General features: G+C 37.5%; 213 protein-coding genes and 5 pseudogenes (2 of these 218 cut by a window edge). 136 read left to right on the forward strand and 82 right to left on the reverse strand.

Annotated elements, in window-relative coordinates; translation table 11 throughout:
* The 14 genes from putP to MSG66_RS02010 form a co-directional block, all read right to left on the reverse strand.
* On the reverse strand, positions 1-118 hold the 5' portion of the coding sequence (gene putP / locus MSG66_RS01945) for a sodium/proline symporter PutP (RefSeq protein WP_133973901.1). The gene continues 1,373 nt to the left of window position 1, outside the view; 118 of the gene's 1,491 nt are visible here — the first part of the coding sequence; its start codon is at positions 116-118; the stop codon falls past the left edge of the window.
* 410 nt (positions 119-528) lie between these two features.
* On the reverse strand, positions 529-1,236 hold the full coding sequence (locus MSG66_RS01950) for an SIR2 family NAD-dependent protein deacylase (protein WP_324651851.1): 708 nt from the start codon (positions 1,234-1,236) through the stop codon (positions 529-531).
* A 98-nt stretch (positions 1,237-1,334) separates the two neighbouring features.
* A complete protein-coding gene (gene gcvH, locus MSG66_RS01955; RefSeq protein WP_324651853.1) occupies positions 1,335-1,709 on the reverse strand; it encodes a glycine cleavage system protein GcvH in 375 nt (124 codons plus the stop codon).
* Positions 1,710-1,746: 37 nt separating this feature from the next.
* On the reverse strand, positions 1,747-2,772 hold the full coding sequence (locus MSG66_RS01960) for an AraC family transcriptional regulator (protein ID WP_324651855.1): 1,026 nt from the start codon (positions 2,770-2,772) through the stop codon (positions 1,747-1,749).
* A 107-nt stretch (positions 2,773-2,879) separates the two neighbouring features.
* Positions 2,880-3,320 (reverse strand): MaoC family dehydratase, encoded by a 441-nt coding sequence (locus MSG66_RS01965; protein WP_202742272.1) that lies wholly within the window; start codon positions 3,318-3,320, stop codon positions 2,880-2,882.
* A complete protein-coding gene (locus tag MSG66_RS01970) occupies positions 3,320-5,167 on the reverse strand; it encodes an ABC transporter ATP-binding protein (RefSeq protein ID WP_042896542.1) in 1,848 nt (615 codons plus the stop codon). Before MSG66_RS01970 ends, MSG66_RS01965 begins: the two co-directional genes overlap by 1 nt.
* 368 nt (positions 5,168-5,535) lie before the next feature.
* Positions 5,536-6,072: a DUF2058 domain-containing protein gene (locus tag MSG66_RS01975; protein WP_075431380.1), complete on the reverse strand. Its 537-nt coding sequence runs from the start codon at positions 6,070-6,072 to the stop codon at positions 5,536-5,538.
* 3 nt (positions 6,073-6,075) lie between these two features.
* Positions 6,076-6,756 carry a YoaK family protein gene (locus MSG66_RS01980; RefSeq protein ID WP_324651859.1) on the reverse strand — a complete coding sequence of 227 codons (681 nt, stop codon included), beginning with the start codon at positions 6,754-6,756 and terminating at the stop codon, positions 6,076-6,078.
* A gap of 5 nt (positions 6,757-6,761) precedes the next feature.
* Complete coding sequence (gene sstT / locus MSG66_RS01985) at positions 6,762-7,964, reverse strand: serine/threonine transporter SstT (RefSeq protein ID WP_324651861.1); 1,203 nt, start codon at positions 7,962-7,964, stop codon at positions 6,762-6,764.
* Between the two features lie 411 nt (positions 7,965-8,375).
* On the reverse strand, positions 8,376-8,687 hold the full coding sequence (locus tag MSG66_RS01990; protein WP_002121379.1) for an ArsR/SmtB family transcription factor: 312 nt from the start codon (positions 8,685-8,687) through the stop codon (positions 8,376-8,378).
* 467 nt (positions 8,688-9,154) lie between these two features.
* Positions 9,155-9,718 carry a TetR/AcrR family transcriptional regulator gene (locus tag MSG66_RS01995; protein WP_042896539.1) on the reverse strand — a complete coding sequence of 188 codons (564 nt, stop codon included), beginning with the start codon at positions 9,716-9,718 and terminating at the stop codon, positions 9,155-9,157.
* Positions 9,719-10,087: 369 nt separating this feature from the next.
* Positions 10,088-11,251 (reverse strand): cupin domain-containing protein, encoded by a 1,164-nt coding sequence (locus tag MSG66_RS02000; protein WP_324651864.1) that lies wholly within the window; start codon positions 11,249-11,251, stop codon positions 10,088-10,090.
* 31 nt (positions 11,252-11,282) lie between these two features.
* Entirely contained in the window at positions 11,283-11,876 is a 594-nt protein-coding gene (locus MSG66_RS02005) for a Maf family protein (protein WP_133973887.1), read from the reverse strand.
* Positions 11,876-12,259, reverse strand: coding sequence for a DUF2237 family protein (locus MSG66_RS02010; RefSeq protein ID WP_003651438.1), 384 nt, complete (start codon positions 12,257-12,259; stop codon positions 11,876-11,878). The genes MSG66_RS02005 and MSG66_RS02010 overlap by 1 nt, the downstream gene beginning before the upstream one ends.
* A 138-nt stretch (positions 12,260-12,397) precedes the next feature.
* On the opposite strand from MSG66_RS02010, the gene MSG66_RS02015 reads away from it, so the two are divergent.
* The 3 genes from MSG66_RS02015 (at position 12,398) to fba (ending at position 15,113) form a co-directional block, all read left to right on the forward strand.
* Positions 12,398-13,585 (forward strand): phosphoglycerate kinase, encoded by a 1,188-nt coding sequence (locus MSG66_RS02015; protein WP_324651867.1) that lies wholly within the window; start codon positions 12,398-12,400, stop codon positions 13,583-13,585.
* Positions 13,586-13,708: 123 nt separating this feature from the next.
* Entirely contained in the window at positions 13,709-13,954 is a 246-nt protein-coding gene (locus MSG66_RS02020) for a hypothetical protein (protein ID WP_005041128.1), read from the forward strand.
* A 121-nt stretch (positions 13,955-14,075) separates the two neighbouring features.
* Positions 14,076-15,113, forward strand: coding sequence for a class II fructose-bisphosphate aldolase (fba, locus tag MSG66_RS02025; protein ID WP_003651441.1), 1,038 nt, complete (start codon positions 14,076-14,078; stop codon positions 15,111-15,113).
* 118 nt (positions 15,114-15,231) lie between these two features.
* On the opposite strand, the gene MSG66_RS02030 is transcribed toward fba, so the two are convergent.
* Both MSG66_RS02030 and MSG66_RS02035 read right to left on the reverse strand, forming a co-directional pair.
* Positions 15,232-16,542, reverse strand: coding sequence for a peptidylprolyl isomerase (locus MSG66_RS02030; RefSeq protein ID WP_324651871.1), 1,311 nt, complete (start codon positions 16,540-16,542; stop codon positions 15,232-15,234).
* Positions 16,542-18,980, reverse strand: a complete 2,439-nt coding sequence (locus MSG66_RS02035; protein WP_324651872.1) for an LPS-assembly protein LptD — start codon at positions 18,978-18,980, stop codon at positions 16,542-16,544. Before MSG66_RS02035 ends, MSG66_RS02030 begins: the two co-directional genes overlap by 1 nt.
* Before the next feature lie 120 nt (positions 18,981-19,100).
* Between MSG66_RS02035 and MSG66_RS02040 the strand changes: the two genes are divergently transcribed.
* The 28 genes from MSG66_RS02040 to pyrF all read left to right on the forward strand — a co-directional run bounded on the left by MSG66_RS02040 (position 19,101) and on the right by pyrF (position 41,171).
* Positions 19,101-20,114 (forward strand): aminoglycoside phosphotransferase family protein, encoded by a 1,014-nt coding sequence (locus MSG66_RS02040; RefSeq protein ID WP_324651874.1) that lies wholly within the window; start codon positions 19,101-19,103, stop codon positions 20,112-20,114.
* Positions 20,114-20,803, forward strand: a complete 690-nt coding sequence (gene murU, locus MSG66_RS02045; RefSeq protein ID WP_133973877.1) for an N-acetylmuramate alpha-1-phosphate uridylyltransferase MurU — start codon at positions 20,114-20,116, stop codon at positions 20,801-20,803. Before MSG66_RS02040 ends, murU begins: the two co-directional genes overlap by 1 nt.
* Before the next feature lie 87 nt (positions 20,804-20,890).
* Entirely contained in the window at positions 20,891-21,523 is a 633-nt protein-coding gene (gene rsmG, locus MSG66_RS02050) for a 16S rRNA (guanine(527)-N(7))-methyltransferase RsmG (protein ID WP_133973875.1), read from the forward strand.
* Positions 21,524-21,544: 21 nt separating this feature from the next.
* A complete protein-coding gene (locus MSG66_RS02055; protein ID WP_003651453.1) occupies positions 21,545-22,327 on the forward strand; it encodes a ParA family protein in 783 nt (260 codons plus the stop codon).
* The gene (locus tag MSG66_RS02060; protein WP_324651877.1) at positions 22,324-23,211 is read left to right on the forward strand and encodes a ParB/RepB/Spo0J family partition protein; all 888 of its coding nucleotides are present in this window, start codon (positions 22,324-22,326) and stop codon (positions 23,209-23,211) included. The genes MSG66_RS02055 and MSG66_RS02060 overlap by 4 nt, the downstream gene beginning before the upstream one ends.
* A gap of 50 nt (positions 23,212-23,261) precedes the next feature.
* The gene (locus MSG66_RS02065) at positions 23,262-23,897 is read left to right on the forward strand and encodes a MotA/TolQ/ExbB proton channel family protein (protein WP_324651879.1); all 636 of its coding nucleotides are present in this window, start codon (positions 23,262-23,264) and stop codon (positions 23,895-23,897) included.
* 14 nt (positions 23,898-23,911) lie between these two features.
* On the forward strand, positions 23,912-24,340 hold the full coding sequence (locus tag MSG66_RS02070; protein ID WP_004642621.1) for an ExbD/TolR family protein: 429 nt from the start codon (positions 23,912-23,914) through the stop codon (positions 24,338-24,340).
* Positions 24,337-26,070, forward strand: coding sequence for a lipid A export permease/ATP-binding protein MsbA (gene msbA / locus MSG66_RS02075; RefSeq protein ID WP_133973871.1), 1,734 nt, complete (start codon positions 24,337-24,339; stop codon positions 26,068-26,070). Before MSG66_RS02070 ends, msbA begins: the two co-directional genes overlap by 4 nt.
* A gap of 2 nt (positions 26,071-26,072) precedes the next feature.
* Complete coding sequence (lpxK, locus tag MSG66_RS02080; RefSeq protein ID WP_324651882.1) at positions 26,073-27,083, forward strand: tetraacyldisaccharide 4'-kinase; 1,011 nt, start codon at positions 26,073-26,075, stop codon at positions 27,081-27,083.
* Positions 27,084-27,092: 9 nt separating this feature from the next.
* Positions 27,093-27,854, forward strand: coding sequence for a 3-deoxy-manno-octulosonate cytidylyltransferase (kdsB, locus tag MSG66_RS02085; RefSeq protein ID WP_262471739.1), 762 nt, complete (start codon positions 27,093-27,095; stop codon positions 27,852-27,854).
* Between the two features lie 13 nt (positions 27,855-27,867).
* Positions 27,868-28,848: a DNA polymerase III subunit delta' gene (locus tag MSG66_RS02090; RefSeq protein WP_324651885.1), complete on the forward strand. Its 981-nt coding sequence runs from the start codon at positions 27,868-27,870 to the stop codon at positions 28,846-28,848.
* A gap of 10 nt (positions 28,849-28,858) precedes the next feature.
* Positions 28,859-29,200, forward strand: a complete 342-nt coding sequence (locus MSG66_RS02095; protein ID WP_042896523.1) for a PilZ domain-containing protein — start codon at positions 28,859-28,861, stop codon at positions 29,198-29,200.
* A 17-nt stretch (positions 29,201-29,217) separates the two neighbouring features.
* Positions 29,218-29,991, forward strand: coding sequence for a TatD family hydrolase (locus MSG66_RS02100; protein WP_262471741.1), 774 nt, complete (start codon positions 29,218-29,220; stop codon positions 29,989-29,991).
* Positions 29,992-30,027: 36 nt separating this feature from the next.
* Entirely contained in the window at positions 30,028-30,636 is a 609-nt protein-coding gene (locus MSG66_RS02105; protein WP_042896519.1) for a TetR/AcrR family transcriptional regulator, read from the forward strand.
* Positions 30,637-30,645: 9 nt separating this feature from the next.
* A complete protein-coding gene (locus MSG66_RS02110; protein ID WP_262471742.1) occupies positions 30,646-31,200 on the forward strand; it encodes a type II secretion system protein in 555 nt (184 codons plus the stop codon).
* A complete protein-coding gene (gene gspI / locus MSG66_RS02115) occupies positions 31,190-31,570 on the forward strand; it encodes a type II secretion system minor pseudopilin GspI (RefSeq protein WP_324651890.1) in 381 nt (126 codons plus the stop codon). Before MSG66_RS02110 ends, gspI begins: the two co-directional genes overlap by 11 nt.
* On the forward strand, positions 31,570-32,271 hold the full coding sequence (gene gspJ / locus MSG66_RS02120) for a type II secretion system minor pseudopilin GspJ (RefSeq protein ID WP_324651892.1): 702 nt from the start codon (positions 31,570-31,572) through the stop codon (positions 32,269-32,271). Before gspI ends, gspJ begins: the two co-directional genes overlap by 1 nt.
* Complete coding sequence (gspK, locus tag MSG66_RS02125) at positions 32,271-33,230, forward strand: type II secretion system minor pseudopilin GspK (RefSeq protein ID WP_324651894.1); 960 nt, start codon at positions 32,271-32,273, stop codon at positions 33,228-33,230. The genes gspJ and gspK overlap by 1 nt, the downstream gene beginning before the upstream one ends.
* Before the next feature lie 228 nt (positions 33,231-33,458).
* Positions 33,459-34,055: a 6-pyruvoyl trahydropterin synthase family protein gene (locus MSG66_RS02130; RefSeq protein WP_262471746.1), complete on the forward strand. Its 597-nt coding sequence runs from the start codon at positions 33,459-33,461 to the stop codon at positions 34,053-34,055.
* Positions 34,056-34,105: 50 nt separating this feature from the next.
* Positions 34,106-34,819, forward strand: coding sequence for a uracil-DNA glycosylase (gene ung / locus MSG66_RS02135; RefSeq protein WP_005041081.1), 714 nt, complete (start codon positions 34,106-34,108; stop codon positions 34,817-34,819).
* Positions 34,816-35,940 (forward strand): enoyl-CoA hydratase/isomerase family protein, encoded by a 1,125-nt coding sequence (locus MSG66_RS02140; RefSeq protein ID WP_324651897.1) that lies wholly within the window; start codon positions 34,816-34,818, stop codon positions 35,938-35,940. Before ung ends, MSG66_RS02140 begins: the two co-directional genes overlap by 4 nt.
* 5 nt (positions 35,941-35,945) lie before the next feature.
* Complete coding sequence (gene tadA, locus MSG66_RS02145; RefSeq protein ID WP_075431386.1) at positions 35,946-36,449, forward strand: tRNA adenosine(34) deaminase TadA; 504 nt, start codon at positions 35,946-35,948, stop codon at positions 36,447-36,449.
* A gap of 70 nt (positions 36,450-36,519) precedes the next feature.
* Positions 36,520-36,960, forward strand: coding sequence for an SRPBCC family protein (locus tag MSG66_RS02150; protein ID WP_042896513.1), 441 nt, complete (start codon positions 36,520-36,522; stop codon positions 36,958-36,960).
* A 10-nt stretch (positions 36,961-36,970) separates the two neighbouring features.
* Positions 36,971-37,651 carry a (d)CMP kinase gene (gene cmk, locus MSG66_RS02155; RefSeq protein WP_262471750.1) on the forward strand — a complete coding sequence of 227 codons (681 nt, stop codon included), beginning with the start codon at positions 36,971-36,973 and terminating at the stop codon, positions 37,649-37,651.
* Between the two features lie 111 nt (positions 37,652-37,762).
* Entirely contained in the window at positions 37,763-39,436 is a 1,674-nt protein-coding gene (gene rpsA, locus MSG66_RS02160) for a 30S ribosomal protein S1 (RefSeq protein WP_042896511.1), read from the forward strand.
* A 156-nt stretch (positions 39,437-39,592) separates the two neighbouring features.
* Positions 39,593-39,895 (forward strand): integration host factor subunit beta, encoded by a 303-nt coding sequence (locus MSG66_RS02165; protein ID WP_003651488.1) that lies wholly within the window; start codon positions 39,593-39,595, stop codon positions 39,893-39,895.
* Between the two features lie 26 nt (positions 39,896-39,921).
* Positions 39,922-40,287, forward strand: a complete 366-nt coding sequence (locus MSG66_RS02170) for a lipopolysaccharide assembly protein LapA domain-containing protein (protein ID WP_324651902.1) — start codon at positions 39,922-39,924, stop codon at positions 40,285-40,287.
* 185 nt (positions 40,288-40,472) lie between these two features.
* On the forward strand, positions 40,473-41,171 hold the full coding sequence (gene pyrF, locus MSG66_RS02175) for an orotidine-5'-phosphate decarboxylase (RefSeq protein WP_042896509.1): 699 nt from the start codon (positions 40,473-40,475) through the stop codon (positions 41,169-41,171).
* Here pyrF and MSG66_RS02180 read toward each other — a convergent pair.
* Together MSG66_RS02180 and MSG66_RS02185 are read right to left on the reverse strand one after the other, a co-directional pair.
* Positions 41,168-42,079, reverse strand: a complete 912-nt coding sequence (locus tag MSG66_RS02180; RefSeq protein WP_324651904.1) for a lysine exporter LysO family protein — start codon at positions 42,077-42,079, stop codon at positions 41,168-41,170. The genes pyrF and MSG66_RS02180 overlap by 4 nt on opposite strands.
* A gap of 49 nt (positions 42,080-42,128) precedes the next feature.
* Positions 42,129-43,676, reverse strand: a complete 1,548-nt coding sequence (locus MSG66_RS02185; protein WP_324651906.1) for an NAD(P)/FAD-dependent oxidoreductase — start codon at positions 43,674-43,676, stop codon at positions 42,129-42,131.
* A 121-nt stretch (positions 43,677-43,797) separates the two neighbouring features.
* Between MSG66_RS02185 and MSG66_RS02190 the strand changes: the two genes are divergently transcribed.
* From MSG66_RS02190 to MSG66_RS02200, 3 genes are all read left to right on the forward strand, one after another.
* Positions 43,798-44,820 carry an AraC family transcriptional regulator ligand-binding domain-containing protein gene (locus MSG66_RS02190; RefSeq protein WP_324651908.1) on the forward strand — a complete coding sequence of 341 codons (1,023 nt, stop codon included), beginning with the start codon at positions 43,798-43,800 and terminating at the stop codon, positions 44,818-44,820.
* A gap of 77 nt (positions 44,821-44,897) precedes the next feature.
* Positions 44,898-46,040: a cell division protein ZapE gene (gene zapE, locus MSG66_RS02195; protein WP_133973845.1), complete on the forward strand. Its 1,143-nt coding sequence runs from the start codon at positions 44,898-44,900 to the stop codon at positions 46,038-46,040.
* A gap of 366 nt (positions 46,041-46,406) precedes the next feature.
* Positions 46,407-48,572 carry a malate synthase G gene (locus tag MSG66_RS02200; RefSeq protein ID WP_324651910.1) on the forward strand — a complete coding sequence of 722 codons (2,166 nt, stop codon included), beginning with the start codon at positions 46,407-46,409 and terminating at the stop codon, positions 48,570-48,572.
* A gap of 69 nt (positions 48,573-48,641) precedes the next feature.
* On the opposite strand, the gene MSG66_RS02205 is transcribed toward MSG66_RS02200, so the two are convergent.
* From MSG66_RS02205 to MSG66_RS02225, 5 genes are all read right to left on the reverse strand, one after another.
* Complete coding sequence (locus MSG66_RS02205) at positions 48,642-49,055, reverse strand: ExbD/TolR family protein (RefSeq protein WP_202742246.1); 414 nt, start codon at positions 49,053-49,055, stop codon at positions 48,642-48,644.
* Between the two features lie 19 nt (positions 49,056-49,074).
* Positions 49,075-49,497, reverse strand: a complete 423-nt coding sequence (locus tag MSG66_RS02210) for a biopolymer transporter ExbD (RefSeq protein ID WP_324651913.1) — start codon at positions 49,495-49,497, stop codon at positions 49,075-49,077.
* A 15-nt stretch (positions 49,498-49,512) separates the two neighbouring features.
* Positions 49,513-50,391 carry a MotA/TolQ/ExbB proton channel family protein gene (locus MSG66_RS02215; RefSeq protein WP_324651915.1) on the reverse strand — a complete coding sequence of 293 codons (879 nt, stop codon included), beginning with the start codon at positions 50,389-50,391 and terminating at the stop codon, positions 49,513-49,515.
* Positions 50,392-50,431: 40 nt separating this feature from the next.
* Complete coding sequence (locus tag MSG66_RS02220; RefSeq protein ID WP_324651917.1) at positions 50,432-51,145, reverse strand: TonB family protein; 714 nt, start codon at positions 51,143-51,145, stop codon at positions 50,432-50,434.
* A 109-nt stretch (positions 51,146-51,254) separates the two neighbouring features.
* Positions 51,255-53,924 (reverse strand): TonB-dependent receptor, encoded by a 2,670-nt coding sequence (locus MSG66_RS02225; protein ID WP_324651919.1) that lies wholly within the window; start codon positions 53,922-53,924, stop codon positions 51,255-51,257.
* Positions 53,925-54,705: 781 nt separating this feature from the next.
* Here MSG66_RS02225 and MSG66_RS02230 point away from each other — a divergent pair.
* From MSG66_RS02230 to MSG66_RS02260, 7 genes are all read left to right on the forward strand, one after another.
* Positions 54,706-56,484 carry an ABC transporter substrate-binding protein gene (locus MSG66_RS02230; protein WP_324651921.1) on the forward strand — a complete coding sequence of 593 codons (1,779 nt, stop codon included), beginning with the start codon at positions 54,706-54,708 and terminating at the stop codon, positions 56,482-56,484.
* An 18-nt stretch (positions 56,485-56,502) separates the two neighbouring features.
* A complete protein-coding gene (locus MSG66_RS02235; RefSeq protein WP_324651923.1) occupies positions 56,503-58,323 on the forward strand; it encodes an ABC transporter substrate-binding protein in 1,821 nt (606 codons plus the stop codon).
* Between the two features lie 20 nt (positions 58,324-58,343).
* A complete protein-coding gene (locus MSG66_RS02240; RefSeq protein WP_324651925.1) occupies positions 58,344-60,356 on the forward strand; it encodes a M3 family metallopeptidase in 2,013 nt (670 codons plus the stop codon).
* Positions 60,357-60,368: 12 nt separating this feature from the next.
* Positions 60,369-61,307 carry an ABC transporter permease gene (locus MSG66_RS02245; RefSeq protein ID WP_324651927.1) on the forward strand — a complete coding sequence of 313 codons (939 nt, stop codon included), beginning with the start codon at positions 60,369-60,371 and terminating at the stop codon, positions 61,305-61,307.
* 7 nt (positions 61,308-61,314) lie between these two features.
* Positions 61,315-62,457: an ABC transporter permease gene (locus MSG66_RS02250; RefSeq protein WP_133973825.1), complete on the forward strand. Its 1,143-nt coding sequence runs from the start codon at positions 61,315-61,317 to the stop codon at positions 62,455-62,457.
* 13 nt (positions 62,458-62,470) lie between these two features.
* Entirely contained in the window at positions 62,471-64,204 is a 1,734-nt protein-coding gene (locus tag MSG66_RS02255; RefSeq protein ID WP_324651930.1) for an ABC transporter ATP-binding protein, read from the forward strand.
* Between the two features lie 106 nt (positions 64,205-64,310).
* Entirely contained in the window at positions 64,311-64,970 is a 660-nt protein-coding gene (locus MSG66_RS02260; protein WP_151744045.1) for an SOS response-associated peptidase family protein, read from the forward strand.
* Positions 64,971-65,028: 58 nt separating this feature from the next.
* Here MSG66_RS02260 and MSG66_RS02265 read toward each other — a convergent pair whose 3' ends face one another.
* On the reverse strand, positions 65,029-65,397 hold the full coding sequence (locus tag MSG66_RS02265; RefSeq protein ID WP_003651529.1) for a hypothetical protein: 369 nt from the start codon (positions 65,395-65,397) through the stop codon (positions 65,029-65,031).
* A gap of 306 nt (positions 65,398-65,703) precedes the next feature.
* Here MSG66_RS02265 and MSG66_RS02270 point away from each other — a divergent pair, with 306 nt between their 5' ends.
* Together MSG66_RS02270 and MSG66_RS02275 are read left to right on the forward strand one after the other, a co-directional pair.
* A complete protein-coding gene (locus MSG66_RS02270; RefSeq protein ID WP_262471760.1) occupies positions 65,704-66,561 on the forward strand; it encodes a 3'(2'),5'-bisphosphate nucleotidase CysQ family protein in 858 nt (285 codons plus the stop codon).
* A 57-nt stretch (positions 66,562-66,618) separates the two neighbouring features.
* Positions 66,619-67,353 carry a histidine phosphatase family protein gene (locus MSG66_RS02275; RefSeq protein WP_004642661.1) on the forward strand — a complete coding sequence of 245 codons (735 nt, stop codon included), beginning with the start codon at positions 66,619-66,621 and terminating at the stop codon, positions 67,351-67,353.
* A 57-nt stretch (positions 67,354-67,410) separates the two neighbouring features.
* Here MSG66_RS02275 and rpsT read toward each other — a convergent pair whose 3' ends face one another.
* Positions 67,411-67,677 (reverse strand): 30S ribosomal protein S20, encoded by a 267-nt coding sequence (gene rpsT, locus MSG66_RS02280; RefSeq protein ID WP_003651535.1) that lies wholly within the window; start codon positions 67,675-67,677, stop codon positions 67,411-67,413.
* A 212-nt stretch (positions 67,678-67,889) separates the two neighbouring features.
* Here rpsT and MSG66_RS02285 point away from each other — a divergent pair, with 212 nt between their 5' ends.
* The 8 genes from MSG66_RS02285 to MSG66_RS02320 all read left to right on the forward strand — a co-directional run bounded on the left by MSG66_RS02285 (position 67,890) and on the right by MSG66_RS02320 (position 77,127).
* Entirely contained in the window at positions 67,890-68,555 is a 666-nt protein-coding gene (locus MSG66_RS02285) for a nucleoside-diphosphate sugar epimerase (protein WP_324651937.1), read from the forward strand.
* A gap of 12 nt (positions 68,556-68,567) precedes the next feature.
* Positions 68,568-69,074, forward strand: coding sequence for a ribonuclease E activity regulator RraA (rraA, locus tag MSG66_RS02290; RefSeq protein ID WP_324651939.1), 507 nt, complete (start codon positions 68,568-68,570; stop codon positions 69,072-69,074).
* Positions 69,075-69,095: 21 nt separating this feature from the next.
* Entirely contained in the window at positions 69,096-69,878 is a 783-nt protein-coding gene (locus MSG66_RS02295) for a glutathione S-transferase N-terminal domain-containing protein (protein WP_324651941.1), read from the forward strand.
* Between the two features lie 130 nt (positions 69,879-70,008).
* Entirely contained in the window at positions 70,009-70,941 is a 933-nt protein-coding gene (locus MSG66_RS02300) for a Dyp-type peroxidase (protein ID WP_133973810.1), read from the forward strand.
* A gap of 80 nt (positions 70,942-71,021) precedes the next feature.
* Positions 71,022-71,378 carry a hypothetical protein gene (locus tag MSG66_RS02305; RefSeq protein ID WP_042896486.1) on the forward strand — a complete coding sequence of 119 codons (357 nt, stop codon included), beginning with the start codon at positions 71,022-71,024 and terminating at the stop codon, positions 71,376-71,378.
* A gap of 134 nt (positions 71,379-71,512) precedes the next feature.
* Positions 71,513-74,974 (forward strand): transcription-repair coupling factor, encoded by a 3,462-nt coding sequence (mfd, locus tag MSG66_RS02310; protein WP_324651944.1) that lies wholly within the window; start codon positions 71,513-71,515, stop codon positions 74,972-74,974.
* A gap of 201 nt (positions 74,975-75,175) precedes the next feature.
* A complete protein-coding gene (locus MSG66_RS02315) occupies positions 75,176-75,610 on the forward strand; it encodes an HIT domain-containing protein (RefSeq protein ID WP_042896483.1) in 435 nt (144 codons plus the stop codon).
* A gap of 56 nt (positions 75,611-75,666) precedes the next feature.
* Positions 75,667-77,127: an adenylate/guanylate cyclase domain-containing protein gene (locus tag MSG66_RS02320; protein WP_324651946.1), complete on the forward strand. Its 1,461-nt coding sequence runs from the start codon at positions 75,667-75,669 to the stop codon at positions 77,125-77,127.
* A gap of 56 nt (positions 77,128-77,183) precedes the next feature.
* On the opposite strand, the gene fdx is transcribed toward MSG66_RS02320, so the two are convergent.
* The 8 genes from fdx to MSG66_RS02360 form a co-directional block, all read right to left on the reverse strand.
* Positions 77,184-77,522, reverse strand: a complete 339-nt coding sequence (gene fdx / locus MSG66_RS02325) for an ISC system 2Fe-2S type ferredoxin (protein ID WP_004792653.1) — start codon at positions 77,520-77,522, stop codon at positions 77,184-77,186.
* A gap of 17 nt (positions 77,523-77,539) precedes the next feature.
* The gene (gene hscA / locus MSG66_RS02330; protein ID WP_324651950.1) at positions 77,540-79,399 is read right to left on the reverse strand and encodes a Fe-S protein assembly chaperone HscA; all 1,860 of its coding nucleotides are present in this window, start codon (positions 79,397-79,399) and stop codon (positions 77,540-77,542) included.
* 38 nt (positions 79,400-79,437) lie between these two features.
* Positions 79,438-79,956: a Fe-S protein assembly co-chaperone HscB gene (gene hscB, locus MSG66_RS02335; RefSeq protein ID WP_042896480.1), complete on the reverse strand. Its 519-nt coding sequence runs from the start codon at positions 79,954-79,956 to the stop codon at positions 79,438-79,440.
* 84 nt (positions 79,957-80,040) lie between these two features.
* The gene (iscA, locus tag MSG66_RS02340; protein WP_003651558.1) at positions 80,041-80,361 is read right to left on the reverse strand and encodes an iron-sulfur cluster assembly protein IscA; all 321 of its coding nucleotides are present in this window, start codon (positions 80,359-80,361) and stop codon (positions 80,041-80,043) included.
* Positions 80,362-80,391: 30 nt separating this feature from the next.
* A complete protein-coding gene (gene iscU, locus MSG66_RS02345; RefSeq protein ID WP_003651560.1) occupies positions 80,392-80,778 on the reverse strand; it encodes a Fe-S cluster assembly scaffold IscU in 387 nt (128 codons plus the stop codon).
* 67 nt (positions 80,779-80,845) lie between these two features.
* Positions 80,846-82,063 carry an IscS subfamily cysteine desulfurase gene (locus tag MSG66_RS02350; protein ID WP_262471767.1) on the reverse strand — a complete coding sequence of 406 codons (1,218 nt, stop codon included), beginning with the start codon at positions 82,061-82,063 and terminating at the stop codon, positions 80,846-80,848.
* Position 82,064: 1 nt separating this feature from the next.
* Positions 82,065-82,538, reverse strand: a complete 474-nt coding sequence (locus tag MSG66_RS02355; RefSeq protein ID WP_003651563.1) for an Rrf2 family transcriptional regulator — start codon at positions 82,536-82,538, stop codon at positions 82,065-82,067.
* 109 nt (positions 82,539-82,647) lie between these two features.
* Positions 82,648-83,295: a hypothetical protein gene (locus MSG66_RS02360; RefSeq protein WP_042896476.1), complete on the reverse strand. Its 648-nt coding sequence runs from the start codon at positions 83,293-83,295 to the stop codon at positions 82,648-82,650.
* 208 nt (positions 83,296-83,503) lie between these two features.
* On the opposite strand from MSG66_RS02360, the gene MSG66_RS02365 reads away from it, so the two are divergent.
* The 3 genes from MSG66_RS02365 (at position 83,504) to MSG66_RS02375 (ending at position 86,398) form a co-directional block, all read left to right on the forward strand.
* Positions 83,504-83,959 carry a phasin family protein gene (locus MSG66_RS02365; protein WP_133973796.1) on the forward strand — a complete coding sequence of 152 codons (456 nt, stop codon included), beginning with the start codon at positions 83,504-83,506 and terminating at the stop codon, positions 83,957-83,959.
* Positions 83,960-84,128: 169 nt separating this feature from the next.
* On the forward strand, positions 84,129-84,401 hold the full coding sequence (locus MSG66_RS02370) for an HU family DNA-binding protein (protein ID WP_001043034.1): 273 nt from the start codon (positions 84,129-84,131) through the stop codon (positions 84,399-84,401).
* A 131-nt stretch (positions 84,402-84,532) separates the two neighbouring features.
* A complete protein-coding gene (locus tag MSG66_RS02375; protein ID WP_324651957.1) occupies positions 84,533-86,398 on the forward strand; it encodes a SurA N-terminal domain-containing protein in 1,866 nt (621 codons plus the stop codon).
* A gap of 48 nt (positions 86,399-86,446) precedes the next feature.
* Here MSG66_RS02375 and MSG66_RS02380 read toward each other — a convergent pair whose 3' ends face one another.
* Positions 86,447-87,391, reverse strand: a complete 945-nt coding sequence (locus tag MSG66_RS02380) for an AraC family transcriptional regulator (protein ID WP_420714242.1) — start codon at positions 87,389-87,391, stop codon at positions 86,447-86,449.
* A 189-nt stretch (positions 87,392-87,580) separates the two neighbouring features.
* Between MSG66_RS02380 and MSG66_RS02385 the strand changes: the two genes are divergently transcribed.
* Complete coding sequence (locus MSG66_RS02385) at positions 87,581-88,804, forward strand: alkane 1-monooxygenase (protein WP_324651961.1); 1,224 nt, start codon at positions 87,581-87,583, stop codon at positions 88,802-88,804.
* 108 nt (positions 88,805-88,912) lie between these two features.
* On the opposite strand, the gene MSG66_RS02390 is transcribed toward MSG66_RS02385, so the two are convergent.
* From MSG66_RS02390 to MSG66_RS02405, 4 genes are all read right to left on the reverse strand, one after another.
* Positions 88,913-90,118 (reverse strand): acyl-CoA dehydrogenase family protein, encoded by a 1,206-nt coding sequence (locus MSG66_RS02390; protein ID WP_324651963.1) that lies wholly within the window; start codon positions 90,116-90,118, stop codon positions 88,913-88,915.
* Between the two features lie 23 nt (positions 90,119-90,141).
* Positions 90,142-91,425: an acyl-CoA dehydrogenase family protein gene (locus MSG66_RS02395; protein WP_324652371.1), complete on the reverse strand. Its 1,284-nt coding sequence runs from the start codon at positions 91,423-91,425 to the stop codon at positions 90,142-90,144.
* A gap of 229 nt (positions 91,426-91,654) precedes the next feature.
* Complete coding sequence (locus MSG66_RS02400; protein ID WP_324651965.1) at positions 91,655-93,028, reverse strand: AarF/ABC1/UbiB kinase family protein; 1,374 nt, start codon at positions 93,026-93,028, stop codon at positions 91,655-91,657.
* Positions 93,029-93,260: 232 nt separating this feature from the next.
* On the reverse strand, positions 93,261-93,563 hold the full coding sequence (locus tag MSG66_RS02405; protein ID WP_324651967.1) for a hypothetical protein: 303 nt from the start codon (positions 93,561-93,563) through the stop codon (positions 93,261-93,263).
* A gap of 189 nt (positions 93,564-93,752) precedes the next feature.
* Here MSG66_RS02405 and ybaK point away from each other — a divergent pair, with 189 nt between their 5' ends.
* From ybaK to MSG66_RS02450, 9 genes are all read left to right on the forward strand, one after another.
* Entirely contained in the window at positions 93,753-94,217 is a 465-nt protein-coding gene (ybaK, locus tag MSG66_RS02410) for a Cys-tRNA(Pro) deacylase (RefSeq protein ID WP_324652373.1), read from the forward strand.
* Positions 94,218-94,381: 164 nt separating this feature from the next.
* A complete protein-coding gene (locus MSG66_RS02415; protein ID WP_324651969.1) occupies positions 94,382-96,616 on the forward strand; it encodes a TonB-dependent receptor in 2,235 nt (744 codons plus the stop codon).
* A 561-nt stretch (positions 96,617-97,177) separates the two neighbouring features.
* A complete protein-coding gene (gene mtlD, locus MSG66_RS02420; protein WP_324651971.1) occupies positions 97,178-99,325 on the forward strand; it encodes a bifunctional mannitol-1-phosphate dehydrogenase/phosphatase in 2,148 nt (715 codons plus the stop codon).
* Between the two features lie 110 nt (positions 99,326-99,435).
* A complete protein-coding gene (locus MSG66_RS02425; RefSeq protein ID WP_262471773.1) occupies positions 99,436-100,062 on the forward strand; it encodes a 2'-5' RNA ligase family protein in 627 nt (208 codons plus the stop codon).
* Entirely contained in the window at positions 100,050-100,568 is a 519-nt protein-coding gene (gene cobU / locus MSG66_RS02430; protein ID WP_262471774.1) for a bifunctional adenosylcobinamide kinase/adenosylcobinamide-phosphate guanylyltransferase, read from the forward strand. Before MSG66_RS02425 ends, cobU begins: the two co-directional genes overlap by 13 nt.
* Before the next feature lies 1 nt (position 100,569).
* Positions 100,570-101,625: a nicotinate-nucleotide--dimethylbenzimidazole phosphoribosyltransferase gene (gene cobT / locus MSG66_RS02435; protein ID WP_324651973.1), complete on the forward strand. Its 1,056-nt coding sequence runs from the start codon at positions 100,570-100,572 to the stop codon at positions 101,623-101,625.
* Complete coding sequence (locus MSG66_RS02440) at positions 101,618-102,217, forward strand: histidine phosphatase family protein (protein ID WP_202742215.1); 600 nt, start codon at positions 101,618-101,620, stop codon at positions 102,215-102,217. Before cobT ends, MSG66_RS02440 begins: the two co-directional genes overlap by 8 nt.
* A 124-nt stretch (positions 102,218-102,341) precedes the next feature.
* The gene (locus MSG66_RS02445; protein WP_324651974.1) at positions 102,342-103,913 is read left to right on the forward strand and encodes a histidine-type phosphatase; all 1,572 of its coding nucleotides are present in this window, start codon (positions 102,342-102,344) and stop codon (positions 103,911-103,913) included.
* Between the two features lie 108 nt (positions 103,914-104,021).
* Positions 104,022-104,762 carry an adenosylcobinamide-GDP ribazoletransferase gene (locus MSG66_RS02450; protein ID WP_324651976.1) on the forward strand — a complete coding sequence of 247 codons (741 nt, stop codon included), beginning with the start codon at positions 104,022-104,024 and terminating at the stop codon, positions 104,760-104,762.
* A 101-nt stretch (positions 104,763-104,863) separates the two neighbouring features.
* On the opposite strand, the gene MSG66_RS02455 is transcribed toward MSG66_RS02450, so the two are convergent.
* The 6 genes from MSG66_RS02455 to MSG66_RS02480 all read right to left on the reverse strand — a co-directional run bounded on the left by MSG66_RS02455 (position 104,864) and on the right by MSG66_RS02480 (position 111,439).
* A complete protein-coding gene (locus MSG66_RS02455; RefSeq protein ID WP_197730899.1) occupies positions 104,864-105,952 on the reverse strand; it encodes a 3-deoxy-7-phosphoheptulonate synthase in 1,089 nt (362 codons plus the stop codon).
* Positions 105,953-106,069: 117 nt separating this feature from the next.
* Positions 106,070-106,957, reverse strand: coding sequence for a sulfite exporter TauE/SafE family protein (locus tag MSG66_RS02460; RefSeq protein ID WP_133973766.1), 888 nt, complete (start codon positions 106,955-106,957; stop codon positions 106,070-106,072).
* 153 nt (positions 106,958-107,110) lie between these two features.
* On the reverse strand, positions 107,111-107,392 hold the full coding sequence (locus MSG66_RS02465) for a DUF1634 domain-containing protein (protein ID WP_324651980.1): 282 nt from the start codon (positions 107,390-107,392) through the stop codon (positions 107,111-107,113).
* Positions 107,389-108,945 carry a PepSY-associated TM helix domain-containing protein gene (locus MSG66_RS02470; protein WP_324651982.1) on the reverse strand — a complete coding sequence of 519 codons (1,557 nt, stop codon included), beginning with the start codon at positions 108,943-108,945 and terminating at the stop codon, positions 107,389-107,391. Before MSG66_RS02470 ends, MSG66_RS02465 begins: the two co-directional genes overlap by 4 nt.
* On the reverse strand, positions 108,938-109,237 hold the full coding sequence (locus tag MSG66_RS02475) for a hypothetical protein (protein WP_202742208.1): 300 nt from the start codon (positions 109,235-109,237) through the stop codon (positions 108,938-108,940). The genes MSG66_RS02470 and MSG66_RS02475 overlap by 8 nt, the downstream gene beginning before the upstream one ends.
* A gap of 66 nt (positions 109,238-109,303) precedes the next feature.
* Positions 109,304-111,439, reverse strand: coding sequence for a TonB-dependent siderophore receptor (locus tag MSG66_RS02480; protein ID WP_324651984.1), 2,136 nt, complete (start codon positions 111,437-111,439; stop codon positions 109,304-109,306).
* A gap of 220 nt (positions 111,440-111,659) precedes the next feature.
* Here MSG66_RS02480 and lpxB point away from each other — a divergent pair, with 220 nt between their 5' ends.
* Positions 111,660-112,835: a lipid-A-disaccharide synthase gene (gene lpxB, locus MSG66_RS02485; protein WP_324651986.1), complete on the forward strand. Its 1,176-nt coding sequence runs from the start codon at positions 111,660-111,662 to the stop codon at positions 112,833-112,835.
* Between the two features lie 43 nt (positions 112,836-112,878).
* Here lpxB and MSG66_RS02490 read toward each other — a convergent pair whose 3' ends face one another.
* Complete coding sequence (locus MSG66_RS02490; protein ID WP_202742205.1) at positions 112,879-113,748, reverse strand: DUF2797 domain-containing protein; 870 nt, start codon at positions 113,746-113,748, stop codon at positions 112,879-112,881.
* 39 nt (positions 113,749-113,787) lie between these two features.
* Between MSG66_RS02490 and MSG66_RS02495 the strand changes: the two genes are divergently transcribed.
* Together MSG66_RS02495 and MSG66_RS02500 are read left to right on the forward strand one after the other, a co-directional pair.
* Positions 113,788-114,249: a DUF6231 family protein gene (locus tag MSG66_RS02495; RefSeq protein WP_262471785.1), complete on the forward strand. Its 462-nt coding sequence runs from the start codon at positions 113,788-113,790 to the stop codon at positions 114,247-114,249.
* Between the two features lie 99 nt (positions 114,250-114,348).
* Positions 114,349-114,942, forward strand: coding sequence for a YidB family protein (locus tag MSG66_RS02500; RefSeq protein ID WP_202742203.1), 594 nt, complete (start codon positions 114,349-114,351; stop codon positions 114,940-114,942).
* A 109-nt stretch (positions 114,943-115,051) separates the two neighbouring features.
* On the opposite strand, the gene MSG66_RS02505 is transcribed toward MSG66_RS02500, so the two are convergent.
* From MSG66_RS02505 to MSG66_RS02520, 4 genes are all read right to left on the reverse strand, one after another.
* Positions 115,052-116,158, reverse strand: a complete 1,107-nt coding sequence (locus MSG66_RS02505; RefSeq protein ID WP_133973752.1) for a porin — start codon at positions 116,156-116,158, stop codon at positions 115,052-115,054.
* Positions 116,159-116,411: 253 nt separating this feature from the next.
* On the reverse strand, positions 116,412-116,825 hold the full coding sequence (locus tag MSG66_RS02510; RefSeq protein WP_324651992.1) for an HIT family protein: 414 nt from the start codon (positions 116,823-116,825) through the stop codon (positions 116,412-116,414).
* Positions 116,826-116,843: 18 nt separating this feature from the next.
* Positions 116,844-117,113 (reverse strand): YARHG domain-containing protein, encoded by a 270-nt coding sequence (locus MSG66_RS02515; RefSeq protein ID WP_003651599.1) that lies wholly within the window; start codon positions 117,111-117,113, stop codon positions 116,844-116,846.
* A 789-nt stretch (positions 117,114-117,902) separates the two neighbouring features.
* Complete coding sequence (locus MSG66_RS02520; protein ID WP_324651995.1) at positions 117,903-118,988, reverse strand: alpha/beta fold hydrolase; 1,086 nt, start codon at positions 118,986-118,988, stop codon at positions 117,903-117,905.
* A gap of 135 nt (positions 118,989-119,123) precedes the next feature.
* Here MSG66_RS02520 and MSG66_RS02525 point away from each other — a divergent pair, with 135 nt between their 5' ends.
* The 5 genes from MSG66_RS02525 (at position 119,124) to MSG66_RS02545 (ending at position 123,410) form a co-directional block, all read left to right on the forward strand.
* A complete protein-coding gene (locus MSG66_RS02525) occupies positions 119,124-120,311 on the forward strand; it encodes an O-succinylhomoserine sulfhydrylase (protein ID WP_324652375.1) in 1,188 nt (395 codons plus the stop codon).
* A gap of 195 nt (positions 120,312-120,506) precedes the next feature.
* Positions 120,507-120,740 (forward strand): hypothetical protein, encoded by a 234-nt coding sequence (locus tag MSG66_RS02530; protein WP_324651997.1) that lies wholly within the window; start codon positions 120,507-120,509, stop codon positions 120,738-120,740.
* Between the two features lie 281 nt (positions 120,741-121,021).
* Positions 121,022-121,351: a YbaB/EbfC family nucleoid-associated protein gene (locus MSG66_RS02535; protein ID WP_075431395.1), complete on the forward strand. Its 330-nt coding sequence runs from the start codon at positions 121,022-121,024 to the stop codon at positions 121,349-121,351.
* A gap of 9 nt (positions 121,352-121,360) precedes the next feature.
* On the forward strand, positions 121,361-121,957 hold the full coding sequence (gene recR, locus MSG66_RS02540; protein ID WP_005047371.1) for a recombination mediator RecR: 597 nt from the start codon (positions 121,361-121,363) through the stop codon (positions 121,955-121,957).
* A 328-nt stretch (positions 121,958-122,285) separates the two neighbouring features.
* Entirely contained in the window at positions 122,286-123,410 is a 1,125-nt protein-coding gene (locus MSG66_RS02545; RefSeq protein ID WP_324652000.1) for a ribonuclease D, read from the forward strand.
* Positions 123,411-123,874: 464 nt separating this feature from the next.
* Here the strand turns inward: MSG66_RS02545 and MSG66_RS02550 are convergent.
* Positions 123,875-124,559 (reverse strand): annotated as a pseudogene (locus MSG66_RS02550) (FMN-dependent NADH-azoreductase).
* A gap of 118 nt (positions 124,560-124,677) precedes the next feature.
* Between MSG66_RS02550 and MSG66_RS02555 the strand changes: the two are divergent.
* The 3 genes from MSG66_RS02555 (at position 124,678) to MSG66_RS02565 (ending at position 126,386) form a co-directional block, all read left to right on the forward strand.
* Positions 124,678-125,529: a LysR family transcriptional regulator gene (locus MSG66_RS02555; RefSeq protein ID WP_324652002.1), complete on the forward strand. Its 852-nt coding sequence runs from the start codon at positions 124,678-124,680 to the stop codon at positions 125,527-125,529.
* Between the two features lie 96 nt (positions 125,530-125,625).
* Positions 125,626-125,892 carry a hypothetical protein gene (locus MSG66_RS02560; RefSeq protein ID WP_042896441.1) on the forward strand — a complete coding sequence of 89 codons (267 nt, stop codon included), beginning with the start codon at positions 125,626-125,628 and terminating at the stop codon, positions 125,890-125,892.
* A 158-nt stretch (positions 125,893-126,050) separates the two neighbouring features.
* Positions 126,051-126,386, forward strand: coding sequence for a hypothetical protein (locus tag MSG66_RS02565; RefSeq protein WP_324652005.1), 336 nt, complete (start codon positions 126,051-126,053; stop codon positions 126,384-126,386).
* 68 nt (positions 126,387-126,454) lie between these two features.
* Here MSG66_RS02565 and MSG66_RS02570 read toward each other — a convergent pair whose 3' ends face one another.
* Positions 126,455-126,619 carry a hypothetical protein gene (locus tag MSG66_RS02570; RefSeq protein WP_042896440.1) on the reverse strand — a complete coding sequence of 55 codons (165 nt, stop codon included), beginning with the start codon at positions 126,617-126,619 and terminating at the stop codon, positions 126,455-126,457.
* A gap of 471 nt (positions 126,620-127,090) precedes the next feature.
* Between MSG66_RS02570 and MSG66_RS02575 the strand changes: the two genes are divergently transcribed.
* From MSG66_RS02575 to MSG66_RS02610, 8 genes are all read left to right on the forward strand, one after another.
* Positions 127,091-127,396 (forward strand): YcgL domain-containing protein, encoded by a 306-nt coding sequence (locus MSG66_RS02575; RefSeq protein ID WP_042896438.1) that lies wholly within the window; start codon positions 127,091-127,093, stop codon positions 127,394-127,396.
* Positions 127,389-127,775: a hypothetical protein gene (locus MSG66_RS02580; RefSeq protein WP_324652008.1), complete on the forward strand. Its 387-nt coding sequence runs from the start codon at positions 127,389-127,391 to the stop codon at positions 127,773-127,775. Before MSG66_RS02575 ends, MSG66_RS02580 begins: the two co-directional genes overlap by 8 nt.
* Positions 127,776-127,804: 29 nt before the next feature.
* On the forward strand, positions 127,805-128,656 hold the full coding sequence (locus tag MSG66_RS02585; protein ID WP_324652010.1) for a MoxR family ATPase: 852 nt from the start codon (positions 127,805-127,807) through the stop codon (positions 128,654-128,656).
* 15 nt (positions 128,657-128,671) lie between these two features.
* Positions 128,672-129,859 (forward strand): vWA domain-containing protein, encoded by a 1,188-nt coding sequence (locus tag MSG66_RS02590; protein ID WP_324652012.1) that lies wholly within the window; start codon positions 128,672-128,674, stop codon positions 129,857-129,859.
* A gap of 36 nt (positions 129,860-129,895) precedes the next feature.
* Positions 129,896-131,101 (forward strand): tryptophan synthase subunit beta, encoded by a 1,206-nt coding sequence (trpB, locus tag MSG66_RS02595; protein ID WP_324652014.1) that lies wholly within the window; start codon positions 129,896-129,898, stop codon positions 131,099-131,101.
* A 226-nt stretch (positions 131,102-131,327) separates the two neighbouring features.
* Positions 131,328-132,332 (forward strand): 50S ribosomal protein L3 N(5)-glutamine methyltransferase, encoded by a 1,005-nt coding sequence (gene prmB, locus MSG66_RS02600; RefSeq protein ID WP_324652016.1) that lies wholly within the window; start codon positions 131,328-131,330, stop codon positions 132,330-132,332.
* A 12-nt stretch (positions 132,333-132,344) separates the two neighbouring features.
* Positions 132,345-133,436, forward strand: a complete 1,092-nt coding sequence (aroC, locus tag MSG66_RS02605; RefSeq protein WP_009393354.1) for a chorismate synthase — start codon at positions 132,345-132,347, stop codon at positions 133,434-133,436.
* A 333-nt stretch (positions 133,437-133,769) separates the two neighbouring features.
* Positions 133,770-134,495 (forward strand): hypothetical protein, encoded by a 726-nt coding sequence (locus tag MSG66_RS02610; RefSeq protein WP_075431523.1) that lies wholly within the window; start codon positions 133,770-133,772, stop codon positions 134,493-134,495.
* A gap of 257 nt (positions 134,496-134,752) precedes the next feature.
* Here MSG66_RS02610 and MSG66_RS02615 read toward each other — a convergent pair whose 3' ends face one another.
* On the reverse strand, positions 134,753-135,982 hold the full coding sequence (locus MSG66_RS02615; protein WP_324652020.1) for a diguanylate cyclase: 1,230 nt from the start codon (positions 135,980-135,982) through the stop codon (positions 134,753-134,755).
* A 319-nt stretch (positions 135,983-136,301) separates the two neighbouring features.
* On the opposite strand from MSG66_RS02615, the gene MSG66_RS02620 reads away from it, so the two are divergent.
* Positions 136,302-137,054, forward strand: coding sequence for a TenA family transcriptional regulator (locus MSG66_RS02620; protein ID WP_042896429.1), 753 nt, complete (start codon positions 136,302-136,304; stop codon positions 137,052-137,054).
* Between the two features lie 55 nt (positions 137,055-137,109).
* Here MSG66_RS02620 and MSG66_RS02625 read toward each other — a convergent pair whose 3' ends face one another.
* Together MSG66_RS02625 and lipA are read right to left on the reverse strand one after the other, a co-directional pair.
* Positions 137,110-138,249, reverse strand: coding sequence for a transcriptional regulator (locus MSG66_RS02625; protein WP_324652023.1), 1,140 nt, complete (start codon positions 138,247-138,249; stop codon positions 137,110-137,112).
* 156 nt (positions 138,250-138,405) lie between these two features.
* Positions 138,406-139,392: a lipoyl synthase gene (gene lipA / locus MSG66_RS02630; RefSeq protein ID WP_324652025.1), complete on the reverse strand. Its 987-nt coding sequence runs from the start codon at positions 139,390-139,392 to the stop codon at positions 138,406-138,408.
* 360 nt (positions 139,393-139,752) lie between these two features.
* Between lipA and MSG66_RS02635 the strand changes: the two genes are divergently transcribed.
* The 6 genes from MSG66_RS02635 to MSG66_RS02660 are packed head-to-tail and all read left to right on the forward strand — an operon-like array spanning position 139,753 to position 146,602.
* Positions 139,753-140,715, forward strand: a complete 963-nt coding sequence (locus MSG66_RS02635) for a thiamine pyrophosphate-dependent dehydrogenase E1 component subunit alpha (RefSeq protein ID WP_262471799.1) — start codon at positions 139,753-139,755, stop codon at positions 140,713-140,715.
* A gap of 13 nt (positions 140,716-140,728) precedes the next feature.
* Positions 140,729-141,748 (forward strand): alpha-ketoacid dehydrogenase subunit beta, encoded by a 1,020-nt coding sequence (locus MSG66_RS02640; protein WP_262471800.1) that lies wholly within the window; start codon positions 140,729-140,731, stop codon positions 141,746-141,748.
* 1 nt (position 141,749) lies between these two features.
* On the forward strand, positions 141,750-143,288 hold the full coding sequence (locus MSG66_RS02645) for a 2-oxo acid dehydrogenase subunit E2 (RefSeq protein ID WP_324652028.1): 1,539 nt from the start codon (positions 141,750-141,752) through the stop codon (positions 143,286-143,288).
* 10 nt (positions 143,289-143,298) lie between these two features.
* The gene (gene lpdA, locus MSG66_RS02650) at positions 143,299-144,702 is read left to right on the forward strand and encodes a dihydrolipoyl dehydrogenase (RefSeq protein WP_324652030.1); all 1,404 of its coding nucleotides are present in this window, start codon (positions 143,299-143,301) and stop codon (positions 144,700-144,702) included.
* A 26-nt stretch (positions 144,703-144,728) separates the two neighbouring features.
* Complete coding sequence (locus MSG66_RS02655; protein WP_324652032.1) at positions 144,729-145,514, forward strand: acetoin reductase; 786 nt, start codon at positions 144,729-144,731, stop codon at positions 145,512-145,514.
* Between the two features lie 29 nt (positions 145,515-145,543).
* Positions 145,544-146,602, forward strand: coding sequence for a 2,3-butanediol dehydrogenase (locus tag MSG66_RS02660; protein ID WP_324652034.1), 1,059 nt, complete (start codon positions 145,544-145,546; stop codon positions 146,600-146,602).
* 47 nt (positions 146,603-146,649) lie between these two features.
* Here the strand turns inward: MSG66_RS02660 and MSG66_RS02665 are convergent, their stop codons facing one another.
* Positions 146,650-147,561: a bestrophin family protein gene (locus MSG66_RS02665; RefSeq protein ID WP_262471804.1), complete on the reverse strand. Its 912-nt coding sequence runs from the start codon at positions 147,559-147,561 to the stop codon at positions 146,650-146,652.
* A 69-nt stretch (positions 147,562-147,630) separates the two neighbouring features.
* The gene (locus tag MSG66_RS02670; protein ID WP_324652037.1) at positions 147,631-148,902 is read right to left on the reverse strand and encodes a sigma-54 dependent transcriptional regulator; all 1,272 of its coding nucleotides are present in this window, start codon (positions 148,900-148,902) and stop codon (positions 147,631-147,633) included.
* A gap of 192 nt (positions 148,903-149,094) precedes the next feature.
* Between MSG66_RS02670 and MSG66_RS02675 the strand changes: the two genes are divergently transcribed.
* The 3 genes from MSG66_RS02675 to MSG66_RS02690 all read left to right on the forward strand — a co-directional run bounded on the left by MSG66_RS02675 (position 149,095) and on the right by MSG66_RS02690 (position 152,612).
* Positions 149,095-149,790 carry an MBL fold metallo-hydrolase gene (locus MSG66_RS02675; RefSeq protein ID WP_324652039.1) on the forward strand — a complete coding sequence of 232 codons (696 nt, stop codon included), beginning with the start codon at positions 149,095-149,097 and terminating at the stop codon, positions 149,788-149,790.
* A gap of 9 nt (positions 149,791-149,799) precedes the next feature.
* Positions 149,800-151,455 carry a TIGR01244 family sulfur transferase gene (locus MSG66_RS02685; protein WP_420714243.1) on the forward strand — a complete coding sequence of 552 codons (1,656 nt, stop codon included), beginning with the start codon at positions 149,800-149,802 and terminating at the stop codon, positions 151,453-151,455.
* A gap of 365 nt (positions 151,456-151,820) precedes the next feature.
* Entirely contained in the window at positions 151,821-152,612 is a 792-nt protein-coding gene (locus MSG66_RS02690; protein ID WP_324652041.1) for a sulfite exporter TauE/SafE family protein, read from the forward strand.
* A gap of 12 nt (positions 152,613-152,624) precedes the next feature.
* On the opposite strand, the gene MSG66_RS02695 is transcribed toward MSG66_RS02690, so the two are convergent.
* The gene (locus MSG66_RS02695) at positions 152,625-153,542 is read right to left on the reverse strand and encodes a DMT family transporter (protein WP_324652043.1); all 918 of its coding nucleotides are present in this window, start codon (positions 153,540-153,542) and stop codon (positions 152,625-152,627) included.
* Between the two features lie 166 nt (positions 153,543-153,708).
* Here MSG66_RS02695 and MSG66_RS02700 point away from each other — a divergent pair, with 166 nt between their 5' ends.
* Positions 153,709-154,563, forward strand: coding sequence for a helix-turn-helix domain-containing protein (locus MSG66_RS02700; RefSeq protein ID WP_042896405.1), 855 nt, complete (start codon positions 153,709-153,711; stop codon positions 154,561-154,563).
* Positions 154,564-154,582: 19 nt separating this feature from the next.
* Here MSG66_RS02700 and chrA read toward each other — a convergent pair whose 3' ends face one another.
* Positions 154,583-155,932, reverse strand: coding sequence for a chromate efflux transporter (gene chrA, locus MSG66_RS02705; RefSeq protein WP_324652045.1), 1,350 nt, complete (start codon positions 155,930-155,932; stop codon positions 154,583-154,585).
* A gap of 250 nt (positions 155,933-156,182) precedes the next feature.
* Here chrA and MSG66_RS02710 point away from each other — a divergent pair, with 250 nt between their 5' ends.
* The 8 genes and pseudogenes from MSG66_RS02710 to MSG66_RS02745 all read left to right on the forward strand — a co-directional run bounded on the left by MSG66_RS02710 (position 156,183) and on the right by MSG66_RS02745 (position 163,394).
* Positions 156,183-156,926: a GntR family transcriptional regulator gene (locus tag MSG66_RS02710; protein ID WP_133973692.1), complete on the forward strand. Its 744-nt coding sequence runs from the start codon at positions 156,183-156,185 to the stop codon at positions 156,924-156,926.
* A 27-nt stretch (positions 156,927-156,953) separates the two neighbouring features.
* A pseudogene (locus MSG66_RS02715) lies at positions 156,954-158,690 on the forward strand (fumarate reductase/succinate dehydrogenase flavoprotein subunit); the annotation flags it as partial.
* Positions 158,691-158,710: 20 nt separating this feature from the next.
* Positions 158,711-158,956, forward strand: a complete 246-nt coding sequence (locus MSG66_RS02720) for a 4Fe-4S dicluster domain-containing protein (RefSeq protein WP_005040873.1) — start codon at positions 158,711-158,713, stop codon at positions 158,954-158,956.
* A 19-nt stretch (positions 158,957-158,975) separates the two neighbouring features.
* Positions 158,976-160,406, forward strand: coding sequence for an ABC transporter substrate-binding protein (locus MSG66_RS02725; protein WP_324652050.1), 1,431 nt, complete (start codon positions 158,976-158,978; stop codon positions 160,404-160,406).
* Positions 160,407-160,438: 32 nt separating this feature from the next.
* Positions 160,439-161,293 (forward strand): ABC transporter permease, encoded by an 855-nt coding sequence (locus MSG66_RS02730; RefSeq protein ID WP_324652052.1) that lies wholly within the window; start codon positions 160,439-160,441, stop codon positions 161,291-161,293.
* Between the two features lies 1 nt (position 161,294).
* Positions 161,295-162,134 carry an ABC transporter ATP-binding protein gene (locus MSG66_RS02735; protein WP_324652054.1) on the forward strand — a complete coding sequence of 280 codons (840 nt, stop codon included), beginning with the start codon at positions 161,295-161,297 and terminating at the stop codon, positions 162,132-162,134.
* The gene (locus MSG66_RS02740) at positions 162,131-163,129 is read left to right on the forward strand and encodes a HEAT repeat domain-containing protein (RefSeq protein ID WP_324652056.1); all 999 of its coding nucleotides are present in this window, start codon (positions 162,131-162,133) and stop codon (positions 163,127-163,129) included. The genes MSG66_RS02735 and MSG66_RS02740 overlap by 4 nt, the downstream gene beginning before the upstream one ends.
* Positions 163,113-163,394: a DUF971 domain-containing protein gene (locus MSG66_RS02745; RefSeq protein WP_324652058.1), complete on the forward strand. Its 282-nt coding sequence runs from the start codon at positions 163,113-163,115 to the stop codon at positions 163,392-163,394. Before MSG66_RS02740 ends, MSG66_RS02745 begins: the two co-directional genes overlap by 17 nt.
* 38 nt (positions 163,395-163,432) lie before the next feature.
* On the opposite strand, the gene MSG66_RS02750 is transcribed toward MSG66_RS02745, so the two are convergent.
* Positions 163,433-164,719 carry an MFS transporter gene (locus tag MSG66_RS02750; RefSeq protein WP_133973679.1) on the reverse strand — a complete coding sequence of 429 codons (1,287 nt, stop codon included), beginning with the start codon at positions 164,717-164,719 and terminating at the stop codon, positions 163,433-163,435.
* A gap of 528 nt (positions 164,720-165,247) precedes the next feature.
* Between MSG66_RS02750 and MSG66_RS02755 the strand changes: the two genes are divergently transcribed.
* On the forward strand, positions 165,248-167,449 hold the full coding sequence (locus MSG66_RS02755; protein WP_324652061.1) for a TonB-dependent siderophore receptor: 2,202 nt from the start codon (positions 165,248-165,250) through the stop codon (positions 167,447-167,449).
* 53 nt (positions 167,450-167,502) lie between these two features.
* Here the strand turns inward: MSG66_RS02755 and MSG66_RS02760 are convergent, their stop codons facing one another.
* On the reverse strand, positions 167,503-168,921 hold the full coding sequence (locus tag MSG66_RS02760; protein WP_324652063.1) for an aspartate ammonia-lyase: 1,419 nt from the start codon (positions 168,919-168,921) through the stop codon (positions 167,503-167,505).
* Positions 168,922-169,333: 412 nt separating this feature from the next.
* Here MSG66_RS02760 and MSG66_RS02765 point away from each other — a divergent pair, with 412 nt between their 5' ends.
* The 4 genes from MSG66_RS02765 (at position 169,334) to MSG66_RS02780 (ending at position 172,424) form a co-directional block, all read left to right on the forward strand.
* Positions 169,334-169,516 (forward strand): hypothetical protein, encoded by a 183-nt coding sequence (locus tag MSG66_RS02765; RefSeq protein ID WP_042896391.1) that lies wholly within the window; start codon positions 169,334-169,336, stop codon positions 169,514-169,516.
* 111 nt (positions 169,517-169,627) lie between these two features.
* Entirely contained in the window at positions 169,628-169,849 is a 222-nt protein-coding gene (locus tag MSG66_RS02770) for a hypothetical protein (RefSeq protein ID WP_080028261.1), read from the forward strand.
* Positions 169,850-170,395: 546 nt separating this feature from the next.
* Positions 170,396-171,289: a LysR substrate-binding domain-containing protein gene (locus MSG66_RS02775; protein WP_324652065.1), complete on the forward strand. Its 894-nt coding sequence runs from the start codon at positions 170,396-170,398 to the stop codon at positions 171,287-171,289.
* A 241-nt stretch (positions 171,290-171,530) separates the two neighbouring features.
* A complete protein-coding gene (locus MSG66_RS02780; RefSeq protein ID WP_042896782.1) occupies positions 171,531-172,424 on the forward strand; it encodes a LysR family transcriptional regulator in 894 nt (297 codons plus the stop codon).
* A gap of 47 nt (positions 172,425-172,471) precedes the next feature.
* Here the strand turns inward: MSG66_RS02780 and MSG66_RS02785 are convergent, their stop codons facing one another.
* The 5 genes from MSG66_RS02785 to MSG66_RS02805 all read right to left on the reverse strand — a co-directional run bounded on the left by MSG66_RS02785 (position 172,472) and on the right by MSG66_RS02805 (position 177,710).
* The gene (locus tag MSG66_RS02785; protein ID WP_324652068.1) at positions 172,472-173,644 is read right to left on the reverse strand and encodes a thiolase family protein; all 1,173 of its coding nucleotides are present in this window, start codon (positions 173,642-173,644) and stop codon (positions 172,472-172,474) included.
* 65 nt (positions 173,645-173,709) lie between these two features.
* Positions 173,710-175,119 carry a short-chain fatty acid transporter gene (locus tag MSG66_RS02790; RefSeq protein WP_324652070.1) on the reverse strand — a complete coding sequence of 470 codons (1,410 nt, stop codon included), beginning with the start codon at positions 175,117-175,119 and terminating at the stop codon, positions 173,710-173,712.
* Between the two features lie 116 nt (positions 175,120-175,235).
* Positions 175,236-175,877, reverse strand: coding sequence for a 3-oxoacid CoA-transferase subunit B (locus MSG66_RS02795; protein ID WP_042896384.1), 642 nt, complete (start codon positions 175,875-175,877; stop codon positions 175,236-175,238).
* A gap of 1 nt (position 175,878) precedes the next feature.
* A complete protein-coding gene (locus MSG66_RS02800; protein WP_324652073.1) occupies positions 175,879-176,583 on the reverse strand; it encodes a CoA transferase subunit A in 705 nt (234 codons plus the stop codon).
* A 245-nt stretch (positions 176,584-176,828) separates the two neighbouring features.
* Positions 176,829-177,710, reverse strand: coding sequence for a LysR family transcriptional regulator (locus tag MSG66_RS02805; RefSeq protein ID WP_042896382.1), 882 nt, complete (start codon positions 177,708-177,710; stop codon positions 176,829-176,831).
* A gap of 180 nt (positions 177,711-177,890) precedes the next feature.
* On the opposite strand from MSG66_RS02805, the gene MSG66_RS02810 reads away from it, so the two are divergent.
* From MSG66_RS02810 to MSG66_RS02830, 5 genes and pseudogenes are all read left to right on the forward strand, one after another.
* On the forward strand, positions 177,891-178,292 hold the full coding sequence (locus MSG66_RS02810; RefSeq protein WP_324652075.1) for a J517_1871 family lipoprotein: 402 nt from the start codon (positions 177,891-177,893) through the stop codon (positions 178,290-178,292).
* A 455-nt stretch (positions 178,293-178,747) separates the two neighbouring features.
* Positions 178,748-179,134: a hypothetical protein gene (locus MSG66_RS02815; protein ID WP_324652077.1), complete on the forward strand. Its 387-nt coding sequence runs from the start codon at positions 178,748-178,750 to the stop codon at positions 179,132-179,134.
* Positions 179,080-179,235, forward strand: a pseudogene (locus MSG66_RS02820) (GntP family permease); the annotation flags it as partial. The gene MSG66_RS02815 and the pseudogene MSG66_RS02820, both read left to right, overlap by 55 nt.
* Before the next feature lie 30 nt (positions 179,236-179,265).
* Positions 179,266-180,051 carry a 3-hydroxybutyrate dehydrogenase gene (locus tag MSG66_RS02825; protein ID WP_324652079.1) on the forward strand — a complete coding sequence of 262 codons (786 nt, stop codon included), beginning with the start codon at positions 179,266-179,268 and terminating at the stop codon, positions 180,049-180,051.
* A 326-nt stretch (positions 180,052-180,377) separates the two neighbouring features.
* On the forward strand, positions 180,378-181,364 hold the full coding sequence (locus tag MSG66_RS02830; RefSeq protein ID WP_262471875.1) for an AraC family transcriptional regulator: 987 nt from the start codon (positions 180,378-180,380) through the stop codon (positions 181,362-181,364).
* Between the two features lie 67 nt (positions 181,365-181,431).
* Here MSG66_RS02830 and MSG66_RS02835 read toward each other — a convergent pair whose 3' ends face one another.
* The 5 genes from MSG66_RS02835 to antA all read right to left on the reverse strand — a co-directional run bounded on the left by MSG66_RS02835 (position 181,432) and on the right by antA (position 187,276).
* On the reverse strand, positions 181,432-182,775 hold the full coding sequence (locus MSG66_RS02835) for an MFS transporter (protein WP_262471876.1): 1,344 nt from the start codon (positions 182,773-182,775) through the stop codon (positions 181,432-181,434).
* 17 nt (positions 182,776-182,792) lie between these two features.
* Positions 182,793-184,004 (reverse strand): OprD family outer membrane porin, encoded by a 1,212-nt coding sequence (locus MSG66_RS02840; RefSeq protein WP_420714246.1) that lies wholly within the window; start codon positions 184,002-184,004, stop codon positions 182,793-182,795.
* Positions 184,005-184,326: 322 nt separating this feature from the next.
* Positions 184,327-185,361: an anthranilate 1,2-dioxygenase electron transfer component AntC gene (gene antC, locus MSG66_RS02845; protein WP_324652086.1), complete on the reverse strand. Its 1,035-nt coding sequence runs from the start codon at positions 185,359-185,361 to the stop codon at positions 184,327-184,329.
* A 5-nt stretch (positions 185,362-185,366) separates the two neighbouring features.
* A complete protein-coding gene (antB, locus tag MSG66_RS02850; protein WP_262471885.1) occupies positions 185,367-185,858 on the reverse strand; it encodes an anthranilate 1,2-dioxygenase small subunit in 492 nt (163 codons plus the stop codon).
* A gap of 2 nt (positions 185,859-185,860) precedes the next feature.
* Positions 185,861-187,276, reverse strand: a complete 1,416-nt coding sequence (antA, locus tag MSG66_RS02855) for an anthranilate 1,2-dioxygenase large subunit (RefSeq protein WP_262471886.1) — start codon at positions 187,274-187,276, stop codon at positions 185,861-185,863.
* Between the two features lie 221 nt (positions 187,277-187,497).
* On the opposite strand from antA, the gene MSG66_RS02860 reads away from it, so the two are divergent.
* From MSG66_RS02860 to MSG66_RS02875, 4 genes are all read left to right on the forward strand, one after another.
* Positions 187,498-187,854, forward strand: coding sequence for a winged helix-turn-helix domain-containing protein (locus tag MSG66_RS02860; RefSeq protein ID WP_262471887.1), 357 nt, complete (start codon positions 187,498-187,500; stop codon positions 187,852-187,854).
* 470 nt (positions 187,855-188,324) lie between these two features.
* A complete protein-coding gene (gene modA / locus MSG66_RS02865; protein ID WP_262471888.1) occupies positions 188,325-189,110 on the forward strand; it encodes a molybdate ABC transporter substrate-binding protein in 786 nt (261 codons plus the stop codon).
* Entirely contained in the window at positions 189,107-189,799 is a 693-nt protein-coding gene (modB, locus tag MSG66_RS02870) for a molybdate ABC transporter permease subunit (RefSeq protein ID WP_324652091.1), read from the forward strand. Before modA ends, modB begins: the two co-directional genes overlap by 4 nt.
* Positions 189,800-189,803: 4 nt before the next feature.
* Positions 189,804-190,424 (forward strand): ATP-binding cassette domain-containing protein, encoded by a 621-nt coding sequence (locus MSG66_RS02875; protein WP_324652093.1) that lies wholly within the window; start codon positions 189,804-189,806, stop codon positions 190,422-190,424.
* 51 nt (positions 190,425-190,475) lie between these two features.
* Here the strand turns inward: MSG66_RS02875 and MSG66_RS02880 are convergent, their stop codons facing one another.
* On the reverse strand, positions 190,476-192,080 hold the full coding sequence (locus MSG66_RS02880) for a PepSY-associated TM helix domain-containing protein (RefSeq protein WP_324652095.1): 1,605 nt from the start codon (positions 192,078-192,080) through the stop codon (positions 190,476-190,478).
* Positions 192,081-192,083: 3 nt separating this feature from the next.
* Positions 192,084-192,374 (reverse strand): hypothetical protein, encoded by a 291-nt coding sequence (locus MSG66_RS02885; protein ID WP_133973639.1) that lies wholly within the window; start codon positions 192,372-192,374, stop codon positions 192,084-192,086.
* A 400-nt stretch (positions 192,375-192,774) separates the two neighbouring features.
* On the opposite strand from MSG66_RS02885, the gene MSG66_RS02890 reads away from it, so the two are divergent.
* Positions 192,775-193,518, forward strand: a complete 744-nt coding sequence (locus MSG66_RS02890; protein WP_324652098.1) for a 4'-phosphopantetheinyl transferase family protein — start codon at positions 192,775-192,777, stop codon at positions 193,516-193,518.
* A 42-nt stretch (positions 193,519-193,560) separates the two neighbouring features.
* Here the strand turns inward: MSG66_RS02890 and entS are convergent, their stop codons facing one another.
* From entS to fes, 4 genes are read right to left on the reverse strand one after another with little or no spacing between them, the layout of a single operon-like run.
* Complete coding sequence (gene entS / locus MSG66_RS02895; protein ID WP_324652100.1) at positions 193,561-194,811, reverse strand: enterobactin transporter EntS; 1,251 nt, start codon at positions 194,809-194,811, stop codon at positions 193,561-193,563.
* Positions 194,808-201,962, reverse strand: a complete 7,155-nt coding sequence (locus MSG66_RS02900) for a non-ribosomal peptide synthetase (RefSeq protein ID WP_324652102.1) — start codon at positions 201,960-201,962, stop codon at positions 194,808-194,810. The genes entS and MSG66_RS02900 overlap by 4 nt, the downstream gene beginning before the upstream one ends.
* A gap of 12 nt (positions 201,963-201,974) precedes the next feature.
* Positions 201,975-202,190 (reverse strand): MbtH family protein, encoded by a 216-nt coding sequence (locus tag MSG66_RS02905; RefSeq protein WP_005040783.1) that lies wholly within the window; start codon positions 202,188-202,190, stop codon positions 201,975-201,977.
* Between the two features lie 29 nt (positions 202,191-202,219).
* Positions 202,220-203,422 carry an enterochelin esterase gene (gene fes / locus MSG66_RS02910; RefSeq protein ID WP_324652104.1) on the reverse strand — a complete coding sequence of 401 codons (1,203 nt, stop codon included), beginning with the start codon at positions 203,420-203,422 and terminating at the stop codon, positions 202,220-202,222.
* A 267-nt stretch (positions 203,423-203,689) separates the two neighbouring features.
* On the opposite strand from fes, the gene MSG66_RS02915 reads away from it, so the two are divergent.
* The 5 genes and pseudogenes from MSG66_RS02915 to MSG66_RS02935 all read left to right on the forward strand — a co-directional run bounded on the left by MSG66_RS02915 (position 203,690) and on the right by MSG66_RS02935 (position 208,295).
* The gene (locus tag MSG66_RS02915; protein WP_324652106.1) at positions 203,690-204,460 is read left to right on the forward strand and encodes an SDR family oxidoreductase; all 771 of its coding nucleotides are present in this window, start codon (positions 203,690-203,692) and stop codon (positions 204,458-204,460) included.
* Positions 204,461-204,504: 44 nt separating this feature from the next.
* Positions 204,505-205,743: an isochorismate synthase gene (locus MSG66_RS02920; protein ID WP_324652108.1), complete on the forward strand. Its 1,239-nt coding sequence runs from the start codon at positions 204,505-204,507 to the stop codon at positions 205,741-205,743.
* Positions 205,740-207,404 (forward strand): (2,3-dihydroxybenzoyl)adenylate synthase, encoded by a 1,665-nt coding sequence (locus MSG66_RS02925; protein WP_324652110.1) that lies wholly within the window; start codon positions 205,740-205,742, stop codon positions 207,402-207,404. The genes MSG66_RS02920 and MSG66_RS02925 overlap by 4 nt, the downstream gene beginning before the upstream one ends.
* Positions 207,405-207,425: 21 nt before the next feature.
* Positions 207,426-208,076 (forward strand): annotated as a pseudogene (locus MSG66_RS02930) (isochorismatase family protein); the annotation flags it as partial.
* Between the two features lie 30 nt (positions 208,077-208,106).
* On the forward strand, positions 208,107-208,295 hold the full coding sequence (locus tag MSG66_RS02935) for a phosphopantetheine-binding protein (RefSeq protein ID WP_235823111.1): 189 nt from the start codon (positions 208,107-208,109) through the stop codon (positions 208,293-208,295).
* A 56-nt stretch (positions 208,296-208,351) separates the two neighbouring features.
* Here the strand turns inward: MSG66_RS02935 and MSG66_RS02940 are convergent, their stop codons facing one another.
* A complete protein-coding gene (locus MSG66_RS02940) occupies positions 208,352-211,513 on the reverse strand; it encodes a multidrug efflux RND transporter permease subunit (protein ID WP_324652112.1) in 3,162 nt (1,053 codons plus the stop codon).
* Between the two features lie 218 nt (positions 211,514-211,731).
* Here MSG66_RS02940 and MSG66_RS02945 point away from each other — a divergent pair, with 218 nt between their 5' ends.
* Both MSG66_RS02945 and MSG66_RS02950 read left to right on the forward strand, forming a co-directional pair.
* Positions 211,732-213,693 (forward strand): TonB-dependent receptor plug domain-containing protein, encoded by a 1,962-nt coding sequence (locus MSG66_RS02945; protein WP_324652114.1) that lies wholly within the window; start codon positions 211,732-211,734, stop codon positions 213,691-213,693.
* Positions 213,694-213,832: 139 nt separating this feature from the next.
* Entirely contained in the window at positions 213,833-214,234 is a 402-nt protein-coding gene (locus MSG66_RS02950; protein WP_324652116.1) for a transcriptional repressor, read from the forward strand.
* A 53-nt stretch (positions 214,235-214,287) separates the two neighbouring features.
* Here the strand turns inward: MSG66_RS02950 and MSG66_RS02955 are convergent, their stop codons facing one another.
* Complete coding sequence (locus MSG66_RS02955; protein ID WP_324652118.1) at positions 214,288-216,069, reverse strand: bifunctional metallophosphatase/5'-nucleotidase; 1,782 nt, start codon at positions 216,067-216,069, stop codon at positions 214,288-214,290.
* A 354-nt stretch (positions 216,070-216,423) separates the two neighbouring features.
* Here MSG66_RS02955 and pqqA point away from each other — a divergent pair, with 354 nt between their 5' ends.
* The 8 genes from pqqA (at position 216,424) to MSG66_RS02995 (ending at position 222,765) form a co-directional block, all read left to right on the forward strand.
* On the forward strand, positions 216,424-216,498 hold the full coding sequence (gene pqqA / locus MSG66_RS02960; RefSeq protein ID WP_001982218.1) for a pyrroloquinoline quinone precursor peptide PqqA: 75 nt from the start codon (positions 216,424-216,426) through the stop codon (positions 216,496-216,498).
* 74 nt (positions 216,499-216,572) lie between these two features.
* The gene (gene pqqB / locus MSG66_RS02965) at positions 216,573-217,484 is read left to right on the forward strand and encodes a pyrroloquinoline quinone biosynthesis protein PqqB (RefSeq protein WP_324652120.1); all 912 of its coding nucleotides are present in this window, start codon (positions 216,573-216,575) and stop codon (positions 217,482-217,484) included.
* Positions 217,485-217,492: 8 nt separating this feature from the next.
* Positions 217,493-218,251, forward strand: a complete 759-nt coding sequence (gene pqqC / locus MSG66_RS02970; RefSeq protein WP_324652122.1) for a pyrroloquinoline-quinone synthase PqqC — start codon at positions 217,493-217,495, stop codon at positions 218,249-218,251.
* Positions 218,248-218,532: a pyrroloquinoline quinone biosynthesis peptide chaperone PqqD gene (pqqD, locus tag MSG66_RS02975; RefSeq protein WP_049836639.1), complete on the forward strand. Its 285-nt coding sequence runs from the start codon at positions 218,248-218,250 to the stop codon at positions 218,530-218,532. The genes pqqC and pqqD overlap by 4 nt, the downstream gene beginning before the upstream one ends.
* A complete protein-coding gene (gene pqqE / locus MSG66_RS02980) occupies positions 218,529-219,683 on the forward strand; it encodes a pyrroloquinoline quinone biosynthesis protein PqqE (RefSeq protein ID WP_324652125.1) in 1,155 nt (384 codons plus the stop codon). Before pqqD ends, pqqE begins: the two co-directional genes overlap by 4 nt.
* Positions 219,684-219,701: 18 nt before the next feature.
* A complete protein-coding gene (locus tag MSG66_RS02985; protein ID WP_324652127.1) occupies positions 219,702-220,754 on the forward strand; it encodes a dipeptidase in 1,053 nt (350 codons plus the stop codon).
* 985 nt (positions 220,755-221,739) lie between these two features.
* The gene (locus MSG66_RS02990; RefSeq protein ID WP_133973607.1) at positions 221,740-221,976 is read left to right on the forward strand and encodes a hypothetical protein; all 237 of its coding nucleotides are present in this window, start codon (positions 221,740-221,742) and stop codon (positions 221,974-221,976) included.
* 201 nt (positions 221,977-222,177) lie between these two features.
* Positions 222,178-222,765 carry a uracil-DNA glycosylase family protein gene (locus tag MSG66_RS02995; protein ID WP_324652129.1) on the forward strand — a complete coding sequence of 196 codons (588 nt, stop codon included), beginning with the start codon at positions 222,178-222,180 and terminating at the stop codon, positions 222,763-222,765.
* A gap of 17 nt (positions 222,766-222,782) precedes the next feature.
* On the opposite strand, the gene MSG66_RS03000 is transcribed toward MSG66_RS02995, so the two are convergent.
* Both MSG66_RS03000 and MSG66_RS03005 read right to left on the reverse strand, forming a co-directional pair.
* Positions 222,783-224,354, reverse strand: coding sequence for a phospholipase D family protein (locus MSG66_RS03000; protein WP_324652131.1), 1,572 nt, complete (start codon positions 224,352-224,354; stop codon positions 222,783-222,785).
* 529 nt (positions 224,355-224,883) lie between these two features.
* Positions 224,884-225,765 carry an MBL fold metallo-hydrolase gene (locus MSG66_RS03005; RefSeq protein ID WP_324652133.1) on the reverse strand — a complete coding sequence of 294 codons (882 nt, stop codon included), beginning with the start codon at positions 225,763-225,765 and terminating at the stop codon, positions 224,884-224,886.
* Positions 225,766-225,900: 135 nt separating this feature from the next.
* On the opposite strand from MSG66_RS03005, the gene MSG66_RS03010 reads away from it, so the two are divergent.
* On the forward strand, positions 225,901-226,860 hold the full coding sequence (locus tag MSG66_RS03010) for a GlxA family transcriptional regulator (protein WP_133973599.1): 960 nt from the start codon (positions 225,901-225,903) through the stop codon (positions 226,858-226,860).
* Positions 226,861-226,963: 103 nt separating this feature from the next.
* Here MSG66_RS03010 and MSG66_RS03015 read toward each other — a convergent pair whose 3' ends face one another.
* On the reverse strand, positions 226,964-227,257 hold the full coding sequence (locus MSG66_RS03015; protein WP_324652136.1) for a hypothetical protein: 294 nt from the start codon (positions 227,255-227,257) through the stop codon (positions 226,964-226,966).
* Between the two features lie 87 nt (positions 227,258-227,344).
* Between MSG66_RS03015 and MSG66_RS03020 the strand changes: the two are divergent.
* The 3 genes and pseudogenes from MSG66_RS03020 to MSG66_RS03030 all read left to right on the forward strand — a co-directional run.
* Positions 227,345-227,707, forward strand: a pseudogene (locus MSG66_RS03020) (alpha/beta fold hydrolase); the annotation flags it as partial.
* Positions 227,708-227,918: 211 nt separating this feature from the next.
* Positions 227,919-228,371: a hypothetical protein gene (locus MSG66_RS03025; protein WP_324652138.1), complete on the forward strand. Its 453-nt coding sequence runs from the start codon at positions 227,919-227,921 to the stop codon at positions 228,369-228,371.
* An 827-nt stretch (positions 228,372-229,198) separates the two neighbouring features.
* The gene (locus MSG66_RS03030) at positions 229,199-229,507 is read left to right on the forward strand and encodes a hypothetical protein (protein ID WP_133973593.1); all 309 of its coding nucleotides are present in this window, start codon (positions 229,199-229,201) and stop codon (positions 229,505-229,507) included.
* A 28-nt stretch (positions 229,508-229,535) separates the two neighbouring features.
* On the opposite strand, the gene MSG66_RS03035 is transcribed toward MSG66_RS03030, so the two are convergent.
* On the reverse strand, positions 229,536-230,686 hold the 3' portion of the coding sequence (locus MSG66_RS03035; protein ID WP_324652141.1) for a catalase family protein. 7 nt of this gene lie beyond the right edge of the window; only the last 1,151 of its 1,158 coding nucleotides appear in the window; the start codon falls outside the window, past its right edge — the gene reads right to left on this strand; it ends in the stop codon at positions 229,536-229,538.

The following is a 230,686-nucleotide window of genomic DNA, read 5'->3' on the forward strand; positions in this document are numbered from 1 at the left end:
GACCACCAAGAATATAATCTGAGAAGTCGCTTGTAGCACGGTAGGCAAATAAGCCAATAAGTACCATTGCTAAAATGTACACCATAAACATGATGAGGGTGGGATCAAAATAACTCATGATGGATGTGTGTCCTTATATCCATAATCCGTGATTGTAACCTAATCCAGGTCGCTGTTTTCTTGTACGGCATTCAAGAGGTTGAGATTCAACCACAAAAGAATTTTTTTGCTCTGTTATCTTTACATTGTATTTTTGTATCTTTGTGTAAGTTTATGTAGTTTAGATTACAAACTTAAAAAATATATTATTTATCATTTGTTTATAAATTTTTTAATATTTTATTTTTTAAAATTATTCTAAGAAAAATAAGTTTTATAAAAAATAACTCTATATTTATTTGTAAAAAGGGTGGTGGGCAAAATTTTATTGCCGAAAATTAAAACAAAATTAGAGAATTCGACAAAATTTTATCCAAAAAATAATAATTTTTATTCAAATTAAATTTATTTTGTCCTTAAAAATTGCAGTCATTTGGTTAAATTTTCAAAAAGTTGATGCATTCCTTGAGTGGCTGACAACTTTAACAATTCGTATTGTTGAGGAACACGTACATAATCTGCTTTTGGATCTATATAATAAGCTTTACATTGAGCTGAAATTTCATGCACTAAACCAGCAACCGGATATACGCTTAATGTGGACCCGATTACAATAAAAATATCTGCACTTTGCACTAATTTAATTGCGTCTTCATAAACAGGTACAGCTTCTCCAAACCAAACAACATGTGGGCGAAGGGGGTAGCCATCTGGGCAAATGTCACGATCTAAATCTAATTCCCAACCATTAATGTCATAAAACCGAGTTGTGAATTGTGCATCTGGTCCTGAACTTTTTGATAAACGAATGTTTCCATGCAAATGTAAAACGTTGAGACTTCCCGCACGCTCATGCAAATCATCAATATTTTGGGTAATAACCTGTACGTCAAAATAATCTTGTAGTTTGGCAATATATTGATGAGCTGAATTAGGTTGAGATTCTAAAATATTTTTACGTCGTTCATTATAAAAACGTTGAACTAAAGCAGGGTTCTTCTCCCACGCCTCTGGTGTGGCAACTTGTTGAATATCATAATTTTCCCATAGACCATTACTGTCACGAAAAGTGCTAATTCCACTTTCGGCACTCATACCCGCGCCAGAGAACACAACAAGTTTTGTCATATACGTCACCGAATCAGATAGCTGACTTTAAATTAACTGCATAAACAAAGAAAAAACCAGCTTAAATCTAAACTGGTTTTTATTAAATCTTGAAAAAGATACCTATGTTATAGGCCAGCTTCATATTCTGCATTTGTTAAAAGTTTTTCAACATCTGCAATATTGTCTGGTTTGATTTTATAAATCCAGCCTTTACCATATGGATCGTCATTTACGAAATCAGGATCATCTTCAAGGTCGGTATTTACTTCTACTACAGTGCCTGAAACAGGAGCATGAATGTCCGAAGCAGTTTTCACTGATTCAACAACTCCAGCTTGTTCGCCAGCTGTAACTTGACGACCAACTTCAGGAGTTTCGACGTATACCAAATCGCCCAGTTCATCCTGTGCGTGGTCAGTAATCCCTGTAATAACAAGATCACCTTCAATTTTTATCCACTCATGTGTACGTGCATACTTCAGTTCCGAAGGATGATTCATAGTAACTCCTTAAGCTTGTGTCCAATAGTTTTAAACATTATAAGTATGGGTCTTTACGCCAGTTGCTCGGACTGCGGCCGCTCCAGCGTTTAAAAGCACGGCTAAAATTTGCAACGTCCGAATAGCCAAGTTCGTCTGCAATCTGTTCAAGACTATAATCTGTACGGGAAAGCAGAGATGTTGCGTGCCGATAGCGTACTTCATCAACTAATGTAGAAAATGAAGTTCCTTCTGCTGCCAATTGACGTTTGAGGGTGCGATCCGACATATGTAGGTATTCTGCTACATTTTCAATGCTTAAATAATGTTGTTCCGAGTTACTTAAAATATCGCGAACTCGCATTGCTAAACGACGGCGCTCACCCAAAGCAGAAAGTTCAGATTCACATTGATTAATGGCAACTTGACTGGCGATTGGATCTGAATTAATTAATTTAAGTCCTAAATATTTTTTATCAAAACTTGAAATTAAATGGGGTTGGTTAAAGCGAATCGTACTACTTAACTTACTTCTATATTTCTCGAAACCTTCTGGCTCTGCGAAATCTAAATCTACATCACCAGCTAAATCTTCAATACCAGTCATGGCTTTCGCCATGCTCATAATGCCAATAGTTAGACCTAAAACAATTTCTGTTCGCAAAGGTTCTAGTTCAATATCACATTGTAATTGTAAGGTCGCCTTGGGCCCAAAAGTTGAGAAATATAATTGTAAAAAGGGTAAGCGTAGTTGAATAAAGCGTGCTGCGAGAGCAATTGCTTCGGTAATATCTTTGGCTGTCATAATTGCATAGCCAATAAAACCATGAATTGAAATACGCATTTGAGTACCAAGATGGTAACCCAAAGTAGTTTCACCAGTTAGATTAAGCGCGTGTTTAACCAGTTCATTCGCTACTGGTGTAGAAATACGATAGTCAGGGTCAGCTAGTTGCTCGCTGGTAAGATGAAATGGAGCAAATAATGTTTCATCGTTGTATCCCCAACGTGAAACGACATCTAATAGCAATAGGCCATAGACACCCGGAATACCCTGATCTTGACGAGCTGAGGTAATTTTCATATGCGTTCCATTGCTCTCATCAATTTTTCACATGCATTTCTTACACATCTTGTCATGAAATATAATCTGAGTTTATAAAAACTGTTAGACAATCATATCAACCATTTTTAAACATTTTTTTTAAAGACAACAATTTTTGTTGTTGAAATAAGTAAGACATCCCCATGTTGATTTAAGGCTTGCGTAACGTAACTTACAATACCACGATCTAATTTTGTTTTGGATGGTGTGATTGCTGAAATTTCAGTTTCAACATGAATTCTATCACCCGGTCGGGTGGGGCGTGGCCACCGCAAACTCGATTCTGAACCGATCAAACCGCCATGAATAGGCATGCATTCTGTCCATAAACGCATAGTGATGGCAGAAGTGTGCCAACCACTGGCAGCAATCCCCTGAAAAATAGGATCATGCTTAGCCTGTTCTTCATCTGTGTGAAATGGTTGAGGATCATAAGAATTTGCAAATTTTTTGATTTCATCTAAGGTGATTTCATATTCACGGCTAATGAAACGATCACCAATTTTCAAATCTTCTAAATAAAGCATTAATCTTGACCCTGTAAAACTTTTTGTTCAAACAGGAAGCCGCCTGTTTGACGTTTCCATAATTGTGCATATATTCCATTTTGAGCAATTAACTCTTCATGTGTTCCTTGCTCAGCAATTTTTCCTTCATCAAGAACAATTAAACGGTCCATTTGTGCAATAGTAGATAATCGGTGTGCAATTGCAATAACAGTTTTATCAACCATAAGGTCATTTAAACTTGACTGGATAGCCGCTTCAACTTCCGAATCTAATGCACTAGTGGCTTCATCTAAAATCAGAATAGGGGCATCTTTTAAGAATACGCGTGCAATAGCAATACGCTGTCTTTGACCACCAGAAAGTTTTACACCACGTTCACCTACTTGGGCGTCATATCCATTACGACCTTTTAAATCAACCAACTGAGGTATAAATTCGGTGGCTTTTGCTTTGTTTACAGCATTTTCCATGTCGGCATCAGATGCATCTGGACGCCCATATTTAATATTTTCAGCCACTGAACGATGTAATAAAGAAGTGTCTTGTGTCACTAAGGCAATATTCGCTCTTAGACTATCTTGAGTTACATCTTCAATATTTTGCCCGTCAATTAAAATTGCACCTTGCTTAAGATGATAAAAATGTAAAAGCAACTGAATAAGCGTAGACTTTCCGGCTCCAGAGCGTCCAACAATTCCTATCTTTTCACCTGCTTTAATATGTAAATTGAAATGATCAATCACATTTTTATTGTTATAAGCAAAGCTTACATCTTTAAATACAATCTCGCCTTGGGTAACGTTAAGCGTTTTTGCATCTGGTTTGTCTTGAATATTGATTTTTTTACCTAATGTTTGCATACCATCTTGAATGGTTCCAACATTTTCAAATAACGCGGACATATGCCACATCATAAATTCAGCCATACTATTCAGCTTTAAAATCATGGCAGTAGTCGCTGCAATTACGCCTAATGCTGCTAGACCTTGAGTCCATAGCCAAACTGAAGTACCAATAACGCCAATAAATAAAACGGCGGATAGCATGTTGATACTTATTTCAAAAAGAGTGCCTAAACGCATCTGAGCATAGACTGTTGTCATAAACTCTTTCATTGATGCTTTTGCATATTGGCTCTCACGTCCCGCATGAGCAAACAATTTAACAGTTTGAATGTTGGTATAAGCATCGGTGATACGGCCGGTCATAACTGATCTAGCATCGGCTTGCTGTTGCGAAACTTTACTTAAACGGGGGATAAAGAACCATGCGCTTAATAAAAATAAAGTTAACCAAACCAAAAGTGGTATTAACAAAATTGGTGAAATTGCCCCAAGAACAATACTAATGGTAATAAAGTAAATAGCGACGTAAGCCAACATATCGCCCAAAATAATCCAGAATTCACGGATTGCCAGAGCCGTTTGCATCACTTTTGCAGAAAGTCTTCCAGCGAAGTCGTTATGGAAAAAATCTAAGCTTTGTTTCAATAAAAGATTATGGAAACGCCAACGCAAACGCATTGGAAAAGTACTATATAAAATCTGGTGTTTAACAATAGATTGAATATTTACAAAAAAGATGTTGGTAAATAAAACACCAATTAAAAGGAGTAAATCAGTCGTGTGCTGACTTAAAAAACTTTCAGGATGACTTTTACTTAACCAATCTACGAGTTGTCCAATCTTTGAAAAAAGTAAGGCTTCAAAGCTTGCCGCACCTGCTGTAAAAAGAATAAGTAAGAATAAGTAAGGGCGTAAGCCTTCCGTTGCTTGCCATACAAATGGAAAAAAACGAGTTGGTAAAGGTTCATCCAGACCTTTTGTTGGGTAGGGATCTACAAGTTTTTCAAACCACTTCAGCATGAATTACTACCTTTAAGACAAAAGCCACTTAATTAAGTCTTTGCAATTAAATTTACAAAAAAGTCAGTTAGATCAAGATCACTTAAGTTTTCGATCTTTTGAATATGTGCAAATACACATGAACTGATTATGTTGTACGTCATTCATGAGTACATGACGTAAAATTTGGATACCTGAAGAAATCTTCAAGAATGTCGCGAGGACTTAAAAAATTATGATTTATTATATCGGGATTAATAGATAAAGTGGTGAAGGAATTTATTCTTTAAGTATTTTTTCTTAATATTTTGAACATTTGTTAAATTAATACTTTTTAAACTAATTGGGAAAAGGCCTTTATATTTACATCATAAAGGCCATTGTATGTGTTACCACATTAAATCATCAGGAATAACATAGGCTGCATAAGGATCTTCTTCATCTGTGGTCTGTTCATTGGACTCAGCATTGTTCAATAAAATAAAACCTTTCATCTTCTGATCAATTTTTTCAGCTAATGCTTTAGGTAGGTAAGCATATTGATTTTGATCTTTAGCAATGAGCAAACTGCCTGAAACAAGGGCATTGTATACTTGCTGAGAAATATATACCTTCTTGATCTTACCTTCATCAATAAATTGATAAACACTATCACCATCAGTATTTGAAATTTTATGATGTTTAATCATTTGAATGATTGATGCTTTGAGGGCTTTCTCCTCAAGTTGTTGTTGTTTTTCTAAGTTTAAAGCCTGATCTTTAGCTAACTTTTCTTGTTGAGCTTTTTCAATATTCGCTTTGATTTCAGGCTCATCACTTTGACCGATGCGTTGTTCATGATGAGCTTGTTTTGTTAGTTTTTTTGCTTTTTTATTATCCACTAACCCAGCTTTTAATAACTGTGCTTGTAAGGCATTTTTAACCATGACTTAATCCTTATGTGAAGTTGAAGGGCTATAGAAGTAAACTACCCAGTAAGAAATACTTAAGACTAAGCTTAAAGTTGCTGGCAATAAAAATGCTTGTAACTTTAAATGCGGATGTACTAGCGCGGCGAGAATTCCACCCAGCAGAAAACCTGCAAAAATAAGTAAGTGTAAAACAATACGTCGGTTTTCTACCTGTAAGCCTCTAGCTTTATATCCAAGTGCTAAACCAATATCTGTTAAAACGCCAGATAGATGGGTAGTTCGAATAATGGTTCCTTTATAATGGCTCACCATTGCATTTTGTAGGCCCATTGCTGTACAAGCCCATAATAATCCATAGCGTGGAAAATAAGGAAGTAATAGCCAACAAAGAAAAATGAATAAAGCAACAAGACTCAAAGGTAGGCCATAGCGACGACCTAGTCGAAAATGGCTGCTGCCTAAAATAAAACCACTATAAAATGAACCGCAAACATAACAAATAATTACCAGAAGTAAGAAAATGAGATGTTCTGGTTGCCACTCTACCAAACTCATAGCTAGCATACTAACGTTGCCAGTCATATGTGAAATAGATTGATGCAAAAGGGTAATTAGCCCTAATACATTAATCATTCCGGCATTAAATGCCAGTAAAAAGGCCCCAAGTTGGAACCAGTTTGGTAGACGTTGAAATGGCATTTCGTTTAGGAAGTTTGTTTAGAACGAATATCTACAGCTGCGGTAAATAAAACATCCGTAGAAGAGTTAAGCGCTGTTTCTGTAGAGTCTTGCAATACACTGATAATCATACCAATAGCCACGACTTGCATAGCAATTTCAGTTGAAACACCAAATAAACTACAAGCTACTGGAATCAGAAGTAAAGAACCACCAGCTACACCAGAAGCACCGCATGCTGAAACTGTAGCAACAACTGATAAAATAACCATTGTTGCGAAATCAACATGAATTCCAAGTGTATGTACAGTGGCTAGCGTGAGTACAGTAATTGTCACTGCTGCGCCAGCCATATTTACTGTTGCACCTAATGGAATAGACACACTTGCCGTAGATGGATTAACACCTAAACGCTCTGCTAAATCTAAGTTAACTGGAATGTTGGCTGCTGAGCTTCGTGTGAAGAAAGCAGTAATACCGCTTTCTTTTAAGCATTTAAAAACTAAAGGATATGGATTACCACGGATAGTTAAGCCTACGAGAATAGGGTTGACTATGAGGGCAACAAATAGCATTGTCCCTAGTAATACGACTAATAAGTGTGCATAGCTCTCAAGTGTTGCAAGACCCGCATCAGCAAATGTTACAGCAACTAAACCGAAAATACCGACAGGCGCAAAAGCAATTACTTTATGAATAATAGCACTGACAGCATGTGCAACATCTTGCATCACTTGTTTTGTCGTATCTGAGCTATGGCGCATAGCTAAACCTAGACCAATTGCCCAAGCTAAAATACCGATAAAGTTAGCTTCACTAATGGCTTGAACAGGGTTTGCAATAAAGCTTAAAAGCAAATTTTTTAATATATCTGCGAGACTACCAGGCGCTTGTAAATCATTATGTGAAATCGTATTGAGGAATAAGGTGCTTGGAAAAGATAAACTTGCGATAACAGCACTAAAAGCGGCTAATAGCATTCCTATTACATATAGAAGTAGAACTGGGCGTAAATTTGCACTATGACCTACTTGAAAGTTGGCAATAGAGGAAAGCACCAATACAAAAACTAAAATAGGGGCAACCGATTTTAAGGCTTTAATGAAAAGCTCACCAAATAAACTTAAATAAGGCGTAACGTTCGGAAATAGTAATGCAACGCCTATTCCTAAAATAATGGCGATAATAATCTTAGTGACTAAGCTTAATCGAGAAAAGAATGCAAGCATATAAAGGCCTTATTAACCTAATCATGGCTAAAGGTTGAACAAGCGGAGTATTTTATACGTAAGTGATGTGAATCTTAAGCTTTTTTATACCAGCTAGGGCTTTTTATAAAGGTTGGTAATATTAAATCGTTGTTTTAATTTTATTTATTATTTAACTTTAATTTTTTCTATTGGAGGCTTTGCTTGTTAATTGTTCGTTAAGAAAACGAATTATATCAAAAAGCTGTGAAAGTACCGCGTGAACTACAGAGATATGAATTGATGGAATGGAAAACGGGGTAAATAAGGCTTTGGAAAAGCTACGCGAATTTTCAAAACTTTGTGCTTATCCTAAACTCTAAGCTTTCAAGCTGAAAAATCGCATATTTCAGGAAATTACTAATATTTTTATAAAATTATAATTTAAAGATATTATTTACTTGCACAGTACAGCTGGTGAAGCGTATTTAAAATTGAATGCATATTGTCATCCTTAATAGAATAAAAAATTTGCTTACCATCACGACGAGTTGATACAACATCACTTTTACGTAACATCATAAGCTGTTGTGAAAGAGTGGGCTGTGTAATTTGGGTCTTCTCTTCAATTTGTGAGACATTTAGCTCTTCATAAGCTAAGTGACATAAAATTAATAAACGATCTGTATTAGCCAGAGATTTGAGAATTCCAACGACTGAATCAGCCGCATTTTTCATTTCTTCAATTTGGAGTCCATCTTTCATACTTTATACCTATATCAATATAGCGGGCATAGTATAGATTGATCTTACTGAAATGAATGTAGCAAAACTAATCAATCCAATTGTTTTTGTTGAAAAGCAATATAAGTGGAATTGATAAATAAGTGGTATTTTTAATTAAAAACAGTTGTTTGTATTTCTTTTGTGTCTAAAGTGTTGCATTGTGTTATAAGTTTAATTGTTAAGTATAAGTGAATTGAAACCAACATGAAATAAGTGCTATTTCACTCCGATAAATAGTTAAATCCAATTTATCTTTGAATGAAACATAAAAAATGATTGAGTTTTTATTTTTTAAATATATAATCTGTTTTGTACAGACAGGTCTGTATATTTTGGTTTAGTAAGGTCGAAAAAAACGTCTAATTTTGAACCAAAATGACTTTCAGACGCAGCGTGATAGATAAGAAGAATATTAATATAAGAAGAAGAATGTCACGCTTTATTTTTTAAGCAGCTCTTTCAAAGTCGATTAACTTTTCAACTCGATTCCAATAATCATAAATTTTTATTGAACCATGCTCGACCTGAGCTTGAATGGTCATACCTTCTAATATATTAACGAGTAGTAAAGATAAAGGACCTGGTTCTTTTACATCATATTGGTTAAGAAGATTTTGCATGAGTTGAGTCAACCAAGCTTTATACAAAGTGGCAGGTTGATGTGTTGACGGATATTGTTTTAAAACTTCTTCCAAAGCTTTTTGAAACATACACCCATTAAAATCTTCACTATTAAACCAGTCGGAATACCATAAAAATACTGCTTTAATTCTCGCAAGAGGCTCTAACTCATCATGTTTTGATAAGGCAGAAGTAAGCGAGTTTTGTAAAAGCGTATTCCGTAGAAGTAGGCATTCTTCAATTAATTTTTCTTTCGATGGAAAATGCTTATAGAAAGTCATTTTTGCAACGCCAGATTCATTAATGATGCGATCTACACCTATAGAATTATAGCTATATGAGTTAAAAAGTCTTAATGCGGTGTTAATAATGTCATCTTTCTTCGACATATTTTTTAGCCTCTCACAAATGAATTGCTATTCGCTTGAACTGTGATCTGTATTAATGAGAATCTGGATCTTTAATTTTACAAGGTATTGTTTGTTATTGATAGAAAAAAGATATTATTTTTTTAAACGGTATCGTTTAAATTTTAAGGGAAAAGTACGTAAGAGGTAGCTCATTTTGTTAATAATAAGGCTTTCTATTTTTAATTCTCGTTTCAAAATTTCTAAGCTTAATAATCTTAATTGCGCGCTATTTAAGGATTTGTAGATAAATTTAACGCGTAATAATGGAATATATATTTGAGTTCAGATGCTAGTTTAAAAAGTAGATTTTTCCATTTTCATGAAAAAATCTACTTTTTATTAAGATGTTTACTCTGCAGGGGGTAAAAGCATCAGAATAGATTCATTTAATAAGTGTGCAACGTTTTCTAGTGTTTCATCATTATTAAATTGACTATCGAATGGCAGGTTTTCTCCATTGGCAATTGCTTTTAATTTTTGCCCAAAGGACTCAGCTACAAATAGGGCTTCACCATTTCCCCAAAAGTTTAGCGTCTCATTTTGCTCTGTATAAAGTAGTCGAGAGGCTGGCTCTAACAGAATCTCGTAACCTTCATGTAAAATTTCTTTTAAGTCAGCGGCTTCGATTTCATCCGCTTCTGGAATATTATCCGGATATTTAGGTTCACTCATATAAGACATGATAGCGGCATCAAGTGCTGCTGAATCTTGTAATTGAGCTAAAACTAAATCTTTTAAGTGATTCAGTTCAGTTTCATTAATTTCACCAATTTGACTCATCTGCTTACGTGTGATGTCTAAAACAGGATTTTGCAATAAAGTATTAGCTGAAAATTGATCACTAATACGTTCCATCATCCCAGCAACGTTTGGCATACGAAAGCCAAATGAGAACGTTAGGCAATCATCTTCGGCCACGCCATAATGTGCCATTCCAGGTGGAACATATAGCAAATCACCAGGCGCTAAGACCTCGTCAAATTGCACGTCTATTTCTGGTAAAAGTTTTAATGGTTGATTGGGTACAAATGCAGTGTTTGCATCACACATTTGTCCTAATTGCCAACGTCTGTGTCCATGACCCTGAACTAGAAACACATCATAAAAATCAAAATGTTTTCCAACTGAACCGCCTTTAGATGCATAAGACACCATAATATCATCGCGGCGCCATTGAGGAATAAAAGGAAATTTTTTCCAAAGTTCAGAAAGATCAAAAGAGTAGTGGTCTACAGCTTGTACTAAAAGCGTCCATAGTTTTGGTAGCTTTTGAAAGTCACCCTTGGTTAAAGGTGAAGACTTGACGTGCCATTCATTTGGATTTCTATCTTTTTGACGAATGAGTCGGGCACTTGCATGTTCTTCCAAAGCAAGTTCCTGCACATCTTGGGGTTCTAAAAGACCTACAATTTCGGAAAGCCCATTGCGCACAAGTAAAGGTTTTTTCTGCCAATACTCTGCTAAAAATTGTTCGGCAGTAATACCGCCTAAAACTGCTAAAGGTTCTGTCATGGAAATAACCTATTTGTAAAAATAACTAAAATTAAGGAATTTGGAGATCTAGCTGCCTTAAAATATGGCAAAGTTGAATCATGGGTAAACCCATAAGAGTCGTTTGGTCTTGGCCTGTCATTTTCTCGAACAAACTAATTCCTAAACTTTCACACTTAAAGCTACCAGCACAATGGAGTGGTTGATCTAATGCAATATATCGTTCAATTTCGGCCTGATTTAAGGTTCGGAATTTAACTTGATAGTGTTCAACAAGCGTTTGCTCAAAATTCTTTTCAAGCCATTGCACACTGAGTGCAGTACTAAAAAATACAGTTCGACCAGAATTCTCTGCTAACTGAGCTTGGGCATTTTCAATAGTCATTGGTTTACCAATAAAGTCACTTGGGGTGTGTTCTCGCCATGCGACTTGATCGGAACCAATAACAACTGCATGTGGATTTTGTGCAGCAATCACTTGGGCTTTTGTGAAAGCCAATCTTTTCGCAAGTTCATCTGCATGGGCCTCATCCCGTGGACTTTCATCAATATCTGGACTAACACAGATATAGTCAATCCCTAAGCGATCCATTAAGGCTTTGCGTGTTTGACTGCTTGATGCCAAAATAATTTGTGGCTGTACCATTACACTGCAAATTCCATTAAAACATCTAAAGGCACATAGCTTAATACAGCTTGATGACATGCATGTATTTTGATGGGAGGGGCTTGACCCGCTTGATAAGCTTCTACCCAACGAGTAACACAGATACACCAGAAATCACCAGGCTTTAGACCAGGGAAATCTACTTCTGGTAAAGGGGTAATAAGATCATTACCAATTTTTTGTGAGAAATTTAAGAAATCGGAGGTCATTTGCGCACATACGGTATGCTGACCAAGGTCTGTTACTGCTGTGTGGCAAAAGCCATTTCTAAAATAGCCAGTAATAGGGTCGAAACAACAGCTTGCTAAAGGTTCCCCTAAAACATTTAAACGATTGATTTGTGGATCTGGATGAATAGACATAATGGACGAAATATCAAATGACTATCTCTATCATAATCAAAACTGGGGCTTTCTACAGCTTTTATGCAAAAAAACTAACCTTTTTTGATGTAATCATTTAAAATTGGCGCGTTTTTAAAATCATAAAGAGAGCTTTACATGAATTTTCAGCGCATGACTGACCTTAACTTAACAGGTAAACGTGTTCTTATTCGTGAAGATTTAAACGTTCCTGTCAAAAATGGTGTGATTACTAGCGATGCTCGTTTGCGCGCGGCATTACCAACTATTAAAGCTGCTTTAGAAAAAGGTGCAGCTGTGATGGTGTTTTCGCATCTGGGTCGTCCTGTTGAAGGTGAACCAAAGCCAGAACAATCACTTGCACCAGTAGCTGCTTATTTAACAGAAGTATTGGGCCAAGAAGTTAAATTGTTAACAGACTACCTAGATGGCGTAGAAGTTGAAGCTGGTCAAGTTGTATTGCTTGAGAATGTGCGCTTTAACCATGGTGAAAAGAAAAATAATCCAGACCTTGCTCAAAAATATGCAGCACTATGTGATGTCTTCGTTATGGATGCATTTGGTACTGCTCACCGTGCAGAAGCATCTACTGAAGGTGTAGCTCGTTTTGCTCCTGTTGCAGCAGCTGGTCCTTTATTGGCTGCCGAATTAGATGCATTAGGCCGTGCAATGCAAACTCCTGAAAAGCCTATGGTTGCAATTGTTGCTGGTTCTAAAGTTTCAACTAAACTTGATGTTTTAAACTCACTTTCTACTATTTGTGATCAACTAATTGTTGGTGGCGGTATTGCAAATACATTCTTGGCAGCTGCTGGTTTCAATGTTGGTAAATCATTATACGAAGCTGACTTAGTTGAAACTGCAAAACAAATTGCTGCGAAAGTAAGTGTTCCACTTCCTACAGATGTAGTAGTTGCCGATGCATCACAAATTAATTTTGAAGATTTCTTGGGCTCTTCGGCAGCAGCTGAAGCAGTTGTGAAGAAAGTAGAAGATGTAACATCAAACGATATGATTTTAGATGTTGGTCCGGAAACAGCTAAAGCATTTGCAAATATTTTAACAACATCAAAAACGATTCTTTGGAATGGTCCTGTAGGCGTATTTGAAGTTGATCAATTTGGTGAAGGTACTAAAGCACTTTCTCTTGCAGTTGCACAATCTGCTGGTTTCTCGATCGCTGGTGGTGGAGATACTTTAGCTGCGATTGATAAATATAACGTTGCTGATCAAATTGGTTATATTTCTACAGGTGGTGGTGCTTTCCTTGAGTTTGTTGAAGGAAAAACTTTGCCAGCGGTGGCTGTTTTACTTGAGCGTGCTTAATACTGTTATCTAAAAATAAGAAGGGATTGGGTTACCAGTCCCTTTTTCATGGATAGGTCATAAAACTGTCATATATCTGCAATAAAATAGCGAGCATTAAATCACCAACTGTGGACAATAGTGATGAATTTAAAGCTTACATTTGCTGCTCTGTTAATTGTACCGATGATGTTGACTGCTTGTGCTAAGAAAGACGAAGCATCTCAGGCTGGACAGGAATCGGCAGCTTCTACTGCTGTTTCTGAAAAAGTAACACCTGAGCAACAAGCAGCAATTGATGCGATTGACAAGCCAGTTTTAGATGAAAAGAATACCGATGTGGTTGAAGGTAGTGCACCAAGTGAGGCTGCTGCTTCAGAAACACATTAATTTGTTGTTTTTTGTTAAAAAATCCCTGCATATGCGGGGATTTTTTTTGAAATACTGTGATTTGTTGCTGAATTGAAATAAATGAAAGGGTAGAATAACCCGCACTACCTGGGAGGATATTATGGCACTCATTTCAATGCGCCAGCTCTTGGATCACGCTGCTGAACATAACTACGGCGTACCAGCATTTAACGTAAATAACTTAGAACAAATGCGTGCAATCATGCTTGCCGCGGATGCAACCAATTCACCTGTAATTGTTCAAGCATCAGCTGGAGCTCGCAAATATGCAGGCGCTCCATTCTTACGCCATCTTATTTTGGCTGCAATTGAAGAATGGCCACATATTCCAGTGGTAATGCACCAAGACCATGGTACAAGCCCTGATATCTGTCAGCGTTCAATTCAGCTTGGCTTTAGCTCAGTGATGATGGACGGTTCATTAGGTGTAGATGGTAAAACTCCTACATCTTACGAATACAATGTTGATGTGACTCGTAACGTTGTTGCTTTAGCACATGCATGTGGTGTTTCTGTCGAAGGTGAAATTGGCTGTTTAGGTAGCCTTGAAACTGGGATGGCAGGTGAAGAAGATGGCGTAGGTGCTGAAGGTGTACTTGACCATTCTCAACTTCTAACTTCTGTTGAAGAAGCGACTCAGTTCGTTGCTGATACAAATGTTGATGCACTAGCAATTGCAGTAGGTACTTCACACGGTGCGTATAAGTTTACGCGTCCACCTACAGGCGATATTCTGGCAATTGACCGCATTAAAGAAATTCATGCGGCATTACCAAATACTCACCTTGTAATGCATGGTTCGAGTTCTGTTCCGCAAGAATGGTTAAAGGTAATCAATGAGTTCGGCGGTAATATCGGCGAAACTTATGGTGTACCTGTTGAGCAACTTGTAGAAGCAATCAAACACGGTGTACGTAAAATCAACATTGATACTGATTTACGCTTAGCTTCAACTGGTGCTATTCGTCAGTTTATGGCGGAGAATCCATCTGAGTTTGATCCACGCAAATACTTTGCTAAAACAGTTGATACAATGAAGCAAATTTGTATCGATCGTTATGAAGCATTTGGTACAGCTGGAAATGCTGACAAGATCCGTCCAATTTCTTTAGAGAAAATGGTTGATCGTTATAAATAATTCCCGTTAGGGTTTAATTTATATAAACCGGTTATTTATATAACCGGTTTTTTATTAAGTAAATTTTATTCATAAAAAAACCTGCGATAAACACAGGTTTTAATGAAGGGAAAAAGACTTATTTTTGTAAGTTCTTTTTGTCTAGACTAGGATCTTTGATTTCTACATATGCATTTGCACGCACTTCGCGTAACCAGCTATCGATTTCAGTGTTAAATTGGCGTTCACCTAAAATTTGACGTGCCATACGCTCTTGATATTCGTGAGTCATATCTTTTTCACGTTTTTCAGTTACTTGCAAGATATGCCAACCAAATTGAGTCTGGAATGGTTCGCTGATTTCACCTACAGGAATTTCCTGCATTTTTTTGTCAAATTCAGGCACCATCATGCCCGGAGTTACCCAGCCTAAGCTGCCGCCATCACGTGCCGAACCCGTATCATTTGAATAAGTAGCCGCAAGTGTTGCAAAATCATCACCAGCTTTTAAGCGTTTATAGATGTTATCGATAATTTGCTTGGCATTTTCAATGCTAACCACTTCTGAAGGTTGAATCAGAATGTGGCGAGTTTGAAATTGAGGTACTAATGCTTTTTGCTCATTTTGTTTACGTTCAATAAGCTTTAAAACATGTACACCATCACGTACTGAAATTAAGTCAGTTGTTTGGCCTTCTTGTAATGGAGTAATACGTGCTGCCAATTCGGTGGGAATGTCTGAAAGTGGGCGGAATCCCATGTCAGCACCATCAACTTTTGCATTTGCAGTTGAAAGTTTTTTCAATGCGTTTATATCATTACTTTGCGCAAGTTTTGAACGTACTTCTTGAGCTACAGATTGAACTTCCTGTGGATTATCACCAGTAATACGCATATGTATTACATGTGCTTGGTTTCCTAGAGCAGCCTGTCCCTGAGGTGATTTCAAGAAGTTTTCTACATCTTGATCACTAATTTTAATACGAGACATGACTTGTTGTTGGCGCAAACGGCTAATTGCTAAATCTTCAGCGATTCGACCACGTAAACTCTCGTAAGTCCCTGGTGCCATAGCATCTAACTTTTGCTGGAAGGCTTCTAAGCTTTTAGTTCCAGATTGACTTGCTACTTTTAATACGGCTTCATTTAAGCTTTTTTCATCAGGTTTAATGCCATATTTTTTAACTTGCTCAAGTTGTGCCTGACGCAAGATTAATTGATCTAACACTTGAAATTGTAAATATTGCTGAGGTGGAACTTCTTTTTTTTGTGCTTGTAGTTCGTGAGCGGCTTCAGTCATCCCTTGTTGAAGATCGCTTTTTAAAATTACGCTATTGTCCACAATTGCCACAACTTCATCAGCGGGTTGGGCAAAACTATGCATTGATGAAGAGATTAGGGCAGCAAGGGTAGTTGCTTTAAAAAACTGTTTAAGATGCTTTGTCTTCATTAACGTTGTGTCCAAGATTGATTAATTTTGTTAAAACCTAAAACGCGATTTTCAAGTAAAGACGCGAGTTTATTGTTTAAACCACCTAAACCTTTTAGTGTAATTTCGGCCATAATGGCGCGTTTTTCACTAACATCTGGAGATTTTGGATCATCTAGGTCGTTGTAGTATGAGCGGCCATAGACTGAAATACCCCAGCAACATGATTCATAGTTAACGCCTAATAAAAGTTCACGCGCAACATCGTTATCCATGTCGTATTGTACGTGGCCCATAATACGCCAATTGTCTTTAATTGGTTGTATAAACGATGCAACAACCTGATCGTAAGTATCTTGGCGTCCTGCAATATCTTTGCGATAGAAATAGCCTAAGTTATAAAGATTTCCTTTATCTCCAGTATAATAAACTTGGAAATCGCGCTGAGCGTTATCACCATTAGACATCCATGCTGAGTTGGCTGCGATAGTGAAGTTTTGGTTTAACTGGCTTGTTAAACTTACAACTGGTCCAGTATTACGTTCGGTATCAATCTCATCTTGTGGCTTTAATGTCACACGACGATCTTCAAAATAATAACTTTGACCTACACTTGCACGTAAACGTTCTAAGCCTACTGTGTCAAAGAGGCTATAACTTACGCCAAGTGATAGAAAGTTGTTGTCTTCAAGGCGGTCATGTCCGTAGAAGCGGTAAGGGTTAAATAATTGATCATAACTTACTGATGCTGAAGTTGAGTCAAAGTTTGGATAGCTGTCTTGGTTTTTGTATGGAGCATATGCATAAAATGCTCGAGGAGTAAGTGTTTGTAAATACTTGCCCTCACGTTCAAAATTCAGTCCAGTGTCCAATGTAAATTGAGGTACAACGACTGATTTATTTTCAGAACCGCCATCTAACCCTTGAGATGCGATACTGTCCTTATCATAGAATGTTTGAATAGAACGTACGGAAACTTCAGGTATTAAGAATGCTGCTGGTGTGCGGTAGTTGTAGCGCGTTGCAAACTGGTTGTAGATACGTGTACCACTACTTTCCTGAGCAGAATCATCAGTAATTGATTTCTTGAAGTATGCAGTATCGTTATTGAATTCGTATTGTAAGCCTAATGGATTACCAGTCACATAATTTAATAAGAATTGCGGTAAACGTGCATAAGGTTTATCTGCATCTGCAATTTCTGGATCAAGTGTCTGGAAATCTTCGACTTTAAGCTGAGCTTTTAAACCCGGAATGCCGTGTTGATAGTTGAGTTCCCATGCTCTACGTAAGTTTAGGTCTGTTTTAGAGTTGGGGCTGCTATCTAAATCTGAGAAATAGTCTTTATCTGAAGCATAGTTGTATTCTAGATTGGTTGACCATTGATCATTGATTTCCCAGTTATGTAAAAAATGGAAATCTTTACGATCTTTATCATTGTAGCCTTTGTCTGATGGTAAGAAACCACCCCACATTTCACCGGCACCAAAGCCATCAGTTAAATATCGAAAATCGCCCTTTAACATTGCACCACGGTCTGCTAGATAACGCGGAGTAAGGGTGAGATCATAGTTAGGCGCAAGGTTTAAATAAACTGGAACAGAAAGCTCAACACCACCATCGTTTGAGAAACCAAATTGTGGGTTGAGAATACCAGTGGTACGACGGTCATCAATCGGGAAGTTAAAATAGGGAACTGCTAGAACTGGAACATCTTTAACGTAGAGTTTTGTTCCACGAGTTACACCACGTCCAGTTTCCTGATTCAACTCAATTTTATTAGCCTGAATTTTCCAACCTGGTTTTTGGCCAGGTGGGCAGGTCGTGTACGTTGCATCATTAAGCACCATGACATTTGGAGAAGTTCTTTCGATTTTTCCTGCATGACCATGGGCATGTTGCTGTTCAGAAATATAAAAACTATTGTCTAAATCACCGGTTTGGGTTTTTAAGTTGTAATTAATTTCATCACTTTGTGAAAGTAATCCACCTTGAGCTAATTGTACTCGGCCCTGTGCATGTGCAATGGTTTGAGTTTTATCAATCGTAACTTTATCGGCACGAACTGTGCGCCCTTCCTGATCAATAACGACGTCGCCTTCTAAAACAGAGTCACCGGCAGGATTATAATGTCCATAATTAGCCGTAACGACCGAAGTCGTCTTATCTGCATCTAGGGCTTTGGTCTCTGGGTTAATCGGTGTAACCCATGTACCCTGGCAAAATGCCGAGCTTAAATATTTATTATCACGAAGCTGTGCTTCAGGTGCAGATTTATCAACATAATACTGTTGAAAGAACTCTTGACCCGGGTAGGCTTCTTTGATGTTCGCTTTAAGTTGATTATTGTCTATATTGGAGACAACATCAGCTGACTCAGCATAACTTGATTGTATGGAGCCACATAAGAGCGTAAAAATAGCTGTCGCTAAAGGATTAAATTTAAACTGATGCTTCATTGTCTCATTAACCAAGTATGCTAATTCACAATTAATTATTGTCGCATCATAGAGAAAAAGTTTATAAGTGGCTACACTTAACCCTTCAAAAATCTCAGCTTGTTTTAGATTTTATTGCAAATGAATACACAACGTGAACAATTGATATATACATGGCTTACATCTGTTCTTGAAAATGATCAATTTAAGATCGCTTTTTTAGCAGGTGATGCAAGCTTCCGCCGTTATGCGCGTATCCAGTTACAAAATAAAACGTATATGCTCATGGATGCCCCTCCAGAAAAAGAAGACTGTGTTCCGTTTGTGACCATTGACGAATTTTTTGCAGGCCATGGTGTACGCGTCCCTCAGATCGTCGCGAAAGATTTAGCTCAAGGTTTTCTGTTATTGGAAGATTTTGGTGATGTGCTGTTGTCGACATTATTAAATGAGGAAACAGTCGATAAATATTATGAGCAAAGCTTTAAACAGCTGATTCATTTGCAGTCTGTGAATGGTCAGGAGCAGTTTCCTGCATATTCCTATGAGAAATTGTTAAGTGAAATGAAGCTGTTGACTGACTGGATGCTGCCATCTTTGCAGATTACTCCGAGTGTGGAACAGCAACAGGTGATTGATGATGCTTTCGATCTATTGGCAAGAACTGCATTGGCTCAGCCGCAAGTGATTGTACATCGTGATTTTCACAGTCGTAATTTGATGAAAATTGCAGATGAACCAGAGCTTGGTGTGATTGATTTTCAGGATGCCGTGATTGGTGCTGATACTTATGACTTAATCTCGATTACTCGCGATGCATATGTTCAGTGGAATGCAGAGCGTGTTTACCAATGGTTTAGAGTCTTTTATGACTTATTACCTGAGTCTGCCAAACAGAACCGTAGTTTTGAACAGTTCAAACGTGATGCAGATTTAATGGCTATTCAGCGCCACATTAAAATTCTGGGCATTTTTGTGCGTCTGTTTGAACGCGATGGTAAATCAGGTTATTTAAAAGATTTACCACGTGTAATGTGGTATTTACTTGAAGAAAGCCGCGGTTATGCTGAACTTGATGAGTTTATGTTATTCATAAATAACATTGTTATGCCTAAATTCATCGAGAAATATGGTAACTACGAGGTGGCAGCATAATGAAGGCAATGATACTTGCTGCTGGCTTGGGTAATCGTATGCGCCCACTCACGCTATATACACCAAAGCCTCTGCTTGAGGTAGGCGGTAAGCCGCTTATTGTGTGGCATATTGAAAAACTTAAGAAAATTGGTGTGACCGAAATAGTCATCAATTCTGCATGGTTGGCTGATAAGCTCATCAGTAGCTTAGGGGATGGTTCTCAATTTGGCGTGGATATCCGTTGGACACGAGAGGATGAAGGTCTAGAAACAGCTGGTGGAATTATTAATGCTTTGCCACTGCTTGGAACAGATCCGTTTATTCTGGTGAATGGAGATGTATGGACCACGATGGATTTTGAAGCTCTATGTCAAATTAAGCTAAATGATGATTTAGCACATCTTGTGTTGGTTGATAATCCTAAACAGCATCCTGAAGGCGACTTTACATTGTTCGATGGACGCATTTTTACATTCGATCAAGATGTGATGGGTGAGAACCTCACTTTTAGTGGCGTGTCTGTTATTCATCCTAAGCTTTTTGATGGATTGGAATCTGGTAAGCGTCCTTTAGCCCCACTGTTGAAGCAAGCGATGCAGAACCAAAAAATATCTGGTGAAAAACTTAAAGGTGCATGGGTAGATGTGGGGACGCCTGAGCGTTTAATGGAGCTAGATTTGCAAATTCGTGAAGGCTTCTACGATTAAGTGCGTAATCCCTAATCGTTAACTAGTGTTCCACGATGCATAAATGGGTATACTTTGTTTTAAATTTCACTTAGATGTTATCTGTTTATGCATCCGTTTTTTCAAGAGTTACAACAGGGTAGTCAAAAATTAGGTTTATCGCTTAGCGATGAAGCTTTGGTATTATTGTTAAAGTATCAAGATGCTTTGGTACTTTGGAATAAAGCATATAATCTGACAGCAATTCGTGATCCGAAAGAAATGTTAGTGAAGCATTTGTTGGATAGTCTAAGTATTTTGAAAGATTTGCCTGAAGGTAGACTGCTTGATGTTGGTACAGGTGGTGGTATGCCTGGCATGATTATTGCGCTTTGTCAGCCTCAACGCCAATGTGTTCTTTTAGATTCTAATGGTAAAAAAATTCGTTTTTTGAAGCAATTTATTGCTGATCTTAAATTGAGCAACGTTGTGGCAGTACAAACACGCGTTGAGAATCAAGATACAATTGATGAGCTTGGCCAGTTTGATGTCATAACAAGTCGAGCTTTTGCTTCTTTAACGGACTTTGTGGATGCAGCTCAGCCATACCTTCATCAGAGCAGTATAATTGCAGCGATGAAAGGTGTAGTGCCAGTTGAGGAAATTGAGCAGCTCAAGCAGGACTTTTCATGTAAAGTAATTGAACTGCGCGTACCAAGACTTGATGAACAACGTCATTTACTTTTACTTCAACGTATCTAAATAAAAAGTATTAAGGTTACCATGGCTCAAATTATTGCGATTGCAAACCAAAAGGGTGGTGTTGGTAAAACAACGACTGCAGTAAATCTTGCAGCGTCTCTAGCTGTATTAAAGAAACGTGTATTACTTGTAGATATGGACTCACAAGGTAATGCTACGATGGGGTCTGGTATTCAAAAGAACGATCTTTTGTATTCAATTACAGATGTTCTTCTTGGCGAAGTTCCAATTGAAACAGCCATTCAAAAAGCAGAAGTTGGATATAAAGTTCTAGGCTCTAACCGTGAGCTTTCAGGTGTAGAGCTCGCTATCGCAGAGCAAGAAGGTCGTGAATTCATTCTAAAGAATGCTTTGAATGAAATCAGAAACTCATTTGACTATATCATTGTGGATTGTGCTCCAAGCTTGAGCTTGATTACCGTCAATGCTTTGGCAGCTGTAGATAGTGTAATTATTCCAATGCAATGTGAATATTATGCGCTAGAGGGTCTAGCTGATTTAACTCAGACCATTGATCGCATTCAAAAGGCACTCAATCCTGATTTAGAAATTATTGGTGTATTACGTACGATGTACGATGCACGTAATGCTTTAACACGTGATGTTTCTGCAGAGTTAGAGCAATATTTCGGCAAAAAACTTTATGATACTGTGGTTCCACGTAACGTGCGTTTAGCAGAAGCGCCAGCACATGGCTTACCTGTTATCTATTTTGAAAAAAGTTCTAAAGGTGCGGTTGCATACTTAAATCTTGCAGCTGAGATGTTAAAGAGAAGTAAAGTGAAGAAAGGAAGTAAAGTATGAGCATCAAAAAACGCGGATTGGCTAAAGGGCGTGGTTTAGATGCATTACTTGGTTCAATTCAAAAAGAAAAATTACAACTCGAAGCACAGGCGTTAGACCACGGACAATTAAAGCAAGTTGATGTGAATTTACTGAAACGTGGTGAATATCAACCACGTCGTTTTATTCATGAGCATGATTTACAAGAGTTGGCGTCTTCCATTGAAAAACATGGGGTGATGCAACCTATTGTCATCCGTCCAGTTGATGATGAAACTTATCCATATGAAATCATTGCGGGTGAACGTCGTTGGCGTGCAGCACAACTTGCGGGTTTAACTGAAATTCCTGCAATTATTCGTGATTTAAATGATCAGGTTGCAATTGCATTAGCGTTAATTGAAAACATTCAGCGTCAAGATTTAAATCCGATTGATCAGGCAATGGCTCTACAGCGCTTTCATGATGAATTTGGTTTAAGTCATCAGGAAATTGCTGACACAGTAGGCAAAGCGCGTACTACTGTCAGTAATTTATTGCGTTTATTGAGTTTAGCTGATGACATTAAAGATTTTATGCAGCAAGGCCAGCTTGATATGGGCCATGCTCGAGCAATTTTGACATTGAAAGGTAAAGATCAATTAGAAGTTGCTAAAATTGTAATTGAGAAAGGATTGTCAGTTCGTCAAACAGAGCAATTGGTGCGTGATAGAAGTGAGCCTAAGCAGGAGAAGGAAAAAGCGCCTGTAGCACCAGATATTGAGCAATTGACACAAAAACTATCAGAGCGTTTTGGCGCTAATGTAAAAATTGATCATAACCAAAAAGGTAAGGGTAAACTTGTTATTCATTATCACACCTTGGATGAGTTAGATGGCATTTTAAATATTTGTTTGCCAGAATAATTTGCAGTTGGGTCATGTATTTCTAATTTTATATTCTTGGGGAAGAACATATGTGGGAACTTGTGAAAGCGGGTGGCTGGTTGATGCTGCCTTTAATTCTATGCTCGATTTTAACTGTTGCGATCAGTATTGAACGTTTTGTTCGGTTAAGACGTTCACAAGTTCTACCCGAAGCATTAAGCGGTAAGGACTCTTTAAGAGCTGAAGATGTCGTAGAAAGTTTAGAACAAAATGTAGAAGCGCAAAGTAGCGCCTTGGGACATATTTTAAAAGCAGGTTTTGAGCATCGCGAGCATGGTGAGCAATTTGCTCGTGCGCAAATGGAAGTGGCAGCTTCTCAAGAAATTTCTTATTTGGAAAAAAATATTAATTTTTTGGGCACTCTAAGTGCTATAGCACCGCTGCTCGGGTTGCTTGGAACTGTAGTGGGAATTATTGAGTCATTTCTTGTTATTGATTTTGGATCGGCTGGTAGTCCAAGTTTAATGATCCCTGGTATCTCTAAAGCATTAATTACCACAGCTGTGGGAATGTTAATTGCAATTCCTGCTTTAATTGCTTATCGCTATTTTCAAAGAGTGGTGCAAAATTATATTGCCGAATTAGAACAGCAATCGACCTTATTTCATGCCTCATTGTTCTATAGGCGTTCTACGTCTGTAGCTGAACACCGCCGTGTTGGTTAGGAAGTGAAAGCCAGATGAAATTTAAACGTTCTCAGGTTGAAGACATTCATATCAATTTAACGCCTATGATTGATTGTTTGTTGTTCATTTTGGTTTTTTTATTGCTGTCGACCACATTTAATCAGCCAAGTCGCATCAATTTAACATTACCAGATGCACAAGGTGTTCCACCAAAACAGTACGATCATAAAATTGAAGTCGTGGTAGACTCTGCTGGTCATTATGCTGTGAATGGTCAAGCACTTTCGTCTAAAGAGGTTGCTGATCTGAGTACTGCAATTAAGCAAGTTGCTCAAGAGCACCGTGATTTTATGTTCATCATTGCTGCTGATGCAAAAGCGTCTCATCAGGATGTAATTCGCGTTATGGATGTGGCAGGACAACTCGGTTTTGTTAACATCAATATTAGTACCAAAGTTCCTTCTAGAGGTTTTTCTGAGTGAATCAAGATTTTAAGGTTTATACGCGTCTCATAGCCTATTTAAAACCTTATTGGGGCGTGGCCTTATTAGTACTTATCGGGTTCGGTATTAACTCAGCAACAGAAGTTTCCGTTGCTAAATTGATTAAATTTATTATTGATGCAATCCAAAACAACAGTAGAGCAGATTTGGATTGGTTCCCGTTATTAATTATTTTATTAGTATTTTTTCGCGGCTTAGGCCTATTTATGGGCGGCTACTATACTGCGGTGATTTCACGCAGTTTGGTTTTTAGTATTCGTCAGGAAGTTTATGCGAAACTTTTAAAACTCCCAGCACAATATTACTTAGATAATTCATCTGGTCATATTACTGCCAAAATTATGTATAACGTTGAACAGCTTACGGCTGCTTCTTCTGAGTCATTGAGAACCATCGTTAGGGATGGGATGATTACTCTCGGATTATTAGGCTATCTGTTTTATACCAATTGGCGTCTTACTTTATGTATTTTTGTATTTTTACCTGTAATTGGGGTCTTAGTACGTAAAGCTTCGAAACGAATGCGTAAACTTTCATTACAGGTACAAGATACTATGGGTGATGTGAACCACGTCGTCCAGGAAAGTATTAATGGTAATGCTGTAGTAAAAAGTTTTGCTGGTGAGGAATATGAACAAAAACGTTTCTATAAGTCATCAGAAGAGAACTTAAAACGCGGTTTAAAAATGGTAATTGTACAAAATCTGAATAGCCCGGTTGTTCAGGTGGTAATGGCTTGTGCTATGGCTCTTATTGTATGGTTAGCTTTACGACCTCAGATTTTAGGCACTACAAGTGCAGGTGAGTTTGTGGCTTACCTTACAGCAGCTGGTCTGTTAGCAAAACCAGTTAAAAGCTTGACTGATGTTAATGAAAAGTTACAACGTGGTTTGGCCGCAGCACATTCTGTTTTTGAACTGCTAGATTTACCTGAAGAGCAAAATAACGGTCAATTGAAACCTAAGTTAAATGGGGCAATCCGTTTTGATCATGTAACATTAAATTATGCTGATGGCGTAGCAGCTATTAAAGATTTTTCTTTAGATATTCGTCCAGGCCAAACTGTAGCATTGGTTGGCCGTTCAGGGGCGGGTAAAAGTTCATTAGTCAATATGTTGGTACGTTTTCAAGAAGTATCGAGTGGGCAAATTTATTTAGATGATTTACCAATTAATGATATTGAGCTTTCTAGTCTACGCACACAAATTGCAATGGTAAATCAACAAGTTATATTGTTTAACCGTACTGTTCGTGAAAACATCGCATATGGTCAGTTGGAAGGTGCATCAGATGAAAAAATCTATGCAGCGGCAAAAGCAGCATATGCACATGACTTCATTATGAATTTACCAAACGGTTATGACACTATTTTAGGGGCACAAGGTCTAAACCTATCAGGTGGTCAGCGTCAACGAATTGCAATTGCTCGAGCAATTTTAAAGAATGCTCCAATTCTAATTTTAGATGAAGCTACAAGTGCTCTCGATAATGAATCTGAGCATTTTATTCAGCAAGCATTTGATGAAGCGATGCAAGATCAAGATCGAACAACAATTGTTATTGCGCACCGTTTGTCAACAATTGAAAATGCTGATCGTATTGTAGTGATGGATCAAGGGGAAATTGTTGAGCAAGGTACTCATCAAGAACTTCTTGAAAAACATGGAGCTTATTATCAATTACATCAGCGTAATTTTGAGGATAACTAAGCATGTCATTGGCCCAGCTGATCCAGAATGCATGGAATAAGCAATCGAGTTGGTTGATTGCTTTACGTCCATTATCTTGTTTGTATCGTGCTGGGTTTCTATTAAATCGTAATTTTTATACTACTGGGTTGAAGACAGTCTATAAAGCACCTGTACCCGTCATGGTGATTGGCAATATTACGGTGGGTGGGAGTGGGAAAACTCCATTATTAATACAATTGGTGAATTACCTACAACAGCATAATGTCAAAGTTGGAGTAATTAGTCGGGGGTATGGTGGTACTGGTCCTTTTCCTATGTTGGTTACTTCTGGTGCTCAAGCGAATCAGGTTGGAGATGAACCTGCATTAATTGTTCAATCGACGAGCGTACCAATGGCGGTGGGACCTAATAGGCAGACTGCAATAGAGCTCTTGGTTGCATCAACACCACTAGATTTAATTATTAGTGATGATGGTTTACAGCATTGGGCATTGGGAAGACAAATTGAGTGGATTGTACTCGACCAAAATCGTGGCTTAGGAAATAAAAAACTATTACCTGAAGGATATCTCAGGGAGCCAGTTGAGCGTTTAAAAACAGGAACAGTAATTGAGCATGCTTATAAACCTGCTACAGAATTAAATATGCATCTCGAGGCAGCACAGCCATATTTACTTAATCCCTCTTCAATGGCCGACCATAATTTCAATTCTCAAAATAGTTATCATGCTGTAGTGGGTATTGGCTTTCCACAGCGTTTTTATCAAACACTTAAAGATTTAGGCTTGAAACAATTTCAAGAACATGCGTTTCGTGACCATCATAATTACTCAATTAATGATTTAAATTTTAATGATGAACTGCCACTTATTACAACTGAAAAAGATGCAGTTAAATTATTACCGTTGCTTGAAAAACATTCGGAATTTAAACAGCCTATTTGGGTTGTTCCTGTTAAAGCTATCCTGTCTATAGAGTGTTATCAGGTTTTAAAACAGCAACTGCAAAAACTTGATATCCAATTATCTTAGGAAGAAAAAATGAAACACATCGTCATTCCAGCACGCTTCTCAAGTTCGCGTTTGCCAGGTAAACCATTGTTGCTTATTCATGACCGTCCTATGATTTTACGTGTGGTGGATCAAGCAAAAAAAGTCGAAGGTTTTGATGATCTATGTGTGGCAACAGATGATGAGCGTATTGCTGAGATTTGCCGTGCAGATGGTGTGGACGTTGTGCTTACGAGTCCTAATCATCCGTCAGGAACAGACCGATTAAGCGAAGTTGCTCGTATTAAGGGGTGGGCAGCAGATGATATTATTGTAAATGTTCAGGGAGATGAACCTTTATTGCCAGCTCAACTTGTTCAACAAGTTGCAAAACTCTTGGTCGATAAACCAAATTGTTCAATGTCTACATTGTGCGAGTCTATTCATACCTTAGATGAATTTCAACGTGATAGCATTGTAAAAGTAGTTATGTCTAAGCAAAATGAAGCGTTATATTTTAGCAGGGCAACTATTCCGTACGACCGTGATGGGGCTGGGCAAGCTGAGCCAAGTTTACATAACCAAGCATTTCGCCATTTAGGTTTATATGCGTATCGAGTGAGCTTGTTGCAAGAATATGTGACCTGGGATATGGGTAAGCTTGAAAAGTTAGAAAGTCTTGAACAATTACGTGTTTTAGAAAATGGACATCGTATTGCGATTGCTGTCGCTCAAGCAAATTTACCTCCTGGTGTGGACACTCAAGCTGATCTTGATCGCTTAAATAAAATGCCTGTCGAATCTTTTGAATAAGCGTTAATTTTTAATGAATCCGAATGTAACTTCAAAGGTTTATCCTTGGCAAAAAACAACATGGGATACCTTAACAACAAGGTTCCCCAATATTGGACATGGCCTATTATTTTATGGCAAGCAAGGCTGTGGGAAACATGCTTTTGCTAAGCATTTTCTGGCGTGGGTACTTTGCCTCAATAAGCAGCCTCATGGCGCTTGTGGTGAGTGTAGTAGCTGCCAATGGTTAAAATCAGACACTCATCCGAATTATGTTCATATCACAACAGATGAAGAAAATAAAAAGCAGAATGCAAAAATAAAAATTGAAAAGATTCGAGATTTACTGCCTTTCGTGCAACAAACCGGCGAGGGCTGGCGCGTTATTCTTATTGAGCCTGCTGAAGCTCTTAACTTGGCATCCTCAAATGCGCTATTAAAAACTTTAGAAGAACCTGGTGAACGCGTTGTTTTAATTTTATTGGCTGATCACTACCTTAAATTACCCGCCACTATTCGTAGCCGATTGCAGCATTTTGCTTTAGATCGCGTTTCATATGAACAAGCTACTTCATATTTGAATGAGCATTTATCTGAACTTGCAGAAGTACAACCTGATTTATTACTTGGTCTATCTAATGATATGCCTTTACAAGCAATAGAAATTGCAAAAAGTGATTGGTTTACAAAGCGACAGATTTTCTTAAATGACTGGTTAAAAATTGTAGCTCAAAAAAATATGCCTTTATTTTTCTCAGGAAAATGGCAAAAAGAATTAAGTTTTAGCGATTTTATCGTACTTTTTGAGTACTTGTTGGGAGATTTAATTTGTGTCAAGCTAAATCAGCCACAGAAAAATACGGATTTAGATTTTGATCAATTAAGTCCATATTACGATTTAGAAAGCTTATTTAATATTTATAGTGAACTACAACAAGCAAAAAAACTTGTTGAGCAAAATGTACAAAGTCAACTTATTGTAGATCAATTGTTTATAACGTTAATGAATATTTGAGGGGAAAATTATGCAGCCGCAAATGGGGGGTATTATTCAGGTAAATGTTCCTGATAGAGCTACTTTGCAAGCAAGCTATATGGGATATGTGCAAGGTGGAGGCCTATTTGTACCATCAAAACAAAAAGTAAAAATGGGACAAGAAATTTTCATTTTAGCTACTTTGCCTGAGCAATCTCAAAAAATTCCTCTCACTGGTAAGGTGATTTGGATATCACATAAGCAAAGTGGATTTAAACCTCAGGGTTTCGCTATTCAATTAAGTGGAGATAAGGGAATTTACTATAAAGCTGAGGCAGAAAGAGTTTTGGCTGGTAGTATGTCTCTAGATCGTCCAAGTTATACCATGTAGTCAAATAGGATAGAAAAGTGTTTGTTGATACGCATTGCCATTTAACGATGTTAGATTTAACGCCTTATAACGGTGACCTGGACCTTGCGCTCGCTGCAGCGCGAGCAGAAGGAGTGTCTAAATTTATGGCAATTTCCGTTGATCTTGATGACCATATTGCACTAGCAGAAATTGCAAATAGACATGAAGACGTTGGTTATACGGTAGGTGTGCATCCTTGTGAGGATGTGGACACAATGGCACGTGCAACAACCGAGCACTTGATTGAATTAGCTCAATCAGAAAAAGTATGGGCTCTGGGTGAAACTGGACTGGACTATTATCACAGTACAGATTTTATTGAAGAGCAAAAGGCATGTTTTGCAAGACATATCCAAGCTTCGAAAGTTGTAAAAAAACCAGTCGTCGTTCATACGCGTTCAGCAAAGCATGACACGGTAGATATTATTCGTGCAGAAAACTCCACGCATGGAATTTTGCATTGTTTTACTGAAGATTGGGAAACTGCTAAGGCTGTGCTGGATTGTGGTTATTACATTTCTTTTTCAGGTATTGTGTCATTTAAAAATGCACAAGATTTGCGTGATGTAGCTAAACAAGTTCCGCTAGATCGACTTTTAATTGAAACAGATAGTCCTTATTTAGCACCTGTTCCATATCGCGGTAAAACAAATGAACCAAAATATGTGCCTTATGTAGCCAAAGCGCTCAGTGATGTATATGATAAATCGGTTGAGGAAATTGCAATGATCACCTCACAAAATTTTGAGAACTTGCTAAAAGCGATTTAAGTTATAGAAACTATATAAGAGAGTAATTGCGTGAAGATGGATCGTCAGGCTCAGTTCCGAGCAAGAGAAGTATTAATATTTCAGGTTGCGGAGCAATTATTGCTAGAAAATGGTGAAGCTGGGATGACACTTGATGTCTTGGCTGCTGAGCTTGATTTAGCAAAAGGAACTTTGTACAAACACTTTCAAAGTAAAGATGAATTGTACATGCTATTGATTATTCGTAATGAACGTATGTTACTCGAAATGATTCAAGATACTGAAAAGGCCTTTCCAGAACACTTGGCCTTTTTTATGTTGCATCATTTACATCATCCTGAGCGGACAGTTTTATTTCATCAAATTGAAGAAAAACTTTCGATTACGGCTCAGGGTGTACATCACCTTTTTAATGAACTCTATCAAGTGCGTAAACAGCGATTACGAATTATCATTCGCATGACAGATCACTATTTAGAATCGATTCAAAGCAATATGACAACCCGAGATTATCTTGCATCTATTTGGTCATTAACTCATGGTGCAGCAGCTATTCTTAACTCAAGTTTTTACCAACGGTATTTAGGTTCAAGGGACACGTTAAGAGTGGCTTATATTGATCAGGCATTAGCCTTACCTAAACAAGCTGTTGAACAATATGCTTAATAGGTCGATATGAAATCTCAATCACCACCTAAATCACAAAAAGGTTTTACCCTCATTGAAGTGATGGTGGTGATTGTTATTATGACAATTATGACCTCTCTCGTTGTACTCAATATAGGTGGGGTTGACCAAAAGAAAGCGATGCAAGCAAGAGAGTTATTTTTGCTTGATGCACATAAAATTGGTAAAGAGTCGCTTGATCAGTCTCGTGTTTTAGCTTTATCTACTATGAGTGAGACTGATGTTTCTACATTTTCCTATGAACTGTATGAATACCACGATCAGAGTAAATTACAGGTTCAAGAATTAAAAAACCGTTGGCAGAAATACCCAGAATTTACTACGCGCCAATTGCCTAAACATGTATATTTTACAGTGCAACCGCTAGATGGGCAGAACTATTCAAAAGCGACGAATACCGATTTAGTTGGCGGGCAGGCTCCTCAATTAATCTGGTTCGGCAATGGTGAAGCTAAAACAGTTAAAATACAGTTTTACTTTGAACAAAAACCAATTGGTTCAGAAATACAAATTGATCATTTGGGTAAAATAAATGAAATCTAAAGGCTTTACTCTATTAGAAGTAATGGTAGCTTTAGCAATTTTTGCAGTAGCTGCTGTCGCGTTAACTAAAGTGGCCATGCAATATACCCAATCTACCTCAAATGCAATTCTTAGAACAAAAGCACAGTTTGTAGCAATGAATGAAGTTGCTTTAATGGAGATTAATCAGGAATGGCTTCAAGGCACTCAAAGTAAGCAGGTAACTTCTCAAGGTGAAACTTGGCAAATTGATAAATCAGCAGAATCCACAATCAGCCCGAATGTTCAGAAAGTAGATTTGCAAGTTAGCTTATATGATTCTGATAAAGGGAAAGTTCAAAATGGTATTACCCATTTAGTATTTTTTAATTATCCAATGAAAGTAAAATAATGATAAAAAATAAATATTTTCGCTTTCAAAGCACAGGTTCACGTCTTGCGGCACGATCGAGCAGTGCTCGATTAACTCATGCCTCAGGATTTACTTTAGTTGAGCTTTTAGTCGCAATTGCAATTTTTGCTGTTTTATCTTTGTTGGGTTGGAAAATTTTTGATTATTTATTAAAAGTTCGTGACCGTAATGCTCAACATGAAGTGCAGCTATTTGAATTACAAGATGCGTATCAACAAGTTTTGAGAGATACATTACAAATTATACCTTTATCGGCAAATCAAGGCGGGAAGCTTCATCCAGCCTTAGAACTTGATAATCAAGTGCTCTATTTTAGTAAGGCTGGTGTTACTGATCCTTTAAAACAAGGTTTATCACCTTTTGAGCGTATTGAATATCGGTATGATCCTGATCAAAAAAAACTTTATCGTCTTAAATATAGCAATTTAAATACTTCGAACAGAGAGCAGCCCTTATCTAGCACTTTGTTGAATCAGGTCGAACAGTTTCAAATTATGGTGTTAACGCCGCAAGAAGTGACAAAGTGGCCAGAAATTAATCTTGATCCTACAAAGCCTGAAGAGTTTAGAAAACTGCCGAAAGGAATAAAAATACAACTTACGGTTGCTGGTGTAAGTTATGAGTGGATTTATAGCTTAAACCAAGGGAATTTATCGCTCTCCAAAGAAGGAGGGGTATAATGTTGCACAATAAAAAGAGCCAGCAAGGTGTAGCATTACTCACAATTTTGATTATGGTTGCATTGGCTACAATTTTAGCTGCCTCTATTGCAAAGCATCAAACCAATACAATGGAAAACACTGGTTATTTAATGCGTCAAAATCAGTCATTACTCTATGCAAAAAGTGCAGAAGCTTTTTTTTCTGAGTTATTAATTCAAGATGCAAACAATGCTGGTGGCATTGATCATTTAAAAGAAACATGGGCACAGCCAATGCCTCCTTTTCCAATAGAAGATGGATCTGTGTCAGGGCGTTTAATAGATGAGTCAGGGAAATTTAACCTAAACAATTTAACGACCAATGAAGGCAAGGTAAACGAAGCTGCTAAAAGCTGGTTTGAGCGGTTACTTGTACGTGTAGGCTTGCCAGCAGAGTTAAGTCAAGCAATTATTGATTGGCAAGATCCGGATGAAGAACCATTTGGACCTATGGGCGCAGAAAGTAGTTATTATGAAGGGCTTGATCCTAGCTACTTAGCTTCAAATGCTAAGTTTCATCGTATTGAAGAGTTGAAATTAGTAAGAGGTTTTGAAGGCAAGAAATATGATTTAATTGCCCCTTATATTTCTGCTTTACCCGAAAATACAAAAGTGAATATTAATACCGCCTCACCATTAGTGTTAGCGAGTATTGATCAAAAATTAGATTTAGGGGCGGTAGAAAAAGAGCTTCAAATGCGCCAACAAAATTTAAAATTCTTTCAAAATGTTGATGAATTATGGCAATTGAATGCTTTTTCAACAGTTGATACTCAAAACAGAACTGAGGTGAATAGCCTGTTAGATGTTAAGTCGAGTTTTTTTCAAGCACAAATTGAGGTTATGCTTAATAATCGGAAAAGACAATTTACAAGTGCACTCATGCGTAATGATAAGCAGGTTTATGTCTACTCTAGAAATATGTCGCCATTTAACTAGTTGAAAAATTATAATTTATTTTTTTGATCATGTTGTTGAAAAGTTGTTGTCAGGAATTTCTCTAGTGGACATAATAGAATAAATATAAATTTTCTATATGTTTATCTTCAATATTTCTTCACAAGTCTTATCATACTTTTCGCTAATTGTTTCTAATTGAAAAGTGGTGCGAAGTTTTTGTCTTTTGCTTTATAATAATATTCCTAGAAGGAATGATCGATTTGGCACATGTTAATTCGTAAGTTATTTAAGTTTGAAAATGCACATATTGTACGTAACTGTACATCGGATCGTTGTAAGCGATCAATTCATGGACATAGCTACAAAGTCGAATTATTGCTTAAAGCTTCGAAATTAGATCATGGACAAATGGTTTATGATTTTGGGCTTTTAAAAGGAGTAATAAAAGACCTGATTGATAGCTTTGATCATGCAATCTGTTTTTGGGAAAAAGATGATTCTCAATATATTGATGCTTGTCAGACTTTTAGTGCTCGTTGGATTTCTTTACCTGTTTCGCCATCCGCTGAACAGTTCTCTCGTATTTTCTTTTATCTAGCTCAGCAAGTTTTGCAATCAACAAACACTCAAAATGGGGAAGGTGATGTTGAGGTTTATTCAGTTATTGTTCATGAGACCGATACTGGATATGCTCAAAGCTTTATTGAAGATATTCAAAATGAACAAATGGGGATTTTAAGTCTTGATAGAATTGTTTTCTCAGAACAAATTCAGATAGAGTGGGCAAATCCGCAAATGTATGAAGACTTGAAAAAAGGGATGAAATTTAATAATCCTCAAGTTGATTTACAAGTCGAAGTGTAAATCGAATTACTCTTATTTGTAGAATTGAAAATTGATCTAGGATGACATTAATGCAATTAACTGAGCAACAGCAAGATAAACTCAGTAAAGTTCAATTAGAAGAAAGCTGGAAAATATCTTTAGCACCTTTTTTGTTAAGTCCTCAAATGGATAATTTGCGTGACTTCTTATTTCAAGAGAAACAAGCACAAAAAATAATATATCCACCGAGTAAACAAATCTTTAGTGCTCTAAATACGACACCATTGGCTGATGTGAAGGTCGTTATTTTGGGACAAGATCCATATCATGGACCGAACCAAGCGAATGGGTTAAGTTTCTCTGTTCAAAAAGGTATTGCATTACCACCATCTTTACGTAATATTTTTCATGAATTACATACAGATTTGGGTATTCCAGCTCCTCGTCATGGTGATTTAACGAAATGGGCTAAACAAGGGGTGCTTTTACTGAACAGCGTGCTTACTGTTGAGGCTGGACAGCCAACTTCACATCAAAAGCAAGGTTGGGAAGCATTTACTGATGAAGTCATTGATGTTTTGAATGAGCAAAGAGAACATGTGGTATTTATTTTGTGGGGTGCTTATGCACAGCGCAAAGGACAACGTATAAATAGAGATAGACACTTGGTTTTAACCGCCGCACATCCATCACCTCTTGCCGCAAACAGAGGAGGTTTTTTTGGATGTAAAGTGTTCTCAAAAACAAATCAATATTTGAAACAACATGGCATTGAGCCCATAGACTGGCAATTGGACGCATGATGAACTCTCCCAATGTAAATAACTATCACCCGGACTTGGTGGTTGAAGAAGCAAAAAACGGCTGGCGTATAGTACGATTGAATCGCCCTAAATCATTGCATGCTTTAGATGAGTCAATCGTAACGGCATTATTACGTGTATTTGAAGATTTTCGTGATGATGAGAGTGTTAAAGCAATTTGGTTAGATTCAACTACACCAAAAGCTTTTTGTGCAGGTGGCGACGTTAGAAAATTGCGTCAACTTGTTATAAATCAAGAAGTAGATACTGCGAATAAGTTTTTTCAGCAAGAATATGCTTTAGATTTACTTTTACATAATTATGCTAAACCTGTGGTTATTTGGGGCGAAGGCTATGTTATGGGTGGTGGTTTGGGCTTGTTTATGGCAGCACCGTTCCGTCTAGTAACCCCATATTCTCGTTTGGCAATGCCTGAGATTAATATTGGTTTATATCCAGATGTCGGGGCGAGCCGTTTCCTAGCAGATCGTGGTCCAATAGGTTTGTTTACTGGTTTAACTGGTTCAATCATGACAGCCGCTGGAGCATATAGCATCGGTTGGGCAACTCATATTTGTGAAGCACAGCGTGATAATGTTTTGCAAAAAGTTTTAAATATTAATTGGGCTCATTATCCTGCAGGGGATTTTCGTGCAATTGATGATACTTTAAATAGCTTGCATCGTCCTGTTGCGGCAGGTCCATTGCAAAACTCACTTGATGTGATTCATAGCGTTTGCCGTGGCTTTAATTTTGAACAAGATTATCAAGCTATTGTTAGTTTGCGTGATGCGAGCAGTGATTGGCTTCGCCAAGCGAGTGAGAACTTGCAAAAAGGATCTCCTAGTACTGCGGCAATTACTTGGTTGCTGTGGCAATGGGGTAAACAAATACATTCTTGGGATGAAGTCTTTGACTTAGAAGCTCAAATTTCTGAGTGGAAAATTCGTCATCCAGACTTTGTAGAAGGCGTTCGTGCACGCTTAGTTGATAAAGATTTATCACCAGAATGGAAACCATGTGAAGACCTAAGCCTAAGAGGTATATTAGCTGATTGTCCGCCAGTGACTTCAATAGATAGCTGGAATGCTTTGCTTAGACAACATGGTGTGATCATCTAAAATACATGACTGAATATAGTGATGAATATTGGATGCAGCTTGCATACGAGCAAGCTGAATTAGCCGCACAGCAGGGTGAAATTCCTGTTGGTGCGGTTGTGGTGAGCCAAAATCGAGTAATTGGATCTGGCTATAATGCTCCAATTAGTTTGTTAGATCCAACAGCACATGCAGAAATTCAAGCTATCCGCGCAGCATGCTTATCATTAGACAATTATCGATTGCCTGAAGATGCAACTTTATATGTCACTCTTGAGCCATGCACAATGTGTGTAGGCGCATTAGTACATGCAAGAATCAAACATGTGGTTTTTGGTACAACAGAACCTAAAGCAGGTTCATTAGTAAGTGCTCGTCAGTTACTACAACATGGTTATTACAATCACAGATTTACCTTTCAACAAGGTTGTTTACAAGAAAAATGTGCCCAACAACTCAGTCATTTTTTTAAACAAAGACGTGAGCAAAAGAAACAAGAAAAACAACAGAAAACGTCCTTAAATGATTAAAAAGTAACACGAGCTTATGGCAAACTAACGCGATTTTACTGCCATGATTCTATTTAATAGGAAATATTCAATGCGTAATGTAATTACTGTAAAAAAAGAATTTAATGCTCCTCTTAGTGATGTATTTAACTTGCTCTCTAAACATGCAACTTACAATACTGCTTTTGCACCTTTACAAGTTGTACGTGTGAAAGACTCGGCAGATTCTAAAAGACCTGATGGTTTAGGCTCTGTTCGTCGTATGGGATTTGGTCCAATCAAGCCACTTAAAGAAGAAATTACATTACTTGAAGAAAATAAAAGTATTGAATATAAATTAATAGACAATCCTTTGATTAAACATCATTTAGGTCGAATAGAGTTTTCTGAAATCACCCCATATATAACTTTAGTTACATACCGCATCGAGTTAACAGCAAAAGCTCCAGTGGTAAGTAAATTAATCCTTGCACAGCTAAAACTAGCCATTACACTAGGCTTTTCGAGATTAGCTAAAGCAATTGCTTCTTAGTGAGAGTTCAATGACAGTTCAAATTATTACTATTGATGGTCCGAGTGGTTCGGGTAAAGGAACATTGGCCGCAAAACTTGCAGCACATTATCAATATCATTTACTCGATTCGGGTGCCTTATATCGTTTATTAGGATTGTCATTACATAAACACGATTTATTAGAGAAATTAGACAGTCAGCTCGATGAATGCATTCAATATGCACGTCATCTAGATATTAAATTTGAAACATCCACAACAGGGATTTTAGTTTTTCTAGATGGTGAGGATGTATCCCAAACAATTCGTACAGAACGGATTGGTGAATATGCATCGAAAGTTGCAGCAATTCCAGAACTTAGACAGGCATTATTTGAGCGACAAAGAGCTTTTGCACAAAATCCTGGTTTGGTTGCAGATGGTCGTGACATGGCAACAGCTATTTTTCCAGAAGCAAATGCGAAAATTTATCTAACGGCTTCTGCTGAGTCGCGTGCCGAGCGAAGAGTAAAACAGTTGCAGGGCATGGGCCTAGATGCTAAAATAAACGACATTTTAGCTAATATACAGGCGCGTGACAAAAGAGATATGGAGCGAGAAGTTGCTCCACTCAAGCCAGCCAAAGACGCTTATATCATTGATAGTTCGGAATTAACGATCGATCAGGTATTTAAGTTGATGGTTGAGTATGTCGATAGCCGTACCATTTAGCAATTAGAATTATCAGTTGACGCATAGCTTGATCAGTCTATAAAGACTATGTCGATACTTAACTAAACCGGCCTTGTCTGATCCAAGACCGCGGAATTTATCAGGTATATCATGACCGAATCTTTTGCAGCCCTCTTTGAAGAAAGTGAATTAAACCTCAACGTTGAAAAGGGTGCAGTCATCCAAGGTGTTGTTGTAAACATCGATAGCGACTGGGTAACTGTTGACACTGGCCTAAAGTCTGAAGGCATTGTTGACCGTGCTGAATTTTTAAATGAACAACGTGAACTTGAAGTTCAGGTTGGTGATACTGTTGACGTAGTTGTTGAAGCTCTTGACAACGGTATGGGTCAAACAGTTTTATCACGTGAAAAAGCTAAGCGTGCTGAAACTTGGACTAAACTTGAAAAAATCTTTGAAGATGGCGAAATCGTTACTGGTGTTATCTCTGGTAAAGTTAAAGGCGGTTTCACTGTTGACATCGGTCCTGTTCGTGCATTCTTACCAGGTTCATTAGTGGACACTCGTCCTATCCGTGACACTACTCACCTTGAAGGTAAAGAGTTAGAGTTTAAAGTAATCAAACTTGATGCTAAACGTAATAACGTTGTTGTATCTCGTCGTGCTGTTATGGAAGCTGAATCTTCTGCTGACCGTGAAGCATTACTTGCTCAACTTGAAGAAGGTCAAACAGTTACAGGTACTATCAAGAACCTTACTGATTACGGCGCATTCGTTGATCTTGGCGGTATTGATGGTCTTCTCCATATCACAGATATGGCTTGGAAACGTATCAAGCATCCTTCAGAAGTTGTTGAAGTTGGTCAAGAAGTTACTGTTAAAGTACTTAAATTTGACCGTGAGCGTAACCGCGTATCTTTAGGCCTTAAACAATTAGGTGAAGATCCATGGTTAGCGATCATGAACCGTTACCCTAAAGGTTCTATCGTTAAAGCTCGTGTAACTAACTTAACTGACTACGGTTGTTTTGCTGAAATCGCTGAAGGCGTTGAAGGTTTAGTTCACGTTTCTGAAATGGACCACACTAACAAAAACATCCACCCATCTAAAGTTGTTCAGATTGGTGATGAAGTTGATGTTATGGTTCTTGAAGTTGACGAAGAACGTCGTCGTATCAGCCTTGGTATCAAACAAACTCGTGCTAACCCATGGGAAGAGTTTGCTAAAGCTCATGAGAAAGGCGAAAAAGTATCTGGTACTATCAAGTCTATCACTGACTTTGGTATCTTCATTGGCTTGAATGGCGGTATCGACGGTTTAGTACACTTGTCTGATATTTCTTGGAATGAGCAAGGCGAAGAAGCTATTCGTCGTTACAAGAAAGGTGACACTGTTGAAGCTGTTATCTTGTCTGTAGACGCTGAAGGTAACCGTATCAGCCTTGGTATCAAGCAATTGAACAGCGATCCGTTCAATGATTTCTTAGCTGCTAACGAACGTGGTACTTTAGTTAAAGGTACTGTAACTGCAGTTGATGCTCGTGGCGCAACTGTTAAGTTAGCTGACGAAGTAGAAGCTACTCTTAAAGCTTCTGAAATCAACCGTGACCGCGTTGAAGATGCAACTAAATTCTTAGAAGTTGGTCAAGAAGTTGAAGCGAAAATCATCAACGTTGATCGTAAATCTCGCTCTATCAACTTGTCTGTTAAAGCGAAAGACGAAGCTGAAGAGAAAGAAGCAGTTGCTACTTTACGTACAGTAACAACAAATCAAGAAAATGGTCCTAAGACTATTGGTGATTTGATCAAAGCACAAATGAAGTAATAAGTTAACAAAGTACAGTTTCATGTAACGGAATTGTACTTTTTATACAAATTACTGTAAACGGTAGCCTAGTATTCAACATACTGCGCTACCGTTTTGTATTTAAACAGGTTATTATCAGACGACATAGAGTAGCAATAAATAACGAGGTCGTAGATGACTACTGAAGCTCTTAATAAGTCTGATTTAATTGAACGCATTGCGCTAAAAAACCCCCACTTAGCTGAACCTTTAGTGGAAGAGGCGGTTAAAATTATGATTGATCAAATGATAGAAGCCCTATCAACTGATAATCGAATTGAAATCCGTGGTTTTGGTAGCTTTGCTTTACACCACCGTGACCCAAGAGTTGGTCGCAATCCTAAAACGGGAAGATCAGTGGAAGTGGCAGCTAAAGCTGTTCCACATTTCAAACCTGGGAAAGCACTGCGTGATGCAGTCAACGAATCCGGGAAATAAATAAAAATTTATAAGTGGGTGTGCCTATGCGTTATATTTTAATTGCATTGCTTATTGTTGTATTTGGTTATTCTTTAGCACTTGTATTGCAAAATCCAACAGAGCTTTCTGTTGATTTGTTATTTACCCAAGTTCCAGCTATGCGATTAGGCTTATTATTGCTACTCACATTAGTACTTGGAACGGTGGTTGGTCTTTTGCTAGGTGTACAGGTTTTCAGAGTGTTTCAACAAAGCTGGGAAATTAAACGTCTTCGTAAAGATATTGACCATTTGAGAAAAGAACAAATTCAAAGTGCTCAATTAGCAGCAGCAGAAGCCGCTGCAAATGTAAGACATGAAAAAACTGTTTTAGATGTTTATCCTGAAGATAAAAACTCTACTCCGTTATAATTCGAACACTACTCTTTATTTACGAGTAAAGAGTAGTATCTTCCTTAATTTATCAGTGTTTTCTTCTTTTTATTTTTCTAAAAATCAGTTCTCTTGGCATTATTGTTTCTAAATTTGAAAGCCTTCCTTATAGATTCCTTTATTACTTGATAACTTGTCTATTATAATGACGCTGATTTTATGTGATGGAAGAAAGTCTCTTGAGTATCATTGTTGCGTTAGATGCAAAAAGCCAATATGACGCTTTAAAAATTGTTGAACAACTTGATCCTACTTTATGCCGTGTAAAAGTGGGTAAAGAGCTTTTTACTCATGAAGGTCCATCTGTTGTAAAAAAACTTCAAGAACAAAATTTTGAGGTTTTTCTTGATCTTAAATTTCATGATATTCCAAATACTACCGCTCAGGCTGTTTGTGCAGCAGCTGACTTAGGAGTGTGGATGGTAAATGTCCATGCTTCAGGTGGTCGTAAAATGATGGAAACTTGTGTAGAGCGTTTAAAAGCAGGTAACTATCAAACTCAGTTAATTGCGGTCACAGTGTTGACCTCAATGGGGCGTGAAGATTTAAAAGATATTGGTTTGGATGTTGAACCGGTAGAGCACGTAAAGCGCTTAGCTAAACTCACTAAAGAAAGTGGCTTGGATGGTGTGGTTTGTTCTGCACAAGAAGCTAAAATTCTTCGCGAGTTGATTGGACAAGACTTCTCTTTGGTGACGCCAGGTATTCGTCCAGAAGGAACAAATGCGGACGACCAAAAACGTATTGTAACTCCGAAGCAAGCTATGCTTGATGGTTCTACACATTTGGTCATTGGTCGACCGATTACTAAAGCAGAAGATCCAACAGCAATGTTGAAGTCTATTCTTACTTCAATTGCTTAAAAATTTAGGAATAAGCTAATTAATAGCGGGGCGAGTAGGCTTAATAATAAGCCGCTCATCATGGCATGTGGTACATAATGTGTACCGCATGACTGTTTCACCATTGCTAATGTAACGTCCATTGAAGTTGCGCCAGCACTTGAGATAGCAGGGCGTGGGAAACGCCATCCCATTGTATACATTAAAAATATAGCAACAATTTCTCTAAATAAATCAGTTAATAACGCGATGCCACCCAGTTCTGCCGAGTGTAACTGCGTAAATAAAATGCCTGACATTGAATACCAGCCATAACCTTGCGCTAATGCTAATGTTTCGTTCAGTGCAAAATGCTTGTTAAGCAAAAAGTAGTTGAAGAAACCGGCGATACATGAACCTATAAAAGCAGCTAAGGGTACAATTAAAATTTTCCAGCTTAACCACGTACGATTAAAGTGAGTAAAGGCAAGCTCAATGCCAATTAAGAAAATAAACAGTAATAATAAATACCAACTATTAAATGCAATATGTGAGTTGAATTGAGTGACAATAGCTCCTAATAAAACCCCGATGCCTAAGGAAAGAAAGGCTTTTGCAATATTCTTTAAAGCATTTACAAAAAGTTGAAGTGAGATTTTTCCTTTTACACTTTGTTTATCAAAAATCGTATAAGCCAATAAACATGTAAAAAAAGAACCAAAAGATGTGGTAAGTGCAATGATTATAGCTGGTGGAAGTATCGCAGAAGGGTTCTCAATTTGGTCAAGTGCTAATGTTAACTCTAAAGCCACACTCGCTAAGAGAATATAAGAAAAATAGGGCAGTATTTTGAAAATAAACTGTCGGATATTTAGAGATAGTTTAGGTGCTAGAAAATAGCCGGAAGCAAGTGCTAAAAAAATTTGAATGATGAGATAAAAAGATTGCATATAATAATAGGTGGATTGTTTTTAACCCACCTATTATGTCTCGAACATTTTAAGCTGCATAGCTCTGTGAGCTTTTATTTAAGAGTAGGTAATCTTTAGGATTAACTTTACGTGTTTCTAACCAGTACTTCCATGTATAGGTTGGCCAGAGCGAAAAGTTTTTCCCATCGGCAGATTGATACCAACTACTACAACCTCCAGCTTGCCATACAGTCCCCTGAAGCTGAGTTTGAACCCGCTCGTTAAAAGCATCTTGAACTTCTGGTTTGATCTCAATTGCTTTTTGACCAGACTTTTCTACAAGTTGAATCAGTTGTAAAATGTAATTTACTTGAGATTCAATCATAAAAATAACCGAATTATGACCTAATACTGTATTAGGGCCGACTAATTGAAATAGGTTGGGAAAGTTCTTAGTCATAATGCCATAATAACTTTCTGCACCATCTTTCCATGCCTGTTTTAACTCGATTTGATTGCGTCCAATACAAGTGAAATGTTTTAAGTAAATACGTGGGTCAGTAATAAAACCTGTGCCGTAAATTAAACAGTCAATAGGCCGTTCTTTACCATCTTTAGTAATAATACTGTTTTCTTTAATTTCTTGAATGCTATGCGTTATTAGTTCGACATTTTTACGGTTAAATGTAGGGAAGTATTTATTTGAAATAAGAATACGTTTACATCCCATCACAAAGTCCGGGGTGAGTTTTTTGGCCACTTCTTTGTCTTTCACTTGGAAGCGGATGAAAGCTTCTGCCAACTTTTGGCCATATTTCATAATTTGAGGTTGAACAATCGGTACAACGCGTGACTCATTACTCCAATAAAGACGACTACGATGAATTTGGCGATAAATATTAGAAGATTTGAATAATGCTTTACTCAAACCTGAGTATTTGCGTTCATCTCGTGGTATTACCCACGCTGCCGTTCTTTGAAATACATAGAGCTGCTTAACATCTCCAGCTATTTCTGGAATATATTGGATTGCACTACCACCTGTACCAATCGATGCGACTGATTTACCATTTAAGTTATAGTCATGTTCCCATTGTGATGAATGGAAAACTTTACCTTTAAATTTTTCGATGCCTTGAATATGGGGAATTTGCGGAATATGCAACGGGCCTGATGCAAAAACTACAAATTGAGCTTCGATCGAAGGTTGATTTTTAAAATCTAGAGTCCACACGTGACGTGCTTCATCATATTGGACATGAGTTACATCATGGTTAAACTTACAGTAATCTTTAATCTTATATTTTTTTGTAATATCTTGAATATATTGGAAAATCTCTGGTGCTTCAGCGTAACGTTTTGACCAGTCAGTTTTGGGTGCAAAAGAGAGGGAGTACATATGAGATTGAACATCACATGCCGCACCGGGATAGCGATTTTCTCTCCAAGTTCCACCAACATCATTTGATTTTTCTAAAATAATAAAGTCTTGCTGTTGATTTTGCAGTAAACGGATTGCCATTGCTAGGCCACCAAATCCAGCACCAATAATAGCGATTTTAGTTTTTTGAATAGTATCTTGCTTTGCGTTTAGCATTGGAAACCCTGCATAAGCTGAAAAGAGGATTGCATGCAAGACTAACGTTTTTTGATCAGTTTAAACATGATTGTAACGACGTGAAAATTGATAGATTCGGCAATTAATTTTCTTTCGTCTTTATAGTAAAACATTTGAGTCTAGGGAAATTGATAGAAGAATGAAACGGTCGATACTTGGTTTAATGTATTTAATTCAAGGAATGCGCAATGCAGGCATTGATGTCGACTCACGTTTGGCTGGTATAGGAATTAAGGTTGATGCTTTAGATCCGAGTTCCACAATTCATGATCGCTTAGAATGGGATATTCAACAAATTATTAGTGAAAATGTAGAGCCTGAAAAGGGCCTATTTATTGGGCAGCACTATGCTTTAGCGGGTTACGGACCATTGCTTATGTTGCTTGTAACAAGTAATGATGTTCAAACTGCATTAAATAAAGGAATAAAATATCAAAGACTTACTCATTTATTTGGTGCTTTAGGTCTATATGAGACTGATGAGCGTACAATTTTAAGTTATTTGCCTGTTGATTTGAAAACGCAAGTCGGACAGTTACGGGCGCAATGTGAAGTTTCAGGAACTTATAAATTTATTCAAGATATTTATACGATGATGGGATTACAAATGCCCACTATGCGTATAGAACTTCCATTTGAAAAACCAACTGACTCAGATACTTTATCTCGCTATTTTGCATATTACGGCGATGATGTGCACTTTAATGGTAAATATGCAGCATTTAGCCTAAGCAAGGATGTGCTTGAAATCAAAATCCCTTCAGCGGATATCATTACACATCGTATTTATGAATCAAAATGTATTACAGAAATAACAAGATTAAATCAACAAGATCACCAAACTCCACATATCATACAATGTGTGCAAGATTATCTTGAATTGCAGCAAGGAATTATCCCGAGCATGGCGGAAACTGCTTTTGCATTGAAAATGCCTGAAAGGACATTAAGGCATCAATTGCAACAGTTAAATACGAGTTATAAGCAAATTCGTGAACAAATTATCAAGAATAAGGCATTAAAGCTTATGGAATATAGGGAATACTCAATAGAAGTTATTGCTGAATTGCTCGGTTATTCTGAACCAGCAGCATTTAATCATGCATTTAAACGATGGTTTGGACAAAGTCCTCGACAATATGGCAAAGAATCATCGTCGTAATTCTTGATGCTAAAAGCTAATGTGGTTGAACAAAATGTTCGCTATACTCCTATCAGTTAAAATTGAAATAAAACGATATGTTAAATTTAAAATCTTCTCATAGTACCGCATTCTCACCTTCTTCCCCAGCAGAACGCTATGCTGAGGCTTTAGCTTCAGGCCAGTTTATGGCAGATGATGCGCAAGCACAGGCAGTGCAAGAATTAGATCGCGTATGGAAAGAACTTTTAAACCGTTATAAAGCCTCTAAAAAAGCTTTCCGTCGTTTTCGCCGCCAAACTTCACCTAAAGGCGTTTATATGTGGGGTGGAGTAGGTCGTGGAAAAACTTGGCTGATGGATCAATTTTATGAGTCAGTGCCGTTTCGCCGTAAAACACGTATGCATTTTCATCATTTCATGCAACATGTTCATAAAGAGCTAAATAAGCTTTCAGGCCAACGTAATCCACTTGAAATCGTGGCTGACCAAATTTATAAAGATGCAGTCGTTATTTGTTTTGATGAGTTCTTTGTGTCAAATGTAACGGATGCAATGATTCTAAGTGATTTATTTCAAAAATTATTTGTTCGTGGCGTGACATTAATTGCAACATCAAATATTGCACCAGATGGTTTATATAAAAACGGTATTCATCGTGACCGCTTTTTACCAACAATTGAAATGGTTAAAAAGAATTGCGCTGTTTTAAATGTAGATGCAGGTGTGGATTATCGTTTACGTGTATTAAAGCAAGCTCAATTATTTAAATCGCCATTAAGTAATGAAGTTCAAAACTGGATGTCAGAACGATTTAGCGCTTTAACTCATACACAAGCTCATTCTCAAGAGCCTATTGTAATCAATAATCGTATTGTTGAGACGCTAGGACATACAGAAGATGTGTTGTGGTGTGAGTTTTCTGAACTTTGTTTTAAACCACGTAGCCCAGCAGATTTTATTGAAATTGCAAATATTTATAATACAGTTCTGGTGAGTAATGTTCCTCATTTAACAGATTTCTTGTCTGAAGGTACACGTCGTTTTATTTATCTAGTCGATGAGTTTTATGACCGTGGCGTAAAATTACTTTTAACTTCTCAAGATAGTATTATTGATATTTATCAAGGTGAAAAGTTGGCATTTGAAATTGAGCGTACTCGTTCGCGTTTATTAGAAATGCAATCTGATGAATATTTGCATTCTGAACATCGTCATATTGATGAAGCTAAAAACGCATAAAAAATAGATATGAAAAGCGCTCTATATAGGGCGCTTTTTTTACAACAAAAATAGATAAATTTCGTTAAATAGTGCTTTTTCACGCTGCAAAGTTTGATATAACTAAATACGCTTTAGAAAAATAAGATAGTGGAATTTTTTGTCTGTTAACAAAAAGTCTAGTTTCAGTATCTTTAAATATTGAATAAATTGTTGGGAATCCTAGTCAGAATTTTAATATTTCCTATATAGAAAAATTTATCTTTGTCAATAGTTTTACAAGGGAAAATGCTTACTATTTAGGAATGTGATATTAGTATTCAGCTTAATTTAAATCGGTATACTAGGATTCTCTTGGTATAAAAAGTAGCAACTTCAGGAAAGACAATGACTGCACGTATTCAAAAAGGCAAGTTAGCGATTGCTAAGGAACTTTACGATTTTATCGAAAATGAAGCTTTACCAGGTTCTGGTTTAGATAGTGAAACTTACTGGAAGAACTTTGAGCAAGTTGTTGTCGATCTTAGCCCAAAAAATAAAGCACTATTGGCTAAGCGTGATGAATTACAAGCAAAAATTGATGAATGGCACCGTAACAACAAATTTGAATTAGGTGCTTATAAAGCGTTCTTAACTGAAATTGGTTATTTATTGCCAGAAGTTGAAGACTTTCAAATTACAACTGAAAATGTTGATGAAGAAATTGCATTATTGGCAGGGCCGCAGTTAGTTGTGCCTGTGCGTAATGCACGTTATTGCTTAAATGCAGCAAATGCTCGTTGGGGCTCTTTATATGATGCACTTTACGGCTTCGATGTAATTTCTGAAGAAGGCGGAGCTGAAAAAGGTAAAGGATATAATCCTGTACGTGGTGCAAAAGTTATCGAGTTCGCTAAAAATTTCTTAAATGAAGTTTTTCCACTTGCGCAAGGTTCGCATGCAGATGCAACAAAATATGCGATTGAGCAAAATAAACTTGTTGTAACTTTGAAAGATGGTTCAAAAACATGTTTAGCTCATGAGGCTCAGTTTGTTGGTTTCAATGGTGAAGATGCGAATCCTACAGAAGTTGTACTTCTAAGTAATGGCCTTCATGTCATTATCGAAATTGATGCATCTAGCCCAATTGGTCAAACTGATTTAGCGGGTGTTAAAGACTTAACATTTGAAGCAGCTGTAACCACCATTCAGGATTTAGAAGATTCTGTTGCAGCAGTAGACGCTGAAGAAAAAGTTGAAGGTTACCGTAACTGGTTAGGTTTAATGAAGGGTACGCTTCAAGAATCTATCGAGAAAAATGGTAAAACGATTGTTCGTGATTTAAATAAAGACCGCGAAATTAAAAACTTAATTGGTGGCACAACAAAACTTCATGGTCGTTCACTTATGTTACTTCGTAACGTAGGTCATTTAATGACTAACCCAGCTATTTTGGTAGATGGTGAAGAAATTTTCGAAGGAATTATGGATGCATTGGTAACACCATTGTTGTCAGTTGCGGACATTCGTAGTGAAAACGAAAATAAGAACTCGCGTAAAGGTTCTATGTATATTGTTAAACCAAAAATGCATGGTCCAGAAGAAGTTGCGTTTGCTGTAGAGTTATTTGAACGTGCTGAGCAAGCGTTAGGATTACCAGCGAAGTCATTAAAAATCGGTATTATGGATGAAGAACGCCGTACATCTGTAAACTTGAAAAACTGTATTGCTGCTGCAAAAGACCGTACGATCTTCATTAATACTGGTTTCATGGACCGTACAGGCGATGAAATTCATACGTCAATGGAAGCTGCACCAGTTGTTCGTAAAGAAGCTGTAAAAACACAAAAATGGATTGCTGCTTACGAAAATCGTAACGTTGCAATTGGTTTGAAGTGTGGTTTACAAGGTAAAGCACAAATTGGTAAAGGCATGTGGCCAAAACCGGATAGCATGAAAGATATGTTGGCAACTAAGGCTGCACATCCAAATGCGGGTGCGTCATGTGCTTGGGTTCCATCTCCAGCTGGTGCAGTACTTCATGCAATGCATTACCATCAAGTGAATGTAAAAGCACGTCAAGATCATTTAAAAGCTGAAGAAATGTTGTCATTAGATGATTTGTTGACTCCACCGTTTGCACCTGAGACAAATTGGTCAGCAGAAGAGATTAATAACGAACTTGAAAATAACTGCCAAGGTATTTTAGGTTATGTTGTGCGTTGGGTTGATTTAGGCGTAGGCTGTTCAAAAGTTCCAGACATTAATAACGTCGGCCTAATGGAAGATCGTGCAACATTACGTATTTCTTCTCAACACGTTGCGAACTGGTTGCGTCACGGTATTGTGACTCGTGATCAAGTTGAAGAAGTGCTTAAACGCATGGCAAAAATTGTTGATGAGCAAAACGCAAATGATTCATTGTATACGCCAATGGCAGCTAACTTTGAAACCAATATTGCTTTCCAAGCAGCTTCTGACCTCATCTTCAAAGGTTGTGAACAGCCTTCTGGTTATACTGAGCCGTTACTACACGCTGCTCGTTTAAAGTTAAAAGGTTATACAGGTGACTAATCTTAACCTAGTATAAAAAAAGCCTCTTCGGAGGCTTTTTTATTTGGAAGAATAAATCAAATTTATGACTTAATTATTACTCACTATACCAATTTTAATGACACCTAAACGCTGTGCTGTAGCCATGACCATTGCTACGTTTTTATATTCAGCCATTTGGTCAGGTTTGAGTTTGATCTGGTCTTGATCTTTTTTGGCAACAACACCTTGAAATAAAGTCTCTAGTGCGGTGCGGTCAGAAACCTGTTGGTTATTCCAAAATACTTTGCCTGCAGCATCAATTCGCACATCAATCACTTCAGGTGGCTTTTCATTTGTTGGTGGCGGTGTGCCATTTGGCAAATTAATATTAATCGCGTTGTTTGGCGCAGGTATGGTAATAATAAACATAATAATGAGTACCAGCATGACATCAATAAGAGGTGTCATGTTGACTTCTAACATCACGTCATCATCATTATTTGAGCCGACATTCATACCCATGAAATTCTCCTTAAAGTAATCACTGGGAGGCTGGAGGGGCAGTAACAAAGGCAATTTTGCCAATACCAGCTTGTTTAGTGGTGCTAATGACCTGATCTATTGCCTCAAAATGAGTAAGTTGATCTCCACGAATATGAACTTCTGGCTGAGGCCTTTTTTGTGCAACTACTTGAAGCTTTGATAGCAATATTTCTTTATTAGGCACATAGCTTTCATTCCAAAAAATATCTCCTTGCTTGTTCACAGAAAGTTGAATATTTTCAGGCATAGTTGCGTACGGAGTATTTTTTTCTTCTGGCAGTTTCACTGGAACCGTATGTGTAACTACCGGTATCGTAATAAGAAAAATAATAAGTAAAACCAACATGACATCCACGAGAGGCGTCGTGTTAATTGTGCCAATCATTTCATCATCATCTTCAGAGCCAACACTCATACCCATAATGTTTGCTCCTGATTATTTAATGCTGCGGTTAACTGAATTATTGGTATTAATTTCTCCGCTTAATAAAACCGCGTGTAAATCTGAACCAAACGAACGAACATTTTCCATCACAGCTTTATTGCGGCGAGTCAGCCAGTTGTAACCAAGTACAGCAGGCACTGCAACTGCGAGGCCAATCGCTGTCATAATGAGAGCTTCACCGACTGGGCCAGCAACTTTATCAATAGATGCCTGACCTGAAATTCCGATGGCTGTTAATGCATGATAAATTCCCCAAACCGTACCAAAAAGACCAACAAATGGTGCGGTCGAACCCACAGTTGCTAAAAAGGCTAAGCCACCGCCTAAGTGATTTTGTATTTTTTCAATTGCACGTTGAATTGATATGCTCACCCATGTATTAAAGTCAATGCGCTCAAGTAAAGAGCCGCCGTGTGATTTGGTTGAGTTAATGCCTTTTTCTGCAATAAAGCGATATGCACTATTTTGTTCTAAATTATCAGCTGCATTATCTAGTGAAGTTGCTTCCCAAAAACTTTTCTCTGCTTCTTTACCTTGGCGCTTTACTTTAGCTTGCTGTAAAAATTTCGAGACAATGATGTACCAAGTACCAATCGACATCAGCACTAATATAAATAAAGTGGATTTAGCGACTAAATCTCCCTCACGCCAAAGCGCTTCTAGGCCATAAGGATTTTTAACAGTTTCGCTAGTTGCAGGCTTTGGTGGTGGAGTAGGAGTTGCAGCATTCGAAGTTGTCTCAGTGGTTGCTGTTGCAACGGGAGTATTAGTCTCTTCTGCAAAAACCGAGCTTAATGGAAGTAAAGAGCAAGCTGCGATTAGACTTGCAGAAGCGAAACGTACTAGCGGTTGAGTTGATTTTTTCATCATATTATCTCCAATATTTTTAATTTCTTGCTAATTCAATTATTTATTCAATTACAAATGGATATTCAAGTTCATACCAGTCTTGCTGAGGCACGCCATCTTTCATTGCTGGTTTGAACGTACATAAGCTGTAGGCTTTCGTTGCCGCCTTATCTAAAATTTTGCTGCCACTCGATTTTTTTACTTTCGCATCAATGACTTTTCCGGAAGTATCTACAAGTACCCGTATACGTACCGTACCTTGTTCTTCATTCATCAATGCTTCACGTGGATATTCCGGTTTTTCGCAGCCAGCAGAACCTTCCGAAACACCGCGAGTTACACCAGTTGGTTTTGGTGCAGGTGCAGCAGCAGCCACTGGAGCCGGTGCTGCAACTGGACTAGGTGATGGAGTGTTAGGTGCGGCAGGAGCTGGGGTAGCAACTTTTGTCGGTTGAGTTACCGGAGTAGTTTTTTGTACAGGCGTCACTTTTTCGACCTGTTTCACTGGCTCAGGAACCTTGGCAACCTTTTCTACCATTTTGGGTGACTCAGGCGGTTTTTCCTTAGGCTTGGGCTCCTCTGGTTTTGGAGGAGGCGGAGGCTTAATATCCTGAATAATTTGTAATTCCACAGGCTTTTCTGCTGGTTTTTGAATATTGTTTGCTAAACCTGACATCAGAATATAGGCAACAATAAGATGCAGAAAAAGTACTGCGGCAATACCAATAAGGCGCTTTGCAGATTTATTTTCTATGTCTGTAAAAGTCATGCCCATAGTTACTCCTGAAACTGTAGACAAACAATTTTTTAAATGACTGTTTGGCTAAGAGTGAGTATTTGTTCTGCAAACTAACTGTTGAGAGTTATATTTGCAGAACAACCATTTAGAACTTATAGGTACCTCGGACAAAGTACGTACGCCCTAAAGGATCTGCATAACGTGGGTCATATCCCATTTGGAAGTTATCAATTACATTAGAAGCAGGAGGGTCTTCATCAAACATATTTTTAATACCAGCGGTCACTTCTAGATTTTTAAAGCCTTTGTAAGTGCCTGAAATGTTGTATGTTGTATAGTCACTAACTCTATGGTTTTGATCATTAGAGTTTTGATCTTGATATCCGCGAGAGAAGTTTTGTTGTAGATTTAAAGCCCAGTTTTCATAATTCCAATTTAGGTTTGCAGTGTGTTTCCAGCGCAGAATAATAGATTGATAGTCTAAGCCGGTATATGACCCAGCAACGCCTTTCCATTCGCCATCTGGCTCGGCTTGATATTTGTAGTCCGTTATATATGTACCATCAATATTGAAACCAAAACGACCTGTCGCAGTCATTGGTGAAACCCAACTTAAGCCGACATCGAAACCTGAGGTTTTAATTCCACCTAAATTTTGTTGTGTTGTAATAATATAATCTAATGAACCATCCGGATTACGTACAAATTTGTCTGCATATTTCACTGGATCGTCAAAAATAGCAGTTTCTGAAAGAGTAGCAATTTGCTTATCAACTTCTATATTGAAGTAGTCGAGAGTAAAGGCTAAATTTTTAATTGGTTCAAACACTAAGCCAGCAGTAAAAGACTTTGATTCTTCCGGATCAAGACTTTTATTGCCCCCATTTTGTCTGTCGAATTGCATATTACAATCGCGTTCTTTTTTCCCTCCTGGTTGTACCTCGCCACCCGTGCAAAGTACTGGATCATCATATGACGCACCTGTATTGGTGACTGAATTTGGACCATTCACTTCCCAAAGTGTTGGGGCTCTGAAACCAGTACTATAAGTTGTACGGAACATTAACTGTTTAATAGGTTCCCAACGAAGGGCAAATTTTGGATTAAACGTATCGCCAAAATCGTTGTAGTCATCATAACGAGCAGCAATTTGAGCTTCTAAAGTTTTATGAAGGGGGATATGAAATTCGGTAAATACCGATTTAATATTACGATCACCATTATTTTCTGGCTCATCTGGATCGCTACCTGCACTTGGAGCTACACGGGCAATATCTGCCATAACTTTTGAAGTCCAATCCTCATAACGATAGCTTGCACCAATTGCAAAACCGACGTCTCCAGCTGGTAATTTAAATATAGGTCGACTTGCGGTGAAATCGACAGTAGTCGCATCTAGGTTGGCTTTTAAATATTTACCTTCTACCCCTAATTGATTCCACGCATTCGCATCTTCAGGGTTTTGAGGTCCGAACGGATTTAATGTGCCATTGGTTAAAGCTTCTTGAGTTTTGTCATAGTTTAAATAGCCACTTACGAGAGCATCCGAGGCACTACTATGTGCATAGGTAACTCCTGAGTTAATATCCCAACCATGAGTTTCACCTTCAATACCAGCAAACAATCTATGTGATTGATTAATACTATTACTAATACGGTTACCAGATTGTGAACGCAGATATAGAGGGATAGTTCCCTTAGCGCCTGCTAAAGCTGGAGTTATGCCATTTCCTGGATAATATTTACTACTAGAGTCAAGCGTCAGGTCAAAAAATACATCTGGCGCAACTGAAGTAGTGACTTCACTTCTTGCATATAAATATTCTGCAATCGCGTTAAAATTATCATTTAGTTTAAATGTAGCTCGGCCCATAGCTGAGATGTCTTCTGTTTTTGGAACAATTCCAATCACAGCTTGACTGTTATAGCGACAAGTTCCATCATCGTTACTATTAAGAGGGTTATTACCACAACCAGTGGATGCGTAAGGGTTACCTAGACCTGGGACATTGGCAGGGAATGAACCACTACTGGTTCTATTGACACCTAATTCGGGTAATATACCTCCACGCCGACTAACTTTACGGTCTTTGGCCATGACATCATCGCCTTTGCGATAGTCGACAACACCAAAAACGTTATAGCCATTTTCGTCTAAATCACCAAAGCCGCCAAAGATGCTATAGTCTTGCTGTTCACCACCTTTTTGTTCTGGTTTTTGATAGCCTGCGGTCAGATTAAGTCCTGTAAACTGCTTTTTGGTAATGAAGTTAATTACCCCGCCAATTGCATCTGTTCCATAAATGGAAGAGGCACCATCTCGTAAAACCTCAATACGGTCTAACATTGCGAGTGGGATAATATTTAAGTTTGTGACACCGCTATCATAGGCATTTGCAGCTAGTCGTCGACCGTTCAGTAAAACAAGTGTCTTATTGGCGCCTAAAGCCCTAAGGTTTGCCGCCGAACCGGCTGTTTTACTTGTACCAACGTTGCTGGCAGTCACAAAGTTCGATTGGTTTGCACTAATCTTTGCTAAAGCCTCTTCGGTTGTTGTTACCCCTTGTTTTAAAATTTCATCAACTTTTACGATAGTAATGGGTGAAGCACTTTGAGCTGCAACTCCTTTAATTGATGAGCCAGTTACAGCAACTTTTACAACTTTGACGGGTTTATCATCTGAGCTGGATTGTTCTGTTTCTGCTGCTTGTGCCAGGGTAAGACACATCATGCTTAAACTAAGGGTGCTTAATTTAAGAATTGTTTTGCCGATCTTGGGGGTTACCTGAGATCGAACATTGTATTTTTTTTTCATCGTGGATTTGATCCCTTTTTGTTGTAGTTAGCGATATTGCTGAAAAGTGTCTAAGCAAAGCAAGTGCCAACTATATATTTTTCTTTTTTTAGCTTATGCAAAATGTTGATAAATATTGATTTTATTATGGTTGTGATGAGGATTTAGAGTTTTATCTATGTCTAAAAAGTTTTCCATTTGGTAAGTTTTTCTATGTTGGCTAAAAGTTCCAAAATTATTTGTATAAAAAATAATCATTATTGGATTGTTCATGTATTTATTTTTTACTTTTGTATCTTTTTAGAACTTTTTAAAATGTAATTGTATAATGTAACATTTCTTTTGAGTTTTACTTTTTATAGATAAATCAGCTGTATATGTGGAGATTTTCTATTTAAACTATAAAAAAATTTTGAGCTAAAATGAAACAATTATGACTTTTAATTGTGCATTATAGGTTAATAATGGATAAGTTATATAAATATAATATTTGGCAAAAACTTACTTTTGTTTATATATTCCAATCAGCTTTAAGTGCCTAATAAAGATGTAAATTTTAAATATTTTTATATAGGTTATTCTTGATCATAAAATATGGCATGAAATTCGCTTTATATTAGATAGTTACAGCTTTCTAATTTTATTGTTAGATTTTTCCATTTGATCAAATAAAAGATTGAATAAAACATTTAATAATTTACAAAGAAGAAAGTAGTCCGTTGAGAAAGAACTTTTCTTATGCGGATTTAGATGTTACTCAAAAGGATAATATCTTTAAAATATTAATTAAGTAGGTAGGAACTTGAAATTAAAAATTTTTAAGCTCGCCATTTTAAGTCTGGCTATTACATCAGTTTCTTGTGCTTTCGCCCAAACGCCTGCACAACCAAACAAAATATTACATGTTGCATATGAAGCACCTGATGATGGTTTTGACATGGTTAAAACCACCAATTTTTATAGTGGCAGTATTGCAGAAGCCATTTTCGAGCCTTTACTTAAATATGATTATTTAGCTCGTCCTGTGCAGTTAGTTCCTTATACGGCTGAAAGTCTGCCTCAGGTTGAACAAGACGGTAAAGTTTATACATTTAAAATTAAGCCAGGTATTTATTTCACCAATGACCCTGCTTTTAAAGGTAAACGTCGCGAGCTTGTGGCAGAAGATTATGTTTATGCAATTAAACGCATTTTAGATCCTGAAAATAGGGCACCTTCTGTTTCATTCATTGATGGGAAATTGTTAGGTGCCGATGCGGTTGTAGCTAAGGCAAAGAAAACTGGAAAATTTGATTATGCTGTACCCATTGCAGGAGTGAAAGCGCTTGATCGATATACTCTACAACTTACTTTAACTCGGCAAGACTTTAATTTTCCTTATATTCTTGCCTATATTACATTTGGTGGTGTTGCTAAAGAGGTTGTCGATTATTATGGTGACCGTATCGGCATGCATCCAGTAGGTACTGGACCTTACATGTTAAGCAAATATGTACCAAGAAGTAAGGTCGAGCTGGTTGCCAATCCTGATTATCGGGGTTTCGTGTGGAATTTTAAGTCAACAGGAACGCCGTGGGATAATCAGCTTGTTAAAGAAATGAGCGGTAAGAAAATGCCGCAAATTGGTAAAGTTGTAGTCAGTATTATTGAAGAGCAACAGTCACGATGGTTAGCTTTTCAGTCTGGTCAATTGGATTTTGATAGACTTACTGCGAATGCAGTTCCTCAAGCTTTAGATAAGGGACAACTTAAAGCATCTTTTCAAAAAAAAGGAATTAAGCATTTCCCTAATAAAGAACCTGAAATTACCTATACGATGATGAACATGCGTGATCCGGTGATTGGTGGTTTTAGCCCAGACAAGATCGCTCTTCGTCGAGCAATTACTTTGGCATATGATCAAAAAGAAAGTATAAGACAGGCTTACAAAGGGCAAGCTGTTAGAGCAGAAATGTTTATACCTGAAGGTGTAAATGGATATAACCCGAAGTACAGAAGTAGCGTAGGATACAATCCGCTATTAGCCAATAAACTACTTGATCATTATGGTTATAAAAAAGGGGCTGATGGTTACCGAAACTTACCAAACGGGAAACCTTTGGTTTTAAAAATTAATAATGAAAATAGCTCAGCATCGGTTATTCATTCTGAACTCTGGAAAAAAAATCTGGATGCCATTGGCATTCGCGCTGACTTCAAGGTGAGTAACTTTGCAGATAACTTAAAAGCTGCAACTCAATGTAAATATATGATTTGGAGTGGAGCATGGATTGCTGACTATCCTGAAGGAGACAATTTTGCACAATTACTTTATGGTCCAAACGCGGGGCAAGGAAACCATGCTTGTTACCAGTCTAAAACTTATGACGCTCTTTATAAACAAGTCACTCATTTGCCACCCCAACAACGTCTACCATATTATGAAAAGCTTAACCGCCAGATTGAAGCTGACAATCCGTGGATTATTCATGTAACTCGACTTCGTAACTGGTTGGTACAGCCGCAAGTTCAGGGATTTAAACCTCATCCAATAATGAATACGAACTGGCAGTATCTTGATATTACCCCTGTTAAAAAATAATTTTAGATAAAGATAAATATGACTGAAAATTTAATAAAACAGCTCAAGCATTGTAGTGTCGGTTTGTTATTTGCCAGCATGGCATTAACTGGATCTATGACTATTTTTGCGAAAAGCCCAGCCGATCCAAATAAAGTTTTACGTTATGTATTCCCGACAGCTGAAACAGGTTTCGATCCAGCGTACTCACATGATTTATATTCGGCGCATGTAACCACTTCAATATTTGAAACTTTATATACCTATGATTATTTAGCAAGGCCAGCCAAACTCGTCCCACAAGTTGCAACCATGATGCCCGAAGTGAGTGCAGACGGCCTGACTTATACCATTCACATTAAAAAAGGCATTTATTTTACGCCAGACCCTGTTTTTAAAGGGAAGCCTAGAGAGTTAACGGCCAATGATTATGCGTACTCTTTTAAACGGTTGTTGGATCCGAATTTACGTTCTCCCAACAGCTGGTTGTTAGAGAGCAAAATTGAAGGTATGGATGCACTAATAAAAGCAGCCAATAAAACCGGAAAATTTAACTATGACCAAAAGGTAAGTGGTTTACAAACACCGAATAGATACACTTTAGTTATTCGTTTAGTTCAGCCTGACTATAACTTTCCTTTATTACTGGCACATGACCCAACAGGTGCTGTGGCGCGTGAAGTCATCGAAAAGTATAAAGACAAAGCTGGTTTTGTCATGGGACATCCTGTAGGTACAGGACCTTATGTACTCAGTAAATGGGTGCCTGCTTCGCGTATTGTTTTAAAATCTAATCCAAATTTTCGTGGTTTTACTTGGAACTTTGCAGCCAGTAGCCCTGAGGATGAGGCAATTGTGAAGCGCCTGAAAGGCAAACAAATGCCGCAAATAGGTACAATTGATATTCAAGTTATGGAAGAAAACCAATCACGATGGCTGGCATTTCAGCGTGGTGAGATTGATATATTTCAGCTTGAAGGGCAATTGGTCGCGAAGGCGATTAAAGACGGTAAATTAAGACCTGAGCTTGCTAAAGAAGGTGTGCATTTATCTCGTATTGTTGATCCTGAAATTAGCTATATTTATTGGAACCTTAAAAATCCGGTTGTTGGGGGAATGAGTAAAGAAAAAATTGCTTTACGCCGTGCAATTGCAATGTCTCGCTCACTAGATCAAGAAATTAAATTAGTAAGAAATGATGATGCCGAGCGCCTATATTTTCCAGTTCCACCCGGTGTAGTGGGATATGACCCTCGGTATAGAACCAGTACGCCATATTCGGTGAAAGCAGCAAATTTACTGTTAGATAGATATCACTATAAAAAAGATGCATCAGGTTGGCGCACTCAACCAAATGGGAAACCCCTTGTCATTGAATATATGGCTCGCAGTGACAGTATTGGTCAGCAAAGTGCTGAACTTTGGAAAAAAAACTTTGATAGTTTGAATATTCGAATGGTGTTTAAACCAATGCTTTTTGCAGATCTAATTCGAGCACAAAAACAATGTGAAGGTATGTTTGGTGCTTCTGCATGGATTGCTGATTATCCTGATGGCGATAATTTTATGCAGAATTTTTATGGTCCCAATACGCATATGACAAACTGGTCTTGTGGCTCAATTCCAGAGTTTGATCAGTTGTATCGTCAGACGCAACAAATGAAAGCTGGCTCTGAACGAGATGCACTTTATCGAAAAATGACGCGTTTGTTAGAAGTCTATATGCCTGTGCAGATGTCCTATGCCCGCTACCGAAATATGTTGGCCCAGCCGCGTGTCATTGGCTATAAAAAGCATCCAATTTTACATGCTGAGTGGATGTACTTTGATATTGATACAAATACTAAATCTAATCATTAAATGAAAAATCTGGAGATATGATGAAGAATAAAACACTAAAAATGACAACGTTATGTATGCTGACTATAGGTATAAACCAATATGCTTCAGCTGAAACAACTCGTAGTACATTGCCATTACTTAAAGCAAAACAGCTTCCAACATGGTGTGATGCCAATTTAAAAAAAATTCAGCAACAGATTACAGATTTTGAAAAAACACCTGTTAATGCTAACGCAACAGCGGCACCTATTTTGGCAAAATGGGATAAAATTTTTGCTCATTTTGAAGATTTTTCAGGTCCGATAAGCTTATATAGCAACGTAGACCCAGACGCAAAGTTGCGTAAAGCGGCGGAAGATTGCGAAATCAAAATTAATCAATTTCACACTGATATATTTCAAAATCCGAAACTATATAACTTAATTAAAAATACACAAGCAACGGACCCAGTTGATCGTAAGTATCGTCAAGATATTTTGAGCCAATTTGAAGATACAGGTGTTCAACTTGAACCTGCAAAACGCGTAAGAATGAAAGCTATTCTGGATGAATTGACTAAACTCGAACAAGAATATGCCCGTAACGTTCGTGATAACCCTGAAAAACTTGAGTTTACTCCTGAAGAGATGAAGGGTTTACCAGAAAGTTATATTTCAGGTTTGAAAAAGAATGCGAAAGGAAATTATTTGGTTGGTTTTGAATATCCAGAATATCGGCCATTTATGGAGTTGGCAGATAATGATGATGCCCGAAAAAGATATCAGATTGCTTTTACACGCCGTGGTACTGAGCAAAATTTAAAACTACTCAAGCAGGCAATAGATTTGCGTTATGAGTTGGCACAATTGTTTGGAAAAGCAAGTTATGCGGATTGGGTTTTAAAAGATCGTATGGCTAAAACCCCTGATGCTGTAAACCAGTTTTTGGCAGACGTACAAAAAAAAGTAGCACCCCTTGAACGTAAAGAAGTCGAAGAACTCCGAGCATTTAAAGCGCAAACTTTAAAAACGCCTTTAGATAAAACCGAGATAACACGTTGGAGTGAAGCTTACTGGAGTGAAAAACTTCGTAAGAGTAAATATCAGATTGATCAGGAAAAGCTTCGTGATTATTTTCCGACTTTAGCTGCACAAAAATGGTTGTTTGCTATTTCTTCTGAGCTTTACGGTATTGATTTTAAACCTGTCAAAGTTAAAGCATGGCAGAACGAAGTTGAATATTACGATGTAGTTGATAAAAAGACAGGAAAGCTTTTGGGTGGCTTATATATGGATAAATTCCCTCGTGAGGGGAAATATGGCCATGCCGCCGTTTGGGGTGTATACGGTGGTAGCACTTTAACCAATAGATTACCCGTTTCAGCATTGGTCACCAATTTTAACCGCAAAGGTTTAAATAGTGATGAGCTAGAAACTTTTGTTCATGAGTTTGGTCATGCCTTGCATGGCATCTTGTCAAATACACGTTATGCCAGTCAGTCAGGAACATCCGTAGAGCGTGATTTTGTAGAGGCACCGTCTCAAATGTATGAAGAGTGGGCACGCCGTAAAGAAACCTTATCTAAAGTGGCTGATTATTGTGATCCAGCATGTCCACGTGTTGATGACGAATTAATTGCCCGTTTAAAAGCAGTTCATAACTACGGACGCGGTTTACGTTATGCGCGTCAGACACTCTACGCACAGTACGATATGTCACTACATACTGCTGATGCCTTAAAAGTAAAACCTTTAGAAAATTGGCAAAAAATGGAAGCTGCTACAGCTTTAGGTTATGTACCAACAACAGAGTTTCCTGGGCAGTTTGGGCATTTGATGGGCGGGTATCAAGCTGGTTATTACGGCTATATGTGGTCTGAAGTTTTGGCTTTAGACATGCTTTCTGCTTATGGCGATAACCTCAATAATCCGCAAGTAGGGCAACATTACCGTCAAACGATTTTATCGCAAGGTAGCCAAAAACCAGCAGCTGAACTAGTGAAAGATTTTCTTGGTCGTGAGCCTGACAATAAAGCGTTCTTTAATGAAATTACCGGACAACGGGTTAAATAAGGAATTATCACTATGCTGGCATATGTTATTCGGCGTTTATGGCAGATGATTCCAACCATGTTGGGGGTAGTCTTACTTATTTTTATTCTTTTTAACTGGGTCGGTGGAGACCCTGCCTATATTTTAGCAGGCAAGATGTCCAATCCTGAGCAGATCGAAAATATTCGTAAACAGCTAGGTGTCGATCAGCCGTATTACATTCAGCTTTGGATTTTCATTAAGCAGATTCTGACTTTTGATTATGGCGCAAGTTGGAGTACTGGCGAACCTGTTTCCCAAATTATTTTAACCCGCTTAGGGCCGTCGCTCACGCTCTTAATTCCGCTCACTATTTTACAGACCGTTATTTCAATTATTTTGGCCTTAGCTGTTGCAGCGGTACGAGGTTCTCTAACAGACCGTATGGTAATGATGTTATGTACTATTGCTATGTCGATCAGCATTTTAGTTTACATTATTGTTTTTCAATATGTTCTGGCTTATCAGCTCAGTTGGTTCCCTGTACAAGGCTGGAGTGACACCTTTACTGAGAATTTATTTAAATTTGCCTTACTTCCAGTTTTAATCATGTTGGTTGTGAGTATTGCACCGACCTTACGTTTGTATCGTAGTTTTGTGCTTGATGAGATTAATCAAGATTACGTTAGAACGGCACGTGCTAAAGGTGTCGGTGAAAGCCGAATTTTGGGAGTTCATGTACTACGTAACGCTTCAATTCCGATTATTACCGATGTGATGTCTACTTTACCGGCGTTACTCATAGGCGCATTTTTAATTGAACGTTTTTTTGGTATTCCTGGTATTGGTCGAGAGGTCATTATTGCAGTTGAACGAAGTGATTTTCCTGTTATTAAGGCAATTACAGTATACATCGCAGCTGCAACCATGATTTTTAATCTGATTGCTGATTTGGTCTACAAAGTGGTTGATCCACGTGTACAGTTGAAGTAGGTGGGCTATGCTGAGCGTTTTATCAAAAAGAAAACAACAAACAAAAGCCGAAGCTCATTCATCTGGTCTGTGGAAACTTGCCATGCGACGTCTTCGGGCTGACAAGATCGCAATGTCATCGTTAGCGATCGTATTGCTTTATTTTATTATCTTGGTTCTATCAATGACGGGTGTGATTGCATCTGACTGGAATAAAGAGGTTGCAGTGAGCTACGCACCTCCCACATTTATAGGTGCAGATAAGACAACAGATGCTGAACAAAATGCTGCGGCGGTTGACGAGGAGTTACCAATAAATCCGGTAGATCCTTTAAAAGATGTTATCAAAGAACTGAATGCGCAGATTAAACAAAGCAAGAGTTCAGGGGACGCGATTGATTACTATGGCGTAGCTGACCCATTAGCTGATGATATGAAAGCCATTGATCAGCAACTTGGTGGACATCTTTTAGACCAGCAAACAGAACTGAAAAGTACACTTGTCTTTGGAGCTGATAAGTGGGGACAAGATGTTTTAAAGAAAACAATTAAAGGGGCTGAAACTTCAATTCTTGTTGGGGTTATATCTGCTTTACTTGCAGTAGGTATCGGTACGCTTTTAGGTGCAATTTCAGGATATTTTGGCGGTTGGGTCGATGATATTCTTAACTGGTTCTATAACATTTTTACCTCAATTCCATATTTATTATTAGTGCTTGCGATTGCTGCCGTACTTCAACAAAAAGGCATTTTATCTATTGTTCTGATTTTGGGTTTAACGGGTTGGACGGGTGTTTATCGGTTAATTCGTGCCGAATATATGAAACATACTGCACGTGAATACGTTCTTGCAGCTAAAGCAATTGGCGTTGGACATTTCCGTCGTATGTTCATTCATATTTTTCCAAACGTTAGCCATATCGCTTTAGTTCAAATGTCGATTTTGGTGGTTTCTTTTATTAAATCTGAAGTCATTTTGAGTTTCTTGGGTTTTGGTGTACCAGTCGGTGTGGTGTCTTGGGGCAGCATGTTAAATGAAGCACAAAGTGAACTTCTTTTAGGTAAATGGTGGCAGCTAGTCGCAGCCTCTGTCGCAATGGCTATTTTGGTGACCGCATTTTCAATGTTTACTGATGCACTTCGTGATGCGTTAGACCCAAAGCTAAAATAAGAGGAAGGTCCAAATGATAGAACAAGAATATAATAATGCGCCGTTACTTCATGTTAAAAATTTACGGGTAAGTTTTAAAGGTGAAGATAAGCAATATATTGAAACCGTAAAAGGAATTTCTTTTGATATTCCAGCAAATACTACAGTTGCTTTAGTCGGTGAATCGGGTAGTGGTAAATCGGTAACTTCTTTGGCAACTATGGGATTACTGCCTGTAGGGCAAAGCAAAATTGATGATCAAAGTAAAATTATATTTGAAGGCAAAGACTTACTCAGTTTGTCTCGTAAAGATATGCGGAAAATCTGTGGTAAAGATATTGCCATGATTTTTCAGGAACCGATGTCATCTTTAAATCCAGTTTTTACAGTTGGTAATCAAATTGCTGAAGTGTTGTGTTTGCATATGGGATTGAACCGTAAACAAGCACAACAACGAGTTTTAGAATTACTTAAAGAAGTAGGTATTCCTTCACCTGAAATTAAAATTGATGCCTATCCCAATCAACTTTCCGGTGGTCAACAGCAACGGGTCATGATTGCAATGGCGATTGCTTGTGAGCCTAAACTACTTATTGCTGATGAACCGACGACGGCACTTGATGTCACCATTCAAAAGCAGATTATTGATTTACTTGAATCGTTGCGTAAGCGCCGGCAAATGTCGATGCTTTTTATTACCCACGATTTGGCGTTGGTCGGTGAAATTGCAGATAAAGTCATTGTGATGCGTCAGGGGGAAATTAGAGAGCAAGGCGCTGCTGAACAGGTTCTTGAACAACCTCAAGATGTATATACCCGAGCATTACTTTACTGTCGTCCCCAAATATCACAGCGTCCTTATCGGTTGCCTGTGACTAGTGATTTTATGCGCCAAGAAGATAATGTCTTGGTTGAGCAAAGTTTTGATGCTTCCGAAATTCCACAGCGTAAACGTGGCTTAAATGGCGATGAGCAAATTATTTTAGAAGTAAAAGATTTGAAAAAAAGCTTTTATAGCCGTAAGGGATTATTTGGCAAAGAAGAGTTTCAGGCTGTAAAAGGCGTTTCTTTTAAACTTGCTAAAGGAAAAACTTTAGGTTTAGTCGGCGAATCAGGTTCAGGTAAAACGACGGTAGGTCTATTACTCATGCGCTTACATCAAGCATCTGGTGGGCAGGCTTTTATTGAAGGAAAAGATATTCTTTCATTAACTGAAAAAGAGTTTACTAAATATCAACGGAAAATTCAGATTATCTTTCAAAACCCATATGCCTCTCTTAATCCGCGCTTTACGGTTGGGCAGATTTTATTAGAACCTATGCAAATCCATGGCATTGGTAAAGATGATGCTGAGCGTAAACAAATTGCGCTTGAACTGCTTGAACGAGTGAATTTATCTGAGCAAGCTTATTATCGATATCCTCATGAATTTTCAGGAGGACAACGTCAGCGTATTGCGATTGCACGTTGTTTAACGCTTAAGCCTGAAATTTTGATTTGTGATGAATCTGTTTCGGCGTTAGATGTGTCTGTACAGGCACAGGTACTTAACTTACTACAAGATTTACAAGATGAGTTTGGACTCAGTTATATCTTTATTTCACATGATTTATCGGTCGTGAAATATATTTCTGATCAGGTGATGGTCATGAATCATGGTGAAGTTGTTGAAATTGCCAATTCGGATGAGCTCTATGCACATCCTCAACATGATTACACTAAACGACTATTACAGGCTATTCCTCAAGGAATTCAGCACATTTCGTGAGCGTAAAGTTATGTCGTTAAAGGCACGTTCGAGTGCCTTTTTATTTGGTTTATTGACTAAATACTTATAAAATAAGAGAGTAAAAATACAGTAGTTTATTCTTGCTATGTGCGCTAACTTTAAACCTTTAACTCTTGCCCAATTGCAGCAACTTCAGTTGCCTGTAGTCGGCTTTAGCTATGCCGATGAGGTTTACCCTGCTGGAACAATGCCGCTACTATTCAAATCTCCACAGGGTCTTGAGTGGCGTGAAGTGATGTTTGGGTTGGTTCCAAAATGGGCCGAAGATACAAATATAGCAAAACATACTTACAATGCCCGTCATGAAACGATTTTCCAAAAACCGAGTTTTCAAGAAGCTGCACTTAAATGTAAGTTCGGTGTGATTCCGGTGACTGAGTTTTATGAAAGTAAATATATAAATGATAAACCTGAGCGGTGGGGAGTACGCCGTAAAGATGGACAGGCTTTTTTTATTGCAGCAATCTATGAAATTTGCAAAATAAATGAAACGATTATTCGCTCTGCAAGCATGTTGACCATGGATGCCATAGACCACCCAATGATGAAAGATTTTCACGAGCCTGGCGATGTAAAAAGATCAGTGATTGTGATTCCACATGACCGATTAGAAGAGTGGTTGAGTTTGGAATCACCCGATATTTCAAGCTTTATCGAAGGTTTTCCAGTTGAAGAGTTTGAATGCTCACATGTACCAAAAGAAAAAATTATAAAACCTACACCACAGTTAAGCATGTTTGACTAATCTATCTAAAATAAGATGAGGTTATTGATATCAAATCTGAATCAATAACCTATATTGCTTATTCAATAGTTTTACTTAATGTTTGCACTTCTGAATCTTGAGCTAGATAGCTCAACTCAATTGGTGAAATCACAAAAGTGGTATTGTCTGATGTCTGTTTAAATACAAAGCCATACTCAAAAGACTGGCTATTTTTACTTGGTAACCAGAATAGATAAGGACATCCTGTGTAACTGCCATCCCAACCCATTTCTCTTGCTAAAGCTAAAGCTGTATCTGATTTTGCAATGATTTCTTTGAGAGACTCTTTATCTCTTGTTGAAACACCACCATCATCATCTGCAAATGTTTGTAGGAACTCATTTAAGGGAGTGAGTTCTTCCCAGTTATGTTCTATTGTCGAGAAATGATATCCATATAGCATCATGTACGCTTTCTTCCATCTTGTTATTGTGTGATTGAACATAACAAGAAATATATGAAAAGGAAATGGATAAATCTGATTTAAGTTGTTTATTTTTCATCACTTATAGATTGTTTTTTGTACGGACTGGAGGCTTTTTTATTTTTAAAAAACATCATCATTATTCATATTAACTACATAGTGTGTACTAAAAGCAGCGATTACCTAATGATTAAGATAAATGACTATTTTAGTAAATCAAACTGTTGGCGAATACTGAATCGTTCATAATTCACCTATAATAGAAATGAAACTATGTAGAGCATATTTATGTTTATAACAACTACACGCCCACAAGATACTTTGATTAATCAGCTTCTTCCAATTTTGGAGCAAGCGAGCCAAATTTTATTACAAGAATATCAAAATTATTCTGCGGGTTATGAGTTCACTATTCACGAAAAACAAGATGATTCACCTGTAACTCAAGCAGATTTAAAAGTGAACCTTTTCTTATTAAAGCACTTGGCAGAGATTACGCCAGACTTGCCGGTTTTGTCTGAAGAAAGTGATTATAGTGCTCGGCATGAGTGGCCTACATGCTGGATGTTAGATCCTCTTGATGGAACTAAAGAATTCATACATGAGCGTGATGAGTTTACAATCAACCTAAGTTTGATTAAGGGTAAAGAAACGATTTTTTCAGTTATTGCTGTGCCATGTGAACAAGTCGTGTACTTGGGATATCTGCAAGATTTACCTTTTAAATATAGTTTCACTCAAAAACAGTGGTATCAATATCAAATAACCTCGTTTTCGCCAGATGAGCCTATTCAAATAGGACTTAGTCATGGCAGTAAAAATCCGAAATATCAAAAATTTATTCAACCTATTGAAGAAAAACATAGCATTATTCGACGAGAAGCGGGCAGTGCCTATAAATTTTGTATGATGTTAGAAGGTGAAATAGATATTTACCCTCGATTCCATCCGACTTCTGAATGGGACACAAGTTCTGGTCAAGGTTTGTTAGAAAGTATAGGCGGTGGCTTACTTACTCTCGATGGAAAACCTTTTGAATATAACCAGAGACACACGGTTTTAAATAAGGGATTTATCGCATTTCGTGATGAGGAAAGCAAAAAAATAGCATTTGAAGCATTAGCCCAATCAGGTGTTATCGATTGAGAGTTATGCCAGACATGTTATAGTGGCAAGGTATTGAAAAAAGATGACAAGATAAAAATGGCACTCGATTTATTGCCTAAAAGTATGTTTGAAGCAATTGATTTATTGCCCGATGCTTCAACTCCTGTGACCTTATTTACGCGCCATTCTCTAAGAGAACTTGTGGATGGGCAAGGTTTAGCTGGATATGATCTGCAACTCACTCCTCAAGGGCGTGAGCTTGCGCAGGCATGGGGTAACTATTTAATCAAAAATACAGATCGTGTTATTCAGCATTGTATTTCAAGTCCCATACAGCGTTGTGTCGATACGGCTGCCCTCATGATTGAAGGGGCTGATGCCGTAAGTCCTGAATTTAATACACATACGATTGAAATTATTGAGCAAGGGCTACTGGTTGAACCTGGAAGCTTTGTACTAGACATACAACAAGCTGCCCCTTATTTTAAAAAGCAAGGTGCTTTAGGTTTTATTAATAGTTTTGTAAATAATGCATTACCTGGTATGAAACACCCAATTACTGGTGTTTTAGATGTACTAGAGCTTATTTATCATACGCATCCTAAAACTCAAGGCGGGCTTAGTTTAGCTGTCAGCCATGACACTATTATTGCTGCAATTGTTGCTGTAATTTCTGGTGAAAATGAAATTAAGAAAGAAGATTGGCCTGAAATGATGGAAGGTCTATTTGTATGGTTTGAAGGCGAAGAATTTCCAAATTGCAAATTAAAATGGATTTGGAGAGGTAAGGCCTATGAGCTAAATGTAGCCAAATTTGGAAAAACGCTATAAGCTCAAAAACGATAGATCATAAAAAAAGCCCTATTGGGCTTTTTTTACATGCTTTAATTAGTTAGCTAACGCTTTAACTTGAGCATTTAAACGGCTCTTATGACGAGCAGCTTTATTTTTGTGGATGATGCCTTTATCAGCCATACGGTCGATTACAGGAACAGCTTTTTGGTAAGCTTCTGTAGCAACAGCATGATCACCACCAGCAATTGCACTTAAAGTACGTTTGATGTATGTACGAACCATAGAACGCAAGCTTGCGTTGTGTTTACGTGCAGTAACGTTTTGACGCGCACGTTTTTTAGCTTGAGCAGAGTTTGCCACTCTTGCACTCCTTGAAAATAAGTTGGTCTGGGCGGGCTGTGGTCAATCCAGTAAACTGGTGTAACCATCACCAGCCCGTAAACAAGTGCCATATTGTGATGAATAGACACCGTGAAGTCAAGCCTTGAGAACGTTTTAAGCTGTTTTAGGGGCTGTTAAAACGGTAAGAAAAGGTTAAATTTAAAACAAAGTTAGATAGGGATGGATAAAAAATGACAGCAAGTAAGAAAAAAGCGATTGTGCTAGGCGCAACAGGGCTAGTCGGGTTAGCGCTTGTAGAAAAGCTCCAGCAGGCTCCAGAATTTGAAGCCATTACCGTAGTGGTTAGAAAAGAATCTCAAGTATTTAATACATATGACAAAGTTAATCAGCTCATCATAGAAGATCTCTTAATGTTGAATGATGAAGATGTGAATGGTCATACCCATGCATTTAGCTGTTTGGGCACAACATTAAAAAATGCGGGCTCAAAGCAAGGTTTCTACGCGGTAGATTATGAAATCAATGCTCATTTTGCAGATTTGGTACAAGATAAACATATTCATCTTTTGTTGGTAAGTGCGCTTGGTGCAAATTCGAATTCACCCATTTTCTATAATAAAGTGAAAGGGCAACTAGAAAATTATATTGAGAGTCTGGGAATTGAAAAATTATCTATTTTTAGACCCTCTTTACTTATTGGTAAGCGCAGTGATGTACGGCTTATAGAGGATTTAGGGCAAAGTCTATTTAAATTTATTGAGAATAAATTGCAGAAACCATTCAAATATAAGCCTGTGACGGCGGAGCAATTGGCTCATACCATGGTCGTAGCGGCGCTAACGCAAATTGAAGCATTCAAACGATATGATAATCTGAGCATACAGAAAACTCGATAAGGGAGAATAGAAGTGTCCACAGTACCGTTTGTAACATGTGATTTATTAGATGATAACCCTGAAAAAGACTTACAAGTTGTAATTCCCTCAATGGATGGAAAGTTCTTTCAAAGTTATGGAGCGCGTAAAACTTTTGGGGGACAGGTTGTAACAGTAAAGTGTTTTGAAGATAACTCGCGTGTAAAAGAGTTATTGGCAACAGATGGTACAGATAAAGTACTCGTTGTAGATGGTGGTGCATCTATGCGTTGTGCGCTTATGGGGGACCTGATTGCGGAATCGGCAGTTAAAAATAACTGGAATGGTGTCGTAATTTATGGTTGTGTACGAGATGTTGATGCTATTGCCACTCTTGATTTAGGAGTGCATGCATTGGCTGCAATTCCGCAAAAAAGTAATCGTAAAGGCATTGGCGAAGTAGATACCACTTTGTATTTTGGTGGTGTCACAATTCAATCAGGCGATTATATTTATGCTGATAATAATGGAATTGTGATTTCAAAAGAAAAATTAGTGTAATCACAGTCTATAAAGGATCGCATGATGGTGAATCATCAAATTAAAGTATTACAAGCAGTTGTATCGGCAATTGCTGAAGGTGGTCGGGGCGTAACAGGTACTGCATTTCCTCAGCAACCTGTAAAAGCTTTGAAGCTATATGAATTTGAAGGTTCGCCATTTTGCCGTCGTGTTCGTGAAGTCATTACACTCTTAAATCTGGATGTCGAAATTTATCCATGCCCTAAAGGTGGGTTGAAGTATCGTTCTATTGTTAAGGAGACTGGCGGTAAATTACAGTTTCCTTTTCTAATTGATGAAAATACTGACGATAAGCTATACGAGTCACAACAAATTATTCATCATTTATTTAAACACTACGGTAAGTCTGGAAAGACACCTCAGAAATTTTCGAGTTACCCTGATGTACCTTATGTTGCATTTGCTGGAACAATACTAAATGGCGCTCGGGGTGTTTGGATAAACAAAAAAATCATTAATAGAGCTGCACCTGAGCAAAAACTTGAGTTATGGAGTTTTGAGGCAAGTCCTTATTCCCGAGTTGTAAGAAGTCTACTCTGTGAGCTAGAGCTTCCTTATATTCTGCATAATGTTGCAAAGGAACGATGGCAAGATCAAGGCCCAGCTATTCTTCGCTTAAAACCGGGTAAATATGTACCTCTAAGAGGTGGAAAACGAGAAAAAATGTTGCCTATTATGCAAGGTAAAATGCAGGTACCTTATTTAGTAGATCCAAATACTGGAGTGAAGATGTTTGAATCTGCTCAAATCGTAAAATATTTAAAGAAGCAATATGGTCGCTGATTAATTAAGATAATTTCTCAGAGTTTAAGATAATTTATTTAAACTCTGAGAAAGATCAGATTTCATAAGAACATGAATATGCTAAATTAATAAGATTAAGTACCCAAATAAGGCATATTTTATGGAATGTATGAGAATTCAACCTGTAACAAGCAGTCCTGGTGAAAATGCACTATTTATCGTATTGGGGCTCACTCAAGGTGATTCTGTAATAGAAAAAGTAAAAGATTTTGCTAGTAATTTTTCAGCATTAACAAGAAGCCTGTCCAATCGTTATCCAGAAAGTAAATTTAATGCTACTTTGGGTTTTAGTTCCAATGCATGGGATATTTTATTTCCAGAGCAAGCGAAACCTCAAGAATTAGAAACATTTAAAGAAATTAAAGGGCCGAAATACACGGCTGTTTCAACACATGGTGATCTATTTTTTCATATCCGTGCTGATCGTCAGGCTCTATGTTATGAGCTGGGTAATATAATCAATCAACAACTGGGTAAAGTGACTTATTCAATTGATGAAGTTCATGGTTTTCGTTATTTTGATGGGCGAGCGATTATTGGCTTTGTAGATGGAACAGAAAATCCAGAACCAGTTATTGCAGCGCAGTGGGCATTAGTAGGCAATGAAGATCCTGATTTTATCGGGGGGAGTTATGCTTTTATCCAGAAATACACACACGACATGGAGAAATGGCGTGGGTTGAGCGATGAAGAGCAAGAAAAGGTAATTGGCCGTAAAAAGTTCAATGATATTGAGCTAGGTGATGATGAAAAGCCTGTAACAGCTCATAATGTCGTAAGTAAAGCACATGATGCAGACGGTAATGAGCTTAAAATTATGCGAGCTAATATGCCTTTTTCAAACCCGTCAAAAAATGAATATGGCACATTTTTTATTGGTTACTCACGTAAATTTAGTACAACCCGACAAATGCTAGAAAACATGTTCTTAGGAAATGAGCATGGTAATCTTGATCGGTTGCTTGACTTTAGTACCGCACAGACTGGTACTTTATTTTTTGTACCTACTGTCGATTTCCTTGATGATTTAGGCGATGAATAGCCGTTAAATTAGAAGGCTTAAATGATGGGAGTAACTAGAACTTCCATTGCTTGAATTGAAAATTAATATGATGTGATAAAATGTTTAAGAAGATAACGCAGCTTTTTCAAGGCTCAAAAGAAACACCAGAACAAACTTACTTGCAAGAGAATCAATTAAAATTTGATTCTGAACGCGGTCCTATCATTAAAGATGTAGTGATTAATGAAAAATGGTCAGAACATCTTGAGTATTTCTCAAACCGTAAATTGCAAAATTTTGATAATCTTCAAAAGTTATTTTTAATTACTCCACAAATTAATGAAAAGATTGATCTGGAAATCGCAACTCAACGTTATGTAGAAAGATTAGGAAATACACAAGAAAAACTGCTTCAGCTTAAAGCGATTATACAAATATTAAATCAATATTACGTTTTGTTTTTGCGTGATAAATAATCATAGTTGATTGATTAAAAAATATAAAAGGTAGAGCTAACTAGTAGTTTGATTTTCAAAAAAATAACTCAATTCACTAAAAACATCATGCTACTATTAGGCTCATATCTTCTTAGCTGATAAAAGCCACATACATGTTTCAACAAGAAATCTCTCAATTGAATTTACAACAGCTCAAAGCCGGTGAAAAGCGTTGGGTAGGGTCGTTATTAGGTTCATCTGCTGCATTATTATTCAAAGAAATTGCTGTTCAGCATTCATCTTTGCTCGTTGTAGTGGCTCGAAATAACCAACATGTTGCTCAATTAGAAAGTGAACTTGAGTTTTATGGCATAAAACCGACAATTTTTCCTGATTGGGAAATCTTGCCATATGATCGCTTGTCACCTCATCAAGATATTGTTTCAGAACGTCTCGCAATTTTATCTAATATGCCTCAGAAGGGTGTATTACTCCTTTCAGCAAGTACTTTAGCTCAAAGAGTTGCACCGTATTCATGGGTTTTGGGTGAACATTTTGATATTCATGTTGGACAAAAATTCGATTTAGAGCAACAGAAGTTACGATTGGTACAAGCTGGTTATCATTTGGTAGATACTGTTTATGATCACGGTGAGTTTGCTGTACGTGGCAGTATTATGGATATTTTTGCGTCAGGACAAGAAGCGCCTATTCGTATTGATCTGTTTGATGATGAAATTGATACATTAAAATTCTTTGATCCAGAAACGCAAAGAACCACAACAACTCTAAAAAGTTTTACAGTTTTACCTGCAAAAGAATTTCCATTAAAAGAAGCCCGTTCAATTTTTAGAGATCGGTATTCTGAACTTTTCCCTACAGCAAACCCCAAGAAAAATCCAATTTATCAAGATGTTTTGGAGGGAATTGCTTCACCGGGAATTGAATTTTATTTACCATTGTTTTTTGATAAATCACAAATGGAAGCACAAAGTACACTTGCAACGTACTTCCCAAAGAATTGCATTGTAATTACAACTAATGATGTAGACACTGATTTAACAAATTTTTGGAAAGAAGTTTTTCGTCGTTATGAAGACAGACGTCATAACGCAGATCAGCCAATTCTTCCTCCTGAAGAATTATTTATTGCTCCGAATCATTTACTCAATGCTTTAAATCAATTTCCGCGTATGCTCGTGAGTGCAGAAGCGGTTGAAGAAAAAGCTGGTGCATTAAACTTTAAGGTAGAGCCGCCACCCAAGTTAGCGGTCGATCCAAAAAAAGAAAAACCATTCGCGGTAGTCAAAAAATATATTGATGAAGCAAATCATCCGGTCTTGTTGGTTGCAGAAAGTGCAGGTCGACGTGAAAGCTTAAGAGATGGTTTACGTGCCAGTTTAGGAGATATTCCTGGCGTAGACAGTTTTGAGCAATTTCAGACCAGTCAATTTGCGATTGCTATTACAAATGCACCGCTAGACCGTGGGTTGCTTTTAACAGACCAATTGTCGGTTATTTCAGAAAATCAGTTATATGAACATCGGGTAGTTCAGCGTCGTCGTAAACGTCAGCAAGAAGTTTCAGAAGAGTTCTTAATTCGCAGTTTGACTGAATTAAGTATAGATGCTCCTGTTGTTCATATTGATCATGGTGTGGGGCGTTATGCAGGATTAGTTACTTTAGCAATTGAAGGGCAAGATTATGAATTCTTGCAACTAAATTATGCTGAAGGGGCAAAAGTTTATGTGCCTGTGACTAATTTACATCTTATTAGTCGTTATAGTGGTGGAGACCCAGATTTAGCTCCACTTCATAAAATTGGAAGTGATGCGTGGAGTAAAGCTAAACGCAAAGCTTTAGAACAAATTCATGATGTTGCAGCCGAATTATTACATATACAAGCACGTCGTCAGTCAAAACCTGGTTTTGGTTTTGAACTTGATCAATCACTTTATATGCAATTTGCCAGTGGATTTGCCTACGAAGAAACCCTTGATCAGGCGAATGCTATTGAAGCAACACTTCACGATATGCAACAAGCTAGACCTATGGATCGACTTGTTTGTGGTGATGTTGGTTTCGGTAAAACTGAAGTAGCAATGCGAGCCGCGTTTGTTGCTGTGCAAAACGGCAAGCAAGTTGCTGTTTTGGTACCTACAACTTTACTTGCACAACAACATTACGAGTCTTTTAAAGATCGTTTTGCTGATTGGCCGGTACGTATAGAAGTCTTGTCACGCTTTGGCTCAAATAAAACCCATACAAAAAATATTGAAGATTTAATTGCTGGTAAAGTCGATATTGTGGTGGGAACTCATAAGCTCTTGCAAGAAAATGTGCAATTTAAAGACTTGGGCCTAATGGTGGTCGACGAAGAACATCGATTTGGTGTGCGTGATAAAGAGCGCATTAAAGCTTTGCGTGCAGATGTAGATATGTTGACGCTTACTGCAACACCCATTCCACGAACTTTAAATATGGCTTTTTCGGGAATGCGTGATTTATCTATCATTGCTACACCGCCAGCTCGTCGTTTAGCGGTTAAAACCTTTGTACAAGAACATACGGAAGCCTCCATTAAAGAAGCCATCTTGCGTGAATTACTACGTGGTGGACAAGTATATTTTTTACACAATGAAGTCGATACGATTGAAAGGGCTGCCGAAAACCTCCGTGTTCTTGTGCCTGAAGCTCGTGTGGCAGTCGCTCATGGACAAATGAGAGAAAGAGAGCTCGAACAAGTCATGCAGCAGTTCTATCACAAAGAATTTAATGTATTGGTATGTTCAACCATTATTGAAACTGGAATCGATGTTCCAAATGCCAACACAATTTTGATTGAAAGGGCTGACAAACTTGGTTTAGCTCAATTACATCAATTACGTGGGCGGGTGGGGCGATCACATCATCAAGCCTATGCTTATTTATTAGTTCCTTCTCTAAAACATTTAAAAGGTGATGCAGAAAAGCGTTTAGATGCAATCCAGCGTGCTTCAACTCTGGGCGCTGGTTTTATGCTAGCTACAGAAGACTTAGAAATTCGAGGTGCTGGTGAGCTTTTAGGTGAGCAACAAAGCGGTTCAATGCAGGCAATTGGATATAGCTTGTATATGGAAATGCTGGAGAAAGCTACTAAGGCAATTCAGCAAGGTAAAACACCGAATTTTGATGCACCGTTATCGCTGACTGCGGAAATTAATTTACATATCCCTGCACTTATCCCTGATGAGTATTTAGGTGATGTGCATCAGCGTTTATTGTTCTATAAACGTATTAGTAATACAGATACGCAAGAAAAACTCGATAACATCCGTATGGAATTAATTGACCGTTTTGGTGTTCCACCACAATCGGTTAAACATCTGTTTAGTGTCCATCAGATTCGCTTGAAAGCTGAACACCTAGGTATCACCAAGATCGATATTAATACTCAAGGTGGCAATATTGAATTCTCACCAGATACTCCTGTTCAAGCGATTAGTATTATTCAACTCATGCAAAAGCATCCGACCTATTATCGTATGGAGGGCGGACAGCGTTTAAAAGTTATGGTTCAGCTAGAGGAACATGAAAAACGTATCCAGTTCATTAACGATTTGTTAGCGAAATTATTAACTGAAATACATGTATAAATGATGTTTTGACGCATTTTTTAATGCATGTAAATTTTATCTAAGTTGATCGCATGGTTTTATGCACGATTTCTCGGATCAGAATAGGAATAAGTGCATAAAATCATTGTTATTTGTAATCAAACCAGACACTAGCAATACTCACATCAAAACTGATGTGATAGTATTAGCCATTATTGTTTATTGTCATTTATAAAAGATATGTTTAGTTTGCATCCACAACTTGCTCAAGATACTTTTTTTGTAGGCGATTTTCCGCTTTCAACATGTCGTTTAATGAATGATATGCAATTCCCGTGGCTGATTTTAATCCCTCGTGTGCCGGGAATCACAGAATTATATGAATTGAGCCAAGCTGATCAAGAACAGTTTTTACGTGAATCTAGTTGGTTGTCTAGCCAGTTAGCTCGAGTATTCCGTGCTGATAAAATGAATGTTGCCGCATTAGGTAACATGGTGCCTCAGTTGCATTTTCATCATGTCGTGCGTTATCAAAATGATGTTGCATGGCCTAAGCCAGTTTGGGGTACACCTGCAGTGCCATACAACAATGATGTACTGGCTCATATGCGTCAAACTCTTATGCTTGCTTTACGTGGTCAGGGTGATATGCCTTTTGATTGGCGCATGGATTAAATCGATGTAATGCCACATTTATATGAATGTGGCTACATTGAGGTGTGGAGGATAGGGTGCAATTAGAGAGGTTTATCGATAGAGAGCCTAAGCAGTTTGCATATTTTCATCGCTTGATGGGATATTCAATTCTGTCCTTAATTTTAGTGATCTATGCTTTTACCTCATCTAATACAAATTATCAGATCTACGTTCCTCCCTTTTTTATATTTTTGCTTTTTATTAGTTCGAAGCTAGAACACTGGCTTCAATACCAATTTGATAAGAAAACTCAAAAAAGTGTCTTTTTTGCAATTGATGCAATTGTTGTAGCGGTTACCTTAGCAGGCCTGCATCTTAATTTGGTGCCTACATTTATTGCAGTATTTGCATTATTTTATTCTGCAATTAATAGCCGTATCTCTTTCGCAGTCATTTGTTTGACTAGCCTGTTAGGCGCGATTATTTTTTATTTAAGTACTTTCTTCCTATTTGGTTTTTATACATATTTTGAACCTACTAGCCAAGAGTTAACTGTAATTACACTCCTTGGTTTGGTTATGTTTATCACCATTGGAAATTACTACCAACATCGTTGGGTTAAAAAAATCAGTCAGCAGCGTCAACATTACTATGATCAAATGACGCGGTATATTGCTTTTGCTAATCAGTTAAGCCGTTATGCGCCACTCCAGTTGTGGCAATCTATTATGCGCGGTGAAGCGGAAGCAAAAATTGAATATAAACGAAAAAAAATGACTGTATTTTTTTCTGATATTCAAGGTTTTACAGAGTTATCAGAAACTTTAATTCCTGATGATTTGGCATTTTTGCTTAATGATTATTTAAGCCATATGACGGAAATTGCCAAGCAGTATGAAGCTACTGTCGATAAATTTATGGGAGATGCCATCCTCATATTTTTTGGTGATCCAAATTCTCAAGGTGTAGAGCAAGATGCCAAAGCTTGTGTAGAAATGGCAATCGCTATGCGTCAACAAATGAAGTTATTGCGCGAACGTTGGAAAAAAATGGGCTATTCAGCTCTACACATCCGTATGGGAATTAGTACCGGTTACTGCCACGTAGGAAATTATGGGGCAACACATCGTATGGCTTACACCATCGTAGGTCGTGATGTGAATTTAGCAGCTCGTTTACAATATGCTGCTGAAATAGATGAAATCTTAATTTCAGATGATACTTATCAATTAATCAAAAGTGATTTTCTTTGTGCTCCCAAAACGCCAATTTACTTAAAAGGTATTCAAGGTGCAGTAAAGACATGGCAGGTGATGGAGAAATACACAGGGAATAAGTCAGATCATCAGCAATGGTTTGACTATGAGTATAAAGGCTTCCATTTAGTACTTAATTTAGAAGAAGTACAAAACTATGAATATCCTGAATTAGTAGAAGTTCTTGAGAAAATGATTCAAAGGCTTAAAGTTCAACAAACTTTAATTAATACTCAAGGTATTGCACGTTTAAGACTTGAAGATGAAGTTAAACCTGTTGAAATTGATCAACAAGATTAGCTTTAAGGTTTAAAACTAAAGTAAAAAAAAGCTGCTTTTAAAGCAGCTTTTCTATTTTAATGACTTTCGGAAGCGTGATTGATTGTATATTTAGGAATCTCAATTTCTAAATCTTCATCAACAATTTTCACTTGGCAGGAAAGGCGTGAGTCAGGTTCAAGACCCCAAGCACGATCTAAAAGATCTGCTTCAACATCATCCATTTCTTCTAGACTATCAAAGCCTTTACGAACAACTACATGACAAGTTGTGCAAGCGCACGACATATCACATGCATGTTCAATTTTGATTCCTCGGTCAAGCAAACTTTGACAAAGATTTGCATTTTGTTCAACTTCAAATTCTGCGCCTTCAGGGCAGAATTGAGCATGAGGAAGTACTTTAATACGGGGCATATTGATCACCTATACCTTTAGTTTGAATTTGACCAATCTTCAAGTTTTGTACCTTTTAAGGCATGGTCAATATGTCGATTCATACGCAGTGCGGCAAAAGCATCACTATGTACTTTAAGTTGTTCTACAGCTTTTTCAATTGCTTGAATATCGTCGCCTTCAAGTTGTGCTTTTAGCAAGTTTTGAGTAGAAGTAAGTGCTTCAAGCTGCTTTTCATCAAGTAAATCGGCATCTACTTTAAGGGCTTGTTCTAAAGCTTCTAGTTCACGCTGAGCTTCAACTTTGGTTTCTTTTAAATGGCGCAGATTTTTATCTTCTTCTGCATGTTGGAAACCTTCAATTAATAAGCGCTCAGTATCAGATTCTGATAAACCGTAAGATGGCTTAATGTCAATTTGAGCCTGTACACCAGAAGTGGCTTCACGAGCAGAAACTGTAAGTAAACCATCGGCATCTACTTGAAAGGTAACTTCAATGCGTGCTTGACCTGCGGTCATTGGTGGAATGCCATGAAGAACAAATCTTCCTAATGAACGGCAATGTTCTACCAAATCTCGTTCACCTTGAACCACATGAATAAGCATGGCAGTTTGGCCATCTTGATAAGTTGTGAATTCTTGACGACGAGCAACTGGAATAGCGGTATTACGTGAAATAAGACGCTCTACTAATCCACCCATGGTTTCTAAGCCAAGTGAAAGAGGAGTGACATCTAAAAGTAATGAGCCGTCTTGACTGTTTCCAATTAATTGGTTAGCAGTAATAGAAGCACCAATTGCAACTACTTCATCAGGATTGATTGTGCAAAGTGGTTCTTGGTTAAATACATTGCGAACTGCTTGCTGAACAGCATACGAACGGGTAGAGCCACCCACTAATACAACATTCTGAATATCTGATAATTCAAGTTTTGCATCACGTAAAACACGTTGGCAAACACTAATTGTTTTATCTAAAGCAATTTGAATAATGCTTTCAAAAGTTGGTCGGTCAAGTGTTAGGGCATTTTCAAGCAGTTTTAACTGAACTGATTCTTGTGTAGATAGTTGTTCTTTTGCTTGACGAGCAGCAACAATGAATACTGCATATGCTTCATCGCTCAGAGTATCAATATTTAACTGCTTTTTAGCCCATTTAACAATGAGACGATCTAAGTCATCACCACCTAAAGCCGTGTGGCCACCTGTAGCTAGTACTTCAAAGACGCCTTGTGAGAAACGCAAGATTGATACGTCGAAAGTACCACCACCTAAATCATAAATTACATAGTTATGATCTGTAGCTAAATTAGTTTCTTGGTCTAAACCATAAGCCACAGCAGCAGCAGTTGGTTCGTTTAATAAACGTAATACATTTAAGCCCGCAAGCTGAGCAGCATCACGCGTTGCTTGTCGCTGAGCTTCATCAAAATAGGCAGGAACGGTAATCACTGCGCCATTTATTGGATTTTGTAAGCTAGCTTCAGCACGGTCTTTTAATTGCTTTAAAATTTCAGCAGAAATTTCAACAGGGGTTTTGCGACCAGCACGTGTTTCAAAAGCTGGCATCTCATTTTCAGAACCCATTAATTCATAGGGATGCTGAAATTTGATATCTGCTTTTGAGCGACCCATAAATCGTTTTACAGAAACAATTGTATTTTTAGGATCGGCAATAAGGAAAGGCTTTGCTTCTTCACCATAGTGAGTTACATCATTTCCATAGTGCACAATAGAAGGAAGGAGTCTTCTTTCTTTTTCGTCATTGAGTACTTTAGGTTTGCCTGATAACACTGTCGCAACTAAAGAATGTGTCGTTCCGAGGTCGATACCAATCGCAATGCGGTGTTGATGTGGGGCACTGGATTGACCTGGTTCAGCAATTTGCAAAAGTGCCATGAGTTAAATCCCTTGAATATAATTTGGAAAAAGCAAAATTAAAAATCGTCGTCTAAATCAAAGTTGTCTTCATCATCCAACATTTGATCTTCTGCTTTTTCAATATCGTTAAGAACGCGCTGAAAGAAACGTAATTTACGTACAGTATCTCGAGCTTCGCCCCAGTCCTCATCTGCATAATCAATTTTAAATTCGCGAACTAGGCTATCCATCCATTGAAACACTTCTTGTTTAAGTGTACTTAAATGCTCTTGTGAAGTTGCTTCATCAAGTTGTTCACGAATTTCTAATGCTGATTGTAAGAACTCAAAATCGCTAATAGATTGATCGAGGTGGTGATCTTGCTTTTTGAGTGACAATAGATAAGCAGCGCGGCTATCTACTTGCGACAAAGTTTTAAAAGCTTGATTGATTTCACTTGATTTGATCAACGCCTGATCTTTATCTTCAGCTTTATCTGGATGATACTGCTGCTGCAAACTCAAGAAACTAGATTTTAAGCTCGCCAAATCGATATCGAGTTCTACGGGTAAATTGAACAACTCAAAATGATTCATTGGAAATGAGGTCCACATTAATTAAATACATTAAAACAGTGCTATAGAAAGACACTGTTTTAATGAGAGATGAAAGGAGAATGCTTAGACAGTGAAAGATTCACCACAGCCACATTCACCTTTTTTGTTAGGATTGTTAAATTCGAACCCTTCATTAAGGCCATTTTTAACGTAGTCCATTTCTAAGCCTTCTAAATACACTGAGCTTTTTGGATCTACAAATACCTTAACGCCAAATTGTTCGAAAACTTGGTCATGTTCATCAATAGAGTCTACAAACTCAAGAACATAGGCCAATCCAGAACAACCAGAAGTTTTCACACCCACGCGAATGCCTTCACCCTTACCTCGATTTTTAAGGTAATTGCTAATATGAGTCGCAGCATTTTCAGTTAAATGAATCATGAAAACTCCAACGTTTACAATGGTAACAAATTACGCTTTAGATTTTTTAGTGCGATAATCTTCAATCGCAGCTTTAATCGCATCTTCAGCTAGTACAGAACAGTGAACTTTTACTGGTGGAAGTGCAAGCTCAGTCGCAATATCAATATTCTTGATGGTTTGAGCTTCATCAAGAGTCTTACCTTTTAACCATTCGGTTACAAGAGAACTTGATGCGATTGCAGAACCACAACCATAAGTTTTAAAACGTGCTTCTTCGATTACACCGTTATCGTTTACTTGGATTTGTAAACGCATCACGTCGCCACACGCAGGTGCACCGACCATACCTGTACCAACATTTTCAGAGTTTTTATCTAAAACACCAACATTACGTGGATTTTCGTAATGATCAATTACCTTTTCGCTATAAGCCATGTCGCTTCTCCAAACCTCGGGGTCAGCCTAATATTAATATGAGGGTAAAAACACTAATTTCAATGAATTAGTGTTCTGCCCATTCAACCGTAGAAAGATCGATACCTTCTTTATACATATCCCAAAGCGGAGAAAGTTCACGTAATTTCTCAACAGCGGCTTTGGTAATTGTAAGCACATGATCAATGTCTTCTTCAGTTGTGTATGTACCAAAACTAAAGCGGATCGAGCTGTGTGCTAGCTCATCAGATAAACCTAATGCGCGAAGAACATAAGAAGGCTCTAAAGTTGCAGAAGTACAAGCAGAACCACTTGATACAGCAGCATCTTTAAGTGCCATCATTAAAGATTCACCTTCAACAAAGTTAAAGCTGACATTTAAATAGTTAGCAACGTTTTGAGTTGGATGGCCGTTTAAGAAAACCTGTTCAAGGCCTTGTAAACCATTCCAAAGTTTGTCACGTAGTTTACGAATGCGTTCTTGCTCTGCGTGCATTCTTTTGCCAGCAATTTCAAAAGCTTCACCCATACCAACAATTTGGTGAGTTGCTAAAGTACCAGAACGCATACCACGTTCATGACCACCACCATGGATTTGTGCTTTTAAACGAACACGTGGGCTACGACGTACATATAATGCACCGATACCTTTTGGACCATAAATTTTATGAGCTGAGAAACTCATAAGATCAATTTTCATGGTAGATAAATCGATTTCAACTTTACCGGCAGCTTGAGCAGCATCTACATGAAAGAAGGTTTTATTGGCACGTGTTAATTCACCAATTGCTGCTACATCTGTAACTGAACCGATTTCGTTGTTTACCATCATAAGAGAAACAAGAACAGTATCAGGACGAAGGGCAGCTTTTACCATTTCAGGGGTAATTAAACCTGTTTGTGGTTCTGGTTCTAAATAAGTAATTTCAAAACCTTGTTCTTCTAATTCACGACAAGGATCTAGAACAGCTTTGTGTTCAATTTTACTTGTAATAATGTGTTTGCCTTTAGAAGCATAGAATTGAGCTACGCCTTTAAGTGCAAGGTTGTCTGATTCGGTAGCACCAGAAGTCCAAACGATTTCACGTGGATCAGCTTTAATTAAATTTGCCACTTGCTCACGTGCATATTCAACTTTTTCTTCTGCCTGCCAGCCATAAGCATGGGAACGAGATGCAGCATTACCAAAGGTACCGTCGAAAGTTAAACACTCCATCATACGTTCTGCAACTTGCGGATCTACTGGAGTGGTTGCTGCGTAATCAAGATAAATTGGACGTTTCATATCAAATACCTGTACCCGATAAAAGAGCTGAATCTGTGCCAGTCACATTTTGGCGCAATGCAACAGTTTGAACGTTGTCTCGGCTAATGAGGTCGGCAAGAGAGATTTTTGCTAAATAGTCGGCAATATGATGAGAGAGTTCTTGCCATAAATCGTGAGTAAGACACATTGCACCATTTTGGCAGTTAGCTTTGTGGTCGCAACGTGTTGCATCAACGGTTTCATTTACGGCTTCAATAATTTCTAACACAGTAATTTCATCAGCGTTTCGAGCCAAATGATAACCACCATTTGCACCACGGACACTAGAAACTAACCCATGACGCTTAAGTTTAGCGAATAACTGCTCTAAGTAAGCAACTGAAATAGATTGACGAGCGGCAATTTCGGCGAGCGTGATCGTTTGCTCAGTTGGCTGCAAAGCTAAATCAAGTAGAGCAGTCACTGCGTAGCGACCGCGAGTTGTAAGGCGCATGATTCGATACACATGTTAAGACTAGATAATAGGATTTTATGAATCCCGACTAAAATAGTCAAGTTTTTTTATTTTTAATTCAAGTGCAGGATCAGGATGGAAAAATAATTTAAGCTATCCACAAATTATATATGAAAAAAACAATAAATATCAGGGTAATTATACCAAAGCCTAAGTTAATGTTGCGTTGACGTTGTTGTAAGCGAGTAATTCGATTTTGATATTGTTTAATTTCCACTTGAAGTGAATTGATTTCTGAACGTTGTTGATCAATTTTTTCAAGCAAAGGGGCAATTCGTTTACGGGAAGCAAGAGTTTCAGCTTCATCATCAGGTGTATTAAACCATTGCTTCCAGTCAGCTAAAAGTTTAGGCAGAGTGAGATGAGAAATTAAGTCAAATAACTCTTTTTTCGTTTCTTCATCACCATCAATACGCATGTTCTTGAGACTACGCTGGTTGGCAAAAGCGAAAATTTTAATCAAATCGATCAGCGTACTATTAATTTCAAGATCAATATGCCGATCAAAAGAGTGGATATCGAATAACAAACCCTTTTCTGTAAATTGAACATAGAAATCAAAAAAAGGAAGGTAGCTATTGATACGAATAGTTGTTTTATTTGAAATAAACTTTTTCGCTTGCAAGCGAAGAACACCATCGTGGGTGAGTATAAATGAAAAGAAAGTTTCTAAAATAATTAGAACAATATTCAGCAACAGACGGGGATGTTTTTGTCTTTGTTGCGTTTCACTCATAAAAGTTTATCCTTACAAATAGTAGTTAACTGAAGAATGGGACATCCTATCCCAAACTTTAATAAATGTCCTGTTAAATATATTTACATGACTTAATTGCTTTGTAGAACAGTTTTGTAAATGGATCAAGTCTTTACTTTGATATTATAGAAATATTTTGTGGTCAAATCAGTCATCATTTCTCTCATCTGACTAGGAGCTTAGATCAATGGATAATGCAAATATAGATACCCCGACAGAAGAGTTAGAAGAAAAAAATAAATTAAAATCAAGAGCTTCAAGGAAATCGGCTTTGGATTTTAGGAAATATACCAAGCAAATTTGGTTAGCAGGACTAGGGGCTTTTTCACGTGCAGAAGAAGAAGGTAACAAGCTATTTGATTCTTTGGTTAAGGTAGGTGAAGAGCTAGAATCTAAAACTGGAGATTTAGCAGATAATACTGTTGGTAAGGTCACAGAAAAAGCAAAAGAATCTGTATCTGAAACGAAAGATAAAGTAGAAAAGATTCTTGATACAAGTGTTAATCATTCTTTAAACCGTATTGGATTGGTGACGCCGAAGGATTTACAACACATCGAACAGCTGCTTGTACAACTGCATATTAAGGTCGATGCTTTAATAGAAGAAAATCAACAGTTGAAAGCAAAATTGAATAAAAAGTAAAAAAATGTTGGGATTTAGCAAATATATAACAGTTTTTTAGCATTTATTTTTGCTAAAAGCCCTGCTCTAGTATTGCGTTTTCCCCTAAAGCATTGCTATAAAGGCGTCATGGCCTTTTAAACTATAGCCTTGGACCTTAAACAAACGATATTAAGAGGATGTTTTATTCATGAATAAATCAGAATTAATCGATGCAATTGCTGAAAAAGGGGGAGTATCTAAGACTGATGCAGGCAAGGCACTCGATGCGACAATTGCGTCAATTACTGAAGCACTTAAAAAAGGTGACACAGTAACTTTAGTTGGTTTTGGTACTTTCAGTGTTAAAGAACGTGCTGCACGCACTGGACGTAACCCTAAAACTGGTGAAGAGCTTCAAATTAAAGCAACAAAAGTACCTAGCTTCAAAGCTGGTAAAGGTCTTAAAGATTCAGTAGCTTAATCTTTTAAGATGATTAAACGCGCCAATATAGGCGCGTTTTTTATTAAATATCTGAATTGACCAATATTGCTCATTCATTGATTGTGGTTTTTCAGTTAAAATTCTCCTCGAAATAAAATATTGGAATACTTATGGAATCGTTTCGTACAGTCATTAAGGGTTGGCTCGGCAAAGTCCTTCTAATTTTGTTTTTGACCCCTTTAGCACTTGTAGGTATTGAAGGATATTTTAATAGGGGAAACAAGGCTGATGTTGCGAAAACAGTAAACGGCCAAGAAATATCTAAAAAAGACCTTGAAACTTTAACTCAGTCTTACAAAGAACAATATTTAGCTGCTGTTAAAGGTGATGAGAGTCTACTTAATTTGCCTGTGATTCAGGCTAAAGCACTCGATATTTTAGTGTCACGTAATTTATTAATTCAACAAGCTGAAAAATTAGGCATTTCATTGAGTGATACTCAAATTGAGCAAATGTTAGCTCAGCAGCCTAGTTTGCAAGAGAATGGACAATTCTCGCAAAAACTCTATGAAAATTATTTACGTTCTATTGGTATGACAAGTCAGGGCTTAATATCTAGCCTTCGTCAAGATCATGCTTTAAAAATGCTAACGTCAACTTTTTCTGATTACTCCTTAGTAAGTAAAGTTGATTTAATGCAAATTGCGAATTTGCAAACTGAGCAACGTACATTACATTTGTCTAGTATTAAATTGGATGGTTATAAAACAGGTTTAACTGCATCTAATCAAGAAGCTACGGATTATTACAACAAACATCAAAATGAGTTTAAACAACAGGTTTCTGTTGATGTGGATTATGTTGTTCTTTCTCCATCAATGATGGCTAAACCAGCTCCTGCAACTGAAGCTGAACTTCAGCAAGCGTATAGCAAGTTCGTTGAAAATCAGAAAAAAGATGCTAAACGAACTGTGAAGCATATTTTAATTACTACAGATGCTCGTGATGATGCAGCAGCTCAAAAACTTGCTAAAGAAGTATATGCGAAAATTCAAGGCGGTCTTACATTTGCACAAGCTGCATCTCAGTTCTCTGAAGATCCAAGTTCGAAAGCAAAAGGTGGTTTAGTTGAAGCATATGCACCAGGTGTTTTCTCTGATGCGTTTGATAAAACTGTAGTGAACTTGAAAAATGGACAAATTTCTCAACCTGTAAAAACCCAATATGGTTATCATATTATTGAGGCAGAAACTCAAGCCAATCAGATCCCTTCATTTGAAGCTGAAAAAGCTCGTTTAGTAGCAGAAGTTGAGAAGAACAAAGTTGCGAATGTTTATTCTGACTCGGTAAATAGCTTAAATGAAACCGTAGTGGGTAATGATTCTTTAGAAGGTATTGTACAAGAAGTTAAAGGTACAAAAGTTGAATCATTAAATGGCGTGACTTTAGCTACACAAAATCCATATTTAAGTGATCCAAACGTTAAAATTAAATTGTTTAATGATGACGTGAAAAATGGTGACCGTAACGCATCGTCTAATATTCAGTTAGCGAATGGTGATACGGTATGGGTTAAAGTACGTGATTATCATGCTGCTGGTGTAAAACCTTTAGCACAAGCGATGAATGAAGCGAAAGCAAAAGTTATCGATGAAAAAGCGCGTAAAGCTGTTCAAGCAAAAATTGCTACAATGTTGGCTGAATTTAAAACTCAACCAGCAGATCAAGTTGTTGCTAAAAATAAAGTGGCATTTGAATCGGCTGGCGTATTTAGTCGTTCGCAAGGTTTAAAGCGTGAAATTGAGCGCGCGGCATTTAGTGCAGCTACACCTAAGCCAGGTATGTGGTCTGTTTCAACAGCGAATTTACCAAATGAGCTGGTTGTTGTTGCAGTTTCAAATGTAAATTCATCTACTGCAAATGCTATTCCTGCTGATCAGTTACAGCAGTTAAAGCAACTTTATCGTCAATCGCGTGGTCAACAAATATTAGAAGATTACAGTCAATATTTAAAATCACATGCGAAAATTAAATAATAATTTGATTCAATAAAAAAAGCGCCTCGGCGCTTTTTTTATTGGTAGTTAATCTAAGTTATGTCCAATATATTGCTGTCTATATTGTTTAGGAGATAAATCAAAAATTCTTTTGAATGCCTGACTAAATGCTGTTTCAGATGAATAGCCGACCTTATTTGATATTTGCTGAATTGATAAATTACTTGTGCGTAAATATTGACTTGCCAAACGAAAACGATAATGCTGCAAATATGTGAGGGGTGGTTCACCAATAATACTATTAAATATGTTTGCAAATTTAGAACGTGACATACAGCATTGTTCAGCTAAAGACTCAACTGTCCATGTGACTTCAGGTTGGCTATGAATAGCAGATAGTGCATTGCTCAGTTCAGGATGTGTTAAGGCACTTAACCAGTTTTGTTGATCTGTCATCTGTTGAATATGATCACGAATGCATTCAATGAGCAGAATACTCACTAAATGATCAATAATTTTGTCATGACCTGGTCTGATTTTTTGAGTTTCGATTGCTAGAAAATAGAGTCCAATTTGTAGCCATTCAGGTGGATTAGTTTGATTTTCATGTTGAATATGCATGATGGACGGCAATGCATTAATGAGCGGCCCAGCCATATGAGTATCGATTTGGCAGCGTAAACATAGCAATAATGTATTATCTGGAGATGAAGTACCAAACTCGATTGCGTCTTGTCTGTGACCGTTAAAAAGCGAAGTGATATCCAGAGAGTCTACCAACTTACTTGCTGTTGATTTTGAGTCAGTCGCATTATGTGCTTTTCCCGAAGGAATTAAAATAATATCACCAGCAGTTGCAGTTATTTTTTCTAAAGCATTAAGTTGTATATATACTGAACCAGTTAAAACAATATACGCAAGTAGAGCAGATTGATCTTGTGTTTTAAAAGCCCATTCTCCTTGCGCTTTTAAATAGATGTATTCAGACTTATTCAGGTGAATATCATCAAAAAATTTACTTAGTGCATCCATATTTAAATGATCAATCATTATTTTAATAAAATTATAGTGAGCTATAAGAATAGATCAACATGTGTTTTTAGGACAAAAAAGTGGAAGAAAATGCCAAAGACTTTAACATAGGTTTTTTGGACGCTTACTACTGTTAACTAAACACTATTTCTTTAACTATATAGACATATAGAAAAAGGAAATATGGCTATGAATGCACCAGTAAATGTTCAGCAAGAACTTATGCCAGTGCGTGCGTCTATGCGTGAAATAGATCGCAAACGCTTTTTATGGATGATTAGTCCTGCTTTACCTGCTATCGGTTTAGGTATTTTAGCAGGTTATCAGTTTGGTCCACGCCCTTTAAAGAAAGTTTTCGCGTTAGGTGGTCCACTTTTATTACATGTTGTGATTCCTGTAATTGACACAATTGTTGGGAAGGATGCTCGAAATCCGACAGATGAAGAAATTAAGCTTTTAGAAAAAGATCCATATTACTCACGTCTTGTGAAGAGTTTTATTCCTCTACAGTATGCTGCAAATGTGTATGCATGTTATTTAACAAGTCGTAAAACGACATCTTTTATTGATAAGATTTTACTTGGTATTTCAATGGGAGCAATCAATGGTATTGCAATTAATACAGCCCATGAGTTAAGTCATAAGCATGATCGTATAGACCATATTTTGTCCCATCTTGCTCTAGTTCCTACAGGTTATAATCATTTCCGTATTGAGCATCCTTACGGTCATCATAAACGTGCAGCTACACCAGAAGATCCAGCTTCATCACGTATGGGTGAAACATTCTATGAATTCTGGCCACGTACAGTTATTGGTTCTTTTAAATCTGCAATAGAAATTGAAAAAAACCGTTTAAAACGTAAAGGTAAAGAATTCTGGTCTTCAGATAATGAATTATTACAAGGCTGGGGAATGACTGCTGCTTTTCATGGTTCTATGGTTGGAATCTTTGGTAAAGGTACAATTCCATATTTAGCGACTCAGGCTTTTTATGGTATTAGTCTTTTCGAAATTATTAACTATATTGAGCACTATGGTTTATTACGTCAGAAAAAAGCTGATGGTAATTATGAGCGCACAATGCCTGAGCATAGCTGGAATAATAATAACGTAGTAACAAACTTATTCCTGTACCAGTTGCAGCGCCATTCGGACCATCATGCTTATCCGACTCGTCCATTCCAAGCATTACGTCATTTTGATGAGGCACCAGAGTTACCAAGCGGTTACGCAAGTATGCTACTACCAGCCTTAATCCCTTCGTTATGGTTTAAAATCATGGATAAACGTGTTTTTGATCACTATAAAGGTGATTTAAACAAAGCGAATATTTCATCAAAGCGTCGTGCAAGAATCTTTAAGAAATTTGGGGTAATTGATAAAGCGCTAGAAAGTACAACTACTGAATAAATAAAAATATTAATTCCTGAAATACGAAGCCCTCTAGTTATTAGACTAGAGGGCTTTTAAGTTTTGATATAAAGAGCTAATAAATTAAGGGAAGAGTTCCCTTAATTATTATTTTAGTTCGCTAGAAGATTTACCCAGTTCTCGGCGAGCAATGATCAATTGCTGAATTTGTTGAGTACCTTCAAAGATATCGAGAATTTTCGAATCACGCGCCCATTTCTCAAGTAACTCGTCTTCGTTATAGCCAACGCTTGCAGCCAGTTCGACACATTTTAAAGTAATTTCGTTACCCACACGGCCAGCTTTGGCTTTAGCAATAGAAGCTTCTTTAGAGTTTGGCTTTTTATTATCTGCCATCCACGTTGCCTTTAACATAAGCAGGCGAGCAGCTTCCCACTCAGCTTCCATACGGTAGATTTGTGCTGCAAGATTAGAGGTGTGTAGATAAGGTGTAGAATAGCCAGGATCGAGTTGATCTTTAAAAATTTCTTTAATCCGTTCTAGAGAAGCTTTAGCACAACCGATTGCCATTGCAGCGACGAGAGGGCGAGTGTTGTCAAAAGTTTCCATCACTCCGGCAAAACCTTTTGCAACATCAACTTCAGCATTTCCTAAAAGGTTTTCAGCAGGTACACGACAATCAATAAAACTAATCACTGCTGTGTCTGAGGCTTTAATTCCTAATTTGTGTTCAAGACGTTCAACCTTCATTCCAGGTGTACCTTTGGGTACTACAAATGATTTAATGGCTGCTCGGCCAACTTTGCGATCCAGTGTTGCCCAGACTACGACAGAGTCTGCACGTTCGCCAGATGTCACAAAAATCTTTTCTCCATTTAAAATATAGTCATTACCATCTTTGGTTGCAGTTGTACGAATAGCAGCAGAATCAGAACCGCAACCTGGCTCGGTAATTGCCATTGCTGCCCATGTTCCTTTGAAACGTTCTAATTGCTCATCATTTGCAACAGCAGCAATGGCTGAGTTCCCAAGACCCTGACGTGGCATACTCAGCAATAAGCCTGTATCGCCATAACACATCTCAATAATCCCAAGAGCGGTAGACATATTGGTTCCGTTACGGATGCCTTCGTTATCTGTATCGCCACGGTTACCAGCGCCCGCAGCTCCAGCATTAATACCTTCGCCACCTTCGTTCATTCCATCGATGAGTGAGGCAAGCATATCGAGTTCTTTAGGATAAGCATGCTCAGCTTTATCATATTTACGAGAAATAGGGCGTAAAACATTGATCGCAACATCACGTGCTTGATCAATCATCATTTTGAATTTTCTAGGATTTTGCAAATTCATTATAGTATCCTCTGATTGATCATTTAAGCATGTAAGCCAGATTGTAAAATTGCAGTAGCTCGTAAATCACGGTACCAACGTTCAACTGGGTGTTCTTTTGTGAAACCATGTCCACCAAGAATTTGCACACCATCTGTACCAATTTTCATGGATTTCTCAGCACAAAGTAGTTGGGCCAGATAAGCTTCACGGTGGAACGGCTTGCCTGATTCTGCAAGGCTTGCCGCATTTAAAAGCAGCATACGCATTGCGTCAATTTCAATTGCCATATCTGCAATCATGAAAGCGACACTTTGCCGATGTGAAATTGGTTCACCGAAAGCAGTTCGTTCATTGGCATATTTAATACAATATGCTTTAACCGCCTCACAGGTACCCACCGCCATCGCACACCACATTAAATTACCTAAATCTAAAAAGGCGGTGTAATCAAAATCTGTTGCACTTAAGCGTAGAGCAGGTGTGTGATTAAAGCGTAAAGTTGCCGTTTCTGTCGCTTTAAGGCCCATTGCTGGAGTATTTTTAATTGAAATTGTTTCGTTGCATTGCACAACAAATACATCTGGCTTGCCGTTAAAGTCTGCACTTACGATAAATACATCGGCCAAATCACCTAAAATAACAAGTGTTTTTTCACCATCAATAAAAAATTGATCATTTTCAAGTGAGGCTTTGGTTTTTAATTCATAAGGATTAAAAGCCGGAGTGGCTTCTTGTACCGCAAAAGTTGCTGTAATGTCTGATTCTTCTGCAAAACAAGGTAAGTACATCGATTGGACTTCGGTTGAACCCCAACGCGTGATTGCATTAATGATGCTAAATGTGCTGAGTAATCCTGCTGTAAGGCTAAAATCACCTTGTGCTAGTTTCTCGGCAATCAGTAAATTACTAACAATATTTTGTTCAGCTGCTACACCACCGAGTGCTTCTGGAAGGGCATAGTAATTGAGTCCTAAATCTTCTAAATATTGCCAGAGACTTTCTGGAAACTGACCAGTCTGATCAGCTTCATGTGCTAAGCCTAGTAAAACTTCTTGAGCAAATTGAGACATTGCTTCAGAGGTCATTTGTTGTTCTTCAGTTAGGCTTAAATCAAACAGAGTTTTTTGTTGTTGAGGTAACCGCTGTTGGGAGATCTGTTTCGGTTTAAATGCTTTTTGAGTCTGGCTTAACGCTCTAAAACCAGCTTTCGAACCTTGATAAAGAGATTTTTCTATAAATTTACGCAACTTGAGTTGATCAAGTACATCGCTTCCAGCCAATTTAGTAATCAGCGATAAACCCAAACCCTGAGCTTTATTGATCATACTTGTCATGATTATGGTGTCCTAACACATTGTTATTGTTTTATGCTGACACGCCTGATAGTAAAAAACTATGTCGTTACTGACATTCCAAAAATGAGTAGATAAATGGTAGTTAAGAAGTGAAATTATTTTAAGTTTTTGATTTTATTTGTTTAAAATAATTTGGTTATTGGGTGAGTAGAGATGTATTGACTAGAATGACATAGAATCATTCTAGTCCTTTATTAAATTAAGCAAAGTTACGAATCATACGTCGCACATTTGTTATTGCATCAATAACCGTCATAAATGTATATGCCCCAATAAATTTACGGCTAATAAACATAAATTCTTTTGGAGGTACTGAGAAATAACGTGACGCCATAGATTTACTTGCTTGCTGCATAACACGACTATGTAATTGACTTTTCTTCCAATCATAACGTTCATGTTCATCCATTAGGCCAGTGGGCATTTCTGGATTATTTGCAGGGGTACTAAATGCTTCTGTCGCGATTAAAAAGACATCGGCCATGCCCGGTTTAATACTTTCAGGCATTGCCTCAAAAAACTCATATCCAGTCATTGCTTGTATCATCGCATGCTTATCATGCTGATAACCCGCCTGAATTAAATTACGTGCTACCGATAACAAATGTTCATCAAACTGACGGATAGCACCAAAGTCTAATAATACAATTTTATCCTGAACATCTTGGCCATTACCTAAACGGACAAGGTAGTTACCGAAGTTAGGGTCAGTTTGCATTTCACCCCATTCAAAAATTTCACGAACAGCAATTTCTAGTGAAGCTTCACCAAGCTGATTACGACGCTCTTGAGGCAAAGACAACATAACAGGGCTATTGATTGGGACACCGCGTTCGAAAGTCATGCAAAGTACTTGGTTCGTACAATATTCATCTACAATTGTCGGAACAATATAACGCTCGTCATCTTTTAAACGTTCACCGAAGCGACGAGTAGTGGCAGCTTCAACATCATAGTCAACTTCACGATGCATCATCTCACGCACTTCATCAAACCACTGATCAAATTCACGGGTTTGTGGCACCATACGTGTCAGTTTAAGCATGTTTTTAAACAAGCTCATATCTGAATCAATTGCGTTTGCAACACCTGGATATTGAATTTTTAGGACTAATTCCAAGCCATCTGATTTACGTGTTGCACGGTGTACTTGTGCGAGAGAGGCGGTACCAATTGGCTCATGATCAATTGTTAAATCATTTAATTTAGCGCCCAATTGTTCTTGTAGATGTGGCTTAATTGCAGGCCAATCTAAAGCAACGGTTTGGTTATTTAGGGTATTTAATGCTTGTGTAATCTCTTCTGGTAAAAAATGTTCACCATAAAGAGCCATCATTTGCCCAATTTTAACAATAGAACCCTTAAGTTTACCTATTTCAGAAACCAGATAATTAGCTTGTTCGCTCATCGCTTTTTTGCGTCTCTTTTCTTTTTCTTCATCATTAGAAAAAATAGAAGAAGCACTTGCAGTTGCCCAACGTGTTCCTGCAAGTAAAGAAGCTTTCGCGATTGATAAGCGTCGATCCATGGAAGAAGTTTTTAAACTCTTAAGCTTATCTTTCTGATTTGACATGAAAATAGAATCCTATGCGCATCATGCAGCCAAACGCTGTGATCTAAAATTGTAACGAATATTACATGTTTTGAGCGTATTAAAATAGTTCTCTCAGACTGAATGATAGGTCGAAATTACCATCTTTATTTCATTAGCTCTTAAATAGCCTAAGCAATATAGAAATTTAAGAAATTAATATCATTCAGATAAGTAAAACTAAAATAAAACAGATCTGTGATAACAAAACAGATTACATTTTAAATTGAATCTTTAATTCAGATTTCTGCATCAAATAAAGGCGATTAGTCTGAATATGTTGCAATAACATCTGTTTGACTGAAACATGCATAAAACCAAGTGCGTGCGCTTTTACAATAATGATGCTCGGCAGGGTATAAAAGAAATACTTAACATCATCAAGAGTTGCGTTATTAAAAATACCTTGTTCAATTAACGTCTGCTGCAAAAACTGTTTTTCATTTAATACAGAATCTGAAGATTCATCCCAAAAACGGTGACGCATTGCCATCAGATTGTTGTGTTTATAACTCATAAATTGTCAGCTCAGACTTCAAATCTAAATAAAATATATGGAGTCGAGCCGCGAATATCAAGGTGAGATTATTTTTTCTTCAGTTGCTGATTGAGTTTTTATGTAACTGTTGTAAATAGCCTAAGCAAATTTAAAAATTTTTCTAAAAAAACTATAATAGAAACAATTTCATCTATAAATCCATTTATCATGACTCCTGCATGCAGATTGTTAAAAAGTAATAAAATTGAATTTTCTATTCATGAATATGAACATGATTCAAATGCTAAAAGTTTTGGGTTAGAGGCGGCCGAAAAATTAGCTTTAGATGTAAAAGAAGTATTTAAAACTTTAATGGTAAGTGACGATAAGAATTTTTTTGTTGCTGTCTTACCGGTTAATCATCAACTAAATCTAAAAAAAGTTGCTACGGCGTTTGGATGTAAAAAATTACAGATGGCTAACCCTAAAGATGCTGAACGTTTAACTGGATATTTGGTAGGAGGGATTAGCCCTCTAGGTCAAAAGAAGCGTTTAAAAACTGTTATTGATGCATCTGCACAAAACTTTAGCAAAATTTATGTAAGTGGCGGAAAAAGAGGGCTTGATATTGGTTTAAATCCTAAAGATTTAGCACAGCTTTTAGATGCTCAATTTGTTGATGTGCTTGATTAGTAAAATAAATCTCTTTCTTATCTCATTAAATTAACTAATTTTAAGATAGGTAGTATTAAATTAAATTTTTTAATAAAAACAATTCTCATTATTACTTATATTTAGTATTATTCCGAGCCTTATAAAACTTAACTAATAACTTTTGGGCTTGGAGAAAGGAAAAAATGCATCAATATAAAAAGGTCGGGGCTAACTCAAATCATTTGACGTGTGCTAAACCACGATATTTTAAATTAAAACCTTGTTGTATTGCTGTAGCAGCAATATTTGCGCAGCAGGCTTATGCGAATACAAATATTGAAAAGGCAACCCTTAATAATCAAGCGATACAAAAGCCTGTAGCTCAATTGCAAAAAATTATAGTGACGGCGACAAGAACACCCAAAAATATTGCTGAAATTGCAGGTACAGTTCAAACGATTGAGAAGCAGCAAATTGAACAACAAGCAACAGCTGGACGAAAAATTGCCGATATTCTGGCTCAGTTAGTTCCATCACTTGGGGTGAGTAGTGGAACGAGTACCAACTATGGGCAAACAATGCGTGGTCGTGATGTCATGATCATGATTGACGGCGTATCTCAAAATGGATCACGCGATGTTGCTCGACAGTTAAATAGTATTAGCCCAGGCATGATTGAACGTATAGAAGTCCTTGCTGGAGCTACGAGTATTTATGGATCTGGTTCTACCGGTGGGATCATTAATATTATTACAAAACGTGCTGATTCGACTAAACCTGTGAGTTTTGAGACTAAACTTGGTATTACGTCTTCTGATACATTTCGGAGTGATAGTCTAGCTTATGAAGTTGGCCAATCTATTTCATTTAATAAAGATAATATAAATGGTTTCTTAGGGGCTAATTTCACTAGTCGCGGATCTCAGTTCGATAGCCATGGTGATCGTATTGCTATAGCACCTATGCAAGGTAGCCGTCCTGACACTGATACAATTGATATTAACAGTCGTATAAATATAGATTTAACTGATAACCAATCACTAAGTTTGGGTGCGCAATATTATAAAGATGAACAAGACACGAATTATGGTCCTGATTATGGGAAAAATTATATTTATGGAGGAGCGCCTAATTCATATATTGGGAAGAAGGGTTTAGAAATATCTAATCAGCCTTTTACAGAGCGCTACGCATTCAACACTCAATACCAAAATAAAGATATTTTAGGTCAGGTCTTAAATCTAGAAGGATATTACCGTAAAGAAGATGCTCGTTTCTTTCCAGTCTTTTTAGGAGGGGAAAGTACAGAAGCAAAACAATCTCAATCTGAAATCGAAGTTGCTGGTCTGCGGTCAACAGTACAAAGTGATTTAAATATTATAAATCGTGATCTTAATCTAACTTATGGTTTAGATTATGAACATGAAAAAGATCATCAACATTATGAGCACTTCACAGCATTTAATACAGGTTTGATATATAAACCCACAGGTAAAATCTCCGATGCTGGTCCAAATACAACAATTCAAAGCGCTGGCGTTTTTTTACAAGGTGATTACGCTTTAACGGACCGTATGAATGTCCAGGCTGGTACTCGTTATCAATATATTAAAGCTGAAACTGAACAGTACTCGACTAAAAATGGGATACAGCCAAACGGAGCTGTAAATGACGATGCGGTTTTATTCAATTTGGGAGCGATATATGAATTAACAGACGAGCAGCAAATATTTGCTAATTTCTCTCAAGGTTTTAGCTTTCCAGATGTACAACGAATGATGCGTGATGCATTTAATATCTCAACAGCGAATATCCAACCTATTAGTGTAAACAGCTATGAACTAGGCTGGCGTTTACAAGGGGAGCAAAGCCTAAATCTAGGTATAACAGGTTTCTATAATACTTCAGATAAAGTAGTTCAGTTTTACAAGAACAGTAATAAAGAAACTGTTGCTGAGGTTATGGACAAAGACCAGCGTGTATATGGTGCTGAACTAACGGCGACCTATCCATTTATGGAAGAGTTTAAAGTGGGGGGAACGCTTGGTTATACGCGAGGTCAATATAAAGATACGGATGGTAAATGGAAAGAGTTGAATGCTTTTCAGGTATCACCAATCAAAGGTACTGTTTTTGCCGAGTGGAACAATGATGAGGGATATGGCGCTCGTGTGCAAATGCTTGCTATAAAGGGTACAAATGAAGCCGTAAAAGATGACTCACTTTCAGCTGTAAAAATTAAAGGCTATAGCACGATGGATGTTTTGGCACATTTCCCAGCGTGGTGGAAAGGACGTATAGATTTTGGTGTATATAATGTTTGGAATAGAGACTATCGTACTGTCTATAGTCAACAAGCAGAAAAAGTATATGGGCTTGTAGAAAGTATCCCAGCTGAAGGACGTACTTATGGCCTCAGTTATACATTTAATTATTAATGTGAGTTGATATAGGGAATATCTATAAATCATAGATATTCCTTATTAAATATAAAAAATAGCAAAATAAACTTGCATCAACAAATGAAAATGATTATCATTATCTATATTAAAAGTTAAAGAATATTTTAATAATTAAATTTAACGCCTACTACTGTAATACTAAGTTTTTAGGCGATTTAAAGTTATACCAGAGACTCCAATAGCAATAATGTTGAAAAGATGAGTTGATTTTTGGTATGTGACACCTGCAAGACATTATAAAAATATGCGGGTTCAAGCAGCGGTAAATGGAACTAAGAAAAATAAATACGATCAGCGCAACAAAAAGAATAAACCAAGAGCAACAAGCAAGGATGGCTTGCTGCTCTTGTATATAAAGCCAGCTTCATAATTATTTATATTGTTCAACCTTTTTAGGCTTATAACTCTGCTCAGTAACAGTTTGCTTATATTTTTGACTAAAAAATAACCACTAATGTTTCATTTATTAACATCCTGCCTTTTTATCCAATTTTTTGTATACCCTGAATAAAACATGATCAAAAAAGAGGTAAAAACGTGCTTATTTTTCATGGAAAACCTGTTCATGGAGCAATTTTTGATATGGATGGGACAATGTTTGATACTGAGAGGTTGCGGTTTCAAACATTGCAACACGCATCTCAAGAACTCATTGGACAGGAATTTTCACACGAATATTTAATGCAATGTTTAGGTTTAAGTGCAACTACCGCTGAACAATTGGCTCAACGTTTATATGGTGTAAATGTTCCCTATAAAGAGATACGAAAAAGAGCCGATGAGATGGAGCTAGAACACATACGAAAACACGGCGTACCGATCAAAAAAGGTTTGGTTCAAGTTTTAGAACGTTTAAGAAAATCGGGTTTGAGAATGGCTGTGGCTACTTCAAGTCGTAGAGCAATAGCAGAAGAATATTTAATTAACGCAAATGTTTATAAGTTTTTTGATGTGATTACTTGTGGGGATGAAGTACAAAATGGAAAGCCTCATCCTGAAATATTTTTAAAAGCAGCAAGTCAACTTCATTTAGATGCTAACCAATGTTTAATGTTCGAAGATTCTGAAAATGGCTTAACGTCAGCGCACACATCAGAAGGTCAAACGATTTTATTAAAAGACATTAAAGAACCAAATGATGAAATGTTGGCAAAAGCCGATTTTTATTACGATCAGATGTATAACTTTTTAACAGATCTTGATCAATTTATTCCTGTTGTGGATATGCCAGAAGTACAAGAATCTTTTCCACAAAGCCTAAATCAACTTACCGTTGGAATACATGGTTTTGGCGCTATTGGTGGCGGCTATATAGCACAAATCTTGTCGCACTGGGATGGATACACCAAACCAAGACGTATTATTGCTTCTACCCGAAATAGTCTATTCCGCGAAGCGGTAAATGCGTTTGGAACTTATAGCATTCGTTATGGGCAGTTTTCTTATGATGAACGCATTGAAAATATGACAATTGTTGACTCAGACAATGAACAGCAAATGTTAGAGATGTATACCCATTCAAGTTTGATCGCACTGTGTTTGCCTGAACAAGCAATTGAAGCTGAATCAAAAATGATTGCAAAGGGTTTATACGCTCGTTTTAACTCGGCATTAGAAACTTGTATAGAGCCGTTAACTTTCTTAATTATTTTAAATAAAGTTGGCGCAAAATATTTGGTCATGAAGCATCTTAGAGAAGCACTTTTAGAACTAACTAATGATGAGGACGTGACAGAGCATATTTTAAAAGAACATTACTTTTGTGACACCGTTGTAAACCGCATGGTTTCAAAACTATCTAATCAAAATCTATATCGTCAGCTTCGCATTAAGCACCATTTTCTTGAACAGCACTTATCTGATGTAGAACAAGAGGAGCAGGTCGAAATTGAAGATTGCAATAAACTGACCCAAGATCAGCAAAATCAGGCGTCTTTATATGTAGATAATATGCGTCGTAATTTTCAGCCGGGACATATATTACAAAGCATGGACTTAATCTTGTTCCATAGCGAAACGGATATGCCAATTTATGTAGAAAAAGGTAGCCCTTTACTCGAAAAATTGCGCCAAGTTGTGTTGGTTGAGCAAATTACAGATATTCAATTAATCAAAAACCGACTGTGGAACGGCGTACACGCGATGCTTGCTTGGTATGCATCGTTACTGGGTTATGATTCTATTGGTGTTGCTATGGGCGATAGCTCTGTTAAAGCATTTGCAGAGAATTTAATTACAGAAGTAAAGCAAGGACTTTCAATAGTATTACCTAACTATGCAAAAGATCTAGATCGACTTGCACAGAGTTTTCTAGATTCATGTGAATATGCATTTAAAGATCCGTGTCAACGTGTGGCGCGAGATCCGCTACGTAAACTGGGTCATAATGAACGGGTAATAGCATCAATTGTGGTGAATATTAGTCATGATTTACCCTATAAGAACTTATTAAAGGGCGCTGCTTTGGGTTATGCCTATGTAATTCAATTTTTAAAAATTGATGAGGCTGATGCGATTAAACATTTACAGCAACAAATTCAGAATTTAGATTTGAGTACAGTTCAGAAACGGCAGTTGGAAGTTGAGTTGACGCAATTAATTCAATATTTATTTTCTGAACAAGGCAAGCAACCTTTGAACATGAATAGTACTAACTCCAACACTACGCGCACTCAATATGCTTAAATTCGTTCAATAAATTTGCACTCTACAATTGAATTGAAAGGTAAACATGCTTTAATACAAAAATTGAATCATTTTGAATTAAAGCTGTGCTGCTAAAACCCTCTACGCTCATGGTGCCAACATTTATCCGGGATTATCGGGAATGGCACTGTGGGCGTCAAAATTATGCTTTATGGTATCTGGAAATTAATGATCAAAACTTAGTTGATTATTTAGATACATTACGCGCGCATTTTTCAGATTTTTTATTAGAACCTCATAGCCGTCAATATCATGTCACGCTGTTTATATGCGGTTTTTTGACTCAAGAATCTAAAGTTTATAAAGATGATTTTAGTTTTAGTGAGTTTGAGCAACAGAGGGAATTTTTAAGAAAAGAGGATTTTGCTCCATTTCATTTAAAAATTGGAGCAGTTGATAGTTTTAGTAGTGCTTTATTTGTAGAAATTCAAGATGCCGATAATATCTTATCTCTAATACGACAGAAGTTAGGCACGGTTTCTCATGAAATTGCGGCTTTAGATTATTGTCCGCATATCACCTTGGGTTTGTATAAAAAAGCTTATAGTAGTGATTTGATTTTGCAAAAAATTTCTGAATTACCTGTACAATATAAATACGCTGAATTTGAACTTAAAATTGAGCATTTGACGTTTGGTTATTATCAGGCTCAAACTTTACAAGGTAAGTTATATCCCTCTCAGCATTTGTTTTTAGGTGATTCATGTTGCAACTAATTTTGGGTGGTGCTCGTTCTGGTAAAAGTCGACTGGCTGAACAAACGGCAATAGCTACGCAATTAGCTGTGACTTATGTCGCAACGGCGCAAGCACTTGATCCTGAAATGCAAAACCGAATTGCACACCATCAAAACCAGCGTCCTGCTCACTGGTCATTGGTTGAAGAGCCATTATTTTTAGCAAAAACTTTGCAGAAAATTGATCGACCTAATCAAATTATTTTGGTGGATTGTTTAACGCTCTGGCTAACGAATTTATTACTTTTAGATGATCAAAACGTTCAAGAGTTTGAATGTGAGCAACTAATAGACGTTTTACCTCAGCTCCAGTCAGAAATTATTTTAGTCAGTAATGAAACTGGTCTGGGTGTTGTGCCATTAGGTGAAATTAGTCGAAGGTTTGTAGATGAAGCAGGCAGACTGCATCAAGCTCTAGGACAAATTGCAGATAAGGTTATGTTTTGTGTAGCTGGTTTTCCAATGATTTTAAAAGGTGAGAAGTAAAATGAACTGGTGGTTAGAATCGGTAAAGCAACCTAATCTAGAAGCAAAAAAACAAGCTGAACAACATCAACTCCAACTCACTAAACCTACGGGTGCTTTAGGTGATTTGGAGCAGATTGCAATTACACTTGCCAGTTTACAGTCAAATGTTCATCCTCAAGTTAACCACCCATGGATCACAGTTTTTGCGGGTGATCATGGCGTAGTTGAAGAAAATATCTCTGCCTATCCTCAAGCTGTCACACGTCAAATGTTGCAAAACTTCACAACTGGTGGTGCAGCAATTAGTGTAATTGCTAAATATCATCAAGCTCATTTGCAAGTTATCGATTGTGGCACAGTAGGCGAAGCGTACGAATATGCTGGTGTTGAGCGTCATTGTATTCGGGCAGGCACAGCAAATTTTGCAAAACAAGTGGCAATGAATGCTGAAGAATGCCGTGCTGCTTTAGAATTAGGAAAAAAGACCGTAGATACAGCCAAAGCCGACGGTGCAGATATTTATATTGCGGGTGAAATGGGGATTGGAAATACCTGTTCTGCTTCTGCGTTAGCATGCCTTTTATTAAATGAGACGGCTGAACAATTAACTGGTGTAGGTACAGGAATTGGTGCCGATCAGTTAAGACATAAAATTGAAGTGATTGAGCAGGCAATAGAGCGTCACTATCAACATGTGATTGGTAATGCGTTTAAAATCCTAAGTGCTGTAGGTGGCTTAGAAATTGCTGCCATAACTGGTGCTTATATTCGATGTGCTCAAATTGGTTTACCCGTGATTGTGGATGGATTTATTAGTTCGGTAGCTGCTTTATGTGCGGTACGAATGAATCCTGATGTACGGGGCTGGATGCTATTTGGACATCAATCGGCAGAATATGGTCACTGCCGTATTTTACAAGAACTTAATGCTGAGCCAATTTTAAAGATGAATTTGCGTTTAGGTGAAGGTAGTGGAGCGGGTGCTGCTTTGGCATTGGTTAAAATGGCGTGCGTATTACATAATCAAATGGCAACGTTTGCTCAAGCGGCTGTAAGTGGGGACAAAATTGAGTAAATTGAAAATTGATTTACTCAGACATGGTGAAAGTCAGTTTAGCCATACATTACGTGGTCATTTAGATGATGAGTTAACAGCAAAAGGTTGGCAGCAAATGCAGTCAACCATTGAGCAAGTCGCAAATCAGCCATGGGATGTGATTGTAAGTTCCTCATTAAAACGTTGTGCTTGTTTTGCCGAGCAGCTAGCTGAACAAAAAGAATTACCGTTAGTTTTAAGTCCCGATTTAAAAGAAATGTATTTTGGTGATTGGGAAGGAGTTTCAACACAGCAGATTTATGAAACCTCACCCGAGTTGCTAGCAAATTTTTGGCAAAAGCCTAGTCAGTATTGTCCTCCTAATGCAGAAAGTTTAATTCTATTTCAAAATAGAGTTTTGATTGGGTTTAAGCAATTAATTGATCAAATGCAGAGCCAAAACTGGCAACATGCTTTAGTTGTTACCCATGGGGGCGTAATTAAATTATTGGCTTGTTTAGCTGGGCAACAGCCTTTAGATGATTTACTTAAAATGCCAGCAGAACTTGGGAAGTTATATCCTCTCGAATTTTCTAAAACAGATGGTCAATTAACTTTTATACTGAGATAGCAGCTTTATATTTTTATACACTTGTAAGTTATTATTTTTATAAAGATATTTGAAATATTGTAATCGTAGTGTCATTGCTAAAAATTAAGATATGAGCATTTCTTATTAATAGCTTATCTGACTTATGAATATTTTATTTAAAACAACGCTGCTTGCCGCGTCATTAGTGCTTGTGGCTTGTAATAATAATGACGATCAAGATGATCAGCCAACGACACCACCTACAACCCAATCAAAGTATTATCAAACAAAGACACCTTACCAACCTCAACAAGAATTAAAAAGCTATGAACAAGCACCAAGTGGATTCCAACCTGTTTTTACAGAGTTAGTGGCTCGCCATGGCTCAAGAGGTTTATCAAGTCTCAAATATGACTTAGCACTTTATAATTTGTGGAAACAGGCAAAAGCAGAAAATGCCTTAACGCCGTTAGGTGAGCAATTAGGTGCTGACCTAGAGGCCATGATGAAAGCCAATATTCTGTTAGGTTACGGCGTGGAAGGAATTCGTCAGTTTGGTTATGGTAATGAAACCATGACTGGTATTTTAGAACATCGCGGGATTGCTGATCGTTTATTACAACGATTACCGAATTTATTTAATCAACAAGCTTCGATATCGGTACAAAGTTCGGGTGTGGATCGTGCGGTAGATAGTGCTAAATTTTTCACGGCTGAACTCATTAAACAACAACCGCAGCTCAAAGATAAAATTGTTCCAGTCTCTTATACCAATTTATCGAGTGAAAGCGTGCCAAGTGTTGAAGATGGTGGGGTAGACCGTTTTAAACTTTATTTCCATAGCTTGAATGCAGATGAAGACTTAACTCAGCCGCTAAGTGCTAGTCAGCAGAAAATTTATGATGCAAGTCAGGCCTATCAAGATTTTGAAGAAAATAATAATGATTTAGCCCAAAAACTTGATGAGTTATCAAAGAATTCCCTGGCTGAAAAAACTGCTCAGACTGTACTCAACCCGATTTTTAAAGCAGACTTTATTAAAAAATTGGGTACAGCGGGTTATAACTTTAGTAATACAGGGTCTTTTACCGTAACTTCGCCTAAAGGTGAGCAAATTACGGAAAAAGGTAAGGGTAAAAACACTATCGCCAGTGCAGTTGATGCAGCAGCTTATGTGTATGAGCTCTATTCGATTTCTGGTGGTATGAAAGATGAGCTAAAAGATATCGATTTTGATAAATATATGCCTGTAGAAGCCGCAAAATTCTATGCTGAATTTAATGATGCCAATGATTTTTACGAAAAAGGCCCAAGTTTTACAGAGTCAAATCAAGTCACAAGTGCAATCGCCCAAGGGTTAAAGCAAGATTTATTTCAACAAGTTGATGCTGTAGTCAATAAAGCCCAACCTTACAAAGCAGTTTTACGCTTTGCTCATGCAGAAATTATTATTCCTTTGGCAACCAGCCTAGATTTACATAATATGATGCAGCCTTTACCACTTCGCCAGACGTATGATTACTCAACCAGCTCATGGCGTGGAGAAGTGGTTTCACCTATGGCTGCCAATGTACAGTGGGATATTTATCAAAATGGCCAAGGCAATACTTTGGTGAAAATGCTTTATAACGAAAAAGAGACTTTATTTAAGTCTGCATGTAACTACGCGCGTTATAGTCCAACCAGTTTCTACTACGACTACATAAAATTGAAACAGTGCTATCAAATACAATAGATTTTCAGTTTTCTGAAGTCTTTAATGGGAATAGGGATTGCTATTCCCATTTTTATTTCTTCATAATTCAAACTGTTTTTTAAATATAGTTCAGTTAGAGACTTGGATATGACACCCTTTTGGATCGCATTGCAATTTTTAACTGTTCTGCCGATCGAGTTAAAAACAATACCGACGGCGCAACAAAATGGTCGAGCTATTTTGTTTTATCCCTTGGTTGGGCTCATTATCGGTGGCATTCTTTTTCTTATTGCATGTCTGTTCGCAAAATTACCAGCTCTTCTGCTTGCCATAATGGTAGTTAGTTTATGGATTTGGCTGACAGGCGGATTACATTTAGATGGGCTGGCAGATACGGCAGATGCGTGGGTAGGTGGTTTTGGAGACAAGCTACGTACTTTACAAATTATGGAGGATCCAAGTTGTGGCCCAATTGGAGTACTGAGTTTAGTTCTTATATGTCTGCTCAAGTTCGCACTGGTCTATGTACTGATTGAACAACATCAAACGCTATTTTTAATATTGGTTCCTGCACTTGGGCGCCTTGTGCCATCAATTTTATTTTTAACTACGCCGTATGTTCGAGAAAAAGGTTTAGGCCGTTCTCTGACCGACCATTTACCTAAAACAGCTTCTTGGATAATAATTGGGTTAGTTTTGCTGTTACCTTTATATTGGGGATGGCAAGGTCTAATCGCCGTGATTGGGTTTTTAATGAGCGTTGTTTATTTAAGACATGTGTTTATAAAACGTATTGGTGGCATTACAGGGGATACTGTGGGAGCCACGATTGAGCTTAGCGAAACTGTGCTGCTATTTGCTTTTATCGTAAGTTATTTTTATTTATAAATAATAAAACTTTTAAACCCTATTACGGCTTATCTAGAAATTTCATTAAAATAAAAAGCCCTCAAAAAAGAGGGCTTAATCGATATTCTTAAAAAGATGGATTAACGATTTGGTAAAACGTCTTTTAAAGCTTCATGCATTTCAAGTAATGTTTTTTCGGTTGTTTCCCAGTCAATACAGCCATCAGTCACTGATTTACCATATTCTAGATCACAAAGATTTTCTGGAATATCTTGGCGGCCGCCTTTTAAGTGACTTTCAACCATAAGACCAACAATTGACTTATTTCCATCTAAAATTTGTTCAGTAATATTCTTAAGAACAAGTGGTTGTAAGTACGGGTCTTTGTTTGAATTTGCATGACTTGCATCAATCATGATTTTATTGCTTACTTTTGCTTTAGCCAAAGCATTTTCTGCTTCTTCAACAGAGCCAGCATCATAGTTTGGCTTACCATTACCACCACGTAAAACTACGTGTGCGTATGGGTTGCCTTTGGTGTTAATAATTGATACCTGACCATCATCATTAAGGCCTAAGAAACTATGACCATATTTAACAGACTGCATGGCATTGGTTGCAACAGTTAAGCCACCATCCGTACCATTTTTAAAACCAACTGGTGACGATAGACCAGAAGACATTTCACGGTGAGTTTGGCTTTCGGTTGTACGTGCGCCAATTGCAGACCATGAAATTAAGTCTTGGTAGTATTGTGGAGAATTCGGGTCAAGTGCTTCAGTTGCACATGGCAGACCTTTTTCATTTAATTCAAGTAAAAGCTTACGGCCAATGCGCAAACCTTTTTCAATATTAAATGAGTCATTCATATCTGGGTCATTGATTAGACCTTTCCAGCCAATTGTTGTACGTGGTTTTTCAAAATAAACACGCATAACCAAATATAAAGTGTCTTTAACTTTTTCATTTAATGCTTTTAAACGATCGGCATATTCGTGAGCAGCTTTAGGGTCATGAATTGAGCAAGGGCCAATAACGACAAATAAACGTTTATCTGAGCCATCTAAAATATTACGGATGGTTTCACGACCTTTTAGGACGGTTTGTGAAGCAACATCAGATAAAGGCAGCTCTGATTTAAGCTCGGCTGGAGTTACAAGAGTTTGAATGCTTTTAATATTAACGTCGTCGATATCTGGCTTGGAAACTGATTTTGAATGTGTATTCATTGCTGTCACTGGTTCGATCATACTAAAGGTTGTTTTGTGTACTGAATATACCATGAAATAATTATGAAAATCCTACATCTCATGGTATTTCGCTTTGGAAAAATCTTATTGATTTTGCTATTGTTCAGTTGAGTTGCTTGTTTTTTCAGCAATCACTACTTGTTGTTGTACCACAGGGGCTTTTGGTTTTGCTTTGACCGGGTTAACCATAAAATTAACACCGAGAGCAAATAGAGTAATCCCTAAAATTTTTCGGATTAAACGTTCTGGCATGCGGGAACTAATGAGCGTACCTACAATAATTGCTGGAATTGAACCTACTAATAACCACATAAGAAGCGTAAAGTCGACGTTTCCAGCGCTCATGTGCCCAAGGCCTGCCACTAAGGTAAGCAACACCGCATGTACCACATCTGAACCAATAATTCGTATCATTGGCAAGTTCGGGAACATGATCACGAGTGCCATAATGCCAAATGCACCAGCACCAACCGATGAAAGCGTTACAAATACGCCTAAAATAATACCCATAATAATGATGTAGAGGCGTTTATGGTGAATAGCCAATTGCTCATTTTCTGTTTGTACTGTTTCTTTGCTTCTAAAACGATTAAAGAATTTTTCAATTCGAGAACGAAAGATAATTGAAACACCAGTCAGTGTTAGCATAAAACCCAAAACCATGGTTAACACAGCTTTATAGTGGGTTGACTGGCTTAAAAAGTGTTCAAGTACCCAAGATGTAGCGAAAGATGCCGGAATACTACCCACTGCAAGCCATAAAACAATTGGCCAGACAATATTGAGTTTTCTAGCGTGGACCATGGAGCCACAGAACTTTGAAATTGCGGCATAAAGTAAATCGGTACCAATTGCGATATGCGGTTCAATTCTAAAAAGACTAATTAAAATTGGTGTCATTAATGATCCACCACCAACTCCTGTAATCCCTACACAGAAACCAACTAACATACCCGCTAAGATAAATTCAAAAGGACCAAACATCTTTATCGCCACTTATCACGAAACGTCCATATCTTATTCCTTTTAGAGATAAACAGTTGTCATGAATAATGATTTACTTATGCAAAAAAAAGCTAAGCAATCGAAATATTGCTTAGCTTGAGCCATTTTTCATCAAATTATTAGTATTTAAGATTATTTTGATGATTTTAATGGGTTAATTAAAAGGATGAGACCAAAAGTTAACGGCGTTGCAAATATCCACCAACTGACAAAACCAATTGAAAAGTTAAAATGTTGAATCAAAATGTATGCGCATAAAACAAACAATATGAATGCAGCTATTTTAAAGAGTTGGTAATATTTTTGAGCTAACGATTTGAAATGGCCTGTTGATTTTGGTGATCGATATTTTTCACTCGCCATAAATAACAAATACATTCCTAATAAAATTAAAATGAAAGCTATAAAGATCACGAGCTCACCTCAGTATTTAATTTATTCAGCTTCTTTTGGATTTTTTCTACAGCTTTATGCTGAATAGGTTGAATTTTGCAGAATATAAAAATCGCTAAGCCTGCAAATATCAACAAAAAGATATCTATACGTGCAAATACCCAATAACTGTTTAAGCTTTGAATATAGTTATGTTGAAGTAAATAGCTTAAATTTAAGATTGGAAGCACCATACAAAGCAGAATAAAAATACTAAGTTGAGTTCGCCATAAATATTGTTTTTTAGTGACTAAAGCGATAATTAAGCTGATGAGCCAGACTAAGAAAAAGCTATAAATTTCATAATTGATCGTGGTTGTAGTGACAGTAAATAATCGATTCGCGCTCAAATAGGCCACAGTTGCACACGGCAGTCCTACAAAAGTTGCGACATTTAAACGGTCAACTAAATAGTGTCCAAAGTGAAATTTACTGTTCTTATTCTGGATTTGGCGTTTAAGGCTCCAGAGTAATAAACCTGACGCAATCATGACGCAACCTAAAATGCCAGAGAAGAAGAAACCTAAGCGAAGTAAAGGCTGAGCAAATGTTGCCATGTGTAGACCGTAAACTCCCGCATTAAGCGTTGCAATAGCACTATTATTACGCGTGTCTGCCAAGACTTTGCCTGTTGAAGCATTAAATATAATTTGAGCTTGATTACGGGTAATTGAATGATCTTCTTTTTGAATAAAGGTGATTTGTGCCTGATTGGTATTTGGATTTTTTATACTAATAGTAGATAAAGTTTTATTTCCCCAATTTTGTTGTACTTGGCTTAATAACTTTTCAATTGATAGATTCTGAGCTGGCTGTATTGACTGGTTCTCGGGTACAGCCTTTGTACGTATTTCAGTAAAATATTGATATGGGTTTTCTGGATAGAGCTTCTGCATTCCCCAAGGCAGATATAAATAAAAGAAAATAGCTAAGCCTGTAAAGGTAATGGTTAAAAAGAAAGGCAGGGCAATAACCGAAGAAATATTATGAAAGTCTAGCCATGAACGCTGAGACTTAAATGTACGCAAAGTAAAAAAGTCGGTGAATATTTTTTTATGGGTAATAATGCCTGAAACTAAAGCAATCAACATAATAAATGCGGCAAGACATACTATTAGTCGTCCGATGAATATTGGCAAACCGAAGAGTTGATAATGGAAACGGTAAAAGAAATCGCCGCCTAGCGTTGCCGAAAGTTTAAGCTCTTGGCCTGTGTTTGCATCCAGAGTTGCATTTCCATAACCGCCGTCTGATTTTTCCCAATACATAGTGTTTACGGGACTCTCAGGTGTTGCAACAGTTAAATACCAAGATTTGGCATCTGGAGCATGGTCTTGTAAGTATTGATATGCTGTTTTAATAGCAACATCTTGCTTTACTTCATATTGTGCAAGTGGAGGCTGCATCCATAAAGTAATTTCATGGCGGTAATAAGATAAACTCCCCATTAAGAAAATGGCAAATACGAGCCATCCAAAAATTAGGCCAGTCCATGAGTGTAGCCATGCCATAGATTGGCGTATACCTTTATGCATAACCCACCATACGCGTTGCAAAAAAGAAAAGGGTACAGAGTACGATTGATAACCCAGTGAGTTTCAAAAGCGATTGAATGCAAAAACCTATAATAACGAACAATACGTAAAATAGAATTGCTATAAATGCTGCCAGATATATGGCTTCAGGTTTATCTAAGGTCAAACGGAAAATTCCAGTGAGTCCAAGACTTAAATACGCCATACAGGCAAAACCCATACCGAAAACGAGCAAAAATCGATAGAAAACTTTTATGCGATATGACACAGGGAGATTTACAGTTTTGGACATCTTTACTGACACATAAACAAAGAATAATAAGAAAAGCCAATCCCTAAATTGGGATTGGATACGATATTAATATTTAAACTTCACAGCAACTGTATAGTTGGCAGAAGGACCATAAAATCCTTGGCCATCAGGGAAGCTATATAGATACTTCTTATCAAAAATGTTATTACCATTTGCTTGAAGCGTAATATGATTATTTACTTCATAGCTCGCCATTAAGTTGACTAAGGCATAGGCATCTTGTTTGATCGTACTGTTTACAGTTGAGTCATATAGCTTTACACCATCTTGCCACTGTAGGCCTGCGCCAACTTTTAACTTAGGCAGAACTGACGGCGTATAGGTCGTTAGCAAATTAAGCGTCTGGTTCGGATTATAAGTTCTTGCCTCGCCACCATTCTTAATATCTTTAATACTAAACTGAGCGTAACCGAAAGCAAGGTTCACATTATCTGTGATTTGACCTGATAATCCGACTTCTACACCTTGTGACTCTAAATCACTGGTTGGTACTTTTCTATTAAGTGGGTTTCCATCAGAGTTACGTAGTGGATAATTATTTTGTTCAGTTTTAAAGACAGAAAGTGTTCCTGTTAAGCGATCATTTAGCCACGAGCTTTTCACACCAATTTCATAGCTTTTACCCTCAATAGGTTTTAAAGCTTGATTCGTGTCTTTATCAATACCGGTCTGTGGACGGAAAATAGAGGTGTAACTCATATAGCCGGTATATTCAGGCGTAAAGTTATAGGTTAATCCAAAATAAGGGGAAAGCTTACTTTCACTATATGACATTGGTGAGTCGTAACTTTCGCCTTTACTTTCGGCCTTAACGTAGTTTGCACCCAGTAAAAGTTTTAGGTCTTCATTCAGATGTAAACGTGTAGCAGCATAGAATGAATTGATGTTTTGCTTATAATTTGCCGCTTCTGTGAAATCTGACCAAGTTACAGATTGAGGTGTCCAGCTTGCCCAGTCTGTAGTCGTTGATTTTATAACGTTACTGTCATTAATTGTTCCTGTAGATTGCTTATCATGTTGATGACTGCGGACATAGCTATAACCTAAAGATGCTTCATGTTCTTGGTTAAATAGCTTATAAGTCCCTTCGAGATTAAAATCTACAGCATGTTTTTCTTGCTGCTCTTGGCCGCCCCATGGGGTTAAGTAAACACCCGATCCATCTGCTTTTGGATAACCAGAGTAGTAAAGTAAATGGCTATTATGTTCTGTATCTAGATAGTTATATGTGAGTTTAGCAGTCCACTGATCATTAATTTTTTGTTTTAACTCAACAAAAGCATTTTGGGTTTCATTATCCCAATGTGCCCAATCGGGGTTGGGATTATATGAACGGTCATAAGAAATTTGCTTACCATTTGCGTCTAGTAAGGGTAGAGCTCCCCAGTTATTGGCATTAGGTTTATTTTTTTCTTGGCTATAGCCGACAGTGAGCAATGTGCTATCTGTTAGGTCAGCTTCAAGAATACCTGCAAAACCATTTTTTTCAGCAGAATATCGATCAAGGTAAGAATCACCTGTTTGTTGATATCCCATGATACGGCCACGTACTTTTCCACTCGGTAGAATAGAACCGGATACATCAGCTTCATAACGTTGTGTATCCCATGAGCCATAGCTCACACCACCATTTGCCTGAAATTCTTGAGTTGGTCGCTTTCGGATATTATTAATGGTTGCACTTGGGTCGCCAAATGCATTTGTAAGTGAGTCAGCGCCTTTAACCACTTCTACGCGATCATAAAAGTAAGTATCTGGATTAGTATTATTATAATTATAGTTAGAAAGGGGAAAGCCTACGCCGTCAGTTAAGATATTTGAAATCTCAAAACCGCGAGCCATGTACGACGTACGTTCGGTTTCCTGATTGCTCACAGTTACTCCCGGAGTGTTTTTTAGAACATCTCTCGTACTGGTAAGCCCGAAATCTTCAATTTGCTGACGAGTAACGACATTAATGGTTTGAGGGGTTTCTTTAGCTTCAATATTAAGCTTAGTTGCACTATTTGAGTTTTTAACATTATAGGCTTTGGTTTGCTCTGAAGATTGCTCAACATCTGAAGCTTTTACTTTAATCGTTTGCAGGGCTTGCACATTAGTATCTTGAGCATAGGTGAGATTCGCATAACAAATCGCGCAGGCGATGACGGATAGCTTAAACGGTCGAGGTGGGATATTCATAAGATTAAAGATAATGTTAATAATTCTCATTTATTCTATTGTTTGTAAATAAAAGCTACAATTGAAAAAGTATTGTTAATTTAGATTAAAAGATAAATACTTAATGTAATTTTAGATAGTAGATAAAATTTTGTCTTGTGTTTATAGCTTAAGCATCAAGTTCAAGATTGATAAATCTCTATGCTAGAATGCATTATTTCAAATTCTTGGGTAAATCGCCTTGGCAAACCGAAAACTTAAAATAGGCATTGTAGTTGGGGAAGTTTCTGGAGATACACTTGGCGTTAAGCTCATGCGTAGTTTTCGTGAACAGGGAATTGATGCTGAATTTGAGGGAATCGGTGGTCCCCAAATGATTGCTGAAGGTTTTAAAAGCTATTACCCGATGGAAACTTTGTCTGTGATGGGGATAGTTGAAGTACTAAAAGACTTAAAAAAATTATTCGCTGTACGTGATGGTTTAATTAACCAATGGACTGAGCAACCCGTTGATATTTTTATTGGTATTGATGCGCCAGATTTTAATCTTAGACTTTCCAAAAGTATTAAAGAAAAGAATCTTCCAATAAAAACAGTCCAATATGTGAGTCCATCAGTTTGGGCATGGCGTCAGGGACGTGTTCATGGCATTAAACAGAGTATAGATTTAGTCCTTTGTTTATTTCCTTTTGAAAAAGTTTTCTATCAGCGATATGAAGTTCCAGCGGCATTTGTAGGTCATCCATTAGCTAAACAATTACCGCTTGAAAATCCAATTCAAATTGCTAAACAACAATTAGGTATTGATGAAAATCAAAAACATATTGCTTTGTTGCCAGGTAGCCGTAAAGGAGAAGTAGAACGACTTCTTCCTATGCTATTGGGCGCTGCCAATATTTTGCACAAGAAATATCCAAATATTCAATTTTTAATTCCTGCAATTAACGATGCACGTAAACAGCAGATTGAGCAGGGTGTTGAACAATTAGCACCTCATTTAAAAGCTGTAGTTCATATTTTAGAAAATACAGACACTGAATCAAAAATTGGCCGTATGGTCATGAATGCAAGTAACATCATTGCTTTAGCTTCTGGAACAGCGACATTAGAAGCGATGTTAATGCATAGACCTATGGTCACTTTTTATAAGTTGCATTGGTTAACTTATTTAATTGCTAAGTTTTTGGTCAAAATTCCTTATTATTCTTTACCAAATATCATTGCTGGAAAAAAAGTGATTGAAGAGTTAATTCAGGCGGATGCAACACCAGAAAATTTAGCAGTTGAAATAGAAAAACTAATGAATATTGAAAAAGCTAAAATTCAAGTGATGCAACATTTAACCATGCATAAACAGCTTATTTCTGGAAATACAGAAGATCCGGTACAGGCAATTTTAAGAATTTTAGAAAAGTAATTAAAAAATAGGCATTCTTCTGAATGCCTATTTCTATTTTAGCTTAAGCACGTACTATAAGCTCATAACCTGTATATTTACGAACATTAATCACGCCAATATCAAAAATTAAATATTGACCTTTAATACCCTGTAATACACCACGAATTTTTGGTGTTTTATCCAAATTTAGAGACTTAATTTTTTCAGGGTACTGCTCAACAGGGTAAACAAACTCACGTGGTAACTCATCTTCTAATAATTCAACAGTTTCGTTAAATTCAAGATTTTGGCTAAATTCTTCTCGAATCGTTTGAATTTTAGGTGCAAACTCTTCGATTAATTGATCACGTTGTTCAACAAGGTTAAGCGGTTCAGCCTCACCTTTGAGTAATTTGCGCCAATCAGTTTTATCAGCAACTAAAGAACCAAACATGATTTCAAGTTGGCCAGATAAGCGACGTGAGCCTACTTTTAAAATAGGTAAGGCCTGAGTTGCACCTTGATCTAACCAACGACCTGGCATGTGATTGACACGCGTAATACCCACTTTCAAAGCACTAGAATTTGCTAAATAGACAATATGCGGCTGAAAGCAAACATTGTGGGCAAAGTCATCTTCACGACATGTACCTAAGTGGTAATGGCATGTTTCCGGTTTCATAATGCAGAGGTCACATTCCGCTTTAGTTTTAAAACATTTAAAGCAGTGGCCTTGAGAATATGACTTTGGTGTTTTAGTGCCACAAGAAGTGCAATAAATATTACCTGTCCATTCGATTTCTAGTTCTTGTCCTAAATTAAAAGGAAGATCAATTTCTGAACGGTCTAATACAAATTTGTATTCAACATTTGCCTTGGTTGTCTGTTGATCAGTTACACTAGCATCTTTTAGGCCTGCATGCATTTTATGGCAAATGCCTTGTAGTTCCATAAAGTTTAAACTCACATCTTTCAATTAAGGGTTGCAGTCATGGCTGAACAAAATGTCATCGCTTCTATGCTAGACGATTTATCAAAAGAACAGCCCATTCATACTGCACTTTGTATTGGCCAGAAAATTGACCAGAATAACGCAATTCAATGGCGTTATTTTACCGTAACTGAGCTTTTAAGTCTGCCTTTTACTCAGCGTTATGATTTGGGTTTTGTATTATTTGATACCGATGAAATGCAGATCATAACTGAAGTACAAAAATCACAATTATTAGTAAAACTACGTGATTTATTAGCAAAACGAATTGTTGTGGTGAGCAAACGAAGTGATGAACAGTTATTGCGTTCTTTAGGGTTTACCCAACTCATTGATAAGACTTCGCATGATAGCGATTTTGCTTTATGGCAATTTAATATATTGACCTATAAACATGTTCCAGATTGGTTTAACTCAAGATTTTGGGCAAACCCTGAAAACTGGAATAAATTCCGTTGGTAAAAGACTATTTAACCTCTTTCAAAATTTAACAATTTGGCTTTTGCTGTCTTAACAAGAATCCGCGTATGCTCATGTGTAAACCATACATAAGAGTTACACATGACAAATTTAAGCAGTATTGTTGAAGTTTTGGCTAAGCAAGCTTTAGGTGGGAATCAACAAACATCAGGTCAAGGCGGTTTGGGTGGAATTTTAGGTTCTGTACTTGGACAAATGGGGGGTAATACTTCTTCTGGCGCTCAAGGTGGCCTTGGTGGAGTATTAGGTTCTGTATTAGGTCAAGTGACTGGAAATAATAATAATGCGCCTCAAGCAGGTGGCGGTGTACAAAGTTTATTAATTGCAGTTGTGCCTTTGATTTTAGGCTGGGTTCAACAACAAGGCGGCTTACAAGCTGCTTTAGAAAAGTTAAAAGGAGCAGGTCTGGGTAATCAGGTTCAAAGCTGGGTCGATCCAAATCAAGCGAATAGTGCCGTTCCTACTCAACAATTACAAAGCTTATTTAATGCTTCTGATATTGAACAAGTTGCTCAGCAAGTACAAGCACCGAAAGAAGAAGTTTACGGTGCAATTGCTTCAGTCTTACCTCAAGTCATTGATTCATTAACGCCTCAGGGTGACAGTACTGATCATCAAGAAGCAAACCAAGATATTCAAAATGTCATGAATCTGGTAAGTGGTTTCTTAAAGTAAGCTAAAAATTTAAAAAAGCCGATAATTTTTATATCGGCTTTTTTAATCTGTACAATAAAATAAAAGGGCCTTAGCCCTTTTATTTTAGATATGAATCAAAGATAACTGATTAGAAGTTATATTCGATACCAGTACCTACAACAGTTTGCTTGTCGTCTTCTTTAATCCAGTCGCGTTTTTGCTGAGCAACAATACCGTAGAAGCGAGCTTGTTTGTTGATTTGATAATCAAGACCTAAGCCGTACAAGTCAATTTTACGATCTGCTTGACCACTTACTTGTGTTTCAGCAGAAGCGTATTCTGCTTTCACTTTAAGCTTAGTATTAGGAATTTTATAAGCAGCAGTTACCGCATAAGCTTCTTCTTCTAAGCCGCGATAAGCTTTACCAGCTTTATCGATTGCACCATCTGATTTATATGTTTGACCATATGCAGTCAAGTCATCAGTAGGTTCAGCATGTTGCCATAACGCACCTACTACAAAACCAGATTTTGCGATGTCATAAGAGCCTGTTACACGGTAAGCATCTGTATAAACATCTTTCAGACCGTAAGCAGCATATTTACCTTTTATACCGAAGTCACCAGCAGCAGCCACTGCTAAGCCAAGGTCTTTGTTTTCATAACCAAGAGAAGTTGATACTGAGTCAAAGCTATCATTTTTGCTATCTTTACCAGTTTCACCATCTTTACTGTCAGAAGTGCTTTCGCCAGTTTGAGCCATAATATTGAATGTTAAACCAGCTAGCAATTTAGGGTCTAACTCAAAACCAATCACGTTGTCTAAACGGTTTTCGCCGTACATGATGTTGGTAATATCTAAACGAGTGTCATCATTAAAGATGTCTTGGTTACCACCAGCAGCTGTCTTGAAGTAAGAGTCATACTTACCTGCTTTTAATGTACCAACGCCTTCAGTTTTTAAACCGATAAAACGGTTACGAGCGCTAAGATCAGTATCAGAACCTGAGCCATCAGTAGAAATTGCCCATTCGGCTAAATAAACAGCAGATAGCTTGTCAGTTAATTTCTCTTCGCCTTTTACCCCAATGCGAGAAGAATTTGAGTTAATTTCGGTAACGTCACTTTTTCCATCGAAATTTTTATTGTCAACTTGGTTAATAGAAACATTCAGTTTGCCATACAAAGTTGGCGCTGCTTGCACCGCGTTTATGCTCAAAGTTGCAACTGCGGCAGCGAGTAGCAATTTCTTCATTGAGATTTCTCCAAAAGTATTTAAAAATGGCGTATGCCTAGTTAACTATTTATTTTGTAGTTGACTTATGTACAAAAAGTTACAAAAGCTCACCAACTTGCTAAGCAGTATCGGCAAACTTTGTGACAGGGGCGTGAAAAATAAATGACAGTTTTATGACGGTTAAAATTTAGAAATATATTAATTATTTTAATTTTTATAATTTTTAGACGAAAAAAAGCGGAGTCAAAACTCCGCTTTAATGAATTAAAAATCAAAGAGCTGCTTTAATTTTCTCAGCTAATCCTTTGATTTTTTCTTGGTCACCTAACTCTACAGCATGGCGTCCAAGTTGATGCACATTTGTAGGAATAAGGTGAAAATGAACATGCGGAACAGTTTGGCCTGCCGCTGCTCCAGAAAGTTGCATTAAGACAATACCTTCTAAATTAAGGGCTTTTTCCATTGCTTTCGCAATTTTCTGAACAATTTGTATGGTATAAGCGGCTGCTTCTGGGGGTAAATCAAGCAGCGTTACAGCAGGTATTTTTGGAATAACTAATGTATGACCATCGGCTTGAGGCATAATATCCATAAAAGCTAGAACTTGATCATCTTCATAGATTTTTATCGCTGGAAGTTCATTGCGTAAAATTTTTGCGAAGATATTTTGATCATCGTATGCCATGTATTATTCCTTTAAAAATTATTTACATTTCAATTCTTTCTGACGCTCTTTAATCGCATCAAGACGTTGTTGCTCTTTGTCAGAAAACTTTGGTTTTGTCGTATGACAGTTTTCATTACCATATTTTTCTTTAGCATCAGGATCTTTAAAACAAAAGCCTTTTGATGCATAAATCAAATTATAATCGTCTTGCAATTTCTGACATTCTTGCTCAGGCGTTGCAGCTTGAACGTTTAAACCAGCAATGCTCACCATGCCAGTAAAGACTGCAACCATAAATTTATTCATGAGCGTTTCCTCAATTAAAGGTATGAACCTGTACTCAATATAAGGTTTATTACCAATATTTCAATGACTATTAATTACTCAAGTGTCATTTTGGTTGATAAATTGTTCACAAAATAAATAAAAACTTTAGATATCAATAATTTATAAAAATCAAATAAAAACATAAACTTAAGCTAAATTTTATATATATTTCCAGAATTTGATTTTCATTTAATTCATTCTAACTCTTATTGGTGATAGAAAAATATGCTCCTAATTCGGGGGAGAACATATAAAAAATTATAGGGAAAAATAAGATTTTATAGCTTTTTTATTTGCTAAATAGACGGCTTAAGTTGGAAATGAGGTCAATGAAAAAGAAATATATCAATGACATTATAAAAATACAAAGCGTGATAATTATCACATTTTGTATTTTAGGATTAAGTGGAATTCACTGGGCCCATTTTAATTTAGACGAAAATGGGCTTTTTCTTTTCATATCTAAAATATAAATAAGCCCAAATTAATCTTAGATTACAATTCAACTGAAAGATGTATTGATTTTACATGTTTTAGCTTCTATTATATTGTCCTTAATTGCTGCGTTTGATAGTTTTTGTAGCCCATTTCTAAAATTGAAATGGGCTTTTTTTATATTTAATTTATGTGAAGGGTTTTATAAGGCTTTTTGTTTATGGGAGCGGTTGCTTTTTTAGTCTAATTTACTTGTATCTAGCAATGCCTTATAAATTTTCAATAGTTAGAACTCAAACCAATACATGCAACAGATTGACTCATGACCTTATCTTAAATTTGTGTTGAACGTTCGGTCAGCCATTCCGCCAGTTTTGGCCAGAACTCCAGAGCACTTGCCTGACTCGACATTAGGCCTAAATGACCGCCCGGGATGAGAGTAAACGTGACATCCTGACTGCTTGTCAATTGACTTAATGGAGAAGCAGCTTCAGCAGTTACCAACTGATCACTACGACCCGCACCCACTAAGAGAGAACAATCTATATTTTTTAATTCGATTTTCTTATCTTTTAACTGAATAACGCCTTGTTTTAACGGATTTTGTAGCCAGACATTAAATAACATGTCCTGATTAATCCCTCCAGGGTAATCAATCATGTTATTTAAAAAATTACTTAAGGTTGCATGCTCTTGTACAAATTGTAGGTCACCAAGATTTTTTAGCAATTGCATATGTCCATCAAACCAACCTTTAGGATCAAGAATTTTGAAACCTAATGAATTTAAAATTCCGGGACTATGAATCAGGCGTTTTGGCAATCCAGAATAAATACGGTCCTGAATTTTTTTATTGCGACCAATAAAGTGATTCATGGTCTGGTAGAGCTTTCCAATATGGCCAGATGCATAACTATCTATTGGACTACCAAGAACAATCAGGTTTTTAATGTAATTAGGTTGGTTCAGAGCAGTATATAAAGTTACAAATATGCCAGCCATACTCCATCCATGGAGTGAGATTTGCTCACTTTTTGAATGTGTTCGGATGAGCTCTATAGCTTTAGGAATAAAATCTTCAATAAAAGATAAAAAATTAAGATGTCTATCTTTAAATTTTAAACGGCCCCAATCGACCAAATAGACATCGAAACCAGCATTTTGGAAATATTTAATTAAAGAACGGTAAGGATATAAATCATATATCGCCATATTAATGGCGAGTGGGGCCACAAATACTAAAGGCTCTTTAAATCTTTTCTGTGTTGCTGCGTAATAGCGAATACGGGTTTGATTGAACTCGCCAATGACTTCATAGGGAGTGCTTTGTGATAGAACCAATGTTTTTGGGTGAAATAGTCGGGCAGAAAGATGCTTCATTTGACTTTGTTCAGAGACAAGGGACTTTAAGCGTTTCATCTTGCTTTACCAACTATTTACTAAAGATTGAATAAAGTCTAAGCGATAATTTTAAGGTTTACCTTGACCTTAAATACCTTAGACACTCAAAATGATGATAGTTTTTAGTACATGACCAGTAAAGGCGAACATTTAATGAACCAGTCTGATGATTTAGAATACCAACTTGATACCTTAGCCATTCGTACCGGACATACTCGTAGTTTTGAAGGTGAACATGGCGAACCGATTTTTTTGACTTCATCATTTGTATATGAAAATGCAGCTGAAGCTGCAGCAAAATTTTCTGGTCAGGTTCAAGGAAATATCTATTCTCGTTTTACTAATCCGACTGTAGGCATGTTCGAAAAACGATTGGCAGCTTTAGATGGCGCTGAACGAGCTGTAGCGACAAGCTCGGGAATGGGTGCAATTTTGGCAGTTGCTATGGCGTATTTAAAAGCGGGTGATCATGTCATTTGTTCAAGAGCAGTTTTTGGTTCAGTTGTTGCCTTGTTTGAAAAATACATTGCCAAATTTGGTGTAGATATTACATTTGTTGATTTACGTGATTTAGACGCATGGAAAAATGCAGTACGTCCAGAAACTAAACTTCTATTTGTTGAGTCACCATCTAACCCTCTAGCTGAAATTGCTGATATTCCAGCGCTTGCAGATATTGCTCATGCGAATGGCGCATTACTTGCGATTGATAACAGTTTCTGTACGCCTGTTTTGCAGCAACCATTAAAATTTGGTGCAGATCTTGCTATTTACTCGGCAACTAAATATTTAGATGGTCAAGGACGCGCGTTAGGCGGTGCTGTTGTCGGTAATCATCAGTTGTTAGAAGAAGTTTTCGGTGTTGTTCGTACGCTTGGGCCATCAATGAGTCCATTTAATGCATGGATTTTCTTAAAAGGCTTAGAGACTTTACGTTTGCGTATGAAAGCACACTGTGAAAGTGCTCAAATTCTTGCAGAATGGTTATCTACTCATGAAAAAGTAGAAAAAGTTTACTACGCTGGTTTGCCAACTCAAGAAGGTCATGAACTTGCTGCTAAACAGCAAAATGGTTTTGGCGGGATTGTTTCTTTCGTGGTTAAAGGCGAGCGTGAAGGTGCTTGGAAAGTCATCGATAATACCAAGTTTATTTCTATTACCGGTAACTTGGGCGACGTGAAGTCAACAATTACACATCCTGCAACGACTACACATGGCAAACTTTCTGCTGAAACTAAAGCTGCGGCGGGCATCCAAGAGGGCTTAATACGTGTATCGGTAGGTTTAGAAGATATTAACGACATTATCCGTGATATCTCACGTGGTCTAGATTTAATCTAATTATTTCGATCGAAATAATTCTCTTTTCTTGTCTTGTTTATCAAACCATCTCTTTAATCGAGATGGTTTTTTATATTTAAAATGTTACTCAAATTTCAGAATTGCAATAAAAAACCTACATTTTTGTTTAAATGAGAGGTAAGGGCACAGGGTATAAAGACTTTAAATTTAATTAAAAAAAATGTGAGTTTTAAAATGCTTAAGCCAATTGCTATCGTTGTCGTGGTGGGGGTAATCGGGGTGGTGGGATACAAATTACTGACCAAACCGAATCAGAACCCAGCGAATGAAACAACCTTATTGATTAACAATGCAGAGAAGTCGGTACAAGAAGCTGATAAATCTATTCAACAAGCAAATACCTCGTTTAAAAAAGTTCCTTTAAGTGAATATAAAACAATTGATAAAGGATTACAGGTCTCTCAATAGTGACCTAAATTTTTATAAGACTTTCATGTTTAAAATTTAGCTATTTATGAAATGTACCTAAGTTTAACCACGCTACTCATGTAGCCTCGTGAAATAGAGCTAGAGATACTGATAGAAAACATTAGTCTATTGTGTCAGAATTACGGATTAATTTGAGTTCAATGCACTAATCTGTATGGATTTTAATCACATGGGTTGGTTCAATGAGATTGAGTTTTTATAAAGTATTACCAGATAACGAATAATACTTTAAAGATTTGATAGAGATACGGAGTAAAGTTATGAATATCAATATGCTCATGCAGCAAGCGCAGCGCATGCAAAAAGATATGGAAACAAATATAAAAAAGGCGAAAGAAGAGCTTGCGCAAACTGAAGTCCAAGCAGAAGCCGGTGGTGGTTTGGTTAAAGTGACCATGAATGGTCGCTATCTTGTAAAACGTATCGAAATTAATCCTGAACTCCTTCAAGATGAACCAGATATGATTGAAGATTTGATTGCTGCCGCGGTAAATGATGCTGTGCGTCAAGCAGAAATTATTTCAGAAGAAAAAATGCAAAAAGCGAATTCTGGTATGGGCTTGCCACCTGGCTTAGCGGGCATGTTCTAAGGAAGTTCTGTGTTTAGTGATAGATTTGAACAACTCGTTCAAGCTTTACGTATATTGCCTAGCGTTGGTCCGAAGTCGGCTCAACGTATGGCATTACATCTTTTGATGAAAAATCGAGAAGGTGCGTTTGCATTAGCTCATGCTTTACATGAGGCTTCAAGTTATATTCATGAGTGCAGCGTTTGCCATTCTCTAACTGAAAATGAAATTTGTGATATTTGTGCCTCAACTGAGCGGGAAGACCAACTATTGTGTGTAGTTGAATCACCAGCAGATGTAATGGCGATTGAGCAAAGTGGTAGTTTTCGTGGTAAATACCATGTTTTAGGTGGGCATCTTTCTCCTTTAGATGGTATTGGCCCAGAAGAAATAGGTGTTCCTTATCTGATTCAGCGTTTAAGTCAAGGCACTATTGAAGAAGTGATTTTGGCCACGAATGCGACTGTAGAGGGGCAGGCGACCGCTCATTATTTGGTAGAGGCGACTAAGCACTTACCTATACAAATGACGCGTATTGCTCAAGGTGTACCGCAAGGTGGTGAACTTGAATATGTTGATAGCCATACTTTAAGTCAGGCAGTTCACAACCGCATGAGAATGAAATAAGCATTCCGATGCTTATTTCTTTGATGCTATATAAAATTGAATTAAGTTTATTAATTTAGCTATTAAAGACAAATATTATGTTGGCTTTAATTAGAAAAAATCGTTTAAATAAAATATGAAAGCACATAAGAATGAAAAAGATCTTAGCGATTTTAAACAATGAATATTTGGAGTTAACTTTAAAAGCATAAATAAAAGATCAAAAAATTATCTATTTGCGAAGAATTGTTCAAAAATAGAGTATTCATAAAGGTTTAAGTGGTAATTTCCTACTTCTATGTTATATATACCAGAGTTCTTAGCACTCTTTGCATTTACTTGAGAAAGCATGTTTCAGTTTATCCAACAGCAAACCGAATTGGTTGATGTTCTTCAAAAAATGGATCAATGTTCAATATATGGACTTGATACAGAATTTATTAAGGTTGACACACTCTGGCCTAAACTTGGGGTATGCCAAGTCAATGTAAATGGCAATGTCTATCTGTTGGATGGTGTTTCATTAGATCTAAGTCAGTTTTGGAAAAAAATATTTGTCGCACAGCAAAATATTTTTCATGCATGTGGGGAAGACATCGATTTAATCTACCATTACGCTGATCAAGAAGATCTGCTTAATGTGTTTGATACTCAAGTCGGTCTTTCTTTCTTAGGCCACGGCCTACAAGTGAGTTACCAAGGTGCTTTAAAGCTTTGTCTTGACATTGATATTGAAAAAGATCAAACAAGATCTGATTGGTTAGCTCGGCCTTTATCGCCCCAGCAACTCTGTTATGCAGCCAATGATGTTCTATATATAATGAAGTTAGCTCATCATATTCAAGAACAACTTAAGCAGAAAGGGCTTTATGGCTATGTTCTTGAAGATTGTAGTAGTTTAACTAAAGAAATTATTAGTGAAACGCCTACAGAATTACTCTATGCCGATGTTGGTAATTATCGTCATTCGCGTCGTCAATTGATGCAATTGCAAAATTTAAGTGAATGGCGTGAATACATCGTTAAAGCGACCAATCAACCACGCAGTTTTATTCTTAGAAACTCAACCATGATTGATATGGTTGAAAAGAATCCACGTAATAATTTTCAACTCTCGCAAGTTAAAGATATTCGCCCAAATGTAGTTCGTGAATATGGAAAAACGATTCTAGAATTACTGAAAGATTTACCGAATGAAAGTGAATGGCCAACAAAAATTGCCAAACCTTTTAAAGTAACATCTAAAGAAACTTTACATAAAATGGATATGGTACTCGCCCATGCAATAAGTGAAACTTCTATTCCTAAAGAAGTATTACTTAGAAAAAAATGGCTAAATGCAATTCATCAACATGTTCTTTCTCAAGGAGATGAACAAGATTTACCTGATTACCTTTTGGGTTGGCGTTATGAGTTATTAACTCAACCGTTAATTCATTTATTTCAAGAAGAAAAAGAAAGTCTATCAATTTAAAATGATTTGATCGTTAAAATTTAAAAGGCTCATCTTCGTGATGGGCTTTTTTTGATTATCAAGATTGAATGCCTTAAATTTTAAATTGAGTAGTTATTATTTATAAATAAGAGATATTTAATATTAATAGTTAATAAAGTAAATATTTATATTAGTTAAATTAAATAATTAACTTATTTTAAAAGTTAGTAAAGTGATGAGTTGAATGGGTTTTAATTTGTAAAAGTGATAATGAATTAAATTAACTGATTAAATGAGAAAAATTCAATTGATTAAACATACAGGTCTGTATATTCTTGAAGGCAAGAAAAACAATTTCAATATGAATAATATATAACTATAAGTTTGTTTCAGTGCAGAAATAAGGAAGCCGACCCAATTGGGTCGGCTTTTTATTTTTTAATGATATAGCTCAGTTAAAATGTCAGTAGGTTAGTAGATTTGAAAAATTAACTATTAATATTCTACGGATTTTTTGTGAATGAACCAGCAAGTTCAGCTACAAGCTCTTCAGCTTTTTGAAAAGAATTTTCTAATGACTTCATATGTCGTTCATCTCCAAACTCTTGATATTCTGAAGCAATTTCATGAATTTTCTCTACGCCTAAATATTTACTGAGCGTACGCAGGTGAGGTACAAGATGATTCATGTTCTCCCGAATGCCATCTTTTTCAAATCCAAACTCTCCACTAGACGTGATAATGATTAAAATCTTATCCAGATAAAAGAGGCTGTAAAGGGAAGTCTCCTCGAGCAAGGTCAAAATCAAATGTCTTATTAATTCGAATAATTTGGTCAAACCATGCTTTTAGTTGAGCTGGCATACCGTAATTGTACATAGGAGAAGAAATTAAAATGATATCTGAACTCGAAACTTCCGCTATTAACTGATCTGATATTGATAAGACATCGCATTGAGCTTGTGTTCTTTTATTTTCAGGTGTGAAGACAGCATCAATCCAGTCTTGAGTAATAAATGGTGGGGGATTCATTCCCACATCCCGATAGATATATTCATCCATAGGCCTTTTATTTTTCCATGAACTGACCAATCGGCTGGCAATATTTTTTGAAATAGAATTATGATTTGGATTGGGGTTAATTGCAGCTCGCACGCTAGTATCTATATGTAACATCTTACTCATTATAAATTCCATAAGGGTTAGGAGTTAATTTATTTTGATTTTTAAATGAGAAGTAGACAAACGAGAAAATCACAGCTATAGATGATTTTAAATCACCTATATTTATAGTTTAGGAGAAAGCATGCAGGTCTCATTGCAAGCACTTAGAGCATTTGAATCAGCTGCCCGACTAGGCAGTTTTAAATTGGCTGCTGAAGAGCTTTCGCTAACACCCACTGCAATTTCACATCATATTACCAATCTTGAAAGCAGGTTAAATATTGACTTATTTCATCGACAGGTAAGAAAAATAACGCTTACAACCACAGGTGAAAGACTAGCTGGAACGATTTCTGAAGGATTTCGTAAAATTGAAGATGCACTAGATGAAATAACAATAAATGGAAATACACTCAGAGTGGCGACCACCTCTTCATTGGCAGCACTGTTGTTAATTCCCTCAATAAATGAATTTTATCAATTACATTCTGATATCTCAGTTGAATTTTCTACCGGAGAAGTGCTAGAAAATCACTTATATACATTACCTATTCGATATGGTGATGTATCTTCAATACCTTCTAACGATATTCTTAAATATGAATCTTTTAATGTATTTGGTGCATCTAAACTTGATCTACTAGAACATTCTAGTGAGCCAATAACGTTATTCACCACAGAATGGAAAAATAAAGCATTACCAAGTCCGCCACTAGAGACTTGGCTTGAGACGAATGGATGGGACCGAACGCAAATAACAATTAAGAAGTTTGATCAGGAAATTTTTGGAATACATGAAGCATTAGCGGCTAATGGACTGGTATTTTGTTCTTCTACACTTGCTCAGAGATTTATTAAAGCGAATCTTATACAACCGCTTAAAACTCAATCAGTTCAATCAGAGCTGTGCTACTACATTCCAAAGAAAGAAGAGTTTAAAAATAGAAATGCCAGAAAATTTATTGAATGGATAGAAATGTTATTTAATCAATAAGCTTATATTTCTGGTCGGAATTAACGACACAACACTAAAACTATATAATCTTTTTATGCTATAAACTTAGATAAATTAATAATTAGAGAGATAAATATGCTTAATAACTTTAGTGCTGAACAAGCGCGTCAAAATGCTAAAAATTTTAAAATTAATCAAGAGGCCATGTTAGAAAAAATTTTAATAGGTACTGAAACTGAATCTAAGGGAGGGCAGCGAAAAGCAACTTTCCTGTTTCCTATTGATGCTGTAAGTCCTGATCATCTCACACATGTAGAAGAGGAACTTAGAGGAAGAGGCTTCAATGTTTCAACCAATATTGAGCACTCTGGTACAACCATAACGATAGAAATAAGCTTTTAAATATCGATTTTTTATTAGACCGCTTTTTAAGAGCGGTCTTTTATAGAGAGTTAAAAAGGGAACATAAATTTATTTACATTTAGATCCATGTTAATCATGATTTTCTTTGACAGATCCTATCATCTTCTGTAGCTTTATTTTTTGAGTGGAATATGGTTATGAACTTCCGAACAATACTTTTATCTTTCAAAAATCAATCTACTGGTACAGATGCATTTAAAGATTTAAAAAATGCTTGTGAACAGTCTCTTAAAGAATCTCAAAATACAAAAGAAAAAGCAGCCATCTATTTAATCTATGGTTTTGCACGTAGCTACGTAATTTTATATGAAGATGAAGCAGTAACCTCTGAATTTGCCAATGCATCTAAGACGACTCTCATAGGTTACATGGAATGTCTCAACGAAGCTCTATTAAGTCAAGATGATGGCGCTATTTTGAATGCTTTAAATCAAGTAAGCGATGACTATATAAGAAGCTCTCGAGTTTTCTAAACCGCATTAACTCATTTTTGATGAAAATACTTCTTTAGCCAAGACTAAAGAAGTATTCAAAGTTTATATTAATGAGACTTTTTCTTACCGCCGCCATCTTGTTTATTGACGGTAGACCATGCGATTCGTTCAGCCTCTTCTTGAGAATGGCCTCTATCTTCCTCACTCTCAACAATATGTTTAGCCTGACGTTTTTGCTTTGCTGTGTAAGCTGTTTTATCGCCACGAGGCATAAGTTCATCCTCCACATCTATTATTAAGATATTTATTATTGAAACATATTGAGAATTTAAACCAGTTAAGTAATGTCTGCTAATGTTTGTTAAGTGGTTAGAAGTTTTACTTAAATGTGAATTTTAAAAAGGTAATATCTAACTTTAATATGATAAATTTCATGGTATTAAAGGGTAAAAGTATTAAAAACAGATCACAAAAATTACTCAATAATGAACAATTTGGTATTTTTTTCTAAAATTGTTTTTATTTTATTAAAATGAATAATTATATTTAGTTTTTTAAATCAATTGGTTATTGATTTTTATAAAGACCAGCTTTAGTTTGGAACAAAGTTATTATCGACCTTAATCAATGTTGTAGGTTAATATTTCCCAAGAATTAAAAAAACGACTGATGCGTAAACAAACCTGCGTGTGTGAGTCGTTTTTTTTCATGTATGCTGTCCTTAGTTCAAGAGTTGATTTGAAATGCACTGTGATATTTATAGATCGAGCAAAAAAGATGAAATGTACATTTATATTGCTCGTCCAAACTATCCTGACGATGCGGAACAAGCTGATCCGTTTGAAAAAATTCCCGAAGCTGTTTTACAAGCGTTTGGCCGTGCAACGTTTGTTATGCATTTAGAATTAGCTCCAACACGTAAATTGGCGCGTGCTAATGTTTTACATGTTTTAGACTCATTACAAACAAAAGGTTTCTTTCTCCAGATGCCGCCAGAAGGGTTAATTAACCCAAATGCGGTTGAACCAGAGGGCTTACGTGGTGCGTGAAAATCAAACTGGAATAATGAATCAATTATTTTCTTTTTTGGATGTTATTCCTGAAGATGCTATTGCGTTAACAGCTTATGGAATAGGCGCTATTATTGCTTTATGGTGTTGGTGGCGATTAATGCGTCGCCTTCCTACTACTTTTGGTGCAATTAGTTGGCTTGTTGTATTTGCTATTTTAGTTACACCAACAGTGTCTGAAGGGCCGAATGCATCGATAGCACCTGCTATTTTTGGACTACTTTTTGGTGTTTTAACTAAAGATAGCCCTCTAATTTGGTCAAATTTATCTTTAATTCTGTTTGTAGTTGGTCTAGGTTTGGTGATTGGATATTGTTGGTCAAAATATTCAATAAACAAAAACATGCGTTCCATCTAACCATTGAAATAGAAAAATAAGGTCTTTACATGTCTGCTGATACCCAACATTTTACTGGTACAGATCAATATATCGCGACTGATAGTCTTAAGCTCGCTGTAAAAGCAGCTCGTGCGTTACAAAAGCCTTTACTGGTTAAAGGTGAACCTGGTACGGGCAAAACTTTACTTGCTGAACAAGTAGCACAAAGTTTGGGCTTAAAACTGATTACTTGGCATATCAAATCGACAACCAAAGCTCAGCAAGGATTGTATGAATATGATGCTGTTTCTCGTTTACGAGACAGCCAGCTGGGTGATGATCGGGTTTACGATATTAAGAACTATATTAAACCCGGTAAATTGTGGGAAGCTTTCATCAGTGAAGAGCGTTGTGTCTTGTTAATTGATGAAATTGACAAAGCCGATATTGAGTTTCCAAATGATCTGTTGCATGAACTCGATAAAATGTCTTTCTATGTTTATGAAACGAGTGAAACCATTACGGCAACACAACGCCCAATCGTAATTATTACTTCGAATAATGAAAAAGAGTTACCAGATGCTTTCTTGCGTCGTTGTTTCTTTCATTATATTGAATTCCCTGATGAAGTGACCATGCGAGAGATTATCGATGTTCACTTCCCGCATATTTCTGCAACACTGGTCAATGAAGCTTTACAGATTTTCTTTAAACTACGTGAAATTCCTAATTTGAAGAAACCACCATCAACTTCTGAGTTAATTGATTGGTTAAGCTTGCTCATGGCAGATGATATGCCTGAAGATGTATTACGCAATCGAGATGCATCTAAAGCTATTCCGCCTTTGTATGGCGCACTCATCAAAAACGAGCAGGATGTGCAACTCCTCGAACGTTTGGCTTTCATGTCTCGACGTTAAAGGAGGGAATAACCCATGTTTGTGCGGTTATTTTACACCTTACGTAAATACGGTGTTCCAGTTACAACTCGTGAACTTATTGACTTAAATCGTGCAGTAAGTGAAGGTTTGGTTTTTGCCGATCAAGAAGAGTTCTATCAGCTTGCTAAAACTATTTTAGTTAAAGATGAACGTTTTTTTGACAAATTTGACCGCGCCATAAAAGACTACTTTGACGGTATTGAAACCTTTGATCTAGATGAATTACTTAAGCAAGTTCATAAATTACCAAAAGACTGGTTTGATTTAGAACTTCTAGAAAAACATTTAACTCCTGAACAACGAGCAGAACTCCAAAAAGCAGGTTCCTTAGAAGAACTGATGAAAATGCTGGAAGAGCGGTTACGCGAACAGCATAAAAAACATCAGGGCGGCAATCGCATGGTAGGTACTGGTGGTACTTCACCTTTTGGGGCTTTTGGCGATCATCCTGAAGGAGTGCGGATTGGTGGGCCGGGTCGTAAACGTTCAGCGGTAAAAGTATGGGAACAGCGTAAATATCAAAATCTAGATGATGACCAAGTTCTTGGTACTCGTCAGATGCAAATTGCTTTGCGCCGTTTGCGTAAATTTGCGCGTCAAGGTGCAGCTGAAGAGTTGGATGTTGACGGTACAATCCGTGAAACAGCCAAGCAAGGTATCCTTGATGTTCAAATGGTACCTGAGCGTCGAAATCGAATAAAAGTGCTTATGTTGTTCGATGTAGGCGGTTCTATGGATGCTCATATTGCCCAATGTGAAAAACTCTTTAGTGCGGCTAAAAGCGAGTTTAAAACGCTTGAGTATTTTTATTTCCATAATTGTCTCTATGACTATGTGTGGAAAGATAATCACCGCCGCACAGCTACCCGTATGAATACATGGGATCTGTTTCACACCTATGGTCGCGACTATCGTGTAATTGTAGTGGGTGATGCCAGTATGGCACCGTATGAGCTGAAATCGGTGGGCGGCTCTGTTGAATATATGAATGACGAAACAGGTGAAGTTTGGTTACGTCGCTTGCGTCACCATTTTGATAAAACAGCATGGTTAAATCCAGAGACCGAAGGGTATTGGCATTACACTCAAACCATTGGCTGGATTAAAGAAATTTTTGAAAATCATATGTACCCAATGACGCTAAAAGGCATTGAGGATATGACACGCTACCTTTCTAGATAAACTTAATAACTTTAATAATTTTAACAGAGAGACAATATGCAACATCAAATTAACGGTATTGCTTTGCCGAATGAACAAGGATTTTTTGGTGAATATGGCGGACAGTTCATTCCTCCACATTTAAAAGAGGCAATGGATGAGATTAATGTTGCTTATGAAGAGATTCGGCACACCCCTGAATTTCAAAATGAATTGACCGATCTTTTTGCGAATTATGTTGGCCGCCCAAGTCCTCTATTTCATGCCAAACGCCTTTCTGATCAGTTAGGTGGGGCACAAATTTATTTAAAACGTGAAGATTTGAACCATACAGGTGCTCATAAAATCAATCACTGTTTGGGCGAAGCTTTACTTGCTAAATATATGGGCAAAAAGAAAGTTATTGCCGAGACGGGTGCGGGTCAGCATGGGGTTGCTTTAGCAACAGCTTGCGCTTTGGTTGGGATTCCTTGTGAAATTCATATGGGGCAAGTAGATATTGAAAAAGAACATCCAAATGTCGTCAAAATGAAAATTTTGGGCGCTCATTTGGTTGCAGTAACACGTGGTACAGCAACATTAAAAGATGCTGTTGATAGTGCATTTGAAGAATATTTAAAAGACCCTAAAGATTTTATATATGCGATTGGTTCTGTAGTTGGACCACATCCATTTCCTAAAATGGTTCGTGATTTTCAATCGATTATTGGCAATGAAATTAAAGATCAAACGCACCAACGATTTGGGAAAAGTCCCGATTATGTTGTGGCATGTGTTGGTGGTGGTTCAAATGCAATAGGCGCATTTACTGCATTTTTAAATGATTCCGATGTGAAACTGGTAGGAGTTGAACCTGCTGGACATGGTTTAGATACCAATATGCATTCGGCAACGCTAACTTTAGGTAAGCCAAGTCAAATTCATGGTATGGCGTGTTATGTACTTGAAAATGAGGAAGGTGAACCTTTACCCGTGCATTCTATTGCTTCGGGACTAGACTATCCGGGCGTTGGCCCACAACACAGTTTTTTAAAAGATTTAGGTCGTGTTGAATATAGCACCGCAACTGACCAAGAGTGCTTAGATGCTTTTATGACACTTTCTCGTGTTGAAGGCATTGTTCCTGCGCTTGAAAGCTCACATGCTGTCGCATGGGCAATTCGTGAAGCTCCCCAATTAGCTAAAGAAACCATGATTGTGGTGAATTTATCGGGTCGTGGGGATAAAGACTCTGATTATGTTGCTGAAAAGCTTAAGCTTTAAAACTCATTAAACTTCAAAAGCAGCCTACCATTTAAGGGCTGCTTTTTGTTTTGAACATCTAAATTAAATTTCATTATTTTATAATTAAAACAAAGTAGTTTGATTTTAACGCGTGATTGTTCGAGATAGGTCTGTAAAACTCCGGTTCACAGGGCAAAGCGTTGCTTTGCTGTACCTCACTCAGTAGAATAGTCACTTTGCAAAATTTGCCTTTGGAGACGCCTAAGTGGAGCGACCGACGATTAGCCCTGAAAACTTACAGGAAGCGGCTGAAAATTTATCAACAATTCGAGATTTTATTCGTTTTGGGGTATCAGCATTACGTCAACATGATGCACATTTAGGACAAGGTACTGAAGATTATTTTGCAGAAAGCTCTGCATTAGTTTTACAAACCTTATCTCTTGAATGGTCAGCAGACGCACAAATTCTAGATGCGAAGTTATTACCAAGTGAAAAAGCAGAATTTTTAAGTTTATTGGAACGCCGTATCAATGACCGTATTCCAACATCTTATTTATTAAACCTTGCTTATTTCTTTAATAAACCATTCTATGTAGATGAGCGTGTACTCATTCCACGTTCACCAATTGCAGAATTAATTGAACAGCGTTTTGCACCATATTGTTTAGATGAAAATGGTCAAATGCGCGAAGCGCTCAATAATTTGCCAGAAAATGCAAAGCCTAAAACTCCACACCGTATTTTAGATATGTGTACAGGTTCTGGGTGTATTGCAGTGGCTTTGGCTTATGCTTATCCAGACGCTGAAATAGATGCAACTGACATCTCTAAAGAAGCGCTAGAAGTTGCTTCAATTAATGCTGAGCACCACAATAAGCAATATCAAGTTGCATTGCTTGAGTCAGATCTATTTGCCAAAATTCCAGCTGAAAACCAGTATGATTTGATTGTCAGCAATCCACCGTACGTCGATGCTGAAGACATGGCTGACTTACCAGAAGAATTTTTACATGAACCTGAACTCGCATTGGCAGCAGGCCAAGATGGTTTAGACTTAGTTCGTAAAATGCTTGCACAAGCGGCAGATTATTTAACTGAAGATGGTCTGATTGTCATTGAAGTCGGTAATTCTGAATGGTCAATGCGTCAGAACTTTAATACGATTGATTTCAACTGGCTCACTTTCCAAAAAGGTGGTTCAGGTATTTTTGCTTTGACTGCTGAACAATGTCGCCGTTATAGAAAACTATTTGAAGAGCAAATATAAGGAGTTGGGCATATGGCAGGGAATAGTATTGGACAACTCTTTCGTGTAACTACTTGCGGTGAGTCTCATGGCGTTGGCTTAATGGCAATTGTTGATGGTGTGCCACCGGGCCTTGAGCTGTCTGAAGAAGACTTGCAAAAAGACCTTGACCGTCGTAAACCGGGTACTTCTAAATTTGCGACTCAACGTAAAGAGCCTGATCAAGTTAAAATCATTTCAGGTGTTTTTGAAGGTAAAACGACAGGTACGCCAATTGGTTTATTGATTGAGAATACTGATCAGAAATCAAAAGATTACGGCAATATTGCCCAAACTTTTAGACCTGGCCATGCCGACTATACATATACACAAAAATACGGTTTCCGTGACTATCGTGGCGGTGGCCGTTCAAGTGCTCGTGAAACTGCTATGCGTGTTGCAGCGGGCGCAATTGCTAAAAAATATTTAGCAGAAAAATTTGGTGTCTTGATACGTGGTCATGTTACCCAAATTGGTAATGAAGTTGCTGAAAAACTAGATTGGAATGAAGTTCCGAATAATCCATTTTTCTGTGGTGATGTAGATGCCGTTTCACGTTTTGAAGCCTTAGTGACATCTTTACGTGAACAAGGAACAAGCTGCGGTGCAAAGCTAGAAATTTTAGCTGAAAAAGTTCCTGTGGGTTGGGGTGAACCTGTTTTTGACCGTTTAGATGCTGACATTGCTCACGCGATGATGAGTATTAATGCAGTTAAAGGTGTTGAAATTGGTGATGGTTTTGCAGTTGCTGGACAGTTTGGTCATGAAACACGTGATGAATTGACCAGTAATGGCTTTTTAGCGAATCATGCAGGCGGTATTTTAGGCGGTATCTCAAGTGGTCAATCCATTCGAGTTGCTATTGCACTAAAACCAACAGCAAGCATTACGACACCGGGTAAAACGATTAATTTAAATCGTGAAGATACCGATGTGTTGACTAAAGGCCGTCATGACCCATGTGTTGGTGTGCGTGCGACACCAATTGCAGAGGCAATGTTAGCTATTGTTTTAATGGACCATTTTTTACGTCATCGTGCTCAAAATGCAGATGTTATTCCACCATTTTCTCCAATTGAACCATAGTCATAATTTTTGATTAGAGTAAATGAAACCCCATATTTAATTTAAATATGGGGTTTTAAATTTTTATTATATTAAGTTTAATTAAATTTTAAATTATTTCCTTGTCTTATAATATTTATATAAATATAATATTCTGCGATTTATTTTTGAGTATATTCATCTGTAGAGCTTGGCAATTAATCTTGTTAATTTTTTACTGCACCAAATATTTATATTTATCTCTTAAAGGTAATTTTACTCAAATTGCCTTTATATAAGTTTATTACATATTTAAATTTTTATTACTTTAAGCAAAGAATTTTCAAAGTCATCATTGAAATTGGGGAAATATCAATGAATCAGAGCACATATAGAATTGGCTGTATGTCAAAGGATAGATTATTGCCTAAAAATTTAGAGGCAATGATAAAAGTTATTCATGACTTATCTTTGTCATCTCATCTCTTGGGAAATTGGATATACAGTGAAAACAATCCAGATATACATATTATTGATTTAGATAGTGGTTATACCAATATTCTTATTCCTAAAAAAATTAAGATTGTATTAAGTAATAACCCTGAGCTTTTAAAAGGTTATCAGTATGGTTTGAAGAGACCGATAAGATATCAGGAACTTCTAAATATTTTACAAGATATTGAGAAGAATGAATATTTTAAAATAAGCCATCAAGAACGTATAATAAATAATGAGAATATAGTATCTAAAGAACATTTAGAGACAAAAATTATTTATAAGCTTATTTGTTATCCAAACTTTAAAAATATTCATGCAGAGCAGATTGTTAATGTCACTAGAGTCTGTGCTTTATTATCTATCGAGTCAAAAACAGCTCAAGAAATTAAGAGATTTTTAAATTTATCTCTTGATGAAATACAAAAAATTATAGAAATAATAAAAAAAGAAGCCTATCCAAATTATGAAACAATACATGAGAATATTGTTTCAATTTTACCATTTTCAGCTGAAGCCATTTCCAATGTGCCGCAAAGAATAGAACAAAATTCATTATTTTACTTTTTAATTAAATTTTGGAAGAGGTTGAAAGGTGAACTTTAATGAAGTGGTTTTTTTCTATACTAAATTAGCTGTAGTTAGTCATTTTCATTATCTAGAAATTGAATATTAATGTATTGAAGGCCGCTAAATTTATTAAGTTTATATAAGTTATTTTTAACGAATGGTTTAAACTTAAATAAAAAAGGTTTTGGTACGTACTTATTCTAAATTACATTTTAGCTTTGCCACGGATGGAAAAGCTAATTGTTTATTTCTATTCATTTTAATTAAAAAAGAAACTATAAAAGTCTGAATTTTTAAGTTAAATCTACAATTTGTTCTTCATTTACTGCTATTTTATATTGATTACGACCACTTGTTTTTGCTTTATACAATGCATGATCGGCACGTGCAACAAAAGCTGAAATTGAATCATTTAAACGTGGAATCGTGGTGGCAACACCTACACTAATTGTTACAGACCCAGAAACACTGCTAGATGGATGCTCAATAGCGATTTTATTAATGGCGCTCATCAATCGTTCAACTTGGATCAAGGCTTGCTGAGTATTTGTCATTGGAAACAAAAGTAAAAACTCTTCTCCGCCATAACGAGCAACCAGATCACCGCTACGAGCAGCAATAGAAGAAATAGCAATTGCGATTTCTTTTAAGCATTCATCGCCCTTTAGATGACCTAATGTATCGTTATATGACTTAAAGTAATCAATATCGACCATCATGATAGTAAGCGGGGTTTCATGACGTAAAGCACGGCGCCATTCGTTATCCAACGTTTCATCTAAATAGCGCCGATTGGCTAGACCAGTGAGAGCATCCTGTTGTGAAAGTAATGAGAGTTGCTGTGCTTGTTGCATCAATTCAATACGATTCAGCTCAATCATACAGTTTTGTAAGTAGTTTTCTCGATGTTGACGGTCAGTTGCATAGGCAAGGGTCATTCCCAAAAAACTACTAAAGGTGTAAGTGCGGTTCAAAAAGGTCCAGTCGATCACCCCATTTAAGTAGTTACTTGCCAGAATTCCAACAAGTCCTCCCATCCATCCAGCAAATATGGCGGTATAAAAGCGCATACCTACAGCACCATAAATAATCACAATGGCATACATCATTGCTGCATGAAAAAGAACATTATCTTGTCCATTTTCAATGACGTTAATTAAAATAAAAGTAATCGCAACAGCTAAAGCTGAACCAATTCCTACATAATAATCAAAATACTGATTTAATTTTTTAATAAATGATAAAACCCAAGCAATAGTAATTATTACACCGACCCATGAATAATAGCTAAACCAGGATAAAACTTGTTCAGTTGGTAAAACTTGATATATACCAAAGCTTAAAAATATATATAATATTAAAATAATAGGAGCTCTATAGCGAAACTCATAGGCAGCACCATTTTGGTATTGAGAACGATAGATCGTTTCAAGCTGCTTTGGGAACCAAACGAAGTTTAAGCCTCGTGTGGTTAATAAATCTATTTGTTCCTGTCCCAATATATTGGAACCTTGCAACTTCATAATTAATGCTCACTATATTGGAAGTTGTCATGAAATGAGACTTATTTTAGTAAAGTTCCATCTAAAAATATTGATTATATAATGTGTGGTTTATTCAAAATAATAATACAGTTTTTTTAAAAAAGTAATGATTTTTATCTATGTTAAATGTGATAAAAATCACGACATTTCAATGATTAGCGTAGTAAGTATCTAAAGATTCACAATCCATCGAAAAAAGTTACAAATGGTCGATTAACGATTGTATCTTTATCATTTTCGGATAGACTTATAGCGTGAAATACAGATGATTGCTGTCATATAAATAGGAAAATTAGCAATGACTGCTCTAAATCAATATGGAATGCATTTAGAAATTACGCCGCATAATGAATGGTCACAGCAGTTCTGGGATGATCTGCTACCAGTGAAAGAACGAGTAAGTAAACATCCGTTTTTTACGGAAATGGCCAATGGGGGATTGAGCCTAGATAGTTTTCGCTATGCCTTACTTAACTTTTATCCATTGGTTGCCCATTTCCCGTCATACATGGCTGGAGCATTAGCCAAAGCAACGGGGTTTTCTGAACCTGGGGTTACAGAAGCACGAGATTGGTTAATTCAAAATATCAAGGTAGAAGAGCGGCATTTACAATGGTATCGTGATTGGGCTGGAGGTTTTGGCTTAACTCTTGATGAACTCGACCATGTACGGCCGCCAGCTGCGATGAATGCAGTGAATCATTTTTTATGGAATATGAGCCACCGTGGTAATTTGGCGGAATGCCTTGCTGCAACAAATCTTGCAATTGAATGGGCGACGGGGGATTGGTCTATTCAAGTATACAAAGGTATTCACACCTATACCGATCACCCGCAAGTGTCCATTAATAAACGTTCTTTAGCTTGGTTGCGTGCACATGCTCACTACGATGATTTACATCCTTATGAGGCTATGGAGCTGATTAAAAGGTTGTGCAATGATCGTTCTGACTGGCAGAAAAAAGCATTTCATGCGGCTGAAGAAGGGCTGCGCTATTATGAATTAGCCTTGGATGATTGCTATAAGGTACAGCTTCAAGCTTCTGCTTGATCTCACCTTAAAAAAGGGGGGGGGAATATCTATGTGTATTTCTCCCTTTTTATATTTATTCAAGTAATTTTAAAAGTTTTGCTCGATAAGGCGTTTCTTCAGGTAATAACTCAAGCAAACGCTCTACTGCATCTACACGGTCTGGGACTCGGCCTACAACACGTAATAACTGATCGACATCTTCAATTTGATAAATTACGTGGCTTAAACGAGCGTCGAAACAGTCTCTCCATGCACATAAAAACGGACTTTCTGACTTAGCTAAAAAGCTCCCTCTATAAAGAGTTAATGTCGTTGCTGTGAAGCCTAGGTTTAATGCTTGTTCTGCCATTAAAAAATCACATTGAATTTCACAGTTAAGTCGATATGGACGAGACTCGATCACATCGGGAATTAAGTTTCTGAGTTGTGAAAGTTCTGCTTTTAACGTCGTGGTACTTACTGGTCGATCACCATATAAAGCATAGTGTAATTCTTCAAGATTAATACCTTCTGGGCATAGCGTCAGAATACACAAAATCTCAATTTGACGTTGAGTTAATGTCAGGCTGCGTTGGTTATATTGAATCTTTGGAGTGCCGAAAGCCTTAATGTATAAAATATTTTTTTGGTGAAGCTGAATCGCTTGTTTAACAATGTCAGCACAGCGTTCAACTGCCAAAAGACCTAACGAGTTATGCTTATGAGATTTTGTAGACAAATTCATAATCCCATAAAATTGGCCTGTCTGCGTGTCGGTAATCGGTGCAGCGTAACAGACCCAATCTCTAACACTATTCATTTGGTTTTCATGTGAGTAAACGCAGTTAGCTGAATGAGTATTTAATGCTAAACCAATGGCATTTTGCCCAACTGCTTGAGTAGACCACTGGCCGCCTTCAACAAAATGAACTTGCTCTGCCGATGAACGCATAGGATGACTACTCCATGTCCATAGCAGAGTGCCATGAGGATCTGTCACACCAATTGCCATATCAGCATCTTCGGCAATGTGCATTAAGTTTCGGTGACACTCATGAATAGAACGTCCGAATAATGAATGTTCCCATTCTTCACTTAAGTCAAATATAGGAGCTGCTTCAAGGTCAACTGATGGCTTTTTTCCTAAATATTGAGCATGAGATGACTTTTCCGGCCGAAAGAAGGACGGAGTATTATCCATAAAAGGCGATGATAATTGTTCTGACATATCCATATCGAAATTCCTTTATCATTGAAATGGCGTATCCGTAGCCGCTCAACAGTTATAACTTTTTTATTGTGACTATTTCCTAGTTGTCTCCTTACCTTAAATAATTTTAAAAGGGTTGACCATTAGCCTATTGGATAAGTTTTGTTAATTACCTGATCCTTAAGATAAGACATCTTGTCGACTAAAAGGTTTTGGTACAGTTTCTCCAAAATATTGTCGGTCAGCAAAGTAGCTAGAACGGACCATAGGGGCACTCCAAATATTTTTAAAACCTAGTCGTTTACCATGCTGAGTGTATCTTTCAAATTCTTGTAAATTTACAAATCGGTGAATAGGTGCATGTGATTTTGAAGGTTGCAAATATTGCCCAATGGTCACAAGGTCAACTTGATAGTCTTTCAAATCGTTCAGTAGGGCAAGCACTTCTGCCTCGATTTCTCCTAATCCAACCATTAAACCAGATTTGGTTTTGATATCGGGGCAATAGGTTCTAAAACGTTTTAATAACTCTAACGAATGCTGATAGTCTGAGCCGGGGCGCATGGCTTTATATAAACGTGGAACAGTTTCTATATTGTGATTAAACACATCTGGAGGAGATAAGCTCAAAGTCGAAATAGCTGTCTCTAAACGACCGCGAAAATCGGGGACCAAAATTTCAATTAGGGTTTCTGGACAGCGCTTTCTGATCTCTTCAATACATTTTACAAAATGTGCAGCTCCACCATCGTGTAGATCATCACGGTCTACAGAGGTAATCACTACATATTTTAAGTTTAGGTTAGCGACCGTTTCAGCCAAATGTTTAGGTTCATTTTCATCTAAAGGTTTTGGGCGACCATGAGCGACATCACAGAATGGGCAACGTCTGGTGCAGATATCACCCATAATCATAAATGTTGCTGTACCGGCGCCAAAGCATTCCGGTAAATTTGGACATGCAGCCTCTTCACAAACGCTATGTAACTTTTGCTGACGCAACAGATTTTTAATACGTTTAATTTCTTCAAAATCTGTAATTTTTGCTCTAATCCACTCAGGTTTAGTTGGTAAATCTTGTGTAGGTATAACCTTAATGGGAATACGAGATACTTTATCAGCACCTCTTAATTTAATACCAGTTTCTACTTGTCTTTTAAAATCCATATTATTAATTCCATTTTTTTAAAACTTAATTAAACTCTGATTTTTAAAATTAAAGTCCTATTAAAATCATTTTAATAAATTGCAATTAATTATAAATACAGAGTGTGGCGAGTATTATAAAATAATAAAGGTTGGTTAAAGGTTTGTTTTACAACTAAATGAAAAATATAAAAAAATTCAAAAAATATTTTCAATGGTTAAGTTTTTGAAATTAATGGTTTAATTGGAATTATTTTAATTAAAAACTTTTTAGTCTAATAGATTGATTGTTGATTTTGAGTTTAATTATTTATAGCGAACTAGCATTTTCGCTTGAAACTTGGTTGATTTCTTAAAATCAAGATAATAAAGGAAAAGGATATGCAATTAACGGAAGAGCAATTACTCGCAGCATATAAACGTATGCGTGATATTCGTGAATTTGAAGATCGACTTCACGAAGAAAATACCAATGGTGATATTCCCGGCTTTATTCACTTATATAGTGGTGAAGAGGCTGTGGCAGTCGGTATTTGTGAAAATTTAACAGATAAAGACTATATCACTTCAACCCATCGTGGTCATGGGCACTGTATTGCCAAAGGCTGTGACATTCATGGCATGATGCTGGAAATTTTCGGTAAAGATGACGGACTTTGCCGAGGAAAAGGCGGTTCTATGCATATTGCCGATTTAGATAAAGGCATGCTCGGAGCCAACGGGATTGTGGGTGGTGGGCCTCCTTTGGCAATTGGTGCAGCGCTAACAGCTAAAACCTTAAAAACTGGTGGTGTCGGGCTTTCTTTTACCGGTGACGGCGGTTCAAACCAAGGTCTTACTTTTGAAGCAATGAACATGGCTGTTGTACTTAAGCTTCCTGTGATTTTTGTCTTTGAGAATAACGGGTTTGGTGAGGGGACAGGCCATGACTACGCGGTAGGAAGTAAAGACATTGCGGGCCGTGCGGCAGGTTTCGGTTTGCCGGCAGTTAAAGTCGATGGTAGCGATTTCTTTGCTGTATATGAAGCGGCTCAAACTGCTATTGAACGTGCGCGCTGTGGTGAAGGCCCAAGCGTTATAGAAACCATTACTAACCGTTTTTATGGACACTTCGAAGGTGATCCCGGATTGATTCGTTCTAAAGAAGAAGTCGATTTCATCAAAGAAAATAAAGATCCTTTGAAAATTTTCCGAGAAAAAGTCAAAGGCAAAATTGATGAAGCCAAGCTAGACGAGATAGATGCAGCCTCTAAGGCAAATGTTGATGATGCAGTTGCTAAAGCTCGTGCTGCGGCATACCCACAACCAGAACAACTCCTTACCGACGTCTATGTCTCTTACTAAAGGAATAGTAAAGATGCCAAATAAAAGTTTTCGTAATGCAATTAAAGAAGCCATTGAATCAGAAATGCGCCGTGACCCCACTGTATTTGTTGTGGGGGAAGATGTGCGTGGTGGACATGGCGGTAAAAATACCGAAGATAACCAGCTTGAAGGCTTTGGTGGTGTACTGGGTGTAACCAAAGGTTTGTGGACAGAGTTTGGCTCGGAACGTGTTATTGATACCCCGATTACCGAATCAGCAATTATTGGTATGGCGGCTGGTGCTGCTGCAACAGGTTTACGTCCTGTTGCCGATCTAATGTTTATGGATTTCTACGGCGTGTGCCATGACATGCTCTATAACCAAGCCGCTAAATTCCGTTATATGTTTGGTGGCAAAGCAAAAGCGCCAATGGTTGTCCGCGGCATGATTGGCGCGGGTTTTTCTGCAGCAGCTCAGCATTCTCAATCACCTTATAACGTATTTGCCGCGGTTCCGGGCTTAAAAGTTGTGGTTCCATCTAGTCCATACGACGTGAAAGGGCTATTAATTCAAGCAATTCGAGATGACGATCCTGTCGTGTTCTGTGAACATAAAATGCTCTATGACATTAAAGGTGACGTTCCAGATGAAGCCTATACCATTCCTTTTGGAGTTGCGAATTACACCCGAGAAGGTACGGACGTAACTATTATTGCTTTAGGTTTGATGGTCCATCGTGCTAATGAAGTAGCAGACAAACTGTCAAAAGATGGTATTTCGGTTGAAGTGGTGGACCCTCGAACAATTTCTCCACTTGATGAAGAAGGGATTTTGGAATCAGTCGCTTCAACTGGGCGTGTTGTGATTGTAGATGAGTCAGCGGCGCGCTGTGGCTTCGGACATGATGTTGCTGCCCTAATTGCACAAAAAGGTTTCCATTATTTAAAAGCGCCTATTGAGCTCGTAACGCCACCACATACGCCTGTTCCATTCTCACCAGTTTTAGAAAAAGAATGGATTCCAAGTGTAGAGCGTATTGAGCAAGCTGTGCGAAAAACATTGGAGGCTTAGGATGAGCGAAATTAAAACGCTGGAGATCCCGAAATGGGGATTATCCATGGAAGAAGGCACGATTGCCCAATGGTTGATTAAAGAAGGCGATAGCTTTAATAAAGGCGATGAAATTTGTGAAATTGAAACCACAAAAATCGTCAATGTATTAGAAGCACCTTTTGCAGGAACACTCCGTAAAATCTTAGCAAAAGATGGGGACACTTTGCCTGTAGGTGGTCTTATTGCTGTGTGTGCTGAAAGCCAAGTTTCTGATGAAGAAATTGAGAAGTTTATTGCATCCTTGGATGGTTCAGCAGCGAAAGCACCTGAAGCACCTTCTGAGCCAAGTACAACGGAAACATCTGCACCTGTTCCTGAAAAAGTAGATCAACCACAGACGATTGTAACAAGCACTTCAGCTCCTATAAAAGCAGCTAAAGGTGACTACGATGTACCCGAGTCATTACAAGGCTATCAAGCATCTGATGAGTTTTTTGCAACTCCGCATGCTTTGAAACTTGCTGAAAAGCATAATGTTAAATTGGCAAAAGTGACGGGTTCAGGTCGTGAAGGGCGTATTAGCGTTCAAGACATCCAAAAGGCTGTACAAGCTGCTGGAGGCCAGTGGCCAGATGTTAAACAACCACATCAAGCTAAAGTAGTTAAATCTACGGCCGATGATAGCCGTGTTTTGGCAACACCAGTTGCACGCCGTTTGGCAAAACAATGGGGTATTAACCTAAACGACTGCCGTGTTTCAGGTACCCGAGGCCGTGTCTGCAAAGAAGATGTTGAAGCCGTTTACCACCGTAACAACCCAACGGCAGTAAATGAACAATCGGCTCAGTGCGCTGTGGCTCAACCGCAATCAACAATCACCACTGTCGCGATGAATGGTATGCGCAAAGCGATTGCCTCACGCTTGCAAGCGGCAAAACGTAATGCACCGCATTTCCGTCTTGTAGTCGATCTAAACGTAGAAGCTTTGCAGAATTTACGTAAGCAGATTAATGAGACTGTTCCACAGGTGAAACTTTCTATTAATGACATGCTGATTAAAGCCGCTGCAGCAGCACTCATTAAAGTGCCTGAAGTGAATGTTCAGTTTGATGAAGCAACACAGTCAATTTTGCAATTTTCACAAGCCGATATTTCGGTGGCTGTGGCGATTCCAAACGGTTTAATTACACCAATTGTGAAAGCCGCCAATCAGAAGTCTTTAGCACAGATTTCCGATGACATGCGTGATTTGGCAACGCGTGCCAAAACCGGCAAGTTACAACCTGATGAATTTCAGGGAGGCAGCTTTAGCATTTCCAACTTAGGTATGCTTGGCGTTAAACAATTTGACGCGATTATTAATCCACCGCAAGGTGCAATTATGGCATTGGGTGCTTCAGAACCACGTGCTGTTGTTGAAAATGGAAATGTAGTGGTTCGTGAGATTGTAACGGCAACATTGTCTTGCGATCACAGAGTTATTGATGGTGCTGTAGGTGCAAAGTTCTTGGCCAGCTTTAAGCAGTTTGTTGAAAATCCAGCTTTAATTTTGGTGTAGGAGAACCCGCATGTCAGAAACTCAATTCGATTTGATTGTGATTGGTGCGGGACCGGGTGGATATGTGGCTGCAATTCGTGCAGCCCAGCTCGGGCTAAAAACCGCAATTGTAGAAAAGCAACATTTAGGTGGAATATGCCTGAATTGGGGCTGTATTCCAACTAAAGCTTTGCTTGCAGGGGCAGAACTTGCCACTCAGTTTAAACATGCTGGACAGTTTGGCTTTCAGGTATCCCAACTCGATTTTGATATTCAAAAGCTTGTGCAACATAGCCGTCAAGTTTCGGCACAGTTGGTACAGGGCATAGATTACTTGCTTAAAAAGAATCAGGTCACTGTATTTAATGGTCGCGCCCAACTTACGGCTAAAGAAAAAATTGAAGTGACCGATGCTCAAGGTAAAAGTCAGGCTTTAAGTGCACCACATATTATTTTAGCAACTGGTGCAAAAGCCCGACATATTCCTCAACTTCCTGTCGATGGAACGTATGTCTGGAGTTATAAAGAAGCACTTATTCCAGAAGAACTGCCAAAAAGCTTACTCGTCGTTGGTTCGGGTGCAATTGGTAGTGAGTTTGCCAGCCTCTATCAAGACTTAGGGTGTCAGGTCACACTTATTGATTTAGCTAAACAAATCTTACCGACTGAAGATGCAGAAGTTGCTCAATTTGTCAGAAAACAGTTTGAACAAAAAGGAATGAAGGTCCTAACGGGTGCCGTAATTCAAAGCATTCAAATTGAAAATGGTCAGGTCCACTGTGTAATTGAAACTGCAAATGATGTTCAAACGATCATTTTTGACCGTGTGCTTTCGGCAATTGGTGTACAGCCTAACGCGACTAATTTAGGACTTGAATATTTAGGCGTTGAGTTCACTCCGCAAGGTTTTGTGGCAATTGATGACTATTGTAAAACCAATGTGGCTGGTCTCTACGCAATTGGTGACGTGGCAGGAGCGCCGTGTCTTGCCCATAAAGCAAGTCATGAAGCCATGATATGTGTCGAAAAAATTGCTGGCGTGGCAAGTGTGCATTCACTCGACCGCAGCCAAATACCGGGTTGTATTTTTACTCATCCACAAGTGGCTAGCATTGGTTTAACGGAAAATGCAGCCAAAGCGCAGAGCTTACCTGTACGAATTGGTAAATTTTCTTTATCAGCGAATGGCAAAGCTTTGGCAATTGGAGATGCGTCAGGTTTCGTTAAAACAGTGATACATGCAGAAACGGGCGAGCTACTTGGTGCACACATGGTGGGCCATGAAGTCACCGAACATATTCAAGGCTTTGCGATTGCTAAATATCTAGAAGCGACTGATGAAAGTCTAGCTCAAGTCATTTTCCCACATCCAACATTATCAGAAGCCATGCATGAGTCCATTTTGGCTTCAATGCAACGAGCGATTCATATGTAGAAATTCTGCATTTACAGGAGTTGAACATGGTTAAGGGATTAAAAGATAAAGTCGCTTTAGTAACAGGGGCAGCTCAAGGCATTGGCCGTGGGATTGCCCTACGCTTAGCGCAAGAAGGAGCACACATTGCATTAGTTGATATGAAACAAGATCGACTGAATGATGTGCAACAGGAAATTCAGGCTTTAGGTGTAAATGCGAGCACATTTATTGCCGACGTCAGTGACCGCGAGCAAGTGTATGCCGCTATAAATCATGCTGAGCAAACGCTTGGTGGGTTTGATGTCATGATTAATAATGCTGGTATTGCTCAGGTTCAGGCGATTGCAGATACCACACCAGATGAATTTCATAAAATCGTTGATATCAATATTGGCGGTGTACTGTGGGGAATACAGGCTGCTGCTGCAAAATTTAAACAACGCCAACATAAAGGTAAAATTATTAATGCTTGCTCAATTGCAGGCCACAATGGGTTTGCTTTGCTGGGTGTTTATTCTGCTACCAAGTTTGCAGTACGTGCGCTTACCCAAGCCGCCGCAAAAGAATATGCCAGTCAAGGTATTACGGTAAATGGATATTGCCCTGGAATTGTCGGAACCGACATGTGGGTTGAAATCGATAAACGGTTTGCTGAAATTACCGGTGCGGCTATAGGTGAGACCTATAAAAAATATGTAGAAGGCATTGCTTTAGGTAGAGCCCAAACGCCAGAGGATGTAGCTGCATTAGTTGCTTTTCTGGCAAGTGAAGATTCAGATTACATTACGGGTCAATCGATTTTAACGGACGGCGGAATTGTCTATCGTTAAAACGACATCCTGATTTGAGGGAGATAATAATGAAAGCAGCACGTTTTTATGACAGAGGTGATATCCGTATTGAAGATATCCCAGAACCAGAAGTCACTCCCAGCACCGTAGGTATTAAGGTTGCTTGGTGTGGAATTTGTGGTACAGATTTGCATGAATTTATGGAAGGACCGATTTTTATTCCACCGTGTGGACATCCTCATCCTATTTCAGGCGAATCTGCTCCAATCACCATGGGACATGAGTTTTCAGGTGTCGTCTATGCCGTAGGTGAAGGTGTTGATGATATTGAAGTAGGTCAGCATGTGGTCGTAGAGCCTTATATTGTGGGCGAGGATGTTCCGACTGGACCGGGAGATAATTATCATCTTTCCAAAAATATGAACTTTATTGGTTTAGGTGGTCGTGGTGGCGGTTTGTCGGAAAAAATTGCAGTTAAGCGTCGTTGGGTACATCCAATTTCCAATAAAATTCCACTGGATCAAGCTGCCTTAATCGAGCCGTTATCGGTTGGTCATCATGCTTTTGTACGAAGTGGGGCCAAAGCTGGTGATATTGCTCTGGTTGGTGGTGCAGGGCCAATTGGTTTACTACTTTCGGCAATTTTAAAGGCGAAAGGTCTTACCGTTATCATTACCGAGTTGAGTGCAAAACGTAAGGAAAAAGCAAAAGAGTCAGGAGTTGCAGATTATATTTTAGACCCGTCAGAAGTTGATGTGGTTTCTGAGGTTATGAAGATCACCAATAGTGATGGCGTCGATGTTGCGTTTGAATGTAGTAGCGTTAATAAAGTATTAGATACTTTGGTGACTGCAACTAGACCGACTGGAGTCATTGTGATTGTTTCGATTTGGAGCCATCCAGCATCAATTAATGTGCATAGTGTAGTAATGAAGGAGCTTGATGTACGAGGCACAATTGCCTACGTAAATGACCATCAAGAAACCATTAAACTGGTCGAAGAGGGTAAAATAAATTTAGAGCCTTTCATCACTCAGCGTATTCAACTGGACGATTTGATTTCACAAGGTTTTGAGACCTTAATTCATAATAATGAGTCGGCGGTTAAAATTATTGTACAGCCATAAATGAAATGATAAACCCATAAAAAAGAGCGATGATTCGCTCTTTTTTATTAAAGTAAATTATTATTTTTGGCTTCAATAATAGGCGGTAATGGCTGCCCTAAAGAGCTTAAAGATTCTCGTTCAATCAGGCGAACAATTGAATCAAGCGGTAAATCATTTTCTTGCAAACCAAAAGGTTCTTCAATTTGGGCACTTAAGGCATCTAAACCTAAAAACATATAAGCGATAAGGCCAACAATAAGCGGTGTCCAGATGCCTAAAGTTGCTTCTAAGCTAAAGGGTAAAATAAAGCAAAAGCAATAAACTGCACGGTGGAGTAAGACAGAATATGAATAGGGCAAAGGTGTCCCAGCAATTCGGTCACAACCTGCTTGAATATTGCCTAACTCCACAATATGACGATTCAGTGTGCTGTAGATAATATCGCTAATCTCGCCATTTTTAAGCACTTTAACCAAATCTTTTTGAATATTTTCTAAGACAAATTGTGGGGCATTAATATGCTCATTTAAATAATCAAGTGAAGAGTTATTTAAATAGGCATGTTCAAGAAATTGGGTCGGTTCAACAGTTTGCTGACGGAGTCGATCACGTAATAAATTGCTAAAAATTAGTACCTGATGAATTAAATGCTCACGTTGTTCATCTGATAAAACATGGCTGTCTCTGACAATATGCCTCGCATTTGCAATTAAAGCACCCCAGAGTTTTCGTCCTTCCCACCAACGGTCATAACACGCATTATTTCTAAAGCCCGTACAAATAGAAAGAATGACGCCAAAAATGGTAAATCCAATTGCGGGAACTGTCGGAATTTGAATGACATGATAAAAAGAAAGAAAAACGATCAATGCTGAAATAAGAATAACAATGCTCAGCGCAGGCAGAACCTTCGGCAAAATCGTTCCTTTCCAAGCAAATAATAATTTAAATACATTGCTTTTATCACGGACAATCATATAAAGCCTTTGAACAAACGAACCTAACCAAGAGCAGTATGATACGCCTTAGATTAGATAAATACCTCCCTAAAGCTTATGTTTTTGTCGATAACGCCAAAGTGTTGTACGGCTAATCCCAAAAATATTGGCAACCATATTCAGGTTGTGATTATATTTTTCTAAAGCTGCTTGCACATTTTCCGGATTAAGTTCCGTATTTGTCTCTGGCAATTTAACGTAATCCTCAGCATTTAAGAGTTCATTTGGTAAGTCTTCAACTTCAATTTCGACCTTACCATTGGCCATTGTTAACGCATAAAGCAAGGTGTTTTTAAGCTCACGAACATTCCCTGGCCAGTCATAATTCAGTAGAACTTGCATGGCTTTTTGATTGACGTGACGAGGCATTGTGTCGAGTTGAGTTGAGCTTTCTTTTAAAATCTGATCGACAATGAGTGGAATATCGACTTTTCGTTCTCTAAGTGGCGGTATAAAAATTGGAATCACACGTAACCGATAGAGTAGATCGTGACGAAAACGCCCAGCCTTAGCTTCCTCACGCAGAGCTTTATGCGTTGCCGTAATAATGCGGACATTGGCTTGAATCGGTTTTTCACCGCCGACTGGGGTAACTTCGCCTGTTTCTAACACCCGTAATAATTTAGCTTGAAGTTCTAAAGGAATCTCGGCAATTTCATCAAGAAAAAGAGTTCCGCCTGCTGCACGTTCAAACACACCTTTATGGTCGCGAATTGCTCCGGTGAAAGCGCCTTTAACGTGCCCAAACAGTTCGCTTTCTAAAATATTAGAATTTAAAGCTGCACAGTTAATAGCTACAAAAATCTTATTTTTACGCTGGCTATAATCATGAATCGCTTTTGCCACAAGCTCTTTGCCACTACCAGATTCACCGCGGACAAGCACTGGAAATTCGGTAATGGCTACTCTTTGAATGATTGAAAACATTCGGGTCATTTCTGGTGAGCAACTATTAAAAACCTTGGCTAAGTCTTGTAACTGCTCTGTTAATTGCACTTGATTAGCAAAATCTTCTTCTATGCCAACTGGCTGTAAAATATGTAGCTTCCCAATAAAATGGTTCTCTTTAATATAAATATCATGCTCTTGATAGATAAATCGTTTTTTAACTTTATGAGTATTAATTTCAAGATATTGATTGTGATGATCTTGAGTCAGTGCGGCTATGCTCTCGACAGAAATATCATCCGTATTAAATTTATAGTGAATTGCTTGAGTCGTGATATCAGCTAAAAACAGGCTCGCATTTGGGAATAAAGCTTTTAATTGCTCAAATAGAATAAAAAAATCTTGTTCTGACTCAAAATTTAACTTTGCCATTATCTGTGTTTCATAATCGTTTCATTGAAACATACTTGAGTTTCATAGGAACATCAAGCTGAGTTTATTTTCTAACTTTAATTTTATTTATTATTTTAACTTTTTGATTTTTATGTTTATTATTTAAATTAAAATAATTGGCATCTTATTTGCAAAATATAGGAAAGAAATAAATTATTGGGGTTATAAACCATGTTCTTTAAGCAGTTTTTTGAGCAAGAAAGTTCGACTTATACCTATATGCTTGCATGCGAAGAAACATTAGAGGCCGTTTTAATTGACCCTGTCGCATCAGATATAGAGATTTATGCAAAAGAATTAGAGCAGCCTCAATTTACACTCATATATACCTTAGACACCCATGTTCATGCCGACCATATTACGGCTGCGAATTTGCTGCGTGAACGCTTCCATTGCAAATCGGTTTTACATCGAAACTCAGGTGTAAATTGCGGAGATATTTTAATTACAGATGGTTGCATGCTTAAACTGGGCAATCTCAATATTGAAGCACGCTATACACCAGGTCACACCAATGCTTGTACGAGTTATCTGGTTGAAAATATGGTTTTTACTGGTGATGCATTATTAATTGATGGTTGTGGTCGAACTGACTTCCAAGCGGGTAATACTGGCACACTTTATGACAGTATTCATAAACAACTTTTTAGTTTGCCTGACGATACTATTGTTTATCCGGGACATGATTATAAAGGTCGCCTGTCTTCGACTATTGGTAATGAGCGCTTAAAGAATTCACGTTTAGGACAGAATCGCTCGCGTGAAGATTTTATTAAATTGATGAATAATTTAAATCTGCCATATCCAAAACAGATCGATAAAGCATTACCTGCCAATCAAGCTTGTGGCTCAACTTCGCAATTTTAAGGTGGCAATATGGAACTCAAACAAATTAATCAAGATTTTTATGTTGCTGGTCAAATCACTGCCGATGAGGTCGCAAAAATTGCAAATCAGGGAGTAAAAACTTTGATATGTAACCGTCCAGATGGAGAAGGTGCAGACCAACCCAATGTGATTGAAATTGAAGAAGCAGCACAAAGGTTAGGTATACAAGTCATTTATCAGCCAGTGACAAGTGGCAAAATTACCGATCAGCAAGTGAACGATTTTAAGCAGTTTTATCAGAATGCCCAGAAACCTGTTTTAGCGTATTGCCGCTCTGGCATGCGTGCAATCAGTTTATGGGCTTTGGCCGAAGTTGACCCAAAAGATGCAGCTCTGTTAGTCGAAACAGGTCATAAACTTGGATTTAACCTAAAAGGCTTAGTGCCACGTATTTTAAAACGTGATCATGAATCAGCAACGATTCCTTGCTATAGCGTTGTGATTGTTGGTGCTGGAGCAGCTGGAATTTCTGTTGCATCTAGTCTCTTATGTCGTGAACCAAACTTAGATATTGTCATTATTGATCCGGCAGATACGCATTATTATCAACCCGGCTGGACCATGGTAGGGGCCGGTATTTTTAAGCCGCAAGTAACAGCACGTTCAATGGCAAGTGTGATTCCATCCAAAGTGAAATGGATGAAAGCTGCTGTTGCTGGATTCGACCCCGACCACAATCAGGTTATTCTGGAAGGATGCCAACCCATTCAATATAAAGCGTTGGTCGTATGTCCCGGTTTAAAACTGAATTGGCATGGGATTGAAGGCCTAGTCGAAACCCTTGGTAAAAATGGGGTGACCTCTAACTATCGCTATGACTTGGCACCTTACACATGGGAACTGGTACAACAACTAAACCACGGAAAAGCAATCTTTACCCAACCACCTATGCCGATTAAATGTGCTGGTGCTCCTCAAAAAGCGATGTATCTTTCGGCCGACTATTGGTTAAAGCAAGGCAAACTTAAAGATATCTCAATTCACTTTTATAACACCGGCGGTGTTTTATTTGGTGTGAAAGAATATGTACCTGCACTGATGCAATATGTCGAAAAATATGGTTCTGAACTGCACTTTAACTATCAACTTGTCAAAGTAGATGGACCTGCAAAAAAAGCATGGTTCAAAGTTGTGAATGATGAAAATGCAGCATTGGTCGAGACCGATTTCGATATGTTGCATGTGGTTCCACCACAACAAGCGCCTGATTTTATTCGTGCAAGTACCCTCACAGATGACGCAGGCTGGGTGAGTGTGAATCCTCAAACCTTACAACACACACAGCATGCCAATATTTTTGCTTTAGGTGATGTGATGAATGCGCCTAATGCCAAGACTGCTGCTGCGGCACGTGCCCAAGCTCCGATAGTGGCTGTAAATGTTCTAGCACAACTTAAATGTGAGCAAAACTTTTGTGAATATAACGGCTATGGCTCATGTCCACTGACCGTAGAACGAGGAAAAATCGTTCTGGCTGAGTTTGGCTACGGCGGCAAGTTACTTCCGAGTTTTCCGAAGTGGGTGATTGATGGGCAAAGACCATCTCGATTGGCATGGCTACTTAAAGAACAGATTTTACCGCCGATTTACTGGCAAGGCATGCTCAAAGGCCGCGAATGGATGGTCAAACCTGAGCGAGGATAAGTAAAGCAACGCTTTACCCGAGCGCAAGGCGAAAGCTGTGCTTGAGCGGAAGAGGTTAAGCAAAGCAACGCTTTGTACGAGCGCAAGGCGAAAGCTGTGCTTGAGCGGAAGAGGTTAAGCAAAGCAACGCTTTACCCGAGCGCAAGGCGAAAGCTGTGCTTGAGCGGAAGAGGATAAGTAAAGCAACGCTTTGTCTGGAGAAGCTGCTAAAGCTTTTCAAGAAGATGAAAGCTGTACTCAAGTGGAATAGTTCAACAAAGATTTACCCTGAAAGGTGGTTAAAACCTTGCAGAGAGGAATAACTTTACCACATCAAATACAGCAGTTCACTGCAAATGCAAAACATGAAATTTTAGGCTTCTGATATGTTATTACTTGTCGTTGAAGGTATCGTGATTGGCTTTTTACTTGGTCTAACTGGTGCCGGTGGCGGTATTCTTGCTGTACCTGCACTAATGACCAGTCAAGGCTGGAGCGTGGCTCAGGCAGCACCGATTGGTTTATTGGCGGTTGCGCTGTCTACACTGATTGGAACGATTGAAGGGCTATTTAAAAAGATGGTCCGTTATCGTGCTGCAATCTGGATTGCAATTATTGGCGCACCTATGGCACATATCGGAATTTTAATAGCCAACACCATTTCTCCTGTTTGGCTCATGCTGATGTTTAGCTTAGTTATGTTTACAGTGGGCTATCGACTCATCAGTAACCGAGTATCGGATTTTCACAATCCTCCGTGTCAGGTGAACCCAAGTACGGGACGTTTTATCTGGAATTTAAAAACTGGCAGCGTTCTTGCGAGCATCGGGATTATTGCAGGGCTTTTAACAGGAATGTTAGGGGTTGGTGGCGGCTTTGTGATTGTACCTGCACTTAGAAAAGTCACTAATCTCGACATGCATAGTATTGTTGCAACCTCACTCATGATTATTTTTCTCATTAGTGGAACGAGTATTGTGATGCATATTGCAGAGGGTTTTCACTATCCTGTAGGCATTACCAGTACATTTGCTCTCGCATGTGCTGCTGGAATGTTATTAGGACGTCGAGCCATTCGTTTTATTCCAGCTGCAATTGTACAAAAAGTCTTTGCATTAATGGTGTTTGCTGTCGCAATTTATATGGTAGTTAAGATTGTTAATTTAACAAATATTTAAAAAAGCAGGCTTTTAGGCCTGCTTTTCACAACTTTTTTGAGTAGTAAATAATTTTCCACCAATTTTAAATTTGCTGAACATTAAGTAGTTACCAAGCAAAATGAATAAAATTCCAATTAAAGCATTTAGTGTCCATTCATATCCTTCAAAGAACGTAGAAACTGAAAGAGCAACTAAGGGGAAGAGCAAAGTACTGTAAGCTGCTTTTGAAGCACCAATTCGCCCAACCAATGAAAAATAAGCTGAAAACCCAATAACCGTACCAAATACAGCTAGGTAAAGTACTGAACTTAAAAATGGAAAATTCATCGGAGGCATTAAATCTTGGCCAGTAAATAAAGCCAGACTTAACATCACCAATGCACCATAGGTCATGGCATAACAGTTTGTAGAAAAAATATTTAGGCCACGTTTCTGGTGTCTCACACTGATCATGTTCCCTAAAGAAAAACCATAAGTACCTATCGCACACAGCCCAATACCCATTAATAACTGTGCGTTAAACTGGCTATTAATGAGGTCATGCCAAAAGAGCAAGACAATACCAATTAAGCCTAAAATTGCAGCTGGTGCAAAATTTTGTGAAGGTTTTTGTTTAAAAAATATAAGGGCATTAATGGCATTAAAGAAGACAGCCATCGAGAAAATAACGGATTCTAAACCGCTATTTACATATTTAACGGCGGTATAAAAACAAATAAAGTTTAGCCCAAAAACACAAAGCCCTTGCAGCATACAAAACAAGTGATCTTTAAAAGCAATTCGTTGTAATTTTCCTGAAAATAGTAAAACTACCCAAAGTAATAAGGCCGAAATGGCAAAACGCCACAAAATTGCGACGACGGGTGTTGCATAATGACTCTGAATGGCAATTCCAATCCATGTTGTTCCCCAAATCAACACCACTGCAACATAGAGTAAAATATTCATAAATTCATCCTCGATTACCAAGCTTAAGTATCGAGGAATGTTTCATTTTTCACGTATATATTCTTGTGTTGTACATGCAAGATCTTGCGTTTTTTATAGATCTAAACTAGCTCAATTTTGCTGAATATGGTTAACTTAAGTTCAATGATATTCGTTTTAAATTGGCATGGCCTATCAAACTTTAGAACAGCTACAGCAATCTAAAGCCAAGCTTCACGAAACCGTGGTGCTTGATGAAAATATGCAACTTGCATTTTGGTCTAATCAGCAAGATCGTGTAAGTGTCTGTAGCGACCACCACACTTTAAGTTTATATATTCAAGATGGTTATGAAAGCTATCAAAAAACACCTGTGGGCTGGAAAAATGGCGGCGGGCCGGGGCGTTTTTGCTTATTGCCAGAACATCAGGAGTCGACTTGGGATATAAGAGGTGGGCTTAAATTCGTTCACTTGTATTATACCGACCAGCATTTGCGTGATGTCGCGGAAAAAATATGGGACAAAGAACCTAATCAAATTGAACTTAATGAAGTTACATTTAGTGATGACGAACGGATTCGCGCGTTATATCAGTTTTTCTTGCTAGATTGTGACTGGCAAGATTCTTCAAATCATTTGCAAATGAGCACAACAGCCAGTTTATTGCTGAATCATTTAATTCGAAAATATAGCAATGTTCAATGGCAACAGCCTGCCATTAAAGGTGGACTTGCACCTCATAAACTTAAATATATTCAAGATTGGATTGAAGATCATTTAGATCAAGCACTTACTTTGTCTGATTTAGCAAATGTTGTGAATTTAAGCGAATATCATTTTGCTCATATGTTTAAACAATCTATGAATATGGCACCTCACCAATATGTCATGCAAAGACGGTTGTTGAAGGCGAAAGGACTTATTAAATCTTCACACTTTTCTTTACAAGATATTGCATTGGTATGTGGTTTTAGTTCGGCTAGCCATTTGAGCCATCGCTTTAAACAGTTTTATGGCATGAGTCCTTCACAGTTACGTTAAAAGACTCATGTTCAATTTTCTATAAAAGATAAACCAGCAATCCAACCAGTGCTGATGCAAAAATCACGTATAACACATTAATTTCAAAACGGAATAAGGCAATAAATGCTGCGACTGTAATTAAAGCCGCAACAACATCAAAGGGTCCAGAAAAACCTTGGGGCCATAGCACGTGATAACTGAAAAATAATGCCAGATTTAAAATCACACCGACCACAGCCGCGGTAATTGCAGTAAGGGGCGCCGTAAATTTAATTTCATTATGGGTAGATTCAATAATGGGCGCACCAGCAAAAATAAAGACAAATGAAAAAAGAAAAGTAAACCAAGTGACAATGACTGCACCCAGTGCTCCAGCAAAAAATAGATGTTCTGGGCCAAGTAATGCATGATTCACACCTCCTAAAAAACCAACAAAAGCAACCACCATAATCAGTGGGCCAGGTGTAGTTTCACCTAAAGCGAGTCCATCAATCATTTGAGTAGGTGAAAGCCAACCAAAGTTATTCACTGCGCCTTGATAGACATAAGGTAAAACGGCGTATGCACCACCAAAAGTAAGCAAGGCTGCTTTAGTGAAAAACCATGCCATTTGAGTATAAGAATGATGCCATCCAAAATATGAAGCTAAAGCTAAGAGGGGTAATAACCATAAAGTGATTGCCACAAAAATAAGTCTAGCTAAGTGCGACCATTGGAATTTAGCGTGCTCTGGCGTGGGCGTATCATCATCAATAAGTGCACGGCCATAATCTTTTTGACTGGCTTTATGACCCGCCGCTGAAGAAAATAGCTCAGGATATTTTTTACTGGCTAAGTAGCCTGCAATACCAGCTGATAAAACAATAAGAGGAAAGGGAAGTTTTAAAACAAAAATGGCAAAAAATGCAGCAATTGCAACTCCCCATAAAAATTTATTTTTAAGAGAGCGGCTACCTATACGGTAAGTAGCATGAAATACAATTGCAGTTACGGCTGGTTTAATTCCATAGAAAATTCCAGCAATAACAGGTACATCTCCAAATTTTATATAAACCCAAGATAAACCAATTAAAATGAATAAAGAGGGTAATACAAATAAAATACCAGCAACCAGCCCACCCGCCGTTCGATGCATGAGCCAACCAATATAAGTCGCCAATTGTTGTGCTTCGGGGCCAGGTAGTAACATGCAGTAGTTAAGTGCATGTAAAAATCTTTTCTCAGAAATCCAGCGTTTTCGCTCAACCAGCTCTTGATGCATGACTGCGATTTGTCCCGCTGGTCCACCAAAACTAATAAAACCCAATTTCAACCAAAATAAAAAAGCTTGCCAGAAACTGATATTTTCCACTGGCCCATCCGCGATGGTTTCTTCTTTTTGTAGCATATCCATCTCTTTAAAATAGAACTTAATTTATAAAAATATTTGCTTTAGAAAGGCCAAATTATTTTTAACAGCATAGCAAAGCCAGATGTACTTTTGATGATCATTTTTTCAATCTTACGTTTTTATGTATATCAACACTTTGAAATTAATAAAAATTATATTTTCAACTAAAGTTATCGCTTTAAATTATTTCCACTACAGAAACATTTTATACATTATTTGCTCAAGTTGTTATAACAGGTTGTGCAGCATGAGCCAGCTCCCCCAAGATTCAAAAAATCATAAACCTCTTTACGATCAGTTAAGGGAACTCATTCTCAATAAAATCGTAAATGGTGAATATGCTGTTCTTAGCCAAATTCCATCTGAAAATGAGTTTGCTGAACAGTTTGGTGTGAGTCGAATTACAGTTCGTCAGGCATTAACTCAATTACAGTTAGAGGGCTACATTTTCAAAGTTCCAGGCAAAGGAACTTTTGTAAGTAAGCCAAAAACCTTCCAGAACATCTCAAATTTACAAGGCTTTGCTGAAGCAATGTCATCTGCGGGTCATGAAATTTTGAACAGGGTTATCTCGGCTGAGCTTAAGCAAATTCCTGTGCATGTCGTACCGAAATTGAAACTACCTGTTAAAGCCAATGTATATGAAATTCAACGTGTTCGTTTGCTAAACCGCCAGCCGGTTTCCTATGAGTTGACCTATTTACCAGAACATATTGGGCTAAAACTTAAAGAGAAAGCGATTGATTTACGTACTACCGATATTTTTAAAGCCCTCGAAGAAGAGTGCGGTATCCCACTGGGGCATGCTGATCTAAGCATTGATGCCACAGTAGCTGATGAAGAGTTAGCGGCTTTACTCCAAGTGGAGTTAGGTACACCTATATTACGCGTAGAACGCTTGACCCACGATGCAAATGGGCAACCGATTGACTATGAATATCTCTATTTTTCAGGTGATACGTTCCAATACCGTTTACGTATTCATCGTTAATAACAGAGATAAAATAAGGAATATACAACCATGGAAACTAAATATCTTGAATATGACATTGTCGTTATTGGTGGTGGAACTGCTGGGCCAATGGCAGCAATTAAAGCAAAACAGGAAAACCCCAATTTAAAAGTTTTACTGATTGAAAAAGCTAACGTAAAGCGTAGTGGTGCTATTTCAATGGGAATGGACGGGCTTAATAATGCCATTATTCCGGGGTATGCAACACCAGAGCAATACACCAAAGAAATTACGATTGCCAACGATGGAGTGGTTAACCAGACAACTGTATATGCATATGCCAAACACAGTTTTAAAACTATTCAACAACTTGATCAATGGGGCATTAAATTTGAAAAAGATGAAACGGGTGAGTTTGCTGTAAAAAAAGTACATCACATGGGCGCATATGTTTTACCAATGCCTGAAGGCCATGATGTAAAAAAGGTTCTATATCGTCAGTTAAAACGTGCTCAAGTCAAAATCAATAACCGGATTGTCACGACCAAACTTTTAAAAAATGAGCAAGGTGCGATTAATGGGGTATTAGGCTTCGACTGCCGTAGTGGTGATTTTTATGTCATTAAGACTAAAGCTGCCATTTTATGTTGTGGTGCAGCAGGGCGTTTAGGTCTGCCAGCTTCAGGCTATTTAATGGGAACTTATGAGAACCCAACCAATGCTGGCGATGGTTATGCCATGGCATACCATGCAGGAGCTGAGCTGGCCAATTTAGAATGCTTCCAGATCAACCCGCTGATTAAAGATTATAACGGTCCAGCTTGTGCCTATGTGACAGGTCCTTTAGGGGGTTATACAGCCAATAGTAAAGGTGAACGTTTCATTGAATGTGACTACTGGAGTGGTCAAATGATGTGGGAATTTTACCAAGAACTGGAAAGCGGTAACGGTCCGGTTTATTTAAAGGTAGATCATCTGGCTGAAGAAACGATTCAAACCATTGAAGAGATTCTACATACCAATGAGCGCCCAAGCCGTGGACGTTTTCATGAAGGTCGAGGAACCAATTATCGTCAAGATATGGTGGAAATGCATATTTCAGAAATAGGTTTTTGCAGTGGACACAGTGCTTCTGGTGTATGGGTAAATGAAAAAGCAGAAACTTCAGTTAAAGGTTTATATAGTGCAGGAGACATGGCTGCCGTACCACATAACTATATGCTTGGCGCATTTACCTATGGCTGGTTTGCTGGAGTAAATGCAGCACAATATGTGAGCGAAATTGTAGATAGTGAATTGAACCAAACTGAAATAGAGGCAGAGAAAGCACGAATCTTTGCTCCACTTAATTGCGTTGAAGGTTTACCCGCAGAACAAGTGGAATATAAGCTGCGCCGTTTTGTAAATGACTATTTGCAGCCACCTAAAACGCGCCAAAAAATGGAAATTGGGCTTAAACGTTTTGAAGAAATAAAACAGGATATTGCCCGAATTTCTGCACAAAACCCGCATGAACTCATGCGCGCCGCTGAAGTATCTTTTATTCGAGACTGTGCAGAAATGGCGGCCAGAGCCTCATTGTTTAGACAAGAAAGCCGTTGGGGCCTTTATCATTATCGTGCAGATTTTCCTCAGAAGAATAACTCGGAATGGTTCTGTCATGCACATTTGAAAAAAGATGAAAACGGCAACATGACCAGTTTCAAAAAAACAATTGAGCCTTATGTGGTTCCGATTAACCAAGATGAAGCTGTGTCTTATGACCGTTTACGTATTCAAAAAGATGTTGCTCTTACAGACTAAATAAATCAGGAATTCAAACAATGGCTTTTATTTTTAAAGAAATTCAGCACCGTACTATCGCTCCCGTCATTATCGATGAAGATAAATGTATTGCTGATAAAGGATGCACAGTCTGTGTAGATGTTTGTCCAATGGACTTATTGGCAATCGATCCTATAACTCAAAAAGCTTATATGCAATTTGATGAGTGTTGGTACTGCATGCCATGTGAAAAGGACTGCCCAACAGATGCAGTCAAAGTAAATATCCCATACCTACTCAAATAATTAATTTGGAATACTCAACATGAGCCAAAATAAATTGATCAATAAAAAACTATTACTCAGTAGCTTAATTGGTGCCATTGTACTTGGCACTTTGGGGTGCGGCAGTAAAACAGAAACTGTTCGTGTAGCGATTGGTACACAAGACACAACCATTAACTGTGCAAGTGGTGGATTACTTGTTCGTGAGTTGAATTTATTACCAAAATATTTACCTAAAGATGGTGAGTACAAGCATGTTAAATACGACATTCAATGGAAAAACTTCACCTCTGGTGCACCACTAACCAGTGAAATGGTAGCCGGACGTTTAGACCTAGGCGCAATGGCCGACTTTCCTGCTGTTAATAATTTAGCGGCATTTAAAAAGGCCGGAAAAGAAAGCATCTTTTTAGCGCCTCTATCCGGCAGCATTAATGGCAGTGGTAATGCGATTGTTGTTCCTATTGACTCAAAAGTAACCTCTCTAAAAGAGTTAAAAGGGCAGACCATTTCTGTACCTTTTGCTTCAACTGCTCATGGGCTGTTACTTCGTGCCATTCAAGCTGAAGGTTGGCAACTTGATAAAGATATTAAAGTGATTGCTCAGGCTCCTGAAGTTGCAGGACCTGCATTAAAAAGTCATAAGATTGCTGCGCATGCTGACTTTGTACCCTTTGGAGAGTTATTTGCTTACCAAGGTTTTGCCAAAAAAATCTATGATGGTTCACAAGCAAAATCACCGACATTTCATGGCTCACTTGCGAACAAGGATTATGCACAGCAACATCCAGAAGTCATAAAAGCTTACTTACAAGCGACTATTGAAGCAAATCGTCTGATTCGGGAACAACCTGAAAAATATAGTGAACTGATTGCAGAAAAAACGGGTATTCCTGCCGAGGTGGTCTATCTGTTTCATGGACCATTAGGTCTACAAACTCGTGATTTGACTTGGAAACCTGAATATCGAAAAGCAACCCAAATTGCCATAGATACCTTAAAAGTTCTAGGCAAAAACGATGGTAGTCTCGATGTAAATAAATTTATTGATGACCAATACATTAAAGAAGCATTTCAGGCATCTGGGCTTAATTACAGCCAGCAATTGGCTGACTATGCAAAATCACCATTAGTCGCAAATGACGCTTTAACTGGTCAACCCATCAAAACATTTGATCGGGTGACTCAAATTTGGGTAAAGGGTGAAGAAAAGGTTCGCAGCTATGAAACACCTGAGCATGCATTTTCTGATTTAAAGAAAATTCAAGCGGTAGGTAAAAAAGTCCGTGCGGTTTATAGCCAAGATCATCAATCCGACATTAAGTTGCTTGCCAATTTGGCATGGTATGCCACAGATAAAGTAGGTCAAGTGCAGGCCTTTTTATTAAAAGATGATGCTGAAAAATGGGCTAAACAACAAGGTGGAAAAGTATATGACTTTAAAGCCATTCAGCTCGTGACCCATGGTTGATGTTGTTTTACCTAATGAGCAGGAGGTGCCGAATGAGTAGTTTAGCCCAGACAAAACCCAAGAACCAAAGCATTTTTTTACTCAAGTTTTTTCAGGTGTTGAGGTCATATCAAACACATTTTAAAAATTATGGAATCGCTTTTACATCCATAGTTTTCTGGATAGTAACTTGGCAAGGACTTGCTCAGTTTAAAATAAATTTAGGTATTGTGAACTTTAGCAATGTACCGACACCTATAGATGTCATTCATGCGCTATGGTCGTTTTTTCAACTCAGCACAGCATTTGAACATGTTGAATCTAGTATTTTTCGAGTTGTAATTGGCTTTTTATTGGCTGCATTGATTGGTGTAGGCATTGGATTGTTGGCTGGACGTTATCAAAAAATTGCTGCATTTTTAATGCCGCCATTAGAAGTACTACGCCCAATTCCAGCAGTTGCATGGATTCCTTTGGCGATTCTGATTTTTCCATCATCAGAAGCTTCCATGATTTTTATTACCTTTATTGGCGCTTTATTTCCGATTCTATTAAACACAGTCCATGGTGTCGGTGCAGTCGACCCAAGATTAATTGCATCAGCAAAAAGTCTAGGCGCTTCTGATCTCGCCATTATCCGTGAAGTCATTATTCCGGGTGCATTACCCAACATTATTACGGGTTTATCCATTGGAATGGGTACTTGTTGGTTCTGTTTAGTCACCGCTGAAATGATTTCAGGCCAACACGGAATTGGTTATTTCACATGGGAATCTTTCACCTTGCAAAATTACAGCAATATTGTAGTTGGCATGGTGCTGATCGGGGCATTGGGTATGTTCAGTAGTATCTTAGTCCGTGTGATTGGAAATCGATTTACCCCATGGTATCAATTGAGGAAGTCTTAAAATGTCAATTACACAAGGCCATGTACGCATTCAAAATCTATCACTACATTTAGGGCAAGGTAAAAATCGCTTTCAAGCATTAGATCGGGTCAATTTTGAAATACAACCGGGTGAGTTTATTTGCCTACTTGGCCCTTCAGGTTGTGGAAAGTCAACATTATTAGGGGCTTTGGCAGGACACTTACCCATTAGTTCAGGAACTTTAATAGTCGACAATGAGTCTATTGTTGAACCGCATCCGGATAGAGGATTGGTTTTCCAGCAGCATACTTTATTTCCTTGGAAAAGCGTTTTAGAAAATATTGCTTTTGGTTTAAAGATGAAAGGAATCAGCAAGCATAGCCGTATAGAACAAGCCAGAAAGATGATTGATCTGGTTGGGCTTAAAGGATTTGAGCAGAAATTTCCTGCCGAACTTTCTGGCGGTATGCAGCAAAGAGTTGAAATTGCGAGAGTACTTATTAATGAGCCTCGAATCTTATTAATGGATGAGCCTTTTGGAGCACTTGATGCTCAAACCCGTTTAAAAATGCAAATGCTATTGCTCGAAATTTGGCAAGAAATTCAAACTTCAGTTTTATTTATTACCCACGATATTGATGAAGCTCTTTTTCTGGCAGATCGAGTACTGATTATGAGTCATAGACCGGGCCGAATTATTGAGGAAATCAACCTTGATTTTGAACGTCCACGGGATATCGAACTTGTTACGAGTAGCGAATTTACAACCATTAAAAAACATTGCATGCAAACTTTAAAGGAAGCCACTCAACAAGAAGAGTTAAGTCGCTTAAATCCGTTGGGGCTTGGAAAGAAAGCACAAATCAAGGAATACGAATGAGTTTTTATTATCAAACCTTAGACGACCAAGATGAATATAATCAGGAATTTCTCGCCCAGCTAAATCAACCAGATGAAAAGGTTCGTTTTGTTGCTTTAATGAATATTGGTGATGAAGAAAATCCAGATTTATTGCCTTGGGTACATGACGCATTAAAACATGATCCTTCCGCTTTGGTCCGTGAAGAAGCTGCTAAAAAACTAGAAAGTTGGGAAGATGAAGCGAGCTTACATGTGCTTGCTCAAGCATTGATAGATGAAAATGCTGATGTTCGTCAAGCAGCAAGTCAGAGCTTAAGTGAAATCAAAGAAGCTGCATCAGCTGATATACTTGCACCATATTTACAGCATGAAAATACTTTTGTAAAAAGCGCAATTTTACGTGCATTAAAACCTTTACGACCACAGCAGTTCTTTGTAGAAATATCAGCTTTGGTACAGCATCAAGATATTCTTGTACGCCGTGAAGCTGTGAGTACTTTAAGCTGGTTGCAACAAGATCAAGCCATTGCAATATTGGCAAAAATTGTTGAAACAGATGTAGATGATGAAGTACGTAGAATAGCAACAGGTGGTCTTGCCTATAGTAAAACTATATCGGCCGATGTAATTCAGGCACTTCAATATTCGCTAGGTGCTAAAAGTTGGCAACTACGAGTTGAGTCGGCACTCACTATTGGAAAATTACGTATTATTCAGCTTGAAACGCAATTAATTAGCGCTTTATCTGACCCTTACTGGCAAGTACAAATTGCAGCTGTACGCAGTTTAGGGTTATTAAAATCGAGTTTGGCCGTTACAGATTTAGTAGTTAATTTTAAACATGAAATTAGCAATTTACGCAAAGAAGTTGCTTTAGCACTTGGTGAAATTGGCACACAAGAAGCTCAAATGCTATTAGAGCAGCATCAACATGACCCTGATCCTGAAGTCCGAAAAGCAATTCGTATTGGATTAACTCAAATCACGGAGGGGGCGTATGCAACTCAGACCTGATATCCGTGTAGATATTTTAAATAAACAAGTTCATTTTATTTGGAGTGATGGTTCAAGCCTATGCTTGAGTCATCAAAATCTTAGAGAAATTTGTCCGTGCGGTTTTTGCAGGTCAAAACGTATGAAACAAATAAAAATTGAACAGGCGGAAATTGAAATTACCGCAATGTTTGACCAAGGATATGGTGCCCAAATCTGTTTTAGTGATGGACATGACAAAGGAATTTATCCTTGGGTTTTCTTAAAAGAGTTTGTTAAGTGTTAAGGATGCCTTTTGCTTGGGACAAAAGGCATCTCATTTATTTAATGGTCATGTTCTAAATAATCTGGTTTTTTCGGAAGCGCAAGGCTACATAAGAAACAGATAATAAGCATAACAATGACGTAGATGAAGAAGGTGTTTTCAATTCCAGCAGCTTTAAACTGTAATGCAACCGAAGGTGCCGACCCACCAAAAATGGCATTACCTACTGCATAAGAAAATCCTACGCCCAATGCACGCACATATGGAGGGAACATTTCGGCTTTAACTAAACCACTAATAGATGTATAGAAACTCAAGATCAACATCATAAAAATGAGGAGCAAGGTAATGATGATCGGCGAATCTATATAATTAGGCATTCCGATTGCCATAACGGGATAGATAAAAATCGCAGATAATAAGCTAAAAGCCAACATTGAAGAACGTCGCCCAATACGGTCGGAAATTGAACCAAATACAGGTTGAGCACACATATAGACAAACAACGCGAAGGTCATTATATAACCAACGGTTTTTCCATCCATACCTAAGTTCGTTAAATAGGTTTTTGAATAAACGGTTTCAACATAAAAAGTTAATGAACCAGCAGAGGTATAACCAACCACCAATAAAAAGGTTTTCCAGTGTTTTTTAAAGAGTTCTCTTAAACTACCTGATCCCGCACGTTCACTGTCTTGATGAGAAAGCGTTTCTTCTAAGCGACTACGAGCGAGTAAAGATACAATTGCAGCAATACCACCAATAACAAATGGAATACGCCAACCACCATTAAGTAATTGTTCCTCACTCAAAAACGTTAATAAAATTACGCCGAGCAAACTTGCCAGTAATTGACCACCAGAGAGTGTGACGTATTGAAAAGAGGAGTAAAAACCACGTTGACCTTTTAATCCTAATTCACTCATGTAGGTTGCTACGGCACCATATTCACCACCGACTGATAAGCCTTGAAGTAAGCGGACAACGAGTAAAAGAAAAGGAGCAAATAATCCGACTTGATCGTAAGTAGGCAAGGCAGCAAATAAGAAGGAACTCAATGCCATTAAACAAATAGAAATGACCATTGATTTTTTTCGACCATGTCGATCTGCAATACGCCCAAATATCCAGCTACCAATAGGACGCATGAAAAAACTTGCAGCAAATACACCCCAGACATAAATAGCTTTGGTCGAACTATCCATGTCAGGTGCAGTTAAGGCTTGTGTAAAATAAGCCGCAAAGACTGCATAGATATAAAAGTCAAACCATTCAACAAGGTTACCAGAGGCCGCACCAACAATACCGCGTATTCTGCTACGTTTTTCTTCCTTAGTGTATGTCATATATATTCCGTCAGTTAGCAGAAAAAAATAGAAATTTTTAGGTGTAATGAGCAGGAAATCGCAAGAGTTTTTAAATATCACTCAATCCTGAGTACTTACCTTAGAATTCCTCTCCATGCATTTTTTATAATTTTAAATTTCCATTCTAGTGATTGTATGATCTTTTGTTCGATTTAAAGATATTTTTATCGATTATCGAACATTTCCTTAATTTTGTTAGATGATCATCGCACCATAAACTTTATTTAAAATCAAACATCTAATTTATCCACCATATTCGTTATTGTATTCCTCCTTAGTTTTAGTCCTATTTTGAGCTTAGTTTTATTTTGACTATTTGGTAATACTTAAAAAGTTATAGTCTCAATTTCAAAGAAAATAAATAAAATTCATATAATGATCACGCTTTATTACATAAAATTCACTTGATCTAAAAATTATATAATTTGTTGTTTCTGGATATCTGTCCCTGTATTCTTTCGAGGCTAAAAAATATGGAAGATCTCCGACTTTTAGCACACTTATATTATGCACTGTAGGATAGGTAGTTATTCAATGGACAGACACTCGTTAAATCTTCACTTCATAACATGTTCTAAAACAGCATTGGCTTCATCTATTGCACTGATGACATCTGTAGTCTATGCAAATGAAGCGGAGGTTTCACAGCTCCCAACCATTACCGTGAATGCTACCCAAAACGTTGATGCTTTATATTCCTCAAAAAAAGTTGATTTATCTGGTTTTCAAACAGGCGATATTAAAAAAATTCCTGCCTCTATCACAACAATTACATCTGAGCGCATAGCAGATCAACACGCAAAAACACTGACTGATGTTATTAAAAATGATTCATCTTTAGGGGATGGCTACGCTGCAATTGGCTATTATCCAAATTTCGTAGCTCGTGGTTTTTCGCTCGATTTAGGTTCAAGTTATCTTATTAATGGCCATAACATTCGTGGTGAACAAAACGTTGCTTTAGAAAATAAAGAGCGGGTAGAAATTTTAAAAGGAATTTCTGCTATTCAAAGTGGAATGTCGACTCCAGGTGGTGTTGTCAACTATGTAACCAAACGACCTGCTGATGTTAAGAGTATTACCGTAGATGCAAACTCAGAAGGTGGTTATACACTTGCAACGGATGTAGGCGGCTTTTTGAATGATAAGTTTGGCTATCGAATTAATTTAGCCCATGAAAGTATTCATCCAAATGTTGACCACGCAAATGGTAAACGTGAGTTTGGTTCAGTTGCTTTAGACTGGAAAATTAATGATCGCTCTAAACTATTGTTTGATATTGAAGCTCAGCATCAAAGCCAACGCTCAGTGCCGGGGTATCAACTGCTTGATGGGCAAGTCCCCACAAATGTTGATGAAGACCGTTTATTGGGTTATCAGTCTTGGAGTAAGCCTGTTGTCAATAACAGTGTAAATGCCAGCTTGAAATATCAATATGTCTTTAATGATCAGTGGAACGGCAGTTTAAGTGCATCGCAAAGCCGTGTTGTGATTGATGATAATAGTGCTTTCCCATGGGGATGTTATAACGATATTTGTGAAGTTACTGGTTTAGGCAATACTTTTGATAAACACGGTAATTATGATATTTACGATTTCCGTAGCCCAGATGACACACGTATTACCAATCAATTTGCTGCTGGTTTAAATGGACAGTTCAATACTGGCAACATTCAGCATCAAGTTGCTTTCGAATTACAACGTACTTATAAAACCTTAAAGCACCATACACCTCTGAATGTAGCGGTAGGAACAGGCAATATCTATGAAGATACGATTGACTACATCCCATCATCAGAAAGATTAGGCGATCGTTACAAAGCTCTAGAAAGCAATCAGACTGCTTTCACCATATCTGACCGAATTCAATTTAACGAGCAATGGTCAACTTTATTAGGTGGAAAATTTATTCATCTTGATGAACAAGCTTATAATTCAGATGGGCAGCAAAGCCGAGATACGGATTTAAATAAGTTCTTACCACAATTAGCGCTCATGTATAGTCCAACTGCCGCAACTAATCTTTATGCTTCATATGCCAAAGGTTTATCGGATGGTAGTGAAGCACCTTGGTTTGCTAATAATGCTCTTGAAATTTTATCACCTAGAAATTCTGAACAATTTGAACTTGGTATTAAGCAACAAGTACAAAACTTCTTGCTAACAGCTGCTATTTTTGATTTAAAACAGGATAATCAATATAGCAAAGTCAATGCCGATGGAACTTTCGATTTTATTGAGCAAGGTGAACAGCACAATCAAGGTATTGAATTAGGTTTAACAGGTGCATTAACAGATACCATTGACCTAAGCTCAGGTATTACCTATATCAAATCTCGCCTTGTTGATGTTGATACTGACAGTTATAAAGGCCACCAAACTCAAAATGTACCAAAATTACGGGCAACTGCTCAGTTATCTTATAAAGTACCTTCAGTTGAAGGTTTAAGACTGTTAAGTGGCATGCAATATAGTAGTAGTAAATATGCAAACAAAGAGGCAACTGCAAAAGTAGGTGGATATAGCGTCTTTAATATTGGTGCTGCCTATAAAACAAGTTTTGCTGGGCATGACACGACGTTTAGATTCAATATTGACAACTTATTTAATAAGAAATATTGGCGTGATGTAGGCGCATTTATGGGGGATGACTACTTATTCTTGGGTAATCCTCGTACAGCTCAATTCTCTACAACCTTTAGTTTTTAAAATTTATAGAACAAAAAAAGGAGCTTATAAAAGCTCCTTTTTTATTTCAGGAATTAAGCCGACATTTTTGGTTTAACCATATTATTAATCGACAAGATATCATCAAGCACTTGTGCTGATAATAAGCCTTCGTTTTGAACGAGTGCCAATACACTTTGTCCAGTTTCGTTTGCAGTTTTAGCAATACGAGTTGTAGTTTCATAACCCAAATATGGGTTAAGTGCAGTCACAATACCAATTGAATTTTCAACTAAAGCTTTACAATGCTCAGGATTCGCCGTAACCGTATCAATACATTTACTTTGGAACATTGTCATCGCGTTACCAAGCAAATCCATCGATTCAAATAGTTTGAATGCAATAAGTGGTTCCATTGCATTCAACTGTAATTGACCAGCTTCAGCGGCTAAAGTTACAGCTAAATCATTTGCAATAATCTGGAAGCAAGCAAGGTTCATCGCTTCTGGAATAACTGGGTTTACTTTACCTGGCATAATTGAACTACCAGGTTGACGTGCTTCTAGGTTAATTTCGTTAATGCCGGTACGGGGTCCACTTGAAAGTAAACGTAAGTCGTTAGCAATTTTCGATAGCTTAGTTGCTGTGCGTTTTAATAAACCGGATAAAAGAACGAAATCGCCCATATCTGAAGTTGCTTCGATTAAATCAGGAGATGACTTAATTTTCTTACCAGAGATTTTTGCAAGCGCTTGGATCGCAAGTTCGCGATAGTTAAATTCAGTGGTAATGCCCGTACCAATCGCTGTGCCACCAAGGTTCATGTAAGCTAAAACATTTGGAATAAGCGTATTAATTTGCTCAAGGTCTTTTTGTAAGGTTACTGCAAAAGCTCCAAACTCTTGACCCAATGTCATTGGTACAGCATCTTGCAACTGAGTACGACCCATTTTTAAGATGTGAGCAAATTCTTGAGACTTGTTACGGAAACTTAAAATTAAGTTATTAAAAGGGAGATTCAATTCGTCTAAATTTAATAATAAGCCTAAACGAATTGCAGTAGGGTACACGTCATTTGTAGACTGTGACATGTTGATATCATTATTAGGGTGTAAATATTGATATTGGCCTTTTGCGTGTCCCATATATTCTAAAGCAACATTCGCCAATACTTCATTTGCATTCATGTTGGTTGAAGTACCAGCACCACCTTGCAACATATCGATCGGGAATTGATCGTGAAAATTACCGCGAATAAGTTGATTACAACTATATTCAATTGCTTCAAATTTAGTTTGATCTAAGCTTTTAAGATTATGATTTGCTTCAGCACAAGCAAGTTTTACCATTGCTAACGCTTTAATTAAATGAGGGAAATTTCCAACTTTGCTTTGAGTTAAGTTAAAGTTTTCTAGAGCACGTAATGTTTGAACTCCGTAATAATCATTATTATTGATTTCTCTATAACCAATAAGATCCTTCTCAATACGGGTGGTAATTTCAGCGTTCATCATTAAACTTCGAATTAGTAGAGTAGATAATTCATATTAGATTTCGAAATGCTTCACTTCTAATGCATTTATCAAGTTAATTATGCATTTTTTGCATATCAAATTTTTTCTTTTCTAAACCTAAAAATAAAAAAACTTTTTCTTTGCTAATTAAATCTAAATTTTATTTTTTAAATTAATGGCTTACTGTTTAGTTAAATTTAATGTATAAAATTACTGAATGAACTAAATGATCATGTAATTAAAAAAATAACTGTATACAAAATTTTAGACTTATTAATTTAAATGAAATATCAAGTAAATTAACGAGGCTAATAGCACAGAGAGTGTAGCTTATCTAACAAATTTATATAAAAATGTGATGCATTTCACATAAAAGGCACTATAATACAAAAAAATCCTAGTTTTTAAGTTTATGTTAAAAGTCACAGCTGCATTAATTATTTTGGGTAGTTTTACATACTATGTACTTTTCCATGGTGAAGAGAAGAGTGAGTCTAAAACCTCTCGTCTGCTTAAAGAAGCTGAGCAGTCTATTGCCTCTGCAGAAACCTCTGTAAACAAGGCAAATAATATCGTAGCCATATCTTATAAATAGCTACGATTACTCAGCTTAACTATTTTATATTATCCATCAAAATATTGTTTTATCTAAGTTTTATTAAATTTTAGGTAAAAGACTGTATGTATAGAGACAAAATTCATGAGAATGAAGTTTATCGCCTATGATCCCAATTCTGGGGAAAAAGTAAGCTTAAAAGAGCATATCCATCAAATGGATAAATACACCACGTATATCTTTTTTAGCGATGAAAAAGATAATATGGTATTTAATCCACAGAAAAAGCAAGTTTTTGAAATTACTCAATATACTTCTAACATGATGGTTGAAATTTCAAGAAAGCTATATTATCTCATTGGTGAATATTAGAAATTTGTTTCGGTCCGATTTGAGATAGATACTTTAGTAGAATAGTCAGGTTTCTTTAGTGGAATTATACTGCAAATATATCTTCTGATTTGAATGAGTTCATTAGGTCAGAAAGCTTAAATCCTGAAATGATCAAAATAGTAATATTTAAGTTTTACAGTCCGTATTCTTCCCCAAGATGCGGACTTTTTTTATCAAAATTAAAACATGAAGAAATCATCGGACTATTCTTATTTTTTATTAAGGTTGAATTATTCATTTACTAGCGTTATGTCTAATTTAATTATTGATTTAAAATAATTTTTATTAGAAGAATTTTATATTTGTATGAGTTGTAGAGTTAAATCAAAGTCTTTTATTCTCTTACGCTCTTTTCTATGTCAGAATTATTAAATACATACTTTTTATCGTTTGGCTTTGCCATTCTTCCATCGCATTTTTGCAGGTACTCCCATGTTTTATATTTTTCATTCATCTATTCAGCTATTTTTTCAGCTTCCCAACAAGATAAATTAAGGACATAACTATAAAAAGGGAATGCATAAAATGAACTTAGAAGTACGTTGGGTAGAAGATCTTTTGACATTAGAGCGAGAGCGTTCTATTTCAAAAGCAGCAGAAAAACGATTTATTAGTCAATCTGCTTTTACGCGTAGAATTCAGCAATTAGAAGAGATGATAGGAGCTGAAGTTATTATTAGAAATAATAAAAATAATATTGAATTTACAGACATCGGGCGAATTATGCTGGTTATGTCTAAAAATATTGAGAAGCAGGTGGAAGAGACCGCTAAGCTGATTAAAAATATTAAAAATGAAACCGAATCTACTATTCGTTTTTGTGTCGTTCACTCACTAGCTTCTGGTTTTTTAACGACTTTTTTGAAAAAATTTCCAACGTTTATGCGGGATTTAAAAATCGAAATTGTAGCGACAAATAGTGGCGAGGGTTTATCTCTTTTAAAAGAAGGTGCCTGCGATTTTATGATTTGTTATGCAGACCGATCTCATATTAACCGTGTTGGTGATGATATTTTAAGTGGAATCAAGATTGCTGAAACAGAGATTGTTCCTGTATCGGCTACTGAAGCAAACCATACGCCTAAGCATACAATTCAGAATAATTTTTCATTGCTTGCTTATAGTAAACATGCTTATTTGCGAAAATTAGTAGACCAACTGATCGAAGGTAAACTGATTTATAAAACCTTATACGAAACTGATAATGCAACTAATTTGAAAGAGCTGGTATTACAAGGTTTAGGTGTCGCATGGATTCCAAAAATCAATGTAGAAGAAGATCTTGCTAACGGAAAATTGGTTATGTTAGATCATCATGAGTATTGTCTTCCCCAAGATATTTACATTTTTAAAAATAATTTGAGCGATAACAAAGCAGTCCAACAAATCTGGAAAGGCTTTCAAATTCAACATGATTAAATTTAAAAAAATTTATAATGATATGAGCTGTATTCAACATATTTACATACAAAGTAATCAATTAAAGTGCCCATACCTTTGTCTTTATGATGAAAGGCTTTATAAAGCATTGCTCATGGTCTAGATTCTTTGTTAATTTAGACCATATATCAATAATTCAAAAATCTAGTGAGCATTTTTTATATGCTGTACCTGATTTCATTCCTTTTGAATGGATTATTTGATCCAGACGGAGACAATTTTGTTTGATCTAGATAGTAGATTACTAAATATTTTTTATCACATTTATCGGTTTAAAAGCGTTTCAATGGCTGCTGATGCGATTGGCCTCACACAACCGAGTGTTAGTAATGGACTGAACAAAATCCGTCAGCATTTTAATGACCCGCTTTTTATTCGTGTTGGGAATGAAATGATTCCAACCGAATTGGCTAAAGAAATCTTTCCACTCATTAGTGAAGTTATTGATAAAGTTGAAAGTATTAACAACTTTAGTGTGAACTTTGACCCACTTACTTCGGATCAACTTTTTACTATTGCGATGACTGACGTATCTCATCTGGTCTTATTGCCGCAATTAACAAACTATTTAAAAGAGAAAGCTCCTTTAATTCGCTTGAATATTCGGCCGATTACACCAGAAACTAGTTATCAAATGGCAAATGGTGAAATTGACCTTGCAATTGGCTTTTTACCCCAATTGGAAGAAGGCTTTTATCAACAGAAGTTTTTCAAACAACATTATGTTGTGATTAGCTCAAAGAGCCATCCTCGTTTAGATCCAAATAATTTTACTTTAGAAGACTATATGCGTGAATATCATATCGATATTGATGCAGGGATCGGTCACTACCATATTAAAAATGAATTACAGAACAAAGGATTAGACAGAAATATTCTAATTCGCTTACCAAGTTATCTAGGGGTAGGATTAGTCGTTCAAGAGACAGATGCGATTGCAACTGTGCCGTACTATTTGAGCCAAGTCTTATTGGTGAGAGAAAATTTACAGATTTTACCAGCACCTCTCGACTTCCCAACTTATGATGTTAAACAACATTGGCATATGTCTTGCCATCATAAAAGTAGCCACAAATGGTTCCGTCAAACCTGTTATGAACTTTTTAAAGTCTAAAAAAGAAGATGTAAGAAAAACTCTTACATCTTCTTTGTTTTGAATTTTTAGATTTCAATTGCGACTGCTGTAGCTTCACCGCCACCAATACATAACGCAGCAACACCTTTCTTTTTACCTAAGCGTTTTAAAGCATAGATAAGAGAAAGGATAATTCTTGAACCAGTTGCGCCAATTGGGTGTCCTAAAGCACATGCACCACCATGTATGTTAACTTTTGCTTCATCAATGCCGAGTTCATGAATTGGTGCCATTGCAACCATTGCAAAAGCTTCATTAATTTCCCAAGCATCTACCTCGTCAACAGACCAGCCAGCACGCTCAAGTACTTTTTGAATCGCACTAATCGGAGCAATTGTAAATTCGCTTGGATGCTGTGAATGGGTCGAAGTTGCAACAATTTTTGCTAAAGTATTTAAACCATGCTCTTTTGCGTATTCTTCAGTAGTGAGTACTAATGCAGCAGCACCATCAGAAATTGAGCTTGAGTTTGCAGCTGTAATTGTACCGTCTTTGCTAAAGGCAGGGCGTAATGTTGGGATTTTCTCAAGATTCGCTTTTAATGGTTGCTCATCTTGATCGATAACTTCGGTACCTTTACGAGTTTTTACTTCAACAGGAACAATCTCTTCTTTGAAGTAACCTTGTGTAATGGCAGTTTGCGCTTTTTTCAGTGAAGAAATCGCAAAGTTATCCATTTGCTCACGTGTAAAGCCTTTGGTATTTGCCATATCTTGAGCGAAAGAACCCATCAATCGACCCGTTTCAGCATCTTCAAGACCATCTAAAAACATATGATCTTTAATTTCGCCATGGCCCATACGGTAGCCGCCACGTGCTTTTGGCAAAATATATGGAGCATTACTCATGGACTCCATACCACCCGCAACAATAATGTTAGCACTACCAGCTTTTAAGGTGTCTGATGCCATTAACACTGCTTTCATGGCAGAACCGCAAAGTTTATTAATGGTGACTGCACCTACATGATCAGGTACACCAGCTTTACGCATAGCCTGACGAGCAGGCCCTTGACCTATGCCTGCACTCAATACACAACCAAAAATAACTTCATCTACTTGTTCAGGTGCAACACCTGCACGTTGAATAGATTCGCGAATGACAGCAGCGCCAAGTTCTGGTGCAGTTAAAGTGGATAGACTGCCTTGAAAACCGCCCATTGCAGTGCGGCTACCTGAAACTATAACAATTGAACTCATCTTAATATCTCTTATTGGTGTATTTGCTAAATTTGCCTCTAGCCGAGACTAAAGGCGCCCGTAAATTAAAAAGTAGGTGGGGTGTAGCTAAGCATTCTTCCAAAGAACCACAATAAAAATAAAACTAAAGGAAAATGTACAACGAGCTGAGTGACTGTAAAACCAATCACATCTTTTGCTTTTAATTTTAAAATGCCTAGCATTGGAAGCATGAAAAATGGATTGATTAAATTTGGTAAAGCTTCAGCTGCGTTATAAATCTGTACAGACCAGCCCAAATGAACTTTTAAATCATTTGCTGCTTGCATCACATATGGGGCTTCAATAATCCATTTTCCACCGCCAGAAGGTACAAAGAACCCAAGGATGGCAGAGTAAATTCCCATCACAATTGCAAAGGTTTCTTTTGAAGCGATTGAGACGAAAAACTCGGCAACGTAGTGCGACAGCGATAAATCCTGACTGTTTAACGCTTGCGTCATGATAAAGGCGATACTTCCGTACAACGGGAACTGGATTAAAATGCCTGATACTGCTGGAACTGCCTTTGCAACAGCATTTAAAAAGTTTCTTGGCGTTCCATGTAACGCTAGGCCTAGCATTAAAAAGACAAAGTTGTAGGTGTTCAGACTTGAAATGGCAATGATCGGATTACTTTTTGAAAATTCAAAAAACATCCAGATTAAGCCTAAAGCCACCACAATAATCGTTAAAATAGGCGAGTTTTCTAACCAGTCACCCGGACGAGTAGATTTTTCCTCATGTGGCTTTTCTTCTTCAAACTGAATGTCAAAACTTTCAATCGTTTTAACATTATTGCCTTTTGGCGCTGACCAATATGCAATTGCGATTGAAACAATCACCAAAATAATGGTCATTGCAATGGATTGCCAAAGGAAAATGGTTTCGGTAAATGGAATAACACCGGTCAGATTATAAATCGACTCAGGCAAACTGCTTTTATTCGCTTGAAGCTGTGCTGCTGAAGAACTGATCCCTAATGCCCAAGTTGCACCCATACCAATAATTGCAGCCGCTGCGGCAGCACGATAATCCATATTCAGCTCTTTACGCTTCGCTAATGCGATCACTAAAAGCGCAGTAAGGATGGTACTTACCGCCCAATTGACCAGCGAAATTAACAAGCTGACGGTCGCAACCAAAACAATAGCACCGCGCCCAGAATTGGGAATACGCGCCATTTTTTGAATCAGAAACTTTATAGGCTTAGATACAGAAACGACATAGCCCACAATAATGAGCATGGTCATTTGTAGAGTAAAGGGAATAAGACTCCAGAAACCATTACCGAAAGAAGTCGCTACATCTTGAATTGGGGCACCAATACCCAAAGCGGCAATCGACACAATAATGACGCCGAGTAGTGCAAAAATATATGAATCTGGAAACCACTTTTCAGACCAATCACTAATCCGAAGGGCAAATCTTTCAAAAATTCCTTGCTGTTTTTCCATAGCTGAAAAAATCCTTCTCGTTCTTATTTATAGACAGCACATCCGGTGCTTAAAAGGGTTAAGACTTAAGCTCACTTTCTGACTTAAGTCTTATAGGGCTAACTAAAAACTAAAATTTATGCGACTAAGGTTTTATAGAATTCGACACCTGTAACAGCTTGAATCTGTTCAAGAGTGACATCTTTAGCAAGTTCAATCAGTTCAACGCCTTGTGGGGTAATGTCCATTACACCTAAGTCAGTAATTACGCGGTGAACCACACCTTTACCTGTTAAAGGTAAACTACAGTTTTTCACAATTTTTGGCGTACCGTCTTTTGCACAATGTTCCATTAGAACAACAACTTTTTGGACACCAACAACCAAGTCCATTGCGCCGCCCATACCTTTGACTTTCTTACCCGGAATCATCCAGTTAGCCAAGTCACCATTTTCGGAAACTTCCATTGCACCTAAAATTGCAATGTTTACATGGCCGCCACGGATCATGGCAAATGAAGCTGAGCTTGAGAAAAAAGCAGCGCCAGCGCGAGCAGTAACCGTTTGTTTACCTGCATTAATTAAATCGGCATCAACAGTTTCTTCAGTTGGAAACTCGCCAATACCTAATAAACCGTTTTCAGATTGAAGCCAAACATTAATATTTTCAGGAATATAGTTGGCAACTAGGGTAGGTAAGCCAATACCCAAATTGACATAAAAACCATCTTCAAGTTCTTTTGCAGCACGTTGTGCCATTTCATTGCGTGACCAAGCCATTTTATACCGCCTCCGTGCTTAAAGTTTTATGTTCAATACGCTTTTCAGGTGATGCATTAAGTACAATACGATTTACATAGATACCTGCCAAATGGATTTCATCTGGATCTAACTCACCAACTTCAACAACCTGTTCAACTTCAGCAATTGTAATTTTTCCAGCCATTGCGCATTCAGGGTTAAAGTTCTGAGCAGTTTTACGGAACACTAAATTACCCGCTTTATCTGCCTTATATGCTTTAACAAGTGCGATATCCGCTGTTAATGATTCTTCTAAAATATAGTTTTTGCCCTTAAAGGTACGTTCTTCTTTACCTTCAGCAATCAGTGTACCTACACCAGTTTGAGTATAAAATGCAGGAATTCCAGCACCACCAGCACGTAACTTTTCAGCTAAGGTCCCTTGTGGGGTGAGTTCTACGTCAAGTTCACCATTTAAATATTGGCGCTCAAATTCTTTGTTTTCACCAACATAAGAAGAGATCATTTTTTTAATCTGTTTAGTTTGAAGCAAAATACCTAAACCAAAATCATCTACACCAGCGTTATTCGAAATACAAGTGAGACCAGTCACACCACTTTGCTTAACTGCAACAATCAGTTTTTCAGGAATTCCGCATAAACCAAAACCACCAACGGCAAGTGTTTGATTATCTGCAATAACATCTTTTAGTGCTGCCTCTGCATTGGCATAAACTTTATTCATTCTATTATTTTCCTATATCCTTTAGTAATCTTAGTTTTAGCATCTCAATTTGTATTATAGAAGTTAATTTTTTTAAAGGATTAATAAGTATAATCAATGAATGCTATCAAATTAACAACAAAAGATCAGAAGCATATAAAGCTAAAATCTTTTAAAAAAGTATCTTAGGATATTGAAAAATATAATAATTAATAAATTCACCTTAGCCGCAAGCTTATCTCATCTTAAAATTCAGTATTTAATTTTTAAAATTTATATTGAATCAATGCCTCAATAAATTGAGTAGAAATATTTGAAATTTCAAAATTCTTTTTATAAACAATTCCAACGGTCTTACGAATAGTTTCGTCTTTTAATTCGATTAATACATTATGTTCTTTATCAATATGTTTCGCAAAATGCCTTGGAATCGCACTTACACCAATTCCGTAAGCAACAAAGCTCGAAAGCGATGAAATTTGATGGCATTCAACTTTTAAATCAAGCGTCATATTATTTCGCAAACAATTCTGCTCAACTAAATATCGAACAATTGAAGGCTTTTGCAATGTAACGAATGGATTTGAACAAAGCTCTTGCCATGTAATAGAGGCAGAATCGGCAAGAGGATGATTTTTAGGTAATAAGGCTAAGAAATCTTCCTCAAACAAAGGTTTAAACTCTAAGCCTTCGGTAAGATCAGGCTCAAAACAAATACCAAGTTCAAAAATACCATCTTGTACTTTTTCGATAATGGTCTCATTGGGAATATCTTGAATTGAAAAGTTCAGATTGGGATGAAGTGCTAAAAATTGATGAATCACCTCTGGCAAAATTGCATGAGTCACAAATGGCATAGAGGCAATACTTAATGTTCCACGATTGAGCTTAAAGCGTTGTTTAACATCGTTTTCCATTTCTTCCCAATTGGCGAGTAATTTTTTAGCATAGGGAATGAGGGATTTGCCTTCTTGGGTAAGCTCAACACGACGTGTATTACGGTTAAACAATTTACCGCCTAATTCTTCTTCTAGGCTTTTGATGGTGAGGCTTAAAGCAGATTGGCTTAGATGTAGCTCTAAAGATGCATTGGCATAGTTAAGTGTACGCGCAAGAGCTAAAAAAGCTTTTAATTGTTTAAGCGTCATTTCATTCCTTTAGATTGCTCAGCTCACCTAGAAGGGTAATTTATACGAAAATTTGTCTAATATAATGTTTTTTGACAAAAAATTATGAAAAAGAAAGTGTAGAACTACTTAAATCACCTTCGGGTAGTTTTCCACTTTCTGATCTGGTAAATTTTACTCATAACTAAAATGGATAATTTCATGAAAAAGATATTTGCATTGAGCCTGTTTTTTTTATTAAGTGGGTGTGTAACTCCAACTAATCAAATGATTAATAATAAATTTAGTGAAGTAGAACCTTCAACACTTTCAGTATCAGGGATATGGACAATTTCGATTGGCCCAAGCATATCAACAATAAAACTTGATTCAGATGGCAATGGAATACTTTGTGACGATACTAATGGGCATGTTGTATTCAACAAAGTTAAATATGCAAATAATATGATTTACATTCAAAATGGTATGACTCTAGAAGTGAAGCGTTTAAACAAAGATATACTCGAAGCTAGAATAACTCTGAGTGCCTCTAATTCAAATATGGTTTACAAAGCTGATAATGACTTAAAGGCAGCTTCATTGAAGTGCGCTAAAGAATTATAGATAATCATCTTCATAAACCAGCAGTCGTTTTTTTATTGCTTGAATGAATGTAAAAATGGTACAAGAATTACGTCTGGTCATTGTTGTTGATTCGCAAGTTACATGGCTATTAAGAGATTTAGAAAAGGTAATTAAGTATTACAAACGGCTTTTGTAATAAATTGTGGTAGATTCTTAATAATTAAGGTTTTTATAGTATATTCATGTACCATTGCGAGATTAAAAAAAATTAAAATCTCTAAGGTAAAATGTAATGAATAAGATTACCCTAATTTTGCTAGTCGCTCTTCTTTTTTGTATTTTCGCTAACTTTGAAAGTTTCAACTTATTAAAATTTTAGGAAACTTCAGGTGGTGAAATTAACAAAACTCTTCCTAAAAACTAATCCACCTAAGGGTGGTTTTTTTATATCTTAAGTTCTTAAATTTTAATTATTAATAATAAAGGGTATTTTCATGAGAAAAACTTTAATTGGAGCTTTATTCTTAACGTTTGGAGCCTCGGTAAGTGCAGCATCAAAAATTGAAAAAGAGGAAACAAAAAAATTTTCAACAATGAAGCAATGTATTGAATGGTTAGATTCTAAATATCCAAATAGCAAATGGCATAAAGACAGTGGTACTTCTTGGAATTTAGAAAATAATAACTCAAATTTTTTATCTGGGATTACTCATGTTCCGAGTGAAGAAAATAGAAAACTGACACATCCGATTGCGATTTATTGCAAATTAAAAGAAACAAGTACTGAAGGTCTTTTTTATGAAGGAAAGTATATCGTTATAGAAGGGATACGCTTCCTCATAATGGTGCTGTCATTACTTTACTCGCGGTTACTGGCTTAACCCATAAACAGTCGTATAAAGATATTTTTGCAGTCACCGTAATTAAAACATTAGCGGTATTTGTGGTGATTACAGTCTTTACCGTGACAGGTATTGTTTAAATCAGCACGTTATAATTAAGGAGTAAATAAATGACTAAACTTTTAGACGGAAAAGTAGCCTTTATTACAGGTTCTGCAAGTGGTATCGGTCTAGAGATTGCCAAGAAATTTGCTCAAGAAGGTGCAAAAGTTGTCATTTCTGATATGAATGCCGAAAAGTGCCAAGAAACGGCAAAGCTGCTAACAGAACAAGGCTTTGAAGCATTATCTGCACCATGTGACGTAACTGACGAAGATGCTTATAAACAAGCGATTGAGCTCACTCAAAAGACTTTTGGTACGGTTGATATCTTAATTAATAATGCTGGTTTCCAACACGTTTCTTCAATTGAAGACTTTCCAACGGCTGTTTTTCAAAAGCTAGTTCAAGTCATGCTCACTGGTTCATTTATTGGTATTAAACATGTTTTTCCAATCATGAAAGCTCAGAAATCAGGTCGTATTATTAATATGGCTTCAATTAATGGCTTGATTGGCTTTGCTGGAAAAGCCGGTTACAACAGTGCTAAACATGGGTTAATTGGTTTGACTAAAGTTGCGGCATTAGAATGCGCACGCGATGGTATTACCGTAAATGCACTTTGCCCAGGTTATGTCGACACACCATTGGTTCGTGGTCAAATCGCAGATTTGGCAAAAACTCGTAATGTGAGTTTAGACAGGGCACTTGAAGATGTAATTTTGGCTATGGTTCCTCAAAAGCGTTTGTTATCGGTTAAAGAAATTGCTGATTATGCAATTTTCCTTGCAAGTGACAAAGCGGGCGGGGTAACAGGCCAAGCTGTTGTTATGGATGGTGGCTACACAGCACAATAATTTAGAGTTTTATAAAAGCCGCTTATTTTTTAATAGGCGGTTTTTTGTGAATAAAAAGATAAGTAAGTTTAGTGTTCAAAACGATGATTTATCTCTACTATAGTTGCTTATAAAAAATCCAATAAAATAAGTTTGTTAAGGTATGAAATTATACTTTAAAGGTATTTAACTTATTTCCAATTTTAAAATTTAATAGAGTATGAGAAAGTAATCTTTACTCTCTTTCTTGATATGATGGTTTTCAAGAAAATTCGTCAATTAAAGGATATTAATTGGCATATAAGTTGCTTTTTTAGCAATAAGTTATTTAGCTAGGTGAAAAGGATATGACATCACTCAGCCAACAGATGGAACTCAATCATTATTCGCGTAAGGCTGAATTTGCGCAGAATTTGATGTCCACGATTTGTGGAGAACACCGTCTAGACACAATTTACAAAGATACTCTCGATTTTCACTATGATGGAATGCGCCTGCCTAATAAAAAAATGGCAATTGGCACGATCAGTTATGGTGCAAATGTAGCCATTAATATCTCAAATTTAAAAGCTTATAGCATTAGTTTGCCGATACAGGGGCGACAAGTTCTCAACATTCGTGGCGCTCATTATCAATCTGATGAAAACAGAGGTCTGATTGTTTCAAATAACGATCAGCAAGATTTAGTGATTGATAAAGATTGCAGAAAATTTCAGGTGGTTATTCCTGAGCGGAGTATGCAAATTGTTCTTGCAGATCTACTGAATAAACCCATAGAAACTCCCATCATTTTTAATCCTGAAATGCATCTAGATTCTGAGCAACTTATTGGTGCATGGTGGAAAAATATTCAGAATTTTTTACAGCTAAAATCGCAATATAGCAATTTTTATGGTTTGCAGATGTTGTCTGAAGATTATGAAAATTTTGTCATTAAAGCTTTACTGTTATCTCAAGAAAATAATTATTCTGAAGCGTTAAAACTACTCTCACATCAGGATGAACCAGCTTACCTTCGTAAGGTTCGTAATTTTATTATTGAGCATGCCCATGAAGAAATCCGTGCAGAAGATTTGCAACGTCTGGCTGGGGTTTCAAAATCAAAGTTGTATGACGAATTTCAACAGTGCTACGGCACAAGTCCAATGTCCTATTTGAAAAAATATCGTCTCCAACAAATTTATAAGATTTTGAGCACCACAGGAGCAGATAGAAAAATTTCTATTTCAAAGCTTGCTTATGATTGGGGCTTTAACCACTTAAGTCGTTTTTCTCAAGAATATCGTGAAGAGTTTGGCGAAAACCCAAGTGAAACTAAAGGCAAAATTTTCTGATATTTAATTTTCCAAATAAAAAACTGATTTAGTTGCCTAAATCAGTTTTTTATTTATCGATTAATATTTATATACTTTCTTCAAGCTTCAACACTTGTTTACTTTTTGATTTTTCATGAATGACTTTAAGACTAAGGGCAATAAATGAGATGAACGTTGGCAATGCGAGAATGAAGAAAATACCACTTAAACTTAAGTTAAACGTGAAAATGAGTGATCCAAAAAAAGCACCTATAATTGCGCCGATACGACCAATACCATGCATCCACGAAACGCCAACCGCACGGCACACTGCTGGGTAGAACATAGCTGCAAGCGGTAGTAAAGAAGATTGAGCACCCGCGAGTAATGCACCAATTAAGAAGATAGTAAGCCCTAACAAGAAAATATTTGAGCTTACCAGACCAGCAACAATAAATAAGCCGAAAGCAATTAAATAAGAGTATTTAATGACTGTGGTTGGGTTTAGTTTATCCATGTACCAGCCCATAATAGTTGCGCCAATCACGCCACCAAAAGGGAAAATCGCTGCAATTAAACTAAACTGTTGTGTGCTAAAACCTGCTGTTTTTAAAATTGTTGGCATCCAACTTGTTAAAAGATAAAACACCAATAGACTGGTAAAGCAGCACAGCCAAAGCATGCTTGAACCCCACAGGTATTTCCCCAAAACGATTTTAACCGGATTTTCATCTGAGGCATTTTCTGTTTGAGTTAAAACAAGTTTTACAGGTTCTTGAAATGAATGGCCCTGAATATTTTCTAAAATACGCTGTGCTTTATCTTGTTGTTGGCGCGTAATTAAGTATTGAGTTGATTCAGGTAATTTAAGTAATAAGGCAACCACTAAAATGAGGGGAATACTTCCACCAATAATAATGACCTTAGCCCAACCATAACTTTCTAACAGATAAGCTGATAACACACCGCCACAAGAAATACCCAGCATAAAACCACAGCCAGCAAGACCGGTAAGGAATGCTTTACGTTTTACAGGCATATATTCAGAGACAATGGTACTGATGTTTGGCATAGCTGCGCCTAAACCTATACCTGTAATAAAGCGATAAATCATTAAATCTTGAGTCGAGTCGGCAAAACCACACAAAATCGTAAATATTGAAAATAATAGGCTCGTAAAAACAATGACGCCTTTACGCCCAAACTTATCAGACAAAGGCCCCGAAATGATTGCCCCGATTGACATACCGACTAAAGCTGCACTTAAAACAGGAGCAAGTTGAGGCTTGGTAATTCCCCAGTCATCCAGTAAAGCGGGAGCAATAAAACCAATAATCCCTGTGTCTAAGCCATCACAGAAGAAGACAAAAAAGCCCAATATAAAAACCGTCCATTGTAAGGGGGATAGTTTTTCGCGGTTGATAATCGTATTTGCATCTATCGTTTTCATATGTATTCCTTAATTCATTAAAATTTTCTGCTGTAATTGACAAAGAAACGGTTTTCAGAGAAATCATTTCCATGTTTAATGTCGTAATTAATAAAGATGTACTGAAGGGCTAAACCATTGAAGAAAGGCTGTTGAAGGGCATAATTAACAATAACGTTTGCTTCACTTTCTTTGTTTTTTAAGCCATCTGCTGTTTTAAAGTGATCGCCATATACATATTTGAAAGTCGTATTTAAACCAGGAACATAATCTTTGAAGTCATAGCCATAGATGAAGTGATAAGATTTTTCATCCTGTTTGAAGAAACCAGTTGTATTCCAGTTAATAAAATAAGTTTCAGGCAAGAAACCATCTGGTAGCGGGTAGGCAGACTCACCAATAATTTGTTGATAACCCAAGCCAAAGCTGTGATTTTTTACTTTAAGCGTTTCTAATAAGCCTACATTTTGTGCATCTATATCAAAAAGATTTCCATTATCTTTGGCATTGAAATATTTGAATTTTGAATTAACTGAAAAATCGGAGTTTTTCCATATGTGGTCCATTCCTACATAGTGTTTATTATATAAATCTTCCATATTGCCAAAGTAATATTCGCCCTTCAACGTAGGAGTGATTTGATAGCGTAGATCTATGTAGTTAAGGCCGTCGGAGTAGCCAGTCACACCTTTTGAAGTAAAAGAAAATCGGTGAAAGTCTTCTTCATTTCGTGGCGATACTTTTTCAATACGGCCAATTTCAGCAAAAAGCTTATCGTTTAATTGAGACTTAAGGTTGGTTCCCCAATAAGAGGTCAGTAGCTGACGACTTGCATCTACAGTGGTTACGGGTAAATCCAGCCATAATTCACCAATGCTTAGTAGAGTCTTGTTATAGCCTAATTTTAATGTTGCACCATATTTTAAATAATCGGGCGCTTGGGACTGAGTTGCTTTATCAAAAGGTAATATGGTATCTGCAACATGTTTATCTTGGCTTAAGCGAACCGCATATTGTGCTGAAGCATTTGCCCCAATTTGAATCGGGTTTCCGCCAATCTCTAACGGCGTGTCATGCATATTGGAGTTATAAAATAGAGAAACTGATTGCGACCAGCTACCCGTGTCTTTTACATCTGGATTGTCATAGTTTCTATCTATATATGCATTTTTTAATGTAAATTTCCATTCTTCATCCGCTGAATAAGCCTGAGTAGAAAATGCACTGCAACATAAAATATTGATGAGCATTAACGTTTTCTGTTGTCCATAAATTGGCCATGGTCGATGCATAAATAAAACGCCTTAATTTAGAAAATGGCTGGGCTTTTCTTATGTAATCAAAGTTATTACATGACTTTGATTGAACTATTTTTAGCCAGTAGTCACTATCCAATAAGTCCTAATCTTCATCCATTTTTTCCAAATTAGATAAAAAGCATCATTTTTGTTTTTATATTAAAATATTGAAATTCATTAACTTTATTGTTTTATACAAAAAATTCAATACACTCCTTACAGAGCATATTGAATTGATTTAATTTCTCTATGTCTAGGTAATGGCTATTACGTTTTATCGCGATGCATTGCTCTGTAAAAACTTCTCGCTGTAAATACGATAGTTTTGCAAAGATTGCTCATCTAACCAATTTCTTACGGCTTCAATCATCGGTGGCGGACCACATAAATACATATCAAAAGCTTGTTCAGCCAATTGATCTTTATTTAAATGCTCATGAATATAACCCGCTTTACCTTGCCAACTTTCCGTTGCCTTAGTCACAATCGGGTGATAACTAAAGTTTGGAAGCTGTTCTGCGTAGGCATGTAAACGCTGTTGTTCACACAAATCGGTTTCATTATTTACGCCGTAATACAACTGAACCGCAGGTGAGTTAGGCTGCTCAACCAAGTTATCAAGCATTCCCAAGAAAGCTGATAATCCTGTTCCACCTGCCACAAAAACCAGTGGTCGTTCTACTTCGCGCAAATAGAAACTACCTAGAGGTGCTTCAATGAATAGAGTTTGTCCAACCTGACAGCGATCACGCAAGTAATTGCTCATAACACCATCTGGCAATAGACGAATTAAAAATTGCAATTGATTGGTTGCGTTCGGTCTATTGGCAAATGAATATGAGCGCCAATCTTCAGTATCTGGAATTTGCAAACGAGCATATTGACCCGGTAAAAACTGAAGTTGTTCAGCGTGACTGCTCGCGTCAAGATGCAAAATTGCTGTCGTTTCAGAAACCAGTTCAACAGCGGTCACTTTGGTTTCAATTTTTAAGGTATCGCCAGCATTACAAATGGCAGAATCATGATCGAAATAAAAAGCGGCATCAGATTTTACACGTGTCTGGCAAGCTAACATTTTTCGCTCGGCCAAATCACGTTCACTTAATGCATCTTCATCGACATATTCTTGTTCATAAATACCAGTTTCACACTGTCCCTGACAGGTACCACAAACACCTTCGCGGCAGTCTAGTGGTAGGTTAATTCCTTGGCGAACTGCTGCATCGAGCAATAATTCGTCGTTATTTACCGAAATGAAAAAGGTTTTGCCATCGGCAAAGTTAAGTGCAACTGAATGTCCCATTTTCATTCCCCTTAAACGTGATAGAAGTCTAAAACGGAATCAATTTTGTCATTGAGCAAAATGCTGTGCTGACGACGGATACGGAAACCATCGGCGGTTTGGCGTAACAGATAAGTAGCATGTCCGTAAAAACAGCCTTCTAAGCCTTGGCGGTTATATAGCGTTTGCCATACAACTTTTGCTTCGATGAGACCATCCTCAAGTGTTTTAACTCGAATGTTATTCATGCTGTGTAAAGTGCGTGGTAATGGTGTTGCAGAAGCTGCTTTACCAGTACGAATGCGGAATATGCGGTCTTCAAGCCCTGTACGGTCCGCATAATAAATATAAGATAAACCCTGATTCGGATCTTGAACATAGTTATGGTCATCAATCCACTGGGGGATATGATATTCACTATCTTCATCGTAAAGTTCTAAATAGGCATCCCAGTCATAAGCATCACAAAGTTCTGCTTTTTTGTACAAAAACTGAGATACAGCAAAATATAGTTCTTGTGACATGGTTATACCTCATCCATTACGACATTGTTTTCGAAAGTAATATCTTGCATTTTCAATGCTTTCTTGTTTAAGCCATCAAGCATTAGACGTTGCCAGTGTCCATGTTGGTTTACATAGAGTCCTTCATGGGTAAATTCACGGCCAGTAATGACTGGTTGGATGCCTAAATCTTGTGAGTTTTTGGTCGCGCCATATTCCCAAGACTGGCAGCCACGAGAAATATCGCTCCAACGTTCAAGTCGCGCTTGAAAGCCTTTTTGCTGTTCACGGAACTCGACTAAATCATCTGGTGTACCAAGTCCTGACACGTTAAAGAAATCTTCGAACTGGCGAATACGGTTACGGCGTGCTTCAGCAGATTCACCTTTAACCCCAATGCACTGGCTAATAACTTCTGTTTTATTCCACGCAACAGGGCGAATAATACGAAGTTGCGAACTAATTTGATCCATAAAAAATAGGCTAGGGTACAAGTTTAAGTTTCTTAAACGGTGCATTGCCCATTCAGCATATTTGTCGCCATACTTTTCAACCATATACGGCATAACTGTGCTGTAACCCGGACGAACTGTTGGGTTCGGCATATCACTGAATAAAACACTGTGGCCATTTTTAAAGCTGAACCAGCCATCATCAGTTTCTGAGTCACCCGCACCCAACTTGCTATAGTCAAGGGTGTCGAGATCGCTACCATTAGATGCGTTCACTTGTTGGCGGTGTTGGACTGTAGAGACATAATTATAGTGAACGGTACTGACATGGTAGCCATCTAGGCCATTTTCATTTTGTAGTTTCCAGTTACCTGCAAAGGTGTAAGATGACTTACCTTGAAGAACTTCTAGTTCACCCGTTGGTGACTGATTAACCATTAAATCAAGGAACAGTTTTGTATCGCCCAAAAAGTCTTCTAAAGTATCTGTTGCTTGCGTATCAAGGCTTACAAATACAAAACCACGATAGCTGGCAATACGGCCTTGTTTTAAACCACGGCTTGATTTATCGAAATCTTCGCAATATTCACTCGGTGCTTTGACTTTGACTAAACGGCCATCTGACTTATAGCACCATGCATGGAACGGACAGGTAAAGGTTGACTGATTGCCTTTAGCAACGCGTGTTAATGTCGCGCCGCGATGCTCACAAGCATTGACCATGGCATGCAGTTCGCCTTTACCATCACGGCTGACAATAATCGGCTGACGACCAATTTGAACGGTTAGGAAATCATGATTGTTTGGAATTTCACTTTCGTGACATGCATAAATCCAAACCTTTTCAAAAATAAGTTCCATTTCCAAATCAAATAGCTCAGGCTCGGTAAACATATTACGGGCGATACGAAACACGCTATCTTTAGGACGGAAGTCGATACATCCATCTACAAAATCATTCCATTGTTTTAAATTAGATGAGGTCATTTGCTCAATCCTTTATTCATTCAGCTTTTAACTGATTGAACCGCGATTAGACCTTTAGCTCTATCCGTTTTTTCCAGATCTTTATCCACTTTGTGCAGTTTTGATTTTTTAATCACACTATTTTTAAGATGAAATCGCATTTTAAAAATGTATATGTCCTATCTTTTTAAATTTCCCTATAATCCTAAAGAGCATAAAGTAAAACCTTGTGAGTTAAGTCTATGAAAGAACATAAATTAAAATTACAAATCAGAATTCTTTCAGAGCGAAATATTGCATTTGGTCCTGGAAAGGCGGACTTACTTGAAGCAATTGAGAGAACTGGTTCGATCTCACAAGCGGCAAAATCTATGAATATGAGCTACCGCCGTGCATGGCAGTTGGTCGATACCATGAATCAGTGCTTTGAAACAGCTTTAGTTGAAACTCAAACGGGCGGAACACATGGCGGTGGGGCAGCAGTCACAGCTTTGGGCCAGAAAGTTTTAGAGCAATACCGACAAATGGAAATAAACGCTAGGCAAGCTTTGGAACATGATTATCAAATCATGAGTAGTTATTTAAAGAAAATAGATTAAAAACTTATATAGATTGAATAGATTGGTATGGCTTTTGCTTAGTTTAAAAATGCTCGCTGAAAAAGCACTGCTGCAATTTCAGTTACACAGACAAAGACGTCTATTCTGCACTATCTTAAATGATGGTCTGGGATAGACGTTTTTATTGCGTATCTAAAAAAGTGGCTGGCATAAACGACTGATCTGTTTACAGATATTTATGGTCATCGCTATTATCTTTTTGATGTAGTGATGACCATAAAACCTATCTAAATCATGCTAAAAAAGAAACATAGATGGATATTAGATAGAATCTAAACATAAAATCGTTCTTTTATATTTTGCTCCAATATAGCTCAAAAATATAAGATGCACTTTCTATGAGCATTTTAGTCATCTATCTTTAAATAATTCTACTTTTCATAAGCTATGCTTATCGCTATATTCTTGGATATATATCGCTGCATAAATCAATAAGAAGGTGAAAAATAATGTTAAGCGCTCCCCAGATTGAGAAAATGACGCTTTTAAGTACTATGCTGAGTTTAGGATTATTATTTAATAACTCAGCACATGCAGAATCAGTTACGATTTATGCAGCAGCAAGCTTGACCAATGCCATGGGTGATTTAGAAAAAATTTACGAAAAAAAGAATAAAGTAGAGGTTAAAACCTCTTATGCAGGTTCATCGACATTAGCTAAACAAATTGAAGCTGGCGCACCAGCCGATATTTTTATTTCAGCAGATACGCAATGGATGGATTATCTACAAAATAAAAAATTAGTCACAGCAAATGACCGTTTAAACTTACTAGGTAATCGATTGGTACTGATTACACCTAAAGGACAATCATTAAAGGTTAAATTAGATAAAACTACTGATCCGAATAAAGCGTTTACAGGGAAGATTTGTACTGGAGATACTAAAAGTGTGCCTGTAGGCAAATATGCCAAACAAGCATTTACAAATTTAGGGTGGTGGAGCCGTGTTGAGCCAAAATTAGTCGAAACAGAAGATGTTCGAGCGGCGTTAAATTTCGTTGCACGTGGTGAATGTCAGGTGGGCATTGTTTATGCAACCGATGCAGCGATTAGTAAAGATGTAACTGTGGTGGGTGTATTTCCAGAAAATACGCACTTACCAATTATTTATCCTGTCGGGATGATTAAAAAGAATCCGAACTCAACAAAGTTCTATCAATTTTTACAAAGTAACCAAGCCAAAGTCGTTTTTAAAAAATATGGCTTTAGTGTATTGACTCCAGCAAAACCATGATGTTTTCTTTAACCCCAGAAGAGCTTAGCGTTCTTCAACTCTCTTGTAAGGTTGCTGCAAGTTGCCTGATTGTCAGCCTTGTGCCTGCAATTTTTGTAGGGTGGATATTGGCACGTAAAGAGTTTTGGGGAAAGTCATTCATTGAAACATTGGTGTTTTTACCATTGGTACTACCTCCAGTTGTGCCGGGTTATTTGCTATTACAAGTCTTTGGAAACCGCGGCATTATTGGGCAATACTTAGCACCTTTAGGATTAGAGTTCGCCTTTAACTGGAAAGGAGCAGTTCTTGCTTCGGCAGTGATGGGTTTTCCACTCTTGGTGCAATCCATTCGACTCGCAATTGAGCTGGTCGATCAGCGTTTAGAAATGGCAGCAAAGACATTAGGTGCTTCATCTTTAGGGGCATTTTTTCATGTCACGTTGCCACTTGCCAGTAGTGGCATTTTAATTGGTGCCATTTTATGTTTTTGTCGTAGTTTAGGTGAGTTTGGGGCCACTATTACTTTTGTTGGCAATATTTCAGATGAAACAAGAACCTTACCATTAGCTATGTATAGCCTGATGCAACAACCCGATACAGAAGCAGCTATTCAAAGGCTGATAGTCCTATCTTTAAGTGTCGCTTTTTTAGCATTATGGTTTGCACAGTGGTTTCATCGCTATCAAAAAAAGCGCTTAGGGCGGTAATATTATGTTAATTGATTGCCACTTTCAGCTACACATGGGTCAATTTCTTATCGAACCCAATTTTCAGTCGGATGCTTCAGTTATTGGTTTATTCGGTGCATCTGGTTCTGGTAAAACTTCAATATTACATGCCATTGCTGGCCTGAACACACCGCGTAGTGGACTCATTAAGATACAGGGCCAAACATGGTTTGATTCAAATCAAAAAATTAATTTGAGCACCCAAAAGCGGCATGTTGGACTGGTTTTTCAAGATGCTCAGCTTTTTCCGCATAAAACGGTAAAGCAAAATTTATTATTTGGTCTTAAGCATCTATCGCAACAAGAACGTCACTTTGAAGCAGATTACATTATTGAATTATTAAAGTTAGAGCACTTGCTAGAACGTATGCCTATCAAACTTTCAGGTGGGGAAAAGCAGCGCGTGGCACTAGGTCGAGCATTGTTATATTCACCAAAGCTGTTATTACTTGATGAACCTTTATCAGCATTAGATGCGAATCATAAAGCTGAAATTATTCCTTTTTTTCAGAAAGTAAAAGAGGAAATAAAAATTCCGATGATTTATGTGAGTCATGATATTCAAGAAATTAAACAACTGACCGAAACAATGTGGATTTTATAATTCTTCAAATTTCACACATTATTTCAGTCTGGTTGATTAGGCTTTATTGTATTAGCCAGCCCATAAACTGCCCAGTGGAGCAGATTTTAGACGATCTTGAGCTTGCTGATAAAAACGCCAAAAAGCAAAAGCAAAAATGACAGCTAAGAAATCAACCACCAAAATTTCTCCACCATGAACCCATAAACCACTTTGTGGAATTAAGTAGGCTGTAAGAGAGGTTAGAGGAATTGCAAATAACACCAAAACTAAGGTTAAAAGCAGTTGTGGTAAAGCTTTTGCATAGCCAATGACAAAGGTGTAAATCAAAGTCAGTAGGAAAATCGCATAATAACCATACATAAAAAGGTGATTCATGCTTTCAATATTGAATGCTGCGAAAAGCCAACGGCTACTCAACATGGTGCCCACTACAGCTAAAACACATCCTAAACATGCACCAATAGTTAAATTCGCAAGGAACACCACATCTTTACGTTGAACAGGAACAGGGTCTTCAGCACGCTTTTGCTTACGTGCACGAGTTTCAACCCAAAGAATATTACCCGTATAAAATAAGAAAGCACCACCGACACCTAAAACAAAATAGATCCAACGTACGCCCGTACCACCAAAACTTCCAAAATGTAGGCTAAACATGGCATTGATTAACTTATTACCAGCATCCGTCCGCGTGTTAATGCCTTTATGATCAAAGTGCTCAACTGCATATGGGTTCATGCGCATAAAGTCATGATTCGCACCGCGCAACATCTGATCTGAACTATAAAGGGCAATTCGTGCATTGGCTTTTTCAGGTTTATCGAGACCATTGAACTGGATATAGTCAACTGAATATTCAGGCGTAACTTTTTTGGCTTGAGCTAATATTTGCTGCACATCAATTTGTGTTTGTTTTGGTTGAATAAGCGCAGGAGGCGAACGTTGAAAAACAGGCTGTCCTTTTAGAGCAAGTTGTCCAATCGCATCATAAAAAAAGTCATGAAAAGCAAAGACAATAACGCTAATACTAATAATGATGTGAAAAGGTAAGCTGGTAATTCCAATCACGTTATGCGCATCTAACCAAAAGCGCTTTTTATTTTTACCAGGACGAATGACAAAATAGTCCTTTACCAAGGTTGGTAAAAGAATAATGACTCCTGAAAGCAAGGCAAGAAAATATAAAATCGAAACTACACCCATCACATAGAGACCCAATCCGTGATGGCCTGCCATGCCCGGTATGCCTGCTGTTTCATGTAACTGTTCTATCAGCCAGCCCGCTTTAGATAAGTTTTCTTGAGCAACAATTAAGTGACCTTTTTCATCTAAGCTGGCCATCCACGTGGACTGAGCAGCATTAAAGCCATCTCCACGTCCATGTTCACTCCACGTAATGGGCGCATAGTGAAATTCATTCGACGATAAATTGAGAGTAAAGCCTTGTTGGGTTGCAGGGTAGGCAGTCTGTACTTTCTGAATCAGCTCATTATATTGGTCGGGTGAGACTTTAGGTAAAACTTGCTGCGTTGGTGTGGCCCACTTACTAATATAGTGCTGAAACATGCTGAGGCCGCCAGCAAAAAAGCAGATAAAAAGTAAAATCCCTGCACATACACCCACCCAAGTATGCATGCTTTTTGCAAGTTTCATGATATCCGAACGTACTTTCATTATTTAACCCCGAATTAGAAACACACAGCTATAAGCCAGTACGTTGGCAACAAATAAATAAACCATTGCTTGTCTTCCTGTCACAAAGAAATAGGTGCCAAACATAATTGGCATCCAAACCCAAGGAATACTCCACATGCCTAATTGGGCCAAAAGGTCCATTGAAATATAAGGCTGACCTAATAAAACAATCAGGTTGCCAAAAGCAATGGCAAGGCTTAGCCCTAGAACACCACCAGCAAAAGTTTTACTCCACCAATCTGGCTGAATAGGAGACTGAATTTTAGCTTTCATGAAACCAGTTTCCGTTTAAAAAGCGCCATAAAAGGAAGGAACGACCATGCAAAAATGATAAGCATGAACCAACAAAAAGCGGCAACAACTTTGGGTAAGCTGGCAAAGAGTGCAATTAATCCAATGACTAAAAACAATAGGCCTAAATACTTAAATAGAGTGGGAAGATGCTGAGATAACAGGTTTTGGTTGCTATGACTACAATAGATACTGAATGCTCCCAACAGGGTCAAAAAAAGTCCTATAAGTTTCATGATCAATATTTTTAAATAAATTAAGGGGAAAATTTATCCAATAGTATAAGTAAATAATAATTATTATCAAATGATAAATATAATTATTTATCACTTTATTGCCATACGATAAGATAGGAGATAACTCGTTAAAAAATCTTTATTTGATGTCAAATGCTGTAAGTGATTATTTATATATTCCTGAATCTCTTTGTGGGTTGGTTTTCGAAATTTCTAAACCAATTTTATTTAAAATGCCGTTCTATTGTTATGGTTTAGACTTATCAAAAACATTGCATTTACATATAGATCAGCAGCTAAAACCCCCAAAACTGATTGCTCAAGCGCATCCTAAACGCCAACATGAGTATTTATGTGGAAGGATATTGGCTCAAGCTGTTTTAAAGCATCATTTTGGTTTAGATCAGCCAATAACTTCTATGCATGAACATTTGCCCGTCTGGCCAACTCATGTTTTGGGTAGTATTAGTCATTCACAAAATAAGTTGATCGTTGCGCTATCCGACAAAGCCAGTTATTTAGGAATTGATATCGAGCATTGGGTGACCTCAAAATTTGCTCAAGAGAGTGCACATCTTATTTTAACGCCTTCTGAATTGGAACTTTGGAAGATTAAAGCCTATGAGTTTTTTGATTTTTATCAATTTGTGAGCTTAATCTTTTCTGTTAAAGAAAGCTTATATAAAGCTGTATATCCTCTAGCTAAACAATACATCGACTTTTTAGAAGCTTCTGTAGTCGATATTGATTTTGAAAACCAAACATTAACTTTGGCTTTTACATCAGAAATACGAAATCGCTATCAACTTTTAGAACACTATCAAGGCGGCTGGAAAGTGGAACAAGACTACATTATGACTTGGGTCTTTCAAGCCGAAAATTCTGCTTAAAAACAAAAGAAGGCAACGAATTGCCTTCTTTTAAGTTATGACTTAATTTTCTTGTAGTTTAGGATCTTGAAATCCCGTTTCACGCATATCTTGAGAATTGAATAAGAACATAAATCCTACCGCAAAACTTAATATGCCGAAGAAGAGAATGCTTCCTGATATTGGTAAAAACCGCGTTAAAAGTCCTAAAGTTGTTGTGGCAATCGAATCACCTAACGCATCTTGCGCGAGCCAGATTGCATTAATACGGCCTAAATATTCATCAGGTGTATGTCCTTGTACAATGCTGTATTGAAGCAAGTTGGCAATCGACATCAAATATCCAAACACACATAAAATGGGCAAAGTCATGATTAACCATGGTGAAAGCCCAATCATAATCATGCAGCTAAAGACGCCTAAACAGGTGTAGAGCATGACTAAGCCTGGTCGCAGTAATCGTGTTGTCCATCCACTGAGTAAGGCACCTAGGGTTGAACCTAAAGGTACGGCCGAATACATAAGACCGAGTTCAAACGCGCCGCCGTGAAAGATTTCATCTGCCATTTGTGGAAAAATAATGCGAATAGCACTGCTAAAGCTAAGCAATGTTCCAATTAAAATCGTGCTGCCAACCACTTTGTTTTTAAAAACGAATTTAAACCCTTGAGCTAATTGACGAAGAGGACTTTCACCATTTGATGTGTGTTGCGGTTTAAGTGCAGGTAGCCCCATCAATAAAAACACGGTGAGTAAGGTGCCCACCGTTGAAACCCAATACACCGTTGCAACACCGCTGACTGCAATTAAAATACCGCCGATTGCTGGTGAAATAACGGTAGCAAGTCGTACAGATACCATACTGATCGCACGGGCTTGTACGATATTTTCACGTCCTACAATCACAGGCATAATCGCCATCATTGCGGTTACACCCAAAGCACCAAAGAAACCATCCCATGCTGAAAGAAAATAAATGGCATAGAGCGAAGGATGCTCAAACATGGCATTAATCGCAAGCCCTGCAAAACCTAAACCGCAAACACTGCGCGCCAATAAAATCAGCCATTTTCGGTCTTTGCGGTCTGACAACAAACCACCGAGTAACAACCCAATAAACATCGCAACGCCTTCAAAGGCCATTGCAACAGCAACATTTAACGAACTACCGGTTAAGTCATAGACTTGTTTTGGAATGGCAACCACAAGCATGCCAATCGTCAGCAATGACAGCGTACGGGCAATAAATACATGTCGAAAATGAGCATTACGTTTTAAAAGACTGAAATCGGTCAATATTGATTTAAAACTCATGGCATTTGCTCCTCTAAACCACGTGCCTGACAAATCATGCGATTTAAAATTGGGCCAAGAGTTTCAAGCTGCTGCGGAGATAATAAATCGGTATGGTCTGCATCACTTAGGCGAACAATATTGAGCTTTTTAACTAAAGGCGACCATTGTTGTTCTGGTTGGATATATGGAAGTAAATCTTTTTCAGCAACAACTAAATGTAGTTCACCTTCAAAGTGCGGCATTTTATAAGGTTTTAATAAACGGACTGCATCACGATAGTTTGCAAAAATATCCTCTTGTAAACGGCGAGTTTCTTCGTTTAGTGCCGTATCTGCATCGGCCAGAATATCATTGAAGAATTGAAGCTGTTCCTGTTCAGCCTCAGCATTCATTTCTTCTACAGATAAATCTAACCACTGATGAATTTCGGCAGGGTAAGTGTCTAACAAGCCTAGAAAATCAACCTGTTCACCATGTTCTTTTAACTTTGCTGCAACTGTATAAGCGACTGTGCCGCCTAGTGAATAACCTAATAAGGTATAAGGTCCTATTGGTTGTTGCTGGCGAATAATCTCAAGTTGTTTTTCAACCAACTCATCCATATTTGCGCTATTTGCCAATAGTCCATCTGGGCGAGGTGACTGCAACCCGATAATGGGTAAATCAGAATGCAGATAACGATTGAGTACTGTGTATTGCCATGCCGAACCAGAACCTGGGAAGAAACAGAACAGTGGATGCCCAGAGCCAGAACGGATTGGTAAAACAGGTTGCATACCAGTTTGCTCAACTTCTTCTAAACGTTCTTGTGTAAGAAGCAAAGCCGCTAAACGCTGAATAGTCACATGACTCATTAACTGACCAATTGGAATGGTCCGCTTAAATACTTTTCGGATTTCAATTGCAAGCTTCATGACCAAAATGGAATGTCCACCAATGGCAAAGAAATCTTCGTTTATGCCAATATTTTGTTCTGTATTTAAAACTTGCTGGAAAATACGTGTCAGTTCATGTTCAAAAGCAGTTGTGGCGTACTGTTTTTCTGTATTTGTAGCTTCAGTTTGTGGTCGCGGTAGTGCTTTACGGTCCAGCTTACCATTATGACTTAGGGGGAATTGCTCAACTAACATATAGTGTGTTGGCAACATATAAGCAGGAAGCTGTTTCGCAATACGTTTCTTTAACTGCTCAATGTCCACAGGTGCTGTTGTTTGCAAATAAGCAACCAACTGAACATCAGCTTTATTTTGTTCAGAAGAAATAGGGTGGACAATCACATCATCTAACCCACTGGCTAAACGTAGCTGTTGCTCAATTTCACCCAGTTCAATCCGTTGCCCTCGTATTTTTAGCTGATCATCTGCACGGCCCATATATTGAATACTGCCATCTGCATGCCAACGGGCAATATCTCCGGTGCGATACATTCTTTGACCTGCGACAAACGGGTTTGCCACAAAGCGTGTTGCTGTTAAGTCTGCTCGATGTAAATAACCCATGGCGAGTTGGTTACCTGCTAAATAAAGCTCACCGTCCACTCCAACAGGAACAGGGCGTAAATATTGATCTAAAATATAAAGCTGCGTATTCCAGACCGGATAACCAATTGCAACGCTACTTTCTTCAGGATGTAATCCCAACGTTGCATCCATATAACTCACATCTACCGCAGCTTCCGTTGGTCCATATAAATTATGCAACTCACAGCTAAAGTGCTCAGTAAATGATTTTGCTAAAGCCGTTGGTAATGCCTCACCACTACAGAACACTCGGCGAATTGACAAACTTTGTCTTTGAGCAAGTGACAGAATTTCTGTTGCTGCATTTTCAAAGACAGCCAGCATTGATGGTACAAAATGTAATGTGGTTACCTGATATTTTTGAATGAGATTTAATAATGCCAACGGGTCACGGTGTGCATCCACAGGTGCCATAACCAATCGAGCACCGACCAGATACGACCAGAAAAATTCCCATACAGAAACATCAAAAGTACATGGTGTTTTTTGCAAAATCGTATCGGCTGCTGAGATTGGATACTCTGATTGCATCCATAAAATACGGTTCACAATGGCTTGGTGAGAAACCATGACACCTTTGGGTTGGCCAGTTGTACCAGAGGTATAAATTAAATAGGCAGGATGCTGTGGGGTAATGACTGTCGTTTTATAGCTACTTAAATCAACCTTTGTTTCATCAAACAATTGATCGAAAGCAAAGGTGGCTATTGATGGTTGAGCAATAGCGGTTAGATCTTTTTGTTCACCAATCAAAAGTTTAGATTTAGCATCTTGCAACATAAATTTGATACGTTCAGTCGGATGTTGTAAATCGAGTGGCAAATAAGCTGCACCTGCTTCAATCACCGCTAAAATAGCAATACTCAGTTTGACCGACCTTGGTAGGGCAACGGCAACAATATCTCCAGCTTGTACACCTGCAAGTTGCAATTGCTGTGCTAAAGCACAAACTTGTAATCGGACTTCCCTAAAGCTTAGCTGGTGAGTTTCATCACATAACGCCGTTTGTTCAGGAGTAATTCGAGCTTGCTCTCTGAGTAATTGCTGTAATGTTGTTGAACGAACATAATATTGAGTTTGATTTGTTTTCTGGATTAAATCGCGCTCTTCAGCAAGTTGTAGACAGTAATGGCCTAAAGCAGTTTCTGGTTCATTTAGTGCAATTTCAATAAATTGAACCATTCTCTGTAGCAAATGTTCTGGCTGATCGATTACACCACGTTGCTCGAGTAGTAATTCAATTTGATGATCAGGGATGACTAACAACGCAAGCGGATAATGGCTATAACCGCGATTTGTGAGCTTAGAAACAGCCGCATCGCCAAGTTTTTGCTGTAAATATTGGTTATCAGGGTAGTTTTCTACGACTAACAAACTATCGAAAAGATTACCTTGCTCCATTAATTGCTGAATTGCACCCAGTCCTAAACCATCGTGTTCTAAATGTTCAACATGCAATTGCTGTAACTGAGCTAATTGTTCCCAAAGTGTTTGCTGCATGTTCAACTGTACACGTACCGGAATCGTATTTAAAAACAATCCGATTTGTTGCTCTAAACCATTGATAGGTGCTGAACGCCCAGAAACAGGGGTGCCAAACACAATATCTTCACGATGAGCATAAATATTTAAAGTCATTGCCCAGATCATTTGCATGAAGACATTGAGCGTGATGCCTTGTTGGCGTAATTTGTGTTGAAGTTTCGCACCCAACTCAGCACTTAAATGATAAGAAGTTTCCTGTACGGCTTGCTGGGGTTGATTAAATAAAATAAGTGGCTGCAAATCAGCTAAATCACGTTGCCATATTACTTTTGACGTTTCATGGTTACGTCCAGATAAGGCTTTAATCACCGTTTCATAGCTATGTTTAAGTACTGGCAGTTGTTGGTTAGTTTGCTGATAGGCTTTAATAAAGTCTTGTAAAAACAGTGGAGTTGACCAGCCATCAGTTAGCAAGTGATGCACCATAATCAATAGTTCTGATTGTTCAGGAGCATGTTGAATTAAAGTTGCCCGAATCAGACCATAGGGTTGGTCAAGGTGAATCGGTTGTTGTAATACCTCTTGAATGGTTTGCTCAAGCAGATCGGGAGTAACCGAACAAAACTGAACTGGCCAAGCTTGAGTAGGGTGCAATGAATAGATAAAAACAGGTTCTTCAGCTAATTCGCTATCAAAATGTCCACCTAATTGAGGGTGACGTTTTAATACGGTAATCAGTGCTTGCTGTAAACGTACCGGATCAATGTCTCCATTTAAGCTAAGACGGGTAAAGGCATTATAGTTCGATTGATTTTCTACTTGAGATAAGAACAGCATGCCTTTTTGTAAAGGAAGTAAAGGCAGAATCGTGCTATTTTTTCCGTATTTTTCTTGAACCTTTTGTTCTAGGTCTGCTGAAAATAATGGTTTTGAAATAGCCGTTTGTTGCTCATCTAAACGTGTCAGATGGGGTACCAGAGCAGCAACAGTTTTGAATTGGAATACATCACTTGGTCTTAAGCTGTAACCATACTGCCGTAGTTGAGTACACACCATGATGGCAGAAATGCTATCACCACCTGTCATAAAGAAGTCGTCATCAATCCCAATAGTATCTAGTTTCAGCACCGATGCGACAATCTGACATAAAAGCTTCTGTTCAGGTGTTTCTGCCATACGACTATGACTGCGAACTTTAGGACGCGGTAGGGCTTTTTTATCAACCTTACCACTTACATTTCGGGGAAATTCAGCCATGACTGTGAGGGCTGAAGGCACCATATATTCAGGTAAGTTTTGACGTAACTGACTTAAATATTGCTGACTTAACTGCTCACTTATTTTTTCATCGAGTTCAATGTCTTTGACAACACAGTAACCGAGCAAACGGTGGCTGTTATTAATTGGCTCTGCAATGACGACAACACTTTCAATATTAGGTAAAACGGAAAGCGCATTTTCTACTTCACCAATTTCAACCCGATAACCACGAATTTTAATTTGGTCATCGCAGCGCCCCATAAACTCAAGCTTGCCAGCCGTATTCCAACGCACCAAATCACCCGTACGATACATGCGCTGTCCATGTTCAAATGGATTGGCAACAAAACGAGCAGCACTCAAGTCAGCACGACCTAAATAACCATTAGCAATACCAAAGCCAGAAATATAAAGCTCACCAATCACGCCAGTGGCACATCGCTGTAAATGTCGATCAAGTACATATGCTTGAGTATTACCAATTGGGTTACCAATGACTGGACGTGATGTGTGCTTTAATTCTGCACGGAAAGTATCAACCGTATACTCTGTTGGGCCATATAAGTTATGTGCAAAAAGCTCTGGCTGAGCATTAAGCTGTTGCCATAAAGCTAAAGGCGCAGCTTCACCACCAATCAAGATCAGACTTGGATGATGTTGACCATCTGAAAATAAGCCATTGGTAATCATTTGCGCGCAAAAAGACGGCGGTAAATCTAATGTATCGATTTGTCGTTGCTGAATTTCTTGCACCAAACCAAATGCATCACGGCGCATGTTTTCATCAAAAATATGTAGCTCTTGTCCCCATAGCATCCAGAAAACTTGCAACCAAGAAGAGTCAAATGAGAAAGAGTGTGTATGTGCTGCGCGTAATGGACGATCAGGAAAACGCTGCTCTACAGCATTAAGTACAGGCCAATAAATTGTAGGTTTATGCGATAAAATTAGGTTGAGTAGCGAACCATGCGTGTTCATGACACCTTTCGGACGCCCTGTACTGCCTGATGTAAAAATCACATAAGCCACATCCTGAAAATCGAAATTACGACTCTGGGTAGGAATATCACTCGTTTCTTGTTTTTGAATCTGCTTTTGAACATCAATATGGTCAAGATGTACTTGCTGAATATTTTGAGGCAATTGGGTTGACAGCGCCTGTGTTGTAAGCACAAACAATGGATTGGCATCTTCACACATCATTTGCATACGATCGATTGGGTAATCTAAATCGAGTGGTAAGAAGCTTGCACCCGAATTTAATACCGATAGCATCACAACAACTGAATCGATAGAACGTGGAATAGCACCCGCAATAACCGTATGTTTTTTTGCGCCATTTTCCTGTAAAAAACGGGTAAGTTGGTTCACCCGAATTGCAAGTTCAGAAAAACTAAGTTGTTGTAGATTCGGACGTTCACCACTAATAATTGCAATACGTTCCGGATACTTTTGAACTTGTTCATAGAAGAGATCTAGAACATTATTATATTGTTCAGGATGGTTAACGCGAGGGCCTATACCGCTTTTTGTGAGCGCACTAAGTTCTTGTGGCGTCGTAATATTAAAATTGCTACATGGATGCTCTGGTTGTAATAAAGTCTGCTCTAATAGCAGCGTTATACGCTGACCATGCATGAGTAACTCATCTTGAGTATAACGCTGCGCATCCGCACGTAATTCGATAATGAGTTCATGATCTTGAACGATAAAAGAAAACTCAAAATCATCAATGGGTCCTGTTGAGATATGATGGGTTTTGACCTTTTCACCATCTAACACCAAGTCTTGATCAAAAGCTTTATAATTTAAAATAGGACCATACATTCGTTCATGGATATTGATACTATTTAAATCTCTTAAAATTTGTTCAGCATCATATTTCTGATGCGGACGAATTTGTCGTAATTGTTTTTGAACATGTTGAGCCAAGCTCACCCAACTGTCTTTTTCAGCCACATTAAACTTCACAGGCAATACATTTACGGTCGGTAATGTTGAGCGAATTGCTTTTGAGCCTAAACGGCGCATAAATGGAATACCGTTAACCAACTCGGCTTTATCTGTCATTTTGTAAATATAATGTAATGACAATGACATCATCATGTCATTCAAAGCTAATTTTAATTGTGCTGCTAAAGCCTGAATTTGCTCTAAAATTCCTGTAGAAAAACGCAGCTGGTGCTTAACAAATTGGGCTGTTGTTTTCGAGGCTAAGTGGTGTGTACTTAAACTAATAGGACTAGGCAAGTCTTCACAGTAAGCCTTCCAAAAAGCTTGGTCTATTTTAAATTGATGGCTATTTTCATAAGCCTGACGCTCTAAGATGACATCATTAATATCAATAAAAGGTGAAGAACTAAGGTCTTTTCCAGCTTGTAATTGTTGATATAACTCAACAATTCGTTTTGTGAGGTTAATCATGCTAAAACCATCAAGCATGATGTGATGATAACGTTGATACCAATACACTTTGTCGTGTGTAGTAAATAACACCTGACGGAACAGTTGAGATTCACCAGCTTTAAGTGATTTAGCGCATTGGCGGTCAGATGGCATCCAATCCCATAACCGTTGCTGAGCTTTTTGAGGGGTTAAATGGCAAAAATCAAATTCTTCGATTCGAATCTGCATTTGCTTATTAAGTTCAATAAAGGGCTGTGCCGGATCCGATGAATATGAAGCAATCACAGTGTCAGCTTCATTTAAACCCATTTGAATTGCTTGCTTAAACACTGAAATATCAATAGATTTTGGTAATTCTAAGCAGTGTGCAATCGTATATAAATCTTCAATAGAACTTAAGTGATCGGCAAGAAAAATACCGAGCTGGGTAGAGGCCAATTCAAAACGAGCTGGTTGTGAAATATCGGAAGTAAATTCATTATTTAATGCCTGATTCATGACAATACTCCTTTACGCTTGCTGAAAGGGGTTAATTGCAACCCAGTGCTTTTCTACATACGCAATACACGAAGCCCGTGTATCTGGACCATGTTGAACTTCCCAACCTGATGGCACCTGATGTTGGGCTGGCCATAAACTGAATTCACCTTGCTGATTTTTTAAAACCTGAAAAGACAAACTTTCATTATCGAAAGGATTAATATAGTTTTCCTGTAAGTTGCTCATGATATTGTTATCCTTGATGAAACAAATGGTTATAGTGAAAGAATTTTTTGCAATGCCTTAAGCAAGTCTGCACGCCAGTTCACCGCATCGTGGCCGCCTGAAAAAGTTTGAAAACTCACTTGATTGAATGATTGCAATTGTTGATAAAGCTGGTGGGCATCGTCCCGCATATCGGTTTCATACGTGCCTGCACTGATATAAATTTGAGTTGTTTTTGGTAATGGATGAGATAAATTGAGTAGTTCTAAAAGGTTACCTGCATGGTTTCGTCCCAAAGCGCTGTTAGAAAAATCTGACCACCAATAAGAGCCAGACTGCAAAATCAGGGATGTAAAAACTTTTGGGAAAAGTAATGCACTATGCAAAGCACATAAACCACCTAAACTTTGACCGCATAAAGTGATGTTTATTGTTGAAATAAATGAATATTGTTCTAAAAGAATTTCTAATAATTCATTTACAAGCGCCAGATTAAATCCATCATGGCAACCATAATCTTTTATACGTTGTTGGCTGTTTAAACTATGGATAAATACGTATGCAGCTGGACGGAGTTTTTTTAAATTGGTTAAATCTCGAATTTCGGAAAGAATTGAAAGCTCTCGACTCCAGACTTGCCCATCAAGAAAAATAACGAGTGGTAATGGCTTTGGAACTACCTGACCGCTAATAAAAATATCAACTAAATAGTCTTGTTCACATAACACACTTGACCACTGAAAAGTCTTTGTAATAGAGCAAGGAGTGGCGAGTAATTGTTTTGTCTTTTCGAGTTGAACTTGATTAATGTAACGAGCCAAGTGTCCGCTATAAAACTGCTGATGACTTAATGAGTCAATCTGAGCATTTTGTTTAAGCTGGGTTTGCCACCATGATCGTCGCGTTGCCGCACAATTTGTTTGTGGTGCTTCCTCACTAGCTGTAACTACAACATAACTACCGTTCCACGCCACAGGGAGCTCTATTTCAAAAAAGTACACATCTGTCCCAGCTATATGGCTAAAACGATTCCACTTTTGATAGATAGATGGGCTTTGTGAATAGACATCGATATAAACGAAGCAACACTCTTCGTGCTGGGGTTTGCGCCAAACAAAAGTGCAAGAAGTTTTATTTTTTGTTTGCACACTAACAAGGGGATTACCTAATTTTTTAACGGTATTCCACCAAGTTTCACATCCAACATTTGATTGTTGAAACAAGGGGTGTAAGGGCATAGAAAATGGCTTCATGATTGAATCCATATCGACAAGAAAGCGCGGTCAAATTATCAGAATGATTCTCATTAGTAAATGAAAACAATTATCATTATAATCAATAAAAAAAGATGATTTTTATTAATATTAATTAAAAACAATAGCTTACTTTAAAATTATGGTTAATAAATAACTTAATTTAGATTGTAATCTGATGTTTGATATTTATCGCCCTTGATAATAATGATAATTATTTGCAATTATATTGTGCAATTTAGTGATCAAATCAGACGGGAGTAAAACATGAGCTCTACCATCGTAGTCACAGGCGCTGCAAGAGGTATCGGAGCTGCTATTGCAAAGCAATTATTGCAACAAGGGTATCAAGTGATCGGTATTGACCGGCAGGAAAACCCAGAACAATGGGAAATCAGCAAAAATCTGACATCAGATGAATGTTTACGTTGGCAAGGCATTTCACAGGACATTACACAGCAACAAGCTACTCAAAAGCTTATTGCCGATCTTTTAGAAAAGCACAACATTACAGGTTTAGTGAACGCAGCAGGTGTCTTGATTATGTGTTCTATGCTTGAAGCAAAAACAGAAGATTGGGAAACACTTTTTGCGGTAAATGTCATGGCACCTATTGCGATTAGTCAGCAACTTGCCAAATATTTTTGTGAAAAAAAACAGGGAAGTATTGTCACGATTAGCTCAAATAGTTCACGTATACCACGAATACAACTGGGCATGTATGCAACTAGTAAAGCTGCGCTCAGCCACTACTGTCGTAATCTTGCGCTTGAAATCGCACCGCATCAGGTACGACTCAACATTGTTTCACCTGGCTCAACTTTAACTCAAATGCAACAGCAGTTGTGGACGGACAATACACCGCCACCAGCGGTAATTGATGGCGATTTAAGCCAATACCGAACAGGCATTCCTTTAAGAAAATTAGCCCAGCCTGAAGACATTGCAAATACGGTCAGCTTTTTACTTTCCGATCAGGCAGCACAAATTACCATGCAAGAAATTGTGGTTGATGGGGGAGCCACTTTAGGCGTTTAAACACTCATTCATTACAACAAAATAACGGTATAAGGAGTCACGAGATGTCGGCACAACATCCGTATTTTATCCAACGAGAAAATTTTACTGAAAGCCACGTTGCACTTGCTCAAGAGGTTCTAAAGTGTGGACATGAGGCGGGTTTTATTTTTACCACACCAGAATACACCATCAATAGTCATCAGAAATTACAAGATATTCAGGTCGCTAAAAATAGCCTTTTAAAAGATTGGCTACAAGAAGCTCGAATTCAACTACAGCAAGCAATTACCGACGGTTATAAAGACGTCAAGATTATGGGTGGACTGCCGTTTTGCTCGGCAGCAGATGTCAATTTAATGCTCATGCAAAATGCAAAAATATGTCAGAAGGTACTCTACGCACAATCTGATATAGATCTTAATTCTTTAAGATTAAACAAGGCTGATTATTTCCCGTTAGGTGAACATTATCAGCAGCAAGTTGAATATCTAGTTCAGCAAATGCAGGCAAAGAAACTGGATAAAGCCGTTCTAGCCCGCATTTTACAACTTGAATTTGAACAAAATATTCCAGTCTCAGACTTATTTTTCAATTTAGCCAAACATAATCCTGAAGGTTATAACTACGCTGTTGCGAGACATCCTCAAAGTGAAGGTTGGTTTGTAGGTGCAAGTCCAGAACTATTAATTGCAAAGCAAAATACAAAAATCTGGAGTAAACCCGTTGCGGGTACATTGGCTCGTGATGATGATCCGACTCTAGATCAAAATAACGCCAGAGCATTACTTGCCTCACAAAAAGATCAACATGAACATGCACTTGTGATCGAAATGATTGCAGATGAGCTCACACCTTTTTGCAAACAATTATATGTTCCTAAACAACCATCTCTCATTCGTACCAAACGTCTTTGGCATTTAGCATCACACATTACTGGTGAACTTAAGCAAGCTGATACTCATGTTTTTGACTTAATTGAACGCTTACACCCAACACCTGCAATTTGTGGAGAACCTAGTCCAATTGCTAAAGAATTAATCCAGCAACTTGAACCATTTAATCGTGAACTCTTTGCAGGAACCATGGGATGGGCAGATGAACAAGGTAATGGTGAATGGTCGGTGACCGTTCGCTGTGCACGAATTTATCAAAATATTGCGCGTTTATTTGCCGGTGCAGGTATTGTGGAAGCTTCTCGTCCGCAAGCTGAACATGCTGAAACTGCCGCAAAATTCCGTACTGTGCTGGACGGATTCCACATTTCACCCAATCAATTGCCAATTCAGGGACCAAACATATGACAACACAAGTTTATTTGGATGGTGCTGTGCCATATCCAGCAGAGTTCGCTGAGATTTACCGTAAAAAAGGTTATTGGATTGGGCAAAACTTGAGTGACTTCTTGCGAGAAAGTGCTCAAAAGTACCCGAAAAATATTGCAATCTATGATGGTGAAAAAGCCGTTACTTACTCTGAGTTTGATTATTTAGTCGATTGCTGTACAAGCCATTTATATCAACACGGCTTACGTGCGGGTGACAAAGCAGTTGTACAAATGCCGAACCACTATCAGTTTTATGTTTTATTTTTTGCACTTATTCGGCTTGGTGCACTACCAGTAATGTCTTTGCCTGCACATCGTTATGCAGAACTCAGTAGTTTTTTCAAACAGACTCAAGCAAAAGCTTATTTCTGTGCTGATTTTGGTGCACAAAAATTTGACTACAGAGAACTTGCCGAAAAGCTTCAGCAAACAGCTTCTTGCTTACAACATGTATTTGTACTTGGAAATGCTGGTAACTTTGCTGCCATTCAAGACCTCTTAAAAGAAACAAAAATTTTGGATGAGGCGATCTCGCCGACTACGGCAGATCAAGTTGCTTTTTTACAGCTTTCTGGTGGAAGTACTGGGGTTCCTAAGCTTATTCCACGTACCCATGACGACTACCTCTACAGTGTTCGTGAGAGCGCAAAAATCTGTTGTCTGGACCAGTCATCACGCTTACTCATGGTTTTACCTGCGGCGCATAACTTTTCAATGAGCTCAGCTGGTTCTTTAGGTATTTTTTATGCAGGTGGAGCGGTCGTTTTAGGAACCGATCCAAGTCCTGACACGGCATTTCCATTAATAAAAAAACATGGAATTACCGATGCCTGCCTAGTTCCTGCATTAGTTCGACCTTGGATGGATAAATCTGCAAAAGATCAAGACCCAATATTATCGACATTGCGTTGCTTACAAGTGGGTGGGGCGCGATTACCTGATGCAGTTGCCTCACGTTTAATTGATGAGTTTAAGGTCAATCTGCAACAAGTCTTTGGAATGGCTGAAGGGCTGGTGAACTACACCCGTTTTGATATGACCAAAGAGCAGATTATCCATACCCAAGGCTTAAAAATTTCAGAAGATGATGAAATTTTAGTGCTAGATGATAACGATCAACCAGTAGAAGCTGGGCAAGTGGGGCATTTGCTTACACGGGGTCCATATACCATTCGCGGTTATTACCAAGCACCAGAGCACAATGAGCGCTCTTTTACTCCCGACGGTTTCTATCGTACTGGTGATTTAGTCCGTATTCGTGAAGATGGCTGCATTGTTGTCGAAGGCCGCTCTAAAGAACAAATTAATCGTGCTGGGGAAAAGATTGCCACCGAAGAAGTTGAACAAGCGCTACTAACCCATCCTCAAATTCGCCTAGCAGCACTGGTTGCTATGCCTGATGAGGTTATGGGTGAAAAAAGCTGTGCCTTTGTTGCATGGCAATCTCAAAGCGATGATCCAAGTCCAATTCGTCTTGCGATGTCAGTACGCCAACACCTTAAAGACTATGGACTTGCGACCTACAAAATTCCAGATCGCGTGGAATTTATCGAGCAATTTCCATACACAGCCTTTGGAAAAATCGACAAAAAAAGATTGCGTCAACAACTTGAAACTAAAACCAATGTTCTTGCTTAAAGATAAAAAAGGAAAAATTTGATGAGTATTCCAAAGATTGCCAGTTACAGCATGCCCCAAGCACACGAATTTACGGCGAATAAAACACATTGGCAGTTACATACCAATCGTGCTGTTTTATTGGTTCATGATATGCAGCAATATTTTCTAGATTTTTATGATCAGACTCAAGCGCCTATTCCAGAGCTCATTAAAAACACCAAAGAACTGATTGAAACTGCACGCAAGTTTAATATCCCTGTGGTCTATACCGCCCAGCCTGGTAACCAGACGCCAGAACATCGCCAGTTATTAACTGATTTCTGGGGAAATGGTCTAAAAGATGATCCAAATATCACCCAAATTTTGCCGGAAATTACGCCTCAGAAAAATGATACTGTTTTAACAAAATGGCGTTATAGCGCATTTAAGTTTTCTCCACTCGAGCAACTTATGCGTGAGTCAAACCGTGATCAACTCATTATTTGTGGTGTCTATGCACATATTGGCTGTCTCATGAGTGCTGCAGAAGCCTTTATGCTAAATATTCAACCATTTTTATGTGGTGATGCACTCGCTGACTTTAGCCGTGAAGAACACGATATGGCTTTGAAATATGCTAGTACAAGATGCGCACAAGTCATGACGACCCAACAAGTCACACGAGCTTGGGAACTTGAACAAGCCGCATCGCCATTAACTCAAGAAGGTATTGTCTTGGCAGTGAGTGAACAGCTACAGATTCCTGCATCAGACATTCAGTTAAATGATGATTTACTCATGCTTGGGCTTGATTCGGTACGCCTCATGACACTGGTAGGTAAATGGCAGGCTTACGGCGCTCAGGTGAGCTTTGAAGATTTAGCCGAACAACCAACACTTGAAGTTTGGATTGACAAGCTTGTCGCCTAAATCTAAAAAATAAAAAAATGGCAGATTTAATATCTGCCATTTTTTTATTTTAACAATTAGAAAGAGGTATTATCTTTTTTAATACGGCGGTTAAGTTTCAAAGTTCGAGTAAACCTAAGTTTGCTCATCGACCACTGAAAACTTGGCACACTATGAATTATAACAAAGAAAAACACCGTAAATAGCGGTACAAGTAAAGTGCCAAATACAACACTTCCAAATACGCTCATGCCAATTTCATAACGGCTAGCAGCACCTGCACCTGTTGCAAAGATTAAAGGAATAACACCCGCACCAAAAGCAAGGGAAGTCATCAAAATTGGACGTAACCGCAACTTTAACGCTTCACTTGCTGCGTCGATTTTACTTTTTCCTTGTTTGAGTGCTTGGGTCGCAAACTCCACAATGAGAATGGCATTTTTACAAGACAGGCCAATACCCGTTAATAGAGCAATTTGAAAATAAACATCATTCGGTAAGTTAAAGACCTTGGCAAAAATAATAGTGCCCGTAATTCCTAAAGGTAGGCCTAATAAAATAATAAATGGGACTTTCCAACTTTCATATAAAGCTGCCAAACATAAGAAAATAAACAAAATAGAAATGACATATAAAAAGATAGCCTGCCGATTAGATTGCTGCTCTTGTAACGAGAGGCCACTCCAAGCAACGTCTACACCAGATTGTTTAGCAACCATATCCGTAAGTTCTTGCATGGCTTGTCCTGAACTAAAGCTTGGACTGATATTCGCTTCAAGTTGTATAGCAGCTAACCCCATAAAGCGAGTTAAAGCTTCCGGTCCACCAGTCCACTGACTTTGAGCAAAATGCGCGAGTGAAAGCATTCCACCTGTATTGTTTCGTACATGCCAGTAAGCTAAGTCTTCGGGTTTAGAGCGAAATTCAGAGTCCCCCTGCATAATAATTCTTTTAATTCGACCTCTTTCAACAAAATCACCAACATAGTTTCCACCCCAAGCGGTAGATAAAGTTGAACGTATCGCTTGCTGATCAATTCCTAGCATTTTTGCCTTATTTTGATCGAGTTGAATAAATACTTCGGCTTTATCTTCACTCACAAGGGGACTTAAATTTTCAAAGGCCGAATAATTCTGTGATTCTTTTTCTAGGGCTTTATATTGTTTGATTAACTCATCGCGTCCTTGACCATTTACGTCTCTAAGCCAAAGTTCCAAAGCATCAGACTGCCCCAAACCAGATACGCTTGGTGGCATTCCTACCATCACTTTGGCTGGCAAGTTTTTTTGCAAATAAGTTTGAGCGCGTTCACGAATAGCACTCGCCGTATTGGCTTCGCCTTTACGCTCATTCCAATGTTTAAGCGAAATAAACGCCATGCCTAGATTTGGCCCACTTCCTGAAAAATTTTGTCCATTCACCACAAGTACGGTATTAATATTTTTGGCTTCATGTTCAAAAAAATAATTATTGACGAGCTTTCCAACTTCTTCGGTCTGACTCATCGAAGCACTATTATGCAAACTATAGGGAACAGCAAGTAGCCCTTGGTCTTCGTTAGGGATAAAGCTTGTAGGCAAGCCGCGGTAAATCATAAATAAAATAACCGCTATGCCCACAACTAACAAACTGGAAAAAACTTTGAACTGAATTAGGCGAACGGATAAAAAACTAAAAGTTGATCTGACTTTTTGAAGAGCAAGCTCAAGCGCTTGTCCCCATTTTGGCTTTGTATTATGTTTTTTTAATAAAACTGCGCACATTGCTGGCGTAATAGTCATGGCAACAAATAGCGATAACAACATGGCTGCCGCTAAGGTAATAGAAAATTGACGGTAAATCATACCCGTCGAACCACTAAAAAAAGCCATTGGAATAAATACTGCGGTTAATACAAGTGTAATACCGACCAATGCACCGCTAATCTCTTGCATCGACATTAAACAAGCTTCACGTACACTCAGCTGTTGTTCATGCATAAGTCGTTCAATATTTTCGACCACTACAATCGTGTCATCCACCAACAGCCCAATCGCTAAAACCAGTGCAAATAGGGTAAGGGTGTTAATGCTCATTCCAAACAAATACAACACAACAAATGTGCCACTAATTACAATAGGAACCGTAATGGTTGGAATCAGTGTTGCGCGCCAATTTTGTAAAAAGAGGTACATCACAATAACGACAAGCACAATCGCTTCAAGCAAAGTGATAATGACCTGCTTAATTGACTCTTCAATAAAGGGGGTATTATCTCTTGGATAGACAATTTTATATCCGACTGGTAAATGCTGGCTAAGCTGAGCCATTTTTTCTTTAATAAGAGCAGAAGTCTCAATTGCATTGGCATCAGGGCTTAAAGAAATACCTAGGCCTGCCGATGGATAACCATTAAGCGTATTAATACTTTCATAATTTTCTGCACCTAATTCGACTCTCGCGACATCTTTTAAATAAACAAGGCTTCCATCAATATTTGCTTTAACCACCACAGACTTAAAGTCATCTATTGTTTTTAAACGTGAACCTGCTTTTACTTTTGCATAAATATTCTGGTCAGAAGCGGAAGGCATTGCACCAATCGAACCCGCAGCAATTTGGGTATTATAATCTTCGAGGGCCTGTTCAATATCACTCGGCACAAGTTGGTAATTTCTAAGCTGATTTGGATTTAACCATATTCGCATGGCATAACTTGAACCAAAAACATCAACCTCACCAATTCCTTGTAACTGACTTAAAGGTTGTTCAAAGTGATTCACCATATAATCAGACAACTCAATATTGCTGGCTTTTCCTGTTTCATCATATAGCCCAACAATAAGCAGCATATCACCCGTGGTTTTCCATATGTTTACGCCTTGCCTTTGAACTTCCTCTGGCAAACGGTTTAACGCACCATTAATTCGGTTTTGTACTTGTAACTGTGCTTTATCAATATCTGTTCCAATTTTAAAGTGAATATCAATGCTACTCGTTCCCGATGATTCACTATAGGAGGTAAAGTAAAGCAAATTATCCAGACCTTTGATTTGTTGTTCTAAAATTTGGGTCACGCTTTCTTCTACAGTGTCAGCAGCCGCACCACGGTAGTTGGTAACAACAGAAACACTCGGTGGTGCAAGGTTTGGATACCGTTCAACAGGCATGGCCAAAGTCGCAAAAAAACCAAAAATAAGAATCGTGATTGCAATGACAGAAACAAAGATAGGGTGATAAATAAAAAAACGAGAGAGCATTGTTATGTCTACTTTAAGCTTGTTTTAAATAGGTTTTTAGGCACACGCAAGTATAATATTAACGCTTTTTTACACCACAAACAATAATGATTATCATTATATTATTAATACTTATTTTTATCTTGAACCTTGAAAGCCATGAGGATATGATGCATCCCATCATTACAAATGATAATTATTATCATATGGTAATCGTTATTTAACAGAGGGGTCGAGAAATGACATTAACCAAAAAGGCGCTGGTGGTCGCCATCTCAACACTACTTCCATTTGCGGCTCAAGCAAATTTGGACACAGAAAAATCTGATAAAAATGAACCTGTTCAAAAACTTAAAACCATTGTGGTTTCAGCAGCATTAAAAGAACAAGATGTTGATAAAGCACCTGCATCGATTAGTGTGATTACTAGTGAAGAGATTGAACGTAGTGCAGCACTCAGTCTTGCTGATGTTTTACAAAAACAAGCTGGGGTTTATAACTACAATAGTGGACAAGATAAGATTGTTATCCGAGGAATGCTCAACACATCGGGTAACTACACTTTAATTTTGCTTAATGGCAAACGCATGTCATCAAACGGAGCAATGTGGCGAGGCAATGACTTTGACTGGAGTGCAATTCCTTTAAATAGTATCGAACGTGTTGAAGTCATTCGTGGGCCAATGTCATCACTTTATGGTGCAGATGCCATGGGTGGGGTAATCAATATTATTACCAAAAAAGCCGAAGATGGGCAGCTTCATGGTTCGATCTTTGGGCAATATAACCGAGCAGACCGTGGCAATGGTAAGGATCAATTCCGTTACGGGTTTAACTTATATGGCGGTTTAACCGATAATTTAAGTTTTACTTTGGCAGGTGATGCCTATAACCGTGATGCATGGTACCGAAATGGTAAGCCAGATCCAGATGGGGCGTACTTTGTAGAAAAAGACACTAAAAATGTAAATGGTACTTTAAGTTGGAATATTAGTGATCAACAAACTTTAGACCTAGATTTGGGTTATAACAACGATAAACGACCTCTTACCCAAGATGCCGCAACTTCAATTCAAGAATCAGAAATGAAACGTACCAATGTGGGGATTGCGCACCGCGGAAAATGGGGATGGGGTAAAACAGAAGCATACATTGGTAAAGAAACAGCCAAGATTTATGACTACGACAGTGAGTATGACGCACCGCAAAGTCGTCAATATAAGCAAGAAAATTTAATTGGCCGTGCTTTCGCTAACTTTGATTGGCTCATGAATAACGCCACCGCTGGTTTTGATTATAAAGATCAGAAAATTACCGATGTTGTGAGTTATATCGGCACTGGAAAAAACCAGCAGAAGAGCTACGGTGTATTTGTTCAAAATGATACCCACATTAACGATGCGCTGACCTTAACTTTAGGTGGACGTTATGACGATTTTGATGACTTTGATGGCAAATCAACAGGCAAAGCCTATTTAACATATGAGTTAGCAGAAGGAGTTATCCTTAAAGGTGGGGTAGGACAGGCATATAAGGTCCCATCCCCAGCTCAGCTAGATATAAATTATTCAATGATCTCATGTGGCGGTAGTTGTCATATTCGAGGTAACCCTAATTTAGATCCCGAAGAAAGCACCAACTATGAAGCTTCTTTAATTGTGACTCGACCAAATTGGAATGCTGGAGTTACGGTTTTCCAAAATGATGTGAAAAACCTGATTGAAGCGATTACCTTAAGTGATGGAGACCCTCGTTTAGAAGATGATTTTAGAAAAATTTGGACCAATGTAAGCCGTGCAGAACTCAAAGGGGTTGAACTCACTGGTGGTTATGACTTCACAGATAATTTAGGTGTGAAAGCAAATGCAACTTACTTAGATGCAAAAAACAAAACTACAGGTAAAGATTTAACTGAACGACCAGAGTGGCTCGCTAATGGTTCAATTTCTTGGGCACCCGTTGAAGATTTCCGTGTAAATGCAGGCGTAAGTTATGTGGGTAAACAAATGTACTCAGCAACTAAAGAGTTACCAGCCTATACAACTTATGACGTCACCTTTACTTCACCACTTTCACCACGTTTAACATTGGATTATGGTGTAAAAAACCTGACCGATGTTGACCTTGAAGATAAAAATAAAACCTTTAATACCAAACTCTATGGGCGCAATTACTTTGTAAAAGCGACTTATAGTTTCTAAGGTAAAACTAAGCTCAAAGCTTATTCATAGGGGAATAAGCTTTGTTTTTTAAATCAATAAATACCCATAATTTTCAAGCAAGTATAGACAAAATAATTTTAAGAATTTCTATACTTCTAAATATTCAGGCTAATTAATCATGACGGCAACTTCAAAATCATTATTAAACGGACTACCGATAAAAAAATCGAGAATACACGTTTTTGAAATCTTAAATCAGAATCCACAAGGTTTAAGTGCAGACAGTATTTATGCTCAAATTAAAAATGAATATAAAATAACGTTAGGAACGATCTATAGAATTTTATCTGAATTTGAAAATCGTAAACTCATCAAAAGAGTATTCTTAGGAAAAAGCAAAAGCATCTACAAAATCAGAAAAGATAAAATGAGCTGTAATCTGATTTGTCTTAAAACATCAGAAGCTTCAAGTTATGAGCATGAAAAAGTTAATGAATTACTTCATGAAGTCATGGAAATTATTTTTGCAAATACTGGAGCAGATATTAGTAGTATTGAGCTTAATCTCTATACAGAATAAAAATTTTAGATAAAAAAGGACAGCCTGAACTGTCCTTTTTTTTATTAAATTTCTTATTTGATGACGTTAATTCGAGTTGTAGCTGGAATAATTAACGGTGAATTCTTAGCAATATAGCTTTCAAGGGCATCAATATCTTGACCACCACCTACACGGTTTTGACCTTCTTTTAATACCGTAAAGTTATCGCCACCATCTGCCAAGAAGCTATTTACCGTCACACGGTATACTTTACTGTCAACCAATGGTGAACCAGCAACCATAATATTACTTGCCCGCGGTGAAACAGAAGTATTTGCCGCATATCGATAACTTAATTCTTTAGATGGCTGTAAAATTCTCGCTGAGTTTGCATTTGCACCAGACCATTGCTGTTCAATCACATCTCGAATCTGTTTGCCTGTTAAGCTCAAAGTCACAATAGAGTTACCAAAAGGTTGAACTGCAAACACATCGCCAAAGGTAATCTGGTTACTGCTATTAATGAGTAGGTCTGCACGTACACCACCTGGGTTCATTAAGGTAAAGTCAGAACCTTGGTTACTTGCTTTTAAGGCAAACGCTTGCTGAGCATCGGCAATCATAATCCCTAGTGGGCTTTCACCACTTTCGACTTGAGTACGACTTACAACTGCTGTCGCAGTTCCAACCACACGACTTGAAATGGTGGTCACAGCTTGGCGGTACTTATCTAAAATGGCCTCAATGCTTGGCGTTTTACTAAATTTTTGATAGAGATCTGTAAGACTTACAGTGGTTGTACCAGATGTGTAGGCTTCACTTTGTATAGGAACCTGTTTAGCATCCTTTTTAATCACATCACCAGTTTTACCATCAAGCTCAACCTTAATGTCAGTGATAAGCGTGCCATATTGTCCAGCTGAGGTAAGCAAGAACGGTTTTGCCGGATTTTTTGTAGCATAGTCACAAATATAAGATTGATGCGTATGCCCCGAAACAACAATATCAACCGCTGGATTAAGCTTATCTAAAATACCTAAAATCGGGCCGCTTAAGCCATCACATGTTTTTTCATTAAACTTAGTACCTGGTGCGGCACCTTCGTGTACTACAACCACAATTGCTTCAATCCCTTGTTTTTGTAACTCAGGAATCAATGCATTTACCGTATCTGCTTCATCACGGAACTCAACATCTTTAATGCCAGCAGCGGAAACAATACTTGGGGTCGCTTTAAGAGTTAAACCAATAAATGCGACTGGAATACCGCCGTAAGTTTTGACTTTATAGGCAGGAAAGATTGTTTTGCTCGCATCATTTTTCATTGCTACGTTAGCTGCAAGAAAATCAAATTTTGCACCGCTAAAGTTTTTATTAATTTGGCAAGGTGTAGTACTCGTGTATTGCTGACATCCACCGTTCTTCAAACGACGTAACTCATCTGTACCACGGTCAAATTCATGGTTTCCTACAGCATTAAAGTCAATTTGAATATCATTCATCACTTCAATGGTCGGTTCATCTAAAAATAAAGATGAGGTAAGTGGAGAAGCACTAATTAAATCGCCTGCCGAAACCACAGCATTATTTGGATTTTCTGCTTTAAGTTTTTTAATTGCATCGGCAAAGTAACTGACTCCACCCACAGGAACCCGAACCGACTGCGTTGCATCGTTTGGATTAGGTGCTTCAACATAACGCTTTGGTGGCTCAAGATTTCCATGAAAATCGTTAAAAGCTAAGATATTTACGGTCTGATTGCTTCTTTGGGCAGGTGGTGCTGTGTCGTTATCATCATTGTCATTACACCCAGCCAATACAATCATCGCCAGAGAAAGCGATGTTACTTTAAATAATGTTGTTGAATTTTTCATTTTTTTATCATTTGATCAATTAAGACGGATAAAAAAATACGCTTTTAGTATGAATATTTGATGAAAAATGAAGATGATAAAAAATAGAAAAACATTAAAAAAGTTAATGATCGAGCCAAATTAGCGTAATAAAAAAAATTTACCATTTTAATAAAGTTCTATTTTATTAGCCTATAACTAGGCTGATGGGTTAGAAATATTAAAATTTGGACAAAAAACACAATTATCGAACAATATCTTAGCTAGAAGTTGTCTACAAATCCCAATTTTTTATTTAGAATAAATTTTTAATTGCCTTATCAAATTTAATCAAGTGATTCATTTCATAAGATTAATATGAACCGGAGATAATTTATGCAATGGACTAAACCAGCTTTTACTGATTTACGCATTGGTTTTGAAGTGACTATGTACTTCGAAGCACGTTAATCAATTTCATCTAAATGTGTCATAAGCCCTAGTCTTGTTCTAGGGCTTATCTCTTTCTAATAAGATATTATTTTATGTATATTCATGTTTTAGGCTCAGCTGCCGGAGGCGGGTTCCCGCAGTGGAATTGTAATTGCCCCAATTGTCATGGTGTTCGCACAGGTACAATCCAAGCTAAAGCACGGACTCAATCCTCAATTGCTGTTTCTGAAAATGGAATAGATTGGATTTTATTAAACGCATCACCAGACATTCGCCAGCAGCTTTTCGAATTTAAAGCAGCTCAACCAGCGCGTAAATTGCGTGATACAGGCATCACTAGCGTTATTTTAATGGATAGTCAGTTAGATCATACCACTGGGCTTTTAACCTTACGTGAAGGTTGTCCAATGAATGTGTGGTGTACAGAAATGGTCTATCAGGACCTGACTACTGGCTTTCCAGTTTTTAATATGCTCAAACACTGGAATGGTGGTCTTCAATATCACGAGATTAACCCTAAACAAGCTTTTAAAATTGATGGTTTTGAAAATTTAGAATTTTTACCTTTAATTATTAAAAGTGCTGCGCCACCATATTCACCACATCGAAATGATCCACATGACGGCGACAACATTGCCTTAATTATCAAAGACCATAAAACACAAAAACAGTTATTTTACGCACCAGGTCTTGGAAAAATCGATGATCACATCATGCAAATTATGCAGAGTTCAGACTGCGTCATGATTGATGGAACGCTCTGGACAGATGATGAAATGCAACAAACAGGGGTTGGAACTAAAACTGGCCGTGAAATGGGGCATTTATATATTAGTGGTGAAGGTGGTTCGCTGTCTTATTTAAATCAGCTGAGTACACCTAAAAAAGTGCTTATTCATATTAACAACACTAATCCAATTTTAAATGAAAACTCTAGCCAATTTGCTGAGCTTAAAGCAAACAATATAGAAGTTGCCTATGATGGCATGCAGATTGAACTCTAAGGTGAACCATGACTCAAACACCTGATGCTTTAACGACCGAACAATTTAAACAAGCGATTATTGATAAAGGCCAGTATTATCATATCTATCATCCATTTCACGTGATGATGTATGAAGGTCGCGCAACTCAACAGCAAATTCAGGCTTGGGTTGCAAACCGCTATTATTATCAAATTAATATTCCACTCAAAGATGCAGCCATTATGGCGAATTGCCCAGACCAACGCGTTCGTCAAGAATGGATTCAACGCATGATCGATCAAGATGGTGAAAATCCTGATGGTGGTGGCCGAGAAGCATGGTTACGGTTAGCCGAGGCTGTGGGCTTGAGTCGTGAACAAGTGATTTCTGAAGAACTGGTATTACCAGGGGTTCGATTTGCTGTAGATGCCTATGTGAACTTTGCACGCCGTGCCTCATGGCGGGAAGCAGCAAGTAGTTCTTTAACTGAACTTTTTGCCCCAAAAATTCATCAATCACGTCTAGAGTCTTGGCCACAGCACTATCCATGGATTGATGATAAAGGCTATGAGTATTTCCGTTCACGTTTAAGTCAGGCACGCCGTGACGTTGAACATGGCTTAACGATTACGCTTGATTCATTTACGACTCATGAGCAACAAGAACGAATGCTTGAAATATTGCAGTTTAAGCTGGATATTTTATGGAGCATTTTAGATGCTTTAACATTGGCATATGTTCACAATGAAGCACCGTATCACAGTGTGACTAGCAAACGGGTTTGGCACAAAGGACTATTTAAATGAATAAAGAGCAGTTTGATTTAAACCTTGTGCCGACATGGCGACAAGGTTACCGTTTTCAGTTCGAACCAGCTCAAAATGGTTTTGTGATTTTATATCCGGAAGGCATGATCAAGTTAAATGAAAGTGCAGGGGCAATCGGGCAATATATTGATGGTCAGCAAAATGTTTCCGCAATTATTGCCCAGTTAAAGCAAAAATTTGGTGAGATTGCTGAGATTGATCAAGATGTAGTGGATTACATGCTGGTCGCAAAGCAGCAACACTGGATCGATTTAGTATGATAGAAGGTGTTGGCCTACCTTTATGGTTATTAGCGGAACTCACTTATCGTTGTCCGCTACAATGCCCATATTGCTCAAACCCATTGGACTACGCCCAGCATAAAAATGAACTGACCACTCAAGAGTGGTTTGATGTTTTTGATCAGGCCCGCCAGATGGGCGCCGTTCAACTCGGTTTTTCTGGCGGCGAGCCATTGGTACGCCAAGATTTAGAACAACTGGTTGCACATGCTCACCAACAAGGGTTTTATACCAACCTGATTACCTCGGGCATGGGACTCACCGAACAACGCATTGCCGATCTAAAGCAAGCAGGGCTAGATCACATTCAAGTGAGCTTTCAAGCTAGTGATCCTGTGGTAAATGATGCCTTGGCAGGTTCAAAACATGCTTTTGTACAAAAGTATGAAATGTGCCGACTGGTTAAGAAATATAATTATCCGATGGTGCTCAATTTTGTAATCCATCGGCATAACATTGACCAGATTGAACAAATTATTGATCTTTGTTTAGAGCTCAATGCAGACACCGTCGAGTTAGCAATTTGTCAGTTTTACGGTTGGGCTTTTTTAAACCGTCAAGGTTTGCTACCAACACAGGAACAACTGATACGTGCGGAACGTATTACCAATGAATATCGAGAAAAATTAAAAGCGCAAAATCATCCCTGCAAACTCATTTTTGTAGTGCCTGATTATTATGAAGAACGACCAAAAGCCTGTATGAATGGCTGGGGTAAAATCTTTTTTACAGTTGCTCCAGATGGTATGGCGCTGCCTTGCCATGCAGCACGGCAATTACCAATTTCATTTCCAAACGTCCGTGAACATAAATTGTCAGATATCTGGTACAAATCAACTGGATTCAATCATTTCCGTGGTGACGCATGGATGCCTGAAGGCTGCCGCAGTTGCCCTGATAAAGATCGTGACTTTGGCGGATGTCGTTGTCAGGCCTATATGTTGACTGGCGATGCGGCTAATGCCGATCCTGTCTGTGGTAAATCGCCGTATCATCAAATGATTGAGCAAGCACGGGCAGAAAGTCATGTAGCCGCTCCACTACAACAGCTTGTTTTTCGGAACAGTAGAAACTCTAAATCTTTAAGTGCTACACAAAATATTCCAGTCCACACAATTACCGATAAATAGCAAGCAATAGGAATGTTCATGAAGCCTAGCAATATTCCAGTTTTTGATGGACATAATGATGCATTAACGCGTCTATGGCTAAGTGATCATGCAGATCCCGTACATGCTTTTATTCATGAACGCCTAGAGGGCCATCTTGATTTAAAACGCTGCCAGCAAGCAGGTTTTATTGGTGGAATGTTTGCCATTTTTTTACCTCCATTTAGCTATGTTCAACAGCATCATCCCAATAAACTATTTGATCAAAATGCTTCTGATTTTACCCAGCGGCAAATTGAACAGATTTGCTTAGAGCAACTCGATATAGCACACCAACTCGCAAAAGGTTCTACAGACATTCAAATTTGCACATCAGTTCAGGATATTCAGAGTTGTGTAGACATGCAGAAACTGGGCATTGTGCTGCATATGGAAGGTGCAGAAGCTTTACAACAAAACCCCGATTTACTTGATGTGTTTTATGACAGAGGTCTTCGTAGTATCGGCCCACTTTGGAATAGACCAAGCCGCTTTGGACATGGCTTAAATGCTAAGTTTCCTCACTCACCCGACACAGGAGCAGGCCTTACACAAGACGGCAAAGACTTTGTAAAGCGCTGTGCCGATAAAAAAATGGTAATTGATGTTTCTCACATGAATGAACGGGCTTTTTGGGATACTGTAGATCTATTGCAACAGCCAATCGTAGCAACACACTCTAATGCACATGCCTTGTGTCCCCAAGCGCGAAATTTAACTGATTCTCAACTCAAAGAAATTCGAAATAGTCAGGGCATAGTCGGAGTAAATTTTGATGTTGCTTTTTTAAGGCCTGATGGACAACGTAATGCAAATACATCTATAGATGTAATTTTAGACCATCTTGATTATTTGTTGGATCGACTTGGCGAAGAGCATGTGGGTTTTGGTTCTGATTTTGACGGCGCACTCATCGGGGCCGAGCTTGAAGATGTTATGGGCTTACATAAACTTATTCATCACATGCAACAGCGAGCCTACTCAAGCGAACTCATTGAAAAACTATGTTTTACGAATTGGAAAAAAGTGCTTTACCAAATTTTGGGTAAATAAGTTTAGAGCTAAACATATTAAAAATAACTAATTATTTGCATTTTTTGATTGGCCGAAATGACTTAAAAAAATACAATTGGTTTAATTGTCAACCATTCGTTAAATTCACTAAACTCAACCTTACTGAATGTAAGAACATTTAGTATTTCAGGTCTTTTGTGGTTTTCACATTACCCATTTCTTCATGAGAAGTAGAAATGGGTTTTTTCTTATCTCAATCAAATAAACGTGATAGTAATCACAATAATCACTAATTATTAGCATTCTCTCAATCCTATCTTGACTAAAAGATCTGCATTAAATACATTTGTAGTGTATTTAAAGATAAATAAAATTACTTAAAAGTAATTCATAATACTGCTTAGTCCTGAAATACAGTAAAAGGCCTACCCATTTGAGTAGGCTTTTTGCTTTGTATCAAAATTTATTCTTTTTAATTATTGGACTCTTCAATTAACATAAAAATTAAACACCTTACAAAAGCGGCGCAAATGAAAGCCGTTAAATAACAAATTATGTGCTATTAATTTAAGTTGATTTATCAAAATTTACTCCATCAGTCGAAGAGGTGCAAAATGTTAAAGTCAATTTTAGTAATAGGTACAGGTATTGCGATTGGGATGTCTATGTACAAGAAAAAGCAAAAGAACAGTAAAAGTTTTAACACGGATAGTGATACTGACTCAGTGACTAGTAAAGACAGGACTCAAAATCAAACTAATGGTTCACTGGATCACACTGTACAAGTTTAAATTTAAATAAAAAGGGGTTCAATTGAACCCTTTAATTTTTATTAAAACTCATAATTATTTTAAATAGATTAATTTAAAGATATTATTTTAACTCAAATAATTACTCAACTATTCATTTAATTATTACAAAAGTATGATTAAAACAAAAAAAACACTTTCATTATTAAAATTTACATACTGTATCAGTGGAGTCTTTATTATTATCGATGCGGATAATAAAAATGGAGACTAGAATGTCAAAGCGCCATATTTTAAAAGAAGTTAACGCTAAAAGTATGTGTGGTATGGAAATTGTTGTTGAACAAATTTATGAAAATATTTATGAAAAAAACTTTGTCGAAGCTGAGAGGGAGCAAAATTGGTTGCCACTTTCTAAAATTGTGATTTCAGATAAAGTTATTAATTTAGATCAAGATAATACCTTTGCTCATCCAAGAACAGGCAAGGTGTTTAAAGTCCTGAACTCTTAATAGTTTTAGTTCCACCAATCCACTTTGCAAGTTTTAAATTATTGAAGCGGCTCTTCCAAAAGTGTCGCTTCAATGCATTTAACTCAGAGCTAATTTCTTATATTAACGCTTTAATGAAGATAAATTGCATTTCATGACTCGTGATTAGCTAAGAAATAGGTTAATTTATTTATAAAGTTTTTAAGTAAACACTGATTTTTTATGATAATTGAGATAGAAACACACCCACTAGAACCATTTTTACCTAAAAATGCACATCTATTAATGTTAGGTAGTTTTCCACCACCTCGTAATAAATGGAAAATGGATTTTTACTATCCGAACTTTCAAAATGATATGTGGCGAATTTTTGGTTTAATTTTTTTTCAAGACAAAACTTATTTTTTAAGTGAAAACCAAAAAAATTTTAATGAAGAACGTATCCGAAACTTCTTGATTGAAACAGGTATTGCGATCTTTGATACTGCTTACCAAATTAAGCGATTAAAGGGGAATGCCGCCGATAAATTTCTTGAAATAGTAACGCCAACAGATCTTGCGGTTCTACTTCAACAGATTCCGTTATGTCAAACCATCATGACTACAGGTGATAAAGCAACTGACACTTTAATTTCAGTTTTACCAGAGAACACCGAAAAGCCGCTTATAGGAATGTCTACATCGACTTATTTTGCAGGAAGAGATATTAATTTATATCGCTTACCATCTTCCTCTAGAGCTTATCCATTGGCATTAGAGAAGAAAGCTGAGGCTTATCAAAAATTCTTTAAAGAGATTGGTATTTTATAAATAAAACTGAAGCGTCCTTACATCATCCATTCAACTGGTAAATATGAAACGGCTTTAATCATTGTACGTTGGAAAAGACTCGTATCTGGGTCTTTTTCATATTCAACAACTTTCCCATTCGATTGATAATCTAGCCAAATGATTTTCCCTTCACTATTTAGCTTAAGCTGATAGGCGACTTGAGGTAAGTGCTGATCGAGCATCACAGAAATTTGAGCCTGTAATTGACTCGACTCAATCACAAGACCAACCTCGGTATTTAAGTAAGTCGAGCGTGGGTCAAAATTAAATGAACCAATAAATACTTTACCATCTACATCAAAAAATTTGGCGTGTAAACTCGATTTATTTTTACCTTTTGCGGGGATAACGCTTCCGGTCACCACCTCATACCATGTTCTACGTCTGCGTTCTAAAAATGGCTTAAACTCAAATAACTCTACGCCACTTTTGAGCATTTCAACTCGATATTGACTATAAAAAGCATGCACAATTGCCACATCATTTGCAGCAAAAGAATTGGTTAAAACCCTGACTTTAACCCCTTGTACTTTTAGCTGTTTTAAATAGTAAGTGCCTTGCTGGGTAGGAACGAAATAAGCTGAAGCTAACTCTATATGTTGCTTTGGTTCACCCATAATGGCCATAACTTGTCCATAAAGCATCTCTTCTTTAGAAGCTACTTCTAAAATTTTTTTAGGTGAGTCTGCAACAAAATACGCTTTTGACCATTGAATTGGATAGCTTTCTAAAAGCTCTTTTAAATAAGTTTGTGCATCGTAAAGCTTATCTTCGGTTTGAGTATGATTTTCACTTTCATGAAGTAGATCATGATAATGCTGTCGTAAAGATTGCAAGTGGTGGGCAGCACAAGTTCCGACCAGCTCAGTGGCGTTTTGGCTTAGCTCGCTTTGCCAAAAATCATTAAAAACGGCTTGAGCATGCTGTACTGTATGCCCATAAAATAAAATATCCAGATCTGTAAACTGAAACTCACTACTTGCATCAAAATACTCACTACTGATATTTCGACCACCTGTTACTGCAATTACTCCATCTGCAATAATTAATTTATTATGCATTCGATGGTTTACTTTTTTGAAACGGAAAATATAGTCTAAAATTCTTATATATCTGAATTTGTATGGATTAAATAAGCGAATTTCAAAATTAGGGTGGTGGAGAAGGCTTCTGAGAACACCATCAAGCTTTACGCCATTTTGATCGTCAATGAGTAACCGGATTTTTACGCCACGATCTGCTGCCGTAAGTAGCTCATGCAGCATTAAATTTCCAACAAAATCATTTGTCCAAATATAATATTGTAAATCGATTTTTTCTTTTGCATTTCTAATGAGATACATACGAGAAGCGATACTGATAAAGGCATCATCTAGTGCTACAAAAGCGGTTAGTCCTTGTTTAGTTTTTTCCGTAGCTTGCTCATCATTTAACCAATTAAAGCTATTCGTCACTGTATCGTTCTCATCAGGGTCGTATGTATCGTTATACGAAGGTGTATTTGTAAAGCACCAAGCATTTAATGCCATACTACTATATTGCTGATAGAGTTGATGAATTCTAAGCATACTTATTTTCATCCATTATAATTTAATTAAAAAACAGTATGTTAGTTAAATAATCTTTACTCAAAACCCATCTTATAGACATCTATATGTACGCCAAAAGGTTATTTATATAGCTATTTTTGGCATAAAATTGTTAAAGTAAAAAGAAATCTACACCAGAAAAATGAAGCTACCAAACCCTATTAAACGTGAGGAAACTTACCGTATCAGCGTGACTTTTAACAAACAAAGATATTCTTGTACTCGGGATACAGCAAAGGAATGTGAGCAGTGGGCAGCATTAAAACTACTTGAATTAAAATCTGGCAAGGCCGAAATAGAGAAAGGTGGTAAGCTGCATTTTTCATTAAAAAACACTGAGAGAAATATTATTTAGAAAATGACGTAAAGTTAAAATCTAAAGAAACAATTCGCATCAAGATTAATAAACTTGAAAGTATGTTTGGTGACATAGCATCAAAAACAATTTGTCAAAAAAGCCCTGAACAATCAGGGCTTTCCAATGTAAGCTTAACGCGAGTATTAAAACTTAGAAAGAGATGGTTTCACCATCTAAAGGAATCGATACTTTATCTTGAATACCTTTTTCTTTTACATATTCAGTGAGCTGGGCACGTGATACAGACATATGGTTAATTGCATCCATATGAACGGCAACAATTTTAGCCTTAGGTGCTTCTTGAGTAGCATGATAAGTATCTTCTTTACCCATAATAATGGATTCTTTATATCCTTCCATCAAAGCATTACCTGTATTTAATACAATCACTTCTGGTTTAAATTTCTCTATAGCTTGATCGACCTCGGGACGCCAAATAGTATCACCAGCAACATAAATTGTTTCATGACCAGCTGCTTCAAAAACCATACCCATGGCTTCACCTAAAGCAGCCCCTAGCTTAGGATTGCGATACATCTCATCAGTACCATGTTGGCCACCGATTTTAGTTATTTTGACACCTTCAAATGTGGTCTGAGTTAAGATACGTACATCTTTAAAACCTTGAGACCGAATGGTCTTTTGATCATCTTTGTTTTGTACAAAAACAGGCATGTTCTTTGGTATAGCTGCTTGTGCGGCATCATCCCAATGATCTAAATGAGTATGTGTAACAATAATGGCATCAACACCTTCCAAAATCGTTTCAGGTTTAATAGGCAAATCTACCAAGGGATTACGTAAATAACTTCGGTAAGTATTTGGGAATCCTTCATAAAAACCTTTTTTTGCAAACATTGGATCAACTAAAAAAGTGGTATCTGCATACGTAATTTTTACCGTTGCATTACGAACTTCTTGTAGGTGAGTTATCTTTGACGTATCTCTTTGGACACTTTCATTCGCATATAAATTGAATGAAGCAGTTGCTAAAGTAATAGCGATAAGAGAACTATTTAAGATTTTTTTCATATCTAATTCCAGATAATTTACTGATATTGAAATTATGAGGAAAGAGATAAATATAAAAAATTGTCCTTAAGGACAACTATCGAAACTATTAGGACAAAATGCTATATTTATACTTTTCACAGCTAAAGAATTTGTATGGAAATACCAGTCATTGGGTTATTTGTTTATCCCAATATAAATCCATTTCATTTTTCTATTCCTCATATCATTTTCAATATAAAAATTGAGGATAAGAGCTTATTTAAGCTAAAAATATTTTCGATGGATGGACAACCTGTAAAAACAGAACAGTCAATGGTCATTATTCCTGATGGCGGAATAGAGCTAATTCCAGAATGTGATCTTATCGTTATCCCTGGTTGGGATGATTTTAACCATAAGCCAGAACCTTCTCTTATTGAAAGCCTTCAACAAGCGTATCAAAAAGGGAATAAACTTGTTGGTCTATGCTATGGCACTTATGCACTAGCGTATGCTGGTTTGTTAAGCAATAAAAAAGCCACTACACACTGGTTGGCCGAACAAGATTTTAACGAAAGATTTCCTGATATTAGACTCGACTCAGATGCTCTTTATACAGAAGACCAGAGAATTATTACATCTGCTGGTACAGGAGCAGCTCTTGATTGTTGTTTATACTTAGTTCGTGAAATATATAACGCACAAATTGCGAATAAAGTATCTAGAGTTATGGTCATTCCTCCACATAGAGAAGGAGGACAGGCCCAATTCATTGAACAACCTGTGGCGAATTCAAGTCAAGATGCGCAAATTAATGTCCTACTCGATTTTTTAAGAAAAAACTTAGCTCAGCAGCATAGTATTGAAATTTTAGCTGAAAAAGCACATATGACACGTAGGACATTTACACGGCATTTTAAAAAAGCGACTGGAATGACTTTGGTAGAGTGGATCAACACAGAAAGAATTAGGTACAGCTGTGAATTATTGGAGACAACGAAACTGTCTATAGAACAAATAACCGAGCTCTCTGGTTTCAACAATACGGTTATGTTTAGAAAAACGTTTCGTGAAAAATATGGCACAAGTCCTCATGCTTGGAGAAAAGCTTTTGGCAGTATTGAGGAAAAATAATTAATCTCTCAATACTGATGTGAATATGTAGATTTATATAAAAGCCCTCGGATGAGGGCTACTTTAGTCGGTAATCTGACTGAATATTAGGTATAGACATATTTTAAAGCAAATCTTCTATGTATTCCCAACCATGAGACTTCATATCTTCAAACTTTCTTTTTAATTCTTCTTTTTCATATTCACGTGTATCGTGCCCTAAAAGAACATGATACGAATTGCTCTCAGGCTCTATAGTCACCTCAGTAATTTCTACAGGTTGAATTACTCCACCTTCAGTTAAACCCATATCTGTAAAACACATACCTTTTACAGGAATAACAGTACAGTTATATTCTTTTGAAATAAAATAGATATTTGAAGCAGCAGAATATGTACGTGAAGCTCTAATTTTCATTTATATCTCCTTAAAGGATAGAGAAGATCATTTATAGTCTGGTGTTCTTCTAGAGTTAATACTGTTTAATTTATATAGTGATTTTATTTCAGTGGGCTGAGCTCGATATCTATTGAAAAAACACTTCATCCATCAAATGCCCAAAATAGAACACTTGTAAAAAGAATCCAAGAGATGGGTAAGACTCTAGGTTATGAAGAGTTTGTTAAACAATCTATGTTAAATAGAAGCTCTTATGATATGAGTAAGATAACCAGCCCAACATTAATTATTTCTGGTGCTAACGACCAACTGCGTTCAAATGAGGAAGCAACTGAATTATTAGATCAGTTACCACATGCAAAACTTGAGATAATTAAGAATACTGGTCACATGATTCCAATTGAACAATCTAAGGCATTGGCCTCCGTGATTTCAAACTGGTTAAGTGAAAAGGGTTTATATTCATGAACTAAGAATACTTTTTGATTAGAATAATTTCTCTTAAAAAGGTACTTAATTTGCATTAACTTTAATTTTTTCGGATGGTTATGCTTTTAAGTTTCATAAAAACACATTAATTACAAATAGTAATACAATAATTACATTATAAAACATAATATCTATCATACTTCCTTAAAAAGCTGAATGAGTAGCTGGACAATAAAAGGGAGAAAATAAGATGCCACAATATTTAATCATTGCTGAGAATGTGTACAAAAAGATTGAGGACAAAAAATTATTTTCAGAAAACTCAGCAGAGAACTTAAATCATTTGGTTGGTGTAATTCGTAAGGAAATTAAAGGAACCAAGTTTAAACTTAAATATAATTTTATAGATTTTGAAGAGTGCTTAACCAAGCCATTAGAAGAGTGCGCGATTAAGTTGGATACGAGTCTCATGCCCAACCATAAAAATAAAGATGAATATATACTTTGGCTCGCCGGCTTTATTGAAAGAATTACCACAGGAGGAGAGGCTAAGCTTCCTCCGATCTCAAAATTTATTCCTCCAGACTTTAAGTTTAACTATGAAGAGCCTCCTAAAGTGTCATCGAAAGGTGATGATGGAGAGATGATTATTAATTATTTCAAATCAGATGCCTTCACTAAAATTATAAAAGAAGAAAAATAAGTTTAAAAAATATAGAAGTGATCGTCCACTACACTTCTATATGTCGCCGTAAATTCAGCAACCGCCTTCTGGGGCGGTTTTTTAATTTAACTCGCCTTATTCTTATAAAATATATTGTTATAACTTTTCACAAAAGTTTGCATAATGCACAGAATCAGATTCATTAGACTAAAAACAGATACAACCTTCAATGTTAGTTTTAAATTTACTTAACTACCTTTTGGAGATATATATGTTCAAAGCTATGTTTTTCTTTAGTGCGGGTGCTGTTTTCGGTTACTGCTGTAGACACAAGGAAGAAAAGGCTAAAGAGGAAAATTCCTCTAAATAAGCTAAGTATATTCATAGAGAACTTACTGCTGAGTTGGTTCTTTATAAGGAGGTGTCTATGCTCCACAATCTTAGACAGGTTTTCTGTATTCACATCTGGGAATATGATTTTGATATTGCTCATGACGAAATTAAAGAATGCAGAAAATGTGGAAAAATTCACAAAGTGAAGAGTTCCCAAAAATTCACTTAATATCTAGGTTAGTACTTTTAGACATAAGTGAAGATTAAAAATTAAATAGGCTTAATATTTTAAATATTGAGCCTATTTAATATAGAACTTGAATCGATGGATTTTAGATGAAATTAAAATACTAATCAATTTAATCAGAATATAATTCAAACCCCATCACACTTCAAAAAAATAACTAGTTGCATTATACACAACCTATCAATTAAAATTAAAAAACAGCAACAATTTAATAAAAATTATAAACTTATTTTTATAACTGAAATCTTATACTTATATCTTTTAAACAACGAATAAGGAGATAAATATGCCAAAATACTTATTATTAGCAGAAAAAATTAATAAAAATATTAAAAGTAAGTCTTCAAACAATCACTTTAAAAACTTAAATAATCTCATTATAGAAATTAAAAAAGCCATTACTGGTACAGAATTAAAATTTTTATATAACTTTGTGAACTTCGAAGGTACGGTTGTGAGTGTAAAAAATGAGTTACCCATTAAATTAGATATGAGTTTGATTCCAAAACATAAAAATGAAGATGACTTTATTTTATGGCTAGCAGATTTTATTGATCGAATCACCGTAGATACCAGCAAAACAGCCATCAAATGAGAAAGATCCTAGTAAGACAAGATCACTTTCAAGTTTCTTGTTTAGGCGCTGAATTCATATCGTGTCGAACTCTACTTATATTTTCATAAATGATTTTACGCATTCTGTTTACTGCCCCCAATGGCTTATGTTCGGGTAAGGCATGCCATGGCGTAAAAGATAGATTTTCACAGAACTTATTTTGCTCAGGTGTGTCAAAGTCCTGCTTTGGAATATGAATAGTCGCTACTTGATAAAAAGGGGCCGCTTTCTCATCCCATTCTGTCATCGAGTCTTCTACTAGCATTTTATTTGAGGTCCGCGGCTGAATAAGGAACTCCATACATGCATCAGTATTTTGCAAAGTATTCTTTAAAGCTTCTCTTAAAAAATCATGACTCGGATTTTTAGGTAGATTGTTTGCTGTCACTGAGCAAGCACGTACTGAATATTTAACTGCTTGTCGATCATTACCAACCCCCAACTGATAGGGAACCATAGACCAGTAACGTGCATGGAGCGGATTTGCAATTTGTGAGTTACGTGCTCCAAGTGCATTCATTGTTCCTTTAAAGCCTAAGGCAAACGGAATATGAAGTTTTCTAATCATATTATGGCTATTCACATCATTCATAAAAGAAAGGTATCGTTTAGCATCATTCGCAAAAAAGACTGGGTGATTAATCATAATAAAATCTTGGGTGGTTGCTTGCTTTTCACTTTCTAAAATTTTCTCTCCAGATACACCTAAAAGTTTTATCGCTATGCCACGTGCGTCTTTCTCAATGTCAGCACTAGTGGCATCATTTGAAGCATTGGAAAAACGAATCCATGCTTGATAACTTTGGTCGGGGATAAATACCCCTTTAGCAAACTGAGTCGGTATATTTTTTGAGACATGAAATTCAGCTCGAACACACCCATGTGCTTTAGGATGGGCATCACGTAAAGCATTTCCCGCCGTATATTGTTCACGAATTGACTTTTCAATGACTTGAGCTATGTTCTGGGCTAACACTTCCTCATTAGGCTGTAACTTTTCCCCTAAAGCTGTATCAACTTCTGGATAAGCGATACTTTCTGAAGATATCTTTATTGGTATAGTTCTTTGGGTATGTAAAACTTCACTACAACCTGTTAGTGCAAACACAAGAGGAGTAAATACAAACAATGCCTTAAAATTTATAGGCTGAATAAAAT

Source organism: Acinetobacter sp. IK31 (assembly GCF_035615195.1).
GTDB classification, from domain to species: Bacteria; Pseudomonadota; Gammaproteobacteria; order Pseudomonadales; family Moraxellaceae; genus Acinetobacter; species Acinetobacter calcoaceticus_C.

Excerpts from the sequence above, each read along its gene's own strand:
- gcvH (WP_324651853.1), bottom strand. The coding sequence starts at position 1,709 with ATGAATCATCCTTCGGAACTGAAGTATGCACGTACACATGAGTGGATA.
- MSG66_RS01960 (WP_324651855.1), bottom strand. The coding sequence starts at position 2,772 with ATGAAAATTACCTCAGCTCGTCAAGATCAGGGTATTCCGGGTGTCTAT.
- MSG66_RS01965 (WP_202742272.1), bottom strand. The coding sequence starts at position 3,320 with ATGCTTTATTTAGAAGATTTGAAAATTGGTGATCGTTTCATTAGCCGT.
- MSG66_RS01970 (WP_042896542.1), bottom strand. The coding sequence starts at position 5,167 with ATGCTGAAGTGGTTTGAAAAACTTGTAGATCCCTACCCAACAAAAGGT.
- MSG66_RS01975 (WP_075431380.1), bottom strand. The coding sequence starts at position 6,072 with ATGGTTAAAAATGCCTTACAAGCACAGTTATTAAAAGCTGGGTTAGTG.
- MSG66_RS01980 (WP_324651859.1), bottom strand. The coding sequence starts at position 6,756 with ATGCCATTTCAACGTCTACCAAACTGGTTCCAACTTGGGGCCTTTTTA.
- sstT (WP_324651861.1), bottom strand. The coding sequence starts at position 7,964 with ATGCTTGCATTCTTTTCTCGATTAAGCTTAGTCACTAAGATTATTATC.
- MSG66_RS01990 (WP_002121379.1), bottom strand. The coding sequence starts at position 8,687 with ATGAAAGATGGACTCCAAATTGAAGAAATGAAAAATGCGGCTGATTCA.
- MSG66_RS01995 (WP_042896539.1), bottom strand. The coding sequence starts at position 9,718 with ATGTCGAAGAAAGATGACATTATTAACACCGCATTAAGACTTTTTAAC.
- MSG66_RS02000 (WP_324651864.1), bottom strand. The coding sequence starts at position 11,251 with ATGACAGAACCTTTAGCAGTTTTAGGCGGTATTACTGCCGAACAATTT.
- MSG66_RS02005 (WP_133973887.1), bottom strand. The coding sequence starts at position 11,876 with ATGGTACAGCCACAAATTATTTTGGCATCAAGCAGTCAAACACGCAAA.
- MSG66_RS02010 (WP_003651438.1), bottom strand. The coding sequence starts at position 12,259 with ATGTCTATTCATCCAGATCCACAAATCAATCGTTTAAATGTTTTAGGG.
- MSG66_RS02015 (WP_324651867.1), top strand. The coding sequence starts at position 12,398 with ATGAATTTTCAGCGCATGACTGACCTTAACTTAACAGGTAAACGTGTT.
- MSG66_RS02020 (WP_005041128.1), top strand. The coding sequence starts at position 13,709 with ATGAATTTAAAGCTTACATTTGCTGCTCTGTTAATTGTACCGATGATG.
- fba (WP_003651441.1), top strand. The coding sequence starts at position 14,076 with ATGGCACTCATTTCAATGCGCCAGCTCTTGGATCACGCTGCTGAACAT.
- MSG66_RS02030 (WP_324651871.1), bottom strand. The coding sequence starts at position 16,542 with ATGAAGACAAAGCATCTTAAACAGTTTTTTAAAGCAACTACCCTTGCT.
- MSG66_RS02035 (WP_324651872.1), bottom strand. The coding sequence starts at position 18,980 with ATGAAGCATCAGTTTAAATTTAATCCTTTAGCGACAGCTATTTTTACG.
- MSG66_RS02040 (WP_324651874.1), top strand. The coding sequence starts at position 19,101 with ATGAATACACAACGTGAACAATTGATATATACATGGCTTACATCTGTT.
- murU (WP_133973877.1), top strand. The coding sequence starts at position 20,114 with ATGAAGGCAATGATACTTGCTGCTGGCTTGGGTAATCGTATGCGCCCA.
- rsmG (WP_133973875.1), top strand. The coding sequence starts at position 20,891 with ATGCATCCGTTTTTTCAAGAGTTACAACAGGGTAGTCAAAAATTAGGT.
- MSG66_RS02055 (WP_003651453.1), top strand. The coding sequence starts at position 21,545 with ATGGCTCAAATTATTGCGATTGCAAACCAAAAGGGTGGTGTTGGTAAA.
- MSG66_RS02060 (WP_324651877.1), top strand. The coding sequence starts at position 22,324 with ATGAGCATCAAAAAACGCGGATTGGCTAAAGGGCGTGGTTTAGATGCA.
- MSG66_RS02065 (WP_324651879.1), top strand. The coding sequence starts at position 23,262 with ATGTGGGAACTTGTGAAAGCGGGTGGCTGGTTGATGCTGCCTTTAATT.
- MSG66_RS02070 (WP_004642621.1), top strand. The coding sequence starts at position 23,912 with ATGAAATTTAAACGTTCTCAGGTTGAAGACATTCATATCAATTTAACG.
- lpxK (WP_324651882.1), top strand. The coding sequence starts at position 26,073 with ATGTCATTGGCCCAGCTGATCCAGAATGCATGGAATAAGCAATCGAGT.
- kdsB (WP_262471739.1), top strand. The coding sequence starts at position 27,093 with ATGAAACACATCGTCATTCCAGCACGCTTCTCAAGTTCGCGTTTGCCA.
- MSG66_RS02090 (WP_324651885.1), top strand. The coding sequence starts at position 27,868 with ATGAATCCGAATGTAACTTCAAAGGTTTATCCTTGGCAAAAAACAACA.
- MSG66_RS02095 (WP_042896523.1), top strand. The coding sequence starts at position 28,859 with ATGCAGCCGCAAATGGGGGGTATTATTCAGGTAAATGTTCCTGATAGA.
- MSG66_RS02105 (WP_042896519.1), top strand. The coding sequence starts at position 30,028 with ATGGATCGTCAGGCTCAGTTCCGAGCAAGAGAAGTATTAATATTTCAG.
- MSG66_RS02110 (WP_262471742.1), top strand. The coding sequence starts at position 30,646 with ATGAAATCTCAATCACCACCTAAATCACAAAAAGGTTTTACCCTCATT.
- gspI (WP_324651890.1), top strand. The coding sequence starts at position 31,190 with ATGAAATCTAAAGGCTTTACTCTATTAGAAGTAATGGTAGCTTTAGCA.
- gspJ (WP_324651892.1), top strand. The coding sequence starts at position 31,570 with ATGATAAAAAATAAATATTTTCGCTTTCAAAGCACAGGTTCACGTCTT.
- gspK (WP_324651894.1), top strand. The coding sequence starts at position 32,271 with ATGTTGCACAATAAAAAGAGCCAGCAAGGTGTAGCATTACTCACAATT.
- MSG66_RS02130 (WP_262471746.1), top strand. The coding sequence starts at position 33,459 with ATGTTAATTCGTAAGTTATTTAAGTTTGAAAATGCACATATTGTACGT.
- ung (WP_005041081.1), top strand. The coding sequence starts at position 34,106 with ATGCAATTAACTGAGCAACAGCAAGATAAACTCAGTAAAGTTCAATTA.
- MSG66_RS02140 (WP_324651897.1), top strand. The coding sequence starts at position 34,816 with ATGATGAACTCTCCCAATGTAAATAACTATCACCCGGACTTGGTGGTT.
- tadA (WP_075431386.1), top strand. The coding sequence starts at position 35,946 with ATGACTGAATATAGTGATGAATATTGGATGCAGCTTGCATACGAGCAA.
- MSG66_RS02150 (WP_042896513.1), top strand. The coding sequence starts at position 36,520 with ATGCGTAATGTAATTACTGTAAAAAAAGAATTTAATGCTCCTCTTAGT.
- cmk (WP_262471750.1), top strand. The coding sequence starts at position 36,971 with ATGACAGTTCAAATTATTACTATTGATGGTCCGAGTGGTTCGGGTAAA.
- rpsA (WP_042896511.1), top strand. The coding sequence starts at position 37,763 with ATGACCGAATCTTTTGCAGCCCTCTTTGAAGAAAGTGAATTAAACCTC.
- MSG66_RS02165 (WP_003651488.1), top strand. The coding sequence starts at position 39,593 with ATGACTACTGAAGCTCTTAATAAGTCTGATTTAATTGAACGCATTGCG.
- MSG66_RS02170 (WP_324651902.1), top strand. The coding sequence starts at position 39,922 with ATGCGTTATATTTTAATTGCATTGCTTATTGTTGTATTTGGTTATTCT.
- pyrF (WP_042896509.1), top strand. The coding sequence starts at position 40,473 with ATGGAAGAAAGTCTCTTGAGTATCATTGTTGCGTTAGATGCAAAAAGC.
- MSG66_RS02180 (WP_324651904.1), bottom strand. The coding sequence starts at position 42,079 with ATGCAATCTTTTTATCTCATCATTCAAATTTTTTTAGCACTTGCTTCC.
- MSG66_RS02190 (WP_324651908.1), top strand. The coding sequence starts at position 43,798 with ATGAAACGGTCGATACTTGGTTTAATGTATTTAATTCAAGGAATGCGC.
- zapE (WP_133973845.1), top strand. The coding sequence starts at position 44,898 with ATGTTAAATTTAAAATCTTCTCATAGTACCGCATTCTCACCTTCTTCC.
- MSG66_RS02200 (WP_324651910.1), top strand. The coding sequence starts at position 46,407 with ATGACTGCACGTATTCAAAAAGGCAAGTTAGCGATTGCTAAGGAACTT.
- MSG66_RS02205 (WP_202742246.1), bottom strand. The coding sequence starts at position 49,055 with ATGGGTATGAATGTCGGCTCAAATAATGATGATGACGTGATGTTAGAA.
- MSG66_RS02210 (WP_324651913.1), bottom strand. The coding sequence starts at position 49,497 with ATGGGTATGAGTGTTGGCTCTGAAGATGATGATGAAATGATTGGCACA.
- MSG66_RS02215 (WP_324651915.1), bottom strand. The coding sequence starts at position 50,391 with ATGATGAAAAAATCAACTCAACCGCTAGTACGTTTCGCTTCTGCAAGT.
- MSG66_RS02220 (WP_324651917.1), bottom strand. The coding sequence starts at position 51,145 with ATGGGCATGACTTTTACAGACATAGAAAATAAATCTGCAAAGCGCCTT.
- MSG66_RS02225 (WP_324651919.1), bottom strand. The coding sequence starts at position 53,924 with ATGAAAAAAAAATACAATGTTCGATCTCAGGTAACCCCCAAGATCGGC.
- MSG66_RS02235 (WP_324651923.1), top strand. The coding sequence starts at position 56,503 with ATGACTGAAAATTTAATAAAACAGCTCAAGCATTGTAGTGTCGGTTTG.
- MSG66_RS02240 (WP_324651925.1), top strand. The coding sequence starts at position 58,344 with ATGAAGAATAAAACACTAAAAATGACAACGTTATGTATGCTGACTATA.
- MSG66_RS02245 (WP_324651927.1), top strand. The coding sequence starts at position 60,369 with ATGCTGGCATATGTTATTCGGCGTTTATGGCAGATGATTCCAACCATG.
- MSG66_RS02250 (WP_133973825.1), top strand. The coding sequence starts at position 61,315 with ATGCTGAGCGTTTTATCAAAAAGAAAACAACAAACAAAAGCCGAAGCT.
- MSG66_RS02255 (WP_324651930.1), top strand. The coding sequence starts at position 62,471 with ATGATAGAACAAGAATATAATAATGCGCCGTTACTTCATGTTAAAAAT.
- MSG66_RS02260 (WP_151744045.1), top strand. The coding sequence starts at position 64,311 with ATGTGCGCTAACTTTAAACCTTTAACTCTTGCCCAATTGCAGCAACTT.
- MSG66_RS02265 (WP_003651529.1), bottom strand. The coding sequence starts at position 65,397 with ATGATGCTATATGGATATCATTTCTCGACAATAGAACATAACTGGGAA.
- MSG66_RS02270 (WP_262471760.1), top strand. The coding sequence starts at position 65,704 with ATGTTTATAACAACTACACGCCCACAAGATACTTTGATTAATCAGCTT.
- MSG66_RS02275 (WP_004642661.1), top strand. The coding sequence starts at position 66,619 with ATGGCACTCGATTTATTGCCTAAAAGTATGTTTGAAGCAATTGATTTA.
- MSG66_RS02285 (WP_324651937.1), top strand. The coding sequence starts at position 67,890 with ATGACAGCAAGTAAGAAAAAAGCGATTGTGCTAGGCGCAACAGGGCTA.
- MSG66_RS02295 (WP_324651941.1), top strand. The coding sequence starts at position 69,096 with ATGATGGTGAATCATCAAATTAAAGTATTACAAGCAGTTGTATCGGCA.
- MSG66_RS02300 (WP_133973810.1), top strand. The coding sequence starts at position 70,009 with ATGAGAATTCAACCTGTAACAAGCAGTCCTGGTGAAAATGCACTATTT.
- MSG66_RS02305 (WP_042896486.1), top strand. The coding sequence starts at position 71,022 with ATGTTTAAGAAGATAACGCAGCTTTTTCAAGGCTCAAAAGAAACACCA.
- mfd (WP_324651944.1), top strand. The coding sequence starts at position 71,513 with ATGTTTCAACAAGAAATCTCTCAATTGAATTTACAACAGCTCAAAGCC.
- MSG66_RS02315 (WP_042896483.1), top strand. The coding sequence starts at position 75,176 with ATGTTTAGTTTGCATCCACAACTTGCTCAAGATACTTTTTTTGTAGGC.
- fdx (WP_004792653.1), bottom strand. The coding sequence starts at position 77,522 with ATGCCCCGTATTAAAGTACTTCCTCATGCTCAATTCTGCCCTGAAGGC.
- hscA (WP_324651950.1), bottom strand. The coding sequence starts at position 79,399 with ATGGCACTTTTGCAAATTGCTGAACCAGGTCAATCCAGTGCCCCACAT.
- hscB (WP_042896480.1), bottom strand. The coding sequence starts at position 79,956 with ATGAATCATTTTGAGTTGTTCAATTTACCCGTAGAACTCGATATCGAT.
- iscA (WP_003651558.1), bottom strand. The coding sequence starts at position 80,361 with ATGATTCATTTAACTGAAAATGCTGCGACTCATATTAGCAATTACCTT.
- iscU (WP_003651560.1), bottom strand. The coding sequence starts at position 80,778 with ATGGCTTATAGCGAAAAGGTAATTGATCATTACGAAAATCCACGTAAT.
- MSG66_RS02350 (WP_262471767.1), bottom strand. The coding sequence starts at position 82,063 with ATGAAACGTCCAATTTATCTTGATTACGCAGCAACCACTCCAGTAGAT.
- MSG66_RS02355 (WP_003651563.1), bottom strand. The coding sequence starts at position 82,538 with ATGCGCCTTACAACTCGCGGTCGCTACGCAGTGACTGCTCTACTTGAT.
- MSG66_RS02360 (WP_042896476.1), bottom strand. The coding sequence starts at position 83,295 with ATGAGTGAAACGCAACAAAGACAAAAACATCCCCGTCTGTTGCTGAAT.
- MSG66_RS02365 (WP_133973796.1), top strand. The coding sequence starts at position 83,504 with ATGGATAATGCAAATATAGATACCCCGACAGAAGAGTTAGAAGAAAAA.
- MSG66_RS02370 (WP_001043034.1), top strand. The coding sequence starts at position 84,129 with ATGAATAAATCAGAATTAATCGATGCAATTGCTGAAAAAGGGGGAGTA.
- MSG66_RS02375 (WP_324651957.1), top strand. The coding sequence starts at position 84,533 with ATGGAATCGTTTCGTACAGTCATTAAGGGTTGGCTCGGCAAAGTCCTT.
- MSG66_RS02380 (WP_420714242.1), bottom strand. The coding sequence starts at position 87,391 with ATGGATGCACTAAGTAAATTTTTTGATGATATTCACCTGAATAAGTCT.
- MSG66_RS02385 (WP_324651961.1), top strand. The coding sequence starts at position 87,581 with ATGAATGCACCAGTAAATGTTCAGCAAGAACTTATGCCAGTGCGTGCG.
- MSG66_RS02390 (WP_324651963.1), bottom strand. The coding sequence starts at position 90,118 with ATGAATTTGCAAAATCCTAGAAAATTCAAAATGATGATTGATCAAGCA.
- MSG66_RS02395 (WP_324652371.1), bottom strand. The coding sequence starts at position 91,425 with ATGATCAATAAAGCTCAGGGTTTGGGTTTATCGCTGATTACTAAATTG.
- MSG66_RS02400 (WP_324651965.1), bottom strand. The coding sequence starts at position 93,028 with ATGTCAAATCAGAAAGATAAGCTTAAGAGTTTAAAAACTTCTTCCATG.
- MSG66_RS02405 (WP_324651967.1), bottom strand. The coding sequence starts at position 93,563 with ATGAGTTATAAACACAACAATCTGATGGCAATGCGTCACCGTTTTTGG.
- ybaK (WP_324652373.1), top strand. The coding sequence starts at position 93,753 with ATGACTCCTGCATGCAGATTGTTAAAAAGTAATAAAATTGAATTTTCT.
- MSG66_RS02415 (WP_324651969.1), top strand. The coding sequence starts at position 94,382 with ATGCATCAATATAAAAAGGTCGGGGCTAACTCAAATCATTTGACGTGT.
- MSG66_RS02425 (WP_262471773.1), top strand. The coding sequence starts at position 99,436 with ATGGTGCCAACATTTATCCGGGATTATCGGGAATGGCACTGTGGGCGT.
- cobU (WP_262471774.1), top strand. The coding sequence starts at position 100,050 with ATGTTGCAACTAATTTTGGGTGGTGCTCGTTCTGGTAAAAGTCGACTG.
- cobT (WP_324651973.1), top strand. The coding sequence starts at position 100,570 with ATGAACTGGTGGTTAGAATCGGTAAAGCAACCTAATCTAGAAGCAAAA.
- MSG66_RS02445 (WP_324651974.1), top strand. The coding sequence starts at position 102,342 with ATGAATATTTTATTTAAAACAACGCTGCTTGCCGCGTCATTAGTGCTT.
- MSG66_RS02450 (WP_324651976.1), top strand. The coding sequence starts at position 104,022 with ATGACACCCTTTTGGATCGCATTGCAATTTTTAACTGTTCTGCCGATC.
- MSG66_RS02455 (WP_197730899.1), bottom strand. The coding sequence starts at position 105,952 with ATGAATACACATTCAAAATCAGTTTCCAAGCCAGATATCGACGACGTT.
- MSG66_RS02460 (WP_133973766.1), bottom strand. The coding sequence starts at position 106,957 with ATGTTTGGTCCTTTTGAATTTATCTTAGCGGGTATGTTAGTTGGTTTC.
- MSG66_RS02470 (WP_324651982.1), bottom strand. The coding sequence starts at position 108,945 with ATGCATAAAGGTATACGCCAATCTATGGCATGGCTACACTCATGGACT.
- MSG66_RS02475 (WP_202742208.1), bottom strand. The coding sequence starts at position 109,237 with ATGTCCAAAACTGTAAATCTCCCTGTGTCATATCGCATAAAAGTTTTC.
- MSG66_RS02480 (WP_324651984.1), bottom strand. The coding sequence starts at position 111,439 with ATGAATATCCCACCTCGACCGTTTAAGCTATCCGTCATCGCCTGCGCG.
- MSG66_RS02490 (WP_202742205.1), bottom strand. The coding sequence starts at position 113,748 with ATGGAACTACAAGGCATTTGCCATAAAATGCATGCAGGCCTAAAAGAT.
- MSG66_RS02495 (WP_262471785.1), top strand. The coding sequence starts at position 113,788 with ATGGCTGAACAAAATGTCATCGCTTCTATGCTAGACGATTTATCAAAA.
- MSG66_RS02500 (WP_202742203.1), top strand. The coding sequence starts at position 114,349 with ATGACAAATTTAAGCAGTATTGTTGAAGTTTTGGCTAAGCAAGCTTTA.
- MSG66_RS02505 (WP_133973752.1), bottom strand. The coding sequence starts at position 116,158 with ATGAAGAAATTGCTACTCGCTGCCGCAGTTGCAACTTTGAGCATAAAC.
- MSG66_RS02510 (WP_324651992.1), bottom strand. The coding sequence starts at position 116,825 with ATGGCATACGATGATCAAAATATCTTCGCAAAAATTTTACGCAATGAA.
- MSG66_RS02515 (WP_003651599.1), bottom strand. The coding sequence starts at position 117,113 with ATGAATAAATTTATGGTTGCAGTCTTTACTGGCATGGTGAGCATTGCT.
- MSG66_RS02520 (WP_324651995.1), bottom strand. The coding sequence starts at position 118,988 with ATGAAACGCTTAAAGTCCCTTGTCTCTGAACAAAGTCAAATGAAGCAT.
- MSG66_RS02525 (WP_324652375.1), top strand. The coding sequence starts at position 119,124 with ATGAACCAGTCTGATGATTTAGAATACCAACTTGATACCTTAGCCATT.
- MSG66_RS02530 (WP_324651997.1), top strand. The coding sequence starts at position 120,507 with ATGCTTAAGCCAATTGCTATCGTTGTCGTGGTGGGGGTAATCGGGGTG.
- MSG66_RS02535 (WP_075431395.1), top strand. The coding sequence starts at position 121,022 with ATGAATATCAATATGCTCATGCAGCAAGCGCAGCGCATGCAAAAAGAT.
- MSG66_RS02545 (WP_324652000.1), top strand. The coding sequence starts at position 122,286 with ATGTTTCAGTTTATCCAACAGCAAACCGAATTGGTTGATGTTCTTCAA.
- MSG66_RS02555 (WP_324652002.1), top strand. The coding sequence starts at position 124,678 with ATGCAGGTCTCATTGCAAGCACTTAGAGCATTTGAATCAGCTGCCCGA.
- MSG66_RS02560 (WP_042896441.1), top strand. The coding sequence starts at position 125,626 with ATGCTTAATAACTTTAGTGCTGAACAAGCGCGTCAAAATGCTAAAAAT.
- MSG66_RS02565 (WP_324652005.1), top strand. The coding sequence starts at position 126,051 with ATGAACTTCCGAACAATACTTTTATCTTTCAAAAATCAATCTACTGGT.
- MSG66_RS02570 (WP_042896440.1), bottom strand. The coding sequence starts at position 126,619 with ATGCCTCGTGGCGATAAAACAGCTTACACAGCAAAGCAAAAACGTCAG.
- MSG66_RS02575 (WP_042896438.1), top strand. The coding sequence starts at position 127,091 with ATGCACTGTGATATTTATAGATCGAGCAAAAAAGATGAAATGTACATT.
- MSG66_RS02585 (WP_324652010.1), top strand. The coding sequence starts at position 127,805 with ATGTCTGCTGATACCCAACATTTTACTGGTACAGATCAATATATCGCG.
- MSG66_RS02590 (WP_324652012.1), top strand. The coding sequence starts at position 128,672 with ATGTTTGTGCGGTTATTTTACACCTTACGTAAATACGGTGTTCCAGTT.
- trpB (WP_324652014.1), top strand. The coding sequence starts at position 129,896 with ATGCAACATCAAATTAACGGTATTGCTTTGCCGAATGAACAAGGATTT.
- aroC (WP_009393354.1), top strand. The coding sequence starts at position 132,345 with ATGGCAGGGAATAGTATTGGACAACTCTTTCGTGTAACTACTTGCGGT.
- MSG66_RS02610 (WP_075431523.1), top strand. The coding sequence starts at position 133,770 with ATGAATCAGAGCACATATAGAATTGGCTGTATGTCAAAGGATAGATTA.
- MSG66_RS02615 (WP_324652020.1), bottom strand. The coding sequence starts at position 135,982 with ATGAAGTTGCAAGGTTCCAATATATTGGGACAGGAACAAATAGATTTA.
- MSG66_RS02620 (WP_042896429.1), top strand. The coding sequence starts at position 136,302 with ATGACTGCTCTAAATCAATATGGAATGCATTTAGAAATTACGCCGCAT.
- MSG66_RS02625 (WP_324652023.1), bottom strand. The coding sequence starts at position 138,249 with ATGGATATGTCAGAACAATTATCATCGCCTTTTATGGATAATACTCCG.
- lipA (WP_324652025.1), bottom strand. The coding sequence starts at position 139,392 with ATGGATTTTAAAAGACAAGTAGAAACTGGTATTAAATTAAGAGGTGCT.
- MSG66_RS02635 (WP_262471799.1), top strand. The coding sequence starts at position 139,753 with ATGCAATTAACGGAAGAGCAATTACTCGCAGCATATAAACGTATGCGT.
- MSG66_RS02640 (WP_262471800.1), top strand. The coding sequence starts at position 140,729 with ATGCCAAATAAAAGTTTTCGTAATGCAATTAAAGAAGCCATTGAATCA.
- MSG66_RS02645 (WP_324652028.1), top strand. The coding sequence starts at position 141,750 with ATGAGCGAAATTAAAACGCTGGAGATCCCGAAATGGGGATTATCCATG.
- lpdA (WP_324652030.1), top strand. The coding sequence starts at position 143,299 with ATGTCAGAAACTCAATTCGATTTGATTGTGATTGGTGCGGGACCGGGT.
- MSG66_RS02655 (WP_324652032.1), top strand. The coding sequence starts at position 144,729 with ATGGTTAAGGGATTAAAAGATAAAGTCGCTTTAGTAACAGGGGCAGCT.
- MSG66_RS02660 (WP_324652034.1), top strand. The coding sequence starts at position 145,544 with ATGAAAGCAGCACGTTTTTATGACAGAGGTGATATCCGTATTGAAGAT.
- MSG66_RS02665 (WP_262471804.1), bottom strand. The coding sequence starts at position 147,561 with ATGATTGTCCGTGATAAAAGCAATGTATTTAAATTATTATTTGCTTGG.
- MSG66_RS02670 (WP_324652037.1), bottom strand. The coding sequence starts at position 148,902 with ATGGCAAAGTTAAATTTTGAGTCAGAACAAGATTTTTTTATTCTATTT.
- MSG66_RS02675 (WP_324652039.1), top strand. The coding sequence starts at position 149,095 with ATGTTCTTTAAGCAGTTTTTTGAGCAAGAAAGTTCGACTTATACCTAT.
- MSG66_RS02685 (WP_420714243.1), top strand. The coding sequence starts at position 149,800 with ATGGAACTCAAACAAATTAATCAAGATTTTTATGTTGCTGGTCAAATC.
- MSG66_RS02690 (WP_324652041.1), top strand. The coding sequence starts at position 151,821 with ATGTTATTACTTGTCGTTGAAGGTATCGTGATTGGCTTTTTACTTGGT.
- MSG66_RS02695 (WP_324652043.1), bottom strand. The coding sequence starts at position 153,542 with ATGAATATTTTACTCTATGTTGCAGTGGTGTTGATTTGGGGAACAACA.
- MSG66_RS02700 (WP_042896405.1), top strand. The coding sequence starts at position 153,709 with ATGGCCTATCAAACTTTAGAACAGCTACAGCAATCTAAAGCCAAGCTT.
- chrA (WP_324652045.1), bottom strand. The coding sequence starts at position 155,932 with ATGCTACAAAAAGAAGAAACCATCGCGGATGGGCCAGTGGAAAATATC.
- MSG66_RS02710 (WP_133973692.1), top strand. The coding sequence starts at position 156,183 with ATGAGCCAGCTCCCCCAAGATTCAAAAAATCATAAACCTCTTTACGAT.
- MSG66_RS02720 (WP_005040873.1), top strand. The coding sequence starts at position 158,711 with ATGGCTTTTATTTTTAAAGAAATTCAGCACCGTACTATCGCTCCCGTC.
- MSG66_RS02725 (WP_324652050.1), top strand. The coding sequence starts at position 158,976 with ATGAGCCAAAATAAATTGATCAATAAAAAACTATTACTCAGTAGCTTA.
- MSG66_RS02730 (WP_324652052.1), top strand. The coding sequence starts at position 160,439 with ATGAGTAGTTTAGCCCAGACAAAACCCAAGAACCAAAGCATTTTTTTA.
- MSG66_RS02735 (WP_324652054.1), top strand. The coding sequence starts at position 161,295 with ATGTCAATTACACAAGGCCATGTACGCATTCAAAATCTATCACTACAT.
- MSG66_RS02740 (WP_324652056.1), top strand. The coding sequence starts at position 162,131 with ATGAGTTTTTATTATCAAACCTTAGACGACCAAGATGAATATAATCAG.
- MSG66_RS02745 (WP_324652058.1), top strand. The coding sequence starts at position 163,113 with ATGCAACTCAGACCTGATATCCGTGTAGATATTTTAAATAAACAAGTT.
- MSG66_RS02750 (WP_133973679.1), bottom strand. The coding sequence starts at position 164,719 with ATGACATACACTAAGGAAGAAAAACGTAGCAGAATACGCGGTATTGTT.
- MSG66_RS02755 (WP_324652061.1), top strand. The coding sequence starts at position 165,248 with ATGCACTGTAGGATAGGTAGTTATTCAATGGACAGACACTCGTTAAAT.
- MSG66_RS02760 (WP_324652063.1), bottom strand. The coding sequence starts at position 168,921 with ATGATGAACGCTGAAATTACCACCCGTATTGAGAAGGATCTTATTGGT.
- MSG66_RS02765 (WP_042896391.1), top strand. The coding sequence starts at position 169,334 with ATGTTAAAAGTCACAGCTGCATTAATTATTTTGGGTAGTTTTACATAC.
- MSG66_RS02770 (WP_080028261.1), top strand. The coding sequence starts at position 169,628 with ATGAAGTTTATCGCCTATGATCCCAATTCTGGGGAAAAAGTAAGCTTA.
- MSG66_RS02775 (WP_324652065.1), top strand. The coding sequence starts at position 170,396 with ATGAACTTAGAAGTACGTTGGGTAGAAGATCTTTTGACATTAGAGCGA.
- MSG66_RS02785 (WP_324652068.1), bottom strand. The coding sequence starts at position 173,644 with ATGAGTTCAATTGTTATAGTTTCAGGTAGCCGCACTGCAATGGGCGGT.
- MSG66_RS02790 (WP_324652070.1), bottom strand. The coding sequence starts at position 175,119 with ATGGAAAAACAGCAAGGAATTTTTGAAAGATTTGCCCTTCGGATTAGT.
- MSG66_RS02795 (WP_042896384.1), bottom strand. The coding sequence starts at position 175,877 with ATGGCTTGGTCACGCAATGAAATGGCACAACGTGCTGCAAAAGAACTT.
- MSG66_RS02800 (WP_324652073.1), bottom strand. The coding sequence starts at position 176,583 with ATGAATAAAGTTTATGCCAATGCAGAGGCAGCACTAAAAGATGTTATT.
- MSG66_RS02805 (WP_042896382.1), bottom strand. The coding sequence starts at position 177,710 with ATGACGCTTAAACAATTAAAAGCTTTTTTAGCTCTTGCGCGTACACTT.
- MSG66_RS02810 (WP_324652075.1), top strand. The coding sequence starts at position 177,891 with ATGAAAAAGATATTTGCATTGAGCCTGTTTTTTTTATTAAGTGGGTGT.
- MSG66_RS02815 (WP_324652077.1), top strand. The coding sequence starts at position 178,748 with ATGAGAAAAACTTTAATTGGAGCTTTATTCTTAACGTTTGGAGCCTCG.
- MSG66_RS02825 (WP_324652079.1), top strand. The coding sequence starts at position 179,266 with ATGACTAAACTTTTAGACGGAAAAGTAGCCTTTATTACAGGTTCTGCA.
- MSG66_RS02830 (WP_262471875.1), top strand. The coding sequence starts at position 180,378 with ATGACATCACTCAGCCAACAGATGGAACTCAATCATTATTCGCGTAAG.
- MSG66_RS02835 (WP_262471876.1), bottom strand. The coding sequence starts at position 182,775 with ATGAAAACGATAGATGCAAATACGATTATCAACCGCGAAAAACTATCC.
- MSG66_RS02840 (WP_420714246.1), bottom strand. The coding sequence starts at position 184,004 with ATGCTCATCAATATTTTATGTTGCAGTGCATTTTCTACTCAGGCTTAT.
- antC (WP_324652086.1), bottom strand. The coding sequence starts at position 185,361 with ATGAAAATGGGACATTCAGTTGCACTTAACTTTGCCGATGGCAAAACC.
- antB (WP_262471885.1), bottom strand. The coding sequence starts at position 185,858 with ATGTCACAAGAACTATATTTTGCTGTATCTCAGTTTTTGTACAAAAAA.
- antA (WP_262471886.1), bottom strand. The coding sequence starts at position 187,276 with ATGACCTCATCTAATTTAAAACAATGGAATGATTTTGTAGATGGATGT.
- MSG66_RS02860 (WP_262471887.1), top strand. The coding sequence starts at position 187,498 with ATGAAAGAACATAAATTAAAATTACAAATCAGAATTCTTTCAGAGCGA.
- modA (WP_262471888.1), top strand. The coding sequence starts at position 188,325 with ATGTTAAGCGCTCCCCAGATTGAGAAAATGACGCTTTTAAGTACTATG.
- modB (WP_324652091.1), top strand. The coding sequence starts at position 189,107 with ATGATGTTTTCTTTAACCCCAGAAGAGCTTAGCGTTCTTCAACTCTCT.
- MSG66_RS02875 (WP_324652093.1), top strand. The coding sequence starts at position 189,804 with ATGTTAATTGATTGCCACTTTCAGCTACACATGGGTCAATTTCTTATC.
- MSG66_RS02880 (WP_324652095.1), bottom strand. The coding sequence starts at position 192,080 with ATGAAAGTACGTTCGGATATCATGAAACTTGCAAAAAGCATGCATACT.
- MSG66_RS02885 (WP_133973639.1), bottom strand. The coding sequence starts at position 192,374 with ATGAAAGCTAAAATTCAGTCTCCTATTCAGCCAGATTGGTGGAGTAAA.
- MSG66_RS02890 (WP_324652098.1), top strand. The coding sequence starts at position 192,775 with ATGTCAAATGCTGTAAGTGATTATTTATATATTCCTGAATCTCTTTGT.
- entS (WP_324652100.1), bottom strand. The coding sequence starts at position 194,811 with ATGAGTTTTAAATCAATATTGACCGATTTCAGTCTTTTAAAACGTAAT.
- MSG66_RS02900 (WP_324652102.1), bottom strand. The coding sequence starts at position 201,962 with ATGAATCAGGCATTAAATAATGAATTTACTTCCGATATTTCACAACCA.
- MSG66_RS02905 (WP_005040783.1), bottom strand. The coding sequence starts at position 202,190 with ATGAGCAACTTACAGGAAAACTATATTAATCCTTTCGATAATGAAAGT.
- fes (WP_324652104.1), bottom strand. The coding sequence starts at position 203,422 with ATGAAGCCATTTTCTATGCCCTTACACCCCTTGTTTCAACAATCAAAT.
- MSG66_RS02915 (WP_324652106.1), top strand. The coding sequence starts at position 203,690 with ATGAGCTCTACCATCGTAGTCACAGGCGCTGCAAGAGGTATCGGAGCT.
- MSG66_RS02920 (WP_324652108.1), top strand. The coding sequence starts at position 204,505 with ATGTCGGCACAACATCCGTATTTTATCCAACGAGAAAATTTTACTGAA.
- MSG66_RS02925 (WP_324652110.1), top strand. The coding sequence starts at position 205,740 with ATGACAACACAAGTTTATTTGGATGGTGCTGTGCCATATCCAGCAGAG.
- MSG66_RS02940 (WP_324652112.1), bottom strand. The coding sequence starts at position 211,513 with ATGCTCTCTCGTTTTTTTATTTATCACCCTATCTTTGTTTCTGTCATT.
- MSG66_RS02945 (WP_324652114.1), top strand. The coding sequence starts at position 211,732 with ATGACATTAACCAAAAAGGCGCTGGTGGTCGCCATCTCAACACTACTT.
- MSG66_RS02950 (WP_324652116.1), top strand. The coding sequence starts at position 213,833 with ATGACGGCAACTTCAAAATCATTATTAAACGGACTACCGATAAAAAAA.
- MSG66_RS02955 (WP_324652118.1), bottom strand. The coding sequence starts at position 216,069 with ATGAAAAATTCAACAACATTATTTAAAGTAACATCGCTTTCTCTGGCG.
- pqqB (WP_324652120.1), top strand. The coding sequence starts at position 216,573 with ATGTATATTCATGTTTTAGGCTCAGCTGCCGGAGGCGGGTTCCCGCAG.
- pqqC (WP_324652122.1), top strand. The coding sequence starts at position 217,493 with ATGACTCAAACACCTGATGCTTTAACGACCGAACAATTTAAACAAGCG.
- pqqD (WP_049836639.1), top strand. The coding sequence starts at position 218,248 with ATGAATAAAGAGCAGTTTGATTTAAACCTTGTGCCGACATGGCGACAA.
- pqqE (WP_324652125.1), top strand. The coding sequence starts at position 218,529 with ATGATAGAAGGTGTTGGCCTACCTTTATGGTTATTAGCGGAACTCACT.
- MSG66_RS02985 (WP_324652127.1), top strand. The coding sequence starts at position 219,702 with ATGAAGCCTAGCAATATTCCAGTTTTTGATGGACATAATGATGCATTA.
- MSG66_RS02990 (WP_133973607.1), top strand. The coding sequence starts at position 221,740 with ATGTCAAAGCGCCATATTTTAAAAGAAGTTAACGCTAAAAGTATGTGT.
- MSG66_RS02995 (WP_324652129.1), top strand. The coding sequence starts at position 222,178 with ATGATAATTGAGATAGAAACACACCCACTAGAACCATTTTTACCTAAA.
- MSG66_RS03000 (WP_324652131.1), bottom strand. The coding sequence starts at position 224,354 with ATGCTTAGAATTCATCAACTCTATCAGCAATATAGTAGTATGGCATTA.
- MSG66_RS03005 (WP_324652133.1), bottom strand. The coding sequence starts at position 225,765 with ATGAAAAAAATCTTAAATAGTTCTCTTATCGCTATTACTTTAGCAACT.
- MSG66_RS03010 (WP_133973599.1), top strand. The coding sequence starts at position 225,901 with ATGGAAATACCAGTCATTGGGTTATTTGTTTATCCCAATATAAATCCA.
- MSG66_RS03015 (WP_324652136.1), bottom strand. The coding sequence starts at position 227,257 with ATGAAAATTAGAGCTTCACGTACATATTCTGCTGCTTCAAATATCTAT.
- MSG66_RS03025 (WP_324652138.1), top strand. The coding sequence starts at position 227,919 with ATGCCACAATATTTAATCATTGCTGAGAATGTGTACAAAAAGATTGAG.
- MSG66_RS03030 (WP_133973593.1), top strand. The coding sequence starts at position 229,199 with ATGCCAAAATACTTATTATTAGCAGAAAAAATTAATAAAAATATTAAA.